The 230,686-nt window shown below is 52.5% G+C and carries 184 protein-coding genes, 1 tRNA gene, 1 pseudogene and 1 riboswitch (1 of these 187 cut by a window edge); of the genes and pseudogenes, 106 read left to right on the top strand and 80 right to left on the bottom strand.

Translation table 11 applies throughout. From position 1 onward, the window contains the following. From FOE74_RS03520 to FOE74_RS03500, 5 genes are all read right to left on the bottom strand, one after another. Positions 1–1,944 carry the 5' portion of a S8 family serine peptidase gene (locus FOE74_RS03520; protein ID WP_149097203.1) on the bottom strand. It extends 2,007 nt beyond the left edge of the window, so the window shows 1,944 of its 3,951 coding nt (coding positions 1–1,944); the start codon lies at positions 1,942–1,944; the stop codon falls past the left edge of the window. A gap of 590 nt (positions 1,945–2,534) precedes the next feature. Continuing rightward, the gene (gene nadE, locus FOE74_RS03515) at positions 2,535–4,397 is read right to left on the bottom strand and encodes an NAD(+) synthase (RefSeq protein ID WP_149097202.1); all 1,863 of its coding nucleotides are present in this window, start codon (positions 4,395–4,397) and stop codon (positions 2,535–2,537) included. A gap of 332 nt (positions 4,398–4,729) precedes the next feature. After that, entirely contained in the window at positions 4,730–5,419 is a 690-nt protein-coding gene (gene rnc / locus FOE74_RS03510; RefSeq protein ID WP_225840610.1) for a ribonuclease III, read from the bottom strand. 65 nt (positions 5,420–5,484) lie between these two features. Further along, positions 5,485–6,738 (bottom strand): beta-ketoacyl-ACP synthase II, encoded by a 1,254-nt coding sequence (fabF, locus tag FOE74_RS03505; RefSeq protein ID WP_149097201.1) that lies wholly within the window; start codon positions 6,736–6,738, stop codon positions 5,485–5,487. A 75-nt stretch (positions 6,739–6,813) separates the two neighbouring features. Beyond that, a complete protein-coding gene (locus FOE74_RS03500) occupies positions 6,814–7,050 on the bottom strand; it encodes an acyl carrier protein (RefSeq protein ID WP_048919546.1) in 237 nt (78 codons plus the stop codon). A gap of 176 nt (positions 7,051–7,226) precedes the next feature. Here FOE74_RS03500 and FOE74_RS03495 point away from each other — a divergent pair, with 176 nt between their 5' ends. Together FOE74_RS03495 and pyk are read left to right on the top strand one after the other, a co-directional pair. After that, complete coding sequence (locus FOE74_RS03495; protein WP_149097200.1) at positions 7,227–7,652, top strand: IPExxxVDY family protein; 426 nt, start codon at positions 7,227–7,229, stop codon at positions 7,650–7,652. Positions 7,653–7,655: 3 nt separating this feature from the next. After that, positions 7,656–9,086, top strand: coding sequence for a pyruvate kinase (gene pyk, locus FOE74_RS03490; RefSeq protein WP_149097199.1), 1,431 nt, complete (start codon positions 7,656–7,658; stop codon positions 9,084–9,086). A 372-nt stretch (positions 9,087–9,458) separates the two neighbouring features. On the opposite strand, the gene rpsT is transcribed toward pyk, so the two are convergent. Then, a complete protein-coding gene (gene rpsT / locus FOE74_RS03485; RefSeq protein WP_149097198.1) occupies positions 9,459–9,716 on the bottom strand; it encodes a 30S ribosomal protein S20 in 258 nt (85 codons plus the stop codon). A 536-nt stretch (positions 9,717–10,252) separates the two neighbouring features. Here rpsT and FOE74_RS03480 point away from each other — a divergent pair. Then, the gene (locus FOE74_RS03480) at positions 10,253–10,669 is read left to right on the top strand and encodes a BrxA/BrxB family bacilliredoxin (protein WP_062545952.1); all 417 of its coding nucleotides are present in this window, start codon (positions 10,253–10,255) and stop codon (positions 10,667–10,669) included. Positions 10,670–11,247: 578 nt separating this feature from the next. On the opposite strand, the gene FOE74_RS03475 is transcribed toward FOE74_RS03480, so the two are convergent. The 3 genes from FOE74_RS03475 to recQ all read right to left on the bottom strand — a co-directional run bounded on the left by FOE74_RS03475 (position 11,248) and on the right by recQ (position 16,313). After that, the gene (locus tag FOE74_RS03475) at positions 11,248–12,531 is read right to left on the bottom strand and encodes an acetyl-CoA hydrolase/transferase family protein (protein ID WP_149097197.1); all 1,284 of its coding nucleotides are present in this window, start codon (positions 12,529–12,531) and stop codon (positions 11,248–11,250) included. A 140-nt stretch (positions 12,532–12,671) separates the two neighbouring features. Next, on the bottom strand, positions 12,672–13,979 hold the full coding sequence (purD, locus tag FOE74_RS03470; protein ID WP_149097196.1) for a phosphoribosylamine--glycine ligase: 1,308 nt from the start codon (positions 13,977–13,979) through the stop codon (positions 12,672–12,674). A gap of 156 nt (positions 13,980–14,135) precedes the next feature. Further along, entirely contained in the window at positions 14,136–16,313 is a 2,178-nt protein-coding gene (recQ, locus tag FOE74_RS03465; protein ID WP_149097195.1) for a DNA helicase RecQ, read from the bottom strand. A gap of 70 nt (positions 16,314–16,383) precedes the next feature. Between recQ and FOE74_RS03460 the strand changes: the two genes are divergently transcribed. Beyond that, positions 16,384–17,352: a KpsF/GutQ family sugar-phosphate isomerase gene (locus tag FOE74_RS03460; protein WP_149097194.1), complete on the top strand. Its 969-nt coding sequence runs from the start codon at positions 16,384–16,386 to the stop codon at positions 17,350–17,352. Positions 17,353–17,357: 5 nt separating this feature from the next. Further along, complete coding sequence (locus FOE74_RS03455) at positions 17,358–18,434, top strand: mannose-1-phosphate guanylyltransferase (RefSeq protein WP_149097193.1); 1,077 nt, start codon at positions 17,358–17,360, stop codon at positions 18,432–18,434. An 89-nt stretch (positions 18,435–18,523) separates the two neighbouring features. Here the strand turns inward: FOE74_RS03455 and FOE74_RS03450 are convergent, their stop codons facing one another. From FOE74_RS03450 to FOE74_RS03430, 5 genes are all read right to left on the bottom strand, one after another. Further along, positions 18,524–18,940: a hypothetical protein gene (locus FOE74_RS03450; RefSeq protein ID WP_149097192.1), complete on the bottom strand. Its 417-nt coding sequence runs from the start codon at positions 18,938–18,940 to the stop codon at positions 18,524–18,526. A 717-nt stretch (positions 18,941–19,657) separates the two neighbouring features. Beyond that, positions 19,658–20,470, bottom strand: coding sequence for a 23S rRNA (guanosine(2251)-2'-O)-methyltransferase RlmB (gene rlmB / locus FOE74_RS03445; RefSeq protein ID WP_149097191.1), 813 nt, complete (start codon positions 20,468–20,470; stop codon positions 19,658–19,660). A 523-nt stretch (positions 20,471–20,993) separates the two neighbouring features. Further along, a complete protein-coding gene (locus tag FOE74_RS03440) occupies positions 20,994–23,996 on the bottom strand; it encodes a glycosyltransferase family 117 protein (RefSeq protein ID WP_149097190.1) in 3,003 nt (1,000 codons plus the stop codon). 123 nt (positions 23,997–24,119) lie between these two features. Next, a complete protein-coding gene (locus FOE74_RS03435; RefSeq protein WP_225840608.1) occupies positions 24,120–24,752 on the bottom strand; it encodes a T9SS type A sorting domain-containing protein in 633 nt (210 codons plus the stop codon). Positions 24,753–24,937: 185 nt separating this feature from the next. Further along, positions 24,938–25,645: a biotin--[acetyl-CoA-carboxylase] ligase gene (locus FOE74_RS03430; RefSeq protein WP_149097471.1), complete on the bottom strand. Its 708-nt coding sequence runs from the start codon at positions 25,643–25,645 to the stop codon at positions 24,938–24,940. A 91-nt stretch (positions 25,646–25,736) separates the two neighbouring features. Here FOE74_RS03430 and rsfS point away from each other — a divergent pair, with 91 nt between their 5' ends. The 7 genes from rsfS to FOE74_RS03395 all read left to right on the top strand — a co-directional run bounded on the left by rsfS (position 25,737) and on the right by FOE74_RS03395 (position 33,618). After that, positions 25,737–26,135: a ribosome silencing factor gene (gene rsfS, locus FOE74_RS03425; protein WP_149097189.1), complete on the top strand. Its 399-nt coding sequence runs from the start codon at positions 25,737–25,739 to the stop codon at positions 26,133–26,135. 46 nt (positions 26,136–26,181) lie between these two features. Beyond that, positions 26,182–28,290, top strand: a complete 2,109-nt coding sequence (ftsH, locus tag FOE74_RS03420) for an ATP-dependent zinc metalloprotease FtsH (RefSeq protein WP_149097188.1) — start codon at positions 26,182–26,184, stop codon at positions 28,288–28,290. Positions 28,291–28,328: 38 nt separating this feature from the next. Beyond that, a complete protein-coding gene (locus FOE74_RS03415) occupies positions 28,329–28,979 on the top strand; it encodes a LutC/YkgG family protein (protein WP_149097187.1) in 651 nt (216 codons plus the stop codon). Beyond that, complete coding sequence (locus FOE74_RS03410; RefSeq protein ID WP_149097186.1) at positions 28,963–29,742, top strand: UDP-2,3-diacylglucosamine diphosphatase; 780 nt, start codon at positions 28,963–28,965, stop codon at positions 29,740–29,742. The genes FOE74_RS03415 and FOE74_RS03410 overlap by 17 nt, the downstream gene beginning before the upstream one ends. Then, positions 29,723–30,550 (top strand): hypothetical protein, encoded by an 828-nt coding sequence (locus tag FOE74_RS03405; protein ID WP_149097185.1) that lies wholly within the window; start codon positions 29,723–29,725, stop codon positions 30,548–30,550. Before FOE74_RS03410 ends, FOE74_RS03405 begins: the two co-directional genes overlap by 20 nt. 1,227 nt (positions 30,551–31,777) lie before the next feature. Further along, positions 31,778–32,839, top strand: coding sequence for a sensor histidine kinase (locus FOE74_RS03400; protein WP_188686290.1), 1,062 nt, complete (start codon positions 31,778–31,780; stop codon positions 32,837–32,839). Then, complete coding sequence (locus FOE74_RS03395; protein ID WP_149097183.1) at positions 32,839–33,618, top strand: LytR/AlgR family response regulator transcription factor; 780 nt, start codon at positions 32,839–32,841, stop codon at positions 33,616–33,618. Before FOE74_RS03400 ends, FOE74_RS03395 begins: the two co-directional genes overlap by 1 nt. A gap of 130 nt (positions 33,619–33,748) precedes the next feature. On the opposite strand, the gene FOE74_RS03390 is transcribed toward FOE74_RS03395, so the two are convergent. Further along, positions 33,749–34,261: a GNAT family N-acetyltransferase gene (locus tag FOE74_RS03390; protein ID WP_149097182.1), complete on the bottom strand. Its 513-nt coding sequence runs from the start codon at positions 34,259–34,261 to the stop codon at positions 33,749–33,751. Positions 34,262–34,708: 447 nt separating this feature from the next. Here FOE74_RS03390 and FOE74_RS03385 point away from each other — a divergent pair, with 447 nt between their 5' ends. Then, positions 34,709–35,863, top strand: a complete 1,155-nt coding sequence (locus tag FOE74_RS03385; RefSeq protein ID WP_149097181.1) for a zinc-dependent alcohol dehydrogenase — start codon at positions 34,709–34,711, stop codon at positions 35,861–35,863. Between the two features lie 12 nt (positions 35,864–35,875). Further along, positions 35,876–36,376 (top strand): hypothetical protein, encoded by a 501-nt coding sequence (locus tag FOE74_RS03380; protein WP_149097180.1) that lies wholly within the window; start codon positions 35,876–35,878, stop codon positions 36,374–36,376. Positions 36,377–36,662: 286 nt separating this feature from the next. Here the strand turns inward: FOE74_RS03380 and FOE74_RS03375 are convergent, their stop codons facing one another. Both FOE74_RS03375 and FOE74_RS03370 read right to left on the bottom strand, forming a co-directional pair. Next, positions 36,663–37,112 (bottom strand): YhcH/YjgK/YiaL family protein, encoded by a 450-nt coding sequence (locus tag FOE74_RS03375; protein WP_149097179.1) that lies wholly within the window; start codon positions 37,110–37,112, stop codon positions 36,663–36,665. A 99-nt stretch (positions 37,113–37,211) separates the two neighbouring features. Further along, positions 37,212–38,069, bottom strand: a complete 858-nt coding sequence (locus FOE74_RS03370) for a GNAT family N-acetyltransferase (RefSeq protein ID WP_149097178.1) — start codon at positions 38,067–38,069, stop codon at positions 37,212–37,214. A 634-nt stretch (positions 38,070–38,703) separates the two neighbouring features. On the opposite strand from FOE74_RS03370, the gene ricT reads away from it, so the two are divergent. From ricT to FOE74_RS03355, 3 genes are all read left to right on the top strand, one after another. Then, the gene (gene ricT / locus FOE74_RS03365) at positions 38,704–40,353 is read left to right on the top strand and encodes a regulatory iron-sulfur-containing complex subunit RicT (protein ID WP_373288695.1); all 1,650 of its coding nucleotides are present in this window, start codon (positions 38,704–38,706) and stop codon (positions 40,351–40,353) included. Continuing rightward, entirely contained in the window at positions 40,350–40,835 is a 486-nt protein-coding gene (locus FOE74_RS03360; protein ID WP_225840607.1) for a gliding motility lipoprotein GldH, read from the top strand. The genes ricT and FOE74_RS03360 overlap by 4 nt, the downstream gene beginning before the upstream one ends. Positions 40,836–41,004: 169 nt before the next feature. Then, positions 41,005–42,108 (top strand): endonuclease/exonuclease/phosphatase family protein, encoded by a 1,104-nt coding sequence (locus tag FOE74_RS03355; protein WP_149097176.1) that lies wholly within the window; start codon positions 41,005–41,007, stop codon positions 42,106–42,108. 398 nt (positions 42,109–42,506) lie between these two features. Here the strand turns inward: FOE74_RS03355 and FOE74_RS21145 are convergent, their stop codons facing one another. Further along, on the bottom strand, positions 42,507–43,070 hold the full coding sequence (locus tag FOE74_RS21145; RefSeq protein ID WP_188686293.1) for a hypothetical protein: 564 nt from the start codon (positions 43,068–43,070) through the stop codon (positions 42,507–42,509). On the opposite strand from FOE74_RS21145, the gene FOE74_RS03345 reads away from it, so the two are divergent. Continuing rightward, on the top strand, positions 43,036–44,640 hold the full coding sequence (locus FOE74_RS03345) for a hypothetical protein (RefSeq protein ID WP_149097175.1): 1,605 nt from the start codon (positions 43,036–43,038) through the stop codon (positions 44,638–44,640). The two genes, FOE74_RS21145 and FOE74_RS03345, sit on opposite strands and share 35 nt — an antisense overlap. A 334-nt stretch (positions 44,641–44,974) precedes the next feature. Here the strand turns inward: FOE74_RS03345 and FOE74_RS03340 are convergent, their stop codons facing one another. The 10 genes from FOE74_RS03340 to FOE74_RS03295 all read right to left on the bottom strand — a co-directional run bounded on the left by FOE74_RS03340 (position 44,975) and on the right by FOE74_RS03295 (position 58,317). Next, a complete protein-coding gene (locus FOE74_RS03340) occupies positions 44,975–45,844 on the bottom strand; it encodes an SDR family oxidoreductase (protein WP_149097174.1) in 870 nt (289 codons plus the stop codon). Positions 45,845–46,071: 227 nt separating this feature from the next. Further along, the gene (locus tag FOE74_RS03335) at positions 46,072–47,013 is read right to left on the bottom strand and encodes an NHL repeat-containing protein (RefSeq protein WP_149097173.1); all 942 of its coding nucleotides are present in this window, start codon (positions 47,011–47,013) and stop codon (positions 46,072–46,074) included. Further along, positions 47,003–50,998 carry an AAA domain-containing protein gene (locus FOE74_RS03330; RefSeq protein WP_149097172.1) on the bottom strand — a complete coding sequence of 1,332 codons (3,996 nt, stop codon included), beginning with the start codon at positions 50,996–50,998 and terminating at the stop codon, positions 47,003–47,005. The genes FOE74_RS03335 and FOE74_RS03330 overlap by 11 nt, the downstream gene beginning before the upstream one ends. Before the next feature lie 237 nt (positions 50,999–51,235). Then, positions 51,236–52,189: a ComEA family DNA-binding protein gene (locus FOE74_RS03325; RefSeq protein WP_149097171.1), complete on the bottom strand. Its 954-nt coding sequence runs from the start codon at positions 52,187–52,189 to the stop codon at positions 51,236–51,238. A gap of 752 nt (positions 52,190–52,941) precedes the next feature. Then, positions 52,942–53,841, bottom strand: a complete 900-nt coding sequence (locus tag FOE74_RS03320; protein WP_149097170.1) for an SDR family oxidoreductase — start codon at positions 53,839–53,841, stop codon at positions 52,942–52,944. A gap of 9 nt (positions 53,842–53,850) precedes the next feature. Beyond that, the gene (locus FOE74_RS03315) at positions 53,851–54,471 is read right to left on the bottom strand and encodes a peptidylprolyl isomerase (RefSeq protein WP_188686296.1); all 621 of its coding nucleotides are present in this window, start codon (positions 54,469–54,471) and stop codon (positions 53,851–53,853) included. A gap of 74 nt (positions 54,472–54,545) precedes the next feature. Further along, positions 54,546–55,490 carry a hydroxymethylbilane synthase gene (gene hemC / locus FOE74_RS03310; protein WP_149097168.1) on the bottom strand — a complete coding sequence of 315 codons (945 nt, stop codon included), beginning with the start codon at positions 55,488–55,490 and terminating at the stop codon, positions 54,546–54,548. A 9-nt stretch (positions 55,491–55,499) separates the two neighbouring features. Further along, positions 55,500–56,621: a DNA polymerase III subunit gene (locus FOE74_RS03305; RefSeq protein WP_149097167.1), complete on the bottom strand. Its 1,122-nt coding sequence runs from the start codon at positions 56,619–56,621 to the stop codon at positions 55,500–55,502. Between the two features lie 151 nt (positions 56,622–56,772). Continuing rightward, on the bottom strand, positions 56,773–58,005 hold the full coding sequence (locus FOE74_RS03300; RefSeq protein ID WP_149097166.1) for a GlmU family protein: 1,233 nt from the start codon (positions 58,003–58,005) through the stop codon (positions 56,773–56,775). Between the two features lie 69 nt (positions 58,006–58,074). Further along, entirely contained in the window at positions 58,075–58,317 is a 243-nt protein-coding gene (locus FOE74_RS03295) for a type B 50S ribosomal protein L31 (RefSeq protein ID WP_149097165.1), read from the bottom strand. A gap of 171 nt (positions 58,318–58,488) precedes the next feature. Here FOE74_RS03295 and FOE74_RS03290 point away from each other — a divergent pair, with 171 nt between their 5' ends. Beyond that, complete coding sequence (locus tag FOE74_RS03290; protein ID WP_149097164.1) at positions 58,489–58,998, top strand: phosphoribosyltransferase family protein; 510 nt, start codon at positions 58,489–58,491, stop codon at positions 58,996–58,998. Positions 58,999–60,452: 1,454 nt separating this feature from the next. On the opposite strand, the gene FOE74_RS03285 is transcribed toward FOE74_RS03290, so the two are convergent. The 3 genes from FOE74_RS03285 to FOE74_RS03275 are packed head-to-tail and all read right to left on the bottom strand — an operon-like array spanning position 60,453 to position 63,147. Beyond that, positions 60,453–61,541, bottom strand: a complete 1,089-nt coding sequence (locus FOE74_RS03285) for an MlaD family protein (RefSeq protein ID WP_149097163.1) — start codon at positions 61,539–61,541, stop codon at positions 60,453–60,455. After that, positions 61,542–62,315 carry an ABC transporter ATP-binding protein gene (locus FOE74_RS03280; protein WP_149097162.1) on the bottom strand — a complete coding sequence of 258 codons (774 nt, stop codon included), beginning with the start codon at positions 62,313–62,315 and terminating at the stop codon, positions 61,542–61,544. It abuts the gene before it with no gap. A gap of 19 nt (positions 62,316–62,334) precedes the next feature. Further along, entirely contained in the window at positions 62,335–63,147 is an 813-nt protein-coding gene (locus FOE74_RS03275) for an MlaE family ABC transporter permease (RefSeq protein WP_149097161.1), read from the bottom strand. 511 nt (positions 63,148–63,658) lie between these two features. Between FOE74_RS03275 and FOE74_RS03270 the strand changes: the two genes are divergently transcribed. The 4 genes from FOE74_RS03270 to secDF all read left to right on the top strand — a co-directional run bounded on the left by FOE74_RS03270 (position 63,659) and on the right by secDF (position 68,576). Beyond that, positions 63,659–64,255: a non-canonical purine NTP diphosphatase gene (locus FOE74_RS03270; protein WP_149097160.1), complete on the top strand. Its 597-nt coding sequence runs from the start codon at positions 63,659–63,661 to the stop codon at positions 64,253–64,255. 76 nt (positions 64,256–64,331) lie between these two features. After that, positions 64,332–64,955, top strand: a complete 624-nt coding sequence (locus tag FOE74_RS03265; protein ID WP_149097159.1) for a uridine kinase family protein — start codon at positions 64,332–64,334, stop codon at positions 64,953–64,955. Between the two features lie 101 nt (positions 64,956–65,056). Next, complete coding sequence (locus FOE74_RS03260; RefSeq protein ID WP_149097158.1) at positions 65,057–65,422, top strand: hypothetical protein; 366 nt, start codon at positions 65,057–65,059, stop codon at positions 65,420–65,422. 160 nt (positions 65,423–65,582) lie between these two features. After that, positions 65,583–68,576, top strand: a complete 2,994-nt coding sequence (gene secDF, locus FOE74_RS03255) for a protein translocase subunit SecDF (RefSeq protein ID WP_149097157.1) — start codon at positions 65,583–65,585, stop codon at positions 68,574–68,576. Positions 68,577–68,786: 210 nt separating this feature from the next. Here secDF and FOE74_RS21390 read toward each other — a convergent pair whose 3' ends face one another. Beyond that, positions 68,787–68,972, bottom strand: coding sequence for a hypothetical protein (locus FOE74_RS21390; RefSeq protein WP_225840653.1), 186 nt, complete (start codon positions 68,970–68,972; stop codon positions 68,787–68,789). Between FOE74_RS21390 and FOE74_RS03250 the strand changes: the two genes are divergently transcribed. Beyond that, positions 68,893–69,702, top strand: a complete 810-nt coding sequence (locus FOE74_RS03250) for a YitT family protein (RefSeq protein ID WP_229726159.1) — start codon at positions 68,893–68,895, stop codon at positions 69,700–69,702. The genes FOE74_RS21390 and FOE74_RS03250 overlap by 80 nt on opposite strands. Positions 69,703–69,825: 123 nt before the next feature. On the opposite strand, the gene FOE74_RS03245 is transcribed toward FOE74_RS03250, so the two are convergent. Then, positions 69,826–71,247, bottom strand: a complete 1,422-nt coding sequence (locus tag FOE74_RS03245; RefSeq protein ID WP_149097156.1) for an APC family permease — start codon at positions 71,245–71,247, stop codon at positions 69,826–69,828. A gap of 509 nt (positions 71,248–71,756) precedes the next feature. Here FOE74_RS03245 and FOE74_RS03240 point away from each other — a divergent pair. Further along, positions 71,757–73,523 (top strand): APC family permease, encoded by a 1,767-nt coding sequence (locus FOE74_RS03240; RefSeq protein WP_149097155.1) that lies wholly within the window; start codon positions 71,757–71,759, stop codon positions 73,521–73,523. Between the two features lie 151 nt (positions 73,524–73,674). Here FOE74_RS03240 and FOE74_RS03235 read toward each other — a convergent pair whose 3' ends face one another. After that, positions 73,675–75,321 (bottom strand): peptide MFS transporter, encoded by a 1,647-nt coding sequence (locus FOE74_RS03235; protein WP_149097154.1) that lies wholly within the window; start codon positions 75,319–75,321, stop codon positions 73,675–73,677. Positions 75,322–75,499: 178 nt separating this feature from the next. Next, positions 75,500–76,117, bottom strand: a complete 618-nt coding sequence (locus FOE74_RS03230; protein ID WP_149097153.1) for a NifU family protein — start codon at positions 76,115–76,117, stop codon at positions 75,500–75,502. A 215-nt stretch (positions 76,118–76,332) separates the two neighbouring features. On the opposite strand from FOE74_RS03230, the gene FOE74_RS03225 reads away from it, so the two are divergent. Next, positions 76,333–77,709: a sodium:proton antiporter gene (locus tag FOE74_RS03225; RefSeq protein ID WP_149097152.1), complete on the top strand. Its 1,377-nt coding sequence runs from the start codon at positions 76,333–76,335 to the stop codon at positions 77,707–77,709. Positions 77,710–77,995: 286 nt separating this feature from the next. Here FOE74_RS03225 and aroC read toward each other — a convergent pair whose 3' ends face one another. Next, on the bottom strand, positions 77,996–79,078 hold the full coding sequence (gene aroC, locus FOE74_RS03220) for a chorismate synthase (RefSeq protein ID WP_149097151.1): 1,083 nt from the start codon (positions 79,076–79,078) through the stop codon (positions 77,996–77,998). Then, a complete protein-coding gene (locus tag FOE74_RS03215) occupies positions 79,075–80,511 on the bottom strand; it encodes a BatD family protein (protein ID WP_149097150.1) in 1,437 nt (478 codons plus the stop codon). Before FOE74_RS03215 ends, aroC begins: the two co-directional genes overlap by 4 nt. 278 nt (positions 80,512–80,789) lie before the next feature. Here FOE74_RS03215 and FOE74_RS03210 point away from each other — a divergent pair, with 278 nt between their 5' ends. From FOE74_RS03210 to FOE74_RS03200, 3 genes are all read left to right on the top strand, one after another. Continuing rightward, positions 80,790–81,545 carry a ferritin-like domain-containing protein gene (locus FOE74_RS03210; protein WP_149097149.1) on the top strand — a complete coding sequence of 252 codons (756 nt, stop codon included), beginning with the start codon at positions 80,790–80,792 and terminating at the stop codon, positions 81,543–81,545. 13 nt (positions 81,546–81,558) lie between these two features. Beyond that, positions 81,559–82,404, top strand: a complete 846-nt coding sequence (locus FOE74_RS03205; protein WP_149097148.1) for a ferritin-like domain-containing protein — start codon at positions 81,559–81,561, stop codon at positions 82,402–82,404. Positions 82,405–82,583: 179 nt separating this feature from the next. Further along, positions 82,584–82,778, top strand: a complete 195-nt coding sequence (locus FOE74_RS03200; protein WP_149097147.1) for a hypothetical protein — start codon at positions 82,584–82,586, stop codon at positions 82,776–82,778. Here the strand turns inward: FOE74_RS03200 and queG are convergent. The 6 genes from queG to FOE74_RS03170 form a co-directional block, all read right to left on the bottom strand. Next, on the bottom strand, positions 82,743–83,717 hold the full coding sequence (gene queG / locus FOE74_RS03195) for a tRNA epoxyqueuosine(34) reductase QueG (protein WP_149097146.1): 975 nt from the start codon (positions 83,715–83,717) through the stop codon (positions 82,743–82,745). The two genes, FOE74_RS03200 and queG, sit on opposite strands and share 36 nt — an antisense overlap. Before the next feature lie 460 nt (positions 83,718–84,177). Next, on the bottom strand, positions 84,178–85,221 hold the full coding sequence (ruvB, locus tag FOE74_RS03190) for a Holliday junction branch migration DNA helicase RuvB (RefSeq protein WP_149097145.1): 1,044 nt from the start codon (positions 85,219–85,221) through the stop codon (positions 84,178–84,180). Between the two features lie 360 nt (positions 85,222–85,581). Further along, a complete protein-coding gene (locus FOE74_RS03185; protein WP_149097144.1) occupies positions 85,582–86,148 on the bottom strand; it encodes a hypothetical protein in 567 nt (188 codons plus the stop codon). Between the two features lie 237 nt (positions 86,149–86,385). Continuing rightward, entirely contained in the window at positions 86,386–86,859 is a 474-nt protein-coding gene (locus FOE74_RS03180; protein ID WP_149097143.1) for a hypothetical protein, read from the bottom strand. Between the two features lie 24 nt (positions 86,860–86,883). Continuing rightward, the gene (locus FOE74_RS03175) at positions 86,884–88,062 is read right to left on the bottom strand and encodes an acyl-CoA dehydrogenase family protein (protein ID WP_149097142.1); all 1,179 of its coding nucleotides are present in this window, start codon (positions 88,060–88,062) and stop codon (positions 86,884–86,886) included. Positions 88,063–88,334: 272 nt separating this feature from the next. Next, the gene (locus FOE74_RS03170; RefSeq protein WP_149097141.1) at positions 88,335–90,770 is read right to left on the bottom strand and encodes a TonB-dependent receptor; all 2,436 of its coding nucleotides are present in this window, start codon (positions 90,768–90,770) and stop codon (positions 88,335–88,337) included. A gap of 60 nt (positions 90,771–90,830) precedes the next feature. Beyond that, positions 90,831–90,928, bottom strand: a riboswitch (TPP riboswitch). 158 nt (positions 90,929–91,086) lie between these two features. Here FOE74_RS03170 and FOE74_RS03165 point away from each other — a divergent pair. Next, positions 91,087–91,311 (top strand): hypothetical protein, encoded by a 225-nt coding sequence (locus FOE74_RS03165; RefSeq protein ID WP_149097140.1) that lies wholly within the window; start codon positions 91,087–91,089, stop codon positions 91,309–91,311. 205 nt (positions 91,312–91,516) lie between these two features. On the opposite strand, the gene FOE74_RS03160 is transcribed toward FOE74_RS03165, so the two are convergent. The 3 genes from FOE74_RS03160 to FOE74_RS03150 form a co-directional block, all read right to left on the bottom strand. Further along, positions 91,517–92,494, bottom strand: a complete 978-nt coding sequence (locus FOE74_RS03160; protein ID WP_149097139.1) for a beta-1,6-N-acetylglucosaminyltransferase — start codon at positions 92,492–92,494, stop codon at positions 91,517–91,519. A 263-nt stretch (positions 92,495–92,757) separates the two neighbouring features. Further along, positions 92,758–93,426 carry a YceI family protein gene (locus tag FOE74_RS03155; RefSeq protein WP_149097138.1) on the bottom strand — a complete coding sequence of 223 codons (669 nt, stop codon included), beginning with the start codon at positions 93,424–93,426 and terminating at the stop codon, positions 92,758–92,760. 58 nt (positions 93,427–93,484) lie between these two features. Beyond that, positions 93,485–93,934 carry a MarR family winged helix-turn-helix transcriptional regulator gene (locus FOE74_RS03150; RefSeq protein WP_149097137.1) on the bottom strand — a complete coding sequence of 150 codons (450 nt, stop codon included), beginning with the start codon at positions 93,932–93,934 and terminating at the stop codon, positions 93,485–93,487. Between the two features lie 152 nt (positions 93,935–94,086). Here FOE74_RS03150 and FOE74_RS03145 point away from each other — a divergent pair, with 152 nt between their 5' ends. Further along, on the top strand, positions 94,087–94,731 hold the full coding sequence (locus FOE74_RS03145) for a DedA family protein (RefSeq protein WP_149097136.1): 645 nt from the start codon (positions 94,087–94,089) through the stop codon (positions 94,729–94,731). 75 nt (positions 94,732–94,806) lie between these two features. Beyond that, the gene (locus FOE74_RS03140) at positions 94,807–95,388 is read left to right on the top strand and encodes a DUF6799 domain-containing protein (RefSeq protein WP_149097135.1); all 582 of its coding nucleotides are present in this window, start codon (positions 94,807–94,809) and stop codon (positions 95,386–95,388) included. Between the two features lie 139 nt (positions 95,389–95,527). Here FOE74_RS03140 and FOE74_RS21540 read toward each other — a convergent pair whose 3' ends face one another. Both FOE74_RS21540 and FOE74_RS03135 read right to left on the bottom strand, forming a co-directional pair. Beyond that, positions 95,528–95,653, bottom strand: a complete 126-nt coding sequence (locus FOE74_RS21540) for a hypothetical protein (protein WP_262713739.1) — start codon at positions 95,651–95,653, stop codon at positions 95,528–95,530. Between the two features lie 55 nt (positions 95,654–95,708). Continuing rightward, on the bottom strand, positions 95,709–96,707 hold the full coding sequence (locus FOE74_RS03135) for an enolase C-terminal domain-like protein (protein WP_149097134.1): 999 nt from the start codon (positions 96,705–96,707) through the stop codon (positions 95,709–95,711). 240 nt (positions 96,708–96,947) lie between these two features. On the opposite strand from FOE74_RS03135, the gene FOE74_RS03130 reads away from it, so the two are divergent. Next, the gene (locus FOE74_RS03130) at positions 96,948–98,327 is read left to right on the top strand and encodes a dicarboxylate/amino acid:cation symporter (protein ID WP_149097133.1); all 1,380 of its coding nucleotides are present in this window, start codon (positions 96,948–96,950) and stop codon (positions 98,325–98,327) included. Between the two features lie 316 nt (positions 98,328–98,643). Beyond that, on the top strand, positions 98,644–99,168 hold the full coding sequence (locus tag FOE74_RS03125) for a thioredoxin family protein (protein ID WP_192576585.1): 525 nt from the start codon (positions 98,644–98,646) through the stop codon (positions 99,166–99,168). Between the two features lie 112 nt (positions 99,169–99,280). On the opposite strand, the gene FOE74_RS03120 is transcribed toward FOE74_RS03125, so the two are convergent. Then, on the bottom strand, positions 99,281–99,736 hold the full coding sequence (locus FOE74_RS03120) for a hypothetical protein (RefSeq protein ID WP_149097131.1): 456 nt from the start codon (positions 99,734–99,736) through the stop codon (positions 99,281–99,283). A gap of 173 nt (positions 99,737–99,909) precedes the next feature. Here FOE74_RS03120 and FOE74_RS03115 point away from each other — a divergent pair, with 173 nt between their 5' ends. From FOE74_RS03115 to FOE74_RS03095, 5 genes are all read left to right on the top strand, one after another. Then, positions 99,910–101,070, top strand: coding sequence for an MFS transporter (locus tag FOE74_RS03115; RefSeq protein WP_149097130.1), 1,161 nt, complete (start codon positions 99,910–99,912; stop codon positions 101,068–101,070). Positions 101,071–101,298: 228 nt separating this feature from the next. Continuing rightward, complete coding sequence (pulA, locus tag FOE74_RS03110) at positions 101,299–103,242, top strand: type I pullulanase (protein WP_149097129.1); 1,944 nt, start codon at positions 101,299–101,301, stop codon at positions 103,240–103,242. A gap of 207 nt (positions 103,243–103,449) precedes the next feature. Next, positions 103,450–104,019, top strand: a complete 570-nt coding sequence (locus FOE74_RS03105; protein WP_149097128.1) for a fasciclin domain-containing protein — start codon at positions 103,450–103,452, stop codon at positions 104,017–104,019. Positions 104,020–104,307: 288 nt separating this feature from the next. Next, positions 104,308–106,644 carry a GAF domain-containing protein gene (locus FOE74_RS03100; protein ID WP_149097127.1) on the top strand — a complete coding sequence of 779 codons (2,337 nt, stop codon included), beginning with the start codon at positions 104,308–104,310 and terminating at the stop codon, positions 106,642–106,644. 97 nt (positions 106,645–106,741) lie between these two features. Continuing rightward, positions 106,742–107,287: an O-acetyl-ADP-ribose deacetylase gene (locus FOE74_RS03095; protein WP_149097126.1), complete on the top strand. Its 546-nt coding sequence runs from the start codon at positions 106,742–106,744 to the stop codon at positions 107,285–107,287. A gap of 130 nt (positions 107,288–107,417) precedes the next feature. On the opposite strand, the gene fabV is transcribed toward FOE74_RS03095, so the two are convergent. Both fabV and FOE74_RS03085 read right to left on the bottom strand, forming a co-directional pair. Then, positions 107,418–108,608 (bottom strand): enoyl-ACP reductase FabV, encoded by a 1,191-nt coding sequence (gene fabV / locus FOE74_RS03090; protein ID WP_149097125.1) that lies wholly within the window; start codon positions 108,606–108,608, stop codon positions 107,418–107,420. A gap of 150 nt (positions 108,609–108,758) precedes the next feature. Continuing rightward, positions 108,759–109,475 (bottom strand): phosphatase PAP2 family protein, encoded by a 717-nt coding sequence (locus FOE74_RS03085; protein ID WP_149097124.1) that lies wholly within the window; start codon positions 109,473–109,475, stop codon positions 108,759–108,761. Between the two features lie 555 nt (positions 109,476–110,030). Between FOE74_RS03085 and FOE74_RS03080 the strand changes: the two genes are divergently transcribed. Further along, positions 110,031–111,437: a tyrosine-type recombinase/integrase gene (locus tag FOE74_RS03080; RefSeq protein ID WP_149097123.1), complete on the top strand. Its 1,407-nt coding sequence runs from the start codon at positions 110,031–110,033 to the stop codon at positions 111,435–111,437. Positions 111,438–111,453: 16 nt separating this feature from the next. Here FOE74_RS03080 and FOE74_RS03075 read toward each other — a convergent pair whose 3' ends face one another. Further along, positions 111,454–112,095, bottom strand: a complete 642-nt coding sequence (locus tag FOE74_RS03075; RefSeq protein ID WP_149097122.1) for a hypothetical protein — start codon at positions 112,093–112,095, stop codon at positions 111,454–111,456. 299 nt (positions 112,096–112,394) lie between these two features. Here FOE74_RS03075 and FOE74_RS21140 point away from each other — a divergent pair, with 299 nt between their 5' ends. Next, positions 112,395–112,550, top strand: a complete 156-nt coding sequence (locus tag FOE74_RS21140; RefSeq protein WP_188686300.1) for a hypothetical protein — start codon at positions 112,395–112,397, stop codon at positions 112,548–112,550. A 34-nt stretch (positions 112,551–112,584) separates the two neighbouring features. Here the strand turns inward: FOE74_RS21140 and FOE74_RS03070 are convergent, their stop codons facing one another. After that, positions 112,585–113,487, bottom strand: coding sequence for a hypothetical protein (locus FOE74_RS03070; RefSeq protein ID WP_149097121.1), 903 nt, complete (start codon positions 113,485–113,487; stop codon positions 112,585–112,587). Between the two features lie 167 nt (positions 113,488–113,654). On the opposite strand from FOE74_RS03070, the gene FOE74_RS03065 reads away from it, so the two are divergent. The 11 genes from FOE74_RS03065 to FOE74_RS03020 all read left to right on the top strand — a co-directional run bounded on the left by FOE74_RS03065 (position 113,655) and on the right by FOE74_RS03020 (position 119,777). After that, complete coding sequence (locus FOE74_RS03065; protein WP_188686303.1) at positions 113,655–113,843, top strand: hypothetical protein; 189 nt, start codon at positions 113,655–113,657, stop codon at positions 113,841–113,843. A 281-nt stretch (positions 113,844–114,124) separates the two neighbouring features. Continuing rightward, the gene (locus FOE74_RS03060) at positions 114,125–114,664 is read left to right on the top strand and encodes a hypothetical protein (RefSeq protein WP_149097119.1); all 540 of its coding nucleotides are present in this window, start codon (positions 114,125–114,127) and stop codon (positions 114,662–114,664) included. 89 nt (positions 114,665–114,753) lie between these two features. Continuing rightward, positions 114,754–115,008 (top strand): hypothetical protein, encoded by a 255-nt coding sequence (locus FOE74_RS03055; protein ID WP_225840606.1) that lies wholly within the window; start codon positions 114,754–114,756, stop codon positions 115,006–115,008. Between the two features lie 6 nt (positions 115,009–115,014). Then, a complete protein-coding gene (locus FOE74_RS03050) occupies positions 115,015–115,311 on the top strand; it encodes a helix-turn-helix domain-containing protein (protein ID WP_149097117.1) in 297 nt (98 codons plus the stop codon). A 65-nt stretch (positions 115,312–115,376) separates the two neighbouring features. Beyond that, positions 115,377–115,919, top strand: a complete 543-nt coding sequence (locus FOE74_RS03045) for a hypothetical protein (protein ID WP_149097116.1) — start codon at positions 115,377–115,379, stop codon at positions 115,917–115,919. Between the two features lie 55 nt (positions 115,920–115,974). Continuing rightward, complete coding sequence (locus tag FOE74_RS03040; protein WP_188686307.1) at positions 115,975–117,105, top strand: AAA family ATPase; 1,131 nt, start codon at positions 115,975–115,977, stop codon at positions 117,103–117,105. A 90-nt stretch (positions 117,106–117,195) separates the two neighbouring features. Next, positions 117,196–118,479, top strand: coding sequence for a DUF6965 family protein (locus FOE74_RS03035; RefSeq protein WP_149097114.1), 1,284 nt, complete (start codon positions 117,196–117,198; stop codon positions 118,477–118,479). Positions 118,480–118,505: 26 nt separating this feature from the next. After that, a complete protein-coding gene (locus FOE74_RS21535) occupies positions 118,506–118,637 on the top strand; it encodes a hypothetical protein (protein ID WP_262713738.1) in 132 nt (43 codons plus the stop codon). After that, positions 118,637–119,014 carry a hypothetical protein gene (locus FOE74_RS03030; RefSeq protein ID WP_149097113.1) on the top strand — a complete coding sequence of 126 codons (378 nt, stop codon included), beginning with the start codon at positions 118,637–118,639 and terminating at the stop codon, positions 119,012–119,014. The genes FOE74_RS21535 and FOE74_RS03030 overlap by 1 nt, the downstream gene beginning before the upstream one ends. 144 nt (positions 119,015–119,158) lie before the next feature. After that, positions 119,159–119,386 carry a hypothetical protein gene (locus tag FOE74_RS03025; RefSeq protein ID WP_149097112.1) on the top strand — a complete coding sequence of 76 codons (228 nt, stop codon included), beginning with the start codon at positions 119,159–119,161 and terminating at the stop codon, positions 119,384–119,386. 64 nt (positions 119,387–119,450) lie between these two features. Then, positions 119,451–119,777 carry a hypothetical protein gene (locus FOE74_RS03020; protein ID WP_192576583.1) on the top strand — a complete coding sequence of 109 codons (327 nt, stop codon included), beginning with the start codon at positions 119,451–119,453 and terminating at the stop codon, positions 119,775–119,777. Positions 119,778–119,816: 39 nt separating this feature from the next. Here the strand turns inward: FOE74_RS03020 and FOE74_RS03015 are convergent, their stop codons facing one another. Then, a complete protein-coding gene (locus FOE74_RS03015; RefSeq protein ID WP_149097110.1) occupies positions 119,817–120,755 on the bottom strand; it encodes a hypothetical protein in 939 nt (312 codons plus the stop codon). Between the two features lie 98 nt (positions 120,756–120,853). After that, the gene (locus FOE74_RS03010) at positions 120,854–122,863 is read right to left on the bottom strand and encodes a hypothetical protein (RefSeq protein ID WP_149097109.1); all 2,010 of its coding nucleotides are present in this window, start codon (positions 122,861–122,863) and stop codon (positions 120,854–120,856) included. A gap of 1,013 nt (positions 122,864–123,876) precedes the next feature. Between FOE74_RS03010 and FOE74_RS03005 the strand changes: the two genes are divergently transcribed. The 6 genes from FOE74_RS03005 to FOE74_RS02980 all read left to right on the top strand — a co-directional run bounded on the left by FOE74_RS03005 (position 123,877) and on the right by FOE74_RS02980 (position 129,987). Then, entirely contained in the window at positions 123,877–124,287 is a 411-nt protein-coding gene (locus FOE74_RS03005; protein ID WP_149097108.1) for a hypothetical protein, read from the top strand. An 86-nt stretch (positions 124,288–124,373) separates the two neighbouring features. Beyond that, complete coding sequence (locus FOE74_RS03000) at positions 124,374–124,616, top strand: hypothetical protein (RefSeq protein WP_229726140.1); 243 nt, start codon at positions 124,374–124,376, stop codon at positions 124,614–124,616. Positions 124,617–124,699: 83 nt separating this feature from the next. Further along, complete coding sequence (locus FOE74_RS02995; protein ID WP_225840605.1) at positions 124,700–127,441, top strand: tape measure protein; 2,742 nt, start codon at positions 124,700–124,702, stop codon at positions 127,439–127,441. A gap of 286 nt (positions 127,442–127,727) precedes the next feature. Then, positions 127,728–128,291, top strand: a complete 564-nt coding sequence (locus FOE74_RS02990) for a hypothetical protein (protein WP_149097105.1) — start codon at positions 127,728–127,730, stop codon at positions 128,289–128,291. A gap of 203 nt (positions 128,292–128,494) precedes the next feature. Then, a complete protein-coding gene (locus tag FOE74_RS02985) occupies positions 128,495–129,373 on the top strand; it encodes a hypothetical protein (protein ID WP_149097104.1) in 879 nt (292 codons plus the stop codon). 101 nt (positions 129,374–129,474) lie between these two features. Beyond that, positions 129,475–129,987, top strand: a complete 513-nt coding sequence (locus FOE74_RS02980) for a hypothetical protein (protein ID WP_149097103.1) — start codon at positions 129,475–129,477, stop codon at positions 129,985–129,987. A 620-nt stretch (positions 129,988–130,607) separates the two neighbouring features. Here FOE74_RS02980 and FOE74_RS02975 read toward each other — a convergent pair. From FOE74_RS02975 to FOE74_RS02965, 3 genes are all read right to left on the bottom strand, one after another. Beyond that, positions 130,608–130,901 (bottom strand): hypothetical protein, encoded by a 294-nt coding sequence (locus tag FOE74_RS02975; protein ID WP_149097102.1) that lies wholly within the window; start codon positions 130,899–130,901, stop codon positions 130,608–130,610. Positions 130,902–130,904: 3 nt separating this feature from the next. Beyond that, positions 130,905–131,294, bottom strand: coding sequence for a hypothetical protein (locus FOE74_RS02970; RefSeq protein WP_149097101.1), 390 nt, complete (start codon positions 131,292–131,294; stop codon positions 130,905–130,907). A 155-nt stretch (positions 131,295–131,449) separates the two neighbouring features. Then, the gene (locus tag FOE74_RS02965; RefSeq protein WP_149097100.1) at positions 131,450–131,695 is read right to left on the bottom strand and encodes a hypothetical protein; all 246 of its coding nucleotides are present in this window, start codon (positions 131,693–131,695) and stop codon (positions 131,450–131,452) included. 1,063 nt (positions 131,696–132,758) lie between these two features. On the opposite strand from FOE74_RS02965, the gene FOE74_RS02960 reads away from it, so the two are divergent. From FOE74_RS02960 to FOE74_RS02950, 3 genes are read left to right on the top strand one after another with little or no spacing between them, the layout of a single operon-like run. Further along, positions 132,759–133,295, top strand: a complete 537-nt coding sequence (locus tag FOE74_RS02960; protein ID WP_149097099.1) for a hypothetical protein — start codon at positions 132,759–132,761, stop codon at positions 133,293–133,295. After that, on the top strand, positions 133,292–133,618 hold the full coding sequence (locus FOE74_RS02955; RefSeq protein WP_149097098.1) for a hypothetical protein: 327 nt from the start codon (positions 133,292–133,294) through the stop codon (positions 133,616–133,618). The genes FOE74_RS02960 and FOE74_RS02955 overlap by 4 nt, the downstream gene beginning before the upstream one ends. 3 nt (positions 133,619–133,621) lie before the next feature. After that, complete coding sequence (locus FOE74_RS02950; RefSeq protein ID WP_149097097.1) at positions 133,622–134,107, top strand: protein-export chaperone SecB; 486 nt, start codon at positions 133,622–133,624, stop codon at positions 134,105–134,107. Positions 134,108–134,330: 223 nt separating this feature from the next. Here FOE74_RS02950 and FOE74_RS02945 read toward each other — a convergent pair. Both FOE74_RS02945 and FOE74_RS21385 read right to left on the bottom strand, forming a co-directional pair. Then, positions 134,331–134,412: transfer RNA gene (locus tag FOE74_RS02945), tRNA-Leu, on the bottom strand. 237 nt (positions 134,413–134,649) lie between these two features. Then, on the bottom strand, positions 134,650–137,625 hold the full coding sequence (locus tag FOE74_RS21385) for an adenylate/guanylate cyclase domain-containing protein (RefSeq protein ID WP_225840604.1): 2,976 nt from the start codon (positions 137,623–137,625) through the stop codon (positions 134,650–134,652). A 791-nt stretch (positions 137,626–138,416) separates the two neighbouring features. Here FOE74_RS21385 and FOE74_RS02935 point away from each other — a divergent pair. From FOE74_RS02935 to FOE74_RS02925, 3 genes are read left to right on the top strand one after another with little or no spacing between them, the layout of a single operon-like run. Next, entirely contained in the window at positions 138,417–138,653 is a 237-nt protein-coding gene (locus tag FOE74_RS02935) for a hypothetical protein (protein ID WP_149097095.1), read from the top strand. Positions 138,654–138,711: 58 nt separating this feature from the next. Next, complete coding sequence (locus tag FOE74_RS02930; protein WP_149097094.1) at positions 138,712–141,489, top strand: NTP/NDP exchange transporter; 2,778 nt, start codon at positions 138,712–138,714, stop codon at positions 141,487–141,489. Then, the gene (locus tag FOE74_RS02925) at positions 141,449–141,895 is read left to right on the top strand and encodes a Crp/Fnr family transcriptional regulator (RefSeq protein WP_149097093.1); all 447 of its coding nucleotides are present in this window, start codon (positions 141,449–141,451) and stop codon (positions 141,893–141,895) included. The genes FOE74_RS02930 and FOE74_RS02925 overlap by 41 nt, the downstream gene beginning before the upstream one ends. On the opposite strand, the gene FOE74_RS02920 is transcribed toward FOE74_RS02925, so the two are convergent. Next, entirely contained in the window at positions 141,855–142,481 is a 627-nt protein-coding gene (locus FOE74_RS02920; protein ID WP_149097092.1) for an HD domain-containing protein, read from the bottom strand. The two genes, FOE74_RS02925 and FOE74_RS02920, sit on opposite strands and share 41 nt — an antisense overlap. A gap of 218 nt (positions 142,482–142,699) precedes the next feature. After that, on the bottom strand, positions 142,700–143,422 hold the full coding sequence (locus FOE74_RS02915; protein WP_149097091.1) for a phosphatase PAP2 family protein: 723 nt from the start codon (positions 143,420–143,422) through the stop codon (positions 142,700–142,702). Positions 143,423–143,588: 166 nt separating this feature from the next. Between FOE74_RS02915 and FOE74_RS02910 the strand changes: the two genes are divergently transcribed. The 7 genes from FOE74_RS02910 to FOE74_RS02880 all read left to right on the top strand — a co-directional run bounded on the left by FOE74_RS02910 (position 143,589) and on the right by FOE74_RS02880 (position 153,046). Continuing rightward, positions 143,589–144,083: a CinA family protein gene (locus FOE74_RS02910; protein WP_149097090.1), complete on the top strand. Its 495-nt coding sequence runs from the start codon at positions 143,589–143,591 to the stop codon at positions 144,081–144,083. A gap of 120 nt (positions 144,084–144,203) precedes the next feature. Then, positions 144,204–144,866: a class I SAM-dependent methyltransferase gene (locus FOE74_RS02905; protein WP_149097089.1), complete on the top strand. Its 663-nt coding sequence runs from the start codon at positions 144,204–144,206 to the stop codon at positions 144,864–144,866. Positions 144,867–144,925: 59 nt separating this feature from the next. Further along, the gene (locus tag FOE74_RS02900; protein WP_149097088.1) at positions 144,926–146,767 is read left to right on the top strand and encodes a M61 family metallopeptidase; all 1,842 of its coding nucleotides are present in this window, start codon (positions 144,926–144,928) and stop codon (positions 146,765–146,767) included. Between the two features lie 295 nt (positions 146,768–147,062). Next, positions 147,063–147,692, top strand: coding sequence for a hypothetical protein (locus tag FOE74_RS02895; protein ID WP_192576582.1), 630 nt, complete (start codon positions 147,063–147,065; stop codon positions 147,690–147,692). Between the two features lie 193 nt (positions 147,693–147,885). Further along, complete coding sequence (locus FOE74_RS02890; protein WP_149097086.1) at positions 147,886–149,358, top strand: sodium:solute symporter; 1,473 nt, start codon at positions 147,886–147,888, stop codon at positions 149,356–149,358. A gap of 209 nt (positions 149,359–149,567) precedes the next feature. Beyond that, a complete protein-coding gene (locus tag FOE74_RS02885; protein ID WP_149097085.1) occupies positions 149,568–151,040 on the top strand; it encodes a sodium:solute symporter in 1,473 nt (490 codons plus the stop codon). A 185-nt stretch (positions 151,041–151,225) separates the two neighbouring features. Further along, complete coding sequence (locus FOE74_RS02880) at positions 151,226–153,046, top strand: ABC transporter ATP-binding protein (protein ID WP_149097084.1); 1,821 nt, start codon at positions 151,226–151,228, stop codon at positions 153,044–153,046. A gap of 285 nt (positions 153,047–153,331) precedes the next feature. Here FOE74_RS02880 and FOE74_RS02875 read toward each other — a convergent pair whose 3' ends face one another. Both FOE74_RS02875 and FOE74_RS02870 read right to left on the bottom strand, forming a co-directional pair. Further along, positions 153,332–154,777 (bottom strand): SusD/RagB family nutrient-binding outer membrane lipoprotein, encoded by a 1,446-nt coding sequence (locus tag FOE74_RS02875; RefSeq protein ID WP_149097083.1) that lies wholly within the window; start codon positions 154,775–154,777, stop codon positions 153,332–153,334. Positions 154,778–154,786: 9 nt separating this feature from the next. Next, positions 154,787–157,999, bottom strand: a complete 3,213-nt coding sequence (locus FOE74_RS02870) for a SusC/RagA family TonB-linked outer membrane protein (RefSeq protein WP_149097082.1) — start codon at positions 157,997–157,999, stop codon at positions 154,787–154,789. 533 nt (positions 158,000–158,532) lie between these two features. Here FOE74_RS02870 and FOE74_RS02865 point away from each other — a divergent pair. The 10 genes and pseudogenes from FOE74_RS02865 (at position 158,533) to argH (ending at position 173,005) form a co-directional block, all read left to right on the top strand. Further along, positions 158,533–161,817: an amidohydrolase family protein gene (locus tag FOE74_RS02865; protein ID WP_149097081.1), complete on the top strand. Its 3,285-nt coding sequence runs from the start codon at positions 158,533–158,535 to the stop codon at positions 161,815–161,817. A gap of 911 nt (positions 161,818–162,728) precedes the next feature. Next, a pseudogene (locus FOE74_RS02860) lies at positions 162,729–163,274 on the top strand (GNAT family N-acetyltransferase); the annotation flags it as partial. A 120-nt stretch (positions 163,275–163,394) separates the two neighbouring features. Continuing rightward, positions 163,395–164,594 carry an argininosuccinate synthase gene (gene argG, locus FOE74_RS02855; protein WP_149097080.1) on the top strand — a complete coding sequence of 400 codons (1,200 nt, stop codon included), beginning with the start codon at positions 163,395–163,397 and terminating at the stop codon, positions 164,592–164,594. Further along, complete coding sequence (argC, locus tag FOE74_RS02850; protein ID WP_149097079.1) at positions 164,584–165,573, top strand: N-acetyl-gamma-glutamyl-phosphate reductase; 990 nt, start codon at positions 164,584–164,586, stop codon at positions 165,571–165,573. Before argG ends, argC begins: the two co-directional genes overlap by 11 nt. A 377-nt stretch (positions 165,574–165,950) precedes the next feature. Further along, the gene (locus FOE74_RS02845; RefSeq protein WP_149097078.1) at positions 165,951–167,078 is read left to right on the top strand and encodes an aspartate aminotransferase family protein; all 1,128 of its coding nucleotides are present in this window, start codon (positions 165,951–165,953) and stop codon (positions 167,076–167,078) included. An 88-nt stretch (positions 167,079–167,166) separates the two neighbouring features. Continuing rightward, positions 167,167–168,123, top strand: coding sequence for a Rossmann-fold NAD(P)-binding domain-containing protein (locus FOE74_RS02840; protein WP_149097077.1), 957 nt, complete (start codon positions 167,167–167,169; stop codon positions 168,121–168,123). 398 nt (positions 168,124–168,521) lie between these two features. Continuing rightward, the gene (argB, locus tag FOE74_RS02835) at positions 168,522–169,319 is read left to right on the top strand and encodes an acetylglutamate kinase (protein WP_225840603.1); all 798 of its coding nucleotides are present in this window, start codon (positions 168,522–168,524) and stop codon (positions 169,317–169,319) included. Positions 169,320–169,652: 333 nt separating this feature from the next. Then, positions 169,653–170,474, top strand: coding sequence for a pyrroline-5-carboxylate reductase (gene proC / locus FOE74_RS02830; RefSeq protein WP_149097076.1), 822 nt, complete (start codon positions 169,653–169,655; stop codon positions 170,472–170,474). Between the two features lie 133 nt (positions 170,475–170,607). Next, the gene (locus FOE74_RS02825; protein WP_149097075.1) at positions 170,608–171,672 is read left to right on the top strand and encodes a M20 family metallo-hydrolase; all 1,065 of its coding nucleotides are present in this window, start codon (positions 170,608–170,610) and stop codon (positions 171,670–171,672) included. Position 171,673: 1 nt separating this feature from the next. Continuing rightward, the gene (argH, locus tag FOE74_RS02820) at positions 171,674–173,005 is read left to right on the top strand and encodes an argininosuccinate lyase (protein WP_149097074.1); all 1,332 of its coding nucleotides are present in this window, start codon (positions 171,674–171,676) and stop codon (positions 173,003–173,005) included. A gap of 396 nt (positions 173,006–173,401) precedes the next feature. Here argH and FOE74_RS02815 read toward each other — a convergent pair whose 3' ends face one another. From FOE74_RS02815 to FOE74_RS02800, 4 genes are all read right to left on the bottom strand, one after another. Further along, complete coding sequence (locus FOE74_RS02815) at positions 173,402–174,400, bottom strand: NADP-dependent oxidoreductase (protein WP_149097073.1); 999 nt, start codon at positions 174,398–174,400, stop codon at positions 173,402–173,404. A gap of 180 nt (positions 174,401–174,580) precedes the next feature. Next, positions 174,581–175,990: a sodium:solute symporter family protein gene (locus FOE74_RS02810; RefSeq protein ID WP_149097072.1), complete on the bottom strand. Its 1,410-nt coding sequence runs from the start codon at positions 175,988–175,990 to the stop codon at positions 174,581–174,583. Positions 175,991–176,140: 150 nt separating this feature from the next. Then, on the bottom strand, positions 176,141–176,884 hold the full coding sequence (locus FOE74_RS02805) for a LytR/AlgR family response regulator transcription factor (protein WP_149097071.1): 744 nt from the start codon (positions 176,882–176,884) through the stop codon (positions 176,141–176,143). A 305-nt stretch (positions 176,885–177,189) separates the two neighbouring features. Continuing rightward, entirely contained in the window at positions 177,190–178,209 is a 1,020-nt protein-coding gene (locus tag FOE74_RS02800; RefSeq protein WP_149097070.1) for a sensor histidine kinase, read from the bottom strand. Between the two features lie 210 nt (positions 178,210–178,419). Between FOE74_RS02800 and FOE74_RS02795 the strand changes: the two genes are divergently transcribed. The 4 genes from FOE74_RS02795 to FOE74_RS02780 all read left to right on the top strand — a co-directional run bounded on the left by FOE74_RS02795 (position 178,420) and on the right by FOE74_RS02780 (position 187,288). Next, a complete protein-coding gene (locus tag FOE74_RS02795; protein ID WP_188686317.1) occupies positions 178,420–180,840 on the top strand; it encodes an outer membrane beta-barrel family protein in 2,421 nt (806 codons plus the stop codon). A gap of 405 nt (positions 180,841–181,245) precedes the next feature. Beyond that, positions 181,246–182,370 carry a T9SS type A sorting domain-containing protein gene (locus FOE74_RS02790; RefSeq protein ID WP_149097068.1) on the top strand — a complete coding sequence of 375 codons (1,125 nt, stop codon included), beginning with the start codon at positions 181,246–181,248 and terminating at the stop codon, positions 182,368–182,370. 1,080 nt (positions 182,371–183,450) lie between these two features. Beyond that, the gene (locus FOE74_RS02785) at positions 183,451–185,205 is read left to right on the top strand and encodes a T9SS type A sorting domain-containing protein (RefSeq protein ID WP_149097067.1); all 1,755 of its coding nucleotides are present in this window, start codon (positions 183,451–183,453) and stop codon (positions 185,203–185,205) included. A 487-nt stretch (positions 185,206–185,692) separates the two neighbouring features. Next, positions 185,693–187,288, top strand: a complete 1,596-nt coding sequence (locus FOE74_RS02780) for a PQQ-dependent sugar dehydrogenase (RefSeq protein ID WP_192576581.1) — start codon at positions 185,693–185,695, stop codon at positions 187,286–187,288. Positions 187,289–187,620: 332 nt separating this feature from the next. Here FOE74_RS02780 and polX read toward each other — a convergent pair whose 3' ends face one another. After that, on the bottom strand, positions 187,621–189,330 hold the full coding sequence (polX, locus tag FOE74_RS02775) for a DNA polymerase/3'-5' exonuclease PolX (protein WP_149097065.1): 1,710 nt from the start codon (positions 189,328–189,330) through the stop codon (positions 187,621–187,623). Positions 189,331–189,710: 380 nt separating this feature from the next. Here polX and FOE74_RS02770 point away from each other — a divergent pair, with 380 nt between their 5' ends. The 6 genes from FOE74_RS02770 to FOE74_RS02745 all read left to right on the top strand — a co-directional run bounded on the left by FOE74_RS02770 (position 189,711) and on the right by FOE74_RS02745 (position 194,819). Next, positions 189,711–190,106, top strand: coding sequence for a hypothetical protein (locus tag FOE74_RS02770; protein WP_225840602.1), 396 nt, complete (start codon positions 189,711–189,713; stop codon positions 190,104–190,106). 67 nt (positions 190,107–190,173) lie between these two features. Then, positions 190,174–190,584: an EVE domain-containing protein gene (locus FOE74_RS02765; RefSeq protein ID WP_149097064.1), complete on the top strand. Its 411-nt coding sequence runs from the start codon at positions 190,174–190,176 to the stop codon at positions 190,582–190,584. Positions 190,585–190,647: 63 nt separating this feature from the next. After that, positions 190,648–192,201 carry a hypothetical protein gene (locus FOE74_RS02760; RefSeq protein ID WP_149097063.1) on the top strand — a complete coding sequence of 518 codons (1,554 nt, stop codon included), beginning with the start codon at positions 190,648–190,650 and terminating at the stop codon, positions 192,199–192,201. A gap of 482 nt (positions 192,202–192,683) precedes the next feature. After that, positions 192,684–193,256: a bifunctional pyr operon transcriptional regulator/uracil phosphoribosyltransferase PyrR gene (gene pyrR / locus FOE74_RS02755; protein WP_149097062.1), complete on the top strand. Its 573-nt coding sequence runs from the start codon at positions 192,684–192,686 to the stop codon at positions 193,254–193,256. Then, a complete protein-coding gene (locus FOE74_RS02750; protein ID WP_149097061.1) occupies positions 193,243–194,166 on the top strand; it encodes an aspartate carbamoyltransferase catalytic subunit in 924 nt (307 codons plus the stop codon). Before pyrR ends, FOE74_RS02750 begins: the two co-directional genes overlap by 14 nt. Positions 194,167–194,405: 239 nt before the next feature. After that, positions 194,406–194,819: an STAS/SEC14 domain-containing protein gene (locus FOE74_RS02745; protein ID WP_149097060.1), complete on the top strand. Its 414-nt coding sequence runs from the start codon at positions 194,406–194,408 to the stop codon at positions 194,817–194,819. A 115-nt stretch (positions 194,820–194,934) separates the two neighbouring features. Here FOE74_RS02745 and FOE74_RS02740 read toward each other — a convergent pair whose 3' ends face one another. Together FOE74_RS02740 and FOE74_RS02735 are read right to left on the bottom strand one after the other, a co-directional pair. Beyond that, positions 194,935–196,479 carry a TolC family protein gene (locus FOE74_RS02740; RefSeq protein ID WP_149097059.1) on the bottom strand — a complete coding sequence of 515 codons (1,545 nt, stop codon included), beginning with the start codon at positions 196,477–196,479 and terminating at the stop codon, positions 194,935–194,937. Between the two features lie 104 nt (positions 196,480–196,583). Continuing rightward, entirely contained in the window at positions 196,584–197,873 is a 1,290-nt protein-coding gene (locus tag FOE74_RS02735) for an aminopeptidase P N-terminal domain-containing protein (protein ID WP_149097058.1), read from the bottom strand. A gap of 174 nt (positions 197,874–198,047) precedes the next feature. Between FOE74_RS02735 and FOE74_RS02730 the strand changes: the two genes are divergently transcribed. Further along, complete coding sequence (locus FOE74_RS02730) at positions 198,048–199,592, top strand: S8 family serine peptidase (RefSeq protein WP_192576580.1); 1,545 nt, start codon at positions 198,048–198,050, stop codon at positions 199,590–199,592. A 344-nt stretch (positions 199,593–199,936) separates the two neighbouring features. On the opposite strand, the gene FOE74_RS02725 is transcribed toward FOE74_RS02730, so the two are convergent. Further along, complete coding sequence (locus FOE74_RS02725; protein WP_149097056.1) at positions 199,937–202,393, bottom strand: M56 family metallopeptidase; 2,457 nt, start codon at positions 202,391–202,393, stop codon at positions 199,937–199,939. After that, complete coding sequence (locus FOE74_RS02720; RefSeq protein WP_149092354.1) at positions 202,386–202,763, bottom strand: BlaI/MecI/CopY family transcriptional regulator; 378 nt, start codon at positions 202,761–202,763, stop codon at positions 202,386–202,388. Before FOE74_RS02720 ends, FOE74_RS02725 begins: the two co-directional genes overlap by 8 nt. 187 nt (positions 202,764–202,950) lie before the next feature. Here FOE74_RS02720 and FOE74_RS02715 point away from each other — a divergent pair, with 187 nt between their 5' ends. Further along, the gene (locus FOE74_RS02715) at positions 202,951–204,078 is read left to right on the top strand and encodes a glycosyltransferase family 4 protein (protein ID WP_149097055.1); all 1,128 of its coding nucleotides are present in this window, start codon (positions 202,951–202,953) and stop codon (positions 204,076–204,078) included. A 65-nt stretch (positions 204,079–204,143) separates the two neighbouring features. On the opposite strand, the gene FOE74_RS02710 is transcribed toward FOE74_RS02715, so the two are convergent. Beyond that, positions 204,144–205,376 carry a DUF2254 domain-containing protein gene (locus tag FOE74_RS02710; protein WP_149097054.1) on the bottom strand — a complete coding sequence of 411 codons (1,233 nt, stop codon included), beginning with the start codon at positions 205,374–205,376 and terminating at the stop codon, positions 204,144–204,146. Between the two features lie 174 nt (positions 205,377–205,550). Here FOE74_RS02710 and FOE74_RS02705 point away from each other — a divergent pair, with 174 nt between their 5' ends. Together FOE74_RS02705 and FOE74_RS02700 are read left to right on the top strand one after the other, a co-directional pair. Further along, positions 205,551–206,792 (top strand): M16 family metallopeptidase, encoded by a 1,242-nt coding sequence (locus FOE74_RS02705; protein ID WP_225840601.1) that lies wholly within the window; start codon positions 205,551–205,553, stop codon positions 206,790–206,792. A gap of 514 nt (positions 206,793–207,306) precedes the next feature. Then, positions 207,307–208,110, top strand: a complete 804-nt coding sequence (locus FOE74_RS02700) for a M57 family metalloprotease (protein WP_149097052.1) — start codon at positions 207,307–207,309, stop codon at positions 208,108–208,110. A gap of 83 nt (positions 208,111–208,193) precedes the next feature. On the opposite strand, the gene FOE74_RS02695 is transcribed toward FOE74_RS02700, so the two are convergent. The 6 genes from FOE74_RS02695 to FOE74_RS02670 form a co-directional block, all read right to left on the bottom strand. Further along, positions 208,194–210,719: a S8 family serine peptidase gene (locus FOE74_RS02695; protein ID WP_188686328.1), complete on the bottom strand. Its 2,526-nt coding sequence runs from the start codon at positions 210,717–210,719 to the stop codon at positions 208,194–208,196. Positions 210,720–210,988: 269 nt separating this feature from the next. Then, on the bottom strand, positions 210,989–212,203 hold the full coding sequence (locus FOE74_RS02690) for a pyridoxal phosphate-dependent aminotransferase (protein ID WP_149097050.1): 1,215 nt from the start codon (positions 212,201–212,203) through the stop codon (positions 210,989–210,991). A gap of 199 nt (positions 212,204–212,402) precedes the next feature. Further along, positions 212,403–213,338: a transglutaminase-like domain-containing protein gene (locus FOE74_RS02685; protein ID WP_149097049.1), complete on the bottom strand. Its 936-nt coding sequence runs from the start codon at positions 213,336–213,338 to the stop codon at positions 212,403–212,405. A 307-nt stretch (positions 213,339–213,645) separates the two neighbouring features. After that, entirely contained in the window at positions 213,646–215,274 is a 1,629-nt protein-coding gene (locus tag FOE74_RS02680; protein WP_149097048.1) for an acyl-CoA carboxylase subunit beta, read from the bottom strand. A gap of 183 nt (positions 215,275–215,457) precedes the next feature. Beyond that, positions 215,458–216,471, bottom strand: coding sequence for an MlaD family protein (locus tag FOE74_RS02675; protein ID WP_149097047.1), 1,014 nt, complete (start codon positions 216,469–216,471; stop codon positions 215,458–215,460). A 13-nt stretch (positions 216,472–216,484) separates the two neighbouring features. Continuing rightward, positions 216,485–217,261, bottom strand: coding sequence for an N-acetylmuramoyl-L-alanine amidase family protein (locus FOE74_RS02670; RefSeq protein ID WP_149097046.1), 777 nt, complete (start codon positions 217,259–217,261; stop codon positions 216,485–216,487). 68 nt (positions 217,262–217,329) lie between these two features. Here FOE74_RS02670 and FOE74_RS02665 point away from each other — a divergent pair, with 68 nt between their 5' ends. From FOE74_RS02665 to FOE74_RS02615, 11 genes are all read left to right on the top strand, one after another. Next, a complete protein-coding gene (locus FOE74_RS02665) occupies positions 217,330–220,005 on the top strand; it encodes a putative LPS assembly protein LptD (protein WP_149097045.1) in 2,676 nt (891 codons plus the stop codon). Positions 220,006–220,250: 245 nt separating this feature from the next. Continuing rightward, positions 220,251–221,069, top strand: coding sequence for a 3-methyl-2-oxobutanoate hydroxymethyltransferase (panB, locus tag FOE74_RS02660; protein ID WP_149097044.1), 819 nt, complete (start codon positions 220,251–220,253; stop codon positions 221,067–221,069). 194 nt (positions 221,070–221,263) lie between these two features. After that, positions 221,264–221,950 carry an RluA family pseudouridine synthase gene (locus FOE74_RS02655; RefSeq protein ID WP_149097043.1) on the top strand — a complete coding sequence of 229 codons (687 nt, stop codon included), beginning with the start codon at positions 221,264–221,266 and terminating at the stop codon, positions 221,948–221,950. 330 nt (positions 221,951–222,280) lie between these two features. Continuing rightward, positions 222,281–223,015, top strand: coding sequence for an acyl-CoA desaturase (locus FOE74_RS02650; protein WP_149097042.1), 735 nt, complete (start codon positions 222,281–222,283; stop codon positions 223,013–223,015). A gap of 311 nt (positions 223,016–223,326) precedes the next feature. Further along, entirely contained in the window at positions 223,327–223,878 is a 552-nt protein-coding gene (locus FOE74_RS02645) for a 30S ribosomal protein S16 (protein ID WP_149097041.1), read from the top strand. Positions 223,879–223,889: 11 nt separating this feature from the next. Further along, positions 223,890–224,474, top strand: a complete 585-nt coding sequence (gene rimM / locus FOE74_RS02640; protein ID WP_149097040.1) for a ribosome maturation factor RimM — start codon at positions 223,890–223,892, stop codon at positions 224,472–224,474. Then, the gene (trmD, locus tag FOE74_RS02635) at positions 224,461–225,150 is read left to right on the top strand and encodes a tRNA (guanosine(37)-N1)-methyltransferase TrmD (protein WP_149097039.1); all 690 of its coding nucleotides are present in this window, start codon (positions 224,461–224,463) and stop codon (positions 225,148–225,150) included. Before rimM ends, trmD begins: the two co-directional genes overlap by 14 nt. Positions 225,151–225,234: 84 nt before the next feature. Next, positions 225,235–225,588 (top strand): 50S ribosomal protein L19, encoded by a 354-nt coding sequence (gene rplS, locus FOE74_RS02630; protein ID WP_149097038.1) that lies wholly within the window; start codon positions 225,235–225,237, stop codon positions 225,586–225,588. 287 nt (positions 225,589–225,875) lie between these two features. After that, entirely contained in the window at positions 225,876–226,889 is a 1,014-nt protein-coding gene (locus FOE74_RS02625; protein ID WP_149097037.1) for a DUF1259 domain-containing protein, read from the top strand. Between the two features lie 1,427 nt (positions 226,890–228,316). Then, entirely contained in the window at positions 228,317–228,742 is a 426-nt protein-coding gene (locus tag FOE74_RS02620; RefSeq protein ID WP_149097036.1) for a hypothetical protein, read from the top strand. Between the two features lie 23 nt (positions 228,743–228,765). Then, positions 228,766–230,686 (top strand): Ig-like domain-containing protein (locus tag FOE74_RS02615; RefSeq protein ID WP_192576579.1); only part of this gene is annotated, 1,921 nt, incomplete at its 3' end.

The raw sequence follows: 230,686 nt of genomic DNA, 5'->3' as shown, positions 1-230,686 counted from the left end.
GCTGGCCCACACCTTCACGCGGATGGTAGAGGTAGGCGTACCGGCAACGGCCATCCGGAAGGAGATGCTCACCCCAGAGATAAGGTGCGTAGCCGCATACTTAAAGGAATTGGCAAAGGCCGGGATGTTATTGGCGCTGTGGCCGTTGATGGCAGAGGCACTGATGGCCCCGGTAACGGGCAGGCCCAGGATATCAAGGGCGGTAGTACCGGCCACACTGATTTTCACTGTTTTGGAAGCACCGCCGTTGATGGAAAGGGTTACCTCATGCAATCCGGCCGAAGTGAATTTCACCACCGGGTTTTTAGCAGTAGAAGTGGCGATGTTCGCGTTTTGGAAGGTCCAGGCATAAGTCAGGTTATCTCCCGTGGAACGGTTCGCGAACGCTACCTCTTCCCCTATCACGGCGGTTGTCTTGTTGGAGATGAAGTCAACGGTGGGTGCCAGGGCAGTACCGCCGGCGGCCACAATGGCCTGGTAGGCGTTGATGCGTCCTGCCCCTAACAAGCCTTCGTAGCCGGCATTCAGCACATCTACGTTATCAGAGGTAGACACCAGAATCTGCTTTATCTGGGCCGGGGTCAGGGAAGGGTTCTGGGCCTTGATATAACCTACCATGCCTGCCACCATTGGCCCTGACATGGAAGTACCGGTATAGTTGATGTAGGAACCATTGGCAATCTGGCTGGCAGTACCGGAGCCGGCCACGGTGCTTAGGATGTTGGTACCCGGCGCCGCAATGGTTACCCAGTTCCCGAAGGAGGAAGAGCTGCTTTTCTTATCACCGGCATCTGTGTTAGACACCGAGATAACATGCTGGTAATTGGCAGGGTACTGCTCTATGTTATTGTTGTTGTTTCCAGCAGAACCGATAAAAACGGTTCCCATGGCAGCACCTTCTGCGATAAGGTCCTGGAAGGCCTGCGAGTAGCCCGAGCCCCCGAAGGACATGGACACCACATTTGCCTTGGCGCCCCGGATAGCGTATGCCAGGCCGTCAAAAGAGGTATAGATACTTCTGGTGTTGGCGGCGTTGTTATACGTACATTTTACCGGCACAATCTGCACCCGGTTGTTACTGATGGAAGCCACCCCGGCACCGTTGTTGGTGACCGCGCCGGCTATGCCCGCGCAATGCGTGCCGTGCGAAAAGTTGTTAGGACCGGCCAGGTTCCGGTGCCCGGTACCTACCGTGTCTACCGGCGGGTTGGGGTTATTGTCACGGTCGGCGGCATCCCAGCCGTTCACATCATCAATGTAGCCGTTGCCGTCGTCATCAATGCCGTTAGATGCTTTGTTTTTCCCGGTAGCATCTATGCCCGTCTCACCGGGGTTCGTCCAGATATTGGCTTTCAGGTCGGGGTGGGAAATAAGCACGGCGTCATCCACAATGGCTACCCTTATGGGGGCACTGTTGCCATTGAAGGCATCATAGGCCTGTACGGCCTTGGTAATATTCAGCGCATACTGGTTACCGGCGGTGTATTGCTGGTCACTGGGCGCCGCATGGATGTAGTAGATAGGCACCAGCTCCGCGTACTCCACCTCGGGCATGGCCTTCAGCTCACTAATCAATTGCTTTACCGAAGCTCTGGAGCCATCTAGTTCCACCTGAAAAATACGGGAGACATTCTGGCTAAACCCTTTGCCCGCTGCCTGGCGCATAAGCCGGGCATCTGCCTTCAGCAAGGCCTTGCTTATTTTGTCTTCCTTGAATTTTCTGGCTCTCTCGCTTTTGCCGTTGAATTCAAGGGCGTTGCCGGTTTCCTGTTGCCGGAACTTCACGAAAATCTTGTCATCGTGGTAGGCTTTTTCATCTGGAGTTTGGTTGGCGGTGTTGGCGGAAGTAAGCTGTACCTCCTCCAGTTCCTGCGCATTTGTACTTAAAACTTGCCCAGCCAGAAAAAGCCCAAGCAAGCCCCTCACAAAGTAATTTTTCTTCATAAAATATTGTGTTTGATTAGTGGCTGGTTATAAACCAGGTAAGACATGATGTGTAAAAGTTACAACCAAAAATTTGAAAAATAATTCAATGACATTCCTTTTATTTCTAATTATAGTAATTTAAAATCTTTACAGGATAACAATTTTAGGGCAAAAGCACCCCTTCAACGCCCTTTTATGCGGGTTTGGCTTCGTCCTTTGTATTTTAGCAACACAAAAAAATAACTAGTTTTTGGGAAAGCGGGCGCTTACTCTGGAATATAGACTTTTTGGATATTTACTATATAGCTGTCCTTCACGGACTTCCCTGAAGATCCCCTATTTAAGTAGGAGGCACACTTTCTATAAGGCAAATGAAGCCCTTGGGGAAGGCGAATGCTTTGCTGCCCCTGGTAAACCGGGAATTTCAGATTCTGATGGGTGTGACCGATTTTGCCTTATTAGAGCGAAATGATAAAGACGTGGCAATTGTCGTGGTCTAACTAATATAGTTTTCAGTAAAAACGCCACCCTATTAAAGGATGGCGTTTTTGCTTTAGTTTGGTAGAAAGGCCCGTAAAACAGTTCCCGGCAAAAAAGAAGGAAGTGCGCTAAGCATTCCCTAATTCACTTAGCTCCTGCCGGAAGCTCCCACTCAGGATAGGGAATCGGAGCCAACTACGTGGATCCACGTTGTAGTCGTCCAGGTGGAAGGCCGGGGCATAGCGTTCGCGTTTCCATTGGTTGCGGCTCCAGAGGGTGTAGAACCGTTGCACGAACTGGCGCAACTGGTCATCTGGGTAGGTGCCTTTGAGTTTCTCGAAAACCTGTTGTGGCGACAAACGCTCATAGAAGGCTAGCCGCTCAATCTGGTTCAGGAGCGGGTACGGCATGAGGTCTTCCTCGTCGGTCTGGGTGTTTTCCAGGGGCCGTAACTCAGCAGAGGGTTGCAGGTTGTTCACGTACTGCAGCCCTTCATAGCCTAGTTCCAACTGGGCCCACACCAGCCATTGCCTGATGAAGGATTTGTCTACGCCCGCAATGGGCGAGATGCTGCCGGCCGTGTCGCCATCCATGGTGGCGTAGCCCACAGAGGCTTCGGACCGGTTAGAGGTAGCCAGCAAAAGGGAATTCCGGAGGTTGGCCAGCATCCAGATGCCGGGAGCCCTTACGCGGGCCTGAATGTTCTGTAGCGTAATGTCATCGTGTTCCCAAGTGAGGGTACGGCCAATGGCGTGCTCAATTTTGCCCTGGTAGCTTTTCACTTCCTCGTCAATGGTCCAGTTGTAGAACACGGCGCCAATAGATTTGGCCAGTTCCTCCGCAGAGCGGTAGGTATCATCTGAGGAATTGACGGTGCCTTGGTACGCCGTGACCAAGAGTTTGCTCACCACCACGTTTCTGAGCTCGTTTCCGGAAAGTTGGCTGTAATCAGAGACCTCATTGGGGGTAAGGCAATTGGTCTTGCGGGCGAATTCCTCCAACCCGATCTCGGTCACCGCCCGGCGCACCATCTCGGCCACGGCTACGGCCACCAGCGAAGAATCGGCCCCGCCGCTCAAGGAAAGCACAAACCCGCGGCTCCGGCTTTTGCGCAGATAATCAAATAAGGCCAGGGAAATAGCGGCAATGAACTCCAGGTTCTCGTCTACGGGTAGCAAATCCACAGTCTCAGGCGGCAGCGGCGCGTCAAAAGAGACTTCGGCGCACTCAAAGTCCACGCTCTTGAAGGAAAGCAGCTGGTTTCTGAGCACAACGTACCCATTCTGCGCAATGAGGATCTCGCCGTCATAGATCATCTTACCGGCCTCGTTGCCCAGCAGGTTCACGTACAGGTACGTGCACTCAAATTGCCGGGACGCATCTACCACCAAGCGGTAGCGTACATCGGTCTTGCTCATGGCAAAGTGGCTGGCGCTGGGGTTGATGATGAGCTGAACACCTTTCTCTTTATGCCGATACGCCGGGCGGTGCTCATTGCGCCAGGCGTCTTCGCAGATCTCAAAGGCGAACTTGATGCCTTGGTGCTCATAGATGATGTCCCCTATCTGGTAGGTCTGGCCAAAGGCTTCAAACTCTTCAATGGTGTTGGGCACCCAGGAACTGAACCAGCGCGGCTCATAGTGCACCCCGTCATTAGCCAGGAACTGCTTGGCCGTGAAACCCAGGATCTCTTTGTTTTTGATGACGCAGGCGGCGTTGTAGGTGGTGTTGTTCAGCCTAATGGGCAAACCCACGCACACGATCACACCCTCGCACCATTCCTTTATCTCCAGCAGCCGCTCAAAACACTCCACACTCACCCACTCGCTCAGGAACAGGTCTTCACAACCATACCCTGGAATACTCATCTCAGGCAGGCAGAGAATGTCTACGTGCTCTTCTTTGGCCTGTTCAATAGCCGATTTGATGTTACGGAGGTTGTTTTCCCAATCAAGGGGAGTTTGGTTAAGGGCGGCGCCGGCAAGTTTCATAGTCTGTACTGTTAAGGCTTTTTAACGCAGGAACGGGCCTGTGAGTTAGAAATACGGCTTCTCCCCTGCGTGAAACACGTGGGCAGAGCACCCGCAAAGCTAAGAACCTTACCAGAAGGAGCAAAAATCAGCGGGATAAACTAGGTAGGGAAAACCCTGAAACTATCACCTGGAAATGGAATGGTAGAGGCAATCCGTTGTAGTTGCCTTTTTACCAATGGTGCAACCGTAAAGGGCAACCACAAGGGATTGCCCCTACTGTTACCTATTGGTATGCTCCTGCCGTTTTTAGGCAGCTTTCAGGAAAAAGCACTTTAAATGGGAAGGGAGGATTACGGGAGAATGGCACCAGCGGCTCTAAGGGCCTCCATGCTTTTCTCCGCAGCGGCTTGCTCTGCTTTCTTCTTGGAGAGGCCGCTGCCAGAGGCAACAATATCATTGTCTACCACCACGGCGGCGGTAAATTCAGTGGTGCTACCCGATTGTTTCTGGCCCACAATCTCAAACCTGATGCTGCGGTTCTGCCCTTGGGCCCACTCAATGAGTTTGCTTTTGAAGTTGCTGGTAGTGGTGGTAATTTCGTGCAGGTCAAAGTGCGGTTTCACCAGTTTCTTCAGGATGAAGCTTTTGGTGTCTTCATAGCCTTTGTCCAGGTACACGGCTCCTACCAGCGCCTCCAGGGCGTTGCCGTTGATGAACTTGTGGCGGGTCACGCCAGAGACATTGTCTACTTTGATAAGCGAGTGCAGCCCCACCTTCACGGCCAGGCTGTTTAGTGACTCGCGGTTCACCATGCGGGACCGGATCTCCGTCAGGAAACCTTCGTCTTTGTAGGGGTACTTCTTGAACAGGTATTCCGCTATTACCGAACCCAGAATGGCGTCGCCCAGAAACTCCAGCCGCTCGTTTGTTTCCTGGTTCCCCTTCAGGTTCTGGCGCACAAACGAGGTGTGCGTGAAGGCCAACTGATACAAGTGCAGGTTGTCTGGTGCCATTCCCGTGATGTGGGTAATGGCATTCACAAACGCCTTGTCTTTGTAAAAGAATTTATGGATTGCGCGAAAGACCGGTCTGATCGGGCTCAACACTACTCACTGAATTTTTTGAAAATCACAGAGGTGTTGTGTCCGCCAAATCCGAAGGTATTGCTGAGGGCAATGTTCACTTCGCGCTCTTGAGCTTTGTTGAAAGTAAAGTTCAACTTAGGGTTGAACTGCTCATCATCTGTGAGGTGGTTGATGGTAGGCGGAATGATCCCGTTCTGGATAGCCAGAATAGACGCTACTGCCTCAATGGCTCCGGCCGCCCCCAACAGGTGACCTGTCATAGACTTGGTAGAACTGATGTTGAGGTTGTAGGCATGGTCACCAAACACGTGCTCAATGGCTTTGGCTTCCCCCACATCGCCCAGGGGCGTGGAGGTACCGTGCACGTTGATGTAGTCTACGTCTTCCGGCTTGATGCCTGCATCTTTCAGCGCGTTCTGCATCACGTTGCGGGCGCCCAATCCTTCTGGGTGCGGCGCTGTGATGTGGTAGGCATCGGCAGACATGCCGCCACCGATGATCTCAGCGTAAATTTTGGCACCCCGGGCTTTGGCGTGCTCATACTCTTCCAGCACAATGGCAGCTGCTCCTTCGCCTAACACGAACCCATCACGGTCTTTGTCAAACGGACGGGAAGCCGTCTCTGGAGAATCGTTACGCTCAGAAAGGGCTTTCAGGGCATTGAAACCACCTACCCCCGCTTCAGTCACGGCAGCTTCAGAACCACCGCTTACTACTATGTCTACCATACCCAAGCGGATATAGTTGAAAGAGTCAATCAAGGCGTTGGTGGCAGAGGCGCAGGCTGAAACGGTGACGAAGTTAGGGCCTCTGAAACCGTATTTGATAGAGATATGACCGGCGCTGATGTCGGCGATCATTTTAGGGATAAAGAAAGGATTGAAGCGTGGTGTTCCGTCGCCGTTGGCGAAGTTCACGCATTCTTCCTGAAAGGTGCGCAGACCGCCAATGCCAGAACCCCAGATAACGCCAATGCGGTCTTTGTCTAAAGACTCATCTAGCAGGTTGGCATCTTGTACGGCCTGGTCTGCTACAATAACAGCAAATTGCGTAAAGAGGTCCATCTTACGGGCCTCTTTACGCTCAAAGTATTGCTCAGGATCATACCCTTTAACTTCGCAGGCGAATTGGGTTTTAAATTTTGAGGCATCAAAGCGAGTAATGGGCGCTGCCCCACTCACCCCGTTCACGAGGCCATCCCAATATTCAGAAACGGTTTTCCCCAGAGGGGTAAGCGCACCAAGGCCTGTTACTACAACTCTCTTAAGCTCCATACGCTGCTAGTAGAGGAAAAGAACCTGTATTGATTAGGTAAATTTGGATCGATAAATTAAAAAAGAGGGAGGAGATTACTTAGCGTGCTCTTCCAGGTAGCTGATCGCTTGGCCTACCGTAGCAATATTCTCCGCTTGGTCGTCTGGAATAGACACATTGAATTCTTTCTCAAATTCCATGATCAATTCTACGGTATCAAGAGAGTCGGCACCCAGGTCGTTTGTAAAGCTAGCCTCAGGCGTTACCTCAGATTCTTCAACGCCTAATTTGTCAATGATGATAGCTCTTACTTTTTCTGCGATTTCTGACATTTTTTATAGAAGTTTTTTAAAACACAATGCAAAGAAATGGATTTGGGAACACAATGTCAAACAAATCAGCAGCAATAGTTTTATTCTGATAGTTTTATCAGAAGTTAACTTGAGATTCCGTTTGTCTTCTTTAAATTGCCAACCCAACAGCAACTTTTACCAGAGTACCCTCATCCATGAAATCTTTCCGTCTAGACGTAGAATACGATTTTGATTTCGACTTATATGGAGTGGTGTCTTCCAGCAAGGAACATACGCTGGCTTGGGCGTTGAATAAGTACTTCCGCATTAGATTGGTGAAACAGACTGATCTGTGCATTGACTTCCTGAACAAGGGCCGGTTGGTGATCTCTAATTATCTGCACCGCGCAGAGCACGGCTCTCTACGCTTGTTCCGGAACCGTTCTGTAGGCACCAGTTCCCTGACCTCCCCTTTCCTGGTTCCTGACATCAAAGAATATGATTATATAATACAGGTATCTGGCGGGCTCAGCCATCTGCAGCAAGAGCTCTTACAGACCCTGAACGCCGTGCCCCTTGTGCAGTACGTGCGTTCCTTTGACCCGCATTGTTTACGTTATAAAGAAAACCTGCTTTTTTAGCGCATGGCTATCCATTTCAACAACACCAAGATTATTGCCACTGTTGGCCCCGCCAGCAACACCCCTGAGCGTCTTCGCGCACTTATCCAGGAAGGGGTTGACGTTTTCCGCCTTAATTTCTCTCACGGTACGCACCCAGAGCACCTTAAAGTAATTGAGCACGTGCGGGCTATCAACGCCACTGAGGGTTTCAATATATGCCTCCTGCAGGACCTTCAGGGTCCTAAGATTCGGATCAATGATGTGGAAGATGGCGCCATTGAGATAGTGGAAGGCCAGCAACTCACCTTCGTCTGCGACAAGTCAATGGGTACGCCCCAACGCCTGTCACACAGCTACTCGCGCCTGGCCCAGGATGTTCGCCCCGGTGATGCCATACTGATTGACGACGGCAAACTGGAGGTACGCGTGATCAGCTCAGACGGCGTGAACAAGGTGTTGACCGAGGTCATTTACGGTGGCGTGGTGAAACCCCGCAAGGGCATGAACCTGCCAGACACCGTAGTGACGGCTCCTTCCCTCACAGAGAAAGACCTGCAAGACTTGCACTTCGGCCTGGACAACAACGTGGAGTGGGTGGCCCTTTCCTTTGTAAGAAAGGTAGAAGACATCCATGAGATCAAGCGCATCATTGCCGAGCGTGGCAAAGACACCCGCGTGGTGGCCAAGATTGAGAAACCTGAGGCTATCCGCAACATTGACTCTATCATTGCCGCCACAGATGCCGTGATGGTTGCCCGGGGTGACCTTGGGGTGGAGATAGGCATGGAAGAAGTGCCTATGCTCCAGAAGATGATTGTGGAGAAATGTACCGCCTTAGGCAAACCAGTGATTATTGCTACCCAGATGATGGAAAGCATGATCACGAACCCCCGCCCTACCCGCGCCGAGACCAACGACATTGCCAACGCCGTAATGGACGGGGCCGACACGCTCATGCTGAGCGCTGAGACCGCCGCCGGGGCCTACCCTATTGAGACTATCCGGAGCATGGTGCGCACCATCCAATCCGTGGAGTCGCAGGCGCCGGTGTTCCACCGCAACTTTGTGTTCCATTCAGAGGCAGACACCTTCCTGAACGACACCGTGGTCGCCAATGCCGTTAACCTGGCCCGTGATACCAATGCGCGCGCTTTGATTGGTTTGACCAAGTCTGGCTATACCGCTTTCCAGATTGCCAAGCACCGCCCCAAGGCCAGCATTTTCATCTTCACTGACAACAGAGCTTTGTTGAACACCTTGAACCTGGTTTGGGGCATCAGAGGGTTCTATTATGACCGCTTCGTTTCTACTGATGAAACCATCACCGACCTGAAAGACATCCTGATCAAAGAAGGACACCTGGAGTCGGGTGACGTTTTCATCAACATCGGCTCCATGCCGGTGATGGAAAAGAAACGCGCCAACATGATCAAACTGAGTATAGTACACTAGTACCAACTCTCTTATATAGACACAAAGAGGCCCCGCTAACCATAGCGGGGCCTCTTTGTTTAAGGGGCATTTCACGAAAATGGGCTCAGAACCTTTCTCGCTGATTGACTTCAAGTTCCCTCTCTTTTCAGAGACCAAGCATTGTTGGCCAAGGCAACTTTTCTGAAGCGCAATGCCGGGAGGCCAAGCAGCGGGCACCCTGAAAAGTTGGGCTCTCTCCTCTGGGATCTTCTCCCGCGTGGGTTTCGCTTTCTATGACAAGCCTTTGCTATTAAGGAAACCAATCTATGTGGTAGCACTACCTACAACACAAGAAGCCTTGCTGATAGCAAGGCTTCTTACATTACCTAAGAAATAAATACTACCTAAAGACTAGGCAGCTAAGTTGTTGACAAAACGAGCCAATTTAGATTTGTTGTTGGCTGCTTTGTTCTTATGAATCACGTTCTTCTTGGCCAACTTGTCTAGCATACCAGATACCGTCTTGAACAATTCCTGCGCCTCGGCTTTGTCAGTCGTGGATTTCAAACGTTTTACAAAGGTACGGGTGGTTTTCGCCTGATAGCGATTCAGCAAGCGTTTCGCGTTGTTAGATCTGATTCTCTTTAATGCTGACTTATGGTTAGCCATGGTTGTGAATATAGATAAATGCTGTAACTCTGATTCTAAATGAGTTTGCAAAACTACAAGCTTAATGGATTAATTGCAAGAAACTTTCTTAAAATTAATCAAACTCTGTCGCCCGGCGCCCATATTAGGGATACCCAGCGGCCCAAGCTATGCTCTGTTGCTGTTCTGCGGTACAAAGGTAACATTTCTATAAAACCCGCTCTACAAATTTCAAACAAAAGTTTTCGGGGAACGGCTGCCACCAGCAGGCAAAGCAGCCTCGGTCCTAGCCCTGCGGTTCCCATTGGGCTTAAAGGAGTTGTTAAGTGTCTTTTCCCTTTACTAATGCAAGCCTAACACTCCTTTAGTATTCCCTGGTGGCACTGGTGTTTCTCCTGCCGGCTGAAGAACAGCCTGAAAAGAATCTGTATCGCTTTCTAAGGGGAGAATTAGTATGCTTTTGGAAACCAGAAAGGTAACTGCGGTGTTTTACACTTGATTTCGTAATTTTACCCCAGAAATAGAATCCACCTTAAAATTCACCCATACCCATGGCAATGTATCCTGAATATATGGTCGCCCCGATCAGGGAAGACCTAACCTCTGTTGGCTTTGAGCAATTGATGACGCCCGAAGAAGTAGAGTCGGTATTGACGCAGAAAGAAGGCACCGTGTTGGTAGCCGTGAACTCTGTTTGTGGTTGCGCTGCCGCCAAAGCCCGCCCGGCCCTTAAAATGGCGGTGGCCAGCAGCGAGCAGAAGCCGTCAAAATTAGTAACGGTGTTTGCCGGCATGGAAACCGAAGCCGTGGCCAAAGTACGGGAGTTCATGCTCCCCTACCCTCCGTCTTCCCCTTCCATCGCCTTGTTCAAAGATGGCGAGTTGGTGCACGTGATTGAGCGCCACCACATTGAAGGCAATGACCTGACCCGAATTGTAGACAACCTGCAAGGAGCCTTTGAAGAGTACTGCTAACATATAGCCGCTATTCCCTTAAAACAGCAGCGCCTGACTTTCTCAAGTCAGGCGCTGCTGTTTTAAGGCTGGTTTATGGAGAACAGGTTATAAACGTGAAACCTGTGAGGTTTTGAAAACCTCACAGGTTTTTGCTTGCCAGTCAGGTGTTTCAGCAAGCATGGGCTAGGGGCATTATGGAGATATATAACTTCTTGCGCTTTGTGATTAGTTAATTAAGGGGTTAGTTGTTTTAGGCCGATTCTTGAAAAAGAGGGGTAAAACAGGAAGCCTGTGAGAGACGACCAGCAAGCCGCCTCTCGCTGCAAGGCAGCGAGGATAGCCAGAGACTACCCTTTTATCTGTAGGCACGAGTCAGGAGACGCGCGCCAGACTCATGCCTACAGCCTTGCGTCTTTCCTTCCCTTGAGGGCCTTATTTTTCTTTTATCTAAAGAACTCCACCTTTACCTATAGCGCCTCAATCAGTTCCTAACAACAAACAACTAATCACCAACAACTAATCACTAAAAACTAATCACCAACAACTAATCACCAACAACTAATCACTAAAAACTAATCCCTCGCAACTAAACCCAGCTATAGCACCTTGAACCGGTCAAAGGCCAGGCGTTCCAGTTCCTCCTGGTGCGTAGGGTGCGCGATCTGGATAAGTTCCTTGGCGCGTTGCCGGAGGTTCTTGCCGTACAGATCCGCAATCCCGAACTCCGTGACAATGTAGCGCACGTGGGCACGGGTGGTGGTCACGCTGGCTCCGGGCTTGAGGATGTTCACAATCTTTGATTCGCCCTTATTGGTGATGGAGGGCAGCGCGATGATGGGTTTTCCGCCTTCTGACAAGGCCGCGCCGCGCATAAAGTCCATCTGTCCGCCTACCCCGGAGAATTGGTACATGCCAATGCTGTCGGCGCAGACCTGGCCGGTGAGGTCTACCTCTATGGCGCTGTTGATGGCGGTGGTTTTGGGGTTCTGCCGGATGATGGCCGTATCATTGGTGAACACGGTCTCTTTCATGACCACGGCCGGGTTGTCATGCAGGAAATCAAAGACCTTCTGCGAGCCGTTCACAAAACAGGACACGATCTTGTGCTTCAACACCTTCTTCCGGGCGCCCGTGATCACGCCTTTCTCCACCAGGGGGATGATCCCGTCTGAGAACATCTCGGTATGGATACCCAAATCTTTGTGGTTACCCAATTGCGCCAGCACCGCGTCTGGAATACCGCCAATACCCATCTGCAGGGTAGCCCCGTCCTCCACCAGAGAAGCCACCAACTGCCCTATCTTCGTCTCCACTTCCCCGGCTGGTTTGTTGGTGTGTTCGGGCAGGGGCTCGTCTACGGCCACCTTCGCGTGGAACTTACTGATGTGCACCACCCCATCGCCGTGCGAGCGGGGAACCCGCGGGTTCACTTCGGCAATGAGGATCTTGGCGGTCTCCACGGCAGACAAGGTGACGTCAACCGAGGCACCCAGGCTACAGAACCCGTGGGCATCGGGCGGCGACACCTGCACCAGGGCCACATCCAGGGGCAGAATGTTACGGCGGAACAAAAGCGAGATCTCGCTCAGGAAAATAGGGATGTAATCAGCGGTGCCTTCCTTGAGCGCCTGCCGGATGTTACCCCCCACAAAACAGGCGTTGGTCTTAAAGCTACCGGCGTTCTCCGGGTAAGTATAGGGGGCTGGGCCTTCGGTGTGCATGTGGATGAACTCCACCTCGCGCAGCTCTGAGGCGCGGGCCGAGACGGCGTTCACGAGCCGCAGCGGGGTCATGGCTGCGCCGTGGACAAAAACCCGGTCCCCGGATTTGATTAGTTTAACGGCTTCCTCAGGAGTGGTATAGTCAGGTAGATGAGACATGGGTAGTTCTTGCTTAGTGATGTTGCTTTTACGGAAATGCGGCGCAAAGATCAATCTTCTCCCATGGCTTGAAAATGACAAAGGCCAGCGTGGTGGCTGGCCTTTGTCATTTTTGGGGTGTTTTACGGAAACCAGCCGCTTTACCGCGAAGGCGTGGTCAGGTACTGCTTCAGGTCAAAGCCAATGTCACGGCGGAAATTACGGCCTTCCCAGGTGATTTGTGCGGCGGCGGCGTTGGCTTTCGCCAGGGCTTCTTCCATGTCCTGGCCTAAGCCCGTAACGGCAATGACCCTTCCGCCATCGTTGACCACGTGGCCCTCCTCCGTTTGCTTGGTACCAGCCTGGAAACAAAGGGTATTCTCTGGCAAGGCCGTCTCCAGCCCTTTGATTTCTTTGCCTTTCTCATAGTCTCCCGGGTAACCGCCAGATACCAGGAAAATGGTAGTGGCCGACCGGGGATCTACCTCCAGTTGGAACTGCCCCAGTTCATGGTCATGCAGCGCCTTGAAGAGCTCAAACAAATCAGACTTGATGCGGGGCAGGATGGCCTCTGTTTCCGGGTCACCCAGACGTACGTTGTACTCAATCACGTAGGGGTCACCGTTGGTGTTCATGAGCCCGATGAACAGGAAGCCGCTATAGTGGATTCCCTCCTGCCGAAGGCCTTGCAAGGTAGGCAGAATCACGCGCTCGCGCACTTTGTCCATGAAGGCCTTGTCTGCGAACGGCACCGGGGAAATAGCGCCCATGCCCCCGGTGTTCAGCCCGGTATCGCCTTCGCCAATGCGCTTGTAATCCTTGGCCTCGGGCAGCAGCACGTAGTCCTGGCCATCGGTTAGAATGAAGGCCGAGAGCTCTATGCCTTGCAGGAACTGCTCTACCACCACTTTGCTGCCCGCGCTCCCAAACTGGTTGTTCTTGAGCATGCCGGTAATGGCTTCGCTGGCTTCGTCATAATTCTGGGCAATGACCACGCCTTTGCCGGCGGCCAGACCATCGGCTTTCAAGACCACGGGGTACGTGTGTTGCTGCAGGTAGGCCAGGGCTTGGTCAAAGGTAGTAGCGGTGAACGTCTGGTACTGGGCCGTGGGGATTCCGTGCTTCAGCATGAACTGCTTGGAGAAGTCTTTGCTGCCTTCCAGCTGGGCACCGGCTTTCTGCGGCCCAACCACCAGAATGTGCTGCAGGTAATCTCTTTCCGCGAAATAATCAACGATACCAGCTACCAAAGGGTCTTCTGGACCCACCACCAGCATCATGATGTTGAAGTCTGTGGCGAATTTGGCCAGTTCCTCAAAATTGGTGGTAGAAATGTCTACGTTAGTAGCGATCTGGGCCGTTCCGGCGTTACCGGGGGCCACGAAGATTCTCTCACAATAAGGGCTTTGGCTGATTTTCCAGGCCAGGGCGTGCTCACGGCCGCCCGCTCCTATTATCAAAACGTTCATACTAGCAAAGATTATGCTGGGCAAGGCCCAGGCAGGTGACGGTGGCGGAGTAATGGGTTTTCCCTCTGTTTCCCGGAAAAGTAGCCCTAAACAACGCCCCACAAAGAAAACAAAAAAGCAGGTGTTGCCACCTGCTTTTCTACTTCTCTCACAGAATTAATTCGCGTATTTAGAGAGGAACTTGATGCGCATCAGCCGCAGGTCATCCTCGGTATAATCATCGGTGCCTAGTTCCTTGATGGCTTCGGCCATGTTGTCTGTGGTGGAGCGCATGAAATAGTCAATCACCTCCTGCTGACGGTCCTCGTCCAGTACCCCGTTGATGTAGTAGTCCAGGTTGAGCTTGGTGCCGGAGTAGCAGATGTGCTCTATTTCCTCAATGAGCTCAGGCATGGTGATGCCCTTGGAAGAGGCAATCTCTTCCAGGTCCATCTTTTTGTCTATCTGCTGAATCACGTAGATCTTGAGCTTGGACTTGTTCACCGTGGTTTTGACCACCACATCGGCGGCGGTGACAATGTCGTTTTCCTCCACATATTTAGAGATCAGCTCCAAAAACGGCTTCCCGAACTTCTGCACCTTGCCCATACCCACCCCGGCAATGTGTGCCAGGTCTTCTTTGGTGGTAGGATACGTGGTGGCCATCTCCTTGATAGAGGGGTCCTGGAACAGCACGTACGGCGGCAGGTTCATCTCCTTGGCCAGCTTCTTGCGCAAGGCCTTGAGCATGTCAAAGAGAACGGCGTCATGCCCGGCCGCGGCCTGGGTTTCCTCTTTCTCCTCTTCCTGCTGTACCTCCTCGTCAAAGTTATGGTCTTTGGAGAACTTGATAGGGTGCGGGCTCTGCAGGAACTTCTCGCCTTTCTCGGTGATCTTGAGGGTACCTATGTTCTCAATGTCTTTCTCCAGGTAGTCAAACAGCAGGGCCTGCCGCACAATGGAGTTCCAGTACTGGGGCTCCTGCTCTTTGCCCACGCCAAACACCTCCAGCTGGTCATGCCCGTAGCTGTCTACGTACTGGTCTTTCAGGCCAATGAGCACGTGCACCAAGTGGTCAATGGCGAAGCGCTGGCCGGTCTGCACCGCGGCTTTCAGGGCATAGGTCAGTTCCTGTTCGGCCTCAAATTTCTCTTTGGGGTGGGTGCAGTTGTCACAGAAACCGCAGTCTTTGTCATACTGCTCGCCAAAGTAATGCAGCAACTGGCGGCGGCGGCAAACGGCTGAATCCGCGTAAGAGGCCATCTCCTGCAACAGGAGCTTGGAGTTGTCGCGCTCGGTGACGGGTTTGTCCTTGCTGAATTTCTCCAGTTTCAGGATGTCATCATAGCTATAGAACATGAGGCAGTTGCCTTCTAACCCGTCGCGTCCGCCGCGGCCGGTTTCCTGGTAATAGCCTTCAATGGATTTAGGGGTGTCATAGTGGATCACGAACCGGACATCGGGCTTGTCAATCCCCATGCCGAACGCGATGGTGGCCACAATCACGTCCACGTCTTCGTTGAGGAAGGCGTCTTGGTTGGCCATGCGCACCTGGGCGTCCAGGCCAGCGTGGTAAGGCAAGGCCTTCACGTCATTCACCTGCAGCAGTTCGGCAATCTCCTCTACTTTTTTGCGGCTGAGGCAATAGATGATGCCGCTTTTGCCCTTGTGCTTTTTGATGTACTGGATGAGCTGCTTTTTGGTATTGTGCTTAGGTCTTACCTCATAATACAAATTTGTACGATTAAAGGAGGACTTAAACACGGAGGCATCATCCATCTGCAGGTTCTTCTGGATGTCCAGCTGCACTTTGGGCGTGGCCGTGGCGGTCAGGGCAATGATGGGCAGGTTGCCGATGTTGTCAATGATGCCTCTGATCTTGCGGTACTCGGGCCGGAAGTCATGGCCCCACTCAGAGATACAGTGCGCCTCGTCAATGGCCACGAACGCGATCTTCGCTTGTTTCAGGAAATCAAGGGTGTCTTCTTTGGTCAAGGACTCCGGAGCCACGTACAGCAGTTTCACCTCCCCGCTCACGGTCTCCTTCTTCACCTTGTTCATCTCCGCTTTTGACAAGGTAGAGTTCAGGAACTGGGCGTTTACCCCAAAGGCGTTCAATTGGTCTACCTGGTTTTTCATCAGCGCGATGAGCGGAGAAATCACAATAGCCGTTCCCTCCATGGCCAGGGCCGGGAGTTGGTAGCAAAGTGATTTTCCGGCTCCCGTGGGCATGATCACGAACGTGTTCTTGCCCGACAGGATGTTCTCTATAATCGCCTCCTGGTTGCCCCTGAATTGACTATAGCCGAAAACTTCCTTTAATTTGTTCTTTAATGATTCTTGTTTTACTAACATGTAATATGCTTGTTGTCGAGAAACAAGGGTTTGTACTTTCTTTTGTTGTCTTGTCTAATACAAATCTAACTTGAATATCACGAAAAATATCAAAAGCACCGCAAAAAAAGTGCTGCAGGAAGAAGCCGCCGCTATTCTGCAACTCGCGGACTATATCAATGACGAATTTCAGGCCTGCGTGGAGGCAATATTGGCCATAAAAGGCCGTGTGGTGGTCACAGGCATAGGCAAGAGCGCCAACATAGCCTCCAAAATCGTGGCCACGCTCAACTCTACCGGCACCCCGGCTTTGTTTATGCACGCCGCTGATGCCATCCACGGAGACCTGGGCATGATCCAAGCCGATGATTTCGTGATTTGCCTCTCTAAAAGCGGAAACACGCCTGAAATAAAGGTGCTGGTACCGCTGCTCAAGCGCAAAGGCACCAAACTGGCGGCCCTGGTGTCTAACGTAGATTCTTACCTGGCCCAGCAGTCTGACTTTGTGCTGAACGCCACCATTGAACGCGAGGCTTGCCCCAACAACCTGGCTCCCACCACCAGCACCACCGCCCACCTGGCCCTGGGCGATGCCCTGGCCGTCTGCCTGCTGGAGTCCCGCAACTTCAGCAAAGAGGATTTTGGCGCTTTGCACCCGGGTGGCTCTTTAGGCAAGCGGCTTTACCTGAAAGTAGGTGATATTTACAGCCTCAACGCCGCCCCGCAGGTGCAGACAGACGCCACCCTCAAAGAGATCATCATTGAAATCTCCTCAAAACGCCTGGGCGCTACTGCGGTTCTGGATAATTCTGGTAACTTAACCGGTATTATCACAGACGGGGATTTACGGCGGATGCTCTCTAATTTTGAGAATTTGACTGGTATCACGGCAGCTGCCATCATGACGCCCTCCCCGCTTACCATCGATTGTGATGAATATGCCGTAGAAGCCTTGGTGACCATGCAGAAAAAGAACATCACCCAGCTTATAGTGACCAAAGAAGGTTCGTTTGCAGGGTTTGTGCACCTGCATGATTTACTGAAAGAAGGATTAGTATAAAATACATGAACGACAACACGTACGTAGTGATCATGGCAGGTGGCATTGGGAGCCGCTTCTGGCCGTTTAGCCGGGTAAACCATCCTAAACAATTCCATGATGTGCTGGGCATTGGCGAAAGCATGATCCAAACCACTGTTAAACGCTTTGAGGGCATCTGCCCGCCGGAGAACATCTTTGTGGTGACGCACCGTGACTATGCTTACCTGGTGCGGGAACACCTGCCAGACCTCACAGAAAACCAGATCCTGCAAGAACCCATTGGCCGCAACACCGCCCCCTGCATTGCCTACGCCTGCTTCAAGATAGCCAAGCGCAACCCCAACGCCAACATTGTGATTGCCCCGGCAGACCATGTGATCCTACGCGAAGAGGCCTTCAAAACCTGCATCAAAGAAGCCTTGAAAGCCACCGCTGCCAGCGAGATACTGGTTACCCTGGGCATCAAGCCTACCCGGCCCCATACCGGTTACGGGTATATCCAGTTCATTGGCGAGGAAGGCCAAGCCCTCAAGAAGGTGAAAACGTTCACCGAAAAACCTTCACTGGAGATTGCCCAAATGTTTCTGGACAGCGGGGAGTTTGTCTGGAACGCCGGTATCTTCATCTGGAACGCCCAAGCCATTATCAAGGCATTCCACCAATACCTGGGTGACATGGCCGAAACCTTTGAAGAAGGCATTCCGGTTTTGGACACAGACGACGAGGAAAGATTCATCAACCGCGCTTACTCGCACTGCCCCAACATCTCCATTGACTATGGTATCATGGAAAAGGCAGACAACGTGTTCGTGATCTTAGGTGATTTTGGCTGGTCTGACCTGGGTAGCTGGGACTCACTCTACAGCCTCTCAGAGAAAACCCCCGAAGGCAACGTGATAGACGGCAACGTGCTCACCTATGACGTGAAAAACTGCATTGTCAAGACGCCCCAGAACCAACTGGTGGTGCTCCAGGGCCTGGAAGACTATATTGTGGCCGCCCATGACAACGTCTTCATGGTGTGCCGCCGCGAAGACGAGCAGAAAGTAAAAGACTTTGTGGCCGATGCCAAGGCCATGAAAGGCCAGAATTTCATGTAGAATCATAAAAGTAGCCCCAAAAGGAAAGCGGGCACCCTGAACTCAGGGTGCCCGCTTTCCTTTTGGGGCTACTTTCTTAAAAAGAGGAGTTATTTACCTCCTGGTTGCCTGGTAAGCATGTATACATCTGAGATGTCACCTCGGCGGCGGGTGAGGGTAATGCCGCCTTGCGCGTCAGTGGCCAGGGTGAAGGTGCCGTCCAGGATCAGAGTCCAGTCAAAGTTAGCCGTCCAGAAGGATTCGTCTTTAAAAACCACTTCCTGCCCTTGCACGCGGTAGGTTCCCTTGCCTATGGCGGGGTACTGAGGAAGGCTGCTGCTGCCCGAGAACGATTGGTCCTGCAAGACCAGCGTCACGTCTGAGGAAGGGTAAAGAGCCGTGGGGCTGGAGCGGGTAAAGGTGCCTACGTAGGTGCCGCTGGGCAGCACCCCGGGAGCGTCTTCCTCTTCCTCAAAGCAGGAAAAGGAGAGGAACGCCAGAAACAGAAGAAGTACTTTATTTTTCATGGCCTATCTTTTTACGTAAGACCCATCCTATAGCCTAAGGGCTGCATCAGGTATTGGATTTTTATTCCGAATAGAGAAAATGGTTTCACCGTTCTTTAAATCCCATCTGCCTAAGGGAAGAAAATGGTAGTAAGCGACACCAACGCCCAAGGAATGAAATATGCCGTTAGGATCCCCTTAGCAAGGGAAAAGAATGCGAAGGAACAAAAGGTAGCAATGCCTGGAAGACAAAAGAGGAAGGAATGCGAGGGAGCAAAAGAAAGCAATGTCAAGGAGCAAAAGATAGGCAAGCGTGGGAGACAAGGCGGTGCCGTTGTCTCTACAAGAGGTTCATCATCACCAGTAATGCTACTTTCCCCGTTCCAGTCTTTCCCGAGCGCGCCTCGCTTTTGGCCCTAGATAAGCAGCAACTATGAGAGAAGAACTCTTCAGGCCGAAAGGGCAGTGCGAGAGGGGAAGACGGGGCCTCGCGGCCGTGAGCGCTCGGAGGGCAGCTATGCAAAGACCAGGCATAAGGGCCTCGCAGACAGCATCCGCTACGCCAGCCATGGCAAAAGGCATGCACACCTACGGGAGAAAGAAAACAAGCCATGGTAACAGCCAAAGGCATACACCTACCCATCAATGCTTTAGCTACCAGGGGTATTAAAAAAAGCCTTTCGGGCTTGTTTTACAGAAAACAGACCCGAAAGGCTTCAAGGCAGAGACTAATTAAATTTATTGGGCTTGACGCTGTCTTAGGGCTTCATACAGAATGATGCCACTGGCCACCGACACGTTCAGGGACTGCACCTGCCCTACCATCGGGATCTTCACCCGCACATCGGCTCTCTTCAGGTATTCCGGCGAGATGCCGTCTTCCTCACTGCCCATGAGTACGGCCACCGGACCGGTCAAATCCACGGCAGTGTCAGTTAAGTTATCCTCAGCTTTCTCAGTACAGGCCACTACCCGGATACCCGACTGCCGCAGGAACTGCAGGGTGTCTTTGAGGTTGGTCTCGCGGCACACCGGAATCAGGCTCAAAGCACCGGCTGAGGTTTTAAGGGCATCGGCGTTGATCTGGGCGGCTCCGCGGCTGGGGATCACAATGGCGTCCACGCCCATACACTCGGCGTTACGGGCAATGGCCCCGAAGTTCCGTACGTCGGTGATGCGGTCCAGCACCAGCAGCAACGGATCTTTGCCCTTTTCAAAAATAGAGGCCACAATCTCATCCAGGGGGGAATAAGAGATAGCCGACAGGTACCCTACCGCGCCCTGGTGGTTCTTGCGGGTAAGCTGGTCTAGTTTCTCCACCGGCACCAAAGAGATAGGAATCTGGGCTTCTTTGGCCAGCTCGGTGATTTCCTGGCTGATGCTGTGCTTGGTGCCTTTGAGCAGGTAGATCTTCTCCATGGTCTTGCCGGCGTGCAAGGCTTCAAGTATCGGCCGTAGGCCGAACACCATCTCCATTTTATCTACCTTTGGCTGGGTGTAATGCCTTGGCTTTCCGCCGCCGTCTCTATCTCTGTTATTTCTGTTCTCCATGGATGTTATGCGTTGATCTGCAGGTTACCTGCTCATTTAAATTGCCTGCAAAGGTAGCCGTATTTCAGCAGAAATCTACCAGTTGATTTGCAGGCCGTCTCCTACCAGCCGTTTACCGGCCCTTTTTGGTAAAACGGCCTAAACGGAACCCTCTAATCCTACGGAATTGCCCACCGTTGTTTAAGCCTGCTGGTTGCCTTTTGCCCAGCGTTTTCAACAGATCTCAGCAGAAACTTACTGCTGAGATTTGACCTCTCCACCAGCCAAAGAAGCCAAGCCTTTAGGGAGGGGTATCGCTCCAGTGGCGGCTCAAGAATGTTATCTGGAAAGCCAGGCCGTTACAACTTTGTTAAGCTAGTTCATCCTCCGATTCAGGCCTTATTTCCTTAAAACAGGCCTAATACAGGGTATTGATAAAAACGATCTGGCTAGCTGGTTTAAGTGCCGTTTTTAGAAAAAAGAGGCAAAAAGAAAGGCCCGTTATTTCTAACCGGCCTTTCTTTTTGCCTCAAGCCATTTCCGTTTAGCGGTTCATCTGGCCATAGAACTGCATGAACTTCTGCTCAATCTCAGTGGCTTTTTCCGTCATGCCCACCTGGCGGGCTACCTGGATCAGCTGCTGCATGATGAAGAGGTTGATCCGGATCTCGGTCTCAAACAAAGAGCCTTGCGTGAAGTAGTACCGCAGCGAATTGTCGGCCCGGTTGGCCATGGTGTTCACAATCTCCTGGGCGCGCTTCTGCTCCCCTACCTCGTACAACGGCACCACAAACGGTGGTATATAGTAGTCATACGGAATGGATTTGTCTGGCAACTGGGTGAAGCAGTGGTCCATGATCTTCTTGGCGGTGGCCTTGTCTCCGGCTTTCAGGTACTCCAGGGTGAGTTGGTAGAACTTGTCACGGGCGTTGGCCGGGAAGCGCAGGTAATTCTCGTCATAGAAGATATCTGTACGGTCCAGGTTGCGCCAGGAGAACTTGTTCATCATGTTGTCATACATGATGTCACGGGCAATGTAACCCATGTGGTCAGAGGAAGTGCTTTGCACCGGCACTACGCGGTAGGCCAGGCCTTCCAGCTGCAGGTAGTTCTCTAAGCCCATGAAGTCAGAATTGTCTGCCGTGGTAGAGAAATACACCGGGCGCTGCCAGTTGTTGTTGGCCAGCAGGTCAAGAATAGCCAAGTGCTTTTTCTCCAGGCCGCTTTTGTCAATGGTCCAGCGCATCTGGCTTACCACAGAGTCCCGGTACGCCGGGGCTACGGCGTTGGCCGCCAGAACCGCGTTCTTGTCTACGTTCAGGAAGAAGTTCTTGGTAGGGAAAGACAGGTACGTACGTCCGGCCCGGTCTCCTATCTGCAGCGCCTGGTGGTTCTGCTTCACCAACTGGATGTACTGTTTCAGGTCAATGCCGCTGGCCACCTCTGGGCGCTCCACGTAGGGCAGGTAGTCATTGATGCCCTGGCGGTAGTTCTCGTTCTCCAGGCTCATAGGGAACGGCGCAGACAGGTACGCCTGGCGTTTCATCTGATCCAGGTACCAGTCGGTGTTCATGTAGCTCAATACGGCTACGCGCACATCGGTCCGGAACCCTTCCACCTCCTGGGCATACCACAGCGGGAAAGTGTCATTGTCGCCGTTGGTGAACAGGATGGCGTTGGGCGCTACGGAGCTCAGCAGGTTCTTAGCAGAGTCTACGGAATGGTAACGGTCTGAGCGGTCATGGTCATCCCAGCCCTCGGCCGCCATGATACCCGGAATCAGCAAGCCTACCACCGTGGCAATGACACCCGCCATCACATCAGATTTCAGGGTTTTGCGCAGGAAATCGGCAATGGCCAACACGCCCAGGCCAATCCAGATGCAATACGCGTAGAAGGCACCCGCAAAGGTGTAATCCCGCTCCCGGGGCTCAATGGGTGGCTGGTTCAGGTAAATCACAATGGCCAGACCGGTGAAGAAGAAAAGCAGACCCACCACAAAGGCATCGCGCTGTTTTCTTCTCAGTTGGAAGACCAAGCCCAGAATACCCAGGGCCAGAGGAAGCATCAGGAAGTTGTTGCGGGCTTTGCTTTGGGCCACGCGCTCCGGCAGCCCGTCGCTACTCTCCCAAGGCCATAACACGCCAGACTGCTGGATATCGCCTTCGCGGCCAATGAAGTTCCACCCGAAATAGCGCCAGAACATATGGCCCATCTGGTAACGGAACAGGAAGCTCAGGTTATCGCCGAAGCTAGGCATCTTGCCATCCTGGATGTCTACCCATTTCTTGTATTGCACAATGTGCCCCGGCTGGTTACTGTACAGACGCGGCAACAGGGTTTTGTCTTTGGAGTCATACACCGGCTCCACCTTACGGCCTACCTCAATGTACTTGTCTTTTCCTTTGATGTATTGGGCAGCGCCCTCTTTCTGGTCTACCGGCTCAGCGTTGAACTGCGGCCCAAACAACAACGGACGGTCCCCGTACTGCTCACGCTTGAGGTAAGACACAAAGCTCACAATGTTCTCAGGGTCGTTCTCGTCAATGGTAGGGTCATACCCAGACCGGATAGGGATGATCAGGTACGAAGAATATCCGATCAACACGAAGATAAAGCTCAACAGCGCAGTATGCAGCACGCGATTACCCGTACGTATGGCATGGCGCACCGCCCACACGATTCCGCCAATGAACAGCGCCACAAAGAAAATCACCCCAGCGCCAAATGGCATCCCGAAGCTGTTCACGAACAATACCTCAAACCAACCGGCAATAGAAGGCAGACCCGGGATAACTCCCACCAGCACAATGCCCAGAATGAGGGCACTCACTACCAGGGTCAGGATAGCGCCTTTGTTGGAGTACTTTCTAAGGCGGAAGAAGAAGATAAACGCCAGGGCCGGAATAGCCACCAGGTTCAGCAAATGGACTCCAATGGAGAGACCCACCATGTACGCGATCAGGACCAGCCACTTGTCTGACACCGCCTCATGCGCGCGGCTTTCCCAGCGGAGCATGGCCCACACCACAAAGGCGGTGAAGAACGAAGACATGGCATACACCTCTGCTTCTACCGCAGAAAACCAGAAAGAGTCTGAAAACGTGAAAGCCAAGGCACCCACGGCCCCAGCACCCATAATGGCGATGGTCTGGCTCAGGGTAGGTGCCACGGCGGCGTCTACCACCTCTGCGGTGGCAGAGACTCTGGAAGTGGCGGCTACGGAGGGTACCAGTATTTTACGGGCCAGGATGGTGATGGTCCAGAAAAGGAACAGGACGGTGAAAGAACTGGATAAGGCTGAAAGCAGGTTTACCCACCAAGCCACCTGTGAAGGATCACCCGCAAACATGGAGAAAATACGGCCCAGTAACAGGTAAAAGGGAGCACCCGGCGGGTGAGGAACCAAGAGTTTGTATGAACTGGCGATGAACTCTCCACTGTCCCAGAAACTGGCGGTAGGCTCCAGGGTAAGGACATACACGATGGTGGCCACCGCGAATACCAGCCAACCCACCAGATTGTTGATCCGATTGTATTGCAACATGATGTGTTTATGATTGAACCCTCGAAATTAGCAATTTTCTAAACGTATAGCCTCTTGCCAACCCCAATAAATAAAAAAAGAGCCAGCAAATGCTGGCTCTCCTATAACTAAAGCAGGCGCAACTTATTGCTGCTGCAGGATAAGACGCTTGGTTTCCACCATTTTCTCGTTCACCAGCAAGCTGTAGAAATAGATACCGGCGGGAAGCGGGGAAAGGTCTACCACAATGGTCTCTGTCACCGAAGGCTGCATGACCGGAATCTCTTTGTACACCTTGCCAATGGCATTGGAGATGCGGATCTTGTAGTTCTCATCACCCAGCGCATTCAAGGAAATCTTGGTGATGCCTCTGGAGGGGTTGGGGTACGCATTGAGCGACGGGATCAGCTTAGACTCTTTGTTTCCCTGATTCAGGAAAAAGGTTTTTCTGGCACCGGCAGTAGACGCAGACACATGCTGCACCCCGGGTTTGATGGCTAATCTATCAGATTTCTTGGTCAGGTAAAGAAAGGGGGAATATTTTTTAGCGTTGGGGTTGTAAGAAGGAAAGTTGAGCGCGGGCAATATCCCTAAATCTGTCACCGTTAATCCCGTAGGAGTGCGCCAGTTCAGAAATACGGTATCTGACTTGGTCGTTTCAACGGTACGGGTGCCCACCGGCAAACCACCCGGTATCACCCCCAAAGAGGCAGCTTTGCTTCCTAAAACCATTCCCAGGGTAAGAACCCCCAGGAAAACACGTGTAAAAATTTTCATACCATATATGCCAAGAAGGTTGGTGACTATTTTCAGAATGTTCCAAATATAACAGCCCGGTAGCAAACCACCAAGAGAATAATATACTTTTCACTATCTATTTCACTAAAAAAAACAATCGTGCCTTTCAAAGATCCAAGCCAATTCCAGGTCTTTTCACAATAACTAGGCCAGAATCAAGAAACCTACAGTACAAACTTGATTTCCTGGAACTGGAAGAACTCCAATTTCTGTTCAATGAGTACCGCCAGCCGTCCGGTTGTGTCTACCCCTGCAATTTGCCCTTGAACTACCTGCCCCTTCACCTCAAACCTATGCCATTCCTGGTACCGGTACAGGTGCTGCAGGTATTCCCTTTTCTGCGCCTCTGCCCCCCCGCTGCGCAAGGCCAGGTATCGGTGCTCCAGGTTCTCCAACAACCTATCAATCAGCCGGGCAAGCGGCAATTGCCGGCCGGTGACCAAGGCCAGCGAAGTGGCCTGCGGATAGGCAAAGGTCACTTGGTTCACGTTGATGCCAATGCCAATCACGCTGTGCTGTAACCGGTGGCCGCTGATGGTGTTCTCAATCAGGATGCCCCCGGCCTTCTGGTCCTGCACATATAGGTCATTGGGCCATTTTAGCCGGGCGCCGGTAGGCACATATTCCCGCAGCAAGTCCAGCGCGGCCAGGGAAACGGCCACGTTAAGGGAAAACTGGTGCTGCGCCTCCAGAAAGGTGGGCTTCAATATGGCAGACAACGTAATGTTTTTGTCAGGCTCCACCTCCCAGACATTGCCACGTTGGCCGCGTCCGCCGGTTTGGGCACCCGCCACTATGACACAACCGTCCGTGGCGCCATTTTTGTTAAGAAGCAGGTGTGCCTCTGTGTTGGTAGAGGCACATTCTGGCATAAAAACCAACTGTTGGCCTACAAAAAGGGTGTTCGGTGAATTTTTTTGCAAAGACTTTAGTATTTTTGAAGATCAAATTTATATTTCCCAAATGAAACACAACACGATTCAGGACAATTCCGACATATTGGCAGAACTGGTGGTAAAAGGCATGCAAGAAAGAAAAGCGGCTGATATTGTCATTCTCAACCTGAAATCTTTGAAGAACGCCGTCTCAGACTACTTTATCATTAGCTCTGCCACCTCAGATACGCAGCTAGATGCCATAGCCACGTCTATTGAGGAAGAAGTTTTCAAGCTAACCAAAGAAAATCCGTGGCAGAGTGAAGGCCGCACAAACCGTGAATGGGTGGTGCTGGACTACGTAGACGTAGTGGCCCACATCTTCCTCAAGGAGAAACGTAATTTCTACGCACTGGAAGAACTCTGGGGCGATGCCGAGATTACGCATGTAGAGTCTACTGAAGGCTCTACCTCAGCCGTGGTCTAAACAAAAAAACCGCCCTGAGGTTTACCTTTATTGAAGAGAACAACCCATGACAGAAAAACCAGAAAAAAAGAGAAAAAGAAAGATAATACCCACCACCCCGCCTAGACCTACCATGCAGATCTGGGTTCTGGCGGCACTTGTGCTTTTCATTTTCGGACTTACCTACTATAACAACCTGAACGCCACGGTTGAGATCAGACAGCCGCGCTTTGAAGAAATGCTTCTGGCGCAGGATGTGAAGAAAGTGGCCGTGGTCAATAACAACGTGGCCGAGGTGACCTTGAAAGAGGAAGCCCTCAAAAACGAGAAGTACCGGACAGAACTGGAGAGCCGCGGGAGTTTCAGCATGAACACCCAAGGCGCCCACTACCACTTCCCTATCATTACCGCAGAAAGTTTCAAGCAGGACTTGGACAAGATGCAGGCGGAGGTACCGCGTGAGCAACGCGTACCCCTGGAGATTGAGAAACGCACCGGACTCCTGGAACTGCTCATGGGCTGGCCTTTCTTCATCTTGTTGATGGTGGGCTTCTGGTTCCTGATGCGCCGTATGGCCACCGGTGGAGCCGGCGGACAGATCTTCAACATAGGCAAGTCACGCGCCGCCCTTTTTGACGCGGAGAACAAGGTGAAAATCACCTTCAAAGACGTAGCCGGCCTGGAAGAAGCCAAAGAAGAGATCCAGGAGATTGTGGAATTCCTGAAGAACCCCACCAAATTCACCATTCTGGGCGGTAAAATCCCGAAGGGTGCCTTGCTGGTAGGTCCTCCGGGTACCGGTAAAACCTTACTGGCGAAAGCCGTGGCGGGTGAAGCCGATGTGCCCTTCTTCTCCCTGTCTGGTTCAGACTTCGTGGAGATGTTTGTGGGGGTAGGTGCCGCCCGTGTGCGTGACCTGTTCAAGCAAGCCAAGGCCAAAGCGCCCTGTATCATCTTCATTGATGAGATTGACGCCATTGGCCGTAGCCGTAGCCGCGGGCAGATGCCCGGCGGTAACGATGAGCGCGAGAACACCCTGAACTCCCTGCTGGTAGAGATGGACGGTTTCGCCACAGATTCTGGGGTAATTATCCTGGCTGCTACCAACCGCCCAGACATTTTGGACTCTGCGTTATTGCGCCCAGGTCGTTTCGACCGCCAGATCAGCATTGACAAACCAGACATCAACGGCCGTACCCATATCTTTGGCGTGCACTTGGGGCCTTTGACCTTGTCTGGAGACGTAGACGCCAAAAAGTTAGCTGCCCAGACCCCTGGTTTCGCCGGTGCCGAGATTGCGAACGTGTGTAACGAAGCTGCCCTGATCGCCGCCCGCCGGAACAAGAAGGCCGTGGAGATGCAAGACTTCAACGATGCCATTGACCGTGTGATTGGTGGTTTGGAGAAGAAAAACAAGATCATCTCGCCGCAGGAAAAGAAAATCGTGGCGTACCACGAAGCCGGGCACGCGATTGCCGGCTGGTTCCTGGAGCACTGTGACCCGTTGGTGAAAGTGAGCATTGTACCGCGTGGCGTAGCTGCCTTAGGATATGCGCAGTATTTACCCAAAGAACAGTTCCTGTACAACACAGAGCAGTTGATAGACGAAATGTGTATGGCCTTGGGTGGTCGGGCTGCAGAGCAGATTGTCTTTGGTAAAATCTCTACGGGTGCCTTGAGTGACCTGGAGCGCATTACCAAGATGGCCTATAGCATTGTGACCATGTACGGCATGAACGAGCGCATTGGAAACCTGTCTTTCTATGACTCTAAGCAGCCAGACAACACGTTTACCAAGCCTTATTCAGAAACTACCGCTGAAACGATAGACTCTGAGGTGCGTTTGCTGGTGAGTGACGCGTACACCCGCACCATTCAGTTACTCACGCAGAAACGCCCGGAACTGGAATTAGTGGCCCAGGAGTTGTTGCAGAAGGAGATCATCTTCCAAAGCGACCTGGAACGTCTGGTAGGACCAAGGCCTTTTGAGGGTTTAACCAATTACCAGGCCCACACGGCTGGTACAGACCGCAGCAAGACGCAAAGCGAGGTGGCGGGTGAAAACCATATCATCGCGCCAACCGGTGCCCAGCAAAACCTGGAAGACACGCCAACGGCGGCTGAACCAACGGGTGCCCCTTCTTCCACCGGAGAAGGCACCACCTACAATTCGTAGGTCTTTTCTGAAAAGCAGGTCTAAAACGATAAAGTAACATGTACGAAGCCAAATCCAAAGAGATTGTGCTCCGCAAGGTAAGAGAGGCGCTGGCTAAGTCAGCGCCTTTTCTGCCTCCTACCCCCGACTTCTCCACCTCGGTCTATGGCCCCTTGCTGGAAGACCTGTCGGTGCAATTTGCCGAGACCTTCATCAGAAACAGTGGCACCTTTGTGTACTGTGAGAACGAGGAAGATTTCTTTGACCAGTTGTTTGAGTTCAAGAAAGAGCGGGGCATTGAGCATATGTACGTGTGGGAACCGGCGCTCAAGAAGATCCTGCACGCCGGCGGCATCCACTTCAACGGCACCGAGGAAGACTTCATAGGACAGGCCCAAGCCTCCCTGACCACCTGTGAAGCCTTGGTGGCCCGCACCGGCAGTATTCTGGTCTCCTCGGCCAACGCCAGTGGAAGAAGGCTGTCTGTGTACCCAACCATGCACCTGGTAGTGGCCAAACTGTCACAGCTGGTGCCTGATATCAAACAAGCGTTACAGTTTGTGCAAGGCAAATACGGCACCCGGTTGCCGTCCATGCTGTCAATGGTCAGCGGCCCCAGCCGCACCGCCGACATTGAGAAAACCTTAGTCATGGGCGCCCACGGCCCCAAAGAACTTATCTTGTTCCTCGTTGATGATCACACCGATTGACGTCCTCCCGCCTGGTAAGAAAGTATATTTCGCTTCAGACTTCCATCTAGGGGTACCTTCCCCGGAGAAAAGCCTGGCGCGAGAGAAAAAGATTGTTCGGTGGCTGGATCAGGTGAAAGGAGACGCGCACGCCATCTTCCTGCTGGGTGATATCTTCGATTTCTGGTTTGAGTACCGCCATGCTATCCCGCGGGGGTTCATCCGGCTCCAGGGCAAACTAGCGGAGATAGCCGACAGCGGAATTCCCATCTACCTTTTCACGGGAAACCATGATATGTGGATGTTTGATTACTTCCCCAAGGAACTGAACATACCGGTTCTGAGGAAACCCATTTCCACCAAGATTGGCGCGCACACCTTCTACATTGGGCACGGTGACGGCTTAGGCCCCAAAGACTATACCTACAAGGTGCTGAAGCGGGTGTTCGCCAACCCGGTAAGCCAATGGCTTTTTGCCAGGCTCCACCCCAACATGGGCATTGGCCTGGCTAATTTCTGGTCGCGCCGCAGCCGCATCCAGAATACCAAGGAAGACGAGGTATTCAAGGGCGATGACGAGTGGCTGGTGCATTATTGCCAGCGCGTGGAAGGAAGGCAGCACCATGACTTCTATGTCTTCGGGCACCGGCACTTACCGCTGGATCTTCCTATTGGGGACCGTAGCCGGTACCTGAACCTGGGAGAATGGGTTAATTATTGCTCTTATGCCGTATATGATGGCCAGGAACTCACCCTTACCTACTTTGAAGAGCAACTTGCGTAGCTTCTGCCTGGGCCTGATGGCCTGGTTGACGCTCCTCCCCGCTTTGGCAGGGGCGCAGACACCCGCTTGGCCGCTGCAATTCCAGGTTCCGGCGCAGGGGCACGCTTTGTTGTCCCTTGACCGGTTTGACCGCGCGTATGTGGCCGATGCCCGGCAGAACATCTTGCAGGTGGATACCACCGGCAAAGTTGCCAACCGGTTCTCGCCCACCATCCAGGGCCGGGTGACCATGGTAGAGGCCTGGAGTCCCGCCAAGATCTCCGTTTTCTATGACGACCGGCAGCGGGTACAGCTCCTGGACCGTTTTCTCACGCCCTTAGGTACGGCAGATCTACGCCAGTTCACAGACGGCACCATTAGGGCGGCCACCCTGGCCGCTGATGACCGGCTCTGGCTTTTTGACGAGACCACGTTCCGGCTTTTGAAGGTAGACACCCGCGTAAACCAGATCGTTTTTGAGAACCCCCTGGAACTGCTCCTGGACCGGCGGCAACATGACATCACCTTCCTGCGGGAATACCAGAACAAGCTGTACATGGTAGACCGCCTGTCTGGCATCTACGTGTTTGACAACATGGGCAACTACCAGAAAAAGCTCCCCTTGCCCCACCTCACCTACATAGGGTTTTTAGGCGATGAGCTGTATTACCTGGCCCACAACCAGCTGCACTTCCAGCATCTTTACACCTTTCAGACCCGCACGGTACCGTTGCCGGAGAAATCACAGCCCTACCGCCAGGTGCTGGCCGGCGACAAGCTCCTCTACCTGCTCACCAATGACTCCCTTTTTGCCTACCGCTGGCGTTAAACTGGTTTGCGGCTTCTTTTCAGGAAATCTCGCTAAAAGCGTATTGGCAGAGACACTCGCAGGTCTTCCAGACACTACGAGGTCTTTTGAGCGGGCGGTTTTGGGGAGGAGAGAAAACCTATTCCTAGATCAAATCCACGGTAGGTCCCCTGACAGGCTGAAAGGGAAGCGGCTCAGCCTGCCAGGCAATTTGGCTGGTCTGGAGACAAGCCGGGTTAATCAGAAAGTGAAAACATCCCCCTTCGCCCCCTTCAAAGGGGGAGTATTAGGAATATATGGGAGCAAAACAGGTAATGCGTGAGAGACAACGAATGAATGCGAAGGAGCAAAAGAAAGGAATGCGTAAAGTAAAGAGACAAGGCGGTGCCGTTGTCTCTACAGGGGTTCCATATCGCCGTCTTTACTAACTTTCCTCTGTTCCAGTCTTTCCCGAGCGCGCCTCGCTTTTGGCCCTAGATAGACGACTACTAAGCAGAACAGACAGTACAGGCCAAAAGGGCAGTGCGAGAGGGGAAGACGGGGCCTCGCGGCCGTGAGCGCACGGAGGGCAGCCATGGAACAACCCAGCATAAGGGCCTCGTCAAAAGCAGCCACTACGCCAGCCATGGCAAAAGGCATGCATCATAGAATTCTATGCCAACTGCACAGCTACTGGGTGGTTTCAGATACCTACAAGCAGGTGGTGCTCTCTTCAGAAGAAAGGAACGGCCAGTTATGTTTCAGCCCTAGGCACCACAGGTTGAGCACGTTGATTTCCGTTTCCGTCAGGATTTTCTTGCGCGCTTGCACAGGATATTACAATTTGCCACCTTAGCAGGCCCTCTTACCGGCAAAAACTAGGAATATAGACGTAGGGAAAAGCACCGTTAGGAGATATTGCTGCTCCTGCTGCTTCCCCTGGCAGGGTGCTTCCCGGTTTCCAAGGATGCACTTTGAACGTTACGCCCCGGTTTTGCCTTTCATAGGGAGCGGAGGGAAAATGCCCCATTCGGGTAGAAACTAGAGAAGCCCTTTTGGCCGAAGGTTTCCTGCACCACTTGGAAAACCAGTAAAGGGCTAGGCCTTTCTTCCACGGCTCAGTAGAAGGCGGCTTACACGAAACTTCTTAACCCGTATGCGCAGACTGCCTTTCCTTCCTTCACTCCTTCCGGTAAGGCATTTATTTGCTTTTTGACTATGCTGCTCTCCACCGAGTTTTTGGACCGGCTGTTTGTCCAGTCGCCCTTTATGAAAAAGAAATTTAAGTTCCAGCACAAGAACCTGCTCCGCTACCTGGCGAACACGGGCATTGCGCTGCTTATCTTCCTCACCTTCTTCTTCCTGCACAGTTCCAGCCTGACGGATGTGGAAGCTCTGGACGGGTTCAGGTTGCTGTACAACGTGCTCATGGTGAACGTGGTGCTGGAAGGTACCCGCCGCATTTCTAAGCGGTTAAGCCGTAAATATGACTGGCGCGAGTATGGCCTCCGCAGGTTTGTCTACGAGTGGGTGGCGGTGCAGCTCTATATTCTGCTGGTCATGGTCTTGTTTGAGGTAGCTCCCCGCCTATTACTGATGGCGCCGGCTTTTGACTTTCAGGATCCTTTGGCCATGCAAGACCTGAAGGAGATGTTCGTGTTTGGTAGCATCATCCTGCTGTTCGTGCACTTTATCCGGTCAGGCATCTATTTTTACAATCAGTGGCACCGGTACCTCATGCAGTCTGAGAAACTGAAGAAGGAGACCATCAAGGTGCAGTTTGAGTCCTTGAAGCAGCAGGTAAACCCGCACTTCCTGTTCAACAGCCTCAATGCCCTGTCTTCCTTGATCTACAAAGACCAGGATCTGGCCGGCAAGTTCGTGGAGCAGCTCTCCAAGGTGTACCGCTACGTGCTGGAGAACAAAGACAAAGAACTGGTGACCCTGCATACGGAACTGGACTTCATTCACTCCTACCTGTTCCTGCTCAAGATAAGGTTCCGTGAGAACCTGCGGGTCAACATGGACATCCCAGACCATCTGCTCAAATACCAGGTAGCACCGCTCACCATGCAGTTGCTCATGGAGAATGCCATCAAGCACAACATTGTAAGCCGAGACGAGCCTCTTTTCATTCATGTGTATGTAGAGGGCGACTATATCATCATCAAGAACAACCTGCAATTGCGGGAAAGCCGCGAAGAGTCTACCGGCGTGGGCCTCAAAAACATCATTAACCGCTACAAGTTCATCACTGATAAAAAGGTGGAGGTAGAGGTGACGGCCCATGATTTCATTGCTAAATTACCGCTCCTTAACCGTGCCGCCTGATGAAAATCCTGCTGATTGAAGATGAATACCTGGCTTCTGAGAAATTGGAAGCCCAACTGTTGCGCTATGATCCCAGCATTGAGGTATTGGGCACCATTGACTCCATCCGGAACGCGGTGAAGTGGTTTGAGGCCAACCCGGCCCCAGACCTGGCCTTCCTGGACATCCACCTGTCTGACGGAAACAGCTTTGAGATCTTCCAGAAAGTAGACGTAAAATGCCCCATCATCTTTACCACGGCCTATGATGAGTACGCCGTGAAGGCTTTCAAGGTCAACAGCATTGACTACCTGCTCAAGCCTATCAGCAATGAGGATCTGGGCGCCGCCATGGACAAATTCAAGGCCCTGCACCAAAGCCAGCCCGCCGCCCCGGTCCTGGACATGCAGCAGATCATGGCGCTCATCAGCAAAGGATCTGCTTCCGCCACTGTGCCTCATTACAAAAACCGGTTCTTGGTGAAAAGCGGCCAGAAAATACGCTCGGTCTCTACAGACGAAATCGCGTATTTCTATGCCGAGGACAAGATCGTCTTCCTCATCACTACCGCCGGCCACCGCTTCATCACCGACTACACCCTGGATACGCTGCAGGAAATCCTGGACCCAGAGCAGTTCAGCCGCCTCAACCGGCAGTTTATTTCCCATATACACGCCATAGATGAGATTCACCCTTACCTCAAGGGCCGCCTGAAGGTGTACGTGAAGCCCACCATTGACAAGGAGATTATCATCAGCAATGAGCGCGCCGCCGCTTTCAAAGAGTGGCTGGGCAAATAACCCTTTCAGGCCTGTTTTCCAGAAAACAGCTATAAAACAATAAGCCAAAGGAGCGAAGACACAGCATATTATTGCTGCCTCTTCGCTCCTTTGGCTTTGGAAGGGTCCATCAACCCTCGGCTGAAAACGCCTACTTCACCTCAATCTCTTCTGCTTTTTCCCGCAAGTCCTTCTGCATCCAGATGGTGCAGGCATAGTGGCCTGAATTGCCCAAGGCATGGGGCAGGGGCTGAAAGCCGGCTCTGGTATACATGCGCACCGCCTGGGCGAGTTCAGGGAAAGACTCCAGGTACAGATGCGTATAGCCTAAGGCCCGCGCTATTTCAAAGTTCTTTTCCAGCAACTGAAGGCCGATGCCTCTGCCCCGGGTTTCTGCCGCCAGGTAGAACTTGACCAGCTCGGCACAGCCTGCCGGAAGCCCTTGGGTGGGGTACACCCCGCACCCGCCAATGATCTTGCCGTTTTCCAGAGCCACCAGATAGGCGCTGCCCGGCGTCTGGAAAAGCTGGAACAATTGGTCGGTGGTAGGGTCTGTGTACACGGTGCCGGGCCGGTCAATGCCAAACTCCCTGAACACCTCCCTGATCAGGCTGGCCAAAGCCTGGTTGTCTTTTTCCTCTATGGCTCTTACGGTGATGCTCATGCTCTGGTAGGTTATGCGTTTGGCGCAGGCAGGCTTTTTGCCGGGAGCACCCGCGCCTTTCCGCCGCACAAAAGTAAACAACCCCGGCAGAAGCACGCACCAGATTCCTTTCTATTTCTCAAGAGAAGACAGGTGATTTCCCCTTTAGGCGCCTTTTTCTAAAAAGGCCCCGAAAGGGAAGCCGACCTCCGTTACCCAGGTTTTTTGGTCATCTAAGTTGAAGATTTCCTACCCGTGCCTGGTTCAAAATTGTACTTGCGCTAGAAACTACGTATAAATACGGATTTACTTTTGATTAAAGCGGCAGATGAAACCTAAAGCCCGGCTAGAAGTATCAATCTAATACCGTTTCAGGGTTCGTTCCTGAAAACGGACCAGAAACAGGATTGCTGAAGAGCAGTCAACCTTATAACAGATGTCTCACCTTAACCTCCAAGGAGAATTCTTATGCTAGCAATGAATTACCGCGGCCCCTTACGGGTGCGGGCCAGCCAGAAACCAATGCCTAAGATTGAGCATCCGCAAGATGCGATTGTACGGGTAACCCGCTCCTGCATCTGCGGATCTGATTTGCACTTATATAATGGTGCCGTGCCAGACACCCGCGTGGGCATGACCTTTGGGCATGAGTTCACCGGCGTGGTGGAAGAAGTAGGCTCAGAGGTAACCAAGATCAAGGTAGGCGACCACGTGTTGGTGCCTTTCAACATAGCCTGTGGCGAGTGCGTGTTCTGTAAGCAGGAGATGTACGGCAACTGCCATGAATCCAATCCCCAGGCCACGGCCGTAGGCGGTATCTTCGGCTATTCGCACACCGCCGGGGGCTATAACGGCGGCCAGGCCGAGTACGCCCGGGTGCCGTACGCCAACGTGGGCCCTACGGTAATACCAGAGGGAATGGACCCCGACGACGCCGTGCTCCTGACCGACGTGGTACCTACCGGGTACCAGGCCGCTGAGATGGGCGGTATCCAGAAGGGTGATACTGTGGTGGTATTTGGCGCGGGCCCTATAGGCATCATGGCCGCTAAGTGCGCCTGGTTGTTCGGCGCTGGTCGCGTGATCATCATTGACCAGGTAGATTACCGCCTGGAGTTTGCCCGCAACTACTCCCAGTGCGAAGCCTACAATTTCAATGAGATCGGGGACCCCGTGCTGTTCCTGAAGAAAACGACTGACTGGATGGGAGCCGATGTATGTATTGACGCCGTAGGCGCCGAGGCCGCCGGTAACGCCATGCAAACCATTACCGGTAGAAAGCTCTTGTTGCAGGCTGGTTCTGCCACCGCGCTGCACTGGGCCATCAACTCCGTTAAAAAAGGCGGCATCGTGTCTATTGTAGGCGTGTACGGCCCAACGGATAACTTAGTGCCCATTGGCAACGTGGTAAACAAGGGTATCACCATCAGGGCCAACCAGGCCTCTGTGAAACGCCTGTTGCCTAGATTGATAGAGCACGTGCAGAACGGAGTCTTGAACCCTAAGGCGCTTATTACGCACCGCATCCCGCTGGAAGAAGTCTCTGATGCCTACCGTATCTTCTCAGCCAAGCTGGATAACTGCATCAAACCAATTCTTATCTCACCATCAGCCGGAATGTAAAGGAGAAACACCATGGAAAATACAACAAAAGACTATTCTCATATCAAAGGGTGGGGCATAGACGCTGATCCTAAGAATGACCCCACCTATCCCATGAAAAACCGCACCAACGGGGAACATCTGGGCTATAGCTGGGAGAGGCCTACCCTACAGTCTGAGACGGTAGAGATCCTGCATTCCAACGAACGGCCAGACGTGACGGCCGTCTTCGGGACCTCTACCCCACCCTCGGGCCTGAGTGGCATGATCCGGCGCATGGCGTTCAAGAAAACCGAGAACGATTACGGTCATTGGCTACCTCTCATTCTGGCAGACCGCATTAATGTGGTGGAAGGAATCATTGAAGACCTGAGAAGCGGCCACGTACCCAATATCTTCGCGGAGAAGGGCATGAAAGCCGAGTGGAAATACAACCGTTCAGGATTGCTCAGGCAAATAGCGGTTACCGCCATCATTGGCTACGGCGTGGTGGCTTTTTACAGAGCCAAGAAAAAACGCGACCGCGGGTACTAATTACCATACACGTGAAAAAAGGAAAACCGGCTGTTTTTGCAAAAACAGCCGGTTTTCCTTTTTTCACGTGTAGTGCGTTCTGCTTTAGAACCAAATGCCTTAGCGTAAGGAGTTCTGTTTAAAAGGTGTTTTTAAAAAACAGCCCCTAAATCACTTAACCCATTCAAGGCGCCAAGAGCAAGTGGCGTTGAACAAAGAGGGTGAACCTGCCTAGCGCTAGCTCACCCTCTTTGTTTTTATCGAAACCGCCGTTTAAACACTTAAATAAAGGAACGGCAGAATTAGGTTACTGCACGGCAATCTTCAATACTACCTTACGAACTACCTCTTCCGTGCCCAGGGGCGCATGCGCATCATCTGGGAAGAAGATGGTAAAGCTGCCGGCTTGAACGTCAAACCAGCTGTTGGTCTGGTCTGGGAAAAAGGCGATGTCGTTTTCTTCTGAATACGGTACGTTGGGGGCCTCACAGGCGGCCAGGTCTTTCCAGCCCATGTGGTCACAGCCGGTGACCACGTACTGAATGTCAATGTACCTTTTATGGGCTTCCAGCCGCGCCTTTTGCTTGGAGAAGCCTTCGCCGTCTGAGATCATGGCAAAAAGCTGGTCGCCTGCAATGTCATGCTTGCCAACCGGAAGTTGGGTGATGTCGGCTTCCTGCAAAAACCGGAAGGCTTGTGCAAACAGGGGGTGCATGTGGGTGTAACGCGAGGCGTTGGAGAGTTTATCTAAAACCATAGTACTGCATTCATTAAATTTCTAACCTTATTTTCCCTCCTTAAGGGAATTGTTTTCATTTAGGGTTCTTTCTGCTAAAACTGGCCCGAAACAGCCATTCTAAATTGCCCAGACCATTTCATATTGCCCTGGAATCTCCTCCGCTTTCCGGTTCTGCAAAAACTGGAGCAGGCTTTCCCCGCGGCCATCAACGTTGATCACGCTTATGGTAGGTGACGTGGTGGCGTTGACCAGTTCCTGCACCAGAGCCTGGCCTATTCCTTTCCGGCGCCAGGCAGGTGCTACCGCCAGTTGCGCTAGGGCCCCGGTCATGCCATAGATGACCCCATAGCCCACACATTGGCCTTGCGCCTGGGCTTCCACCACGTGCACGTAGCCGGCGCTCCGGTCAATAGCCGCCGTGTGGTGTTGCCAACTGGGTTCTACCTCCCAAAATGCCTTGTATAAAGCCCAATTGGGCACAGAGACCTGCTGGAAAGAGACTTGCCCAGGGCGCGCGTGCCGGTGCCACTGCAAATCGGCTTTTGGATGACGGAAACACCGCAGGCTGCGCACCACCTCAAACCCTAGTTTTTTATACACCGCCAGGGCTCGGGTATTCTCCTGTATCACCTCCAGCAGACATTGCGTAACCCCTTGCTGCTTTAAAAGAGGCACGCAGAAATGATACATCTGTTCTGTCAGCCTGTGGCCCCTGGCCTGGGGAAGTACCCCGGTGCCGCCGTTATAGGCGGTACGTTTACCCTTCCACTCGCCCAGGCTGGTGAAGATAAAACCTACCGGGGCAGGACCTTCCATGGCCAGCGGAGACAAGGCCAGGTTGGTGCCGTCGCGCTTCAGCTTCAGTTCCATGATAGGTTCCGTGAGCACCATAGGCAGGAGGTAATCAGCGAAGGCGGCATTGAAAAGCGCACAAAGCTGGCCAAGAGGAGCCGTTTCTGCGAAGGCAAAGGTCATAAGGGCAACAAGTAGAATCCGGCCCAAATAACAAAATCATAGGTGAGAATCAAAATCTACGCAAAAACGCATCTCCCGCTCCTATGGTGCCGGTAGCCCTGGCACGTGGGCCCTTTTCCAGCTATTGTGACTTCCTGGGCCTTGGCTCCTTTCTATAAGTAAACCACTTCCCTAATCACCCGGACCTTCCTCCGTCAAGATTTAGGCCTCCGGCAGGGCCGGCAGAGGACTTTTTGCGTATCAATAGGTACTTTTGGGAGCAGGAAACCACTTTCTTTCAGGGATACCCTGGTGAAAATGGTCAAAAAGGAACGGTTGGCAAGGCTTTTTTTGTTTGGGGGATTCAGGCGTTTGAGGGCCGTTTTTACCAAATCGGCCCCTATTCGGCCTGTGGATAACCCAGCAAAGAGTAACGGGCTATTCAGATTTGTTATTATATTTGTTAATTAGGCTCTCGGTTTTTGCCGAAGAGAGGCTTTAGAAAGTCCATTATCCCCTGGGCTTCCCCATCAAGACCTTCACAGTCAGGAAGAAATATCACCAATTTACAGGGGACCATGTACCAGGCCTTGCCGGCAGCGGGAGTTATAATTTTATTGAAAACAAGAATTATCTATATAAAGGAAATTGACCTGTGGGATGTAGTTCATGTTCTAGTGGCGGCTGCGGCTCCAAAACCACTTCTTCGCCTGACGGCACTGAAGTAGTAGCGGGCTGTAAAAGCAACGGCGGTTGCAGCACGGGAGGCTGTAACCGATTAAATGTATTTGACTGGCTCTCAGACATGGAAATTCCCGTGTCTTTCAAAGAGTTTGATATAGTTGAGGTCCGCTTCAAAGGCGGCCGCAAAGAGTTTTTCCGCAACATCAACCACTTGCCGCTCATCACCGGTGACGCCGTGGTGGTAGACGTGCCCAACGGGCACCATATTGGCCACGTGTCTCTCAAAGGCGAACTGGTTCGCCTGCAGATGAACAAGAAGAAAGTCCAGAACAATGACGAGATCCGGAGCATTTACCGGGTAGCCACTGAAAAGGACATGGAAAAGTTCAACCTCGCCCGCGAGCAGGAACCCACCACCATGTACCGTGCCCGCGCCATTGTACAGGAGCTCAAGCTCAAGATGAAGCTCTCAGACGTGGAGTACCAGGCAGACAAGACCAAGGCCACGTTCTTCTATTCAGCAGATGACCGGGTAGATTTCAGGGAATTGATCAAAAAACTGGCTGAGGAATTCAAGGTCCGGATTGAGATGCGCCAGATCAGCCTGCGGCACGAGGCCGGACGCTTGGGCGGTATCGGCTCCTGCGGCCGAGAACTGTGCTGCTCTACCTGGCTTACAGATTTCAAGAGCGTGTCTACCACGGCGGCCCGGTACCAGAACCTTTCTCTGAACCCCAGCAAGCTTTCGGGCCAGTGCGGGCGCCTCAAGTGCTGCCTGAACTATGAGTTGGAAACCTACATGGATGCCCTCAAAGACATCCCCAACGTGAACCGTCCCTTGCAAACCAAGGCCGGCGACGCGTTCCTGCAGAAGACAGACATTTTCCGGCGCATCATGTGGTTCGGGTACCGCGGCGACAGCAACTGGTTCCCGGTTCCGGTAGAACGCGTGCAGGAGGTGCTCAAGATGAACGCCGCCGGCGACATGCCTGAAAACCTGGCCGAGGAAGTGAAAAAGCAACTGCCAGAGGTGGTAGACTTTGTGGAGTCACTGGAAGGCAACCTGGACCGCTTAGACGAGCAGTACAAAGCCAAGAAAAAACGCAACAAGAAAAAAGGCAAAGGCACGGCCCCAGCGGCCGAGGCCCTGGCCACCGGTGCCCCCACCCCAGAAGCACGCAGAGACCAGCCCACCGGCCGACCAGCCGGCGGAGAGCGCAGACCAAGGCCAGAGAGAAACGGGAACCGGCCAGAGGGAGGCGAGAACAAGCCCAGACCGGAGCGTGAAGCCCAGGCCAAAGGCCAACAGCCGCAAGGCAAGCCGCGTCCTGAGCGCGAACCCCGCGCTGACCGGGAGCAGAACCAAGGTCGTCCGCCCAGGGAAGGAAACCGTCCTCCCCGCCAGGAGCGCGCCCAGAACCCGCGTCCGCCCCAGAACAAGCCCCAACCCATGGCCGCTCAGGCGCTGGGCAATGCCACCGTGGCCACCCCTGACCGGCCAGAGCGTGGCCCCAGGCCCGAAGGGGAGCAACGCGGCAGACGAAGCCGTAACCGCGGCCACCGTAACCGCAAACCCGGCGCGCCGGAAGGCGGATCTCCTAGCCCCCAACCTGAAGCATGATGAGAAAGCGTTTCCGTTTCCTGGCTGTTTTGTGCAGCCTGGGCCTTTTTCTGATTAGCTGTGACGCCAACCGCGTTTTTGAGGAGGTGCAGGACATTCCAGACAACCAGTGGCCCGTAAAACTGACCCCTTCGTTCACCTTTGAGGTCACAGACACCACCCAGCAGTACAACGTGTTTTTCACGGTGCGCAACGCCCTGCATTACCCTTTCTACAACTTGTACCTGCGGCATTACCTCATAGGCCCAGACGGCCAGCAGGTGAACTCCATGCTGCATGAGATGTTCCTCATGGACCCCAAGACCGGCGAGCCCCAAGGCAAAGGCGCCGGTGATATCTTTGACCACCGGTTCAGAGCTTTGAAGAACATCAGGTTCAACCAGTTGGGCAACTACCAGATGCGGGTGCAGCAGTACATGCGCCAAGATCCTTTGCCAGGCATTATGGCCATTGGCGTGCGCGTGGAAAAAGCTACCGAATAGCTATAAATACCAGATAAATCCAGTGAAAACCGTTTATGGCCTGATTTTAGCGAATCAGGTTACAAACGGTTTTTGTCTTTCAACGGCCTTGGCGGCCGTGCGTATTTTACCGGATGCAACCCTGTCTCTTAAAAAGAGTATGTGAACGAACCTAATTTGATTTCGACCTATGAAAATCGCCCTTGAGCTGTTAGGTGGCTTTGTGATCTTAGCTTCCTTGCTCACCCTTGTGAAAAGCACCTATTGGTGGATAAGAATCCTAGATTTCCCAAGGGTACAGGTGGCATTGCTGGGTACGTTCATTCTGGGTTTTTACGGCTGGCAGGTAGGGTATGAGCTGCTAACCCAAAAGATATTCGCGGGCCTTCTGGTGCTGGCCATTGTGAATGAGTTGGTGCACGTGTACCGGTTCACCCCTTTTGTGCGCGTGCAGGCCCTCAAGTCCAAACTCAAAGCCCCTAAGAACTCCTTCGGAATCATGATCTCCAACGTGAGGATGTCCAACAAACGGTACGAGAGGTTCCTGAAGGTAGTCAGAGAAACAGACCCAGACCTGCTGCTTATCAATGAACCCAACCACCGCTGGGCCGAGGCTATTTCTGAATTGGATGACCGGTACCCTTACTGTATCAAAGAGCCCCTTGAGAACACCTACGGCATGATATTCTACAGTAAGTTCAAGCTGGCCCATACAGAGGTGCGGTATCTGGTTGAAGAAGGTATCCCTTCTTTCTATATGCTGGTGGAACTGCCAACGGGTAAAAAGTTTGACCTGTTCACGGTGCACCCGCAACCCCCGCACCTGCACAAAGACACGGACACCCGCGAGGCGGAGCTGCTGACCGTGGCCCAAATGGCCAAAGAGTCTCCGTACGCCAGCATTGTGATCGGCGATTTGAATGATGTGGCCTGGTCTTACACCACCAACCTGTTCCGGAAGATAAGCGGCTTGCTTGACCCGCGTATTGGCCGGGGCTTTTTCAATACCTACAATGCGTTTGTGCCTTTCTTCCGGTACTCCCTGGACCACATCTTCTATGACCCGGCGTTCCGGCTCATCAGAATGAAGCGCCTGCCTTTTTTTGGGTCTGACCACTTCCCCATGTTCATCCGGCTGAATTATGAACCCCTGGAGGCAGAAGAACATGAGGTGCCAGAGCCCGATGCCGAGGAGAAGGAAGATGCCCAGGAATTGATGGACAAGGTAGACGTGAATACCGCCGCCGTTAAAACGGCATCGGCTTCCTACCAAAGGGGTAGCGGCCTTTCTTAGCAGCCGCTACCCGTCAGCGATATCCTCGCAGGCGGCTTTCTTATTTCCAGCAATGGTACAAACAGCCCTGATCAGCGAATTCACCTCGCTCCTCAGGGCTGTTCCTTTATGCCTTTCTCCCTGCTTCATGGGTCCACAAAAGATGTGGCCTGCCAAGAGTAGGGCAAAAATCAATTTTGCAATCAACCCTCAGATTTCTCCTGTCTTATTAAAGTTAAATTCCTATTTAATCCCTCTGGATTAAAAAATCATAATGGTTCAGTTAACCATGCAAACACCTGTTCGTATAGAATAAACGCTTGTCTAGAAAAAGAGGCACCCCTTCGGCTTCAACCGGCAGGCATGGCAACTAATTTTTCTCTAACCATTAACAAAGGAGATTTAACCATGAACGAAAATCAAAAAGAGCAGCAAAAAGATAACCAGGGCTCTTCAACTGGTTCTACCGGCAGCACTGGAACAAACGCTTCTTCTTCATCAGGTGCTATGGGCAATAGCTCAAACCCAAATGCCTCTTCTGGATCTTCTGGTTCTTCAGGCGTTTCTGGTTCATCATCCGGTACCCCAGGCCAAAGCAGCGGGTTCGGTTCAAGTTCAGGATCAGGCAGCACCGGCACCTCTGGTACTTCCGGCTCTTCCAGCCTGGGCAGCAGCAGCACCTCTGGTTCTGCGGGCAGCACCGGGGGCACCGGCTCCACCCTGGGGTCTTCCTCTTCCTCTAAAAAAGGGACAGGCTCCTCTTCCATGTCTTCCACAGACAGTTCTTCTGGCAAGAAAAGCAGCGGCGGCAAATCAACCTCTGACGCCTCTACTTCTTCCACTCCAAAGGCTGGCTCTAAATCCGGGTCTTCCACTTCCTCTAAAACTTCAGGGGGGAAATCAGGTTCCGGCAAATCTTCTGGCTCCTCAGATTCAGACAATAACTCTATGGCTGGTTCTTCCGCTTCTATGGGCAGTGGCATGGGCTACGGCGGCTCACAGGGCGGTGACCAAGGCAACCAAAGCAGCTCGTCTATGAGCGGCATGAGCGGCGGCGGCAACCAGTCTGACGATCGTCACCAAGGAGGCTACGGCTCCCAGGGCGGTGGTCACTCCGGAAGCGGCGGCCAAGGCGGTTATGGCGGCTCACAAGGAAACAGCGGCAGCTTTGGCGGCGGCAACTCCTGGAACAACCATGATGACCAAGGCCACCGGGGCAGCGGCAACTACGGCTCCCAGGGCGGCTCTAACTATGGCCAAGGCGGCTATGGCGGTCACAGTAACCAAGGTGGCTCTAACTACGGACAAGGCGGCTACGGCGGTTCTATGGGCGGTGGTGGCAACTACGGCTCACAGGGCGGCTATGGCGGCAACACCGGCATGGGCAACAACCCCTATGGCATGAGTTCCCAAGGCGGCTACGCCGGCAACTCAAGCCGTTCAGAGTCTGACCGCGGCGGTTATTCCAACTACGGCGGCTCAGGGTACTATGGCAACCAAATGGGTTATGGCACCGAAAGCGGCTACGGCATGCATGGCGGCAGCCAGGGCAGTGGCCACGGCGGCTACAGCCAAGGCTACAGCAACCAAAGCCCCGGCTCTTATGGCTCTATGGGCTCCAGAGGCGGCTCTTACAGTGAAGAATACGGTTCACGCGGTGGATCATCCCGCGGTGGTTCATCACACGGCGGCGGATATGACGGAAACTCAGATTTTGATGGCGGCTACAGCCAAGGCGGAAACCGGTACAGCACCCAGAACCAAGGCGGTCAAGGGGGCCAAGGCGGAAGCAACTACGGCTCGCATGACATGGGCTCCAGAGGAGGCTATGGCCATTCAGACATGGGCTCCAGAGGCGGCTACGGCTCGTCACAGGGAGGTAACCAGGATTGGCAAAGCGGCGGTGGCTCACGGGGCGGCCGCGGCAATGACAGCAGTGGCTACGGCTCTATGAGTGGCAGCGGAAGCGGTGGCTACGGCGGGTACAGCACCCACAATGCCCAAGGGGGTGACTTCGGGTCACGTTCCTCACAAGGCGGTGGTTCCGGCTCACAGGGCGGCGGCAATTACGGAGGCTCTTCTTATGGGTCCGGCCAAGGCTCCCAGAGCGGAAACTACGGCGGCGCTAACAGCGGCGGTTTTGGAGGCTCCAACTACGGCAACATGGGCAATGACATGGGATCTCGCGGAGGCTACGGCTCTTCTGGCGGTTCCAGAAACAGTGACCAGGACCGCGGCCATGGTGGCTCCTCTACGGGTGGTGGCTACGGCGACCAAAGCCGTGACTACGGCATGGGCGGGTACGGCCAAGGCGGCAGCAGCTACGGCGGCTCCAGCGGATACGGTTCTTCTTCTAGCGGAGGCATGGGTTCCCGCGGTGGTTATGGCGGAAGCCAAGGCGGCGGGCAGTCATCCTACGGCGGAGGCGGCTCAGGCTACGAGAACCGGTCGCAGTACGGACGTAACCAAGACCATGATGACCATTCCAGCGACCACAACCGGAGCGGACGTTCCTCCCGTGGTGGCTCTTCTTCCAGAGAAGACCGTGGGTAATGCCCGGTAGACAATAAGAAACCCAATAAAAAAGCCCCGCTGATGACAGCGGGGCTTTTTTATTGGACTTCTATCTATAGGAGCCTGGAAACCTTGGCATCTTCCTTCCCATGTAGCCATAACCGAGGCAGATCCATAAAGGAGGTAATGTTTAGACGGTACTTTTCAGGAAATGCCTCTAAACACCATTGCAGGAGGAACATAAGCCTTGCTCCTGCCCGACAGTGCCAAAGGGTCACCCTAGGGTACAAAGAAGCCTGCTTGGTGCTTTAGACTTGGTTTTCCAGAATCAGGCTTAAAACACTAGACAGGCTTCTTCTTCTAAGGATACCTTCTAAAAGCAGTCTTTGTGGGCCTCTACGAATTGTTGGAACGTGTGGGGTTCCCGCCCTAACATCTCCTGCACGGTGCTGGTCAAGCCCGAGGTGTAGCCTGCCCGGGTGATGGCGCTCAGTTCCAAGAGGCTTTCCGTCATCCAATCGGGAAGTCCTTGTTGTTGCATGGCTGTACGGGCAGCGTCTTCGGGAATGTCTTTGTAGTGGATGGGCCGGCCTAATACGGTGGTGAATATCTCTGCCACTTCATGGCCTGAAAGCGCTTGGGGACCGGTAAGGGTATACGCCAAACCTGCGTGTTCTGACGGGTTCATCAGGATATGGGCGGCCACGGCCCCAATATCCCGTACGTCAATGTAGCCTGCCCGCCCTTCTCCGTTGGGTTGGTAAAAAACGTTGTTCTCTTTGATGGTAGTTGCGTACTGGTTCACGAAGTTCTGCATGAACCCGCCCGGCCGAAGCAGGGTGTACGGCAACCCAGAAGCTTTCAGGTACTCTTCGGCTTGGCGGTGCCACCTTCCAATCTGGATGCTTGGCTCCGCATCTGCCCCAATCACTGAGAGCCTCACCACGTGCTTAACCCCGGCACCTTTGGCGGCATCAATGAGTTTCTGGGCCATTTCTACCTGATCCTGGGCAAAGGGTGTAATGAGAAAAACCGCGCCAACGCCCGTGAAAGCCACCGCCAGATTTTCTGGCCTGGAGAAATTCAATTCCACTGTTTCTACCCCGGGCAGGCGTTTGAGGTTATCGCCTTTGATCAAAGACCGTACACCGGCCCGCACCTCGGCACCAAGCGAGGAAAGTGCTTTCACGGTAGCCGACCCAACGGTACCGGTTGCGCCAGTCACTAATATTTTGTTTGCCATGTTCTTCGGGTTGTAGGGTTTGATTGGGCGGAGCCAGCGCTCCTTCCGTAATAACTTAGAACGAAAAAAGGACAGGAGCGTTTTCAGGTAATTTTCTGATCTTCCGCCCTAAACCAGGTTTCATCAGCGCACCGGGGAATGCCCTTTCCGTAGCCGGCCTTAAAAAGAAAATGGCAGCGGATTCGCTGCCATTTGGGGTTGATTCTAACAAAACACGCCTGAAACGTTTACTTCTTCAGACTGAGCATGAACAGCCGGCCGGCTTCATTGGAGATCATCATATCAGTGTCATTCACGAAGACGAGGCCTTCTGCCTGGCCCACTTTGCCCAACGGGATCTGCTCTTTCTTGCCTTTGAACACACCTTCAGGGGTGTCTGCCTCAAAGAGGTAGACCCAGCCTTCGCCCAGCAGGGCAATGTGGCGGCCATTGGGCGAGATATCTGCGGCGGTGATCTTGGTGGTGATCTGCAAGCTGTCCAGGGGCTGCACAGTTTGTGAGGCACCGGTCTGGTTGGCTACCTTGTACAGCTTGACCCAGTCGCTTTTGCCGCGGTTTTTGGTAAACAGGTAAAAAGCGTTGTTGTGCATGAGAAAGCCTTCCACGTCAAAGTTCAGGTTCTGCTTGCTGGGTGGGAACTCGGTTTGGTCGGCGTACTTGAACGGGATGGTGCCCACCACCTTTTTGGCTTTCTCGTCTACCTTCAGGATCTGCAGGTCTTGGCGGGTGTTCTCGTTGTTGCCCATATCCCCTATGTAGAGAAAACCGTCTGAACCGCGGGCCACGTCTTCCCAGTCATTGTTCTTGGCACCCTGCACGTTCATGGTTTCCAGCAATTCGCCCGACTGGTTTATCTTGTAGAGCACCGCTTCATTGCCGGCATCTGGGTGCGTCCAGTAATTGCCGTCAGAGGAGGTTTCCAGGCCAGAGCTTTCAGGCACTGACTTCTTCCCCATCTTGCTCATCTCCAGCAGGTCATAGGTATTGTTCACAGCAAACCCCTCGGTAGCGGGGTTCTTGTCTTTCTTCTTCTTGCCTTCTTTTTTCTCTTCTTTCTCAGTGGTAGCGTCAGCGGTAGCGGCTTCTTCGTTTTTTGAGGATCCGGCGTCACAGGCAACGGCAATCAGCAGACACAGACCGGCGGTGATTTCAAGCAGTTTATTCTTCATAGTTATGGGACAGTTCACTTAATTTCTGCCAAACCTGTTGGGGCTGGCTCCAGAACTGACGGCTGTACACGGCCCCGTATTTCCAGCCCCGTGCCTGGAGGCGCAGGGGCACATCAGCGTGAGAGGCCTTGGCGGAAGGGCGGCGGTAGTACAAATCGTCGTCGGTAAGTACTACGGCCCCATAGTGGTTGCCGTTGCGGAAAGTAAGGTCTGCAAAGGGAAGTTCCAGCGACAATGCAGTATTAGTACCATTTTTGCCAAACTGCGCCAATAACGCCGGGTACAGCAGCAGCGCCGATGGAATGGTAGTGCCCGGCGAAGGCTGAGGCGTGAACCCTTGCTCGCTCACCTGGCGGGCAAAGGCCAGATAGGCCTGCAACAGTTGAGGGCCAGGATGTTTCACGTTCTCCACCGGGAACTGCTCGGGCCACAGGCTGGTCACCACGTACACCCGCTTGATGGCCCGCGTGATGGCCACGTTCAGGCGGTTCTCGCCCTTGGCCGCGTTCAGGCTCCCGAACAGGGCGCGCACCACCCCGGTGGCATCTGGCGCGTAGCCGATGGAGAAGATGATGTACTGCCGCTCATCTCCCTGAATGTTCTCAATGTTCTTGATGATGAGTTCTGGGGGCAACGTCCTGTTCTGCGCCAGGGCGTGTTCTTCCAGCAGATCCTGCACCAGCTGTTGCTGCGGGAAGTTGAAGGTGATGACCCCGATGTTGGTTTCACCTTGGCCCAGCAGCTCAAACACCAGGTCGCGCACGCGCTCGGCCTCCACCCTGTTGGTCTGGTTTTCCCACACGCCGTCTACCTTCAGGTATTGCAAGGCGGGTTCTGCGGTGTTCATGGCCTCCAGTTTAGGAATCAACTGCAATTTACCGCGGTAGAAATGCTGGTTAGAGAACTGGATCAACTCTGGGTACTGGCTGCGGTAATGCTCAGAGAGCAAAGTCTGCGGCAGGTGCAGCGCGCTCAGTTGCAGCAGAGACTCCACCAGCAGCTCCTCGGTCTCTTCTTCCTCACTCCCGAAGCGCACGCGGTACAGGTCTGACGGCCCCAACTGCTGTTCATCACCGGCAATCACGGCCTGAATAGCCCTGATCATGGCCGGGATGCCCACCTCCGCGAAGCACTGCGAGGCCTCATCAAAGATCACCAGATCAAACACCCGCTCCAGCGGAAACAGCGCCGACACCGTCTCCGGCGAGGCCAGCCAGCACGGCAGCAGTTGCCTGATCTCCTGCCCGAACTCGGCATTCAGTTTGCGCAGCGGGTAGAGCATGCGTTTCTTGCTTACCTGCGTGAGCAGCCTCCGGTACGTGACAGGGTTGCCCAGCCGGTTGTACTCCATGTTCTTGTAGGTCTGCTCGCGCAGGTTCAGCAAGATAATCTGCCGACTGAGGTCAGCTTTCTGCCTGATTTTTTCCTGCAGTTCAGTTTCCAGCCGCTCTATCTCGCCGGTACTCACGATGGTCAAAACTGGATTCTGGTCTTCCAACTGCTGGAGCCAGGCCAGCAGCACACTGTTTTCCAGCGCCGCCAGTTGGGCTTCCACTCCCTCGGGCACCGCCCCGCGCAGTTCTTCCAGCCAGGCCTTGAGTTCCGGGGAGAAGGTGTGCACCAAGGCGTCAAACGACACCATCCGGTCAAAGTGCTCCCCCAGGCTCTGCGTCAGTTCCTGCCTGGCCGCAGGGTTGGTGGCAATGGTTTCTATCTGGGACGGGGTAAGCCATGCTTCCCATTCCTGCAGTTGCTCTTGCAGGCTTTGAAGTTTAGGCAACGTTTGGGCGAAAAGGGCTTGGAAACGCCCCTCGGGAATGGTCAGGAGCTCGTCGGGCAGCACGTCATAGGTGATGAGCCGCTGCACCGTTTTGCGCAGTTCCCATGCAACGGGCAAGGCTTCCAGTTCCTGGGCGGCCTCGCTACTGAAAAGATCTACCGGCAGGGCCAGCGTTGGCTCCAGTTCCTGCAGGCGTTGCCATTGGGCTTGCAGCGCCTCGCGGTTTTTCACGGCGGTGCGCAGATGCTCCACGGCCGTGTCTGCCGTTGGCAGGTTCTTGCTTTCCGCGAACGCGGCTAATTTCTTTTTATCCGATGAGAAGTTCCACTGGATCTTGCCGAAGAACCCGCTGTGCGCCTGGTCATAGGCGGCCAACAACAGCGCCAGTTCCTGGGCCTCTGCGGGCGTGAGTTGAATGGGCGTAGCCGCCGTTTCTTTCTGGAGTTGCGCTACTTGGGCTTCGCGCGGCTGGTACTCTTTGGTTTGGGCCAGGTTCCCGAAAAACAGCCGGGAAACCGTTTTGTCTTGTAGCGTTTGCTGTATCTCCTGCAAGGTGGTCAGTTCCTGCAGCAGGGCCTGAAGCGCATCCCAGGGTTCGGCCTGGGCCGGGAGCAGGGCTTGCACCTGGGCGGCGGTGGCTTGCGCCGTAGCCGGAATCTGGGAGAGCAGCTGGGTTAGTTTCTGGCGCTCGGCCCAGGTATGGAGGTGGAAAGAGCGGCGGTCGGTCCAGGGGAAATCAGGGCTTTGCAGCAGTACCGCGTCTTGCAGGTAGTGCAGCAGGCGCGGGCGCCATTCCTGCCAGGTGGCGGCGGTGAAATGAAGGTACACGCCCTCGGCGGGCAGGTGCGGCGCGCGCGGGTTGCTGCGCAAATACAATTCCTTCGGCGACCAGCCGCAGGTCTGGGTGTCAAACAGGGCTTCTTTGAGGCTGTTGAGGCGTTCACTTATCTGGTTGATGCGCCTGCTGGCCTCCAGGAACTGGCGCTCCGCCTGGATGTTGCCCAGCGCCACGTTCTGCCGCTGGTATTCCTCTACCTGCTCCACCTGCTGCCGGATTTTAGAGAAAACCGCGGGCCGGTCCAGGTTCAGGTCATGCACCAGGGCCGAGAATTGATTCAGGCCGGTAGTAGACAGGCGCTGGTACACCACATCCAGGGCGGCGCGTTTCTGGCAGACCACCAGCACGCTTTTTCCCCGCGCCAGGTAATCAGAGACCAAGTTGCAGATAAGCTGCGACTTGCCCGTACCCGGCGGCCCCTGCACCACCACGCTTTGGCCGGATTTCACTTGCCGCAACGCTGCTTCCTGCGAGGCGTCGGCGTCAAAGGCGGTGAAGAGCTGTTGCTCCAGGTGCGCCTGCGCCGAGGTTTCCTGCGTCTGGGGCAACAGCAGTTCCTCCAGTGACTCAGCGGGCGGGTTTTCCAGCAGGTCATCGTAGTCGGCTAACTGGTAGGAACCGGCTTGCGGGAAGATGCCCAGAACCGCCTCGGGCTGCAGTTTGAGCTGACCTGGCTTCCAGGTTTTCTCCAGGTCTTCGCGTTTATAGGCCTTAAACGGCTGCAACACGTCTTTGAGCAGTTCCTGGTTGAAGTTGATCTCCAGGTTGCTTTCCTTCAGAAGCTCGTAGAGTTGAGTCCGGAACTGGAGGTCATCGGTGGGAAACTCGTCAAAATCCTCTTCCATGAGCGCCTCGTCGGGCTTTAGGTTGAGGTAATGAGCGTAGGCCAGCAGAAAGCTTTTGTTGAAGAAGCCGGGCGCGTCCTCGGGCCGAACCAATTGCCAATGGCGTTTCTCATTCACGCGCAGTTCCACGGGGAAAAACAGCAGCGGGCAGCGCACCAAGGTTCCGTCTGGGAAGGCGCCTTCCACCATGGGCCAGCCAATGAACAACTCTTTCGCGCCCCGCTCCTCCCAGATCATGTGCGCCCGCCGCTGAATCGTCTTCAGGGCTTTGGTGAGTGGTGCCAGTGCCGCATCCCGGGCATCGGCCACGGCGCAGAGCGTGATGTTCTGCTTGTTGGCCAGCACCTCTTTCACGTAATCAAATGACGGGCCTTTGTGGGCGTGGTCCAGGGCGTGCAAATCCAGGTGAAGGCTCGCCGACGGCTTGAGCAGCACGAGCGAACGGTTGGAGCCGCTCAGGTTCAAAAGCCGGCGCTGGTATTGTTTGAGCAGGTGCGGAAGCGAAGTAGTGGGATTGGGCATAAGGAGTAAACGGTGGAGCGGGAAGGTATAGTACGAAGATTCTGCCCTTCTGGCGATTGAATTCCTATGCGGTCAAATTACGCAATACGGGTTGGAATCCCAATCAAGGGGTATGATTCACAATAAAGCAACCACCAAGCATTACCCTTTGTATGATTTTCCTTGACAATGGGCAACTGCCCCTACCATTCTTTCCTTTTTCAGGCTCTTTTTGGCATAACCCACCTAAACCACAAATCACGGCACCGTCACATACGCCTGCATCTTCTGGAAACGGGCTTCGTCCAGGATCTTGATTTTGCGCAGTTCCTCTACGCTGGGGTAAGGCCCGTGCTGCGTGCGGTAATTCACAATGGCTTTGGCCAAGTTGAACCCAATGTACGGGTGCTGCCGAAGTTCCTCAAATGTGGCGGTATTCAGGTTAAGTTTGCGGGGTGCGTAGGCCTTGGGCACGAAGCCGTACTTCCGGACGCTGTCTACCACTTCGGGTGCCAAACCGTACACTTCGGCCACTTGTTCCACCGAATGGAACCCGCCCATCTTCTCCCGGAACGCCACAATGCGCGCTGACAGTTTGCTGCCAATGCCTCTGATCTGTTTCAGTTGCGTGGTATCTGCGCTGTTAAGATCAAAAGGCTGCACTTCCCACTTTTTGCGGGGATATTCCGTTCTAGGCCTGTTTTCTGAAAAAGGGCGGGAAAATGGCTCTTTTTTGGGGTAGTTGCTAGCGTACCCCGGACTTTGGTCTGGCAGAAGAATGTACGGGTACCACTGCCGGAAAAGTGAATCAGGCAGACCGTAGATTTTCTGCAGTTGGGCTTTGCTTTTGAAGTCTCCGGCTTTGGCGCGGTAGTTCAGAATCCGCTGCGCGATGTATTTGTTCAGGCCCAGTTCCTGCCACTGCTCTACGGTGAGGTGGTTGGGATTGAACCGGTACAGTTTGATAGGTTTGCGTGCGTAGGATGCACTCCTCTCTGCCTCGGCCTCCGCTGCCTGGGTGTCTAGCTGCACCACCAGACTGTCCAATATCTGCTGGTCAGCGGTGGGGTCATACGGCACATCGTCCTGGAAAAAGAGAAAGGGGGCCGCTATGAGCCCCACCATAAGAACAATGAGAATAAAGAACTGCTTCAGCTCCCGCTGGGAAAAGGAAAAATAACCCTGGATAGCGCGGAGGAGACGGTTCAGCATAGATGCCTTCTACGATTCAAACATTACAAATGTTGAATATAGTAGTTCTATCTTGTAAAGTAACCCACTGGTGGATTGCAAGTTATCTACCTATCAGGCTTACTCCTAATGGCGTCTCACTTCCATGGCGCATCCTCTGACAAGCTAACAACAAGAGTCATCAATGGCCAGCAGTAACGTATTCCTTTCGTCCTGTCAGGGGACAAGCCGGGAAGGGCCAATCCGGTTATATGCTTTCTCTACACTGCCTGTGCCTTAGCAAGCACAGAGCTAAAGAACTCTTTATCTTCTTACTTCTCTACCGTTTTCTTTCTTCTTTCTTTTCTCTTTGTCATCCTGGAAGGATCTTGTGGGCGAACTAGAAAGGCTTTTCTGAAATACCATTACCGCACCTTACCTTTCCCTTTTTGATGGGGAAGCTGTTTAGTAAGGCCAAAACAAAGTACCCTTTCCGCTTGCTGCGTGTTCTCACCAGCAAGCGGAAAGGTGTTTGAGCCGGGGTTGTGGGTGAAAACACTAACAAGGATAGCGGGGTGGTCAATTGTTCTGCTTTACTGAACAGCTTCGTAGACAAAATGAAGAACTTCTATGCTCAGTAGGCTCCAGGCCCTCTTTTACTTAAGCTACTAACTGCGCCTAACCTCAATACTGCCACCTCAAACTGTTCTATATCCTTAGAAACAGAAAGCCGTTCCGGGCCTGTTTTACAATAAACAGGCCCGGAACGGCTTTCTCATATCTTAACCAGTAGATTATATCTGCCCGGCTACAATGGCGATGCTTTCTTTGAAGGTGCGGGGCTGGTAGCCTAATTGCGTTTTGGCTTTGGTGATGTCAAACCCGGTGCGCGGCGGGCGTTTGGCGGGTTGCGTGAAGAGCGTGCCGTCTACTTCTTCAATCAGAGACTTGTCCAGGTTGAAGTACTCGGCTACCTGAATAGCCATCTGGTGCGGGGTGAGCAGCTCTTCCCCGGAGATATTGAAGATGCCTTGCGCATCGTGCTTGGCAGCGAGCCAGCAGCCTTGGGCCAGGTCCTCGGCCAGGGTGGGCGTACGCAGTTGGTCGTTTACTACTTTGATCTGCTTGCCTTGCTCCAGGGAGCCTTTCACCCACAGCACAATGTTAGAGCGGCCGTAGTCATGCACAATACCGAATACCAGAACGGTACGCAGAATAGCCCATTTGCAGGCAGCTTGCTTCACCAGTTCCTCAGCAGCCAGTTTGCTCTCGCCGTAGAAGTTCACGGGCGCGCCTTCGGCTTCCTCGGTATACGGGCCGTCTTCGCCATCAAAGATAAAATCTGTTGACACGTGGATGAGGTGCACGCCGTGCCGTTCTGAGGCTTTCACCAGGTTCTCCACGGCGTCTACGTTCTGCTTCCAGCACTCCTCGCGCTGGCTCTCGCAGTCATCTACGTTGGTCATGGCGGCCGTGTGGATGATGTGCGTAGGCTGCGTCTCCGCGATTACCTTTTCTACCTGCTCCGCATCGGTCACGTCCATGGCGGCAAACGCCACGTGCGGGTATAACTGGGCCAACTTGTTCTGGCCCCGCGAGGAGGCAATGAGTTTCACGCTGGACTCCGTGTGCAGCAGGCCAATCAATTTCTGCCCCAGCAAACCGTTGGAGCCGGTAATAAGGATCGTCTTCATAGCGGAAGTTTATTCGTAGCGGTATCCGTACAATTTAGTGATTTTCTTTTTAGGCATCTTGTCGGCGGTCACCTTCATCTTGATATCGGTGGTGGGGCGGTCACGGTAGTCTTTGGGCTGCTCCGCGATTTTATCAATGACCGAAAGACCGTCAATCACCTGGCCATACACGGTGTATTGGTTGTCCAGGAACGGTACTCCCTCCTGGTTTTCTACTAGATAGAACTGCGAGCCACTGGATTCGCGTTTGGGGTTCATCTGGTCGCCCATGCGGGCGGCGGCCAAAGCACCGTACACGTGCTTGTGGTGCGGCAGAATCTCCGCGGGAATGGTCTTACCCGGACTGCCCGCCCCGTCGTTATGGGGATCATCGTCTTTGGAATTGGGGTCTCCGCCCTGGATCATGAACCCGTCAATGACCCGGTGGAAGGTGGTGCCGTCATAGAACTTGTCTTTCACCAGCTTCAGGAAATTCTCGCGGTGCTTTGGCGTGTCTTCAAACAACACCAGGCGCATGGTACCCTGCGGGGTAGAGATGGTGATCAGGTAATCTTTCTTGCTTTTCTTCTGGGCCATGCCAGCGGTACCCAACAGTACCAGCAAAGCAACTAAGAGCAGACTTCTTTTCATGGGTGTTTTCAGGAAATCAGGTCAAGAACAGCACCTTTGGCCAGAGACCAAGGCTCTGCTTGCCAAGGGTACGGTTAGGATTTTTCGGCTTTGATAGATTGAAGGATTCTGTCACCGCCCTGGCTTAGCACGGCGTGGGCCAGCTGCTCGCCCATGGCTTCGGCCTGGCCTGAGGCAGCGGTTGTTTCCTCCAGAATCAAATGCTTCCCGTCTAAGCTGATGATACCGGCTTTAAGCGTTAATTCCTCTCCCGCCAGGGTAGCCAACGCAAAAGTAGGAATGCTGCAGCCGCCTTCCATGGTACGCAGGTACGCCCGCTCCGCCAGGAGGCAGAGGTGGGTAGGCTTATGGTCCAGCGCCAGTTTCAGGGCCAGCTTGCGCTCCAGGGGCAACGTTTTGGCGCACTCAATGGCTATGCTGCCCTGGCCGGCGGCCGGAATAAAGGTATCAAGGGGCAGGTGCTGCGCGATCATGTGGTCATACTGCATGCGGGCCACCCCGGCATAAGCCAGGAGGATGGCGTCATACTGTCCGTCTTTCAGTTTCTGGATGCGGGTCTGCAGGTTGCCCCGGCACTCAGCGGTGATCACGTTGGGGTAAAAGCGCTTCAGGATGGAGCGCCGGCGGGTAGACGAGGTGCCAATGACTTGCTGGCCTTCGCCCAACTTGAACAAAGGGTCAAAGGAGATCACCACGTCATGCACTTTCTCCCGCTCCATAAACGCCAGCAGTTCCAGGTCCTCTGGAATGGTAGACTGCACGTCTTTGGCGCTGTGCACGGCTATATCAGAAGTGCCGTTTCTGAGGCTTTCTTCCAATTCTTCGGTGAAAACGCCTTTGGCGCCAATCTTATCCAATGATTTGTCTAACACCAGGTCTCCCTTGGTGGTAATGATCACCATCTCCACTTCCATGCCATTGGCGCGCAGGGCATCTGCCACGTGGTGGGCCTGCCACAGAGCCAAACGGCTGCCACGGGTGGCAATACGGATAGGAGACGTAGTTGAAGCTGTTTCCATGTTCTTTCTTTATGCCACTGGCCTGATGAGCTGGGCAATTTGAATGGAGGTATTTAAAAAAGTGATTTTAGGGTGTGCGTTCCGTTCAATGTGGTAGTGCGCGTCATTGAGTTCCTGGGTGAGTTGTGCCCCGTTGCCCTGGTGGATGAGTTTGGCGAACTTCTGCACGAAGTCCAGCTCCGGGGGCGGCAAGAACGCGATCAGTTTGCTGTCTACGCCATACAGGAGCACTTTTCTGAGCAGGCCCAAGGCAAATTGCAGGAAGTTCTTCTGGTTCTCGCGGCCCAGCTTCTGAAAATCCTCGCTCTGCTCCAGCACCCCGTCAAATTTATGGTTGTAGCACAGGCGCATCCAGCTCAGGAAGAACGTAAAGTAATCTGAGGTCATTTCCTGGCTCAGCACCCGGGCGGCCTGCAGGTTGCCATCGGCTAGCTGCACCACCTGGTAAGCCCGCTCCCGCTCGGTGCCTTGTTGCTCCAGCAGGTACTGGATTACTTCCTCGTCGGTAAAAGCGCGTACTTTCACCAGCTGGGTTCTGGACAGGATGGTAGGCATGATCTTGTCTATGGCGTTGCTCACCAGCAGGAAAACCGTGGCGGCCGGCGGCTCTTCCAGGAGTTTCAGCAAGGCGTTGGCGGCACTGGCGTTCATGAGCTCCGGCAACCAGATCACGATCACCTTGTATTTGGCCTCAAAGGCTTTGAGTGAGGTCATGCGCACCAGCTCGCGGCTCTCGCCCACCGGAATAGTGCCTTGCTTGTTCTCGGCGCCAATGAACTGCATCCAGTCATTGAGGGTCTGGTAGGGGCTGTCACTGAGGAAAGCGCGCCATTGGGTCACAAAGTTCTTGCTCAGGGCGTCCTGGTCTTTCACCTTGGTCACCGGCATCACAAAGTTCAGGTCTGGGTGGATGCGCTTGCTGATCTTGTTGCAGCTGGGGCACACGCCGCAGGAATCCCGGGGTTGGGGGTCTTCGCAGTTCAGGTACTGCGCGTAAGCCAGCGCCAGCGCCAGGTTGGCGCTTCCGTCTGCGCCCAGGAACAGCTGCGCATGGGCCACATGCTGCGCTGCCACCGAGTTCAGCAGCAGTCGCTTGGTTTCCTGGTGGCCGTAAATCTGGGAAAACTGCACGAAAAACGATTACTGTTAAAGAAACGAAGGCAGAGGAATCTGTCTCCCCGCCATTTGTCTGTAAAGATAGCCCTGATGGATGGTTTTTACCCTACTTTTCAGAAAATAGCGCAAAAGCCAGCCGTCACTGGGCGGCACCTGGCTTGCCCTCTTAGGCGGTGGTGCCCAATGGTTCTGCTTCCCAGGTGCGGCCGCGCTGGGTTTCCTCAAAAATATAGTCATAGATTCTGCGGTCCTCGGCGGTCACGGTCATGCCGCGGCGGTTTACCACGGCCTCTACCACCTCATAGAACTTGGGCAGCCGAAAGGTCTGCAGCTCGGTACCGCCGCCCCACGTAAACGATGGCACAAACGTAGGCGGGTATCCGGCCCCGAACACATTGGCACCCACGCCCACCACCGTACCGGTATTGAACATGGTGTTGATGCCGGTCTTGGCGTGGTCTGCCATGATCAGGCCACAGAACTGCAGGCCGGTGTCTACGAACTTCTCCTGGGCGTGGCTCCAGAGGCGTACTTTGGAATAGTTGTTCTTCAGGTTAGAGGTGTTGGAATCGGCCCCAAAGTTGCACCACTCCCCTACCACTGAATTGCCCAAGAACCCGTCATGCCCTTTGTTGGAATGCCCGAAGAACACGCAGTTGCTGATCTCGCCGCCCACCTTGCAGTACGGCCCCACAGTCACGTCGCCGCGCATCTTGCCGCCCATGTTGATGATGCTCTCCTGGCAGATGGCAAAAGGTCCCCTGATCACGGTTCCTTCCTGCACCTGGGCGTTTTTGCCGATGTAGATAGGGCCGTTCTCCGCGTTCAGGATGGCGGCTTTAAACTGGGCACCTTCCTCAATGAAGATATTCTCTGGGTTGTAAGCTACCGTGAAGGGATCTGTGATAGGTTGGCTCACGCGCCCCTGGGTCACCAGTTGGAAGTCTTCCCGTATCTGCGGACCGTTCCACCGGAAAATCTCCCACAGTTGCCTCACCACCCCGTGCGGCAACAGTTCCACCTGGGCTTTATCACCGGAGGCCGCAAGTTGGTACACCTCTTCAATGGTGCTCAGCTCCTGCTCGCCGGCGTTCAGCGCAACCAGCAGGTCCTCGCAGAACAGGGAGCCACCCGCAGGCAGTTGCTGTATCTGTTCCCAGAGGGGAGCGGTGGGGCACACGGCACCATTAAGGTAAAGGTGAGGACCTGGGCCCAGAGGCTGGTTGAATTTGCCTTGCAGGTAGCCTTGGGTCAGGTAATAAACTTCTCCCTGGGCATATTTGCTCCATTTCTCTGCAATGGTTAAAATACCAATGCGGATCTGCGCCACGGGCCGGGTGAACGTAAGCGGCAGCAGGTTGGCCCGCAGCGCCGGATCATCAAAGAGAATAGTGTTCATCTGACAAAAATAAAAAAGTCTCCCTGATTTTTCAGGGAGACTTCTTATACGCAGAACCTAAAATAAGGCTTATTTCTTGTAACGCTGCTTGAACTTGTCAATACGTCCGGCAGTATCCACGTAGATGTTTTTACCGGTGTAGAACGGGTGCGAAGCAGAAGAAACCTCTACTTTCACTACCGGATAAGTCTTACCGTCTTCCATGGTGATGGTCTCATTGGAGTTCATGGTAGAACGGGTGATAAATTTGAAATCTGAGGAAGTGTCCTGGAAAACTACTTCTCTGTATTCAGGATGGATGTCCTTTTTCATTATTCTATATTTTTAACTACGGATTTCTGGAATAGGACTGCAAAAGTAAGGCATTGGCCGCACATTTAAAACCTTTAGCAGAAATATTTTCAGGTTTGACTTTGCAAAGATACGCAGGATATCTGGTTTGGGGAATTATTTGGTAATTTAGCCCTGAAATAGCTACCTCCCATGGTCTTTACACAAGAGAACCGCATCCTGGACCACCACCAGATCCTACAGAAAATCAAGCGCATGGCGTTTGAGATCTATGAGCACAACTTTGAAGAAAAGCAGCTGGTCCTGGCCGGCATCCATGAGAACGGCTATTTTCTGGCGCAACGCCTGGCGCAGGAACTCCGGGCTATCTCTCCGCTGGAGGTGACGTTGTTGGAGGTACGCCTGCACAAAACCGAGCCCCTCACCCATGACATTGCCATCTCGCCGGTTCTTCCCTCTTTGACCAATACTGCCGTGGTGCTGGTAGACGATGTGCTGAACACGGGCAAGACCCTGGCTTATACGCTCAGGGCCTTTCTAGACAAAGACTGCAAGAAGCTGGAGATTGCCACGCTCGTCAACCGCCACCACACCCGCTACCCTATCTCGGCTACCTACACCGGTTACTCTCTGGCAACTACCCTGCGGGAGCATATCAGGGTGGTGTTGGCGGAAGAGGAATGGAATGCGTATTTGCTGTAAGCGTTTTTAGGAGTGTTTTTAGGAAAATGCCCTAAAAAGGCGGTTTACGGAGAAGGGGTTTCTTCCGCTTAAAGCAGCTTTGTGCATGTCTTTCGCTATCCCCCTGGCATTTCCGCTTTCAGCGTTGATCCACACACTTTGCTGTTTCATCGCTTCCGCTAAGCGCTCATGGCCGCGGGGCCCCGCCTTCCGCCCTCACGCTGTGCCCTCTACTCCGCCCACTTCGCTCTCGCTCAGGGGCGGTCGAGTGCTAGGCGCTCAAGCGAAAAGCTGGAAATGGCCATGCGTCAAGGAATGATGGTAGCCCCCCAGATTTCCAAAACCTGGAAGGTCTTGGCTCCCCAGGGTGTCAGGGTTGCTCTGGCGTTACCCGTTGTTGGTGTTCTCACCAACAACCAAGACTGCCTCTTTCAGCCCTTTCTTGCGCTTAGGGAATTCTGTGCATGCCTTTTGCTATTCCTCTGGCATTTCCGCTGCTGGCGTTGATCCAAGTACGGCTTTTTCCATAGCTGCCGGTAAGCGCTCACGGCCGCGAGGCCCCGCCTTCCCTCCTCGCACTGCCCTTTCGGCCTGAGCTGTTCTTCTTTCTTAGTAGAGGTTTATCTAGGGCCAAAAGCGAGGCGCTCGAAGGAAAGACTGGAACAGGAAATACGTGGGAATTGAGTAGTTGACCTCACAGGTTTTCAAAACCTGTGAGGTCAACTACTTACGGTGTCAGGGTTTCAACATGGACCTCTATGGCGCTGGAAGTTTCTTCCGTGACATATGATTCAGATATGGAAATAGCCCAAGATAATGGAGAGCCTCAGGGGAAAGGCGTGGCAAGAGGAATCCCCTCTCCCTGGGGGAGAGGGCTAGGGTGAGGGGGCAGGGGCGTTTCAGGGCAATAGCCATTCCATCCTGAAATGCTTGTCCTTTAACCGGCAGGTATTGCATAGCAAAGGCAACCCCAGATAGAAACCTACTCCCCTCATCCTAGCCTTCTCCCTGAGGGCGAAGGAACGGCGTTCTTCCATTTTCGGCTTGATTTGTAGAGGGGAGCCGGAAACGCATGACCGGGTATACCACCCCATAAAATCTCTCTGGTTCAAGTTTTCAACTTGGACCTACTTTGACTGCAGTTTTCAACTGCACCACAAGACATGGAGTAACCCACATTGGCTAGAACTATTTCGTTTACAAACCCTATAGCCAAAGAAAACGGTTAGTTCCTGCCAGTTGTCTCTGAAGACCTCACAGGTCTTGGAGACCTGTGAGGTCTCTGCCACGGCTGTTTCCACCCTCCTTTCCAGGAAACATCTTTAATTTGAAAGGAAAGTCCTTTTAGAGGGCAGGCCTTTTAGAATAGAAGGAAAGAGCGTCTATTGCTCCTATCAAATAAGGCCGGCCCAGTTTTAGGCATGTTTTACAGAAACACGCCTTAAACTGGGCCGGCCTTATTTGATAATTGGCTTTTACTGCCTTGGAGACAGGGTATCGATTGGGGGTTTAACCAGGGCGGGCTGCTTCTTCTTGTCCTGGTTCTGCTCCAGCTTCTGTAGCCGTTGCTGACGTTCTAGCTCCCGTTCTTTTTGCTTCGCCTCGCGCTTGGCTTTTCTTCTGAAGAACCCGTTGAGCAGGATGCTGTGCTGCAGGCTTTCCATGTTGGCATCCAGCTTGTCGGTGCCGGCCTCCAGGTTCTGCATGGTCATCTGCAGGTCAAGGGCAAACTGTTCGTCGTTGAGCAGCACCCCCAGGGCATTGTTGTTGGAACCCAGCTTGTCAGTGGTGGTGCTCAGTTTGGTGGTGATTTGGTTCGTAGTGGCCATGACCTGCTCCAGTTGGGTCATGGTGGCACGCAGCCGGTTAAAGGTGACGGTGTCGGTGAGGAGGTCATCGGCCAGGCCGCCCTGGGTGTTGAGCTTGTTGGAGAACTGGGCCAGGGCTTGCGACGCCCGTACGCTGGTAGCCGAGGTCTTTTGCAGGTTGGCCAGAATGGCCTGGAAGTTCTTGGCCAGCTCGTCGTCGGTGAGCAGGGCACCGGCCAGGCCTTCGCCTTTGGCCAGGCTGTTGCTCAGGCCCTTGAAGTCATTGGTGATGGCCAGCAGGTTCTTGTTGTTCTGTTGCAGGGTCTCCAACATGGCTTCGGTGCTGAGCTGGCCGTCTGTAGTTAGGCGGTCACCGGCCTCTATGGAAGGCATTTGGGGGCTTCCGCCGTAGAGCACAATGGCCTTGTTCCCGATCATGCTCTCAGACCCGATCTTGGCTTTGGTGTCTTTCCGGATGTACTTCTGGGCTTCCTGGGTAATGTCCATGGTGATGGTCACCTGCGCGGGGCCGGCAATGGCAATGCTCTTCACCACGCCTACCCGCACCCCAGAGAAAAGCACCTGGTTGCCGACCTTGAGGCCGGTCACGTCATCAAACACAGCCGACACCGGAATGGTGGTGGTGAAACGTTTCTGTTGGCCGCCCAGGACAAAGATGCCCACTATCAGAATCACCAGTGCCAAAAACACGAAGACTCCTACAACAACGGCTCGCCTATTTTCTACTGCACTCATTTAGTTTATGAAATTGTAATCATGGAATAATTTCACCCGCTCATCTTGGGTGTTGAAGACCTCATCAAAGGTTCCTTGGCGCTGGAACTGCCCGTCCAGGAGCATGACCACGCGGTCGCCCACGTCTTTGGCGCAGGTGAGGTCATGGGTGATGATGATGGAAGACGTGTGGAAGCGGTCCTGCACTTCATTGATCAGGTTGTTGATGTCAATGCAGGTGATGGGGTCCAGGCCGGCGGTGGGCTCGTCATAGAGCATGATCTCAGGCTGCAGAATGAGCGTGCGGGCTATGCCTATCCGTTTGCGCTGCCCTCCGGAAAGCTCTGAGGGCATCTGGTTGATGGTCTGTGACAGGCCAACGGCATCCAGCACCACCTCCACCATTTTGTCTACCTCGGCCCGGGTGAGGTTGCGGCGGTTGCGCACCAGCGGGAACTCCAGGTTCTTTCTTATGGTCATGCTGTCATAGAGGGCGCTGTTCTGGAAGGAGAAGCCTATTTTCAGGCGCAACTGGTCCAGGTCGCGGCCTTTCAGCGTGCTTACCTCCTGCCCCAGCACGGTCACCCGGCCGGCGTCTGGCTTCAGAAGCCCGGAGATGATCTTGATCAGCACTGATTTCCCGGTGCCGGATTTGCCCAGCACCACCAGGTTCTCGCCTTTGTACAGGTCCAGGTCCACGCCCCGCAACACGTCCAGATCCCCGAAGGACTTTTCCAGCCCTCTGATGTTGATGACGCTGTTGGCGGTGTCTATGACGGGTGTCGTTTTCTTCATGGTCCTTCTCTTCTTTGGATTAACGCAGGGCCGTAATGATCTGCAAAGACAGCAATTCCTCTATAAAGACCAGGAACATAGCCGTAACTACGGAAGAATTGGCCGCCTTGCCTACGCCTTCGGTGCCTTTGGAAGAATGATACCCTTTATAACAGCCTACCACGCCAATGGTGAACCCGAATAAAGCGGATTTGATCACCGACGAGAAGATATCCAGGAAGGTGATGGCGTCAAACACCTGGGTGAAATACGTGGTAAAACTGGTGCCTTCATTCGCGTTCACGTTCAGGAAAGCCCCTAACAGCGCCACCAGCATGGTGTACATCATCAGCGCCGGAATCATGAACGTGGTGGCCAGCACCCGGCTTACCACCAGGAATTTGAAAGGGTTGGTGGCAGAGACCTCCATGGCCTCAATCTGCTCGGTCACTTTCATGGAACCCAACTCGGCCCCTATCATGGACCCAATGCGGCCCGCCCCTATCAACGCGGTCACCAGGGGCGCCAGCGCCCGCACAATAGCCAATGACACCAGAGAAGGCAGCCAGGACGTGGCCCCAAACTCGGCCAGCGACGGCCGAGACTGGTTCATGAACACGATTCCTATGATAAAGCCCGTGAGCGAGATGAGCGGCAAGGACTTCACCCCTATCTCAAAGCACTGCCTGATGATCTCCTTGAACTCATAGGGCGGCAAGAAGACCTCTTTGAAAAAACGGCCAATAAACGAAGCTATGGAATACAGTTCGGTGAACACGCGGTCCATTTTCCTGGAGAGAACGTGCGCCCGGGGCCGTCTTACCGGCTTTTCATCATTCGTATGAAACTTCATCTACGGTCTTTGTTTTGCTTCTGAGGCTTGCCCCTTCTCAGGAAAAGCCTGCCGCCAGGGTTCCTCTGCCCCAGGTGGCCTTTAAAGGCACTCTTTTGTAACGGCTTCCGGGGTGCTTCATTTGAAACAGAGCAGAATAAAACAGGCAGGTCCGCTACTAAGGGTAGTTTCTGCCGGCCCTGTTTTACGGTATGTTTCAGAAAAACAGCCCCTAAACCAACTCGGGCCCTAAAAGCCGGAGATAGAAGGTTGGTTCTGGCCACAGGTCAGGAAAGCCGCGGCAAAATTACATCAAAAAGCCTGATGACCTATTAAAAATATACCAGAGTTAAGAGAAGGAAGAACCGGGGGCAGTAGGTCTTTCCCGGGTTTTGCCCGGGTTCAGGGCAACAGAGACAGCCGAATGCGTTTTTTGGCCGTTTATACAAAAACCGCGGAAAAACATTTCTTTTTTGCACTACCCGCGGCGCCTAGTATCATTGCAGCACTTTACCTAAAACTGTACCCGCCTATGAAAATCTGCTTCGCCTCTAACAATGCACACAAACTAAAGGAAATCCAGCAGTTGCTGGGCCCACCCTTTGAGGTCATCAGCCTGGAGGCCCTGGGCTGCACCGAAGAATTAGCCGAGGACCAGGACACCCTGGAAGGCAATGCCCGGCAGAAGGCCGCCTACGTATGGGAAAAGTACCAGGTGCTCTGCTTCGCCGATGACACCGGGCTGGAGGTGGAGGCCCTGAACCAGGAACCCGGGGTATACTCGGCCCGGTACGCCGGACCCGCCCGAGACAACCAGGCCAACATGCAGAAGGTGCTGGACGGTCTGCAGGGAAAGGAAAACCGCAAAGCCCGCTTCAGAACCTCTATTGCCCTTATCCTGGAAGAAGGGGAAACCCATTTCTTTGACGGCATTGTGGAAGGGCACATCACCCAGGCCCCGCGCGGCGATCAGGGATTCGGGTATGACCCCATCTTTGTGCCCGAAGGCCATGACCGCACCTTCGCCCAGATGGACAGCCAGGAAAAAAACCAGATCAGCCACCGCGGACGCGCTGTGCAGCAATTGGTTTCCTTTCTGCAGCACCGGTATGTGCAAACCGGCACCTGAGTAAATTCTTTTGGTCCGGCATTAGGCTGCGTGCGCACAAAAAACTAATTTTGCATCCCGTAAACCATACGTATTTATGCATCAAAAGCCATTTATTGTAGGAATAACGGGAGGAAGCGCATCCGGGAAAACAACATTCCTGAGCAGACTACTGGCTTCTTATGCACCTGAGGAGATTTGCCTGGTCTCCCAGGATAATTATTACCATGACCGGGACAAACAGTTCAAAGACGAAAACGGCTTCTACAACTTTGACCTGCCCAGTTCCATTGACAGTGCCGCCTACGCCCATGACATTCTGAAACTGAGCAAAGGCGAGACCGTTTACCGCAAGGAATACACGTTCAACAACCCGGCCATCATACCGCGCCAACTGGAGTTCAAACCGGCGCCCATTGTGGTGGTGGAAGGCATCTTCGTCTTCTATTTTGAAGAGGTGGCCAAACTCCTGGACATGAAGGTGTACATAGACGCCAAAGAATACATCAAACTGCAGCGCCGCATCCTGCGCGACAAGGTGGAACGCGGCTATGACCTGGATGATGTACTCTACCGCTACACGAACCACGTGGCCCCCACCTATGAGAAATACATCAAGCCGTTCAAGAACGACGCGGATGTGATCATCCCCAACAACCGGAATTTTGAGGTAGGCCTGGAGGTTCTGGTCACGTATCTGAACTCCAAAATCAACAAATAACCTTTTTTAGCCAAAGGGGCACTTATCAAAAGCATCTGCTGTTCCACCCACAGCAGATGCTTTTGTTTTATTTTAAGAATCCGCTACCTTTGCTTATAGAGATGAAACCCAGGCACTACATACAACGTAATTGGCGGCTGCTTTGCACAAGCATTGCCTTGCTGTTGGTGCTTACCGTAAACCACCGGGCCTTACCGGCTTACGCGCACGTCACTGCCTCCCCGGCAGAAAGAGCGGCGGTCAGCAAAAAGGGCCTTGATGCCGAATCTTCGGTGGTGAAGCAGAAAATCTCTTTTGAGGCCACCACCTCTTTCATTGCCCTGGAGATTGCCGAACCCGCCGCCTTACCCCGGCTGACGTTCCTGGCCCCCATACAGCAGGACCTGGAGTCTGCGCTGACTTTTCCTTATTGGGCTTCTTACCTGCAACAGTTGGCGCTTCTGGCCATCTCGCCCAACGCACCCTAGCTTTTCTGCCCTGCCTTGACACCTATATTTCTGGTCAGGCGGGCGGTTACCCTTCTCTTTTGGTGAAGTCCACTCCTTAAACCATTTCTGCGTTTCTGGTGGGTTTCGCTTATTTCAGCTGTTTTTATTCATTCCATTTTTATTCACCTATTCATTACCAATGCGTAACAAAGGTTTTATCCTAGTCCTGACGGTAGTTGTATCGGTTTTGTGCCTGTACTACCTATCGTTCTCCCTGGTCTCTAAAGGCGTTGAGGAAGACGCCACCCGCTTTGCCACCACTAAAACGGGCCAAGTAGACCACTACAAAAAGCAAAGCTACCTAGACTCTGTCTGGAAGGCACCGGTATTCAACTTCCTGGGAGCAGAATACACCTACCAGGAGATCAAGGAAAGTGAATTGAGCCTGGGCCTTGACTTGAAAGGCGGTATGCACGTAACGCTGGAGGTTTCTCCGGTGGAAATCATCAAGGCCATGGCCGGCGGCCGGAAAGACGCGGCGTTTGAGCAAGCCATTGCCCGCGCCCAGAAGCTACAGACCACCAGCCAGGAGAACTTCGTAGACCTGTTCTACCGGTCTTACCGGGAACTCCAACCAAACGGCAAACTGGCTTCTATCTTCGCCAACAGCACTACCCGTAACTTAAGCTACAACTCCACTGACAAGGAAGTGCTGGCGGCCATCAACAAAGAGGTGGATGACGCGGTAGCCCGTTCTTTCAACATCCTGCGTACCCGTATTGATAAATTCGGGGTGAACCAGCCCAACATCCAGCACCTGAAAGGTACTAACCGCATTCAGATTGAGTTACCAGGCGTTGACAACCCAGAGCGGGTGCGTAAACTGTTACAGGGCACAGCCAACCTGGAATTCTGGGAAGTATGGAGCGTGCAGGAGTACGGTCCTTATTTCACGCAGTTGAATGATTACCTGGTAAAGCAGGAAGCCGCCAGCAAACTGAAAGGCGCCGCCGCTCCTTCTGCTAGCCTGGCCTCTGCCGCTGACACCACTGCCAACGCCCTGGCGGCCGCTGCGGCCAAAGACACCTCTGCCCTGGCTGCCCAATTGAGCAAGCCGGCAGACAGCGCCGCTGCCCAGAAAGACTCTTCTATCAACCCGAACCAAAGCTCGCTGCTGGCCCGGTTGTTCACCACCTTGCCAGGTGGTTTAGGCACCAACGTACGTGACACCGCCAAGGTAAACGCCTTGTTTGCCAAGCCAGAGGTAAGAGCGTTGTTCCCGCAGAATATGAAGTTCTTGTGGGGCGTGCAACCTATTGTAGCCAATGACGGCGCTGAGTTCCTGGAACTGTACGCCATCAAAAAAGGCCGAGACGGAAAAGCGCCTTTGAGCGGCGAAAACATCTCTGATGCCCGCCAGGACTATGACCAGACAGGTCGCCCTGAAATCAACATGAGCATGAACGCTGCCGGTTCTAAGAAGTGGCAGCGCCTTACCGGTGACAACATCGGTCGTCAGGTAGCCATTGTGTTGGACGACTATGTATATTCTGCCCCAGTGGTACAGAGCGAGATCAGCGGCGGTAACTCTTCTATCTCGGGTTCTTTCACCATTGAAGAAGCCCAGGATTTGGCCAACATTCTGAAAGCCGGTAAAATGCCTGCTCCTACCCGCATTGTGGAAGAAGCCATTGTTGGTCCTTCTCTTGGTCAGGAAGCCATCAACCAAGGCTTGATTTCTTCCTTGGCTGGTATGGGTCTGGTGGTGTTGTTCATGTTCGCTTACTACAACAAAGGCGGTCTGATCGCTAACATTGCCCTGTTCTTCAACATCTTCTTTATTATTGGTATCTTGGCCCAGTTTGGCACAGCCCTTACCTTGCCTGGTATTGCCGGTATGGTATTGACGATGGGTATGTCTGTGGATGCGAACGTACTGATCTTTGAAAGGATCAAAGAGGAATTAGCCTCTGGCATGGGCGTGCAAGACGCCATTAAGAAAGGTTACAGCAAAGCGTTCAGCTCCATTTTTGACTCCAACGTGACCACGTTGTTGGCGGGTACTATCCTGTACTTCTTCGGTTCCGGTCCGGTAAAAGGATTCGCCATCACGTTGATGATTGGTATTGCCACCTCTTTCTTCACAGCTGTTTTTGTTTCCCGTTTGTTGGTGGAGTGGTTGACAGCCGGTAAAAACGCCAACAACCTTTCATTGGAGACGGGCTTATCTAGAAACTGGTTTAAAAACATCAAGTTTGACATCTTGGGCAACCGCAAGAAAGCCTACATCTTCTCAGCTATCTTTATTCTGTTCGGGATTGTGGCGGTGTTCATCAAAGGAGGATTGCCTTTGGGCGTTGACTTCAAGGGGGGTCGCTCGTACGTGGTGAACTTTGACACGCCGGTTCCGGCTTCTGAGGTGCGTTCTGCGTTGGATGACGAATTCAAAGGCGCCGGTACGGAGGTAAAAACCTATGGTGCCGCCAACCGGTTGAAAGTTACCACCAGTTACATAGCTGAAGACGAATCTACCCAGGCTGATGAATCAGTAAGAGCCGCTTTGGATCAAGGATTGAGCCAGTACAAGAACCTGAACCCAACCGTGGTAAGTTCTTCTAAAGTGGGCGCCACCATGGCAGATGACATCCAGAAGACAGCTGTAATAGCGGTGTTGCTGGCTTTTGCCGGTATCTTCCTTTATCTGGCCTTCCGTTTCAGCCGCTGGCAGTACAGCTTGGGTGGGGTGGTAGCCTTGATCCACGACGTGCTGGTGGTATTCTCGGCCTTTACTATTGCCAACCTGTTCGGAATTTCCTTTGAGATGGACCAGGTGTTCATTGCCTCTATCCTGACCATTATTGGTTATTCCATCAATGACACCGTGGTAGTTTTTGACCGGATCAGGGAATACACCAATGAAAACCCACGCGTGAAATTCCGTGACATTGTGAACCCTGCCTTGAACAGCACCTTTGGCCGTACCATCATCACCAACTTAACGGTATTGCTAGTAGTGGTGGTCCTCTTCATCTTTGGTGGAGAGACTTTGAGAGGCTTCTCATTCGCCATGTTGATTGGTTCTTTGACCGGTACGTACTCTACCTTGTTCATTGCCGCGCCAATTGTGGTAGATACCACCAACGTAGACAAAGAAAGAATCGTGACGGCCAAACCAGTGGTAGCCGGTTCTTAATTCTTCATAAACTCAAAACAAAAAAGCCGGGTAAAAGCCCGGCTTTTTTGTTTTGTCCTACCTGCTCCAGCATTTCAAAATAACTCCCTCACCAGCAAGCACCTATCCTTTTATATCACAATTTGGTTACTCAAAAGAAACTAATTTTTCACACGGGGGTTTTAGAAGTGTTTCTTCTATTTTTCTATATTGCTCCACAAAAATTCTTATTTACTCCAGATAACCCCTCCCGTTGATCCTTTCTATTCCATTACCAGCCTCTAGAAGCTTTGACTTCAGATCTGAGTTAAAAAACATCCTATTTATTTTTCTTGGTATTTTCTCTGCGGGCTTCGGCCTGAAGGGCTTTTTACTCTCCAGCCATTTCATTGATGGGGGCGTCACGGGAATTTCCATGCTTCTCACACATATGCTGGGCATTCCTTTGTCTTTGCTTATTCTGCTGTTCAACCTTCCCTTTATCTTCATGGGCTACCGCTACGTAGGCCCCATGTTCGCCATCAAGAGCGCCTTGGCCATCATAGGGCTGGCGCTGTGCCTGGTGTTTGTCACGTTCCCAGATGTTACCCCAGACAAAATGCTGACGGCCATCTTTGGCGGGGTGTTCATTGGCCTGGGAATTGGGTTGGCCATGCGCGGAGGCGCCGTACTGGATGGTACAGAGGTAGCGGCCGTGCTGGTGAGCAAGAAATATCCCCTGCTCAAGGTGAGTGACGTGATCTTGCTGTTGAACATCGTCATTTTCTGCTCAGCGGTTATCTTGCTGGGTACTGAGGTGGCCCTCTATTCGATCTTGACCTATTTTGCGGCCTCCAAAATGATTGACTTCCTGCTCCACGGCATTGAGCAATACACGGGCGTCACCATTGTCTCTTCGCTGAGCGAGGAAATCCGGATCGCGATCACAGAAAAGCTGGGCCGCGGCGTTACCGTGTACCAGGGCAAGCGGGGATTTGGCAAACGGGGCCACAACACAGAGATAGACATCATCTTTACGGTAGTCACCCGCCTGGAAATCCCGGCCCTGCGCCGGGAAGTCAAGCTTATAGACCCTTCGGCCTTCCTCATCCAGCAAACCATAGATGACACAGATGGCGGCATGGTAAAAAGAAGATCCTTGCATTGATAGCAGCCAACTGACCCGTCTTACCGGATAAGCGTGGTGATAAATAAGAAGGGGTGTTTTAGGCCTGGTTTGTGAAAAACCTCCCTAAAACACCCCTTCTGGTTTTTTCTATAGCAAAGCGCCTCAAACTTTCATTTCCTCCGGCACCGGCTCCTCTTTTTTCAAACGCCTTCTCATAAACCACCAATACATAGGAATACCGGTCAACATCAGGATCATGCCTATGCCCGCCTCCCGGGGCCGGACGAAGATGGTGTTACAGAACAGGGCCACGCAGAACAACACCATGATGGCTGGCACCACCGGGTAGCCCCACACTTTGTAAGGACGAGGCGCATCAGGCATCTTTTTCCTCAGGATGAAGACGCCTAAAGTGGTTGCCCCATAGTAAATGAACACCGCGAAGATGATCATGTCGGTGAGTTGGTCAAAGGTGCCAGACAGTACCAGCACGCAGGCCCACACGCACTGAAAGACCAAGGAGTTGGCCGGTACCTGCGCCTGGTTCAGGCTGGCGGCTTTCTGAAAGAAAAGACCTTCACGGGCCATGGCGAAATACGTGCGGCAGCTGGCCAGAATGGTGGCGTTGGTACAGCCCAGGGTGGTGATCAGGATCAGGACGGAGATAAAGAAGCCTCCGGTTTCCCAGAAGCTTTTCACGGCCTCAATGGCTGCTATCTGGTTTCCGGCGGCATACACCTCCTCCAGGGCCGGTATGGGCAGCAAAGAGAGGTAGGTGGCGTTCACCAGCAGGTAAATCACAATCACCGTGAGCACCCCAATGGTGATCCCCCGCGGGATGTTGCGTTTGGCATCTTTGATCTCCCCGCCCACAAAGCCGATGGCCGCCCAGCCCTGATAGGCCCAGAACGCCGAAAGCATGGCAGCGAACACCGCGCTGAAGGTGACGGGGGTTTGGTTCGTGGTCTGCAAATCAAAGCTTCGGCTGAGGTCTGCCTGGCTACTGGTGGCCCCGAAAAAGATGATAAGGAAAATACCCGCGAAAACCAGCACCAGAATGGCCGTACTCAACCCCGCCCCGGCACGCAGGCCTTTGGTGTTCACCCACGTAAGGAACAGGATGAGCAGGATAGCCGTGAGTTTCACGCTGAAATCAGCAAATGGGTAGAAGACCCCGCCAATGGAAAAGTCGGCCAGGGAAGGCAGCAACGGCGGGATAGAAGACAGACTGTGCAGCGACTGGGCAAACACATACGCCAACGACGAGATGGCGGCCGTCTGGATTACCGTAAACAAAGACCAGCCGTAGATGAAGGCGAAAAAGCGGTTGTAGATGCGTTTGTAGTAAGCGTACTCACCCCCGGTATCTGCCAGCAGCCCGGCGATCTCGGCGTTACTCAACGCCCCGAACAGCGTGATGATCCCCCCCAGAACCCAGCAGATCAAAACCCAGCCCGGCGAGTGCAGTTCCGCGGCCATGGGGGCTACTTTCTTGTACACCCCAGACCCAATGATATTCCCTATCACCACTACCACCACCAGGCGCAAGCCCAATGACCTGTTCAGTTGCTTTGTGTTGCTCATAACGGCCGGATAATTTCCTTAAAGAAACAATTATTCCTGTAAAATCCTATCCTTGCCGGCCCCTACCCTTCTACCAGAGAAGGAGGCGATTTTAAGAAAATGCTGTTGTTTCACAACAGCAGCTAACCGTTTTCTTGGCTCCTCAAGCGTTTCAGAGCTGTTTTTCAGGAAAAGGGCAAAAACCACTTATTCTACCGCCTTTTGTTTGGCTCCGCCAGCACACCTGCAAACGAGCAGGTTTGACGGCGGAGCTGTCTCTGTGGTGGTGCAAGCAGTAGGGCACCTAAAGTTTTGCTGGTTTTCTATGTCCCCTTTTTACAGGGTCTCGTAGAAATGGCAGTGATTCCTCTAGCTTGCATTTATAATGGAAACAACCATTACATCGGGTTAAGTCATTCCCCTCCAGCAGAACCCGTTCTGGCTTTTTAAGAAATACAGGCATGCCTAGTAGGTTTTACAAGGTTTGATTTCCCCGTTACTTCCTTCAAAAGTATTCCTAAAAAAATCCCATGAAAAAGGATCTTACCAATGCCATCTCTCCTACGCACGCGCCCAAGCTGAAGGAGTTGGCTGCCACGGCCATCTGCGGGAATGACATCACCTCTTCCTGCCTGTATGTGTCTGCCTTGGCCATTATCTATGCGGGGCAGTATGCTTGGGTGGCTCTTTTGATGGTGGGCGGGGTCTTGTTCCTGTTCCGAAGCATCTATGCAGAGGTGGTGGGTGCGCTTCCGCTGAACGGCGGGGCCTACAATGCCTTGCTCAACACTACCAGTAAGAGCACGGCCTCTTTGGCGGCCTGCCTTACGCTGCTCTCTTACATGGCCACGGCGGTGATCTCTGCCAGTGAGGCCATGCATTATGTACACCACCTCTGGAGCGGCTTGCCCATCATCTATGCCACCGTGGGACTCCTGGCGTTTTTCATGGGCCTCACCATTATGGGCATTGGAGAATCTTCTATTGTCGCCATCATTATCTTCATCACCCACATCACCACTCTCACCCTGTTGGTGGTGGTGGGGCTCTTCTACCTTTTCAACCACGGGTTTGACACCCTGGCCCTCAATTACAGCCAACCCATAGAAGGAAGTATCTGGCGGGCCTTGTTCTTCGGTTTTGCCGCCGCCATGCTGGGTATTTCCGGGTTTGAGAGCTCGGCTAACTTCGTGGAGGAACAGGCGCCGGGGGTATTCCCCAAAACCCTCCGGAATATGTGGCTGGCCGTGACCATCTTCAACCCTTTGACCGCTTTTTTGGCCATTGCCCTTATTCCCATGGCGGCGGTGGCCGAGCACCAGACCGCCCTGCTCGCTTATCTTGGGGAGGTAGCCGGCGGAAACTGGCTGGCCATCCTGGTTTCTGTCAATGCCGCCATGGTGCTGAGCGGGGCGGTGCTCACCTCCTACGTGGGGGTGACGGGCCTGGTGCACCGCATGACTCTGGACCGGTGCCTGCCGCAGTTCCTGCTCACTACCAATAAGAAAGGCTCAGCGTACCTGATCATGATCAGCTTCTTCCTGCTGTGCGTCTCTATCCTGCTCATTACCAAAGGTGACATAGGAGCCCTGGCAGGGGTGTACACCATCTCGTTTCTTTCAGTGATGGTCTTGTTTGGCATAGGGAACATCCTGCTCAAGATGCGCCGCAACCGCCTGCCGCGCCCCGTGCGGGCCTCTAACATGGTACTCTTCATCGCCATATCAGCGGTGGTTGCCGCCTTGGTGGGCAATGCCCTGCTGAACCCGGCCTACGTGTGGGTTTTCCTCAAGTATTTTATTCCTACGGTGTCAGTAGTGTTCATCATGCTGTTCCGCATCAGGCTGCTCCGGTTTTTCTCGTATTTTCTACAAAAGGTAGAGAAACCGCTGGAGAAGATCCTGCCCTGGACCTCCTATACCATTCTGCGCCTCATCAACACCATCAGATCCCAGGAATTCATCTTCTTTACCAGGGGCGACAACATTGCCAACATTAACCGGGTCATGCGGTACGTGATTGAGAACGAGCAGACCAGCAAGATCAAGATTGTGAACGTGCTACGCGAAGGGGAAGAACCACCCAAAAAACTGATGCACGAAGTGGAGGTGCTGGACCGGGCCTACCCAGAGCTGGAAGTGGACTTTGTGGTGATCAGGGGGCACTTTGGCCCAGAACTGATCCAGGAACTCTCTGACAAATGGAAGATTCCGAAGAACTTCATGTTCATTGGCTCGCCCGGTAACCGCTTTCTCTATGGCATCCAGGAACTGGGAGGCGTGCGGCTGGTTATCTAAGCCCATTACCGCACCTTTTTCTAACAGGTGCTAAAGAAGCGCAACCCTTATTACCGGTTTTGCCGGCATTTACAAGAAAATGACACAAAAACGGCGGCCTCTGAAGTTCAGAGGCCGCCGTTTTATTAATGCAATAAGTAGGTTACCCAGCCTACATAGCCGGTTTCTCCATGATGCGGCGCAGCCACTTGAGCATGAGCACCAGCACCAGGGCCGCCGAAACAGTAACGGCAAAGTTGACCCAGAAGAAGTACGACTTGTCATCATACGTATCCCAGAGGCTGGCCAGAATACCAGATAGCTTGTTCCCGATGGAAGTGGCAATAAACCAGCCGCCCATCATCAGGGCCGTCAATCGCGGAGGGCTAACTTTGGATACCAGGGACAAGCCCATAGGGCTTAGGCAGAGCTCGCCAATAGTCACCACAAAATAGGTCCCTACCAACCACATGCTGGACACCTTGTCCATGCCGTTGTCGCCGGCCCAGACCGCGCCTACCATCACCAAGGTGGAAAGGCCCGTGATGAACAAGCCCCAGGCCATTTTAGCGGGAGTGCTAGGCTCTTTTCCTTTGCGGCGCATAAAGCCCCAGAAACCTACCACCAGCGGGGTTAAGATGATCACGAAGAAGGGGTTGATGGATTGGAAAAGCTCCGTGGAGATCAGCGCCAGGGAATTGCCTTCCTCGGGCCATTCTTCCTGGGGCAGGTTGTTCAGGTAAGGCGATACGCCCTCCTTGGTGACCACTTTGCCGTCGGCATCAGTGCTGGCCCGGAAGGCCGCGTCAAAGGCGGGCACTGTGGTAGGGGTGGCATCCACGCTCTGCACCATACCCAACGAAACTGCCGGTTTCTCCAGCGCCTCAGGCAGGCTACGGTCAGTGTAATACTCAGCCCAGGTGGTGAGGGCGGTGCCGTTCTGCTTGAAAACGCCCCAGAAAACGACTACCACGGCAAAAATAGAAAGCAGCGCAGCAATCGGTTTCTTGTCTTCCACCGAGGCCTTGGCCCACAGGCTCACGTAGAACAGGATGATAGGAATAGAGCCGAAGATGAAGGCATCTGTAGAGTCAGAACCAAACACGTTGCCCGGAATCAGGAACCAGCTCAGGATACCCACCACCATGGCGGGCAGAATCACCAGGCTGAACACTTTCCAGAGCGGCATGTCATGCGGCTGGGCGGGTTTGCGGATGTCATAGTCGCGGTGCGTCTTGTTACCGGCCCAGAAGATGATCAGACCGATGAACATGCCTATACCCGCCGCCAGGAACGCGAAGCCCCAGCCGTAGGTGTTGCGCAGGTACGCCGCCACAAAATTACAGATGAAGGCGCCCAGGTTGATACCCATGTAGAAGATGTTGTAACCGGCATCTTTCTGGGGCAGGTATTGGGGTTCAGAGTACAGGTTACCCAGCAGCGTAGAGATGTTGGCTTTGAAAAACCCGTTCCCAATGATGATGAGCGCCAAAGAAAGGAAAAAGAAGGTATCGCCGGGAACCGCGAGGCCGCAGTAGCCCAACCCCATCAATAAACCGCCAATGGTGATGGAGAGCCGGTAGCCCAGTAACCTATCGGCCAACAGGCCGCCAATGAAGGGAGTCAAAAACACCAACGCGATGAAGGTGCCATAGATATCAGAACCCTGGTCTTTGGGAAGTCCCATTCCGCCACTTTGGGTGTCTGTCATGTACAGGAAGAAAATCCCGATCATGAGGTAGTAACCGAAGCGTTCCCACATTTCCGCCAGAAAAAGGTAATAAAGGCCCTTCGGATGCTTTGAAGCTGGTGTTGACATTAAGAGGTAGTTAATTAATCAGCTTTGAAAGTAGCAAAAAATATTCAAAGTAGAATAATTCTGGCCCGCGCGCCGGACCAATTGTCTGCCAACGGGGCGTTCCCTTTCTCCTAAAAGAGCAATAAAAAAGGCGCCGACAAGCTAATGTCAGCGCCTTTTTATAAAGAATTAGGGTCAATTACAGGGTTATGCCTTCGGCCACCACTTCCTGCACCTCAGGCACCATGCGCTTGAGCAGGTTCTCAATACCGGCCTTCAAGGTAACGGTAGCAGAAGGGCAACCGCTGCAGGAGCCTTGCAGGTTCACGGTTACTACGCCTTCTTTGTAGGACCGGAAGGTGATGTTGCCGCCGTCTTGCTCCACCGCCGGACGCACGTAGTTCTCCAGCAGGTCAATTACCTTTTGGGAGATCTCTGCGTCTTCCGCGGAAAGGTCTGCGGACATCTCAGCGGAGGCCGAGGCAGCCGTAGAAGTAGTAGGAGTACCCAGGAAAATAGGGCCGCCGGCTTCTACGTATGATTTGATGAAGGTTCTCAGTTCTGGGATGAGCTGCGCCCAGGCCACGGGGCTGTTCTTGGTCACGGTCACAAAGTTGCTCGCGATGAACACTCTAGACACGTAGTCAAAGTTGAACAACTCCTGCGCGAACGGAGACTCCATGGCGCTCTCCACCGTTGGATAGTCTACGCTACCGCCTTCGCCCAGCAGGGTGGTGTTGAGCACGAATTTCATTGATTCCGGGTTAGGGTTCGCCTCAGCGTACACCGACACGGCTTTGGTTGTATTTTCAGTCATGGCTCTTTCTCTTTTTAATATAATAAAAACCTACTAGCTAGGGTTTAAGTTTCCAAAAATAGCCAAAAAACCAATACGTGATGGTTCCCTTGGGGGAACCGTTCCTTTGAAGGCGTTTTACCGGCTATTTTCTGAAATAAAGCCCTAAACAACCCGCGGTTACAACAGAAAACGTAATTTTGCGGCACTTGATTTTTCACCAACTGTGCCCATCTATGCTCATTGCTTCGCTTTTGGCAGCCGCTACCCCCCCTCAAGTGCCCGGTTTCCTCATCACTCCTTTTGCCTTACTGATTGGGATGATTGCCACCGGCCCTATTTTCTTTCCGCATTTCTGGCATAGATTTTACAAAACGATTGCGGTAGGTCTGGGCCTGCTGGTATTGGCATATTACCTGATGGTCTTGCAAGACACCCACCTGCCCGCCGAGACCCTGGCTGAATATGCCTCCTTTGCCATCCTGTTGAGTGCCCTCTATGTGGCGGCCGGCGGCATTTACATCAACGCCAATGCCAACGCCACCCCGCTCATTAACGTGGGCATTCTTTTGTTTGGGGCCGTGATTGCCAACGTGATCGGGACTACCGGGGCATCGCTGCTGCTCATCAGGCCGTTCATCCGGTTGAACAACCACCGCATCAAGCCTTACCAGATCGTGTTTTTTATCTTTATCGTGAGCAACGCCGGGGGTATGTTAACCCCGCTGGGTGATCCGCCGTTGTTCATTGGGTTTCTGAAGGGTGTGCCTTTCTTCTGGACGCTACAGCACCTTTTCACACCCTGGGCTATTGCCGTGGGCGCTTTGTGTACTATTTTCTTTGTCCTGGATAGGCGCAACAAAGAAGGGTTTGTTCCCAAGCCAGAAGTAAAAGCCCGCGTGGAAGCCAAAACAGAGTTCTTCTTCACCGGCAAGCGGAACCTGCTCTGGCTGGCGGTGATCATTGGCGCTACCTTTCTGAACCCGGCTACCTATGAATGGCTGCCCTACATTCCGCTGGAAGGAGGCATCAAGGTTTCTTTTGTGCGGGAGTTGGTACAGCTGACGGCGGCGTTCCTGTGCTTTAAATTTGCGAGCCGCACCGCCCTCAACGGAAACCACTTTTCCTTTGACCCCATTCTGGAGGTGGTGTTCCTGTTCTTCGGGATTTTCTTTACCATGATGCCTGCCCTGCAATTGGCCGCCGGACTAGCCTCTTCCCCGGAATTCGCCGCGAAGCTCACACCTTCGGTATTCTATTGGGTGACGGGCTCGCTCTCCGGCGTGCTGGACAATGCCCCTACCTACGCCAACTTCCTTTCATTGGGTATGGCCAAGTACCAGCTCAATTACTCCAGTACTGTCCAGGTGCAGGCCTTCGCCAACGGGTTGCCAGGATCACCAGAGACCTTGCTGGTGCTGGAAGCCATCTCTATTGGCGCGGTACTGTTCGGGGCCATGACCTACATTGGCAACGGGCCTAACTTCATGGTGAAAGCCATTGCCGAGCAAGCCGGGGTGAAAATGCCGCCCTTCTTTGCTTACATGTTCAAATACTCCTTGATCTACCTGCTGCCGGTTCTGGTTTTGATCTGGGTACTGGTGATTCTGTAAGGTTTGTCTCTATAGAAAGCAAAGGGCGTTATGGAGCTGTTTTTCTAAAAACAGTCCCATAACGCCCTTTGCTTTTACTGCCACCAGTGAACCTGATAGGCAAAGACCTCACAGGTCTGGGTGATCTGTGGGGTCTATTGAGTTGCTACTACCTTAGCCCTGTTTTCAGGCTTCTTTCTATAAAACGGACCAGAAAAAGGAGAGGCGGTACAAATCAGATACCTGCTCGTTTAAAGTCACCCTTTCGTTTCAGGCTTATTTCTGAAAAATAAGCCCTCAATGGAAGCTAGTCTATTTTGTTGGCTCGTTGGCGCAGCACAAAATCAGCCAGTACCAAAGCGGCCATGGCATCTACAATGGGCACGGCGCGCGGCAGTACGCAAGGGTCGTGGCGGCCTTTGCCCTGGAGCTTGATCTCGTTGCCCTCTTTGTCAATGGTGTCCTGGGTCTGTAGAATGGTGGCCACCGGCTTGAACGCTACTTTGAAGTAGATATCCTGCCCATTGGAAATTCCTCCTTGAATACCTCCGGAATGATTCGTGTGGGTTCTCACCTGGCCTTTGTCATCAGTGTAAAAGACGTCGTTGTGCTGAGAGCCGTACATGCGCACACCCTCAAACCCGCTGCCGTACTCAAAACCTTTCACGGCATTGATGCTGAGCATGGCCTTGCCTAACTCAGCGTGGAGCTTGTCAAACACGGGTTCCCCTAAGCCGGCCGGCACGCCTTTGATCACGCACGAAACCACACCGCCAATGGTGTCCAACTTGTCGCGGGTTTCTTCAATGAGCTGGATCATGGCCTGGGCGGTCTCTGGATGCGGGCACCGCACAATGGTGCTGTCTACCTGGCTAAGGTCCATCTGGGTATAATCTGCCGGGGCGAAGATGCTGCCCACCTGTGACACGTATGCGGTGATCTGGATGCCCTGCAGCGCCAGGAACTTCTGCGCCAACACGCCGGCCGCTACCCGGGCCAGGGTTTCCCTGGCTGAGCTTCGGCCGCCGCCGCGGTGGTCTCTGGAGCCGTATTTAGCGGTATAGGTGTAATCTGCGTGCGAGGGCCGGAAGGCGCTTTCTATGTGCGAATAGTCATGGCTTGCCTGGTCTTTGTTGAAGACGGTGAGCGCGATGGGCGTGCCCTGGGTCTGGCCGTTGAAGATGCCCGAAAGGATCTGCACCTGATCTTTCTCGTCGCGGGGGGTGGTGATCTTGGATTGGCCGGGTCTGCGGCGGTCCAGGGCCGCCTGAATCTCCTCCACGGTGATAGGCAATCCGGCGGGGCAACCGTCCACAATCACGCCAACGGCGGTACCATGTGATTCCCCAAAAGTGGTGATCCGGAAGATGGATCCGTACGTGTTACTCATTTCCTCTTTAGTATGAAAATAAACAAGGCAACCCCCAGCAGCACCCCTAACACCACGTTGGTGTACAGGCGCGCCTCCTTGAATTGGTCCAGGCTGGTGAGCTGATTGCTTTCTGTGGCGGCAATATTGTAAAATTCACCCACATCTTGCGCTCTTATGTAACTATTTTGGTCTTCCTGCCCCCGCACCCGCACGGTTAAGGCCGGCTGCAGGGTGTCATAGCGGGCAGTGGTGGGGTTGAAGTAAACCCATTGGAACAGCTCCCGCAGAGGGTACTGCCCGGCCTGGCGCCCCACCATGAAATACCGGAACACCTTGTTGCCTACCAACCGGCCCTGCTCTATGCGGTGGCTCTGCCTGATCTCTGGCGAGTAGATTTCCAGCTCACTGGAGATGCCCACGCTTCGGGGGGCGGGCAGGGTCCTGATGTTGCCCTCCCCCACTATCTTGAACAGGTAGACCAGGTTCTGGTTCAGGGTGATGGTGCTGCGTGACAACTGTTCTTCCAACCGGAACTCCCCTACTGCCACTTGGTCGCGTAGCGGATGAGGGGGCAAGGATTTCACGGTGACCACTTTGCCGGAGGTGGTGTAAGTCTTGGTTTCCGGTAACCGGTTCTGGGTCAGGAGCGAAGGGTTCTTGGCGATCTTGTATTTGATCATCCGCAGGCTGATAGCCGGGAACCGGAGCAGCTGCGGCGTAATGGGGTACAGAACCGCCGCGTACAGCTTGTAGCGCGTGAAGTCTTTGTTCCCGATCTTTATCTTCTCTGGTAGGATCTCGTCTTGCAGCACTACTTCCTCTAGGGCGCTGCGCTGCTTCAGTTGCTGTACAATGGTGCCTATCTGGGTCTCGAACTCCACAAAATCCAACAAGCCAAGGTCAGCGTCTGCCAGGTAGAACCACAGCGAGACCGGCACAGCCTCGCCCACAAAAGCCCGTTCCTTGGGCAGGTGCAGGGTCAGGAAGGCGTTCTCCTTGACTTCCACAAACTCGGGCGCCTCCAGGGGAGTGATAGGTTTGTCTCCAGCCAGGCTGTCAGGCGGAGTTGTTGGCAGGGGCACGGCGGCCAGCACTTTCACCTTGAGTCCGGGGGCCGGTACATTCTTGCCGTCTACCACCAGGGCAAAGGGCTTCACCATCACGTCCCCCTCTTTGAGCGGGGCGTACTGCTGGGTGAGGGTATACACGAAGGAGGTCTTGGTGCCTTTGGTGATGGTGGTGGTGAAAGACTTCTGGGTACTCTTCTGCAGGCCCTCTATTTCTGGGAAGCCTTCTACCTTAGCGGGCTTGGCACCCGCTGACTTTAATGAAATAGTGAAATATTGGTCAATGGGAATCACGGCTGGCCCATATTCCACGGCATGGTCTTGCGCACTGCACCAGGAGGCCCAGCCCATCAGCCAAAGAATAAGAAAAACCGCCTTTTTCATCTGTTTTGGTTAAAACGGCCAAAAAGCGACCGTAGTACTTCGGCCCAAAAGTACGAAGAACCCACCAAGGCCCCTACCCTCTGCGTCCAGTAAAACCAGCCACTCTCTGCGGCCACCCAAAATAATTGTGTTTTTTTTCACCTGCCTAAAATCCGGGGGAACAACGCGTCTCGTAGGTCTCGCTACTTCGGCCAGAAGGCAGAGGCGGCTCCACCCTAGAACCGGTGCCCCCAGGTGTTCTGGTTACAGAAATTGTTTCACCCTCATTTTTTAAAACTATGGCTAAAAACACGAATTCAATTCCTGAACAGAACGTCTTGCAGGGATTGAAAAACCCTTTGAACCGCCGTTCTTTCCTCCAGTATACGGGGGCAGGCGTAGCTGTATCAGCGCTTCTGCTCACGGGCTGTGATGACGACGATGATGCCACCGGCACCAACATGCAAGGCGCTGTGAACCTTGGCTCCGGTGATGTGGGCGTCCTGAACTATGCGTATGCCCTGGAGCAACTGGAGGCTGCCTTTTACACCACCGTGGTAGGTATGGCCAACTTCGCCACGCTTTTCCCCAATGCCACTGAAAGAGCTGTTCTTATGGACATCAGAAACCACGAGGTAGCACACCGCGAGTTCTTCAGGGCCGCCATCACCAGCACGGCCGCCAGCCAGATCATCCCTAACCTTACGCCTAACCTGCCTGCCAGCGCCCTGGCCAGCCGCGCCTCTATCCTGGCCACGGCCAGAACCTTTGAAGACCTGGGGGTAGCCGCTTATAACGGAGCGGGCAAACTGCTCACCAGCGCCACTTTCCTGGGAATTGCCGGCAAGATTGTGTCAGTGGAAGCCCGGCACGCCGCAGAGATCAGAGACATGATTGAGAACGGCACCTTTGCCAGCGGCCCGGCTGGCATACGGTCAGGCGAGATTGTGGATGCCAACGGTCTGGATGTGGCCTTGACGCCCGCACAGGTACTGGCCCTTGCTCAGCCTTTCATCAAGGAAACCATCAACGCAAGCAACTTGCCCACCACTTAATCACTAGAAAGCCATGAATATCTTTAATATATTAAAAGAAGTAGAGAAAGTAGATCCGGAAATCTTTGACCGGTTAGACCCACGCCGCGCCGTATTCAAGCATTTTGGTGGTTTTGGCAAGAAACTGGCCGCTGCTGCCATTCCGGTGGCCTTTGGCTCTATGTTGAACAAAGCCTACGGCCAGACCGGCACCCCTACCGTGCGCGAGGTGCTGGAGTTCGCCCTGAAGCTGGAAAACCTGGAGTACTATTTCTATAAGCGGGCTGCTGACACTAATATCTTCGCCTCGGCCGCCGGCAAAACGGCTTTCACCGTGATCCGTGACCACGAGGAAGACCACGTGAACTTCCTGCGCACGGCCATTACCGGCCTGGGAGGCGCCGCCCCCACCAACTACACTGATGCCAACTTTGACTGGACTGCCAAAGGCCTTCTAGGAACTTCCACCTTCACTGACTACCCCACCATGCTGGCGGTGGCCCAGGCCTTTGAAGACACCGGTGTAAGAGCTTACAAAGGAGCTGCCCCTGCGCTTATGACCAATGACGCGGTGCTTCAGGCAGCCCTGCAGATCCATTCTGTGGAAGCAAGACATGCCGCCCACCTGCGCCGTATGCGCCGTGACATGGCCAGCGGAGTTGCTACTAACAAGCCTTGGATCACCATGAAAGACAGAGGCGGCCTGCCGCCTGCGTTCCAAGGGGTCTATGATGGCGAAGAAGTGACCACCCAGGCGGGGGTAAACATTGTAGGCACCTTTAATGGCATTGCCATTGATGCCAACGCCGCCTCAGAGGCCTTTGATGAACCATTGACCGTAGCCCAGGTAAATACCATTGTGGCGCCGTTCATCAAATAACCCCTTTATTCTGAGCACATAAAGAAGGCAGCCCCAAAAGGCTGCCTTCTTTATGTCAAATTAATTGTAAAATCAGTACAAAATTTTGCATAATCAGTATAAATACTGGAATCTTTTTTTGCATCTTTGCGTATAGTTTATACCTAACCAAAAAATATAAATACCTATACCTTTAAGTCATGTTAGAGTACGTAAAGTTGATTTTGAGCAAAGTGAGCTTTGACTCCAGTTTGTTTGAAAAGGAGTTGAGAAAAAGCATGCGGATGTTGGTACAACAAGAGCTGGAAATCTTGCGCGAGTGGTGCTATACGCATTTCTCTGGTACGTACAGCACGATCTTAGACAAGGTCTTCAGAAACGTGATGGTCGCCTAACGAGGCGGCTGGTTCCTTGGCCACAAAACGAAGGTTTCTGGTTAACCCCTCAAACCCTGTCCGTTTAACGGCCGATTTCCTGAAAATATCCCTGAACACTTCGTGAGTAAGCTCCACCCAATCACTTCCTGTGAGGTGGAGCAACTCTGGGTGTGGCGCAAACGCCGGCTCCCGGTGCGCCTTGCTGAACCGGTTCCAGGGGCACACATCCTGGCAAATATCACAGCCAAAAACCCAGTTCCCAAATTTCCCCTCTACTTCCTGCGGAATCTGGTCTTTCAACTCAATGGTGAAATAAGAGATGCATTTGCTTCCGTCTACCACATACGGCGCGGAGATGGCATCTGTAGGGCAGGCGTCCATGCATTTGGTGCAGGTGCCGCAATAGTCTTTGATAGGCCCATCGGCCTCCAGTTCCAGGTCCAGGATCAGTTCCGCGATGAAAAAGAAACTGCCCACGCCCGGTCTGATCAGGTTGCTGTTCTTGCCTACCCACCCAAGACCGCTTTTCTTCGCCCACACCTTGTCCATGACCGGGGCTGAATCCACGAACACCCTACCGCCCACCTCGCCAATCTCTTCCTGAATAAACTGGAACAGCGTTTTCAGCTTGTCTTTGATCACGAAGTGATAGTCCTGCCCGTACGCGTACTTAGAGATCTTGAACGTGTCTTCCGGCTGCGTCTCTTCCGGGAAGTAGTTCAGCAGCAAACTCACCACCGACTTTGCCCCCTCTACCAGCAGGCGCGGGTCCAGGCGCTTGTCAAAATGGTTGGCCATGTAGTGCATCTGGCCGTGCATGTTCTGGTTCAGCCAACTCTCCAGGCGGGGCGCCTCTTCCTCCAGAAATTCGGCCTTAGACACACCGCAGTACATAAACCCCAGTTCCTGGGCCTTCTGCTTGATGAGCTGCGTATGTTTGGGAGCAAGGTTGAACATGGGTGGTTTTAGCCGATGACTGCTTTGAGAAAACAAAATTGGTGGAAAAGAATTTCAGTTCCTGTATAAATTCTGTTTTACGGCTGCTTTTCAGAAAACAGTGGTAAAAAGTGCTGGCAGTGACACTCGTAGGACCTCCGGACACTACGAGGTCTGATGGAGTCCTGAGTCTTGAGTCTAACGAATAGAAACAAGCTGGCGCGAAACTTAGTCTCGTGACCCATGATGGTGCGAGTCTCCAGACTCGCTGGGAACCACCAGCCTGAACACGGGCGCTTGGAGACGCGCGCTACCGTAGAAAGAAACAAAAACCTCACAGGTTTTGAAAACCTGTGAGGTTTAAAATATTGAAGGGCAGTTTCAGTGGCCTCTTCTATGACCTCGTAGTGTGCGCAGCTCCTACGAGTGTCTAGCGATTTCAGGGCTATTTCCTGAAAAACAACCCCAAAACCTCGTTTTTCTACTCGGCGTTGTCAAACAAGGTGCCGCTGCGGACGTGGTTGGGCGGAATCTTGCCCAAGTGGCGGTAAGCGGCTTCGGTGGCTTCGCGGCCCCGGCTGGTGCGCTTGATGTACCCTTCCTGGATCAGGAACGGCTCATAGACTTCCTCAATGGTCTCGGCCTCGTCGCCGCAGGCGGTGGCAATGGTGGAAAGACCCACCGGGCCGCCTTTGAACTTGTCAATAATGGTCATCAAAATGCGCTTGTCCATCTCATCCAGGCCGTTGTGGTCCACATCCAGGGCGTTCAGAGCAAACTGCGCGATCTCTACCGTGATGGTTCCGTCTCCTTTGATCTGGGCGAAGTCGCGGGTTCGGCGCAGCAGGTTATTGGCAATACGCGGCGTACCCCGGCTGCGGCGGGCAATCTCAAAGGCGGCATCTTCATAAATAGGCGAACCTAGGATCTCTGCCGAACGCTGCACAATGGAGGTCAACAGTTTAGAGTCATAGTACTCTAACCGGGCGTTGATCCCGAAGCGGGCGCGCAAGGGCGAAGTCAACAACCCGGAGCGGGTGGTGGCCCCAATGAGCGTGAACGGGTTCAAGGAAATCTGCACCGACCGGGCATTAGGCCCTGAATCCAGCATGATGTCAATCTTGTAATCTTCCATGGCCGAGTACAGGTACTCTTCCACAATGGGGTTCAGACGGTGGATCTCGTCAATGAACAGCACATCATTCTTCTCCAGGTTGGTGAGCAGGCCCGCCAGGTCACTGGGCTTGTCCAGCACCGGGCCAGACGTGATCTTGATGCTAGAGCCCAGTGAGTTGGCAATGATGTGCGACAAAGTAGTCTTCCCCAAGCCCGGAGGTCCATGCAACAGGACGTGGTCCAAGGCTTCGCCCCGCATGATGGCTGCCCCCACAAATACCTTCAGGTTGTCTACCACCTTCGCCTGACCAGTGAAGTCGCTGAAGTCCAAAGGCCGCAGGGCCTTGTCATACTCCTTCTCAGCCGGGGAAAGGTGATCAGCAGAACCAGTTAAATAGTCTTCTCTCATGTGTAAAATCTCTTAGCGGATGAAGCAAAGATTCCGATGTAAAGATAACACAACCCACGCTAAAAACGCTCCCATAAAGCTAGAAAAAGCCTCATTTTTGCTACTATTTTTAACAATAAAGTAGGTTTATCTAATATTATTAGCAATAAAACATAACGCCTCCTCTTCCCAGCTTTTCTGGAAAACAGGCTAAGAATACAAAAGGAAGATTATTCCTGCACAAGAAATACTATAACCAACCATACACAAAGAAGCCCCTGTGATTGCAGAGGCTTCTTTGTGTATGGTTGGTTCAGCTCAAAGGCCTGAAACCCAATTTAATTTACTTTTAATATTTCGCTTCAAATTGACCATTCGTCACTACAACTGACGGTAAAGTGCTGTTAAAGGAGAAGGGCTCAATTTACCATTGAATGTACCTTTGATCACCTTTGCAGATTTATCATGTGCCGTAATAGTGAGGGTGCCTTTGTCTCCGTCTCCGGGTGCGTACTCTGTCCTATCTTTCTTACTATAGTTTAGGATGAATCCTATTTCCACGTCATTCATTTTCATCTCATATGTCATTGTCTTATCAGGTGAACCTTCAAATATTCCCAGCCTTAACGTATCACCGCCTTGGTTGATATAGTCTAGGTTGATCAACGTTTGCCCAAAAAATGACTCTGTAGAAGCATTTAGTTTAACTGAGGTAAATGTAGTGGTTCCAATCATAGCAGTAGCTGAATTGTTGGAGGTAAGAGGTGCGGTGTCATCGTCATTACCTGAGCATCCTGAAAACAGAACAGAGGCAGTAACCATTAGAATAGCACAGAATAGATTAGAAAGAATTTTTGATTTCATATAATATTTAATTTTATAGGTGAAGGCACAAACTACAACTTTATCCTGATAAGCACCTGATTTACTTGCAATTATTAAATTCAAGGCTATTGAATGGTATCATATGGTACAGGACAGGGCGTTTAACTCTTATAAGATTTAGTACACTTCCATGAATTCTCCCTTGATCATGGCTACTATCGTTTCAGAGATACTTAACCTAAATCAGGCTAAAAACAGAGAAAGCAGCTACGCTTCCGTAACTGCTTTCCTATGATTCATTCTTGGGTAAATTAAAAAATGCCGCAGTGGAAGCAAAGCCTGACCCCGGGTGCGCCACCTTTAGGCTCCTTGCCAGGAATTCTTTATTTTATGGAGCCTCAACAGGTAGAGAACCAGCAGAAAAGGTTCAAGTCTGAAGTTAAAGACGAATCCCTCTGAGGTATCAATCAAGGGAAGTACCAGCATGGCCGCCCCACACGCCAAAAGACCTATAACTGCATCAAGAATCCCTACCTTAATTGCCCAGTTTTTCTCGGTCCATAGCCCAAACGCAGTGATGGCTTTCAGCAGAAACAGCACCATCAGAAAAATACCAGTAGGCGAAAAGGGGTTATTAGTCTCAAAACCGTACAAAGAGAGAGAAAAGCTATATCCCAGTAAGCCCATTACCAGTCCTATAGGCAAAATACCCCCGGCCAGCAAGAAAAACCAGATAAAGGCCTTCATCCACCAGGGCAGCAAATCACGCCTTCTGCCACCGGCACCTTTCAGTCCTTCAAAGGTTGCCTTGACGCCTTTATGGCTTTTTTCCATCTAAATCAGTTGTGGCTAAAAAGCTTATTTAAACGCCTGTATACCGGTGATATCTGCGCCGGTGATCAACAGGTGAATGTCATGGGTGCCTTCATAGGTGATCACGCTTTCCAGGTTCATCATATGGCGCATGATGGGATACTCGCCGGTAATGCCCATGCCCCCGTGGATCTGCCGCGCCTCACGCGCGATGTGCAGGGCCATGTCTACGCTGTTGCGCTTGGCCATGGAAATCTGCTGGGTGGTGGCTTTGCCTTCGTTCTTGAGCGTTCCCAGGCGCCACACCATCAGTTGGGCCTTGGTGATCTCGGTGACCATCTCAGCCAGTTTCTTCTGGATAAGCTGGAAAGAGGCAATGGGCTTGTCAAACTGGATGCGCTGCTTGGCATAATGCAAGGCGCTCTCATAGCAGTCAATGGCAGCCCCAATAGCTCCCCAGGCGATGCCGTACCGGGCCGAATCCAGACAACCCAGAGGGCCTTTCAATCCGTCAACGTTGGGCAGGAGGTTCTCTTTGGGCACTTTCACGTTGTCAAACACCAGTTCGCCGGTGGTAGAGGCCCGCAGGCTCCACTTGTTGTGGATCTCGGGGGTGGTGAAACCTTCCATGCCGCGCTCCACAATCAAGCCTTTGATGCGCCCTTGCTCGTTCTTGGCCCATACCACCGCCACCTGGCACTCAGGGGAGTTGGAGATCCAGAGCTTAGAGCCGTTAAGTAGGTAATGGTCGCCCATGTCTTTGATGTTGGTGACCATGCCGCCCGGGTTAGACCCAAAATCCGGCTCCGTCAACCCAAAGCAGCCCAGCCATTCACCGGAGGCCAGTCTGGGCAGGTATTTGTTGCGCTGCTCTTCTGACCCGTAGGCGTAGATGGGGTACATGACCAGAGACCCTTGCACCGAGGCCGTAGACCGCATGCCACTGTCGCCGCGCTCAATCTCCTGCATGATGATGCCATAGCTGATGTAGTCCAGGCCACCACCGCCGTACTGGGTGGGAATGGTAGGCCCGAAGGCACCTACTTCGCCGAACTTAGGCACAATCTCACTGGGAAAATGTGCGTCCTGCGCCCACTTCTCAATGCTGGGGGAGATCTCGCGTTTCACGAAATCCCGCATGGTCTGCCGGATGAGTTTGTGCTCATCGGTGAGCAGGTCATCTATGTTGAAATAATCTGGGGCGCCGGAGTTCTCTGAAGCCATAGGGTTGTGGGGTTAACGTCGATGTCTGTTTCCAAACTTAGCAAGAAACCCGGCACCCGCCAACTACTTGTTAGCAAAACCTTTCAAGACAGGAGGCTCAGCCTCCGTTTTCTGTCATTTTTATAAAAAACAGGCCAGCAAGAAAGGTCCTTGTAGAGACAAGGCATGCCTTGTCTCTACGGCTCCAGTCGCCACCTCAGGCCCTACAACAGGAAAGCCCCACCCGTTACGGCAGGGCTTTCCTGTTGTAGGGCAGTTTTGCTGAAAACCGCTTAAAAACGCAGGCTCACCTGCCCCATGAAATTGCGGGGGGCCTGCGGGAAATAGTAATTGTAGTCATAGCGGGCAGGGTCGCCGCCGTACAGTTCCGTGAAGGTGTATCCATTGGCCACGTACTCCTTGCTGAACACATTGTTCACCAATAGACCCAGCTCTACTTCCTTCATCCAGTTCACTGGCTTAAAACGGTAGAAAACGCGCACATCCCCCACCTCATACGGCTTCAGGCGGCGGTTCTGGCTGGCGGTGTTGTCTAGGAACTGCTCACTCACGGTCTTGTACTGGAACTGGAACCGCAGGCCGGTGAGGGGCCGAACCTCCAGCTGGGAAGAAGTGACAAAGCTGGGAGAATAGGAAATCGTGGTTTCCTCGTATTCGTTCACCGCCACGTTCTCAGGGTCATAGTCAATGGGAAGGGTCTCGGTGAACCTTTCAATGCGGTTACGGCTCAGGGAAAGGTTGGAGGAAAGGAACGCTACCTCGCCCAGCCCTACCCCGGCAGCCAGTTCAACCCCGGTCCGATAGCTTTCCGGGATATTGGTCCTGATGGCGGTGCCCACGTTATTCAATTGGCCGGTGAGCACCAGCTGGTCTTTGTAGTCCATGTAGAAGAGGGTGAGGTCGGTGGTCAGGCGCAGGGGCAAGCCGCTGAACTCACCCAAAGGCTGGCTGAGCCGGTAACCGGCCTCCCAGTCCACCAGGCGCTCAGGCTTGGCTCTGTCATTGGACGGGCGGTCCGTGAAGTCTGAGCGGGTGGGCTCGCGGTGGCCCACGGCCACCGAGGCGTATAACTGGTGAGCCTCTGAGACGGCGAAGGTCAGGCCGGCTTTGGGGTTGAAGAAATTGTAGTCGGCGCGGGTGGTCACGTCCTGCTGGTCGTCATCGGTGCCGTCTATGCGATAGTCCACCTGGCGTACCTGCAGGTCCCCGAAGAAGCCCAGCGCCTCAGTGGCTTGCACGGTAGCCTTGCCGTACACGTTAAAGTCGGTTTTGCGGGCATCACCGTCATAATAGCGGTGGCCGGGCCGGATGGTGGAGGCATGCTGTGCCCAGATGACCTCGCCGAAGTGCGCGCCCTCATACTTGTTCCAGCCGCCTCCCAATACCGCCGACAGTTTGCCGGTCCCGTTGTACTGCAGCGCGAAAGTGCTGCCGTAGAAGTGGTTGTCCAGCCATTTCTGGCGTACCAGGCCGGTTCTCAGCACCGGGGCGCCGTCCATGGTGATGGGCGGAATGAGGTAGTCCTTCAGTTTCGCCCGGCTCTTAAAGGTCTCATAGAAGCCAAACCCGCGGGTGTAGTGCAAGGCGGCGTTGAGGGAAAGGGTATTGCTGAACTCATGGCCGTAGTGCAGCTGGTAATGGTACTGCTGGTAATCGTCCACCTCGTTGTCATAGGGGGTGTCTACGCTGCCGTAGTCCGTTCCCGCCGAGTTAAAGCGCCTGTTGGTTTTGAGGGTCTCCTCGTCCACCCCGTTCCAGGCCTGGTACGTGACCTCATGCCCACCAAACATGACCACTTTCAGAAAGTCCTTTGCGCCGTAATACCCGCCGGAGAGGTAGAAGGATTTGAGGTCGGCCGTAGCGCGGTCAATGTACCCGTCAGAGGAAATGCGCGAGAGGCGGCCGTCTACGGCAAACTTGCCCCCCAAAAGTCCGGTCCCGAACTGCACGTTGTTCTTCCAGGTGTTGTAGGAACCGAAGGCGTTGTCGGTGCGGGCGTAGGCCTCGGGGCTGGCATCCTGGGTCTGGAGGTTAAGGCTGGCGCCGAAGGCCCCCGGCCCGTTGGAGGAGGTGCCCACGCCGCGCTGGATCTGCACGTCCTGCAATGACGAGGCAAAGTCCGGCATGTTCACGAAGAAGACGCCGTGGCTCTCCGCGTCGTTGACCGGGATGCCGTTCACCGTCACGTTGATGCGGGTAATGTCTGATCCTCTGATGCGCATGCCGGTATAGCCCACTCCGGCGCCGGCATCTGAATTGGTCACCAAAGAAGGCGTGTTTTCCAGCAGATACGGCAAATCCTGGCCAAAATTGCGGTCTTCCAGTTCCTGCTTGCTCACGTTGGTGTAGGTGGTGCCGGTTTTCTCATTGGCGCGGGTGGCGGTCACCAGCACTTCCTTGGTGGCCACGCTGGAACGGGTTAACTGGATGTCAAGCGGCTGCCCCGTGGGTACCGTCACGGTCTGCGAAGCGGTGGCGTAGCCCAGGTAACTCACGTGCAGGGTATAGTCACCGGCGGCCAGGTTAGTAAAGTTGAAATGGCCGGTGGCGTTGGAGAGCGTGGCCCGGTTACCGGCCGAAAGGGTTACGGTGCTACTGGTGAGCGGTGTTTGCGTGGCAGCGTCTACAATGCGGCCAGACAAGGTGTGCTGTGCCATGGCGTACCAAGGCAGCAGGCAGCCCATGAGCAGGGCTAAAGCTTTTTTCATGTGAAAAAGATGAATAGATAAAACAAACAGAAGCCACCAGGGGCCGGTGCTCCCACTCTTGTTTTGTTCCCTTGTTTTTCCCTTCGCCGGCATTACCCGGATCAGGTTCAATGGGTATGATCTCAGCCCGTTATCTTAAGGCACCCCTAAACTGAGGCAAAGCTACGCCCACCTTGAATCAAAACCAACCAACCCCAATAACTTATTTATTTTTTTGCCCTGGCAGTCAACATAGCGGGGCCAGCATACGTTGAACATACAAGAGACGCCTACCGGCTAGTGGATGTGATGTGAGACTTTTAATTCATCGGATTTTATGATGATCGTATACTCTTTGGCCATGTTTGCCTTGATTGCTTTTCTAGCACTGGCCCCTCGTAAACGACTTAGTGTACCGCCGCAAGATGACAGTGACGATGACGGAGGCGAACCCCTCAATGACGGGTTGCCTGACCTGGACCTTCCCCCAGGCATTTGCCTGCCCCTCAATGATTGGGAACCTGACTACAACCGCCCACGGGTAAAGTCTACGCTTCTGTAAGGAGCGGTTTCCACCGCCAAAATGCCTAAACCCGGAAGCATGGCCCTACTGCCGAGCTTCCGGGTTTTAGTTTTCAAAATGTTTCAAGTTTCAGAATAATCGTCCAAACTACTTTTTTGGCGATTCATTGAATCTTATTCATCTAATCACGCAATCCTATACTTCTCTAAAATATAATAACCCGTATTTCATTCACTATACTTCCTCATACATTTTCATCCAGTAGATCTAATATTGTTTTATCATATTCACAATCGAATTTTCGGGCAAATAAAAATTCTTCTGGTTGACTTATTAGTTCGTTCAAATCATCTGAATTAAAAGTAACTGGAAGCGTTACTCCTTCCCTCTTCCAATTTACATAGGTCACAGAAGGCTTTATGACCACATTATTTTCAACGGAAGCTAAGTATTCTATGATACTATGAAAGAAGAACTCATCAGGCAGAAGCGAGTATTTATTATAGATCAAATAATCTCTATGCTGCTTTAAGAATAGAACTATTTTATTTACAGTCTCAATAGGCAGTGCCCACCATTGGCTTCCTCCAAATGGCCTTAAATAGTCAGGAAATTTACGTTGCCTTATGATTGGAAAAGGAAAAGTTTTCTTATGCCTTATATAAATTCCTATGTATTGTAAATTTTTCCTCCACTGTTTATAGAACTCCTTAGATAGAAGGGAAGGCAACAAAATATACCTACCCCATCCAAGGGATAGATTGAATTTGTAGAATTGTATCCTTTCTATTCCGCCCATTCCTCCGCTTTCCCATTGGCCGCCAGAATCACCCACTACCCATTTCTCACTAGGGATTGGGTACGTTTCTATAAAATTAGATCCATAATTCCTTTTTAGAAAGGTTTCAATTTCTGCATTTGATTTTATTGGATAATCTTGTCCACTCAGTAAAACACAATAACCTGTACATTTTTTGTTTACAATTTGTTCTAAAGCAATAATAGTAGCTTTCACAATACCTACATCACCCCAAGTCCCATCTTCTCTATCTCTTAAATAAAATATCTTATCATCTTCCGGCAAAGCCTTCTTAAATAAATCGATCTCAACATTTTTATCTACATGAATAAAGAAACGAGTTTTGACAGATTTTAATCTTTCAACCAAACGTTTTATTTGTTCCGGATTTTTATGAGCTAGAATAACATAGTTTATATCCATATCTGTTATATAATTAACCTAATTCGTTTTCAAACAAATTCAACTAAGGCATTTTTCAATTATGGAAGCAATTTCTTTATGATTTCACACCCAACATGTCAACTTCATCTAGATACCCCGCAACAGCTTGCTTCTTAAAAACTATCAATTAAAAACTGGAGTGCTCCAAGCCAACATGTGATAATATTACAAAATTCCCTGCATAAAAAAGCGGCCAGCACCTTAAGGTGCTGGCCGCTTTTTTATGCAGGGAATGGAAGGAGCTATTTCTTGGCGACCGCCTCTTGCTTGGCCACCAGGTCAATGTTCAGTTCCACATCATCCAGGATGGCTTTGTCACCCAGGTTTTCCACGAAATTGCCAGAGCGGTATTTGATGTCCCACTTGGTGCGGTCAAACTTCAAGGAGGCTTTGGCCGTGGCCACGCCTTTTTTAACGGTTACCAGCGCCGGGAAAGAGATTTGGTTTGTGATGCCTTTGATGGTAAGGTCACCAGTGATAGTGTAATTGGCAGTTCCAGCCTTGGCATTCTGCTTGGGAGAGATATTGGTGATGGCGAATTTAGCCGTCGGGTTTTTCTCCACTGAGAAGAAATCATCAGCTTTCAGGTGATCTACCAGCTTCTTGTTGGATCCACCCTGCAAGTCATTGCAGGTGATGGACGTCATGTCCATGACAAAGGTGCCTCCCCGGATAGCGGCTTTCTCTAGGAGCAGGGTGCCACTGGCCAAAGTGATGTTACCGTTGTGCTCGCCGGTTACCTTGCGGCCCACCCAGGTAATTTTGCTTTCTGCAGGTACTACTTTGTAATTCTGCACGGCGGCTTTTGACACAGACGCAGTCTTCTTTTCAGGGCTGTTGGGTGAAACCAGGGTAAAGGCAGAAACCCCCAAGGTGGCCGCTACCAGGCAAGAAAGTACCAATTTTTTCATGGATGTATTCAATTTGGATAGTTATTATAAAAGGTTTAGGTAGTCAAGGTACATCAATTCAGCTTCTGATCTTGTCAAGCAAGGCATTTAATTGCTCTGCCTCTTCCTGAGACAGATTATTGAGTCCGGTGAACCCGGTGTTGCCCAAGCCGTCCATCTCTTGCAGCAGGTTCAATCCTTTCTCAGTGATGAGAATGTCTACTGTGCGCCGGTCAGAAGGGCATTGCTTGCGGGTAACCAGTTCTTTGGCCTCCAGCTTGTCAACAATGCGCGAGGCGTTGGAGGTTTTGTCTAACATACGGTCTATGAGCAAGTTAACCGTAGCCGGTTTGGGATGCTGGCCCCGAAGAATACGCAGCACGTTGTACTGCGGCAAGGTGACCCCAAAAGATTTGAACATGGCAGCCTGCCGCTGCTCTAACCAATTGGAGGTATACACCACGTTGATGTAGGACTTCTGGTAAATGTCTCTGAAGACACTCTGCTTTATTTCTTCCTCAATTTTCATCTTTAAACCTCCAATCTCAGGGGATGCTCAAATATATAGTTCTACCGCAGAATCAGCAAGATAGCGCGGCTGTTTCTGCCCTTCCCTACAAAGATACTACCAACATCCGGCTTCCTTCATGCGTAATGCACCTAAACTTAGCCAAGATGTAAATGACAGACCTTTTCCTGATGGCCTGGTCAGAGATGTTTTCCAGCCCCGAGAACATGATCCGGTACGGTGGCCTCACGCTAATTCTCCTGGTGGTCTTTGTAGAGACAGGCCTGCTGATTGGCCTGGTGATTCCGGGAGGTGATTCGCTGCTGTTGGCCACAGGGCTTCTGGCAGGGGCCCAGATACTGGAAGTTCCGTTGGGCGTGCTGCTGTTGAGCATGACGGCCGCCGGCGTGGCCGGTGACTTGCTGGGCTACTCCATTGGCAGTAAAATGGGCAAAAGACTGTTCCACAAGCAAGACACGTGGTATTTCAAGCGGAAAAACCTGGAACGTGCCCAAAGCTTCTACAAAGAGAAAGGCAAATCTGCCATTCTGGTGGGCAAGTTTGTGCCGGTGGTGCGTACCTTCAATCCGTTGCTGGCCGGGGTCACCGGCATGGAGTTCAGCCGGTTCCTGCTCCTGAGCGCAGTAGGCACCGCCCTCTGGATCTGTTCCCTGGTGCTGGCCAGCTATTTTCTGGGGCGGCAGTTCCCGCAGATGAAAGACTACCTGCACTATGCCATTCCGGTCATTATTTTCCTGTCTGTTCTACCGGGCATTATCCAATACCTGAAAGAGCGAAAAAAGGACATTCCTACGTAACCGTGCCCTGTAGCCGGTCTTTTAGGCCAGTTTTGGTAAAATCAACGTAAAAACCCCAAAAGCAACATATACCCTATGCTACACCGTATCCTGTGGGCTGGCAGCCTTCTCCTGGCCCTAGCCCTTATCCCAGAACTGACCCTGGCCCAAAAGGCATCTATCAGAAAAAGCGAGAGCGGGCGCACCACCACTACCAGTGTTACTCCCCTGCGCCAGGGCATGATCCTGCGCAACGGCAAGGTGATGGAAATAAAAGGCCAAGACTTTACGCCCCTCAGCCAAGCCAGAACCTTCCCCAACGGGGCGGTGCTGCAACCCAACGGTTCTTTTACGGCCGCCGGCGGCGAGGCCTTGCAATTGAAGGAGGGTGACCATGTTGATCTGAAAGGCAACCTACATCCCTCTACCGTGGTCACACAACGCAACATCACGGTGTCCGGTGACACCACCGGCATGGGCAAACAGCTGCTGCAGGCCCAGCAACTCAATGACCGCCAGAAACTGTTACAGGAAAAGCAACGCATTCTGCAACAAAAACATGACCTGCTCCAGAAAACGGTCCAGAACAAGCCCAATTCCCCGGAACTGAAAAAGCTGAACGCAGACCTGGCCCGGCTACAGCAACAGTTAACTGCTGAGGAAAAGAAAAAGCAATAGAAACCCATTCCTCTTTTGTGGTTCTGCTTCACGGGTATTGGCTACCAAAGTGACACCTAATAAGTGCACTGCTTTGTGGCGACAGCAGCAGGAAATCATGGACACGGAGATATAGGCCTACCTTGACGCTCCCTTATCCCTATGAAGCGTCTATCTGCTCCAGGCCCAACACGTAGAAGGCACCGTTGACCACCAGGAAGCAGGAAAAGTACGGAAACAGAAAGCCCCTGTCTGAGATCAGACAGGGGCTTTCTGTTGATGGCAAAGGGAGAGGTTTTGGCCCCCTTTTTCGAAAAACGGTCTTTAAACCCTTTGAAGGCCTAGGGCTGCTCCACCGGATAAAGCCTTCCCGCTTCTTCCCGCACCAATTGGAACGGCTCGTCTTTTACTATGAGCATACCGTCCAGGTCCAGCAAATCTATGCCGTGGGCCAGTTGCAAGGCAGACCAGATCGCCATAGAAGTTTCCATCATGCAGCCAATCATGGTTTTCAGGCCCATGGCTTTGGTTTTCTGCAAAATGGCCAAGCCGTTGAGGTACCCGCCGGCCTTCATCAGTTTCATGTTCACCCCGTGGAACTGTTGCTTCAAAAGGTCCCAATCGGCATGGTCGGTGACAGACTCATCGGCGAAGAGGTCATAGGGGGAGCGCTTCTTCAGGAACAGGTATTCTTCCTGCAAGGCCGAGGGCATAGGCTGCTCAATCATGAGCACGGGGTACTTTTTAAGCCCTTCAAAGAAACGCATGAGGGAATCTGGGTCCTGCCAGGCTTCGTTGGCGTCTATGATCAGGCCCTGCGTGGTGGCTTTAGTCACTTCTGCGAGCATGTCCAGGCCGCTTTCCTGGTTTACCTTTACTTTGAGGTACTCAAACCGGTGCAGCCCGTGCTCTTTGGTGAAGGCGGCAATCTTGCCGGGTTCCATGATGGGGTAAGAATAGGCCGTAGGCGCGGAAGTCACGGGTTGAACGCCCAGGAATTCAGAGACCGTCTGTCCGTTCTTGCGGCAGAGGTAGTGCACAAACGCAGACTCTATGGCAAACCGCAGGGCGGGCAGCACCGGGTGCAGGCTCATCAGGTGCTGGAGTTCTTCTACGGAGCCTACCTGGGGTAACCCATTGGCCTGCAGGGTCTGGAACTGTTGCTGCAGCAGGTCGGGGGTTTCGCCGTAGCGGGTGTTGGGGGCGGCCTCTCCCCTGCCTTGGACTTTCTCATCGCCAACGGTCACAAAGAGGTTGGTTTTCACGTCTGAGGCATTGCGCGATATTTTCCAGGTGTAGCGTAGCGTGAGGTCAAGAGCCTCCAAATTCCATAGTAGCATAGTCAAGGGTAGTGTTTGCAAGCCCCAAGTGTAGCAAAAAAGAAGCAAAGGCCAATGGAATACCCGTTTTTGTGCCCCTTTTCAAAAAATAGCCCAAGAACCGCCGCCTTCTTTCTGAACCGGAAGAAAAAAGTATATTTGTAGGTTCCAATACCTGAACCGGGCTTAAACGCCTACAACTCAACTAAACCCAAAACCTCTGCTCTTCTCTGTTCCTGGGGAGGAAGCTTTACTTTTAGTATGAAAAAATCCACGCTCGCCTTTTCGGCTTTTGTGATTCTCACGGTGGCGGTAGTGCTCACACTGTGTCAGAACTATGGCCTTCTTACCCTCCCTGAAGTGGTGCTCACCGCCCTCCGCTGGGCAGGCATTGCGGTCTTGATCCTGTTTGCCGCCCGCAAGAAATCATTGACCACCTGGATTCTGGTGAGCATGGTCATAGGCGCCGAGATCGGGTACAGCTTCCCGGCCTTTGCCCAACACCTGAACGTGATGAGCAAGATTTTCCTCAAGATGGTGAAAACCGTCATTGCCCCGCTCATTTTCGCCACGCTGGTAGTAGGCATTGCCGGTCACTCCAACCTGAAGCAGGTAGGCCAAATGGGGATAAAGGCCCTGATCTACTTTGAGGTAGTGACCACGCTGGCCTTGTTCCTGGGTCTGTTTGCCATTAACCTGAGCCGCGCCGGCGACGGAATCGTGCTCAAGGGCCAGACCAGCGATGAGATCACGGCCCCGCCGCCCCAGACCTTTGAAGACATCATTCTGCACATTTTCCCGGAAAACATCGCTAAATCAGTGGCCGAGGGACAGGTACTGCAGATTGTGGTGTTCAGCGTGCTCTTCGGGATTGCGCTGGCCATGCTGAACGAGCGCAAACGCCGCCCGTTGCTGGAGGTAACCGAGAGCCTGGCCGAGACCATGTTCAAGTTCACCAACATCATCATGTACTTTGCCCCTATCGCGGTGGGCGCCGCCATTGCCTACACCGTGGGCCACATGGGCTTCGGGATTCTGGTGAACCTCTTCAAGCTCCTGGCCACGCTCTATGTAGCCCTTATCGCGTTCCTGTTGCTGGTACTGTTGCCGGCCGCCCTCTTCTTCCGGATTCCGCTTAAGATGTTTGTGCAGGCCATTGCCGAGCCCGTTTCCATTGCCTTTGCCACCACCAGTTCTGAGGCGGCCCTGCCGCGCGCCATGGAAGCCATGGAATCTATTGGGGTACCCCGAAAGATTGTGGCCTTTGTGATGCCCATGGGCTACAGTTTCAACCTGGACGGCTCCACCCTGTATTTGTCCCTGGCTTCTGTGTTTGTGGCGCAGGCTGCGGGTATTGAAATGCCTTGGGAGCAGCAGTTACTCATGGTCTTCACCCTCATGCTCACCAGCAAGGGGATTGCCGGAGTTCCCCGCGCCTCCCTGGTGATTTTGCTGGGAACCGCCGCTTCCTTCAACCTGCCGGTAGAGCCCATCTTCATCATTCTGGGTATTGACGAACTCATGGACATGGCCCGTACCTCGGTGAACGTGATCGGGAACTGCCTGGCCACTGCGGTGATTGCCCGTTGGGAAGGTGAATTCGTGGACCTGGACGCCCCGCGCGCCCTGGAGACTATCTAAGGCCAGAAACCTGGTCTGAAGTCCACTTCTGCCCAGTTGAAGCCCAGAGCAAGAACCTGTCAAAGCCTTTTTAAGGTCTTGTAGCGCTGCTACGGGTATCCTGAAGCGGTTTCACAGAACCTTGCTCTGGGCTTTTCGCCAAATATCTGAAGACAAAAGCGATGGATTCATTGGCCGGCGGATATCTTTTAGCCGGTAAAATTCGTTTCCCCTGCAGGTCTACCCTTTAATTTTTCAAAGTACCATGAAAATGGATTTTCGCCCGCTATTCTTCGCCTTTTTAGTTCTAGGAGCTTTTTCCTGCACCCGTCCGGCTATGACTTCGTCTTCTGCTACAGAACAGTCTGGGTATTCTGCCTCCGGGCAAACGGGCCTTGACCTGACCAGAAACCGGGAAGAGAAAAACAAGGCCGGGAACGAGAACATTCTGGTAGGCACCACGGGCCGCGAGGCGTATGAGAACGCACCCTACAGCACCTGGTTCCACCCCACCTACCAGCGCTACCAGCCCAACCAGAAGATCATGGAGGAGTTGCAGCCGCTGCTGGAGAACGTGACCGTGAAAGCCTACACCGGCAGCTGGTGCCTGGACAGCCAGCGCGACCTGCCCCGCTTCTACAAAGTGCTGGACTTTGCCCGGTTTCCGCATGCCAAGTTTAACGTGATCAGCCTGCGCGAAGACAAATCAAGCCTTACCGGCGAGGAAAAACGGGACAGTATCACTGCCGTGCCTACGTTCATCCTGCTCCGTGACGGCAAAGAAGTGGGTCGCATTGTGGAATCTGCCTACCCTACCATTGAAATGAACATGCTCACCATCTTGAAAGGCGCCGCCAAATAAGCCAGGTTTAACGCCTGTTTTAAGTAAAACACCTCCTAAACTGCCCCGCCCCGGCTGCTCCTGCAAAGGAAAGACAACCGGGGCGGGGCAGTTTTTTTTTCACGAAGACGGATTAGCGCTTGGCTTTTTGCCGTTCCAGGAGCCAGTGTTCGGCGGCAGCCTGGTCATCAAAGATCTTCACCTCAAATTTACCCCGGGTGCGGGCAATCAGAAGATCAGCGGAATTCACGGAGAGGGTGCCGGGGTTGTCCAGATGGGCCCAGAATTTGAGCCCTGTTTTTACGGCATAGGGAATCCAGTTCTTTTCCAGCCAATCTATAGAGCCATCCCAGCGGCCCACCAATTGGCGGTTGTCGTTCAAGACGGCGGAAAGGCCTTTGGCCTGCATCCAATCCAGGTACTTCATGGCCCCTTTGGCCACGTTTTCATGGGTGGGGTACCCAATCCAGTTGTTGTAGATCCACCGCTCCTGGGGTGCCAGGTCAATCTGCAGAAAAATTTTGCCGGTGGGGGTCCGCATCTCCTCTAAGCGCGAAGCGGTGATCTCCTCTGGTTGCTGTCTAGGCATGGACTTCTAACATTGGCACGTAAGAATGGCTTCCGGTCTCCGGGGACTCTCGCAGGCAGGGTGGTTTCCGCCCCGGCAGCTCCCTCAGAAACGTTGGTTTACCCCGGACAGCAAAAATCTTCTAATAGTTCCTTGCCGAAGAATCCTCTATTTTTGCCAGAATTTGTTTTTCCATGCTTTCTCCCATTTCGCTTCCTATTTCCAGAAAAGCCCACCGACTCGCCGTGGGTGCCTTATTTTTCCTGCACGGCCTGTGTTTTTCCAGCTGGGGCTCTCGCATACCCACCGTTCAGGAGAAATTACACCTTTCTGAGGCGCAGCTAGGGGGAGTACTCTTCGCCTTACCTGTGGGCCTCATGCTCTCTTTGCCGTTCACGGGCTGGCTCACCTCTAAAGTAGGCAGCCGTAAAGTAGTCACCATTGCCTTGTTGCTCTACAGCCTCACCCTGATCATGATTGGCATGAGCCAGAGCATTCTGCATCTGGTGGCGGTGCTGTTTCTGTTCGGGTTTGCCAGCAACATGGCCAATATCTCCGTGAACACCCAGGCCGTGGCCGTGGAGAACCTCTATAATAAATCTATCATGGCGTCTTTCCATGGGCTCTGGAGCTTGGCCGGCTTTTTTGGCGCGGCCATTGGCACGCTCATGATTGGGGCAGAGGTAGAATTGCTGTCGCACTTTTTCTTTATCCTGGGGCTGGTGGTGGCTGGCGTAGCCGTTGCCTACCCTTACACGTTCCCCAAAGATGCCGCGCGCCCCGCAGACCAGCCTTTGTTTGTGAAACCAGACAAATCGCTTTTGGGGCTGGGGTTGATCGCGTTCTGCTCTTTGATCTGTGAAGGGGCCATGTTTGACTGGAGCGGCGTCTATTTCCAGAAAGTGGTAGGCGCCGAGAAAGCCTGGGTGGCCGCCGGCTACACTGCGTTCCTGAGCACCATGGCCTTCACCCGCTTTATTGCGGACTGGCTGACCATGAAACTAGGCTTGAAACGCATGCTGCAAGCCAGCGGACTGCTCACGGTCATTGGCCTGCTGATTGCGGTGCTGTTCCCTAACCTGTGGGCGGCTATTCTGGGGTTCCTGTTGGTAGGGGCCGGAGTTTCAGCGGTGGTGCCCTTGGTGTATGGCGTGGCGGGCAAAACCACCACCATGGCGCCCAGCATGGCCCTGGCGGCCGTCACCACCATCGGCTTTGCCGGGTTTCTGGTGGGCCCTCCCTTGATTGGGTTATTGGCGGGCGTGAGCAGCCTGCGCCTTTCCTTTGCCACCATCGCCCTGATGGGCGTGATGGTGATCGTGCTTTCCAGCCGAATCAAGACGCAGGAAGGGTAAGTGTTCTTCTTTGGCAACACGGGCTTCTGTTTAGGCGCTTGTTTTGCCAAAACGACCGCTAAATTCCTTTCCGACTTCTGGCAGGGGTGAAAAGCAGAAGATAAGCCTACTTATGCTACCTTACAGGTTCTTGCAGGCCAGGATGGGAAAGTTAGCCTCCCTTTGGGTATCCATGCTGTATCCCTCAAGGTTGCAAGATGCTAGCCACCTCTTTTTCTTTTTAAACCGATGAGCGCCACCGCCACCTGGACCCTAACCCATAGATTTGACCAGTACCCTACCCCGGTAGAAGCCAACCTCTGGTTAGCCTATTCGCCCCAGCAAACCACTTTCCGGCTTTGGACACCCGTGGCCGAGGAAGTAGTGGTGAAGCTGTATGAAGCGGGCCAAGGCGGTACCCCGCAGGAAAAACTGGCTCTGGTGAAAGGTGAAAAGGGAGTCTGGAGCCTTACGGTGCACCAGGACCTGCACGGCGTATACTACACCTACCAGGTGAAGGTAAACGGCCACTGGCTAGACGAGACGCCCGGCATTTATGCCCAGGCAGTGGGTGTGAACGGCCATCGGGCCATGGTGCTGGATTTGGCGTCTACGGACCCGCCTGGGTGGGACCAGGACAAAGGCCCGCCCGTGAAACACCCCAATGAAGCTATTCTCTGGGAAGCCCACGTGCGCGACCTCACCTCCCATGCCTCTTCCGGCAGCGCTACCCCAGGTAAGTTTCTTGGATTGATAGAGAAGGGCACCACAACAGAAAGCGGCTTGGCCACCGGCATAGACCACCTCAAGGAGCTAGGCATCACACACGTGCACCTGCTGCCTGCCTTTGACCACATGTCCATTGATGAAACCGTATTAGAGAACCCACCCTACAACTGGGGCTATGATCCCTTGAACTACAACGTACCGGAAGGCTCTTATTCCACTGATCCTTTCCGGGCCGAGGTACGGATCAGGGAGTTCAAGCAGATGGTGAAAGGGTTCCATGACCAGGGCCTGGGGGTGGTGCTGGACGTGGTCTACAACCACACCGGCCTGACCAAAGGCTCCCCTTTCAACCTGGAGTTCCCAGAGTATTACTACCGCCAGAAAGAAGACGGACACTACTCAGACGCCTCAGGCTGCGGCAATGAGACGGCCAGCGAACGCGCCATGATGCGCAAGTTCATGATAGAGTCCTGCCAGTACTGGGCGAAGGGGTACCACCTGGACGGGTTCCGGTTTGACCTCATGGCCATCCATGACCTGGAAACCATGAACCTGCTCTCCGCTGAACTCAGGAAAATCAACCCCCATCTGCTCATTTACGGCGAAGGGTGGACCGCCGGCAGCAGCCCTCTGCCGGACCACGTAAGAGCCCTGAAAACCAACACCCACCTGCTCCAGCACACTGCTGCCTTCTCAGATGACCTCCGGGATGCAATTAAAGGATCAGTGTTTGACAACGCCTCCACCGGCTTTGTGAGCGGCGCCCAGAACACCGAGGAATCTATTAAGTTCGGCGTAGCCGGCAGTGTGGCCCATGCGCAGGTAGACCTGGAGGCGGTGAACTACTCCCAAACCTTCTGGGCTCGGGCCCCCTGGCAAGCTGTGAGCTACTCCTCCTGCCATGACAACCTCACCCTCTATGATAAACTGAGAATCTCCCGGCCAGACGCCTCTCCACAGCTGCTCCAAAAGATGCACCTTCTGGCAGACGCCATCGTGCTCACGAGCCAGGGAGTCCCTTTCCTGCACGCGGGGGCCGAGATGCTGCGCACCAAAAACGGCGAACACAACAGCTACAACCTGCCAGATGAGCTCAACCAGATCAACTGGGGCTGGAAAGAAACGCACCAGGAGGTGTTCACCTACTACCAAGGTCTCATTGCCCTGCGCAAAGCCCACCCCGCCTTCTTTATGCCCACTTCTGAAATGGTGAACCGGCACCTGGCATTTGTCCCCTCTGAGCCGGGCTTAGTGGGTTTCCTGCTGAAAGACCACGCCCACGGCGATTCCTGGAAGAACATTCTGGTGTACTACAATAGCCGCGAAACCGCCATAGAGGTCCAACTGCAGGGGCAATGGACCGTGGCCGCCGAAGGGGAGGCCGTCCAGTTGCAAGGAGGCCGTCTGGTGCAGGACCAGATAGCCATTCCTCCGGTTTCTATGCTGGTGCTGTTCCAGGAGTAGATTTCCCGCTCCCGCCTAAACCAAGAAACTTAGCTAGCGCCTGTTTAGGAGGCATTTTCTTGTAAACAGGCAGAAAACAGGATGCCGGGTTATTTCATAGGTCGAGTAGGAAGAAGGTTGCCTAAGTATTTTTTATCGGTTAGAATCCAGTGGGAGAATTGGTGACGTACATGAGGCATTGTTTACCTAACCATCAAACAAAACCAGATGAAAAAGTCCTTATGTTTCTTTGCCTTAGCGGGCGCTTTCTCCTTTTGCACCCTTTCGGCTTCTGCCCAAACTACTACCACCACCACTAAGTCTACCACCTCTGCCATGGGCAAGAAAGAAGGGGTTATGGTTGGCGGGGCCCTGATGGTGCCTTCTAAGAACATTGTGGCCAACGCGCTGGGCTCCAGTGAGCACACCACCCTGGTAGCCGCCGTGAAAGCCGCCGGCCTGGCCGAAACGCTCATGGGCACCGGTCCGTTCACCGTCTTCGCGCCTACCAACGCCGCCTTTGACAAACTTCCGGCCGGCACAGTGGAAACCCTGCTGAAACCAGAGAACAAAGCCAAACTCACCTCCGTCCTCACCTACCATGTAGTACCTGGCAGGTTGCAAGCCATAGACCTGAAAGACGGTCAGAAACTAACCACGGTGCAGGGCCAGACCCTTACGGTGAGCAAAAAAGGCAACATGGTCATGATCAACGGCGCCCACGTCTCTACCCCAGATGTCATCTCCAGCAACGGGGTTACGCACGTGATAGACACGGTGGTGCTGCCCTCTAAATAGTTCCTATTAGGTTCTATGGACAGGAAGCCTGCCTCTTTCAAGGCAGGCTTCTGCGTTTTCTGCCCTTTTCCCAGAAAACAGGCTTAAAACCAGCGTTTTCCTTTGAATCCTAGCCGGGATCTTTCCTTGACCGGGTCACAAATGACAATAGGTAGGTAGTTGGCCGTTGCCTCAGAAATACCTAGGTTTCCTGCCTGTAAAACCGCTTACTTTACGTGGGTAGGCTACAAATACCACAGATTGTCTTATTTTGTATCTGGCTTATGATTTTTCCGTTTAAAGCCCTGTATGCAATCCAATCACTTCCAAATAAGCGTTTCGTCTTTTCCCTTCAAGGCACATCTCAGCCTTAAACCCATTATCACCTACTGGCAGCAGTTTCAGGATGACTGCAAGAGCAGCTTCATGCTGTGCGCGCAGGAGATCAACCGGCAATTGAAAGAACTGCCTGAGTTATTGGAGCCCATCACTGACCTCACCAAGCTTGACTCGCGGCACCATTGCCTTATTGACCTGCTCATGACGGCTATTTTTCCACCGGCCACGCACCAGTCTGAGGCCAGCGGCGCCGTGGGGCCCTTGTATGACGCCAGCTTTTACCATACCCAGCCGTTCAAGCAGATCATTCTCAACGACCATAATCACCTCAAGCGCCCGCTCAACATTGATGAGCATGGCATGCTGTTCAACCGGGTGCGCATGTTGTACCTCATGATCCTGGAGAAATTCTACCAGGTGCAGGTACCGCACGAGGAGTTCCTGATCTATACCGTACCGGATTACCAGCTGGGGCTGTACCGCCACTACAACGTGGTGCTCAACACCATGTTCCTGGACATCACCCCTATCAAGGAGCTTCCCAAGCTTTCAGAAGACGATATCCAGACCATGCTGGAGGACATCCGGGACATGGACATCTGGATGGAGCTTCTGCCTCCTGAGCATTTTGAGGTAAGCGGGTTCTACATCATGAACCTGGTAGACGTGACCGATCAAGAGGTACTTTCATCCCTCAAAAACGATTTGCTGGAGCGCGATGTCATGTTGGCGCCTGACCGGTTTGAGCAGTTGCAGGAAAAGATCAGGATTCTCTTCAAGCGGCCGCACCTGCAGCTGGGCGTGGCGGCTTTCCATAAGAACAAGAGCGCCTTCGTGAACTTCGGCAATAAGATCAACCACAGCTTCCTGCTGCAGAGCGAGATCACCAGCTCCAGTTACGCCGGTTTCAAGGCCATCTATGATGAGTTGGTGGTAGAGGGCGTGCCGCTGGTGGTCAAGAACGTGGAAACCAGCCATGAGCTGCCAGAGGGCGTGCGCGAGGAGATGCTCAGCATGGGCATCCGGAACATTGTGCTGGCCTTGCTTCGCTACGGCGATGAACCCATTGGCATTCTGGAACTGGGCTCGCCCAACCCTGGTGACCTGGACAACTTCTCCATTGCCAAGGTAGAGCAGTTTCTGCCGTTGTTCTCCGTGGCCGTGAACCGCAACTCAGAGGAGATTGAGGCGCGGGTACAGTCAGTGATCCGGGAGAAATTCACGGCCATTCACCCCATTCTGGAATGGCGGTTCAGAGAGGCAGCCCTGAACCTGCTGGAGAAGATGAACGCTTCGCCCGGCGGCCCTACCCCAGAGATGGAACCCATCGTGTTTTCAGACGTGTACCCGCTCTATGCCGTGGCAGACGTGCGCGGGTCCAGCACCGAGCGTAACACCGCCATTCTGGGTGACCTCATGGAACACCTGCACCTGGCTGAGCTGGTATTGAAAAAAGCTGTGGAAGTACATTCCCTGCCCATTCTGGATGAGCTGCGGTTTTCCGTAGCCAAGCACCTGCGGCAGCTGAAGAAAGGGGTATTGGTGCAGGACGGCATCATGATCTTTGAGACCCTGCGTACGCAGGTAGAGCCTATGTTCCAGTTCCTGGAGGCTACGCACCCAGACCTGGTCACGTATATTCAGGCCTACCGCGAAGCCATGGACCCTCACCTGGGCATTCTTTACAAACGCCGCAAGGCCTTTGAGGAAAGCCTCACCCTCATCAACGAGACCATCACCGAATACCTGGAACAGGAAGAACTCACGGCCCAGGAGATGTACCCGCATTACTTTGAGCGGTTTGTCACCGACGGGGTGGAGTTCAACATCTACGTGGGCCAGTCTTTGGTGGGGAACCAGCCGTTTGACCTCATGTTTTTGCGCAACCTGCGGCTCTGGCAATTGATGGTGGTCTGTGAGGTGGCCCGCCGCACGCATGCCCTTAAACCGCAGCTGAAAGTACCCCTGGAAACGACCCAACTCATTTTGATCCACAGCCAGCCCCTGGCCATCAAGTTCCGGCAAGACGAGCGCAAGTTTGACGTGGACGGGGCCTACAACATCCGGTATGAGATTGTGAAGAAGCGCATTGATAAGGCCCTCATCCGGGACACTGAAGAGCGCCTGACCCAACCCGGTAAGATCGCCATTGTCTATTCCCAGGCCCGCGAGGCCAATGAGTACCTGGAATACATTGAATACCTGCAAAACAAAGACGTCTTGACCGAGGGCATTGAACAACTGGAAGTGGAGGATTTACAGGGTGTCAGCGGCCTCAAAGCCCTGCGGGTGCAGATCAAATGCTAACTTACCGGGAAGGCGAAACCCACCGGTCTGCTTTTCTGCCCAGTAAACTTTACAACCCCTTTTAGGCCTGATTTCTCAAAAACCACCTGAAAACGCTATGGCTAACTCTGGCTCCCTCTCATTAAGAATCAAGCTCCTCCAGGGCGATATCACCAAGGTAACGGCAGATGCCATTGTCAACGCGGCCAACTCCAGCCTGCTGGGCGGCGGCGGCGTTGACGGTGCTATTCACCGGGCGGGCGGCCCTGCCATTCTGGAAGCCTGCCGTAAGATCGTGGCCCGCCAGGGCGGCTGTTCCCCCGGCGAGGCCGTCATTACCACGGGGGGCAACCTTCTGGCACGGCACGTCATCCACACGGTGGGCCCCGTATGGACGGGCGGACAGAAGCGGGAACCAGAGATCCTGGCCAATTGCTACCGAAACTCCCTGCAGCTCGCCCAGGAGCAGGATCTGGAAACCATCGCTTTCCCCAACATCAGCACCGGGGTGTATGGCTACCCCAAAGACAAAGCCGCCACCGTGGCGGTGCGCACCGTGGTGGATTTCCTGCAACAGCACCCTCTTCCAAAACAGGTGCTCTTTGTCGTGTTTGACGAGGAGAACCGGCGGTTATATGAGCAGGAACTGGCCGCCATTGAGTGAGCCCCTTTTCGGGCTGAAATCAGAAAAACACCGCTAAAACAAAGGGCAGACTTCCACGTGGAAATCTGCCCTTTGTTTTAGCGGTGTTTCAGGAAAAAGACGGGGTAAACCAGCCTCTGAAAACGTGGGGTTATACCAAACCCGGTACTTCCACCACCTCGTTCACGTCCTTCTCATAATCAATCCCTTCTACCTCAAACCCGAACAGGTGGAAGAAGTCGGTCTTGTAGCCGGGCAGGTCGCCAATCTCAGGAAGCGTTTCAGTGGTGGCCTGGGCCCATAGGGCGGCTACCTCAGCCTGCACGTCTTCGCGCATCTCCAAGTCATCAATTCTGATTCTACCGTTCTCATCCAGGGCAACCTCGCCTCCGGTGTACAATCTTTCCTGGAACAAGCGCTGGATCTGCTCAATGGTGCCTTCATGGATTCCTTTGGCTTTCATCACCTTGTATAACAGGGAGATGTACAACGGAATAACCGGAATAGCGGAGCTGGCCTGCGTTACCAAGGCTTTGTTCACTGACACGTAAGCTTTCCCGTTCAGGTCTTTCAAAGTGTCGGTGATGCTGAAGGCGGTAGCCTCCAGGTGGTCTTTGGCGCGGCCAATGGTTCCTTTGCGGTACACGGCCTCTGTGAGGGCTGGTCCAATATAAGAATAGGCAACCGTGGTAGCACCCGGCGCCAACAGGTCAGCAGCTTTGAGGGCGTCAATCCACATGGCCCAGTCTTCACCACCCATCACGGCCACGGTGTTGTCAATATCCTCTTCAGAGGCAGGTGTGATGCTCACCTCGGTCACGTTGCCGGTATGGAAATCAACAGTTTTATTGGAGAACGTCTGGCCAATAGGTTTCAGCACGGAGTTATGCACCACTCCGGTCTTGGGGTGCACCCGGCGCGGCGATGCCAGGGAATAGATCACCAGGTCCACCTGCCCCAGGTCGGCCTTGATCAAATCCAGCGTTTTCTGCTTGATCTCGTCAGAGAAGGCGTCTCCGTTGATGCTCTTGGCATACAGGCCGGCGGCATGGGCGTGTTTCTCAAAGGCGGCGGTGTTGTACCAGCCTGGTGATCCGGGTTTTCCCTCCGCCGACGGTTTCTCAAAGTAAACCCCAATGGTGGCCGCATTGGCGCCAAAGGCGCTGGTGATTCTGGAAGCCAAGCCAAACCCGGTGGAAGCGCCAAGCACCAACACCTTTTTAGGGCCCTCTACGGTTCCTTTAGATTTCACATAGTTGATCTGGTTTACTACGTTCTGTTCGCATCCTTCAGGATGGGCAGTGAGGCAGATAAAGCCGCGTACTCTGGGCGTAATAATCATATAAGGCTCGTTAAACAGATGAATCTGTAGAATAGTGTTGTCTGTTGCAGACGTAAAATTGCCATTTTTATTTACAAAACCCACCAGAAAGACTTCTTTGGTGCGCGCCGCGCTGGAAGGGCCATATTTTCTGAGGGAATAGACGGATTTTCAGACTTCCTGCTCTACCTGTTTCTCCACCTTTCGGCCCAACCGGCGCTGCAGTCTGTTTAGCAGGTAGATGGCCAGAATAAGCCAGAAAATGCCCGCGGCCCAGCCGGCCAGCACATCTGAGGCATAGTGCACGTTCAAATACACTCGGCTAAAGCCGATGAGGAAGATCCAGAGGGCCAGCAGCGCGCACAAGACCCACCTGAGCCACCGCGGGCGCACGTTGGTCCAGACCAGGTACACCAGCAACCCCCAGAACGCCCCACCAATCATGGCATGCCCGCTGGGGAAACTATTGCCGCCCTGCTCCAGAAAGGCCGTCTCTGGGCGGGGACGCCCAAAGAGGAACTTCATGGTTTGGTTGAAAAGCGTGGTGGTGGCCGAGATGGCAATGATCTTGAGCGAGTAAAAGCGCCATTTCTCAAAAACCAGGAAAAAAAGTGCCAGCCCCAAGGACCCGAAGATGAGGAAATTCTTTGACCCGAAAAACGTGATGAAATACATGGCGTCGGTGGTCTCTGGGTCGGTGAGGTCGGCGGCAAAGGCGAAGGCCGCCTGGTCCAGCTTCTTTTCCTGCTCCACGAACACCACCGTGGCCATCCAGAAAAACAGGAGCGCCGACCCTATGAACACCAGCCACGCCACCACCATCTGCAGCGAGACCACCGCTAGAAAAGCACCTGTTTTTTTACCAGACTGTTCCACCCTGTCCTCCATAGGCAACGCTTGTTGTTTTGGGTTTGTACGCAAGAGTGCCCCCCGCAAGATACACGCCACTTCAGCTTCCTTTGGGAGGAGCTTAAAATCTAGGCAGGTAGTTTCAGCGCTACTTTCTGATAAACTGCCCTAATTGACTTGCGGCGGCAAGGGCGTGCGACAACAAAGGGAGGGGTGATAAAGACCTGAGGTAAGCCAGAAACTTGGACCGGAAGATGGCACTTCACGCCATACGGTCACCGGAGCACAAGCGGTGGCACCGGTTACTCAGGGTGAATGGCCTTCACTGGCACGTATGAGCCGGCGCCGGTGGTGTGCTTATGCGCGTTTTCTGCTCTTTTTCTTTGAAAGGGGCGTAAAACAAAAAGTCAGCTTCCAAAGAAGCTGACTTTTTAAAAGTGCGCTGGGGGAGACCCGAACCCTTTTAACTCTATAGGAATCAATAGGAAACAAAACCTCTTCAAGAGCTTTCGATACGCCTTTTTTATTCATACTTTAGCATCAATACCTATCCATTCACGCACACCATTACGCACACTTTCCACGCACACCGACATGGAGACTCGCTTCTACCTGCACACCAAAGTCAACAAGAACGGCGAACAGGCCATCTATGCAGAGATCCGTTCTCCCTGGCTGAGGGACTCTTCCAGCGACCGCCATGAGCTCCGGATGTCTACCGGATACTCCTGCCTTGCAGAGCATTTCAGCAAGGAGGGGCAAAAGGTGGGCACCAAACAAAAGGACGCCAAGGTGATCAACAACCACTTGCGCCGCTTTGAGTTGGTAGTAGGCCAACAGCTGGAGATAGCCCGGGTGAACCGTACCCCGGTGTCTCCCACCGAACTAAAGCAGTCTGTGCTGGCTGACATAGCCCCAGAGAAGTTGATCGCCAAGGACAAGTCTAAAACAGGTGCCACCGGCAAGGTAATGGAAAGAAAGCCTGTTACCTTCCGGGATTGGTACGAGATATGGGCAAAGAATAACCGAACAGAGCTTTCTGACAAACACATCCGGCATGGAGCCCGGGTACTGGAACATCTGGAGGCTTTCTATGGGAGCCCCTTTACCGCTGAGAAGATAACAGAGGAATTCATTGCCGACTACCGGGACTACCTTGCAGAGGAGGAAGAAATATTTGATTCCACCGCCAACAAACACATAGGGTTTATCAGGAGCGTTCTGGCACAGGCCGGGATTAGCACTTCTGGGAAGTGGCTCAAAATTAAACGCACCAGAGGCTCCAGGGGGATTGTCTTCACGAAAGAAGAGCAAACGTTAATCAGGGCCTTCAATCCTGAGCAGATGCCAAAGGAGCAGCTTATGACCCTGCCGAAGAAGGATGGCGCCAAACCCAAGGAACTGCGGGCGCAGAATGAGCGCACAAGACGGGAAACCCTTGCCCTTGCCCGCGACCTCATGCTGTTCATGTTCAAGACCGGCCCTCGCCACTCAGACCTGAAGAACCTGGAGAAGAGCGACCTGCATACCTTTGATTTGCCTGATGGGCGCCAGATTAAGGTATTAGAGTACTACCAGATAAAGAATGGTAAACGCAGGCAAGACCCTTGCCGGGTGGCCTTAGATGAGGAGGCTCTGGCCATCATAGAGAGATACGCGGATAGATCCTCGAAACTCCTACCAGTACCCTCCAACCAGAAACTTAATGACGCCTTGAAGGAAGTATGCCGGCTGGCCGGGGTGAACTCACCTATCAAGCGGGTAAGGTACCGGAAAGGGGAAAGGGTGGAAGTTATGTTTGAAAAGTGGGAAGTGGCCGCCTGTCACCGCTGCCGGGCCACCTGTGCGACCAACCTGTTTGAGGGCGGGGCCGATGACCGCACGGTGCAAGATGTGCTGGGCCATGAAGACCCCAGATCCACGCAGGTGTATGTCAGGAACGCTGATCGGGAGCAGTTCGCCAAGACCCTGGCAGCTTTTGAGCGGCTGGGGCAGAAGTGAGCTAACCATAAATTCGCTATACCGGCCACATATTACGAATAAAGTAATCAGGCTCCTTCTTCAGGGCGGTAAAACCACACCTTTTATAGAAAGCGTTCATACTCTTTTGCGCCACCTTACGATCTTGAACCAAGTCATCAAGTCTTAACCTTTTTCTGAACCAAAATGGTCTATAAGTACTCTTCAAAGGCTCACACTGCAGCGGAAAGCTCTTAAAGGCAAAATACCCACACCTCCCTTCGAAATGCTTGACAAGGCCCCTCAATGTCTCCTCTCCAAATCCTTTTCCCCTGAACTCCGGGTAGATGACAAATTCTTCTCCCAACAAGATATTGTCAAAGAACGCCTCCCCTACCTGGTTCTTTATTTCTTCTCGCAAATCATCTGTTTCCTTATCAATAAACCATGAGGCTAACGCTGAGAAGTTGTCAACTGCCCAAAAGGAGCTCAGACCATTGTTTAAGGCTAGGGTTAAATTGCAATAATAAAACTTTATATACCCAATCTTAACCGCGCCATTAGGATCATCCATTGGCTGTAAAATAATGTCGCACTTCAGCTTATCGACGGCATGCGAATCATCAAGCATATCAGAAGTAGGGACATCAGTATTGTACTTAAACTTTAAAGTGAGGAAATGCTCTGGTAATTTTTGCATAGCTGTTCAACCGACTCTCGCCGGGGTTTAGGTGAAAAATGGATCAAGGGGGTTTCCCCAGAATTGGGGAGACATAGAAGGGAAGGCCAGTCCTGATTCGCAGGAACCGGACAATAGCTTGTGTTGAGGTAACGAGCGGATTCGAACCAACCTTCAGAGTCTTTCTCTGGGTAATTTTAAGGGCAGAGGCTAACACACTGATACTCAAGTGCACGTTGGTTCGATTCCAAATGGGATCGAACCTGGGCCAGGGGAAGGTGAGCATTGGCCATTCTTGAAGCTTGGCCGTAATGGGGGTTATGAAGAGACTTGTAAAGGCTTTCCTGGATGAGTTGGCCCACCTGTTGTTTGGTGGAGAGGAAGATGAGAAACTGGATAGAAGGGGATACTTTCTGATGGGGTTGTTGCTGGTGATAGTGTTTGTGGTATTCTGGAGGTTCAGGGATTCTTTATAGAATGAATTGTTCGAACGGTTAACATAATCATGTACTACTCTCTTGCAATACCCATGACATCCATCAACAAAAGCATATTTGATCTCTCCCTTTTTAGGTAAGTTACTGACATCTCTTGCATTACTATGTGATTATCAATTTCTCGTACACGCTCAATAAGGGTTTGTATTATATCGTTTTTTGTCATTTTTGGATATCTTTTTTCATACCACTCTTTCATATTAATCAACTCTTCCGTCGAAGCTGTCTCCACGTTACTAATTTTTACATTTAGAGGGAACTTAGATATAATGGCAGACCTCACCTCCCACAGTTCAAGAAGTTCATCTACATCCACACTCCTTGTTTGCTCCCCTCCAGTATCTGGAGTACCCACCTGTGAATATATCTTATTATCCTCCCTTTCCAAGAATCGGCCAACATATATGGTTGATTTCGTAACAAACACATATGGATGTCCTTTTACTAAAAAGGAATTCATAAAGCTACTAGTTTGGGCAATCACAAAAGAATTAGAGTGTAGTGGCCTTATGTAATCCATATTAAGGACCTCAAAAACTCTAATATCCTTCCCGCTCATTTCCTTCAAAGGCAAAAGCATGTAAGGCAGATTATCAACATATCCATTTTTGGTGATACCCTCTATATATTGTTTATGACTTTTACCGCTTACAATTTGAGCTTGGTAGGTTGTAAGATACATTGATCCCTCTCCCCTAATCAACCATTCTGCCGATACATCTGGGAATGCTTCCAAAATCTTAAACAATTGTTCATACCCTGGAACACTCACTCTTTTGCTAGTACTACTTCCTTCTTCAGCCGGTAAATAAGTTCCAACCAACGGAGCTGAGATACCTATTTTTCTAGCAAAAGCAGAGTTATTACCACCACAGTAGAAATTAATCAAAATTTTAATGCGCTCATTTATAGTCATTTATATAATATTTTTAAAGAATTGTTTCTCCAAATAAACTTTTGTTTTGTTTGTATGTAAACAATACTTTATAATTGTATAACAAATCGCTCAAAAACAAATATACACCAAATACTTGTCCTATGCCTACCAGCTGCAACACCTCTCCCACTAGGCTTAAAGACCTAATGCCAGAAAACTATGGAAAGATACTGCGTGATCGCTGTGGCCTGAAAAGCAGGCAACGGGTTTATGACGTAGTGAGCGGGGAGATTAAGGGGAATAAGATTTACTCGGAAGCAATCAAACTGGCTGCAGAAACAAAGGCAGCCCGGGAAGCCGAGGAGAATTTACTCAAGAAGTTAGTTGGTGCTTAAGTGATAGTTCGGCAGGACGCCGCAGACACTCTTTTAACGCCCAATAGTACCAATTGTTACATTAATTCAAACATTTAACTAAAATAAACAAAGCCATGAATACCCAAATAATTCAACGCAGTACATTGTTGACTCCTTTCAAAAAGTCAATCACTCAACCCACAACCAAATCATTCCACTCTTCAAACACAAGGAATTCAGTTATCAAAAGTGCTCTATTAACTGCTAAGCCGGCCCACAAAAGGGAAGAGCAAGTTAAGGAAGCTGCCTTTGAGAAGCGGATGGTGGCCCTGAACATGAAGCACGGCAAAAGGGCCCTGGATAAGCTGGCCTCCCTTACCGGGCTCTCCAGGAAAGACTATGGCCTTTTCCTTAAGCGCCTTCAGGAGTCGGGCGCCGAGGAAGGGGAGGTACTGCGTGAAAGGCTACAAGGCATGCTGGACTCCTACTTCCAGAAACAGGAGCTCAGGGCCAGGCTAGAAGACCTTCGCAGTACCCGCTCCCACAGGAGAAACCTCGCTCCTTACTCCGTGACAGCCCGTATGGTCGTGCTGGCCAAGGATCTGTACCGCATCGGAGAGATGGACTTCAAGGAGAACTACGCCTTCATCTGGAACCAGGCCGGCGGGGGGTATGACAAAAACAGCAGGCACAGCCATGAGTGGCAGAAAATGAAGCCTGAGTATATGGCTTCTTTCTCTAACTGGTTCCTGGAAAGGCTCATGGCTACGCACCCCTCTTATTCCAGCCCCGAGGTGGCAGAGAAAAGAATTCACTCCCTCCTGCTGAAACTGGATCATTTCAAACCCATCATCCCTTAGCCATGGAAGTCCAGCAACGCCCTACAGGCCTCCTCAGTGTCGCGACGCGCCTGACACCCGGGCAAAGGATAGACCTCCGGCTCTCTGCTATGAAAGACCCCGCCTGCACCCTTTTGCTCATGGGGAAGGAACTCTCCAATAGGAAGATGATCAACCAGCAGGATTATGACTACCTCAAAGGGATCTACCTCCGGGACGTGCCTGCCACTGCCGAGGAGATTGAAGACCTGAAGGAATACTACCTCACTAAATTAAAAGCATGCTGCAGTTGGTATGCCACCCCGGATGAAGCAAGGGAACGCATCCTCAGCCTCATTATCAGATTAGAGCACCTTAACCCATAGCAGCACATGAAAGCAGAAGTCATCATTTCGCACAACGGGGCAAAGCTTATCCTAAATGAGGAGGGGCAACAGGAGGTGATTCACCTTGCGGCCGAGAAGCTAGCCGGGAAGCTGGCCGAAGAAGAGTTCCGGAACAGGGTGTACACCATCCCTCAACTCGCCAAACGCCTGGAGTGCTGCCGAGCCACAGTTGACAACCTGATCAACGAAGGGAAGATCAAACTTGGCCCTACCCTGGGGAAGTCCAAAGGCTATCGGGTGGCAGAAATGGAAGTGCGGCGGTTCCTGGGGATTGCCCGCTAATGCAAAAGAGACGGTTGCAGCCGTCTCTCTCACCAATTATTAAATCATAAAAGCAAGACAAAGATATGGAAACCAAGACTAAAATCAAATCCCCAGCTCATGGGGGTTCCTTCAGGCTGCCAGTTTTGAGAAACTCCAAAGCAGTAGAGGGAGACAACCAGCTTCCCTGGGTGGGAAGTTATTTTGATATTCCCAAGCCTGCCTATCAAAGCAATGAAGGAGCCACCCGATATATGGAGGCCGAGATCCATATCCTTCTCAAAGACCTGGGGGTGGTGAAATATTCCATTCAGGAAGACTCGCTGTTTGGCCGGGTGGAAGGGAACAAAGGCACTCCAACACAGATAGGTCTTGGTGACCCACAAGACATTGCCATGCCACTTAAAGACCTTGCCTTCAAAAACCCCGATGCGATTGCTTTTGCGGTCTACTATAACATGGTAAACCCCAAGACCGGGGAACGCAAAAGATGCATGGCAGCGCCAGAAGTGAGCCTGATGATCAAGATAAATAAATACACCTGGCAGTGGGTAGACGAGGCAGGCAACAAAGGTTTGACCCTCATTCCAGATGTAGTCAAGATACGGCACCCACACGTTTTCTGTTAGACCAAAACTATCCGGAATGATAACCCACCCAAGTACCCACCTGAAGACCCAGAACATGCCTTTAGACAAACTCGCCAAGCAACCATTCCAACATCAGGTGAATATCACCCCGGATCTGGCCAGTTCTGTCTTTAATCCCCCTAGCACTCCTCCATTGTTGCGACTACTACAAGCGGCGAAGGTTGACTTGGAAGTTGAATTACCAGCCCCTCTAGTTTTCATCAGGATCTCAGGCAGTGCCTTTGCCACTGGGGGTAATTTCTCTATGCTGATTGGCAAGGCAAAAAGCAGGAAGACCTTTTCGGTTTCGGCTTTCCTGGCCTCAGTGGTGAAGAACAGCGCGGTGTTGGGCAACATCCAGGGTTCACTACCGGAAGAGCAACGGGAGGTCATCTTCTTTGATACAGAGCAAGGGACTTACCATTCACAGAAATCCGCCAGGAGGGTGCTTCGCTTATCAGGATTAGAGAGGCCGCTGAATTTCAACACCTACAACCTAAGGAAGCATGGTGCGGCCAAAAGACTGGAGATCATCGAGTTTGCTATTTACAACACGCCTAACCTTGGGTTTGTGGTGATAGACGGCATCAGGGATTTAGTGTCTTCTATAAATGATGAGGAACAGGCTTCCATGATGTCTAGCAAGCTGCTCAAATGGACGGAGGAGTTGAACATCCATATCCTCTGTGTTCTGCACCAAAATAAAGGGGATACCAATGCCCGGGGCCATTTGGGTACAGAGCTACAGAATAAAGCAGAGAGTGTCCTGTCCATCACTAAAGACACCCAAAACAATGAGATTTCTATTGTGGAGGCCGAGTATTGCAGGGATAAAGATTTTGAACCCTTCGCTTTCCAAATAGACGAATGCGGTCTACCTGCCATAGTGGAACATTGGAATTCTTCAAAAGGTGGAAATGAAAGAAGGCAGGCACTAATGCCAGCTGATGTGCATGTTGATATGCACAAGGGGATACTTGAGAAAGTGTTTTCCCAAAGCCCAGAGCTTAAATATGGCGAGCTGGTTCATCAGGTCAAACTTACCCTTGATGAGTTAGGCACTAAGGTAGGGACTAATAAAGTAAAGGAGTTTGTGCAATGGTATCAATCAAAAGAGATGATTTTAAAGGGAGGAATCGAAGGCACATCCAAAGCACATTACACACTAAACTCTAAACTGGTCTGAAGACTGGTTTAATGTGCCTATTACATATAGGCACTTAAACCACTAAACCAGTCCAATTAACCTAGTTTAAACCAGTTAAACCGGCATTAAATGGAAAGCATACTAAACGTACAAGTAAGTTGTTTTGCCAACTACACATCGGCGGAGAACCCGGCCGAGGTGAACCTGCTACAGTGGCTAACCTCGGATAAATACCGGGAGCAGGTAGAGCTGATCCGTACTCTGGAAGCGAAGGAGGAACGCGATAGGATAAAGGCAACCCTGCCAGCTATCACCCCAGCCGGCACCTTCACCCAGAGAGCCCAGGATCACCTGATCAAACACAGTGGCTTTCTGCAGTTTGACATTGACTGGAAGGAGAACACCCACATCACCAATTACCAGGGACTGAAGCAGCAGATCTGCAATATCCCCAACGTAGCCTACTGCGGCCTATCTGTTTCCGGAAAGGGGTTCTGGGGCCTAATCCCTATCGCTTACCCGGAGAAGCACCGGCAGCACTTTGAGAGCCTAGAGAAGGCCTTTGCCCACTTCGGCATTGTCCTGGATCCCGCCCCTAAGAATGTCGCCAGCCTCCGCGGGTACAGCTATGACCAGGAGCCCTATTTCAACCACCAGGCTACTATCTACCAAATGTATGAAAAGCCGGAAAGAAGGACTTATTCAGGAGTTTATGAAAAAGGGAGTGAAAGAGAAAAAGTAGATGCATGCCTGGCTGAGATAGAAAGGCACCGGGCAGACCTTACCGGCACATACACAGCCTGGTTTGAGATCGGGTGCAGCCTGGCTAATGCCTTTGGAGAAGACGGCCGGGTCTATTTCCACCTGGTGAGCCAGTATCATCCGGATTACTCCAGCCACAAGACAGACCGCCAGTACAATGCCTGCCTGAAGGGAAACAACACCTTTACCATCGCTACCTTCTTCAACTACTGCGCACAAGCTCAGATTAGATACAAAGATTTAGTAGAAACAGAAACAAAGCTACGGACATATGAAGTACCGTTACCACCTGCGCAGGAAATCATATCATCCGAAAAAGTAGAGAAAGAAGTTGAACCCTCTAAACCCGCTATTGAAAAACCCGAGAAGGCTGCCATTTACCAGGTAAAGGAGCTGAAGCCATGGGACGTGGAAGAATTGGAAAGCTTCTTTGAAAACGCCTCCCTCCCCTCAGAATCTATCCAGCTGCTTCCTTGGGAGAAGATCACCGACCCTCAGCAGTTCATCCGCTCCCATATTTCCTACATCAAAGCCAACAATGGCAAGCGATCCACCCTGCCACACTTTGAAAGGCTAACAAGGCTTAAGGCTATCCTGGAAGGAACTGCCTTGCAGATCCGGCACACTCCCCTGCTCCACAGGGCAGCATAAAATATACTAACCTTAAACCCGTACCCATGAATATTGAGAAAGACAACACCCGCCATTTTATGCCACGGCCCAACGAGACACAAACCCTTAAGGAGGTGTTAGGGGCCCTTGCCTTCATGATGGAGAATAACCAGATCCCCACGGTACGCCGGCATTAGTGAACATCCTTAATGCTGTAGAAGGCTTTGACAGTGGCGCTATGGCTACCTTCAAACAGACCATAGCAGGAAAAATGCATCATGATAAAATAAACTACCCTTCTCCAATTGAAACCTATGAATTGTGGGAGGAAGATGAAAAGGCTGCAGAACTAGGCCTGCAATACAAAGACATTTACGGCCAACCTTTAGGCTTTGTGCCCCCATTTGCGGAGCAGATTTCCATGGTGGCTGATAAAACATTCCCAACGCCAGCAGTCGCCGCCGAGCAAGAGGAACAGTATGACGAATATGTTCTCTCCGCATCTCAAATAAAGTTGATCTGCAAAGCTCTTGACGCTCTTGTAGCTGCCAAAGGAGAACAACTTACTGCATAAGAAGATAAGGAGATAGACTACCTCTGCCAGTGTTTGGCTTAAAAGGTAAACATTGGTAAACAGCATGCCCCTCTTGCTCATGACATGAGGGGCTTTTTATTTGAAAAAGTGGTATCTTAAGTGAAATATTTTAAATATTAAAACATGGATAATATGGAAGGGTTCATGCGTGATGCGCAACGTATAACAGCACAAACTGTATTAGGCGTGAAATTAAAGGAGAACCTGGCCGACGTAAGGGCCACTATTTCTGAATTGGATTTAAAAATGGAATCTGAGAAACTGCAGGAGCCAAACGGATATACCCGACTTAAGTCAGAATTGCAGAAAATGGAAAAGAATATCCTGGAAGAGATGCAGTCAAATGAATAGACTACTCTGGGTTGGCCTGACTGCTATATTGGCTTCCTGCAGCAAAGAGAAGGCTAGGCCCAAGGTGTACACGATCCTAATCAAGCAGGAACTCCCTAATCTGACCGGTTCTGAGTTGGAGCAGGAGGTCAAAGAGGACACTATCATGGCCATCAACGACACCGTGGCTTACCAGAAGGCTTTGAGGGCCTTTCAAGCGGAAGTAATCACCGATGAAAACTTGGACTACAAGATGGGCCGCAGCCTTGGTTTCAGGCTGCAAGATTCATTAGGCAGGGATGTGATAGACGCCCTCCCCAGAGCTGTGGTGGATAGCTTAAATACCCAGGCAGCGGCGGTGGAAAAAAGGTATCGGGAAAAAGAAAAAGCAGAAAAAAGCCCCACTATTTAGCAGGGCTCTCTTTGAAGATGTGAGGTCACATTTGAAATGTTACCCCCCATTCGCTTTGATTGCGGCCTCACTTGCCCGTACCCCGTTGTCAATGCTGGTCAACAGTGGCGGTAGGCTAGTCAGGATCCTGGTATGGATAACCAACTCTTCAGCGGTAAGGCGGGTATTACGATTGATTTGCTCCAGTTGCCGTAGTTTATCCATCCCCAACTGCATATAGTCTGTTGAATTGGTGAACTGCGTTTCTAGCAGCCTCCTGATCCCATTCACATCCAGGCGAAGGCCCATGAACTGGCCAGCGATTATACTCCCGGTTTCTTCGGTTATGGAAGACTTGATCTGCCCCGCCAAGCCTTTCTGGTTTGGGTCATCAACCGACCCAGCCCCCGAACCAAAATTTATGCCTGCTATATCTTTTAAAGCATTGAATTCCTTAGATGCGTTCTCTATGATAGCATTATTGGTGTCTCTTAGAGTTTTTATCTCTTCTGCAGTCAAGCCTACCCCATTGTCATCCAACTCAGCGAATTTGGCGAACTCCTCATAGAATTTAGCCAACGGCTTTTCCAGCGCCTTAAAGGGCAGACTTTGGATGATGGCATCCCGCATCATATCTTCAAAATTCTCCGTGAAGAATTTCGCTTCTTCCTCAGCACTGGCAAAGCCTTTCCTGAACCCTGCGGCCATACTGTCCACGATACTGGAGAAGGTGGTGCCCGTCACGACCTCTTTCAGCTTCAGCTGGTACTGCTCCAATTGAGCTTCAAAGTCCTCATAGGCTTTGATCAGCTCCCTTACCTGTTCTACCTGCCCGTTGAAGGTTTCCCCCTTCTCAATCTGCCGGTACAGCAACTCGATCCGCTTCTTATTTTCCTCCAGCACCTCGGTCAGGGTGTTCAAGGTACGGTCTGGGGTGCCGGTCTGACCCCTGCCGCCCCTTATCCTTATTGAGTTGTGGGCGGCAATTTTATTAGCCATGTTGCAAACCCTGCCTTCTTGGTGGGGTTTTTTCTTGGTCATTCTATAATCTATATTTATGTATATATGTAGTTATGTATTACTATCTTTCATCTTATTTAAAGTGACACTAGTGCTGATCTTTCATTGCATTTGTTTATCAGTTGCACCTGAAATTTATAATCTGGTGGATAACCAGCTGCCAGAAATTCACGAGGTGTCAAATTAGGTAAGCGGGAGCAGGCTCCAAAAGGATGTGAAAAATAAATTCGAACTACACCTTTGTTAACCGTTCCAGATAACAGACTAGCAGTATATGAGTTATAAGCAATTCTATTATCTGGTTGATTTGTGAAAGAATAATATAACCGAACTGGATAACAACTTGACAATGTATCTTCACAATAACCACTACCAGAAAATGCACTAATGCCGGGGCCTCCTGCCGTAAAAGAAATATCAAAGTATAATCCAGTACCACCACACGAAATTGATATATCAGAAATCACAGGAATATTGGGTTGGGTTGGGTCGCAGTCGGTGGCCCTAGTCTGAAACCTGATAGGGGATCCCTGCATGTCGTTCCCTTCTTTATCCAACATATCCGCCCTGATGCTATAAGTGCCAGCTTTGGCAGGCAGTTTCCAGGAGTTTGTGGCTTTACCCTCACTGTTTGTCGGGGTTCTGGCGGATAGAATCTCTCCATTCCCACTCGTCACGATCCAGGTAGCCTCAAACTGCCCTAAATCCACCTCATCAAACGATGAGATGACCTTCGTCTCCACCACAGGCCTTACCTCCGAGCTTACTACATACTCAGGCTGTACGCTGCTAGCCATGCCCTTGAACTCGACCCACCCAGGGACAAGCTTGCCCTTATAGACCTGCATTTTGTTTGACATGACCACCGGATCGATGTGGGCCAACACAAAGGGGGTCAACTCTGTTACGTCCTTGGCAAAAGCGATCCCTTCAAGTACTTTCAATAATGCATTTGTTTGTGACACTACTGCCTTCGCTATCACTGCTCTATTCATCAGAATAGTGGTGCAACCTTTATTATCTATCCCCGCAAGGACTCCATTCATAGCAGTATCCACGACTTTTTTGAACATGTCCAATGCCGAGAGATTTGCTCCTCCTGCTAACTCCATGACGGTTGCTGTCACATCTACTTGTATAGACCCTGCGATGGCTGCTACACAATCATTTCTGCTTTCCGAGCCCATCCTGCCAAAAATGGCACCCATCAGCGCTTTAACTAATCTACTAGAGAGCTCGTAAAAATTTTTGGAAGTTGCCTTCTCATGGGTTTGGTTTAGGTTCACGGTGTAATAGTCATCCTTCAAACCTAGCTCTGACAAGGGTTTTGAGGCCCATTGGGTAAGATGAATAGGATTTGGGTCAATGAGGGTGGAGACAGTATTGCCTCCACCTATAGGGACAAACTCGGCATACACGTAGCTATGAACCTGATTGACTAGGGCTCCACCGCCTTTTTGTGGAAGCCAATCTTTGAATTGTTTTACAACTCTCCTCATTTTCTTGCCATCCGCAAGGTTGGGCTCACCGAGGACATTTTTTAGTATATAGCTGTTCAGCTCCACTAACTTCCCTGCAAAGGCTGGATCAGTGGAATAGATGGGCCTTTTACCCTTAAGGATGACATCTACCAGCAGAACAAAGTCTTGAAAAGCCCTTACCGACTTAGCATTCCTTTCGAAATTCCCCTGTTGCTCAATGGTAAGCGAATGGTAGGCAGGCACTAAAGTTAGTAAGGCTTGAGCAACCGACTCGGCGTTTACCAACACCTTTTCGCTCACGGTATCCGTCTGCACCACGGCTAGAATCTGCCCTGAAGTGTTATCTAGGAAGAATGCAGCTGACGGATAATCCTTTGGAACCCAAAGCCCCTCGTCTTTACTTCCCATTAGTGTTGAGTCCATTATACTATGGACCTCGGTCTTACTCAGGTCATAGGCCCCATCGACTACGAAGTTTATTTTCCTTGCTCCTTTGGGAACGGGTTTTACCCCTTGGGTAGGGTTCGCATCAGGGTCGTTCTTATCCGAGCAGGAAGCAAGAACCATCACAAGGAGGAATAAAAGGAAAGAGTAGGTCTGTTTCATGAACTGACATGTAAATGTTGTATATAATCTTGTAGTAAGTGCTAGCTAGGGCCTTTGACTGTTGTTGTAGAGGTAAGCTTAAGTGAATACTTAAAGCTTACAAGCTGCTTCCGTCAAGTAGCGATTGAAACTGTACGCTAGGCTCCGAGTTCCTAAATACAGTGTGGTGCCTGGAGTATTTACTCTTAATTTGAATACTTATCCCTGGTGTATTCCCTAAACAAGTGATAATTAAGAAGTTGAGACTTGAGAAGTGCCAGCTACTGGTGGCACCTGTAGAGTGTCTGGTTCAGTGTTCATAATTGCGGTACCTGCCTGTGCAAAGGATGTGAGTACAGAGAGGATAATAATCAAGGTCAAATATACTACTATAGCATACTCAGTTAAATCCAATAGTATCATTAAATTTAAACATCTCTATTGCCTTTACCTATACTTACTTGTTGGTATTTAAAGCTATGGTTGAGCGGGGTTAATGCTTGAAAGGCACCTAAAACATCATTGAGATTACTTTCATTGTATTGTTCTGAAATAGGTGTTGTAGATAATAGGAGGTTGAATTTTGTGTGTATACCTGAATTCGCAAAAGAAAGACCCCTCCACTATCGCAGAGACGCCCTTACACCTATACAAGCAACACATTTGCCTAGTTAAAGATACTGTTTTTTTTGGAAAAGTCCATTATTTTTGCTATATTTAGTAGTATATAACCTGCTGAAATACAATTATATGGACGCGATTACTAAAACAAATAGTTTAAGTATTGGAAGGCATTCCCCTACTTATCCTTTTCTCTCAGGCGTAGCAGCCTGCCACCTTATCGGGGAACAGCTTCACCTGGTACAGAGTCGGGTGAAAACCCATACTTTAGGAGCGCAAGCCCTGACTAAAGTCATGGCAGTACATCTGTCTACCATTTACTTTCCTGAGGGCACTGCGCTATTCCCTTTGCAGGGATGGTGAGCGCCTTCTCAGCCCCACAAACAAACCTATAACCTTAACACACTAGCCTTATGACACCTATCCAATTCGGTCACATCACCATTGACGGGAAGAAGCACCCTATCAAGTTCGGCATGGCCCAAAGCCGCGAATACTGCCATCTGCTCAAATGTGAGCTGAAGGATTATAACGTCCTGATGGCAGTAGATGCCGATGGCAACAACCGGATCTCAAAACTGGAGACCAATGGAGACGAAATGGTGGCCATGGTCTGGAGCGCGCTTAAGCAAGGCGCTAGGGTGGAGAAAAAGCCTTTTGACATGGACCTGGACGATGCCGCGGACATTATCGACTTCATGAACTACCATACGGAGGCCTGGACTGAGTTCTTTACCGTCATGCTTGATGCTACAAATGAGGTGCCCACAAGCCCAAACGACCAACCGGGGGCAAAGACTCCGGAAATGAAAACAGTAGCCTAGACTGGCAACAGGTCTTCAAGATTGCCTACGGTGTCCTGAACCTGAAACCGAAGGAGTTTTGGTCCCTAAGCTGGCCAGAGTTCTGGATGCTTTACCATGGGTGGGAGGTGAGAAGGCAGTTTGAGCATGAGCACACGCGCCTGCTCTCTACCATGATGGTGAACACCAGCATGGGGGTCAAGAAAGCCATCAAGCCGCAAAGCCTGTACTCCCTCCCTGAGATTGACGGGGTGCCCAAAGTAACCACCAAGGAAGAGTTGGAGGCCTTCAGACAGCGGCTAAGCAAGAGGTTGAATAGAGAGATACATTTCCTTAAAGTAGCCCCATAATGGCAACACTATCCGAACTTAATGTAATTATTTCAGCTGACACCAAGGGCCTTGATACCGGTCTAAATAAAGCAGGGCAGGCTTTGCAAAACCTCGGCTCCGTTGCTGAAAAGGCAGCGGGTAGGTACGTGGATTCTGCTGGGAAGCTACGGGAAGCCAATGGGCGCTTCGTTTCCTCTGCCACTTTAGCCGCTGAGGCAGCCGGGAAAACCGGTTCAGCGGTCTCCAAGTCTGCCACTAATTTCCAAAGCCTTGGCAACAGCATGAAGAGTGCCGGTGAGGGAATGACCAAGTATATCACCGCTCCCCTTCTGTTGATGGGTGGGGCTTCCATAAAAGCCTTCGGTGATTTACAGGCCCTTGAAAAGGGGTTTATTGCCACCTATAAGGGAGCCGGTGATGTAAACGAGGAACTCAGGAAAACCCAAGAGGTTGCCAAACTTCCCGGGCTTGGTTTGAAAGAAGCCTTGCAGGGAGTCGCCAACCTCCAGGCAGTTAAGTTCAGCGCTGAGCAGGCCCGTGGTACCATGATGGCCTACGGCAATGCCCTAGCCACCGTAGGTAAGGGGAAAGCAGATTTGGAAGGAGTTATCACCGCCCTTTCCCAGATGGCAACGAAAGGTAAGGTATCCGCTGAGGAGATCAACCAGATAGCGGAGCGGGTGCCTCAGATCCGGCAGGCCATGGTGGATGTATTCGGCACCGCTGACACGGAGGTGCTGCAGAAAATGGGTATCTCGGTGGAAGAGTTTGTGGCAAAAACCACTGCCGAACTAAACAAACTTCCGAAGGTTACCGGTGGGGTTAATAACGCCCTGGAGAACTTCGCGGACGGTGGGATAAAGGCCCTTTCAAAAGTAGGGGATGCTTTGAACAAGTCCTTCAATGTGGAAGGCAAGCTGAACGCCATGGGGGATGCCCTGAACGCCGCGGCTGAGGATTTCGGGAACCTGGACCCTGCCGTGCAGAAGACCATCTTCGTGGTGGCTGGCTTGGCCGCCGCAGCCGGACCTTTACTCTTAGCACTTGGCGCCATTGCAGCCGCAGCTCCCACGGTGGTAGCCGGGTTCGGTCTGATCACCACGGGTGCCGCTGCCTTGAAGGTTGCCCTCTTGGGTACTGCCGGAACAGTAGGTGTCATTGTGGCCGCGGTGGCTGCCGTAGGCGTGGTAGGCTATAAGATTGCCAAATCCATGGAGGTGAGCTCTGAGAAGGCCACAAAGGCGACTCAAGCCTATAAGGAACAAAAGACTGCCTTAAATAACCTCACTACTTCGATTAACCCTTTACTTGCCCGATACGAAGAGTTGAAGGGTAAAAGTGTTCTTACCAAGGAAGAGCAGGGTGAGCTTAAAACCATCATTGAGAAAGTAACCAATACCCTTCCTGGCGCTATTACTCAGTTTGATAAATACGGCAAGGCCATGGACATCAACGTGGGCAAGGCCCGTGAACTGGTAGCCGCCCAGAAAGCCCTTGCGGACTCTACCAAGAACGACGCCCTGAAAGAGCAGGCCAAGCAACTGCACATCAATGCTGGCGCCATCCAGGAAGTAACCAACCTGCTCAAGACCGGGGGTAGGTACCAGTCCAACAACTACGGGCAGACCACCAAGGTGGACCTTACCAAAGAGGAGAAAGCCGCCAACGCCGCCCGCCTGAAGGCCCTGCAGGAGCAAAGAAAAGCGCTGGTGGGCTTATATCGGGAGCTTAAGGGATTGCCTCCCCTGTATGCCGCCATCACACCTCCGCCGACTGATACAAAAGGTCAGACTACTGTCAATTCCCTTCTGGCAATTCAGAACCAGCTTCTGCAGAAACAGAAAGATATCATTGCCGGAGCCACGGATGAGAAGACCCTGGCCACCGCCAACGCCAGGGCAGCAGCTATCCAGGTGGAGATTGACCGCCTTGAGTCTCTGGGAGTAGCCAACACCAAAATGAGGGACGCCTTAAATGAACTCAACAAGGAGTTATTCCTGAACGGCCAATACTCACTGGCTTTGGGCGATACTTACAGTTATGTAGAGGGACGGCGCAGTGTCCTGGAGTCAGGGATCAAGAGCCTGATCAACGCCGGTTTCAGCCCCGGCTCTGCTATGGTGCAGCGCTTCAAAGCGGAGTTGGACAGCCTGCCTGAGGTGATTGACAGACTATCTCCTTCCCTGGCTAACACAGACCCTTTCTGGAAAACCTACATCGAGAACCTAAGGGAAACCGGGAGCCTCATGGGAACCCTTAAAAGCCAGCACGAGACCTTCCGGGCAGAAATAGAGGCGATGGGGCAGCAGATGGTGAAGGCCCCTGTCATCCCGCCCCCTCAGGTTGATGTGGAGGGGTGGGAAGCAGTGAAGCAGCAACTGATCGACCAAGGCGGTTCAATGAGCGACGCCCTAACCGGGGTACTCTCCAGTGGGGTTACCTTGTTTGCCGATACCCTGGGCAATGCCTTTTCAGGTGGGTTCGGCAACATGGCTTCCGTGTTCGAAAGCTTCAAGCAGGGCCTAAAGAACATCGCAAAGGAGTTCGGGATGTTTATGGTTAAATGGGGGGTGGCCCAGACCATTCTGGCAAACCCTTTGGGCCCCGCCGCAATCGTTGCCGGGGTGGCCTTGACCGCCTTTGCAGGTTCAGGTGGTTCCAAAAGCAGTGGAGGAGCAACAGGAGGAACCGGGACTGTTCCAACCTATAAAAGCCCAGCCTCAAACAACACATACACCCGTCCAGGCGCGGCTCAGACCCAAGAGGTTATTTTCAAAATAGAGGGCCGTGAACTAGTGGGAGTGCTCAGGAAGGAAGCCTATAACGCCATGAGAACAGGTTAGACCTGTAATTGTGCACTTCTAAATTTATGTATTTATAGATTGGCATGACTTAATGAATTCACATTGTCTTGAAGAGGAGTATTCAGCCAAGATGGCCAGGTACCTCCGCATGACCAAGCAGGAGGCAGAGAGCCCGAAAGGGAGAGGGTTGGCCCAGTCCATAAAGGCCTTGGGCAGTAAGATCCCGAAAGCGGAAAAGCTTCAGAATGATCCAAATCCGGAAGGAAGATTAAACCCCCTTATTCCCTAGGGATTTAGGTTATAACAGTGATAAACACCTTTACCTATGGCACGGCACGGAAGCTCCCCAATACTCTATGATGACGTTAAAAAGGTCTCTGTCTCAGACCTTAAGAAGTGGGGCTACCTGGAGCCTGAATCCTTCAAAACCGGCACTGTCACCTGGAGCAGGCAGGGGAGGAAGACAGGCAGCATTAGCATTACGGTGAATATCTGCACTGGGTGCTATCTGGAGCTGGACTACGGCAAGGGAGGCAAGAGTATCTCTTACCGGGTGAACTTGGTAACCCTGCCCTCCAACCTGGGCAAGGGGGAACTGTGGTACTTCGTCTGCCCCCAGACGGGGAAGAGATGCAGGTTTCTGTACCTGGTGGGGGACAGGTTCCTGCACCGGGAGGCATACGGCGGGTGCATGTACGAAACCCAGACCTACAGCAAGTACGGCAGGAAGTTGGACAAGTATTTCGCCAGGGAGTTCGGTCATGACAAACTCTATGAGCAGCTGTACAGCAGGCATTTTAGGACCATGTATGCGGGGAAGCCCACCAAAAAGTACCTTAGCATCATGCGCAAGTTGGGAGCTTCTGATCAGGAACTAATAGTTGTTTAAATAGGAGGCTGATTGAATAGGCTAGACATTTCAAGGGCCTTCAAAAATGATTAATAATAAATTAAAGTTGGTTCAATATGTTTAACTAAAATTATAATCAGTCACTTCAAGGCATGGAAATTACCTAGTTATAGGTATATGTTTCTTGTGGATTTATTTATATTTTCCCTTTATTATCTACAAAATATAATTTTCTAAATCTTATGAAGTTACTTTATACAAATCTTATTTTATTGTTGGCATTTTTTACATTTAGTTGTGGTATTAAATTCCCAGTAAAAACACCAGGTGACCCTGAAAATGCTAAGACCTTTGGATATCACCCAATGGATCCTTTACCTGTGATAATCAAGTATGCTCCTTCCCCTAGCGGGCCGCAAGCGCTCCCTCTTCCTCAGAGGGTATTACAAGCTCTTCCTGATGAAACCATGCGGTTAGCCATTGGGGAAATTACTGGAGAGGGAGGGGTAAATTTTGGGCCAGCTAAAGCAGGATATAAGGGGAAAAGTTATGTAGTAATACTTGATTATATTAAATTTAGTACTGAATCTTTCGGAGTTAAATTATCCCAGGAGTATACTGCCGGTTCATCCGAACCAACAAAATCAAGTGATGGCAAACCAACCTTAAAGGCAACTCTCTTTCATGTGGATACTACAAATTTAGTACCTGGACAAAGAGGAAATGATCCAGATGCACTTGTACCTGTTTATCTAGGGGTTGGAATTCGATTAACTGCTAATATAAGAGTTAATGAAGGTGAGGTAGATCTGGGGAATCTATTTGCATTAGGTGCTGCAGCTAGTGCCAAACAAATTACTGGAACGTTAGTTGTGCAAACTTTAGGTATTAGTGGAGAGGATATTTCTCCTTTAATTCCAATGCCTAGCGAAATCAACATGACTACTGTCCAGAACGCTATTATGTCTATGGCGACTATCAAATCTAAAATATACGACTCCAACACTAGAATCACACCTAGAGTGGTGGGTGTTTACAACACATTAGGAGGTGGTGCTGAAACTATAAACGGATTTATATCTGCATTACTACTCAAGCATAGGGTTTTTAGTGTGCCTTAGAAGTTTGATATAAAATTTTAAGTTTTTAAAAGAGCCTTTGGATATCTGAAGGCTCTTTTATGTTAATCTGCAGCAACCATCGTATTTCAAATTCATTTACCATGAAGATTCAATCTAAAGATTGGTTCAAAAAGATTTGGGTACAGGTCTTGATCATTATTTTGGTCATTGGCTTCGTTATCAACGTGAAACAGAAGACATCCTCTGAGAACTCAACCGAATTAAAGGCCCGGGCTGAGGCAGGCGTACTTCCATCTGATTTAGTGCTAGAGACAGATACAAGTTTGACTGTAGACACCACCAGCACGAACCTTACCCAAAGCATTGCGCGCGCACCCTCAGAACCCTCCTACTCTACCGAACAAAGGGAAGAACTGATCAAGAAACAGTTCAGCGGTTGGGACGGGTCTCACAGGCAACTAGTTAAAATGGTAAAGAAGAGCATGAATGACCCTGATAGCTTTGAGCATGAGGAGACCAGCTACCTTGATAAAGGTGATTATCTTTTGGTATATATGAAGTTCAGAGGGGACAACGCTTACGGCGCTAAAGTGCTGAACACTGTTTCTGCTAAGGCGGACTTCAACGGGAATGTCATTCAAGTATTGGAATAACATTTTCTTCATCGTTAAAGCCGTTCTTAAACCTGGACATGTACAAACCGCGTTTTACTGGAAGTACCTTGGTAATGGGCTCCTTCTAGGGCTTGAAAGGTGCTCCCATTCAATTAAGACATCAAGCCTTCGGTCATCTATCCGCTGAATTTTCCAATCTATGATACCCACTTCATCTGGCGATGTAAAGTCATATTTCAAGAACATCAGGCGGCGGCACAGCAGGTGCCTTATCTGAGACCAATCAAGCCTTTGTTCATTAGGTTGTGGGAAGCAGTCAAGCTCCAATTTGGCGAAGTAACTCATTAATTCTGAATTTAGTTGAACATTGTTTCCCTAAGAACAGAAATGAAATGGTTTGGGTTAGTGACAAAAGTAGACTTTATTTACAGGTGCGCTAACTCCATTAACAGTCATGTGATTACCCCCTTATTTAACAGCATGCGTAACTGAGAACGCCGCGACTGGGACTACAACGACTGGCTTTGGTACCGCATGAAACCAAGGCTAATGCTAGGGTTAGTGATTCTTGCCCTATTCGCCCTGTTTAAAGCTGGTAAATGGTTATTTGATTAGATTGCCAGGTAGTATTTGGGTGCTATCAAATGTAGACATTCAAGCTAAACCCTGTGTCGCCTGACGGTTTTACTGTCATTATAAGCGATCAGGGACTTAAGAAAGTAAACCGGCTTCTTCCCTGTCTCCCCCTCCATCTTGTAGACCAGCAGGGTTTCGGGGCGCTTCCTTTCCGCAATGATACCGGACTTTGACAAGCCAGTGACTTTCATGGCTTTTGTCTGACTTACCCATTCCTCAAGTAGCGACTCCAGCTGCTGTAGCCGTTTCTCCACCCGTTGCTTCCATTCCAGCAGCGCCTTCAGTTCTCCCGGGGTAACTACCTCAATCGTTGCCATGGGCTAAGGTTTGGCGTGCTTTGCCGCATAGGCGGTGATCTTATCCTTGGTTTCCTTCTTGCCGAGGCGGTCAGCCCACTCCTTCAAGTTGGCAAGGCTGATTCGTTGGAGCAATGTGGATCCGAAATCGCTTATCTCCAGGTATCGGGGGTGCTTGACCGGCAATTTACCGTAACCCCTAAGAGTGGAGGGGGTTTTGATATTCAATAGCTCACAAGCTTGTGGGATGGTCAGATAAAGAGCGCCCTCCATTTGCTTGGTAAAATGCTGTATGTAAGCTTCTTTATAGGCTTCCTCACGGATCTTCTCCAATCTGCGGGGATCTGTAAAGGCAGGTATGTCACATCGTAATTCCCAGATGGGGCCCTCAGACGCTATGATGGTTACATTCATGGTTGTTTATAATTAGGTTTGTTTTTGCTTCTCCTCTCGAATTGGTAGATGCGCTGGAGAATGTGCGGATCCTCCATGGCAATGCCCCACCGTTTGATCTCGGCCAGTCTTATCCTGCGAAAGCGTTTATCTAAATGGGCAACGCAGTGCAGTTTCTAGGGGTGCTTGTCAGGGAGGTCTATAAACCGGTGTACGGGGTCGGTGGTTCTGTACCCCATGATTCTCGCAGCATCCATTGGCCCAATGATCAGGGCCTCTCCTATGGCTTCGCTTAGCTGAGTCGATACTAGGTTTTTGATACCCTCCTCTATCAGGATAACTAGGTGTTCATCAGTGAAGGCTGGAAAATCAATCTCGAACGTCCAGGTGTTCCCAGGGCGCTGATGCAGTATTGCTTTCATGTGTATCATGAATTAGGTATCCTTCAGAAAATCTTTCAGGTATTCAATGCATGGCCAAACAAGCCTCACCAGTTCAATGAGGCGCTTTTCCATCTCTAAAAATTCTGTCACTTTCTTAACCCTCTCTGTGGGTCGCTGTAGGTCTTTTGTTCTCATGGGCCAAAGGTGCAGCCTAGGAGAAGCGGAAAAAAGGACGGGGTTTTGGCCTTTTTTAAGGATTTATAACCTATTAAGATGCACTTATTTGTGCGATTTCTATTGATTTAGAAGAACTCGCCTCTTCTAAATCAAAATTATCCTGTGACGGATCGGCAAATTTAAATTTTCGCACGGGGACTGGACAAACTCCCGTCCGATTTATTTGAAGGTGGAAATCTGAGGGACAATTGCGAAAGTAGTTTTGCTACTAGAGAGGTGCCTTTTCTGCCCTTTTCCTAGCAAGTCTACGTTTCACGGTTTTTTGGATCGTTTTATAATACCTATTGAGGAATATTCAATGAACCTGTTCAAGGAGGGTACCCACACTTAACAACCCCCCCCGGTCATTTAAAAAGGGGAAACGAAAACATTTAGACCTCGCCACCCCCCTCTTTCCCCTCATGATTTTTTGGAAAAGCGTGTCACGAGAGGTGCCTGCCTTTTAAGCCTACTTTTCGGTTCATTTCTGAAAACTACACCTTTGCTGTTTACTACGGTAGTAGACTATAGTACGCCTGACTGAGCGTTCCCCTTCATGCACTTTTGAGGTGAGCGTGTCACACCAGAAGCCTGCCTCAAAAGCTTGGTTTTTAATACTTTTCTGTAAAACAGCTCTTCGATTGTTTATTAGGGTAGTAACTATAGTACGAGAGACTGAGCACCTAATTTTAAGTGCTGGGCAGCCTCAGGAGTGCACTGGAGCTGTTCAAAGCGCAGTATGGCTATGTGGCGGCTGGGTGCTGGTGTTTAGCGTGGAGAGGTAAGAGGCTACCTTCTTCCGCAAGCTTATTTGAAGAGCATGCTTAGGATGGTGTTGGTAAAGATTAGGTGGTTGTGTACATTTAGAGGCAAATATATTTTCAGTTTGGAAACGATTGGTCATCATACAGTAGAAGATAGAGGTAATCCTGATCATGTTGAAAACCATGCTCCCTTTAAATGCGAAAGTAAAACGGCCTATCTGACAGATGGGTACTATTTTTGGGACAACAACCTTGATCTAGCTCATCTTTGGGGAGAGATAAGGATAAAAAAACCTTATATGATCTGTGAGGCTAAACTGACTTTAGATGAATCTATTTTGCTAGATTTAGTAGGGAACAGAGGAGACGTGCTTTATCTTGAAGCCTTAATCACTAAATATGGATTGCACCAATTAGATCTTGCGGGTGTTATAAGGTACCTAGTTGATATAAATAAAAAAGAGAAGGGGGCATTTGAATATCAAGCGATTAGGGCTGTGGACATGAATTTGAGTGAACACTACAAAACATTAAAGTTCGTTCATAGTAAAAGAGGGTGGACAAATTTGAACGCCGCAATCTTTATTTGTTTACTCACGAAAAGCACGGTACTTTTGCGCGACTTAAGAATTATTTATCCAGAAGAATATACATCATGACAGAGCAACAATTAAAATCTTTAGCCTTGCTCGATAAGTATTTCTCAGAGACTCCAAAAGAGCAGATTGAGCAAGAAATAGCTTCTTACGCTGAGTATGGTGCAAGTGGTATGCCTGCAAGCGAATACTTAGGAAGAAGGATTGCGTCTATGGATGAAGCCAAAGGTCAGATTACTAATGCCGGCCAAAACCCTAATAACCACCAAGAAATCACCTTTGCTGCAGCAGTCCTAGTTAGACATGCTGAAGCTGTTAAAGGAGGAAAAAGTTATCTTGTAGACTTAGCATTGGCGGGTGAAAGTAATTACGCAATGGCCGCATAATTTATGACTGATTCTATTTCATCTACTAGATTACCCCTAGCTTCTATAAATCTAGAATCTTTTCAAGTAACTAATGTAATTCTCAATAATAGAGAGTTCATACCGCAAGGCACTGCATTGGATATCAAACTCAAGCTTGATTATCATGCAGTTTCTATCACAAGGCCAGGCATAGAAGAGATCAAAAATTTTGGCATACGGTTTGTCGCTTATATCAGTGACTCTCAAGGCCTCTTGGAACTCAATACACAATCTACTGCAATCTTTGCTTCCACTAGAGAAGTTGATGAAGAATTTTTGGAATCTCATTTCGCAAGGGTTAACGCCCCTGCTATTGCCTATCCTTTTTTACGAGCCTTCATATCAACCTTAACACTTAATTCAGGATTAGCACCAATTATATTGCCTGCTTTTAACTTCATGAATTCTTTAGAAAATAAAGCTGTTGAACTGCCTGCTCCTCCACCTAATGAATTGCCAGCTGGCTAGGTGTAAAAAGAAGTTCTAAATAAAAAGGTGCCTTTGCAAAATGCTGGGGCACCTTTTTATTTACCACACTTCCCTATTATTTGAAGAAACTATGGAAAGATAGGATTAACTACAAAACCAGCACGCCTTTGGCTATTTCTACTCGTTCACTCACACTATTACTCACACTAAATGAAAAAAGCCTTATAACTAATTGAGTTACAAGGCTTTTTTTCTTATAATGTGCGCTGGGGGAGAGTCGAACTCCCACACCCGAAGGCGCTGCCACCTGAAGACAGTGCGTCTACCAATTTCGCCACCAGCGCATCAAATTCTCCCTTTATTGCTTCAGGGAGCACAAAACTACTACTTTTTATTTATTTGCAATACCTGTTCCGCAATTTTCTGAAAAAAATATGGGCTTTTTTGAAGCCGACACTACGCCTTTTCCTGCCACCAGTGGGTAGTATGTTGATTGTCAGAATCTTTGCTCTTGCTCCCCTGTTGCCCGCTGCCTCTGGTGTTTCCCCCCGGTGAGTAGCTGCCTTTTCAAAGGTTATTTTTCAATGCACCACGTCCAGGTTGCTGTCCTGGACGGGTTCCGGTTCCAGCACCGGCTTTTCCGCCACCGCCTCTACAAAGTACATGTCAATCTCGCCTTTGTTCTTGGCCTCAATTTTACCCCGGTAGGCGCAGATGAACTCGTCTTTGATCAACTCATAGGTGGCGCCGGAGATATTGATCTTCCCTTCTTTGCCGCAGGTTTCCATGCGGGCCGCGGTGTTCACCGTATCGCCCCAAATATCATAGGCGAACTTCTTGGTGCCTACAATGCCCGCCACCACCGGCCCGGTGTGAATGCCTATCCTTATCTCCAGGCGGTGCTTTTTGGGTCGGTTCTCTGGGTTTAGCCGCGCCACGAACGCCGCAATCTCCATACCGGCTTTCACCACGTCGGCGGGGGTGTTGGCGTCTGGGTTGGGCATACCGCCGGCGCACATGTACGCGTCTCCCATGGTCTTGATCTTCTCAATGTTATACTTGGAGATGATGCCGTCAAAGGCGCAGAAGTAAAAGTCAATCACCGTCACCAGTTCCTCTGGGGTAAGGTCCTGGCTTATCTTGGTGAAATCCTTGAAGTCGGTGAACAAGACGGTAACCGCGTCATAGCTTTGGGCCTGGGTACGGCCGTTGGCCTTCAGCTCTTCGGCGGTTTCAGCGGGCAGGATGTTCAACAGCAGGTCATCTGATTTCTTCTTCTCGGCCTTTAACTGCTCGGTGCGCTCATGCACCAGTTCTTCCAGCCGGTTTTTAGAGGCGATCAGGTTCCGGTGCTTGATTTGGGCAAAACTCCAGATAAGGCCTATCCAAAGGATAAAATAAAGGCAATAGGCCCACCAGGTGCGGTAAAGCGGCGGCATAGAATTGAACCCAAAGGTAGTGACCGCACTTTCAACCCCGTACACGTTTCGGGCCATTACCTTGAAAACATACTCCCCTTCATCCAGACCGGTGTACTCCTTTCTCCTCTCCGGGCTCCAGGTAGACCATTTGTTGTCATAACCCTCCAGCATATACCGGTATTGGAGTTGCTCTGGGGTGTTCAAAGAGGTGGCCGCAAACTCAAACCGAATGGACCTGATGGCGTGCGGCAGCGTTATCTTGAAATGGGAAGGCTGCTGTAAGGTTACTTTGCCCTTCTCTGAAAACGCCCCATTAAAGACAATGGAATCCCCCAGCAGCTTAATTTTGCGGAGCACCATGAGCGGCGGCATTCTGTAGTTTCTGGGCACGGAGGGGTCATACCTGAAAATCCCTTTGGTAGTGCCTAAGTACACCACCCCGTTAGCGGCCGGATGGATGGTCCAGACATCTACGCGGGGGATCTTCCGCAGGGAGATGGTGTCCCACAGGTACTGGTTTTGCTGGTTTTTTTTCAGAGGGCCGGTTCTGAACTCAGAGGTAAGCCAGATTTGGCCGCTGGGGCTCTGGGTAAGGTTGATGGCTTCTCTTGACCCGTTGGCAAAGCGGTGCCCGAAGGTTTTATCTGGCTTTAATTGCAATCCCTTCCCTGTTTTCTGCAGACTGTAGACTCCTTTGCTGGTGCCCAGGTAAATGTTGCCGTTGAGGGCGTGTACCTCAAGGCGGGTCAGTTGTTTCGCCAAGTCATCTGGCTGTTTATGGTTCTGCACCGGGGGCTGCAGGCCAAATTCCTGTGACGCATCAACAAGGGAGATGTTGTCTGAGCAAGACGCCCAAAGTGTCCCGTTCCTGTCCTCTGCCAGCCACATGACATCGTGGTCCACCCCTTGCACCTTCCCTTCCCACGTCCATTTGCCCTTGTCATGGGTTAACCTGTATAAGCCTTTGGAGGTGCCCACGTAAAATACGCGGGGGTTTCTGGCAGATTGGTGCACGTTTTGGCACTTCCCGTTATTCCCATCCGGGGAAATCTGGCGCAGCGTATTCTCCTCTAGCACATACACCCCTGTGGTACCAACTACCAGCAAGTCCTTCCCCAGGTCCAGTATTTTCCAGACCTCGGTTTGCAGTTGAGGGAACTTGTGGAACTTCGCCTCCCGGGCTGTCTCATCTGCTACATAAAGCCCTGAAGAGGTGCCAACGTATAGATTATCGCCTTTTTTCTGGATGGAATACACCATGCCATCAAAGCCGGCTTCCTCATTCAGCACGGTGATGGGCGCAGGATAGTCAATCCGGCTGATGCCGATGTTCAGGCCCGCCCATAACCCGCCTTCCCGGTCCTGGAAAAGGCTTAACACTTTTTTATCATTCAGGCCACTCCTTTTGTCTATCACCTTTTTCACCTTCCCTTTCTGGTCAATCACCACCACCCCCTTGGAGAGGGTAGCCAGGGCAATGGTACCATCTGCCAAAGGCAAGGCATGCCTGATGTGCTCTTCCGCCAAAAAGTGCGCCGGAAACACGGTCAATTTCTTGAGGGTGTTGTCTTGGTAGGTATAGAGGCCGTGGGCATAGGTGGCCAGGAGAAGGTTCTGCCCGGCAAGGGGTGTTGGGTGGAGAGCAAGAAGGGCCATTACGTATTGGGAACCTAATTCTTTGGTACCGGGCAAGGCTATCCATTGCTCCTCCTGCAACACGCATACCCCCTGGCCCTTGTCAATGGTGTACAAGTGGTTGCCAGCCCTGAAAACACCCCAGAAGCCAGCGCTGCTGAACCACTCCTTAAAGCCTTTCCCGGACCACCGGAAGATGCGGTTCTCGGTGCTGAAGTACACCTCCTGCCCCAAGGTAGCCACCTGGGAGACGTTAAACTCTTCGGGTTTCTTTTTGAGGTGGGGCAACAGGGAAACAAACTGCATTTTGCCGGTTGAGTCGGGCGCCAGGTAGCCCATGTCATTCTTACAACCTACAAAGATGGTTTCTGCGCTGTTCTTGGCGAGAAAGAATCGGCTCATGAAGTTCGTGCCTTGCACCATCTGCCAGGTGGCGCCATCATACTCTAAAATTCCACTGGTATTGCTGATATAAAGGATTCCCCGGTTATCTTGCACCATGCCCCAGTTCTGGGGGCTGGAGATAAAAGCAGAACTTTGGTACGCTTCGGGGGGAAAATTCTGGACAAAAGGGTTTCCGGGTTGCGCCTGTAAGGAAAGTGAACCGAGTAGAATAAGAATAGGAATAATTAGATATTTAACCATCGTAGTATTCCTCCATGTAAACTGTATTAAATATACGAACTTTGTGAATTTTTAATAATATTTTGCATTTAAATTATTAATATGTATTTTTAATATAGCTGCCCTAGCAGCCCCTTACACGCATTGTTTCACCCTTAAAATAGACGACCATGCCACAAGGACAAGTACTCCCAACCAAGCCCCGGACTGATTCAGAAGAGGCAAGCTTTGCCCCGACCAACGCTTTACCGGAACAAGAAGTGTTCACAGACGTTCCCCCAACAGAGGAAACCACGCCAGAGGAAGAACCGCAAAACCAGTAAGCGCTACCAAGCTGAGTCTGCCTGAACCGGCCGCCATAAAGTTAAAAGCCCTTTCAACCTGCAGATATGCAATTAGCGGACCTTGGGCGGAAGAGGATAGCCGCTACAGAGCTTTTCAGGCAAGAAAGATAGAATCCAGTGAAGTGACAGGCATCTTGCTGGCTTCCCAATAGGCAAGGAGCAGTCACAGAAGCAGCGTACTCTCAGGAGCCTCAACGGCGACGGCAAACCACCAAGGCCTCCTTGGCTGATGAGCACGGGGAAGCCGATCCCGGCCAGGCTCTTTGGAGAACCCTTCTGTAAGTAGCTGCAAAACCCAATTCCCCAACCCCACCGACGCGGTGGATGAAAGCCAACCAAACCTGGCCTAGCCTTCGGCCGCTGGCCTTTGTTTACAGGCTGTTTTTTGAATTCCCCCTGCCCAACCAGTTACCCCAGGAGCCTGCTCTCTTTGAGCCGGAGAAAATGAAGCAAACGGATACCCCTGCGGTAGAAGAGCCTCTGCCCGCTCCTTACTTCCGCTGCCTGCCCCAGGGCCACGCGCTATTCCAGGGTGCCCAAGCCCCTGAAGCGGCCCCTTGAGGCACCGGATGGTTCTATGACAAGAAAGGGAATGCGCTCACCAAGGTACTTTTCTGGTATGAATAGCAAAATAATCGCGCTGCTGAACATCAGATCCGCTGAGGCCCAAGTGGTGAAGCAGCTATTCCTGGTGCAGTTGTTCCTGGGGATTGCCACGTCCACCTTGTTCACCAGCACCTTGGCCATGTTCCTGAATGCCTTTGAGGTGACAGACATCCCCAAAGTGTACATTGTCTCTGCCGGACTGCTGTTGGTGACCAATCTGGGGTATGCCCAGCTGGAAACCCGGTTGAGCGCCAAAAAGCTCTTACAGATCGTTATCCTTTTCTCCTCCGTCACGCTCTTCTTTTCCTGGGCGGGCGTGATGTTCTACTCAGAAAAGCTGCTCCCGTTTTTCCTATCTGCCTGGAACATGGTGGTGTACATGCTGGTAGGGTACGCCTTCTGGGGCATGGCCTCCATTATCTTCAACGTGCGGGAAAGCAAACGCCTTTTCTCGGTGGTGGGTTCGGGAGACATTCCGGCCAAACTGTTGGGGTACACGGCAGTTTCTGTGTTGGCGCCGGTGCTGGGGGTGGAAAGCTTGCTGGGCCTTTCCATTGGCAGCTTTCTTTTGGCTTATTTCTTTCTGGCCAGGTTTGAGCATCGCGCCATTTCTAGCCATGACACCTTGCATGAACCCGCCCACCGGTCCCCCAGGCGGTCGTTTATTGCCAGGTATTTCCATAACCCGCTCATTTTCGCCATTGCTATGTTCTCGCTGGCGGCCTTCACGGTGTACTCCCTCATTGACTACACGTTTCTGGCCGAAGTAAAATCAAGGTTTAAAAGCAGCCCAGACATGGCCTCTTTCCTGGGTATGTTCTTTGCGGTAGGCCGCGTGGTGGCCCTGTTGGTGAAACTGATGCTGAGCAGCCGGGTCATCAGCCGCCTGGGCCTGTCCAACTCGTTGCTCATTGCGCCCGGGGTGTTGCTGGCCATCACGCTGTACCTGCTGCTGCCCAGAAACAGCGAGAATGCCATCTTCATCATCTTCGGGGTCATGGTACTGGTGTCTGAGGTGCTCAAGTCGGCGGTGCAGGAGCCGTCTTTCCTGGTGCTGTTCCAGCCCCTGCATCCGCACGCGCGGTTAAAGGGGCACTTGATTTCCAAAGGTTACACCATGCCCTTTGCCTTGCTGGCCACAGGCATTTTCCTGGTGAGCTACAACCACTGGTACGGGCCTATTTCCATTACCCTGGTCTGCCAGATTCTGGCGGTGCTGCTGGTAGCCTGGATTTTTACCGTTTTCCAGGTTAAGACGCAATACCTGCGGGCCCTGGTCATCGCCTTGCGCAAAGGGTTCTTCACCGGCACTGAGCTTTTCCTCAATGAGGAGTCGGTTAGGAAGATCCTGCTAGACAAACTGGACAGCGGAAAACCGAAGGAAGTGATCATGGCCCTGGAACTGCTGGAACGTTCTGCCTACCAAGGGTTGGAAGACCGGCTGCTGCCCTTGCTCCAGAGTCCCAATGACACCATCAAGAAATACGTGCTTTCCAGAATAGTAGCCCTTAAACTGAGCAGGGCCTTCCCGCTCATTGAGAAGACGCTGCAAGAGAAACCCTATGACCCTTGCCGGCCTGATTTCATCAAGGCGTTCTACTCGCTTACCCCGCAACCCATAGACATACCTCCCCTGGAAAGGCTGGAGGTCAAGAAGGCGGCCTTGGTTGGGCTGGCCCACCGCCCAGAGGAAACCGCGCGCGCACTGGTGCAGCAACACCTGAAAACCTTTACCCATAGCCAAGACGAGGCAGAGCGCCTGGCTGTACTGGACATATACACCGTGGATAGGCACAAGGAGTTTCTCCCCTCTATCACCGTCTTGTTGCTGGACTCCTCGCCCAAGGTGCACAAAAGGGCGCTGGAAACGGCCGGAAAAACCAAAGACCCTTCCCTGCTGCCCCAGATCCTGCGCACCGGACAGTCCAGGAAATCGCTGTACGCCCTGCAGAACGCGCTGGTGCATTTCGGTGACGCGGCGTTCGCCCCCCACCACGTGCCCCAGCGGCAGGCCCTCAGCGAAGACCTTACCTTGAACTTTATTCGGGCCGCAGGCAAGGTGAAAGGCGATTTCTCCACCCAGTTCCTGGAGCAGCAAGTAGGCCATGGCGCCCTGTTCCCAGACGAGGCCATTGAGGCGCTTTGGTACAAGAATGCTGTTTTACAGAAAGAAGGCAGGAAACAGGTGCAAGGCTGGCTCAAAACAAAGCTGTGGCAGAGCCGGAAAAAAGCCCTCTACTGCCAATGCCTGGCCAAAGGCAAAGAGTTTCCGCTGCTGGAACAGGCCCTGGCCTCAGAAACAAAGCAAGACATTAAATACATCATGCGCAGCCTGGCCCTGCTCTATGACCGGCAACGCATTAACCGGGTCATGGACATGCTCTCTATTGGGTCTGCGGAGAAGATCGCCAATGCCATTGAGATGCTGGAGCAGTTGATTCCCAAAAGGTGTTTCATAGTGGTGGAGTCGCTCCTGGATTTTCACCTGGACAAGGAAAAAAGATGGGGCCATTCCAAAGAGAAGACCACCCTCAGTACCTCCCACATCATCAAGGAGATCATCTCAGAAAACCCGGCCGGTTGTTCTGCCTGGGTCAAGTCTGTGGCCTGTTACAGCATTCTGGCCCTGCCTACCCCAGAGTTAACCCAGGCCATTGCCCCAGAACCCAGCTTTGCGCCAGACGCTTTGTATTCTGAGACGCGCGCCTTTGTAATCAACCAGTTGTCAACGCTTAGAAAGAGAATGAGATATGCTGCTAATAGAGAAAGTCCTGACCTTAAATTCCTGTGACATCTTCTATGACACGCCAGAAGCCAACCTGGTGGAACTGGCCGGTGCCCTGGAAGAGCTAGACCTGAAGGCCGGTACCCAGCTCTTTTCCAAGGGAGACCTGGGGTCTAGCATGTATTTCATCTACCAGGGCAAGGTACGGATCCATGACGAGGCCCACACGTTTGCCATTCTGGAGGAAAATGAAATCCTGGGGGAACTGTCTATCCTGGACGCGGAACCCCGTTCTGCCAGCGCTACCACCCTGGAAGAGACCATCCTGCTCAAACTGGAGCAGGAACCCTTCTATGAGATCATGATCTCCAACCCCGAGGTCTTGAAAGGCATCTTGAAAACCCTGTGCAAGCGCCTGCGCCAGATGGACATCAGATTAGTAGAGAACCAAGCCCTTGGGACTGCTGGTTAAGTTTGGCTTTCACCTGCTCCAGGTGCTTCTGTTTTTTTGCTTCGCGGTGGTTTCTGGAAAAACAGGTGAAAAACCGGTGCTTCTCAAGAAAACGCACCTGTAGCTGGTTCCAGCGCGTTTCATCTTCCACCACCCCGTACCGCAGGAACTCCTGGTAGAGCAAGTCCCCTATCTGGAAGAAATCATCGCGGCCCAGGTAATCCAGGTCAGCGTCGCAGAGAATTTCCTGAAGTTTGGTTTGGGGGGCTTGCGGCACTTTTGTAGCCGAGATGAGGCCGCAGACCGCGTCAATCTGTTCGTTGGTGAACCCAAAAGCCGGCAGTTCAGCCCGGGCCAGCTCACAGCTTTTCTCCTCGTGCTGCTGGTAGGTTTGCACAAATCCGGCGTCATGGTACAAGGCGCTCACCTGTAGCAGCAGAAACTCTTCGGTATGGTCTGCTATGCCTTCTTGCCGGGCAATGTGCTCTGTTTGCTGTAACACATCCAAGGTATGCCGCAGGCAATGGTAGGTCAGGTCGGCAGGCAGTTCTTCCCCTAGCCGGGTCACCACGTGCCGGTAGATAGATTCTAGTTTTGTCTTTGCCATTGGGGCTTAGGAGGTCTAGCGGGTTCCATAGAATGCAAGGCGCTTTTACCGTAGCAGTCCTTTAAATATAACACTTTTTCAGCAATTCTCTGAAAGCCCCGCAAGAAAGATGCCTATCCCAACACTGGTGGAGTTTTGCCCCTGGGTCCTTAAAAAAAACCAGACTGGCGGGTACCGGGAAATTACCCCTGCCCTTGGTATTCCTGCCTTTGCCTGGGTTATTTTACCACCGGCTGCTCCTCTCCTTTCACCACTTGGTTCAGGTTGCGCTTAGAGAACTTTTCCATGCGGTTAAGTAAAAAGATGGCCAGAATCACCCAGCCAAGTCCCGCTGCCAAGCCCGCTACCACATCAGTGGCGTAGTGCACGTGCAGGTACACCCGGCTAAAGCCGATGAGGAGGATCAGCAGCCCTAGCAGGGTCACCAATAGAAAACGCCAGTGCGCTTCCTCCACATTTTTCCAGACCAGGTAAATAAGCAGCCCATAGAAAGAGGCACTGATCATAGCGTGCCCACTGGGGAAGCTGAGCCCGTAAGATTCCACCAGGTGCGGCACCAGGGGGCGGGGCCGGTTGAAGAGGTACTTGAGCAGGAGGTTGAGGGTGATACTGCCCACTGCAATCACCGGCACCTTCAAAGAGTACCATTTGTGCCGTTTCACGAAAAGGAAGTACCCAATCATCATGATGCCGGCCCCGGAGATGAAATTCCGGGAGGCCAGAAAGGTGATTCCTTTGATAAACTCCGTCAGGGCGGGGTTGTTGCGGGCATCTGCCCAGGCAAAGGCCCGGCTGTCAAATTTCAGCTCGTGGCCCGGCAATACCTCTTTGGCCAGCCAGAAAAACAAGACCAGGCACACCAGGAATACCGCCCATATCACCACCAATTCCACCGTGAACAGCGCCGTGGCTGCCACAAATTTCCGAAACGTCTTTTTCATAGGGTCCAAGCAAAGGGTTGCCGTTTAGGATTAATCATAGCCAAACACCCTGGAAACGGCAAGCCTTCTAACGTACGTAACCCGCTGGGCCTGTGTTGGCCTGGGCCAGGAGGCAACTCGGGTCCGTCAAAAACAGTAAGAGGCTCATACCTTGAGAATCAAGCCCATGAAGCCCGACGAACTAACCCAACTCATATTGAAATTAAAGGACAAGGGGCTCTCCCTGGCATTAGCCGAAAGCTGCACCGCCGGAAGCCTGGCCGCCGCCCTGAGTGAGGCCACCGGCACCACCGATGTATTCCTGGGCAGCATGGTCACCTACAGTGAAATTGCCAAGACCAAGGTGCTGGGCGTGAAAAGCGAGACCCTCAAACTCTTCACCGCGGAAAGCCAGCAGGTCACCAATGAAATGGTGCAGGGCCTCTACAAACTCCTGAAAGCTGATGTCTGCATTGCCGTGACCGGCCTTTTTGGCCAGGGCGCTTCGGAGACCGCTGAAAAACCCATTGGTACCACCTTCGTCTCTATCCTGTTCAAAGAGAAAGTAGAGGAGTACCGCGAGGTGTTCAAAGGCAACGCCCAAAAAATGCGGGAACAGACCGAGGACTTTATCTTCCGCAAGCTCAATGACACCCTGGAGCGGCATTTCCAGCACGGATAAGGTAGTCTGGGAAAAGGCCTGCTTTTATGGGCGCTGCCCTCCACCAGGCAATTTGGGATAAGCGCGTATCTTTAAGCGGCCGTTTCTGAAAAACAGCCCGAAAACCCGCAAGCCGTTTGCATGCCCAGCACCCCAGACTTCAACCTGATTGCCCCCGCCTATGACCGGTTAGCCCAGCTGGTGTACGGGAACGCGCAACGGCGGGCGCAGGCGCATTTCCTGCCCCTGATTCCCCCGGAGGCGCGGGTCCTGGTGGTGGGCGGCGGCAGCGGCTGGATTCTGGGGGAACTGCTGCGGCAGAGCCACCCGGCCTATGTATTGTACCTGGAGGCCTCCTCTGTGATGCTGGCCAAGGCCCAAGAAAAGCCTCTTGCCTTCCCTGCACAGGTGGAATTCAGGCTGGGAACCCAGGCCCAACTGTTGCCAGAAGAAAAGTTTCACGTGGTGCTTACCCCCTTTGTGTTGGACCTCTTCACGCCACCAGAAGCATTTTCCATCATGCAACGGCTAGACAAGGCGCTGTACCCCGGCGGCCTGTGGCTGCACACGGACTTCCATCAGTCTTCCTCCTTTCGGCGGCAACTCTGGCAGAAACCCTTGCTGTGGGGCATGTACCGGTTCTTTAGGTGGGTGAGCCGCATCTCGGGTCAGGGTCTTCCTCCTTTTGAGGCCCTTTTCATAAAACTAGGCTATAAACCCCGGCAAGAAGCCAGCTTTTATAAAGGTTTCATCAAGGCGCAGGTGTTCCAGAAACGGGCCTCTCCTCCTAGCCCAACTAATTGAGGGCCCTTTGTTGGTTTCCGGCTTTGGTGTGTATCTTGGGGGTTGAAACATCTCACTCCATGAAGAAAACACTCTTCACAGCCTTGGCCGCCGCGGCCCTGGCTTTCGCTACGCCGGTGATGGCGCAACAAAGCCTCAACTACGAAGTAACTTTTGAAAATGCGGTCCACCGCGAGGCCTTTGTCACCGCCACTTTCAAAGGGGTGCAGGCCCCGGTGCTGGAAGTACGCATGGCCCGCTCTTCGCCCGGCCGGTACGCCCTGCATGAATTCGCCAAAAACGTGTACAACGTGCAAGTCACCGATGGCCAGGGCCGCCCCCTGACCGTGAACCGACCCAATCTGCACCAGTGGAACGTGTCGGGTCATGACGGTACCGTGGTTGTGAAATACATGCTTTTCGCGGATCACCCAGACGGCACCTACGCCGGCGTAAACCTGACCCACGCCCACCTGAACGCCCCGGCAACTTTTATGTATGCCAACGGCCTGGAGAAAGCCCCGGTGCAGGTCCGCTTTACCCCGCCTGCCGGCCAGAACTGGACCGCGGCCACCCAACTCAAGCGGGAAGCGGCTCCTTTCACCTTCTCGGCCCCGGATTTCCAGTACCTCATGGACAGCCCCGTTGAACTGGCTAACCTGCAATGGCGCGAGTGGACGGTACAGGAGAAAGGCCGTAGCCAGAAGATCAAGATAGGGATGCACCACCAGGGCACCGAGCAGCAGTTAGAAGAGTACACCCAGAAGGCGAAGCGCGTGGTGCAGGAGTCTCAAGCCGTTTTTGGCGAGCTTCCCGCGTTTGATTTCGGGGAATACACCTTCATTGCCTGCTACCTGCCAGGCACGCCCGGCGATGGCATGGAGCACCGCAACTCTACGGTCATCACCAGTTCACGGCCCCTGGAGACGGGCATGAACGCCAACCTGAGCACCTTATCACATGAGTTCTTCCATGCCTGGAACGTGGAGCGCCTGCGTCCGCAAAGCCTGGAGCCCTTCAATTTCGCAGACGCGAACATGAGCGAGGCCCTTTGGCTGGCCGAAGGCTTTACCAGTTACTACGGCACCCTCTTGCTGCACCGCGCCGGCATCATGAACCAGGACGATTACCTGGAAAGCGTGGGCAACACCCTGGCCGCGGTGATGTTTTCGCCCGGCAAAGACCTTTTCTCGCCGGTGGAAATGAGCATGCAGGCACCCTTTGTGGATGCCTCCCGCTCCGTGGATCCGGTGAACCGGCAAAACACCTACATTTCGTACTACACCTACGGCAACGCATTGGCCGTTGGCCTTGACTATACCTTGCGTACCCAGTTCAAAAACCTGTCATTAGATGCGTACATGCGCCTGCTGTGGCAGCGCTACGGTAAACCGGAGAAACCCTACACCTTGGCAGACCTGGAGCAAACCCTGGCCGACCTCACCAAGAACCCCACCTTTGCCCGCGACTTCTTCGCGAAGCACGTGCTGGGCAAAGAGCCGTTGCCGTATGAGGCGCTGGCCAAGCAGATGGGGTTTTCCCTGGCACCCGCCAACCCGGGCAAGGCAGTCTTAGGCTGGGAGCCTCTGCGGTTCCAGAACGAGCAAGCCACCATCATGATGGGCACCCTCCGCAACAGCCCGCTCTACAAGGCCGGACTTGACCGCGAAGATCTTCTGTTGAGCGTGGACGGCCTCAAGCTGAAAGACCAGAAAACTCTGGATGATTTCTTAGCCAAGCGGAAGCCCGGCGACCAGGTGCAGGTAGAGGCCGTGCAGCAGGGCATGAAAAAGATGCTGCCCCTCACCCTGGCCCAGGAACTGAAGCTGAAACTCACACCCCTTGAAAAAACCGGGCAGGCGCTTTCCAAGGACCTAAAGTCCAGAAGAGAGGATTGGCTCCGGCAGAAAACAAAAGCGTAAAAATCCTACAACCCCTCCAGGTCTCTGAACTATTGACAGAGACCTGGAGGGGTATACTTTTTAGAAGTACCGCTACTCCTTCCTAAGGGGCCCAGGGAAGAGGCAACGTAAGCCTTTGCCAGTCTTCTTACTGTTGCCTTCCCGGGCCGTTTTTCAGGAAACAGGCTTGAAACGGACGGAACCTTATAGACTAGGCAGGCGGTTGTTTCGTTAGAAGCTAAAATAGCTTACCTTAGTAAAGGCTCTAGGGAGATGGTGCTCTTGCTTTCTTCCCTGTGCTCCTTCACCATTAATTATGATGTCAACGAAACGCCTTTTCAATACCTTCCTTCTTTTGCTGGCCTTGACGCTGGCCGCATTGCCTTCCTTTGCGCAGGCAGGGAGCGAGGCTTCTTCCCCGGCTGATTCCCTTTCCGCACCAGCGGCTCCTTTTGTTCCACGTGTGAACTTCGGGCTGAATGCGGGGGCGGCCTTCAGTAAGTTTGGGTCAGGTTCCTACATTGAACCACGGGTGCAGTACCGGCTTACGCCTAGGCTGCACGTTTTCAGCAGCCTCGCCATGTTCCAGACCTGGGGTGGCCCAAGGTTCAGAAACACGGCGCAGGGCGAAAGAAGTCCTTCTGTGATCACGGCGGCCCCAGACCGCCAGTACCTCCTGCACGTAGGCGGCACCTACGCCATGAGTGAGCGGCTGTTGCTCAGTGGCAGCGTCTGGAAAGACCTGAGTCCTGGTTCTTCTATGCACCGTTGGCAGAACAACCCTTTCACGTATGGCCGGTACCCTAACCAGGGCTTCCAGTTCCAGGCTCATTACCAGGTAGCCCCTAACGTGACCATCTCTGGCGGAGTACGCTACAGCAATGATGCCTACGGGTCTTTGGGCGGTTATCCGGGGGGCGGTTTCTACGCTCCTTGGGGCTATTAGCTCTTCTCTTTTTTTAATAATTTTTAAGAAGCCTGGGTAGTTTTTGCTACCCAGGCTTCTTTTTTGCCCGGTTTATTTATAAAAATGGCGAATAATCTTGATGGATTACAAAATCGCCTTTCCACGGCCTTTGCTTTTTTGGTTATATTTGCCCTGCACCTAAGCACCAGAATAAACAACCCCTGTACGCTACATGTCTTCCACGCTCATCCTGCTCATTATTGCCGGGTATTTCTGTATCCTAATCCTGATCTCGTTTCTCACCAGTAAAAAAGGCGAATCTACTGACAGCTTCTTCCTTGCCAACCGGGCCTCGCCGTGGTATGTGGTCGCGTTCGGGATGATTGGGACATCCCTCTCTGGGGTTACCTTCATTTCTGTTCCCGGCATGGTGGAAAATGCCCAATTCTCTTACCTACAGCTCATCTTAGGCAACATGCTGGGGTATTTTGTGGTGGCATTGGTGCTCATGCCCCTGTATTATCGACTCAACCTGGTTTCAATTTATACCTATCTGGAGCAACGCTTTGGGTATTGGTCCTATAAAACGGGAGCCGGCTTCTTCCTGCTCTCCAGAACCTTGGGGGCGGCTTTACGCCTTTATCTGGTAACCGGCGTGCTTCAATTGGCAGTTTTTGATAGCCTGGGCATTCCGTTTGAAGTCACCGTGATCATCACCATTGGCTTGATCTGGGTGTACACGTTCAGAGGAGGCATGAAAACCATTATCTGGACCGACACTTTCCAGACCTTGGCTATGCTGGTCTGCGTGGGCATCACCATCATCACCATCTCCCAGGAACTGAACTTCTCTTTTAACGGCATGGTGAACGCCGTGAGTGAAAGCAAGTTCTCCCAGGTGTTCTTCTGGGACGTAAAAGATCCGCGGTACTTCTTCAAGCAATTCTTCTCTGGTTTCTTCATCTCCATTGTGATGGTGGGTCTGGACCAGGACATGATGCAGAAGAACCTGAGCTGCAAAAACCTGAAAGAGGCGCAGAAAAACATGTTCTCTTTCACGGTGATCATCTTGTTTGTAAACATCCTGTTCCTAAGCCTGGGCGCTTTGCTGTATCTGTATGCTCAATCAAAGGGAATTGCCCTGCCCGCAAAAGGCGACAATGTGTTCCCGTTCCTGGCCCTGAACTATTTCTCGGCCTTCATGGGCATTGTGTTCATTCTGGGGATCACAGCCATCACCTATGCCTCTGCTGACTCAGCGCTGACCTCCCTGACCACCTCTTTCTGCGTAGATTTCCTTGATTTCAAGAACAAGCCCGAGACACAGCGTGTCCGGCTGAAGAACTGGGTCCATTTGGCCTTTTCGGTTATTTTAGCCGTGGTGATCGTGATTTTTAAGATCGTGAACGATGAAAGCGTAGTGCAGGCGGTGTTCAAAGTGGCGGGTTATACCTATGGTCCGTTGCTGGGTCTCTACTCCTTTGGGGTATTCACCAACCGCCCGGTGCGCGACAGCCTGGTGCCTTTCCTTTGCGTGGTGGCCCCTATCCTTACCTACATCATCAGCCTGAATTCAGTAGACTGGTTCTGGGGCTACGAGTTTGGTTTTGAGGTGCTGATTTTGAACGGTTTCCTTACGTTCATGGGCCTTTACGCCATCTCCCGCAAGAAAACTGAGTTTGTAGACGTTACCCAAGCGCCATAAACCATTACCACCCCCTTTGACTTCCGTCTGTTTTGGCGCCGTTTCTGCAAAAGAAAGCCCAAAACAGACGGAAGTTTCTTTTGCAGCCTACCTAGCCCGCTGTTTCCGGGCCTTTTTACAGAAATTAGCCCCCCAACATAGGTGCCGGGATTCTCCGTCTTTCGCCTTACTTTTGCACGCGTTTTAAACTAACAGGCGCTGCGCACACCATGTCTCCTCTTTTTACCCTGGGTATCATTGTCTCTTATTTTTGCCTGCTGCTGCTGGTTTCGTTCATGACCAGCAAGAAGGGCGAATCTACGGCGGGCTTTTTTCTGGCGAACCGGGCCTCTCCCTGGTACATTGTGGCCTTCGGTATGATTGGCACCACGCTCTCGGGCATCACCTTCGTGTCTATTCCGGGCATGGTGGAAAAGACGGGCTTTACCTACCTGCAGATGGTGCTGGGCTATGTGTTGGGATATGTGGTGATTGCCCTGGTGTTGCTGCCCCTGTATTACCGGCTGCGGCTGGTTTCCATTTACACCTACCTGGAGCAGCGGTTGGGGTTTTGGTCTTATAAAACCGGAAGCGCCTTTTTCCTGCTTTCCCGCACCTTGAGCGCGGCCCTGCGGCTGTATCTGGTGGCGGGCGTGCTGCAACTGGCCGTATTTAGTCCGTTGGGTATTCCGTTTGCCGGCACGGTGGGCATCACCATTGCCTTTATCTGGGTCTACACCTTCAGGGGCGGCATGAAAACCATCATCTGGACCGATACCCTCCAGACCCTGGCTATGTTGCTGTGCCTGGGCATCAGCATTTGGGTGGTGGCCGAAGAGTTGGATCTCTCCCTCCTTGCTCTTCCCCAAATCCTTGGTGACAGTTCCTATGCCCACATCTGGGTCACAGACCCCAAGGCTCCCAACTTCTTTTTGAAGCAATTGATGGCGGGCATGTTCATCACCATTGCCATGACTGGTCTGGACCAGGACATGATGCAGAAAAACCTGAGCTGCCGCAACCTGTCCGAGGCCCAGAAGAACATGTTCTGGTTCACAGTTATTCTGGTGGCGGTGAACGTCCTTTTCCTCTGCCTGGGTGCCCTGCTCTATCTTTACGCGGCTGAAACCGGTATTTTGTTGCCTACCAAGGGAGATGATGTCTTCCCGGAACTGGCTCTGCAGCATTTCCCGGCGGTGGCGGGCGTGGCCTTCATCCTAGGCATAACAGCCATCACGTATGCCTCCGCTGACTCGGCGCTCACGTCCCTTACCACCGCCTTCTGCGTGGACTTCCTCAATTTCCAGCATCGGCCAGAGGCCCAGCGGCTGCGCTACAAGAACTGGGTGCACCTGGGGTTTTCAGGTTTGTTGATGGCGGTGATCCTGTTGTTCAGGGTCTACAACGACGAAAGCATCATTGCCACCCTCTTCACCCTGGTGGGTTATACCTATGGGCCTTTGTTGGGCATGTACAGCTTTGGGCTGCTCACGGGCCGCTCGGTGCAGGACAAGGTGGTGCCCCTCTTAGGAGTGCTTTCCCCCGTGCTGACGTATGTGGTAAGCACCAACTCTGTGGAATGGTTCTGGGGCTATCAGTTTGGGTTTGAGGTGCTGCTTTTGAACGGCCTGCTCATGTTTCTGGGCCTGTGGCTGGTGTCTTCCCGTAAACCTTCAACTGTTCCGGGTGTTTCTCCTATATAAATAAAGGTAAGTCAACGGTAATGCCTACCTTTGCGGGTTGCTATTCCTGAGCTAGGAAATTCACTTTTGTTTTGGGCCTGTTTTACCAGAAAACCAGCTAAAACAGCAGAATTTCCCCGTTCAGCGGATGCTAGCACATGCTGTCTACCGGCAGCATGGCTTTTACCAAATACAGTATAGAATACATGGCGAAACGAGGACTAGGGCCTGGCACGGCACCCGGACTTGACACGGAAAGCAAACCCAGGCTCAGCAAAGAGAACCTGCGGCGTGGCCTCCAGATATTTAGGTTTCTTCTTCCCTACAAAGGTAAGTTTTACATAGGCCTGGTATTCCTGCTGTTCTCCAGCCTTACCTTCATGGCGTTTCCGGCGGTAACAGGTTTATTATTAGACGCTGCCGTTGGTAAACAGACCCTTTTCACCCAAGACATTGACCTCCTGGCACTTTTGCTGTTCGCGGTGATCGCCCTGCAGGGTATCTTCTCCTTCTTCAGGGTGTACTTTTTTGCCCAGGTGAGTGAGAACGCCATTGCCGACATCAGGCAGACGCTCTACACCCAGTTCATGGGCCTGCCCCTCACCTTCTATGAGCAGCGCCGGGTGGGCGAGATCACCAGCCGTATCACCTCAGACGTGAGCTACATCCAGGATGGGTTCTCCATCACCCTCGCGGAGCTTTTCCGGCAGATCACGACCTTGTTGGTAGGCATTGGCTTTATCATGTTCATCTCCGTGAAACTGTCGCTGTTCATGCTGGCTACCTTTCCGGTATTGGTCATTTTAGCCATGATTTTCGGAAAGAAGCTCAAAAAGCTCTCTAAGAAAACCCAGGATGAACTGGCCGTAACCAACGTGATTGTGGAAGAAACGCTGCAAGCCATTCAGGTAGTCAAGGCCTTCACCAATGAGTTGTTTGAGATCAACCGCTATAAGCAGGCCTTGGGCAAGTCGGTGAAGACGGCTATTTCCACCTCCTTTTACCGCGGAGCCTTCATTTCCTTTATCATCATTGGGCTTTTTGGCGGGATCATCTTGGTGATCTGGTACGGGGCTACTCTGGTACAACGCGGCGAGTTAAGCTTTGGCCAACTGGCTTCCTTTATTTTATATACCACCTTCATTGGCGCCTCCGTGGCTGGTTTAGGTGACCTGTACGCCAAAATCCAGGTGTCTATTGGTGCCTCTGAGCGGATTCTGGAAATCCTGGACCAACCCGTGGAGCAGGCAGCCTTGGGTCAGCCCACCGCTACGCCGGCCCGGTTCAACGGGAACGTACGGTATGACCACGTGGGCTTCTCCTACCCTACCCGCCCTGATTTGCAGGTGCTCCAGAACATCCATTTTGAGATACGGGCCGGAGAGAAGATCGCCTTGGTGGGTTCCAGCGGGGCCGGGAAATCTACCATTGCCCAACTGCTCATGAAGTTCTACAAAGTAGAGCAGGGCACCATCTACGTAGATGGCCAGAACATCAGCCAACTTCCGCTACACGACCTGCGCAGCAACCTGGGCATTGTCCCCCAGGAAGTGTTGCTGTTTGGTGGCACCATTCGGGAGAACATCGCCTACGGCAAGCCCAACGCCACCGACGAGGAGGTCCTGGTAGCGGCCCAGAAAGCAAATGCCCTCCAGTTTATCCAGTCTTTCCCGGAGGCCTTTGACACTGTGGTGGGAGAACGCGGCATTAAACTCTCCGGTGGCCAACGTCAGCGCATTGCCATTGCCCGCGCTATCCTGAAAGACCCGGCCATCCTCATCTTAGATGAAGCCACTAGTTCTTTGGACTCTGAGTCTGAGATGCTGGTGCAGGAAGCCATGGATGAGCTCATGAAGAACCGCACCACCATCATCATCGCACACCGGCTAGCGACTATCAGAAAGGTAGACAAGATCCTGGTGATTGACAGGGGGCAGATTGTAGAGCAAGGTTCGCACGAGGCCTTGGCCCATAACCCAGAAGGCATCTACGCCAACCTGTTGCGTTTGCAGTTTGATGTGCAGTAGAAGGTATATAAATCTTTTTGAAAGATGCTTTGAAGGTGAGTCCTAAATCCAATCATTTTATTCCTTCTGATAATTTTCTTACACAGGAACAAAAGCTTGGTTTAAACTAAGCTTTGTTGTCTAGTGCCCACTGGAGGAGCCATAAACAGAATACAAGTCTGCTATTCGTTTACACGCCTTGTTAAGTCCGTTTCAATTCAATCTCCCTTTGACAAAAAAAGCTCTGGCAGTTGTTTGCCAGAGCTTTTCAATATGATACGGGCTTCTACGAGCCAGTGTCTCTACTTAGAATTTATCCCAGAACAACTTAGCAGTCACGGTATTTCCACCAATGGCAGCAGAAGCAGCCTTTACGTTTTCTCCGTTAGAGTTGAATTCTGTAGTAGGATAGGTCAAACGTAAGGGAATCTCACTAATTGCCAAGCTTGGCTTCACCAAATTTGGAGCGTCTAATCTCCTCCATTCTTTCCAGGCTTCAACAGGATTGTTATAAAGGGCGATCCATTTCTGAGTACCAATCTTTTGTTTATAGTTTCCCGTTGCGGTCAGGTAGTTAACAGTTGGCTGGGCAATATATGCCAATGCTTCTGCTTCTGTGCCTCCCCACTCTAAAATAGAGGCGGTGATACCAGCATGATAATGGGCAGCAGCGGTTCCACCCACGGCAAATCCTCTTTCTACCGCTTCAGCTAATAAGAACTCTACTTCTGAATAAGAAAGCAGCATACCGGGATTGGTAGGGTCTTCCAACATAGAGCCAGGGGCCGAATTTGCAGAGTAGGAGTTTGGTGCTCCCGCTGTTCCCCCTTTGAAGAATGTCGGATTTGTATCATCGTCATCTTCTACTTCTTTAAAGTACTCGTCAATTCTTGGATCTTTCAGAGTATTCAGTCTTTCAATTAATGTATTGGCTCCCACATAGTCAGCTCTACCACTCAACACTAAGTCTGAATGCACTGGGTTATTGTTAGGTGTGGTAGCCAAGTACACAATTTTAGCAGACTGCGCATTTGACGTGAAGACGTTGCGGGCCGCTGCTTCAACCATGGTTTTGGCTTTGGCTGGCTCAACATCAACTAAAGTCATTCCTAGTCTAAGCTTCAGGGAGTTTGCAAATCTAATCCAGTTCCCCACATTACCACCGTAGATCAAATCACCAGATCCTAAGCCAGATGCAGTAGCATCAAACATCCCGATTGCTTTGTCTAAACGGGTGGTTAAATCCGCATAGATAGCTGCATCATCGTCATATTTTGGAAGTATGACATTGATATCTAAGGCTTGAGAATAAGGTATATCGCCAAAGGTGTTTACTAACACAGACCATGCATACACCTCTAAGACCTCAATAGAAGCCAGCTGATTTGCTTTGATTTTTGGATCTAAGAAAGCATCTGCCGTAATGGTACCTTTTGCTTCTTTCAGATCACGTAATACATCGCGGTAAAGTGGCTCCCAAAAGTTTCTGTTGACTTGTCTGGTGTCAATTACAAATTGACTTTCATCTGGGTACGTGGTGGCCGCCCAATGCTGCACATAAAACCTGAAAGGGTTATTATTTACATTGGAGCTGGTGATAATATTTGACAAACTACGCTCAGCGCTGGAAACCAGGGTTACACCAGGGGCAACGTTTGTAGCTTTTGTATTTATATTATAGTCATCTAGGCTGTCTACACATGAAGATGCGAAGAGCAAAGCCGGGAGGCAGAAATAAAGTATCCTTTTCATTTTTCTTAATTAAAATTTGAATCGAAGATTAACCCCAATGTTACGTGTGGAAGGGTAACTTCCTGAGATGTACCCTTGACCTAAGTTCCCAGAGCTTAAGCCATCTTCTGGGTCAGCGTAAGGAAGGTTTTTATGGATAATCCAAAGATTTCTCCCCACCAAGGAAACATCAATTCCTTGGAATGGCTTCAATTTGGCCATCAAACCAGCAGGTAGTGCATAGCTCAGAGAAACCTCTCTTAATTTCACGTAACTGGCATCATAAATATGATATTCCTGCGGCATGTAATATCCAAATAGGCCTTCCCCATTCTCTACCCGGGTTGTGTTGGGCGTACCGTCTTCATTTACACCTGGCAAGATTACTCCACCACCTTCAGAGACTGGCGAACGGGAAGGATTCCCTAAATCATTGAGTTGGGTGGTTTCTTCATACAAACCAGTACCATAGCCATAGAAGTTATCCAAGGAGAAAACATCTCCGCCCTGACGAATGTCTACCAAGAAATACATAGATACGCCTTTGTAGTTCAAGGTATTGGAGATACCACCTCTCCAATTAGCGTTCGGGTTTCCAATTTCTCTGTTTCCAGATAACATATAATACCCGTCTTCATCTACTACTCTTTGGCCATCTTTGAAAACAAATCCTGCGCCGCGAAGCGTACCAAACGGACGACCCACGGTAGCATTAGAGGACATTCCACCTTGATAGGTAGCTAAAGAGATATTATCTACGCCATCATAAAGTGAAACAACTTCGTTTCTGTTGCGGCTCCAGTTAGCATTCAGAGTCCAGGAGAAATCATCTGTTTTAACCGGAGTCACAAAAGCAGAAACCTCAACCCCTTTGTTTTGTACTTCACCGGAGTTCACGAAAATAGCGTTGTTACCTGTGGCTGTAGAAACGTTGATTGGTAAAATTTGGTCAATTGTGTTGGTTTTGTAGAATGTTGCATCAAAACCAACTCTGCCTTGTAAGAACGCCATCTCCAGACCTGCTTCAATACTCTTAGTTCTCTCCGGTCTCAGGTTTTGGTTGTTCTTGGTGCCCGTTACTGAAAACAATGGAATAGAACCCCAGGAAGTAGGCTTGTCATACACGTCATAGATAGACAAGGGTGGAGCATCATTACCAACTTCAGCATAGTTCAAACGAACTTTACCGTAGCTCATCCAAGGAAGGGTTTCCTTTAGATTTTCTGAAAACACGTAACCAACCGCTACTGAAGGATAGTAAAACACATTATTTCCTTCCATCAAAGTTGTAGTCACGTCTCTTCTAATGGTAGCATCTAAGAAAAGGGTTTCTCTGTAGCCAACTGTTGCACTTGCAAAAATACCATCTACCCCAAATCTTAACTCACTTTCTGTAGGAGCAATGATTGGGCTGATAGAGTTTGTCAAGGCATAGAATCTTGGCACGGCTAAGCCCCCGTTGGTCTGAGCAAAAATAGAGCTTTCGTAGTTTCTGCGCATGTTCGCACCCACCAAACCAGATAAGCTTACATCTCCATCGGCTACCATGTGGTTGAAGTTGGCAATCAGGTCATAGTTGAACTCCCTTGAAGTTCTGTTATACCTGGAGTAGAAAGGAACACCAGTACTACCAACGGCATTTCTTTCTTCCTGCATCTCATCATAAGAATCCAATGTGATTCTACCCATCAAGTTAAACCAGTTGGTAAACTTGTAAGTAGCCATCACATTACCGAAGTATCTGTAACGCTCATCATTTTCATAGTTCTCGTACCGAATCCAGTAAGGGTTATCAGAATAGATGGGTCTTAAATCAGTAGCACTACGGGTATTCCAGGTGATGTTCTGTCTGTTGCGGAAATAAGCATCTTTCTGCTCTTTCAGGTCAACGTTGGTTTGCCACCACTGTCTGAAAGCTTGCATTGGGTTGAAAGAATCATACCCTGTTCCGTAACGTCCCAGTCCGTTCACTTTCGTAAAGTTCACAGATGCACTTGTGGTCAACTTCGGGGTTACGCTATAAGAAGCCGCGAAATTGATCATGTTTTTGGTTAAGTTACTGTTAGGCAAGATGCCTTTGTCCTCGTTCCGGGTGAAGCCTAATTTGAAACTACCATTTTCATTTCCACCGTCTACAATGATACTGTTGTTCACAGAAACGGCTTTCTCAAAAAAGTAATTAGGATCATTCTCAGCGCCTACCCAAGGAGTAGCCTGACGATAAAGAGGGGATGTAGGGTCAAGGGAGTTCCACTGGTATACCATCAGTTTTGGATCAAAGGGCGCACCGTAAGAGGCATCTTCCGTGAAAGGAACCACCAAATCAGGAACTCCATCGCCGTTCATATCCCGTTCGTTGAAGTAAGAATCCTCATCTGGCCCATAAAAGGCACCATACCCTGCACCATACTGCTTCTGGTATTTTGGAGTAGTGCTTCTATCTACAAAACCCATGGTCACTCCATTGTTCATAGTAACACCAAGACCTCTTCTACCTTTTTTGGTAGTGATCATGATAACTCCGTTTGCCGCCCGTGAGCCATAAAGGGCCGTTGCAGCAGCACCTTTCAACACACTCATTGATTCAATGTCATCTGGGTTAATGTCAGCGGCGGCATTTCCGTAGTCATACCCACCACGGCCTGTTTTCTGGTCAGAGCTGTTGGTATTGGCATTACTAATAGGAACACCATCCACCACAAACAAAGCTTGGTTGTTACCAGTGATAGATTTTGTACCCCGCATCACTACGTTGGTGGAACCACCCATGGTGTTATTCTGCGTGATGTTCAAACCGGCCACTTTACCAGACAGAGAATTTACTGCGTTGGGGTTACGTGCTATAGTGATAGCCTCCCCTTCCACCTGCTGCGCAGCATAAGGAAGGGAGTTTTTCGTTCTTTCAGCACCCAAAGCAGTTACTACTACTTCTTTCAATTGCTCAGCATCCGTAGATAACCGGGCATTCACCGTTGATTGTGTTCCAATGGCTATCTCCTGGTTTGTAAAGCCAATGAAAGTAAAAACTAACGTCCCGCCACTAGCAGGCACATTGATAGAATAACCTCCATTCACATCCGTGGGGACAGCGGTCGTGGTTCCTTTGAGCTGAACGGTCACTCCTGGCATTCCTTCGCCAGAGCTCGCATCAGTCACTCTTCCTGTGATAGTTCTTGTCTGCGCCGTGGCTTCTTGCAATACCACGGAGAACAGAACAAGAACTAGAAGTAAGATTTTCTTCATGTTAGGTTGTAGTTAGTTTGAAAATAGTTTGCTCCTTAATATTAACATTATCTTAACATAGAACAAAGACTTTCTCATATGCCTTTTTAAACAAACCCCATTTTTATTAGCAATTTTTACTTTAAATAAGTAACTTGCTCAGTTTTTACTAAAGCTAATTTTACTTTAGCTTCTTTTATAACCACTTCAAAATGAAAGCCTGTGAGGATATAAAATACTAAGGGTGAAAAGAGTACAATGTAACCCTTTATATGAAAACACCTTTTCACCCTTCTCCCTATTGCTCTTTAGTTGACTCAGAGCACCTAGATTTTGCCATTAAACTTTTATTTACATTTATCTTATAATTTCTTCAAAAGAAACCTCCTGCCGGATTTCAATTTCTTATATCCCCTCTTTTCAGGCTGGTCTGAAGAACAAAAAGCCTAGCTACCCTTGTATTTCCTGAAGCAGCTAGGAAGTAGGCTTTGCTATTTTTCCAGAACCACTCCGTTTTTTCTGCCTATTTTTGGAAAACACATCAAAAACAAGCAATGCGTAAACCCTTTCTTCTCTTCCTCTCTGCTGCATGTGGTTTCTCAGCCCTGGCGCAGGCCCCGGAAGACAAAAAGAAATGGTCGGTGACCGAGAGCCACGGACCTGCCAAACAAATCAACCTCTCTCTTTCTGAAGGCACCTGGATGAACCTGGACGTGAGCCCAGACGGCAAGGAGATCGTCTTCGACCTGCTAGGTGACATCTACAAACTGCCCATCACGGGTGGACAGGCCACGTTACTGGCGGGCGGACCAGCCTATGAGGTACAGCCCCGCTTCAGCCCCAACGGCAAGCAGATTTCCTTTACTTCAGACAAAGAAGGGGGCGACAACATCTGGGTCATGGATGCGAACGGGGCCAACCCAAAAGCCATCACGAAGGAGAACTTTCGCTTGCTGAACAATGCTGTTTGGACTCCGGATGGGCAGTACCTCATCGCCCGCAAGCACTTCACGGAGAAGCGTTCTTTGGGGGCGGGTGAGATCTGGCAGTACCATTTCAGCGGCGGTACCGGCATGCAGTTGACCAAACGTAAGAACGAGCAGCAGGACGTGGGCGAACCGTTTGTGTCGCCAGACGGCAAGTACGTGTACTTCGCAGAGGACATGAGCGGCGGAACCACTTTTGAGTACAACAAAGACCCCAACGGGCAGATTTACATCATCCGGCGGGTGAACCGTCAGACCGGCGAGATAGAGAACGTGGTAGGCGGCAACGGTAGTGCCATGCGCCCCACGCTTTCCCCAGACGGTAAAACGCTGGCCTTCGTGCGCCGGGTACGCACCAAAACTGTGCTGTATGTGCACAACCTGGCTACCGGTGAGGAGCGCCCTGTGTACGATCAACTGAGCAAAGACCAGCAGGAAGCCTGGGCCATCTTTGGCGTATATCCCAACTTTGACTTCACCCCAGACGGGAAGAACATCATTGTGTGGGCCAAGGGCAAATTCTGGAACGTAGACGTAGCCAAAGCCAACGCCCAAGAGATTCCGTTTACTGCCTCCGCCCAGCATTCCATTGCGGAGGCCGTGCGGCACATAGCCAAGCCTGAGGAAGTGGCGCCCAAGCAGTTTTCCTCCAAGATGATCCGCAACGCGGTGACCTCACCCGATGGGAAAACGCTGGTATTCAACGCGGCGGGATTCCTGTGGAAAAAGCAACTGCCCAACGGCAAACCAGAGCGCCTCACCAACGGCACCGACTTTGAGTTCTACCCGGTCTTCAGCCCGAACGGCAAAGAGATTGTGTACAGCACCTGGGATGATGACAAGCATGGCGCGCTGCACGTTTTAGCCCTCAATTCTAAAAAACCGCGCAAAATCACCCAGGAGAAAGGCTTCTTCACCAACCCGGCTTTCTCGCCAGACGGCAAGCAGATCGTGTTCCAGAAAGACCGCGGCAACGACCACCAGGGCCACACCTTCGCCAAAGACCCCGGCATCTACGTGATTCCGACGAAAGGCGGAGCTGCTACCTTGGTGCAGAAGCAAGGCGTTTCGCCAAGCTTCAACAGAGATGGCTCCCGCATTTTCTTCATGGCCGGTGAAGGCGATGGCGTAGCGTTCAGAAGCGCAGACTTGAACGGCAAAGACGTGCAGACGCACTTTACCTCTAAATACGCGAACCAATTTGTGCCCAGCCCCGACAACCAATGGATCGCCTGGACCGAGTTGTTTAACGTGTACATCGCGCCGTTCCCGGCTGCCGGTAGAGGGTTGGAGTTAGGTGCTGATACCAAAGCAGTACCCGTGGCCCGCGTCACCCGTGATGCCGGCACCAGTGTGCATTGGTCCGCTGACAGCAAGAAACTTCATTGGATGCTGGGCGAAGAATACTTCACCAATGACCTCAAGAACCGCTTCAAGTTTGTGGAAGGCGCCGTAGCGAACATTCCACCCATTGACACCACGGGGATCAAGGTTGGCCTGCAGCTGAACACTGATATTCCACAAGGCAAAGTCGCCTTCACCAACGCCCGCATTATTACCATGAAAGGCAACGAGGTGATTGAGAACGGAACCCTGGTGGTAGACGGCAACCGCATTGTAGCGGTTGGCCCAACGGGCTCGGTACAAGTCCCTGCGGGCGCCAAAGTAATCGATGCGCAAGGCAAAACCATTATGCCGGGCCTGATAGACGTGCATGCCCACCTGGGCACCTTCCGCCTGGGCATGAGCCCGAAAAAGCAGTGGTCGTACCTGGCCAATCTGGCCTACGGCGTCACCACCACCCATGACCCCTCATCGTCTACTGAAATGGTGTATAGCCAAAGCGAGATGGTGAAGGCCGGCCACATGGTGGGTCCGCGTATTTACTCCACCGGCACCATCCTGTACGGCGCCGATGGCAACTTCAAAGCACCTATCAACGGTCTGGAAGATGCCCGCTCGCACCTGCGCCGTTTGAAAGCCGTAGGAGCCTTCTCCGTGAAAAGCTACAACCAACCGCGCCGCGACCAGCGTCAGCAGATCATCCAGGCCGCGCGGGAACTGGGCATGTCGGTGGTGCCCGAGGGTGGCTCTACCTTCTTTCACAACATGACCATGATCCTGGACGGCCACACCGGTATCGAGCATAATATTCCTATCGCGCCGGTGTACAATGACGTACTGCAACTGTGGGCAGCCAGCAAAACCGGCTACACCCCTACCCTTATCGTGAACTACGGCGGCAATTCCGGGGAGTATTATTGGTACCAGAAAACCAATGTCTGGGCGAAAGACCGTCTCCTACGCTTCACCCCAAGAGCGGTGATTGACGGCCGTTCGCGCCGCGTGACCTTGGTGCCCGATGAAGAATACGACCACGGCTACATTGCTACTTCACGGACCCTGAAAGCGCTCACCGACAAAGGCGTGAAGGTGAACCTGGGGGCCCACGGACAGTTGCAAGGATTAGGGGCCCACTGGGAGCTCTGGATGCTACAGCAAGGGGGGATGACCAACCACGAGGCCCTTCGCGCGGCCACGCTCAACGGAGCGCACTATCTGGGCATGGACCAAGAGGTGGGCTCTCTGGAGCAAGGCAAACTGGCCGACCTGATTGTACTGGACAAAAATCCGCTGGAGAACATCCAGCACTCAGAGAGTGTGCGCTACACCATGGTGAACGGCCGCTTGTATGATGCCGAAACCCTCACCGAGGTAGGCAACTACAACAAACCCATGGGCAAGTTCTACTGGGACAACAACACCAGCACCTTTGACTGGCACGACGACCTGAACACCCGCTTCTACGGCATTGCCGGCGAAGCCTGCGGTTGCCACGGCCATACTCACTAAACCTATTTGAGTTTTATTTTTACAAAAAGAGCCGGAAAACATTTTTCCGGCTCTTTTATTTAAATGGCTCACTAAATTTCGCTGGCGCGAGCGTGCCGCTCTTGTCCGCACGCATGGCTGATAAATTTCGTCATCTCTCTTTCTGACCTCCTGAAAGGACCTTATGAGCAAAAGGTAACAGCGTTTCTTCCATGTCTTTCTAGTTCGCCCACAAGATCCTTCCCGGATGACAAAAGAGGGAAAAGTATTTATCAGCCATGCGTGCAGACGCTATCTGCCCGTTCGCGTCAATTATTCCATCCTATTTTTACCAAAAGGCCTTGATACTCCTTTAGACAAAAGGAGCGGTCTCGTCCCTACGCTATCAGTTAAACAGCCACCCAAATGCGTTTACACTGCCTTTTCTTTGAATCCACTTAAAACAGCTAACTAACTTATTCAATTTCAGCACCCAGACAGAAAGAAGCTCCCTTTTTCAGCAACGGGCCTAATTCTTAGATCAATTAATAGTAAAAAATGAACCTATTCGTTGGTATTTTCATTTTTTATGTGAAACATTTGCGGAGAGGCTCCAGGTGGATGCTTCCTTACGTTTGAATCCTTCTAAGTCCATGAATAAAAAGTCGTTTTTATCGGTTGTCGTTGCAACGGTAAAACGCTCCGTTTTAAGGAGTGCGCTTTTTTCTGTTCTTCCCAGAACAGTTTTTTGTGAACCTATTTACCTTACACGGTCCAGGCGCTAGGCCACCGGCGTAGGTTGTAATCTACAACTAAACCGGATGCATCACTGTATACCACCTTTCAGGTTGGTAGCGGTACCCCTTTTTTTCTTTTTTACTTCTTTTTCAAACCGTATAGCAATGCGTATGTACGCTTCGGCTGTAGAGTTGCAGCCCATTGCACCCGTTTCCATGGAAACTCCTCAAAACGACTTCACGGTGGTGGTGGCCTCAGAAGAGCACACGCCCTTCGCCCAGCAGATTTGCGACGAGATGGAGGCCTCGGCCAAGGCCCGCGGCACCGGTATCGCCAAACGCTCCCCCGACTACGTGGCCAAGAAGATGGTGGAAGGAAAAGCCGTCATCGCCTTCAAGAGCGACGGCACCTGGGCCGGCTTCTGCTACATTGAAACCTGGGGACACGGCGAGTACGTGGCTAACTCCGGTTTGATTGTTTCCCCTACCCTTCGCAAAAGCGGGCTGGCCAAACGCATCAAGGAGAAAATCTTCGAACTTTCCCGCACCAAATACCCGCACGCCAAAATCTTTGGTTTGACCACGGCGCTGGCGGTCATGAAAATCAACTCAGACCTGGGCTACCGCCCGGTGACCTATTCAGAGCTCACCAAAGACGAGGAGTTCTGGAAAGGCTGCCGCAGCTGCGTAAACTTCGAGATTCTGACCATGAAAGAGCGCAGCAACTGCCTCTGCACGGCCATGCTCTTTGTTCCGCCCAAGGCGGAAGAATGAATGATTGAATGATTGAGAGAATAAAAAAACACCTTCTCTCAATCATTCAACCATTCAATCACTCAATAAAAAATCTCTCAATCATTCAATCTCTCAATCACTCAATACATCATGAAAAAAGTAGTTCTCGCGTTCAGTGGCGGCTTAGACACATCCTTTTGTGTGAAGTACCTGCTGGAACAAGGTTATGAAATCTATTCGGCCATTGTGAACACCGGCGGCTTCTCTGAGGCCGAACTGGCGGAAATCGCCCGAAGGGCCGAGAATCTGGGCGTGGCCCACCACGTAACCTTAGATGAAACCGACAACTACTACCAGACCTGCCTGAAGTACCTGATTTTCGGGAATGTGCTGAAAAACAACACTTATCCCCTTTCCGTTAGCGCCGAGCGGATTTCCCAAGCGGTGGCCATTGCCAAGTATGCCCAAGAGATTGATGCCGAGGCGGTGGCCCACGGCAGTACCGGCGCCGGCAATGACCAGGTGCGGTTTGACATGGTGTTCAACATCCTCATCCCCAACGTGGAAATCATCACTCCTATCCGTGACCTGAAACTGTCCAGAGAGGAAGAGATTGCATACTTGAAAGAGCGGGGCGTGGAGATGGATTTTCAGAAGGCGCAGTACTCTATCAACAAAGGCATCTGGGGCACCTCGGTGGGCGGTAAAGAGACCCTGACCTCGCACCAGGCTTTGCCAGAATCTGCGTACCCTACCCAACTGACCAAAGAAACGCCGGAGCGCATCACCCTGCACTTCAAAAACGGTGAGCCGGTGGGCCTAAACGACGAGCTATTCGATAACCCTGTGCACGTGATTCAGAAGCTGCAGGAGATTGCCGGGGCCTTCGCCATTGGGCGTGACATCCACGTGGGCGATACCATCATCGGTATCAAAGGGCGCGTAGGTTTTGAGGCGGCAGCGCCGATGGTCATTATCAAAGCGCACCACGCCCTGGAGAAACACACGCTCACTAAATGGCAGCTGTACTGGAAAGACAGCCTGGCCACCTGGTACGGCAACTGGATGCACGAAGGCCAGTTCCTGGACCCCACCATGCGCAACATTGAGACCTTCCTCACCGACACGCAGAAAACCGTGACCGGCAAAGTACACGTGCTGCTGGCGCCTTACCGCTTCCAGGTAGAGGGCATTGAGTCGGAGCATGATTTGATGTCGTCTAAATTCGGGTCGTACGGTGAGATGAACAACGCCTGGTCTGGCGAAGACGTGAAAGGTTTCTCCAAGATTTTCGGAAACCAGACCATGATGTACCGCTTAATCAACGGCGAAGACAATGCAAAATAGCCTTATAAAAGTGGGCATTGTGGGCGGGGCGGGCTACACCGGTGGTGAGCTGCTGCGCCTGCTGGTGCACCACCCACACGTGCGAATTAGCTTCGTGCACAGCAACAGCCAGGCCGGCAAACCCGTCACCGCCACCCACACCGATTTAGTAGGCGACACGGATTTGGTGTTCACGAACGAGTTGGGAACCGAGGTAGACGTCCTTTTCCTCTGCGTAGGCCACGGCGACGCCCGGAAGTTCCTGGACGCCAACGCTATTCCGGAAGAGGTGAAAATCATTGACCTGAGCCAGGACTTCCGCCTCGCGGAAAAATCTTCTCTGGGCAACCGCGCCTTTGTGTACGGCCTGCCCGAGCTGAACCGCGAGCAGATTAAGACTGCCGCCAACGTGGCCAACCCGGGCTGCTTTGCCACTGCCATTCAGTTAGCGTTGCTGCCGCTGGCCCAGAACGGCTCGCTGCCCGTCGAGGTGCACGTGAGCGGCATCACGGGCTCTACCGGCGCGGGCCAGAAACTGGCCGAGACCTCCCATTTCAGCTGGCGCAACAACAACGTCTCCAGCTACAAGGTATTCGGGCACCAGCACTTGCTGGAGATAACGGAAAGCCTGCAAGTCCTGCAAAAAGAGGTCAACACGGCCATCCGGTTTGTGCCCTACCGCGGAAACTTCAGCCGGGGAATCCTGTGCACCACCTACCTGACCTCAGATTTGAGTCTGGAGGAGGCGCAGCAACTCTTCAGGCAGTTTTACGAAGGCCATCCGTACACCATCGTTACGGATAGCAACCCAGACCTTAAGCAAGTGGTGAACACGAACAAGTGCCTCTTATATATAGAGAAGCACGACGACCAATTGGTTATCACCAGCCTCATTGACAACCTGTTGAAAGGTGCCAGCGGTCAGGCCGTGCAGAACATGAACCTGCTGTTCGGGCTGGAGGAAAGGGCCGGGCTGCAGTTGAAGGCGATTGGGTTTTAGCCCCTCCCCAACGGAGAGAGGGCATTCCAGGGAGGCGTTTTAAGCCTGTTTTGCGAGAAACGGCCTCGAAACGCAAAAACTTGTGAGGTTTTGAAAACCTCACAAGTTTGGTCACCTCCGCGCCATACCACCTTGTCCTCCTGAAAGGACCTTGTGGGCGAACGGTAAAAGCGTTTACTACAACGCTATTCTAGCTAGGCCACCAGGTCCTTTCAGGAGGACAAAAAATAACTGCTGCTAGTCCATGATTGCACCTAGCAACGCGAACCAAAACTTCGCGCCAGCAAAATATAAATGCTGTTTCGGGGCTGTTTTCCGGAAAACAGGCCAAAAACAGAAAGTCTTAAGTCTTACGTCTTGAATCTTACGTCTATACAATGAATCTCTTTGACGTTTACCCCCTTTTTGACATAGCTCCCGTGAAGGCCCTCGGCTCCACGCTGTGGGACGCCAACGGCACCGAATACCTTGATTTGTACGGCGGCCACGCGGTGATTTCCATCGGGCACAGCCATCCGCATTACGTGCAGCGGCTGACTGAGCAACTCAACAACATCGGCTTCTACTCTAACTCGGTGCAGATTCCACAGCAACAGGAACTGGCCGACAAGCTGGGTCAACTGAGCGGGTACCCAGACTACCAGTTCTTTCTGGTGAACTCCGGCGCCGAGGCGAACGAGAATGCCCTGAAACTGGCGTCGTTCCATACCGGCCGCAAGAAAATCATCTCCTTCCGGAAATCGTTTCACGGCAGAACCTCGGCGGCGGTAGCCGCCACAGACGACCCTACCATTGTAGCCCCGGTCAACGAATCCGGCAACGTGGTGTTTCTGCCCATGAACGACACGGCCGCGGTAGAGGAAGTGCTGTCTTCTAATGAAGTGGCTGCCATCATCATTGAAGGCATTCAGGGCGTAGGCGGCGTGGTGATTCCAGAGCCGCAGTTTTTGCAGGAGTTGGAAAAACTGGCCAAGAAACACGGCGCACTGTTGATTCTGGACGAGGTGCAGTCGGGATACGGACGTTCGGGCAAGTTCTTTGCGCACCAGCACGCGGGCATCCGTCCGGATTTGATTACCATCGCTAAGGGCATGGGCAACGGTTTTCCGGTGGGCGGCGTGTTGATTTCCCCGGAGATTCCGGCCAAGCACGGCATGCTGGGCACCACCTTCGGGGGCAATTACCTGGCCTGCGCCGCTTCTTTGGCGGTGCTGGAAGTGATGGAGCAGGAGAACCTGGTAGAAAATGCCGCCAAACTGGGCAAATACCTCATGGAGAAAGCCAAGGCCTTACCGGGCGTGCGCGAAGTGCGCGGCCAGGGCCTGATGGTGGGCATTGAGCTGGAAGAGCCATGCGCCCCGCTCCGCAAAGCCCTGTTAGACCAGTACCGCATTTTCACCGGCTCAGCGTCCAACAAAAACACCATCCGCATTCTGCCCGCCTTGAACGTAACGAAGGCGGAGATAGACCGGTTCTTAGAGGCGTTCGCAGCTTTAGTTAAATAGACACAAGATGTAAGACATAAGACGCAAGACTTTGGATATAGGATGGAAAATCTTGTGTCTTATGTCTAGCGTCTTAAATCCAAAAAATATGAAGCAATTCACTTCCGTTCACGACGTAGAAGATATCAATGCTCTGGTGCAGGAAGCATTGGAACTGAAGAAGAACCCGTACGCCTTTGAGAACCTGGGCAAACGCAAGACGCTGGGCCTTATTTTCCTGAACCCAAGTTTACGTACGCGCTTGAGCACGCAGAAAGCGGCGCAGAGCCTGGGCATGAACGTGATGGTCATGAACATGGGCCAGGAAGGCTGGGCGCTGGAAACCCAGGACGGGGCCATCATGAACGGCACCACCGTGGAGCACATCAAAGACGCCGCCGCGGTCATGGGCGAATATTGTGATGTGCTGGGCCTTCGGTCGTTCCCTAAACTGCAGAACGTGGAGGAAGACTATTCAGAAGAGATTCTGAAGAAGTTCATCCAGTACGCCAACGTGCCCTTCGTGAGCCTGGAATCGGCTACCCGCCACCCGTTGCAGAGCCTCGCGGATTTAGTCACCATCACCGAACATGCCCCCAAAGGCCGTCGGCCGAAGGTGGTCTTGACCTGGGGACCGCACGTAAAAGCCTTGCCGCAGGCCGTGCCCAACTCCTTCGCTGAGTGGATGTGCGCCGCCGACGTGGATTTCGTCATCACCCACCCCGAAGGCTACGAGCTGGACCCGCAGTTCACCAACGGCGCCACCATCACCTACAACCAGCAAGAGGCCCTGCAGGACGTGGATTTCATCTACGTGAAGAACTGGTCTACTTACCAGCCCAATTACGGAGAGGTGCTCACACAAGACGCCAGCTGGATGCTCACCAACCAGCACTTAGCCAATACCAACAACGCCAAAGTGATGCACTGCCTGCCCGTTCGGCGCAACGTGGAACTTAGCGACGAAATCCTGGACGGCCCCAATTCTTTGGTAGTGAACGAAGCCGCCAACCGGGAATTTGCCGCCCAGGCGGTGTTGAAGCGGTTGTTGGAAGGGATTCAGTAAAAGAACCAAAGACCTCACAGGTTTTGAAAACCTGTGAGGTCTCCCTTAACCCAAGCACTTCTCCTGTTATCCGCCTTTTCCTCGGTCTGTCCCCTGACAGACTGAAAGCTCTGCCTGACAAACGCCCTGTTAGTGGCCTGTCGGGGGACAGGCCAAGGAGAAGCAGATAAGCAATAACACTGTCCGCTATTCGGGTCTGCTGTTTTATAGCTGTTCGGGATTTGTAATCTCGAACCCCTCTATCGCGGATTTACCAATCCGCCGGGAACCGTGATGGGCAAGTTTGCAGAAACGGGGATTAGGAAATCCCCGACAGAATGCTTCCGGAATGATAAATCCGGAAGAGCAAGATTTGAGAATGTCTAAAATCTAACGTCTAACATCTAGTATTTACCACCGTGTCTACCAAAATAAGCGTCATCAAAATAGGCGGCAACGTGCTGGACAACGCCGACAACCTGGAGCGGTTCCTGACGGATTTTTCCCTGGTGCCTGGCTTTAAGGTGCTGGTACACGGCGGCGGAACCATTGCCTCTGAGATAGGCAAAAAGATGGGAATGGAGCCCATCATGATAAACGGCCGTCGGGTCACCGATGCCAACACCCTGCACCTGGTGACCATGGTCTACGGCGGACTGTTGAACAAGAACCTGGTGGCGCAACTCCAGGCCCGTAAATGCAACGCCCTGGGGCTCACCGGCGCCGATGCCAACGTCATTCCCGCCCACAAACGCCCGGTCAAAGACATTGACTACGGTTTTGTAGGCGACGTGGAAAGCCCGGACCAGGTGAACGTGGCATTTCTGGCATCCCTGGCGGAGCAAGGTATTGTTCCGGTGTTTGCGGCCCTCACCCACGACGGGGAAGGCAGCCTGCTCAACACCAACGCCGACACCATCGCCTCTACCCTGGCCGTGGCCCTGAGCACCCGGTTTGAGGTGAACCTGATTTACTGTTTCGAGAAGAAGGGCGTGTTACTGAACGTAGAAGATGAAACCAGCGTGATTCACCACCTGCAACCCAACTACTATGCTGAACTGAAGGACAAAGGCGCCATCTTCGCGGGCATGCTGCCCAAGCTGGACAATGCGTTCGCCGCATTGGAACAAGGCGTGAAAGCCGTGGTGATTGGAGATGCCGCCGAGATTCAAGACATCGCCGCCGGCGGAAAGGCGGGAACCAGAATAACGCTGTAAGACACTCGTAGGAGCTGCGCACACTACGAGGTCATTGTACCAGCGGCTGGGCCAGTAAGAAGGTTTTTGAGTTCGTTTTCAGAAAACAGCCTTTTAAAACAAAAACCTGTAAGGTTTTGAAAACCTCTCCCGTTTAGCCGCCAACCGCGCATCAGACGTCATCTCAAAAGACCTCGTAGTGTGCGCAGCTCCTACGAGTGTCTTCGGATGAACTGTTTTACGCTAGATTTCCAGAAAACAGGCCTAAAACGGGCATCCGGTTAAGAAAATACCTTTCTTGCAGGTATACCTCTAGATAGCAAGCCAAAACACTGGCTACAAAATACGTGAACCATGAGCGAACTAAACAAGAAAATAGCCATTCTGGGCGGCGGCAACATGGGCATCGCCCTGGCCAAGGGCATGGTGGCCGCCGGGAAATACCGCGCCGAAGACATTACCCTCACCCGCCGCAACACCAAGTTGTTAGAGCCCATGGTGGCCCAAGGCTACCGCGCCTCCAGCAACAACGCCCTGGCCGTGGCCGAGGCCGATATCATCGTGCTCAGCATCCTGCCGCAGCAACTGGACAGCGTGCTAGATACCATCTCGGAGAGCATTGACCCCAGCCGCCATCTGTTCATCTCCATCGTGACCGGTGTGGCCGTGACCGACATTATTTCCCGCATTGGCAAAGTGGTGGAAGTGGTGCGCGCCATGCCCAACACCGCCATCGCCATCCAACAGTCCATGACCTGTATTGCCAGCAAGAACGCCTCCCCGCAGAACATGGAACTGGTGAAGGAAATCTTCTCGGCCGTGGGCGAGACCGTGGAAATTGAGGAAGAACTCATGTCCTCGGCCACGGCTTTGGTGGCCTGCGGCATCGCGTTCTTTCTGCGGTCCATCCGGGCGGCGGCCCAGGGCGGTACCGAGATTGGTTTCCACGCCGGTGATGCCTTGCGCATGGCGGCCCAAACGGCCAAAGGCGCAGCTTCGCTCCTGCTTCACTTCGGAAGCCACCCCGAGAACGAGATTGACAAAGTAACCTCGCCCAAAGGCTGCACCATTGCCGGCCTGAACGAGATGGAGCACAACGGCTTCAGCTCGGCCATGATCAAAGGCATCAGAACCTCGGCGCAGAAGGCAGAGAAACTGTATACCGACGACAAGTAGAGACCAGGCACCGCCTTGTCTCCCACGCATTGTTGTTTTCAGGCGGTTTTCTGTTAAACTGCCCAAAACAGCAGTGCGCAACCAACAATTGTAAACATCCCCCTTCGCCCCCTTCAAAGGGGGAATATCTTAAATGGCCAACACCTTATACCAAGACGCTTTATCACTGCTCCAGCAGCTCATCTCCATCCAGTCCTTCAGCCGCGAGGAGGCAGGAACGGCCGAGGCGGTTGCGCAGTTTCTGCAGGCGCGGGGCGTGGAAATACACCGCAGGGAAAACAACGTCTGGGCCTTTAACAAGTACTACAACCCAGCTTTGCCCACGGTGCTCCTGAACTCGCACCATGATACCGTGAAGCCGCACCCCAGCTGGAGGTTTGACCCGTTCACGCCTACCGTGCAGGACGGCAAACTCTTTGGTTTGGGCAGCAATGACGCGGGCGGTTGTCTGGTTTCTCTGATTGCTACGTTCCTGCACTTCTATGACCGGCAAGATTTAAAATATAATCTGGTGCTGGCGGCTACCGCCGAAGAAGAAATATCAGGCCGCAACGGCATTGAACTGGTATACCCGGAGCTGGGCGATTTGGAGTTTGCCATAGTAGGCGAGCCTACCCAGATGCACCTGGCCGTGGCCGAAAAAGGCCTGATGGTACTGGATTGCGTAGCCCGCGGCCAGGGCGGACATGCCGCCCGTGAGGAAGGCATTAACGCCATCTACCAAGCATTACCAGATATTGAATGGTTCCGCACATACCGTTTCCCAAAGGAAAGCAGCTTTCTGGGGCCGGTGAAGATGAGCGTGACCATTATTCAGGCAGGCTCGCAGCACAACGTGGTACCCGACCAGTGCACCTTCACCGTGGACGTACGCATGACGGATGCCTATCAGCCGGAGGAGGTATTGAGCATCATCCGGGAGCACGTGAAGAGCGAGGTGACACCGAGGTCCACGCGGTTACGGCCCTCATCCATTGACCGGGAGCATCCCATTGTGCAGTCGGGCGTGAAGTTGGGGCGGAACCTGTACGGCTCCCCTACCACTTCAGACCAGGCGCTGCTGAACATTCCGTCGCTCAAGATGGGTCCCGGCGACTCGGCACGGTCGCATACCGCCGATGAATTTATCTATCTTTCCGAACTGGAAGAAGGCATTGCTCTTTACATACAATTATTGACACCTGTTATTACCGCTTAGCATGAAACTCTGGCAAAAAGAAACCTCCGTGGCCCAGAACGTTGAGAAATTCACCGTGGGCAAAGACGCCGAAATGGATTTGCAACTGGCTCCGTTTGATGTGCTGGGCTCCCTGGCGCACACGCGTATGCTGGAAAGCATCGGGCTTATGGAGCCGGAAGACCTGGCCGCCGTGCAGCGCGAACTCAAGGCTATTTACCAGAGCATTGAACGCGGTGAATTTGAAATAGAACCCGGCGTGGAAGACGTACACTCGCAGGTGGAGCTTTTGTTAACGCGCCGTTTGGGCGAAGCGGGCAAGAAAATCCACAGCGGCCGTTCCCGCAACGACCAGGTTCTGGTGGATTTGAAGCTGTTTATCCGCCATGAAATCCGCCAGACCGTAGAGGCCGTTCACACGCTATTCAGCACCTTGCAGGAACTCAGCGAGAAGAACAAGGACATTCTGCTGCCCGGCTACACGCACTTGCAGGTGGCCATGCCCTCGTCCTTTGGCTTGTGGTTTGGCGCGTACGCCGAAAGTTTGGTGGACGATTTACAGCTGCTCCAGGCTGCCTATAAAATCAGCAACAAGAACCCGCTGGGCTCCGCGGCTGGGTACGGCAGTTCCTTCCCGCTCAACCGCCAGATGACCACCGATTTATTGGGTTTCGAGGCGCTGAACTACAACGTGGTGTACGCCCAGATGGGCCGCGGCAAGACCGAACGCAGCGTGAGCATGGGCCTGGCTTCTATAGCCAGCACCGTGGGCCGCATGGCCATGGACGTGTGCCTGTACATGAGCCAGAACTTCGCCTTCGTGACCCTGCCTGACGAGCTGACCACCGGTTCCAGCATCATGCCGCACAAAAAGAACCCCGATGTGTTTGAAATCATGCGCGGCAAGTGCAACCGTCTGCAAGCCCTCCCCACCGAGATTCAGATGCTCCTGGGCAACCTGCCCTCCGGTTACCACCGCGAGCTGCAGTTGCTCAAAGAAAGCTTCTTCCCGGCCTTCACTGAAATCAGGAACTGCCTGGAGATGATGACCTTCATGCTCCCGCACCTGAAACTGAACCCAGACATCCTGAAGGACGAAAAATACCAGTACCTCTTTAGCGTGGAAGTGGTGAACAACCAGGTACTCAGCGGCGTGCCGTTCCGGGATGCCTACAAAAACGTGGGCATGGCCATCGAGAAAGGCGAATTTGAGCGTCCCGAGAAAGTGCACCACACCCACGAAGGCAGCATCGGCAACCTGTGCACCGCTGAAATCAAAGGCTTGATGGACGAGGTGCTCAGCGGCTTCCAGTTTGAGAAAGTGGACATGGCGATTAAGGACTTGCTGGCGTAAAGGGCTTTGCCTCCCATCAACCTTTCTGATTAAAAGGAAATCCTATATTGCGTTTTGAGCCTATCTTTTAGAAAACAGCCCTAAAACGCATCAGCTGAGTTCCTTCTCCCTGAGGGAGAAGGCTAGGATGAGGGGGAGAAGTTTCCAATTAGAAAAGCAGTAACTATAAAACAAACAAATTTAGGGACAGGTCGCGACCTGTTCAAAACGGTTCCAACGGCAGAACAGCCTTTGCCTCAGAACTACCGCTGCCCCCTCACCCTAGCCCTCTCCCTGAGGGAGAGGGAATTCTGCTGTTTGCACTTATGGGCTGTTTTCCTGAATATGCCCCCAAAACGGGAAAGCCTCCTGAGCTATTTGCTAAGGAGGCTTTCCCGTTTTCACTATTTCTCCCCTTTATACCTTCACCAGCATCTTGCCTTGGTTCTGGCCGGTGAATAGCCCCAGGAAGGCCTCCGGCAGTTGTTCAAAACCGTCTATGATGGTTTCTTGGTATTTTAGTTTGCCTTCTTTGACCCAGGTGCCTAGCTGCTGCATGGCTTCGGGGAAACGGGCGTGGTAGTTGCTCACAATGAAGCCTTTGATGAGCGCGCTGCGGGTGAGTACCAGGGGCAGGAACCGGGGTCCTTGCTGCGGTTGCTGATCGTTGTAGTGGGCAATCTGGCCGCAGATGATGAGGCGGGCGTGGAAGTTGATGAGGGAAATGACGGCATCGGTAATCTCGCCGCCCACGTTGTCAAAATACACGTCTACGCCGTTAGGGCAGGCGGCTTTGAGGTCGGTGCGCAGGTTCTGGGTAGTTTTGTAGTTGATGACCGCATCATAACCGAATTCCTTTTGCAGCAGCTCGGCTTTCTCGTCGGAGCCCGCCAGGCCTACCACGCGGCAGCCTTTGAGTTTGGCAATCTGGCCTACCACCATGCCCACGGCGCCGGCCGCGCCTGATACCACCACGGTTTCGCCTTCCTTCGGCTGCCCGATGTCCAGCAACCCGAAATAGGCTGTTAGGCCGGGCATGCCCAAAATACCCAGGTAATAGCTGGCGGGAGCCAGGTTGGTGTCTATTTTCTGGAGCTTTTTCGCTTCTGCGATGGCTTGCGTGGCCCAGGGCAAGGCGCCCAACACCACATCGCCGGAGGCAAGAGCCTCACTCTTGGATTCTACCACTTTCGCCACTACCCCGCCTTCCAGCGGCGCACCTACCTGAAACGGGGGCGTGTACGATTTGGCGTCGTTCATGCGGCCGCGCATGTAGGGGTCAACGGAGATATAAAGCGGCTCCAGGCGCACTTCTCCCGCCTGCAGGGTGGGCAAGGTGATGTTTTCAAACCTGAAATTTTCCTGGTTGGGAGTTCCCTTCGGCCGGCTGGCCAAGACTATCTGTGTTGCTTCCATGGTTTCTTCTTACAAAGTATAGCTAAGCAATAACCTTAGCCTTGGTAAAAGAAACGAGCCCGAACGGGAAAGGGTACGGAAACAGGAGGTAGCTTTCAGGACACCCAGCCTTCGGCTTGCCGCCGTTGCCCAAGGAAGAAGGTTTAAGGCCTGTTTTTGCCAAATCACGCCTTAAACCTTCTAGTGCGTGGCTTTCTCTGGCTGAAGTGGCAGGTGTTTTTTCTGGGTAGGCCACAGCAGGCCCAGTCCATAGCCCGCCACGCTGGCTGCCAGCCCGTAGAGCATGGGGTTGAGGGAGGTGTCCAGGGCCAGGCAAAGGAGCCAGACGGTCATTCCGGCCACCATGGAGAGGATAGCCGCCTCGCGGGAAGGGTTCTTGAGGTACACGCCCGCTACCAGCGGCACCAGCAGACTCACCAGACTCAGGGCCGAGGACTCGCTCACCAGTTCATGGATGTTGTTCTTGGACAAGGCGAAGCCCAGGGAAATGACAGCGACCACCAAGACACAGGCCCGGGAAAGGGCCAGCAGTTTTTTGTCGGTCATGTGCTGGAACAGGGGGCGCAGGAGGTTCTCGCTGAGGATGGAGGCGGGCGCCAGAATCGCCCCGCTGGCGGTACTGATGATGGCGGAAATCAAGGCCCCGAAGAACAGCACCTTGATGACCAACGGGCCCGTTCCCAGGATAAGGCTGGGCACCAGCATCTGGGCATCTTTGGCGGCCAGCTCGGGGTGCAGCACCTTGGCGTAAATGGCCAGCACCAAAGGCAACAGCGCCACCGTGACGTACAGAAAAGCGGCCAGCAAGGACGCCTGCACGGCCACCTTTTCAGATTTGGAGGCCATCACGCGCTGGAACACGTCCTGCTGCGGAATAGAACCCAAGCCAATGGTCATCCAAAGGGCCAGATAATTAAGCCAGCCGGTGAAGGAAGTGCCCGTGGCCGGGGTGATTCGGTAGAAATCTGGGGGCAGCGTGGCGGTGACTTCGGCCAGCGGTTTCTCTTGCACTACCCACCACGTGACAATGAACAGGCCCAGGATAATCATGATGGTCTGGACGTAGTCGGTGAGGCTCACGCTCCACATGCCGCCAAAGTACGTGTACAGCACCACCAAAAAACTGCCTAGCAAAATGCCTTGTACCAAGGTGGTACCCAGTAGCAGGTTGAACGCGATGCCCAGGGCCACCATCTGCGCGGCTACCCATCCAAAATAGGAAATGACCAGGAAAAACGAGGCGATGATTTCGGCGGTACGGCCGAATTTAACCCGGTAAAAGTCCCCGAAAGTGAGCAGGTTCATGCGGTAAAGTTTCCGGGCGAAGAACAGCCCCACCAGCACCAAACACAACGAGGCGCCCAACGGGTCTTCCACCATGCCAATCAGGCCTTCTTCAGCCACCTCAGCAGAGGCGCCCAAGATAGTCTCTGACCCAAACCAGGTGGCAAACACCACCGCCGTGGCCATAGGTAGCGGCAAGGACCGGCCCGCCAGCATGAAATCTGAGGTATTCTGTACCCGTCGGGCCGCCCAAAGGCCTAGTGCCACGTTGAAGGCCAGGTACAGCAGCACGAAGAAGATGAGCATAATTCATTGACCGCCGTTTAGCGGCTCTTTTTCCTAAAACAAGCCTAAAACCAGGACGCTCTGCTAACTAGAAGTTCCTAGCCTTGCAACCTACAGGTCAAAAGTAACCAGGCATTTTTAGTGAGCCGCTTAGCAAGGCGGATAATTTTTTCAGCCCTGCTCCTTTTCCCTGATTAACTTGAAAAAACCTTCGCGGTAGGTTTCGCCAATAGGAATCTCTTTGTCCTGGAGGTAAAGGGTATTGCCGTCTACCATGCGCACCTTGTCAATGGAGATGATGTAGGATTTGTGCACCCGGTAGAACGGCGGCTGGGGCAGCTGCTCCTCTAATTCCCGCAGGGTTTGGTAGGTGACCACGCGCTGCTGCGGCAGGTACAGTGACACGTAATTCTTGAGCCCTTCAATAAACAGGATATCGGCGTAGTTGATGCGTAGGAACTTGTTTTTGCTCTCCCCTTTCACAAACATGTACTCCTGGGCCGCTGCGGCTGGCAACGGTTGGATTAGTGGAATTGCCGGAGGCATGGCAACCAGCGACGGGGCCAAAACCGCCTGTGCCTTCTGCACGGCTTTCAGGAACCGGTCAAACGCGATGGGCTTGAGCAGATAGTCCACCACATTGTGCTCGTAGCCCTCCAGGGCATATTCTGGGTAGGCGGTGGTGAGGATGACCTTGCATTTGTGACCGGCCAGTTTCAGGAACTGCAGGCCGGTGAGTTCGGGCATCTGGATGTCCAGGAACACCAGGTCACAGCGGCCTTCGCTCACCCAACCCAGCGCCTCCACGGGGCTGGTGGTGCTGCCCACAAACCGCAGAAAGGGAATCTTCTCAATATAGGCCTTGAGCAAGTTTGAGGCATACGCCTCGTCATCCACGCAGATACACCTAATCATTTTTTGAATTTGGAATTACGGATGGGGAAGTAAGAATTAAAGCAAAAAACATCAGATGCAATTTATCCATTTGCCTGTCAAGTTCCTGTTTTCAGTTTCATTTTGAGAAATGAGCCCGAAAAGAAAAATCCCTCTCCCAGAGAGCAAGTGTTAGGGCATTTGCTTCTATAAAACTCATTTTTAGATGTTTCCAATTTTCCAAGTTGGAGGCAAATTCCCTCATCCTAGCCTTCTCCCATGGGGAGAAGGAACTGGGCTTATCTGTTTTCGGGCTCATTTTCAGAAATGAGCCCGAAAACAAGGAATTAGAGTGGTGACAGGTGCAACTGCGCTTCATAGACGTTGCCATCGTTCCGGATTAGTAACTCGTGCTGGTTGGGGTAAATGAGTTCCAGCCTTCGGCCGATATTCACCAACCCTATGCCGGTGGTCTGGTCTTTCTGGTGCGCATTGAGGTGGTTGCGCACGGTGAATGCCAGGGAACTGGCGGTGGCTTGGAGTGAAATCCGGATGGGCGCCGCAGGGTCATCGGCGATGCCGTGCTTGAAGGCATTCTCCACGAATGGTATCAACAGCAGGGAGGCAATGCGCTGGCCGTTCAGGTCGCCCCGCACCGTGAACTCCACAAAGAACCTATCCTCAAACCTAAGCCGGAAAATGTCAATGAAGCTGTGCAGGTAGTCCACCTCTTTCTGCAATTCCACCTTACCGTCTGGGCTTTCATGCAGCATGTAGCGCATCATGTCAGAGAGTTTGAGAATGGCCTGGGCCAGCTTCTCTGAGATGGGGTAAGCCTGCGCGTAGATGTAGTTGAGCGTGTTGTAGAGAAAGTGCGGGTTTACCTGCGATTTAAGGAAGGCCAGCTCGGCCTGGGTCTTCTCCTGGCGGAGTAATTTGTTTTCCTTCTCTTTCTTGAACGCGTCTTGCACGTTCCAGACCACCGCACTGATGGCCATCATAGGAAACGCCCGGAACAGGTTATCTGTCAGGTAAAAGGAAAAAGAGACATTCACCTGGTAGTTCCTGAACCCAAACAGCAAGGGATACATCATCTCCTCCAGGAAGTAACGGGTGAAGGTAAACAGGAAAGGAGCAATGGCCAGGCAAACCAGCAACTGCAGAAACTTCTCCCGCTTCAGGAACCTCGGATACACAAAAGAGTAGCAAAAGTAGAAGGTGACGGCCAGGCTAAGGAAATAGGACAGTACCAGTAATTGCCGCCAGGAGAAGGGCCTGCCAGAAATGATAAAATCCTCTAACATGCTGTAGCTGATATACAGTACCCATCCCACTGCGTGGTAAAGAATCATCCTGCTTTTCTTCATGCCCTAAAGCTAAAAAGCCTCTGCGCAATCCCCGCATTTTTTACACCAACCCCGGGTTTTCTGATACCAACCGACCGTTTTGGGCCCCTTTTCTGTAAGCGAGGCCAAAAGCGAGGCTGGGATAATAAACAAATGGGTTGGGATAATTTTATTTCAGCTGAAAGCAACTCACCGCACTTTTGGGGCATCTGTAAGCCAAATACCAAACCTATGCCCCAAACTGCTACCCTTCGTTCTCTTACGCTTTCTCTGTTCTGCTTTTTGCTGGCCTTGCCCTCCCTGGCCCAGACCGGCACCACCGTAAAAGGCACGGTGCGCACGGCGCAAAACCAACCCCTTGGGTACGCCACCGTTCTGCTGCTGGCGCTGCCAGACTCCAGCATTGCCTACTCCCAGATGACCGATGAGGCCGGTGCGTACACCTTTGAGAAAGTGGCCTCCGGCCGATATGTGGTCAAAGCCAGCCGCATAGATTTCAACCCGGTCAATACGGTGGTGCAAGTAGGAACGCAGCCGGTGCAGGTACCGCTTTTACAAGCCACTGAGAAAGCCACCGCGCTTAAGGAAGTGGTGGTACAGGGCCAGCGCCCCTTGCTGGAGCAGCAAGCCGATCGCCTGATCATGAACGTGGACAAACTCAACACCGCCGGGGAGAATTCCCTGGAAATCCTGAAAAACGCCCCTGGGGTGCGCCTGGACAAAGACGACAACATTGTGTTCAGGGGAAGCAGCAGCGTGAACGTGATGATTAACGGCAAGATGACCTACATGAGTGGCGCGGAGTTGAGCCGGTACCTGAAATCCCTGCCGGCCTCGGCGCTGACCAAAGTGGAATTAATCGCCAACCCTCCGGCTTCTTATGACGCGGCGGGCACGGCGGGCATCATCAACCTGGTGCTCAAGCGTGAACTCGCCAAAGGCATGAATGGCACCGTGAGCGTGGGCACGGGCTACGGCGCGTATGAAAAAGTGTGGGCGGGCATCAACCTCAATTACAACCTGGGCAAATTCAGTTTCTACACCCGCCTGAACACCGGTCATAACAATTCCTATAACCGCCTCACCATGGAGCGCACCATCCGGGACAGCCTGTACCGGTCTGAGAACTACTGGCACCCCGTAACCAAGAGTGTGAACGTGGTGGCCGGCGGTGACTGGTTCATCCAGAAAAAGCACACTGTGGGGCTGATGGTGAAAGGCTACACCGCTCCGGAGAATACCCTGACCACCAGCCAAACCGTGCAATATGACATTCCCGGCAACGCCATTGGCCACGTACACATGCGCAACCCGCGCACCGGGGCCTCCAGCAACTACAGCCTCAACGCCAACTACAAATTTGACATAGACACCACCGGCCGTTCCCTCACGGTAGACGCGGACCTGGTGCAATACCAAAACGGGACAGATGAGCAGTTCACGAACCAATACCAGGCCCATGCCATTGTACACGGCAGAACCCTGGAGGAACTGCAGAGCTTCACAGAGGCCGCCGTTCGCATTTACGCCCTCAAAGCAGATTACGTGCACCCCCTGGCCCAGAACTGGAAACTGGAGACGGGCTGGAAAAGCAGCTGGGTACGCACAGAGGCGGCTATTAGGTTTGAGCAACAGCAGGAAGGCACCTGGCAGAATGACCCGCGCCGTACCAACCAGTTCCTGTATGATGAGAACATCAATGCCGCGTATCTGAGCCTCAACAAAAAGATTAGCAAAGCTCTGAGCCTAAAAGCAGGTTTGCGCGCGGAGCAGACCCTTTCAGAGGGCACGTCGGCCACCATGGAGAATGGTGAACCCCGCCACTACTGGCAGTTGTTCCCCAGTGTGTTCGCCAGCTATTCCCCCCAGGAAGACCATCAATTCTCCGCCTCGTACAGCCGCCGCATCAGCAGACCCAGTTACAGAAGCCTGAACCCCTTCACTTTTTACTCAGACCCCTACACCGGCATTAGGGGGAACCCGTTTTTGCAGCCCTCGCTTTCCAATTTGGTCATGTTCAGCTACACGTTCAAGAATTTCCAGCTGCTGAGCATCAGTTACCTGGAGCAGAAGGACTTTGTGATGGAGGTGCCCCTGCAGAATGACCAGACTAAGGAAACCGTGAGCACGCCGCAGAACCTGGCCCGCGCCACCGCCCTAGGTTTCAGCAGCGGCGGCACGCTGCCCGTGCGCAAATGGTGGAGCGCCAACGTGCAAGTGCAGGGCCGCCTGAACAAAATCAGCACCCCGGTACAAGGCGCGCAGTACAACCAAAGGCAATTTGCCTGGGACCTGAGCAATGACAACAACTTCACCTTGCCCAAAGACTACAGCGTGCAACTGACCGCGTATTACAACTCGCCTTCTGTGTCTGGCCTTTTCCAGAACCGGGCTTCTTACCAGATGACCATCGGGGCCAAGAAAACGCTTATGAAAGGCAAAGCCACGCTCAGCCTTCGATTGAACGATATTTTTGACACGGCCCGGTTCAGAGCCTACCTCCGGTACGCTAACGTGGACATGTACTGGCAGAACGAGTGGGAAAGCCGCCGCCTGAACCTCACCTTCGACTACAGGTTCGGGAACATCAAAATCAAGGCCGCCCGCAGCCGCCGCACCGGCACGTCTGAGGAGGAGAACCGGGTCAATTAACCTAGGGGCACTCTAAGGGAAAGGCTCTATACTGCGAAGGATTTATTCCACCTGTTTCTACCCACCAGCTGCTATACACCAAGACAACCCGGTAACTTTATATTTGCGTGGAATTGCCTTTCCTTCCAAGGCCAGGGACTCGGGTACCCTGGCCTTGCTTTGTGGCGGGGCTATTAGATCTTATTGGGAGCTTGGTTGGAAAGCAGGGGGCATTAACTCAATTACTACTTTTTACTGGGGCGTGGCAACTCCTGCTCGTCACTTAGGTTCTAGAGCCCCCTTTGCACTTCATAAGCTTGCGATATAATTTTATTTTATTAACTTGGTAAACTCCTCATAAATAATAATTTATACAGGAATAACATCTAATATTTTATCATTCTAACGGTTGCAGCCTTTCCTCCTATGGTACCTCCTCTGCTTCTCAAAAACGCCAAAACATTACTTCTCCTCAACTTAGTTTCTCTCCTGGTTTTTTCAGGGTTCTCTGCGAAGGCTTCGCATCTGCGTGCCGGGGAAATTTACTATACCAGTGATACCACCGCAACCAGAAATCCTCTGAAGTTCTTCTTCACCCTGGTTACCTACAGTGTGGCCCCGCCGCCGTTTGAAGACCTGGAGGCGACGCTCTATTTTGGTGACTGCACGAGCCAAAAGGTTTCAAGGGAGTCCAGAACGTTGATTCCAAACGCACAAATCAGCTCGTTCCAAAACATTTACCGGTTTGAGCATACCTATTCAGGACCTGGTACTTATCTGGTTACTTATGTGGCACAAAGCCGAAACATGGGGGTGGTGAATATTTCTAACTCGGTGTCGCAGACGTTTTTTCTGCAGAGTACCCTCACGGTAGATCCACTTCTGGGCGTGAACCGTTCTCCCCGTCTCCGGATCCTGCCCCTGGATGTGGCTGTGCGCAACCAAGTGTTTGTGCACAACCCTGGGGCGTATGACCCAGACGGCGACAGCCTTTCTTTCAAGTTAGTAGCCCCCAAAGATTTTAGTAGTAATGATGCGTGCGGACGGCCCATAGGCAGAGATGCCCAAGGATACCAAGGCCTGGAAAACTTTCTGGGAAGAGCAGACCCCAGCGGCCCCGCAGGGTATGCTTTAAACCGGAACACCGGTCAACTCACCTGGAATACTCCCGGGATCATAGGAGAGTTTGCCCTGGCCCTTGTGGTGGAAGAGTGGCGGAACGGCCGGCTTATCGGTCAGGTTACCCGAGACAGGCAACTCTTTGTACGGGGGGAACCGATTGTCACCGGCCTCTCGGAAGATTGGTACTCGCTGGTTTCTACGTTCCCTAATCCGGCCGCGTCTGCTTTTACCTTAAAACTGCCCCCATCTATACAACTTCGGGCTTCTTCTCTGTATACCGCCCAAGGAACGCCCGTGCCGCTGCCTGTCCCTACCAGATCAAAAGAGGGGCTGGTTTTCCCTATACAGAGTCTGCCCAATGCCCTTTACTTTTTGCACCTCCGCACCAGCCAGGGCAACCATATCCAAAAGATAGTGGTGCAACGGTAAAGCACCAATTTTTGACCCGAATTTGAGAAATAGGTCTTAAAACGTCCATCTCCTGGCCAAGAAAGACTAAGTAATAAAAGCAAGGGAACTAAGCGCTAAATCCATTTTTGAAAGCTTCGTTCACAAAGAGAGGGAGCAGACAATAAGTTTGCTCCCTCTCTTTGTGAACAATGACCTGTTTCAAGCGGCTGTTCCTCTGCTTCCCGCAAAATTTGGCAGATGGCTCTTATCTGGCAGAGGCCATAGTAATAAGGTTTTTATCATAGGCCCTTAAAACGAATAACATGTTCTGGTGGAGGATTTCCTTCCTGTTGATATGAGCCAGGAAAAAGACATTCCGGGGGTGCAGTCTTTGCCTATAAAATAATGTCAACGGACCAAAGGCGTGAATGGCAGCAGAGCATACTTCCCGCAACTATAGTTCCAATCCCAATTATCGTTCGGAGAGAGCCTCTGACAGCCGCATGCCACGGGAAGCTTCATATGAGGCAACAGCAAAATCAAGACTGCTCATTCCCGCCGCACCGGCACCTAGTAGGATTACAAGTGGGGTGATCAGGAAGACCAGCAAGCCATCAAATGTGCAAAATAAATACTTCAGCAAACTAACACGACACCGATTTGGGATATTTTATTTTCTCAAGGTGGGTCAACTAACCAGAAACAGCTATTAAATCAGGGGTAACGACAAGAATTTCGACTTCCTTCCTTTACACAAAATTTGTACTTATTTTAGTGCACCAATTCATTGGTTAACGATTGGCAACTTGCTTCTTCAATGAGGAAAATCAATGCTCACAGGAGGATCTGTTCATGGTCTAGCAGCAATCTGGAAGGTTCCCTAAAGAAGGCGCTTCGGTGTTCTTAAGTTGGTTTCCCTGTAGAAAGCGCCCGTGGGTGCCAATCTGTTCTGATGACTCTACTTGCATGGTTTCAGACCTATTTTATGAAAACCCGCCTAAAAGACCATGCAGGATTAAACGATCCCTTGCGCTATAAAAACAGCTGAAATTCTCCGTCAGGTTATGCCTCTATTCCATATTTAATACTATATTCTTAGCCTACTACTTACCTCACCGCATGGGATCATCTTTACTCCAAAAAAAGGCGAAATCGCTCTTCCTCCCCACCTTTCTTTTTCTACTTGTTTTCTCAGGGTTCTCTGCCCAGGCCACCCATTTACGCGCCGGTGAGATATATTACACCAGTGACACTACCGCGGCCAAAAACCCAATGAAGTTTTTCTTCACCCTGGTGACCTACAGCGTGGCCCCGCCCCCGTTTGAAGACCTGGAAGCCACTCTCTACTTCGGGGACTGCACGAGCCAAAGGGTACCCCGGTACTCCAGAACTTTGCTGTCGAATGGGCAGAACAGTACCTTCGTCAACACCTACCGCTTTGAGCATATTTACTCAAGCCCCGGCACGTTCACTGTGACCTTTGTGGGCGAGAACCGCAACGGAGGGGTGGTGAACATCTCCTCCTCTGTGCAGCAGACGTTTTTTCTGCAGAGGACCCTCACGGTAGATCCCTTCCTGGGCGTGAACCGTTCTCTCCGTTTCCAGATCCCGCCCATAGATGTGGCCGTCAGGAACCAGGTCTTCGTGCACAACCCCGGAGCCTACGACCCCGACGGGGACAGCCTTTCCTTCAAGATGCTGGAGCCAAGGATCTTCCATGAGAACGACGCCTGCGGTAATCCGCAGGGGAGGACTGCCCCCAATTACAGAGGGCTGGAGAATTTTCTGGGCCGAATGTATGCTTCCCGGCCCGCCGGGCTCACCCTGGACCGCAATACCGGGCAGCTGACGTGGAACACCCCCGGGGTGCTGGGAGAGTTCAACATCGCCTTCGTGGTAGAGGAGTGGCGCAACGGCAAACAAATTGGGCAGATGATCCGGGACATGCAGATCTTCGTGCGCGAGGACCCCAACCGCCCGCCCGTGCTCCTCATCCCCCGCGACACCTGCATCGTGGCGGGAACCCTGCTGCGCGACACCGTCAGGGCCCGCGACCCGGACCGCGACCCGGTTATTATCACGGCCATAGGGAGCATGCTGCCCCCGGCCACCTTCCCCAAGTTGAATGACACCACCCATATCTTCAACTGGCAGACCAGCTGCGCCGATGTGCAACGGACTCCTTACCAGGTCGTGTTTCGGGCAGAGGATGTACCTCCTGCTGGCAGGATCAAATTAGTGGACCTGCGCCCTTGGCGGATAACGGTGGTGGGGCCGCCGCCGGTGCTGGTGAGCGCCGTGCGGGAGGCAGGAAGTGCGACTAGGATCACTTGGAATCCCTATACCTGCGCCAACGTAAAACTCATCCACATCTACCGAAAAGTGAATACCTCATCTTTTGTCCCGGATGTGTGTACCACCGGAATACCGGTTAGCGCTGGTTATACCTTGGTGGCTTCGGTAGCGCCTGGAAGTACCACGTTCTTAGACAACAGCCCTGGCCTTGATGCCAGCCAAACTTTCTGTTACCGGATTTACGCTGAGTTTGAGGCTCCGGCGGGGGGCAATAGCATTGCTTCCAGCGAAGTTTGCAGCTCAGGCCCTACCGGTACCCCAGAGGATGCCCTGAAACAACAAATCTCCCTTCATCCTAACCCAGCTGCTTCCAGGATCATCGTTCAAACGCCGACCACGGTGCGCCTGCAGAACGTGCAGGTTTTCACTTTTGCCGGGCATAGCATAACGCAACTGGTTCCCCAAAAAACCACCGCAGGTTGGGCATTGGATGTGCGCTCTTTACCGGACGGCCTTTACCTGTTCCACCTCCAGACAAACCAAGGATATATAGTACAGAAAGTAATGGTGAACCGGTAACGTCACTTTCAGCCATACACTGGAAAGAGGGACCTACTTTTCCGGTAATTATTCAAAAAGGAGCCAGAAACTAGTTTCTGGCTCCTTTTTGAATAACAGGCTTCCTGCTTTCTAGATTGGGCATATAAGTTCTCTTCCTTTGCTCTATCCATGTTTGTGATTTTGAAACGGAAGCCACTGCCTAAAAGGCTCCTTTTCATCCAGGCAGCCTTAGGTACTGCTGCCCGCACCCACGGCATACTTTGAAGTTGCCAGCTGAGTTCCTGGTCCTCCTTCCTTACCTGAGTGCCAGCGCCCCAAGACTTGGTTCATGGGCTTCCGTATAGGGCCCGCTTTCTCAAAAACCTCCCAAAAACACCCTGCACAGATCCACCTGTTAGTGAGAACAGCGACTTTGGCCTGCTCCCGACCACATTTACCACAACCTAATGACCACCACGCTAGTTTAAAAGAAGCAGAGTACCAAGGTTTTCACTCTAATTCTACCATGATGCGTTCCTTCCTTTTCCTAGCCTTGCTCCTGGGTGGCACCCTCGGCCCTACCCTACTTTCTGCCCAGGATCTCACCGGTCCCAAGGGCGAGGTGTTCACGGTGCGGGTAGTGAAAGACAAACTTAGCGACCCCTGGGAAGTGACCTATGGGCCAGACAACTACCTCTGGATCACTGAGAGCAAAAGCTACAAGGTGAGCCGCCTGCACCCGGCCACTGGTGCCCAAAGCGTCTTGGTGGACCTTGCCTCTGCCCGCAAGTTTCCCCGTTATGACAAGATCCCAGACGCAGTAGATGGGGGCAAACCCTGGCCCCAAGGCGGCCTCATGGGCTTGGCCCTGCACCCGGGCCTCCTGAAGGGAAAACCGTATGTGTACTTGGCGTACACCTATGCGTTTGCGGGGGCAGGCAAATCCGGCGATGGCTGTGACCCCAACGGGGGCGGTTGCCATTATACTACGCGGGTGGTCCGCTATGACTATGACCCCAACCGGCAGCAACTGACCAACCCCTTGGTACTCTGCGACAGTATCCCGGGTAGCAACGACCATAACTCGGGCCGGTTGCTCATTGCCCCGGTAGGCGGCCAGCCCTACCTGTTTTACACCGTGGGCGACATGGGTGCCGGTCAGTTCAAGAACATTGGCCGGCCTAACCACGCGCAGCAGACCAACAGCTATGAAGGAAAAGTCCTGAGGTTCCACCTGGAACCTGACGCAGACAAAGACCAATATGACCGTTGGATTCCCAATGACAATCCCTTCGCCACAAATCAAAAGCAAAGTGCCGTCTGGAGCCTGGGCCACCGTAACGCGCAGGGTTTGGCCTACGCCGAGGTGGGCGGCACGGGCAGGATCTACGCCAGTGAGCACGGCCCCTTTTCTGATGACGAAATCAACTTTGTGGAACGGGGGAAAAACTACGGCCACCCACTCATCATTGGGTACCAGGACAACAATTACAACGGGCTGGCGGCGGGCGTGAGTGATCAGGCCCAGCAACCGGGCGCCTGGCATACCACCTACCCCACCATCAGAAACGAAAAGGAAAACGCGGCAGCCTTGGGGGCCCTCTACCGCGATCCTCTCTACAGCTTTAACCCCACCTCCAATGCGTTTCTCACCAAGATCCTTACCCAAATCAGGAGCGGGGAGAACAGTTCACCGGATTGGCCTTCTGAGGCACCCAGCAGCATTGGGGTCTACACCGCTTCGGGTATTCCGGGCTGGCAGAACTCCTTGCTGGTACCCACCCTTAAAACCGGTAAACTGTTCAGGCTTCCCCTCAACCCCGCAGGCACCGATGTGACCGGCGACACCCTGGTCTATTTCCGGTCAAAAGTGCGGTACCGGGACCTGGCCATTTCCCCTGACGGCAAAAAGCTGTACCTGGCCGTAGACAGCTCTTCTGTTACTTCCGGGCCTTCGGGCGAAGACCCCAAAGGCAGCCAGTACCGGGGTTCTATTCTGGAGTTTACCTACGTGAAAGGCGGAACCGCCTTGAAAAAGGCATCAGGTGGGACAACGGGGGGCAAAACCCCTGCAGGTTCAAAAGCAGCAGGTAAGGCCGGAGAAAAAAGAAGGGAAGAATAGGTGTTGCCGTTGTTTTAGGCTCTTATTTCCAAAATGGCAGCTAAAATAGGTCACTCGAAAGCGGGTTTCTGGCAACAATGGAGGTTCCTGGTAATAAGAAGGCTCTTTATACTCCAGAGAAGAGCCCTTCCCTCCTGGTGGTCATGCTGAAAGCATCTTGTGGAGATTGGGAATAGCGTTTACTACCACGCCTTTCTAGTTCGCCCACAAGATCCTTTCAGGATGACAGATGGAGGATAAATGGATGACCGATGGGGCGTATTATTTTTCCCCTATGAATTTCTGCCGGTCCATAAGCAGCTGGCAGTAATTATGGCCCTCTTGATAATTTCTTAAATACCCTTCGCTTTCTTCCGGTCCGCGAAATATGCAGCTACTTCCTCCCGGCTTTTGGCGTTGAAGGTCATCTCAGGGATTAATCCGCCTTTGCGGCCTACCAGTACGCCGTAGCGCATGTCATCATACCCGCGCATGCTGTGGGCGTCTGGGTTGATGCTGAGGAGCACGTTCTGGCTAAGAGCGTATTCTACCCAGCGCCAGTCCAGGTCCAGGCGCCAGGGGTTGGCGTTGATTTCTATGATCACCTGATTTTCGGCGCAGGCGTCAATCACGGCTTTGTGGTCAATGGGGTAACCCTCGCGGCGCAGGAGCAGGCGGCCAGTAGGGTGCCCTAAAATAGTAGTGTAGGGGTTCTGGATGGCGTTTACCAATCTATCTGTGGCCTTTATCACGTCCATTTTCAGGTTACTGTGGATGGAGGCGACAATGAAGTCAAAGGAGGCGAGCACGTCGTTGTCGTAGTCCAGGCTGCCATCAGCGAGAATATCTGACTCAATACCTTTGAAGATGCGGAACGGACCTAGCTCCTGGTTCAGGCGGTCAATCTCCTTTTGCTGCTCGCGCACCCTGAACTCTTGCAGGCCGTTGGCATAGAAAGCAGATTTGGAGTGGTCGCACATGCCCAGGTACTCAAAGCCCAGTTGCTTACAGTGCACGGCCATCTGCTCCAGGGTGTGGGCGCCGTCTGAGTACGTGCTGTGGTTGTGCAAAATGCCTTTCAAATCTTGGTCGGTGAGGAGCGAAGGCAGTTGGTTGGCTTTGGCCAGTTCCAGCACGCGGGCACTTTCCCGCAGTTCAGGGGCAATAAAGGGCAGTTGCAGGCGCCCGAAAATCTCTTCCTCAGAAGCGGCGGGTTCCCCGTAGGCCTCAGCCATGAGCGTATCGCCGGCCTCGTTCACCGGCTGGGTTAGCCAGGCAGGGTGCGCCGAGTACAGCAAAACCTGGTTCGCGAAGCGGCGCTCGGGCACCAGGCGTACCTCCAGCTTCAGGCTAGATTCAGAAAGCACTCCCCGCCACACAAACGGTCCGGAAACCATCTCCTGGGCAGAGATACCCGGAAGATCCTCAAATACCCCGGGCCAGGTGCTGTCGTTTTGCAGGCTGACCAGGTACTGGAGCGTGTCCACGGTCTCCAGGTTCCGGCGGAAGTCCCCCACCACCTCAGCGGCGGTGGTTTCAGGCCTGTTTTTCAGATACGAGAGCAAATCCAGGGCCAAGGGCTCGGCCTCGGCCCAAAGCAGCTTGCCTTTGCTGGCCTCAGAGTACTGCAGGGCCTGCAGAATGGTTTCCTGGGTTTTAGCCCCGAAGCCTTTCAGCTTGGACAGCTCATTGCGTTCGCAGGCTTCGCGCAGGCCTTCCGCCGTTTCTACGCCCAGTTCCTTCCAGATGGTGCGTATCTTTTTGGGACCGATGCCTTTGATGTTGAGCATCAGCACCACGCCTTCCGGGGTGGTTTCCAGAAGGCGGTTCAGGTCGGTGTGGGTGCCGGTCTGAATGGCTTCCATGATCTTGGCGGCCATGCCTTTGCCAATGCCGTCCAGCTTCTCTAGCTGGGCCTGGCTCATCTGATGGATGGGCGACTCCAGGCGCTCCAGCACCATGACGGCGTTGGTGTATGATTTTATCTTGAACGGGTTCTCGTCGTGCAGCTCCATCAAGGAAGCCGTGAGCCGGAACATACGGATGAGGTCTTTGTTTTCCACGGGTGCAGGTTGTGAAAGGGATTCAGACAAAGATAGGAACATACTGCGTATGTTAGTCCTGAGTTCTGAGTCTTGAGTTCTGAGTCTACAAGTAGTCCTGAGTTCTGAGTCTTGAATTCTGAGTTGAGGTGGTAAGGCAGGAAACGCCTAGGCAAAGCTGATTCAGGCCTGTTTTCTGAAAACGGCTTAAAAAAGACACGTCTCTGAAAGGCTAAAAGGGACAGGTACTCCTACTTATATTTCCCATCTCAGAACTCAGGACTCAAGACTCAGAACTCAGGACTATTCCCCCAGACTCAGGACTGACATAATGCCTTATTTTTTCTTTTGTATCTTAGCCCAATATTGCCAGGGCCGGTTAAGCAGGCAACTCCTACGTTATGAAACAATTTTTCTTGCTGAGCCTGTTGGTCCTCTTCCTGATGGCGGCCAAGTGCGGGGCCGGGCCCGATTTCCCGGCCTCTGTGTATGGGGTAACCTGGCTCAATTCCTATGAGGAAGACTCCGTAGGCGTGAAAACCTACCGGCCCAACACCTATGACTTCCCTCCTTCCAGGGGCAGGACCGGGTTCATGATCCAGGAAGAGGGCGGCTTTATCCGGTACGCCATCGCGCCTACTGATGGGCTGGAGGAACAACCCGGTAAATGGAAGGCCACCGGCAAAAACCGCCTCACCATCACCTATGACAACCCGCAGCACCAGCCCGAAGAACTGGAAATCATTTCTGTCTCAGCAGACATGATCAAAATCCGGCGCAAAGAACACAGACCATAAACCTTTTCCTTTTACCCGTGGCAAGAACTTGGCTCTGCGTGGCCGCCTCTTGTTAGCAGTGCACAATATGAACTACTGGCTCGTTAAAACTGAACCCGAAAAATACGCCTGGTCTGATCTCCAGCGCGACAAACAAACCACCTGGGACGGTGTCCGGAACTACCAGGCCCGCAACAACCTCCAGAAAATGCAGGTCAACGACCTGGTCCTGTACTACCACAGCGTCTCTGAGAAATCTATTGTGGGCGTGGCCAGAGTAAGCCGCGAAGCCTTCCAGGACCCTACCACTCAGGAAACCCAGTGGCAGGCAGTCACCCTGGTACCGGAGCAGGCCTTGGCCAAACCGGTCACTCTGGACCAGATCAAAAAAGAGGAGCGGCTCCAGAACATCGCGCTGCTGCGCCAGTCCCGCCTCTCGGTGATGCCCTTAACCCCGGAAGAGTTTGACATTCTCTTGGCCATGGGCCAAGGAGGGTAAGAAAAAACAGTGGCAGAACGTTAGGGTATTTAGTAAATTACCAGTAATTTCTTAAACCATCCTATGTTCCCATCGCTCAGAAGCACTTCTTGGCAGTACCTGCTGGTCCTACTTGGCTGGGGGTGGGTCTTGACGGCCCAGGCCCAACAGAAAAAAGAAAAAGACCGCGAGAAGCCGGCCCCGCCGGCCCAAACCTACCGCCTGGAACTGGAAAGCAATTCCTTTGAGGATGCGCATGAAGTGCACATTCTGCCAGACAGCGGGGTGCTCATCGTTTCTTCCAAACGCAACAGCTGGTTTGGCAAGAATGACTTTGTGCTCACCAAATACAGCAAAGAGCTGAAGCAGGTCTGGCAGTCAAAGCACGAGCACAAGTCTAACCATGACCTGCTGTTTGTGGCCGCTGAGCCTAAAACCGCCTACCTCCTGTTTTCTACCCTCAACAGCAAGAAACTGGTGCTTTACCAGGTAGACAACGCCACGGGGGCAGCCAAGGCCAGTGAACATACCTTGCCTTCCTCCTACATTACCCTGAAAGAGATGGCGGCCCTTGACGGACAGGTGTTTCTGAACGGGCTGGACCGCAGCAACCTCAACATGCTGCACCTAGACCCCAGACAGGAGGAGATAGACCTTCTGCCGGCGGTCTTCGGTATGGAAGAAGACTTAGGCGAATTCAGGGTAGATACCATTTCCCGCGCGGTGGAGTTTGTGGTGGCTGAGTCTAACGGGCTGCGCTCCAGGGTGCAAACCAAGCGCCTGAACCCCAAAGGGGAGGTCATTGGCACCTACTTCATTCAGCCTGAGATAGAATACCGCAATGAGAACACCCTGCAAGGCGCCCGCCTCACCCCCGGCGACACGCTGAGCAAAATCCTGCTGGGCACCTTTGGCTACCGTACCTCGGTTTTCTCCAAAGGCTTGTTCACCAGCAACCTGGCCGGCAACGTGAAGTACTATGACTTCAGCAAACTGAAGCATTTCTTTGAGTACCTCTCGGTGCGGGGCGAACGGCGCATGAAAGAGAAATTCGCGAAGCAGGAGGCCCGGGGCAAGCCTTTGGTGTTACGCTACCGCCTGCTCCTGCACCCGGTCATGCCGCATCCGCAGGGCTATGCCATAGTGGGCGAGATTTACTACCCGCAATACCGCAACAGCGGGCTCAACCCCTACTATGACATGACCGGCAGGTACCCAGATATTCGGCAAAACTCCCGCAGGCTCTTTGACGGCTACCGCTTCACCCACGCCATTGCCTGCGTGTTTGACAAGGAAGGCAATCTGCTGTGGGACAATTCCTATAAGCTCCAGAACGAGACCTACAATGAACTGGCCCCTACCGTAGAGGCCGGTGTCTCTCCGGAGGGCAACATCACCTTAGTCTACCCAGACGAGGAGAAGATCTGGTACAAGACGCTCAAACCCAATTCCACCATCTCCAATGAAGAGAAAGTGGAGGTGCGGCTAGCCGATGAATCTGAGAAACTGTATGCCAGCAATGAGGAGGGTATTGTTCACTGGTACGGGAGCAATTTCCTGGCCTTCGGCTTCCAGCGCATCAAACCAGCCCAGGGGGAAGCGCGCACCGTCTTTTACCTGCAGAACATGGCGTTCTAAGGCATTGCCTTCCCGTTTACCGGCTGTTTTTGGGCAAAAGGCTTTCTTTCTTCTTGGTTTAGGGCACATGGCTCTCTATTGCACCAAGGAAAGCCAGAGGTGAAAGTACTACGGAACTACGCCCCATAGCAGGTAATAATTCCAGCCACGGCGGCAACTGCTCTTTTGCGGGATGCCGAGTTTTCAGCCGTATGGAAAGCAGTAAAACCAACTTATAGCTTCAGCAAGATCACTTACCCCCTTCCCCCCTTCCTGCTTTTCCCCTCTTTTCAAAAAAAGCAGCCCAAACCCAGGGACTTGCTGCGTACGGCACCTGACTGTCAAAGCCAAAGCATCCCAGCTGCAGTTCTGGCAGACTGGGCATCCTGTTGGGGCGCCCTCCCGCCCCAGGAAGACAGATGCCTGCTGGTACTTCTGGAGAAAATTCAGGTTCCAGCGCGCAAGGCTGCCGGTAAGTCTTTATATTTGCCCAAAACCCGGTTATGCACAAACGCCTCATTGTTCCGCACGCTCTGTTTCAGATCATGATCCGGCGCCTGGCGCACCAGTTGATTGAGACCCACCGCGATTTTTCTGACTCCGTGATCCTGGGTTTGCAGCCCCGGGGTATCTTTGTGGCAGACCGGCTGCAACAGACCCTGCACGAGATTCTGGGCGTCACCGTCCAGACCGGTTACCTGGACATCACCTTCCACCGCGATGACTTCCGCCGCCGGTCTACGCCGCTGGCCCCCAATGCCACCAAGGTAGAATTCAGCCTGGAAGGCAAGCGCGTAATTCTGGTAGACGATGTGCTGTACACCGGCCGCTCCGTACGGGCCGCCCTGGACGCTATGATCTCCTATGGCCGCCCGGCCCAGGTAGAACTCCTGGTGCTCATTGACCGCCAGTACACCCGTGATTTACCCATTGAAGCTACTTATACCGGCCAACGCGTAGACTCGCTGCACTCGCAGCGGGTAGAGGTCACGTGGCAAGGCCCAGATTCACCAGAGGACGTCATTTGGCTCCTGACCCTTACCCCAGAACAAGAAGAACCCCATGCAACAGCTTAGCGCCCGGCACCTGCTGGGCATCAAAGAGATTACCCCGCAGGACATTCAGTTGATCTTTGAAACCGCTGACCAGTTTAAGGAGGTTCTGAACCGGCCCATCAAGAAAGTACCCTCGCTGCGCGATGTCACCATTGCCAACGTCTTCTTCGAGAATTCCACCCGCACCCGCCTCTCGTTTGAACTGGCAGAGAAACGCCTGTCGGCGGATGTGATCAACTTCTCGGCCTCGGGCAGCTCTGTGAAGAAGGGCGAGACCCTGCTGGACACGGTCAACAACATTCTGTCTATGAAAGTAGACATGATTGTGATGCGCCACAGCAGCCCCGGTGCGCCGCACTTCCTGTCCAAGAAAATCAAGGCCAACATTGTGAACGCCGGCGACGGCACCCATGAACACCCTACCCAGGCCCTGCTGGACTCCTTCTCTATCCGGCAGAAACTGGGTGAGGTAGCGGGCAAAAAAGTAGCCATCATCGGCGACATCACCCACTCGCGGGTGGCGCTCTCCAACATTTTCGCGTTGCAGATGCAGGGGGCAGAAGTGGCCGTTTGCGGGCCGCCCACGCTCCTGCCCAAGCACATTGGTGAACTGGGCGTGAAGATCTTCTGGAACGTACGCGAGGCCCTGCAATGGTGTGATGTAGCCAACGTGCTGCGTATTCAATTAGAACGCCAGCAAGGCAAGCTGTTTCCGTCTTTGCGGGAATATGCCCTTTATTTCGGGATCAATAAGAAAATGCTGGATGAACTGGACAAAGAGATTGTGCTCATGCACCCCGGCCCTATCAACCGCGGCGTGGAACTTACCTCAGATGCCGCTGACTCACACCATTCCATCATCCTGGACCAGGTAGAAAACGGGGTGGCTATTAGAATGGCAGTGTTGTACCTGTTGGCCAGCAAGGGATAAAGACCTACCCATATTTACAGTCTATTTTCTAGAAATAAGCCTATTGCCAGAAAAGCACCTGACCAAAGAAATGGGCAGGTGCTTTTCTGTTTGGCACTCCTTTTGGGTCTATTCTAAGTAAACGGGGCTAAAACTACCTATCTCGCTGGCGGAGGGTTCAAATGCGTTTCTTACACTATCTTATCAACCTCAGAATAGGTATATTTGCCCTTTAGAAGCGAAACAAGCTGTGCTGCACTATGACCAAAGAACTTGTTAACCCTTTTGGAAGAGTCTACCTCACCATCAAGGAAGATCCCCAACACCGGTTGATCTATGTGAACTGGATGGGGTATTTAACAGAGGAGAATATAAAAACGGGAGCCCGGGCCTATACGAACGCCTTGGCAGAGGCCGGGTTTCACTGCGTCTTGAATGACACCCGCCTGATCATCGGCTCCTGGGACCATTCCATGGATTGGGTAGTGAACGACTGGGCGCCTAATGCTGCCAAGGCCGGCCTCAAACGCATTGCCATGTTGGCCAACCCAGAAAGCTTGGGTGAATCCTCGGCCTCTACGTTTCTTTCTGAGGTGAAGGCCTTTGAAGCCAAATCCTTTGACAACCTTGACAGCGCCCGAAAGTGGCTGGCTGGCTACTACTTGCCTAAATAGTCCTCACATTTATAAAACGCCAGGGCCCGCTATTTCTGAATAGCGAGCCCTGGCGTTTTATGGGGTTTTGGTAAAAGTGCCCTTAAAATGAGAAGTGGCACTACCCTATGCCAGCTTAGAAAGGCATGGGCAAGAGCAACGGCTGGTTTGTTTCAAAGTCATACAAGGTCTGGAGCCTGATGTTGTAATAAGAATCCCAGAAATTGCGCAACGAACTCACATAACTGCGGCGGGCCGAATCACGCTCTGTAGAGGCCTGGTTCAGCTCCAGGATACCAATCTTGCCGCTCAGGTACCGGTCTTTGGCGCCCAGGAAACGGCGTTCGGCCAGGCCGTTGGCTTGCTGGGCTATTTTCATCTGCTCGCGCAGCATCTTAAAGCGCTTGATCTGCAGGTATACGTCTTGGTTGAAGTTGGCCTTCTGCTGCTCCAGGTTCCCTTTCACCAATTTCAGGTTAGCCCGGGCGGTACCCAACCTGGATTTGGTTCTGCCCCAGTCCATGATGGGTAAGCTGAAGCCTACCCGCACCCGCTGCTGTTCAGAAGGATCCTGGTAAGACTCCATCAACTCAGTGGACTGCTGCACCAGGCCGTACTGCAGAAACAAGGAGGCATTGAACCCCGTGTCGCCTTCGGCCCAATCCACGCTTCGTTCCGCCTCCAGTTCCTCCCGCTTGATGCCCACCATGCGGGACCGGTTCTCCAAGGCCTGCTTCAGGGCAAACTCTTCGTCTACCTCAAACTGCGGAATGGCGTCTGGGGTAGAGAGCCGGATGGGCCGGTCATCGGTGATACCTAAGTAAGATTTAAGGCGCAGGGTGCTGGTCTCAATGTCTAGCTTGGCCTGTTCCAGACTCTGTCTGGAGGTGAGTAGGCTCAGTTCCAACTGCAGCAACTCATTCACGCTGATCTTGGCGTTGAAAAAACGGTTTTGGGCGATCTTGAAGAGCGTATCATTGTTGGCCACGTTCTTGGAGGCAATATCAAAGCCTATCTGGCTCTGCAACTGCGTGAAGTAAAGATCCGTGGCCCTGATAGAAATCCGCTCCATTTCTTCCCAGAAATTCCGTTTGGCTTCCTCAAACCGCAGGGGTTCTATCCTGCGGTCCCATTTAAGGCCATTATGCCCAAATAGAGGCTGGTTTAACGTGATGACCGCTGGCGTTGAGGCATATGAATGGCCTAATGCGCCAGGCTTTGGTTTGAAATCATCAATCCGCTTGAGATTGGAATTGATGGAGACTACCCCGCCGGTAAGCCCAATGTTCTGGCTCAAGGCTAGCTCTGCGTAGGTAGTAGAGTTGTGCTGTGGCCTGAACTCAATACTACCAGATGGCTGCACCACCGGGTTAATACTGTTTACATAATCTGGCAGGGTAGCATTCAGCTTTAACTGCGGCAGGTAATTGCTTTTGTAGGTCTGGTACTGCCAAGTGCGGTTTTCCAACTGGGTAAGGGCCTGCTGGTAACTGGGCGACTGTTCCTTGGCCATTCTCACCACCTCACTCAGATCAAGCCGACGGGTGGCCGGATCTTCTGCCTCTACGCCCAGGGCAGGCACTTCTTGGGCCACCGCGCTGGGGGCTGTGAAAAAGCCGCCCAGCATCCAGACCCAGGCTAGGGTGTGCTTGGCGGCGGTTACGCGTACTAGTTTACTCACGTTCACTCTGATAATCTTGTTTTGGCCACAAGGCCTTGGTAAATGCACTCTTTTCCAGGCTGTTTTGGGGAAAGCAGCCCAGAATCACTAAAATTCCAACCGGGTTACCCGCGCATCTCGCGCTCAATGTCTTCCAGTTCCAGCGGGATATTCTTCATCAAGTCAACGGCGCCGTGGTGGGTGATCAGGAAGTCGTTCTCCAGCCTGATCCCCAGCCCTTCCTCGCGTATGTAGATGCCAGGTTCGCAGGTGAAGACCATGCCTTCCTCAAACGGCCGGTATTTGTCGCCCACGTCGTGCACGTCCAGGCCCAGGAAATGGGAGGTGCCGTGCGGGAAATATTTCTTGTACAGCGGCTGGGCGGGGTTCTGGTTGTTGACCTCTTCTTCGGTGAGCAGGTCCAGCTTGATGAGTTCGTTCTCCATCACCTTGCCTACAAACTTGTGGTACTGGTCTAGCGTGTTACCCGGCACCAGCATCTGCTTGGCGGTTTTCATCACGTGCAGCACCGCGTTGTATACATCGGCTTGCCGCGGGGTGAATGTTCCGTTCACCGGAATGGAGCGGGTAAGGTCGGCGGCGTAATTGGCGTACTCGGCCCCGAAGTCCATGAGCAGCACATCCCCGTCTTTGCACTCCCTGAAGTTGTCTACATAGTGCAGGATACAGGCATTGGCGCCCGAGGCGATGATGGAGCTGTAGGCCGGGCCTCTTGACCGGTTGCGCAGGAACTCATGGCAGATTTCGGCTTCGATCTCGAATTCCATCACGCCGGGTCTCACGAATTTGAGCAGGCGCCGGAAAGCCTTCTCTGTGATCTGGCAGGCGGTGCGCATGAGTTCCACCTCACGGGGGTGCTTGATGGAACGCAGGTAATGCAGGTGCTGGGTGCTGCGGCAATAGTTGTGCAGCGGGTATTTTTCCCTTATCTTCTTGATGAAACGGGCATCACGGGTTTCTACCTCAACCACGGCGCGCAGGTGCTCATTGGAGTTGAGGTACACGTTCTCCACGTAGGGCATGAGCGAGTTCAGGATAGAGTCAAACTCATGGGTCCAAAAAATAGTCTCTACCCCAGATACCTCACGTGCCTGTTCTTTCGTAAGTTTATAGCCTTCCCAGGTCAGGATGTGGTCATTGGTCTCGCGCACGAACAGGATCTCCTTCAGGCGCTCCTCGCGGGCATCTGGGAACAGGACCAACACGCTTTCCTCCTGGTCTATCCCGCTCAGCCACAGAAGGTCACTGTTCTGCCGGAAGGGCATGGTGCCGTCTGCGTTGGTGGGCATCACGTCATTGGAATGGAAGATGGCCAATGACTGCGGCTTGAGGTAAGAGATGAACCGCTGGCGATTGTGGAGGTAAAGTTCTTTCCCGATAGGCTCGTATTTCATGGCGGTACGTATGGTGGTTGGGTGGTACGCTCCTGGCGATAGGCGTTTTGGGCCGGCTTTTCGGCAAAGCCCCTCAAAACGATGTTTCCTGAAGCTTAAATGTATGACTTTCTATGGTAATTTTCAGGCAAAGCGCCTTCAATTAATCTTTTGCACGTGCGGATTGGTCATCTCTTGATTTTTTTCATAGCCGGGTTTCTGGCAGGTTTTCCTTCTTCTGAGTCAAAAGCGCAACAGCAACGGTATTGGGTGCACTTCAAAGACAAACCCGCCGCGGGCACCCGTCCCCTGGTCACAGAGGCCGCCCTGGCCAAACGCCGCCTGCAAGCGCTGCCCCTCTCCCAACCGTCAGACGCGCCCGTGCACCAAGCCTACCTGGACAGCCTGGCGGCGCGCGGCTTCCCTGTAACCTCGGTTTCAAAGTGGCTCAATGCAGCTGTGATTATGGCAACTTCGGCCCAGGCCGAAGTCTTGGGCCAAGCCCCGTATGTACAGGACCTGAAGCCTATCACCGGGTTCTTCTCTCCTTCGGCCACCGCTCCCTTCAACCCGCAGTACATGGGCAAAGCCCTGACCCAACTAAAGCCCGAGGCACTGCTGGCCGCCGGACTCACGGGCCGGGGCGTGAAAGTGGGAGTGATTGACGCGGGTTTCTATGAGGCCCCGCAGAAGGCCGGTTTACAGGCTATTTTTGAGGAAGGGCGCCTCAAAGCCTACCGTGACTTCGTGAACCCAACCCAAAGCCAGGTGTTCCACCAGCGCGAAAGCGGACTGGACTCGCACGGTACCGATGTGCTGCTGTGCCTGGGCGGCTCTGACCCGGCCCAGCGGGTGTTAAGCGGGTTCGCCCACCAAGCCGACTACTACCTGGCCCGCACCGACCACGGGGGCAAGGAAGCGCGCATTGAGGAAGAGTACTTTGTCAGGGCGTTGGAGTGGATGGATAGCCTGGGGGTTCGGCTGGTGAACTCGTCTTTGGGGTACGGCACCGGCTTTGACAACCCCGCTGAGAACTACCTCCCCGCGCAGATGGACGGCAGCAGTTTCATTGCCCGGGCCGTGCAGATGGCCGTGGAGCAGAAAGGAATGGTGCTGGTGATCGCCGCCGGTAATGACGGGGGCAACAAAAAGTGGCGGGTGGTTAACACCCCCGCAGATGCCCCGGGGGTACTCACCGTGGGCGCCACCAATTTCACCACCTGGACCAAGCAGGGCTACAGCAGCATAGGCCCCTCTTTTCTGCCTTACCTGAAACCAGACGTGGCCTGCTTCGCCTCCTCGGGCACTTCTTTTTCGGCACCCATCATTGCGGGACTGGCCGCCTGCCTGCTGGAAGAAAACCCCGCCCTCACCCCCCGGCAACTTACTGACATCATCAAGCAGAGCAGCCACCTCTACCCCTTCGGGAATAATTTTGTGGGATACGGCGTGCCCAATGCCGCCAAGGCGCTGGAACTGGTACAGGGCTTCTCCACCCCCTGGGCCGTGAAGGAAACCATTCAGGTCAAGGGCAAGCGGTTCGTGTACAAGCATACGCCTTCGTGGCTGATTGAAGACAACGGTGGGGTGGTACTGTACCGCAAGAAGTCTCCCCAATGGGTAATGGCCCAGCAGAAACGGCCTGCCAAGCAAAGGAAGATCATAGTCAAGCGGCGTACCGGCGAAACCCATACCACCCTGCAAGTGGGTTCCAAAGTGGTGGAACTGGTCTGGCACTGAGCCAATGTCTTTCTTAGGTCTTTCCCTGAAAACAGCCGGTATTCTTACCGTGATGGTACTGGCGGCAGATTTTGCCATACCTCAGTTTTTCCTCCCCCATTCCGCCTACTGGAGCCAAAAGGGTTTCCGGTGTTGTTTCCTGGCCGGATTTATGATTTTAGCTTAAAAACAGACCATTTCTAAGCTTTCGGCTCTTATTGATCCTTCCATATACTGACTGTATAAAAGCCCAAAACGGGCCATTGCTCCGCCTGCGATCATAGAGGCCTTTGCACCCGTTTTCATAAAAAAAGCCCAGAAACGGGTCTGGGCTTTGGGGGATGGAGAAACAGAAAAAAGGAACACTACTCTTTGGGTACAACAATCCGGTAAGGGGTGGTGACCTTCACCGCTACGGCTTTTCCGTTCTGAATCCCGGGCTCCCAGTTAGGCATGGCCGAAGTGGCACGGATGGCCTCCTGGTCAAGACTTGGAGACAAACCTTTTTCTACTTTTACGCGCGTCACGCGGCCTTCTTTGGTGATCACGCAGGAAACCACTATGCTTCCATTGGTGCCTTCGGCCTTGGCCTGGGCAGGTATTTTAAAATTTTCCGCTAAGAATTTAAACATGGCGGCTTGCCCACCAGGGAACTCTGGCATCTGCTGCACCGCTATATACACCTTCTCCTCATTTTGCGCATCTGGCTTGGCCACAACTGAGGTCTCCTCTTTCAGAGCAATCCGGTAAGGAACGGTGTATTTCACGTTTACGGGTTTCCCGTTTTGGGTGCCCGGTTTCCAAAGGGGCATGTTTTGCAGGGTCTTGATCAGTTCCTTATCCAAGCTGGGCGTCAGCTTCTTCATAACCTGCACGTCTGTCACTTTGCCTTGGGCATTCACAATGAAAGACGCCACCATGACTCCTTCCACCTTTGCGTCCCTGGCGTCTGCCGGAATGGAGAAGTTTTTCCCCAGGTATTGAAACATGGCGGCTTGCCCACCTGGGAACTCTGGCATTTGGTCCACGGCAATGAACACGCGGTCATCTTTAGGAGGAACTTCCGCTTCTTTCTCCTGCCCTTTTTTGGCGCTCTCCGCTTCTCCTTTTCCAGGAAGCTTGGTGAACGTCGCAAACTCCACCTTTACCTTTGAGGCAATTGGGGCTCCGTTTTCAAAGGCAGGCGCCCAGGTTGGCAGGTGAGTGGCTATCCGCATAAACTCCTTCTCCACGGCTTGGCGTACTTCCTGAGACTGGTAGGGCCGGGTATTTACCTCCAGTACCCGGGCTTGGGAAACCCGTCCATCAACCCCTACCAAAAGCTCCGCTTTGATATGGCGCAGAAACTTAACGGTACTGTCTGAGGAACCTTTGGCTTCTAGAACGGCTCTTGGGAGAACAAATTGGCTGTTCAGGTGCTGGTACAGAGCCTCTTCCCCACCTGGGAATTCAGCGGGTTTGCTTACGGTACTTGGTGTGGTCACAGCCTGGGAAGAGACAGTAGTCTTCTGCTGGCGGTTTGCCAGGTAAGAGGCGTAGTTGAGGAAATCTCCGCCCACCACCGATACTGAAATGGTTTCTTTGGAGGAAACCGCCTTGCCCTCTTTCTGGGCCGGGACCCACTTAGGCATCTGGCTCACTAGGGTGGTAAACTGCCGCTCTACCGCTTTCGCTACCGCTGGGTCCTGGGGCCGAACGTCCAGGGCCGTGGCCCGGCGGTACACAGGCGTTCCGTCTTCCCCTACTTCCAACTCCAGCGTGGCGGTTACTTTCACGAAGTCTTTGGGGCTCTTGCGTTTCTGGTAGGCTATCTCTGGCAGCACCAGATTGCTTTTCACGTACGTGTTCAGGGCCTCGCGACCTCCAGGAAACTGGGCTGGGCCATTCTGTACCAGGGCAATCTCCTTACCGCTGGTCTCCGTCTCCCGCAAGGGGGCCGGACGCATGGCGGCTACCGCCACCAACAACAACGCTAGAACAGGTACTGCCAGCAGCATACGGCTTAGCTTGGGGGACTCATGTAATCTTTTCATCATCTTGATTCTGGTTAGCGTGAGAGATTTATTGAGAAAAAAGTAACTACCCAAGGTAAAATCTGCGTTCCTGAACACCTGCTTCACCAGCAGGGAAGAATAGGAAGCGGCCCCAGCGGTTCTGGCTACGTGGGCATCGGCAATGAACTCATGGGTATGTTCCAGGGCCTTTTTATAGAGTACCAGCAAGGGGTTAAACCAGAACACGATACTGGCCATTGACACCAGCAGGACATCTAACGTATGCCGCTGGTCAAGGTGCACCTGCTCGTGCTGGAGAATGCGCTCGGTTTCTGAGGGGGTAAGGGTTTGGCTGTTGTCAAAGAAAACCCAGCGCCAGAAAGAGAAGGTAGGCAACTGACCATAGGTCAGAAAGACGGGGGCGCGGTTGGGTAGGTAAAAGGAGACGCCATGCTCCCGGGCAAACCGGCGAAGGCGGAGGGTCTGCCGCAGAAACCTACCGGTTAGGAATAGCACACCCAAACCGTAGATTCCGTACAAGAGGGGCCAGTAGTCCAGAGGTTCTTCCGGCGCCACCAGCACCTCAGTCGCCACCAAAGGCATCTCCACCAGCATCACCTCCGGGGCGGCGGTCTCCTGCTGCGGCCACAGATCCAGGCCTGGCAGGTTAGAGAGCGGCAACACGAAAGACAGCAGAAGAGCCGCTATCAGGTAGAACCGGTTAAACTGGAAACAGGTCTCTTTTTTCAATACCACCGCATAAAAGAGGTAGAGCAACACCAGGCCCGTGCCTGATTCCAGCAGGTACTGCAGCAGCGGCTCATTCATCTTCTTTCTTGTCTAGGTCCTCTTTCACGTGCTTGAGCATTTCCTCCAGTTCCTGCAGGTCCATGTTCTCTTCCTTCGCGAAAAAGGAGACCAGCCGCTTGAACGACCCGCCAAAGTAGCCGCTCACAAAGTTCTTGAGGTAGAAATGGCGGTAATCGTCACGGGCGATGAGCGGGTAATATTCGTGGGTCTTGCCATAGGCCTTGTAGCCCACAAACCCTTTCTTCTCCAGAATGCGCACAATGGTGGAAACGGTGTTGTAAGCGGGTTTGGGTTCGGGCAACTGGTCCAGGATGTCTTTCACGAAGCCCTGCCGCAGATTCCAGAGAATCTGCATGACCTGTTCTTCAGCTTTGGTTAACTCTTTCATTAGAAGGGGGTAAAGGTGATGGAACGAATATATAACTAAATACTTAGTTTACGAACTAAAGGTTTAGTTTTATAAAATAAAGTTCTTCCCCCTCCCCCTTATAACACGCGCTTACTTAGCTAGGCAAGCGGCAATTAAAGGCGGAAAGTGGCAGAAAAAAGGAATTTCCTCTACCTTGCACTGCTTTATGAAAATAGGATACGACGCGAAACGGGCCTTCACCAATACCTCCGGCCTGGGCAACTACAGCCGCTTTATCATCTCTGGTATGATGACGCATTACCCTCAGGAGGAGTATGCCTTGTTCACGCCGCGCCGGAACGACCTGTTCAAAGATTTTTTCCCGCCGGTGGCTAAGACCCAGGTAGTGCAGCCAGACGGCCTGGGCAAGCGCTTTTCTTCCCTGTGGCGCACCTTCGGGTTGCGGGCCGCCTTGCCCAAACACGGGGTGCAGGTGTACCATGGCCTCAGCAATGAGCTACCGTACGGCATTGACCGCACCCGCACCAAATTGGTGGTCACCATCCATGACTTGATCTTCCTGCGGTTCCCGGAGCTTTACCCCACCATTGACCGCTACATCTACCGCAAAAAATTCAAAGACGCCTGCGATGCCGCGCACCAGATCATTGCCATCAGCCAGCAGACGGCCCAGGATCTGGAGGAGTTCTTCGGCGTGGGCCAGGAGAAAGTAAAAGTGGTGTACCAGGACTGCGATCCTGTTTTCCAGCTGATTCCGGAGAAAGAGACCCCAAACGCCATCCGGGAAAAATATGCGCTGCCAGAGCAGTTCATTCTGTGCGTGGGTACGCTGGAAAGGCGCAAAAACCAACTGCACCTGCTAAAGGCCTGGCACGCGGCGGGGGCGCAGGTACCACTGGCCTTCATCGGCCGCAAGACGGAATACTTTAAGGAGATGCAGGCCTATATTTCTGAGCATGGCTTAGAGAAAAAGGTCTTGTTCCTGCCCTACATCCCGTTCCAGGAGCTACCTGTGATCTACCAGTTGGCCACGCTGTTTGTGTATCCGTCTATTTTTGAGGGCTTCGGGATCCCGATTGTGGAGGCGCTGAACAGTAGGGTGCCCGTGATCACCTCTACCGGTTCCTGCTTCTCTGAAGCGGGCGGACCGGGCACCCGCTATGTCTCCCCCACAGATGTGGAGGCGCTGACCCATACCATGGAGGAGGTGCTGGGGAGCACCGACCTTCAGAAGGAGATGGTGCGCCAAGGCCTGGACCATGCCAAGATCTTCCGGCCTGAGGTGACTCTTCCTGCCTTGCACCAGGTATATGAGCAAGTATTGGCGGGGTAATTCCAGGAGGTGTCGCAGGAGCACCGTTGGCTTGGAAGCAATAAGGCTGCCCACCTTTCAGGCTTCTATTCTTCCCCGTGGGCCTTTACCTGACTCAGAAGCGCATTCATCACCCCTTTGTCTTCAATTGAGGTTGCCCGATGCAGCAGTTGTTCCAATATCATCTCCATGCCTTTCCGCAGTATTCTGTCTTCTTTGCCATAGTCCCAGATGGGAAGCAGGAAGCTTTTGAAAAGGTCCTGAAAGGAGGTCTCTTTCGTGACTACCCGCAGTATGTTTTCCTTATCATAGAAAAATTGACAGGGGAAATGCGTGAGGGGAACAGCCAGCAGGTCCACCAGCACGTGCATACCCAAGACAGCGGTGCCTGGATCATTTATGCCGGGGCTTAGGGCCCTAAGCGTTACTTCCACCAATTGCCTGCAGCCATACAGCGGGTTCCTTTCTATGGGTTCACCCGGATAAAAATCTACCAGCAGCTGGATTTGCCTGTACTCTTTCTCTGTGATGGGGTCTGGCGAGAGAACCTTCCCAAAGGGGCATCCTTCCAGGATGAACGCTCCTACCGGGTACAGGAAAACAAAAGTCCAGTTCTTCTTGGCACAGTATTCTATCAGCTGTTCCTGGTCAAACCCCTGAAAATGGCCTGAGTGCAGCATCACCACCTCCTTTGCTTCCCCTAAGGGGGGCAGAACCTGGGTTTGGGGTTGGGTTAACGCGAAATACTTCACCAGTTTCCGCCGGGTCTGGGAATGGATCCGTTGGATGATGACCTCATATTTCACGGATTGGGTCACATAATGCAGAAAAAATATAAACAGGAAAATATCTACCACGGTGAGCAGGATGAGCAGATACACACTAAGGGCGGGCACATAGATGCCAGAGTCAATGTCGCGGATGGTACTCAGCAGAAACAGGCCATACACAATGGTGCCTATATAAAACCCCAGGATCCACTGCTGGAACCGGTTCCCAATCATGCTATCCAACACCCGGTTGCTCATGCTGGAGGCGGCCTGGTTGAGCAGGATCATCACCATGGAAAAGCTGAACACCGTCAAAGACAGAATACCGGCGACAATGGTGGAGGTAATGGTGCGGGCTGTGCTGGCGTCTTTTAGGGTCATGAAATCCCACTGGCTTTTAAAGGCTTTCCCGTAAGAGGAGAAGTCAAGGGTAATCATGAGGTAAGACACCAACAGAAAAACAAGCGAAATGACCGCCGGATAAAAAGCAATACTGTGGATGACCAGTTTGTAATACTTGCGGGCATACTGCAGCAATCTCTTTCTCATTTCTTAGTATACGAAGGCTTCCGGAGGGGTTAGGGCCAGAAACCATAATCAGTAAAGGCTACCTTCAAATTTTATCCTTTTCACATCTTTCCTCCGTACCTTTGCAGGCTACGCGCGCCGCTCTGGAAGGGCGGCGCCCAGAAAAACGTTTTCCCTGTAAAGGCCCTATACATCTTGACGAAATTACCTGATTACCATATCCATACCCTAGCCAACGGCATCAGAGTCCTGCACAAACAAGTGCCCCACACCAAAATCGCGCACTGCGGTTTCATGATGGACATTGGCTCCCGCGATGAGCTGCCCCATGAGCAGGGCCTGGCCCACTTCTGGGAACACATGGCCTTCAAAGGCACCCAGAAACGGAAGTCGTTCCACATCCTGAACCGGTTGGAGAGCGTGGGCGGCGAACTCAATGCCTACACCACCAAAGAGAAGATCAGCTTCTACGCCTCGGTTTTGGAAAATCACTTTGAAAAGGCCTTTGACCTGCTCACCGATATCACCTTCCATTCCACCTTCCCCACCCGGGAAATAGAGAAAGAGCGCGGCGTGATCCTGGAAGAGATGGCCATGTACCTGGACACGCCGGAAGATGCCATCATTGATGAATTTGACGCCGTGGTGTTCAAGAACCACCCCCTGGGCAACAACATCCTGGGCACCCGCGAGAGCGTAGGCGGCTTTACCCGCGAAGATTTCCAGGCCTTCATTGACCGCAACCTCAGCACCGACAAACTGGTGTTCTGCTCGGTGAGCAACTGGCCCCTGTCACGCGTGGTCAAGCTAGCTGAGAAATACCTGGGGCACCTGCAGAGCAAGAACCAGCCCCGGGAGCGCCTCCTCTTCAAGACATATGAGCCCCAGACCCTGGTGATGGAGAAAGCCATTCAGCAGGCGCACTGCGTGATTGGCTGCCCCGCCTACGCCCTCACAGACCCGCGCCGGCTTACGTTCTTCATGCTGGTGAACATTCTGGGCGGGCCCGGCATGAACTCGCGGCTGAACCTGGCGGTGCGCGAGAAACACGGGCTGGTCTACACCATTGACGCCAACTATGCCACCTACGTAGATACGGGGCTGTTTGGCATCTACTTCGGCACGGAGAAGAAGCAACTGAAGCGTACGGTGGGCCTGGTGCTGAAAGAACTGAAACTGCTGCGTGAGAAACCCATGGGTTCTGTGCAGCTCCACTCGGCCAAAGAACAGCTCATGGGCCAACTGGCCATGGCCGAAGAGAGCAACATGGGCTTCATGATGATGATGGGCAAAAGCATTCTGGACCTGGGCACGGTAGAAAGCCTGAACGACATCTTTGGGCAGATCAAGCACGTGACCGCCCATGACCTGCTGGAAATGGCCAATGACACGCTCCGCGAAGAGAACCTGAGTTTCCTGCAGTACGTGCCCAACTAACCTACATGCATTAACAAAAGCAATCCATTTGTTTTTAGGCTGGTTTTCTGAAAACTGCCCGGAAAGGCTGCCCAAGGGCAGCCTTTTTTATTTGCCCGCCCTACTGGTTGGTCGTAGGCACCTTGCCTGACCAGGCTAAAACAGGGTAATGCTTTTCCTCCTGGACGGCTCCTTCACAAGATGAAACTCCGTTCACCTTTTACCAGCTATAAGGCACCTGCTCCCTTGGCCTTTAAGGCGGCCCCTATTTCCAGGTCCTTTTTACAGAATTAACCAAAATAACGCGAATTAAAAAAGCACAACACCTTTCTTCGACCCCTCTTTTATTCAGTGTTTATCACCAACAATTCAAACACACTCCTACATTATATTTCTATAACACAAAACCTTTTCCATAAGCCTTGTCTGGCCACTTTTTAAAATTTTTTATTTGAATTAACAGAGAATTGCGGCTTGCTAATTTTATTTTAAATGAATAACATAGCCTCATATTTAACTAACCCCAATAAGCAGTATGAAAAAAAATTACCGCATTAAGATGTTGATTTGTGCCCTATTGTTAGGAAGCACAGCCTGTTCCTTGAACGAAGAGGAAGTAGTAGAGAAAGCCGCTATCTCTAAAGAGAAATTGCAGCAGATTTATGACATGGGCTTCGGCACCTCAGATGTAAAAGTGGTAGAAGGTGGTTACCTGGTAGAAGGTGACATTCTTTTAACCGATGAACAACTGAACAGCCAGCAAGACGCCAAGTTTCTGCGGGTGAGTGAAACAGAGCAGTACCGCACCACCAACCTGGTAAGCGTAGGCACCGGCCGAACCATCAAGGTGGCGATCTCTACCAGTTTACCTACCGCCTATGTCACCGCCCTGGATGAAGCCATTCGCCGTTACAACGCAGAAAACCTGCTCATCAAGTTCCAGAGGGTTTCTTCCAGCTATAACATCCTGCTGACCAAATCGCCTTCAGATGCCCCTTATCTGGCCTCGGCGGGCTTCCCCTCTGGCGGTAACCCGTACAACCAGGTGCTGGTGAACTCTACGTATCTGGGCTCCAGCCCGGGCACAAACTACCTGGCCACCATTTTGGCGCACGAGATTGGGCACTGCATTGGTTTCCGCCACACAGACTACATGGACCGGAGCTACAGCTGCGGCGGGGCCTACACCAATGAAGGAGCCAGCACCGTAGGGGCCATCCATATCCCCGGCACCCCTACCACTGCAGATGCCACTTCCTGGATGCTGGCCTGCGTAGGCACCGGTCAAAACCGTCCGTTTAATTCCAATGACCGCACGGCTCTTAATTACCTTTATTAAGGCTTAATTACTTCTTTTTTACCAGCACAAATAGCCGCTATTTTCATAGCAGCTATTTGTGCTTTATTTTTATTAAAACGTGATTATAACACCACCACTCTCACCATTTTAATTTGCTCATTTAATGAAGTGATTTTCAAGACATAGACCCCCGCTTTAAGACCATTGGTAGTAATCTTCTTAACAGCCCCATCCTGCTTTGTCTCCTTCACCAATCTACCTAAATGGTCTACAAATTGGATCTGGGCCAATGCATCATCTGCTACCACCACCTGTAGCTCCCCTCCTGCTACTACCGGATTCGGGAAAACCTGGATAAACTCTTTCGGGGTGTAGAAGACGGTTTCTGTGGCACTGTAAAACACCTGCTGGTTCGTGGTCACCACCTTTACCCGGTATTGGTTAGGGCCCGGGGTGGCGTTCAGGTCAAACCAGGAGATCTGGGTATTGGCAGGTTTGCTGAGTTCCTGCACCGTCTGGAAAACGCCTTGGCTCAGCCGCTCCAGAAAAACACCCGCCAAGCCATAGACGGTGCTGAGTTCCAGATGCAGCCGCACAGAGTCGGTCACCGTGTTACGGGCTACAAAGTTCTTGATATAGCAGTCTACCCCCTGCTGCTGGTAATCTAGGGTGAAGCTTTTGATGCCTGGGGAAGCCCCAATGACGGGGGCTACGGCGAAGTGCACGCCCGGGTGCCGCTCTTTAGGAAAGAGGTAGACCGTGTCTTGCACCGGGGGCAACGGCTCCAGGAACTGGGCGCCCAACTGGTACACCTGGTAGGTGGCTACTCCTTTTGCCTTAGGCCAGAACAGCATCACCTCTCCCTCGCATTGGTAACCCACTTCCAGCGGCAGCACCGGACTTACCTGGAAAATCCCTGAAGACAAAACCTCTCCCCCAGAGGCTGTTATCCGCACCTGCGCCAGGCCCGCGGAATCCGGCGCCCGCCAGTCCAGGGACTGCTGGTGGAAAGGCACCTTCTCCTGAATTACCTGCCACGCCTTCCCCGCCCACCTGAATTCGATTTTCGCCGTCTGGCTCCCTGCCAGTGGAGCTAGCCAGCGCAGCCGGTTTACCTGACCGGCCTTGAGCTGGCTGCCGGAGCTGGGATACACCCACTCCAGTTTTTCCTCTACCCCATACACAAGGCTGAAAGCCTGCAACGGGGAACGTAGACGATGGCCTTTCACCTTCACGTGGTATAAGCCAACCGCGGGCAAGTCTAAGGTTACCTGTTCCACGTTGTTACGGCGGTCTGTTTGGCGCCGGGCAGGTAACCGGAGAGAGTCTGGGTGCGGGTAGGCACTTAATCCCCAGGGCAGCCATTGCTGACCAGTGGCTTGATGATGCAGGGTAAGGTCCAGATCGTTCACCAAGGAAGACGCGGCGGCGGGGTCTCCAGCCAGATCGTGCCACACCAGGGTTACTTTCAGTCGGGCCGCAGAGGCTGGCACCGTGATGGGAAACACCTGCTCCTCGCCCTGGGCTACCGAACCCAGGTGGTACCGCTGGGCCTGCACGGTGCGTACGGCCGCCAGGGCATCTATACTCCCAAAGCCAGCCTCATAGTCTACGCCGGGCCTTCCTTTTTCCTTGGCGCTATTGATAAGGGCGGCCTTCACCAAGGCGGCCGGCGGAAGTACCCCGTTCTGCTGTTCCTGGTACACCTGCTGCAACAGCGCCGCCACGCCAGACACCACCGCTGAGGCCTCTGAGGAACCAGACTCGCCAAAGGCCACTACCTCGGGCTTGATTCTACCGTCAAAGGTGGGCCCCTTGGAGCTCAGGGCGCTTACTTGGCCCGAGGTGTCTATGGCGCCCACGGCGAGCGTATTCTTGGAGGTTTTAAACTGTCCCGTAAGGTTGGCAAACTTCGGCACGCCGGCATACGGCCCCTGGGCAGGGGTTTGAACCCCGGCATTGCCCGAGGAAAAGACGTGCAGCAGTTCCGGCAAGGCCAGGGTTTGCGCATCATACGCCTGGCTTTCTAGCCCGTAGTAGTTCTCCACCCCCACCCCATAGGAATGGTTCTGCACAGATACCTGGTGGCTTTTAAGCCAACTGGTCTCATCTGGCAACAGCCGCGAGAAGTCTGAGGAGAGTACATGACTTTGCCAGGCGGCTCCCTTGCCCCCGGGGGAAGTATTGCCGCCCCCGGCTACCAGGGTTGCCATGCTGGTGGCATGAGGCGTAGGTGCCCCGGCCGCCGGGGCCGTTGGAATCACCCGGCCCTTGAAATCCAGGTCAGTGGCATCAAAGGGCTTTTCCTTCACAGAGACCACCAGGCCTTTCCCCGTGATCTGAGGAAACCCTACGTGCACCGCTTCTACCCGGTTCACCGTTAAATCTGCGTTCTGAAGATAAGCTTCTTCCTGCGGCACCCGATGGGCAACATCTATGAACGTAACAAAGGAGCACTGGGTCAATACCGAGAAGTCTGGCGGCGAGAGGTGGTTTAAGAGCAAGACAGCGGGCAACGGAGTTACCGCTGACCTTACATGGGGCAAAGCAGCGTGCAGCCACGTCAGGAATTGCTTCTGGTCGGTTACCTGGACCCGTACCTGAAGCCGCTTCGCTTTGGTGTGAGGCCCGGCGAGGGCAGGTGCCATAGCGGCTTTCCGCAAAGGAACAAACCTCTGCTGCCCCGCCGCTGGAAATACCAGAGAGAGAAGCATTGCCCCGCCAAGAACCCATCGTAAAATAATACCAGTAGAAGTCTTCCCCATCCGTTACCTTTTCACCTGCATAAAAAGATAATGTACCGGGTATTCTTCTTGAAAGCAACTGTTTTCCCGCTAATATTTTAAAACCAGCGCCAAAACAGGCAAGCATCCACCTTTAGATGTTCCAATTTAAGGACAAGAAAAAACCTTCTTCCTTAGCTGCGGCCGTCGTAATCTTGCAGGAAGACCGCCAGCTTGTCTAAGGTAAGAGAAAGCTCTTCCACGGTGGGCAGGTACACCACCCTGAAATGGTCTGGCTGTTTCCAATTGAAGCCGGTTCCCTGTACCAGGAGCACGTGCTGGTCAATGAGGAAATCCAGCACCAGCTTCTCGTCTGACTGGATGTTGAATTTTTTGGTGTCTATTTTGGGAAACATGTAAAAAGCGCCCGCCGGCTTCACGCAGGAAATACCCGGGATAGCCGTCAGTTTCTCGTAGCATATTTCCCGCTGCTTGTGCAGGCGGCCCGTGGGCAACACCAGGTCAGTGATATTCTGATAGCCCCCCAGTGCGGTCTGGATGGCGAACTGCGAGGGCACGTTGCTGCACAGGCGCATGCTGGCCAGAGCGTTGAGGCCCTCCAGGTAAGAGGTGGCAATGGCCTTGTTGCCTGAGGCCACCATCCAGCCGGCCCGGAAACCGGCGGCCAGGTAGTTCTTGGAAAGGCCACTGAAGGTAAGACACAGCACATCTTCCGCGAACGAGGCAGTAGAGAAATGCGCCACCCCGTCATACAGGATCTTATCATAGATCTCATCTGAGAACACGATCAGTTTGTGCCGCTCGGCCAGTTGCACCAGCTGCTGCAACACCTCTGCGGGGTACACGGCGCCGGTGGGGTTGTTGGGATTGATGATGACCAGGCCTTTGGTGCGGGAGGTGATCTTGCTTTCCATGTCCGCCAGGTCTGGGTACCAGTCAGAGGCTTCATCACAGAGGTAGTGAACGGCCTTGCCGCCAGACAGGTTCACGGCGGCCGTCCAGAGCGGGTAATCCGGGGCCGGGATCAGGATCTCATCGTCATTGTTGAGGAGCGCCTGCATGCTCAGCATGATGAGTTCGCTTACCCCGTTGCCAATAATGATGTCGTCTTCGTGCACGTGCTGGAGGCCTTTGCTCTGGCTGTAGTGCATGATGGCCTTGCGGGCGGCGAAGAGGCCTTTTGAATCTGTGTACCCTTGCCCATTGCGCAGGTTCACCATCACGTCATGCACAATCTCATCTGGGGCCTCAAACCCGAAGGGGGCGGGATTGCCAATGTTGAGGCGGGTGATCCGGGAACCTTGCTTCTCCAGATCCATGGCTTTTTCAAAAATGGGGCCTCTAATCTCGTAGAACACATGGTCTAAGCGGGTACTCTTCTGTATCATGATGCTGAGGATGAAGCGCTAAAGATAGTGATCTGCCGCGGCCGCCAAAATTTGTTTCCCGGTTGTTTTCCCAAAAACTCCCTTCCACCTCCCCGGCCAGAAAAAAACAGGCATAGAAAAAGCCACTCCTGCCGGAATGGCTTCTCTGTTGGCAAGGCTCCCATTTCTGGCCCATTAAGGCTAAAGTAGGCCGTAAATGCTAGAGGTCTTCTTCGTCGTCGTCTTCGCCGTAGCTGTCTCCGCTTTCCTCGTCTTCGTTCAGGCCGCCTTCTGCGGCGCCCTGGGCCTGGGCCGACTCTTCATCGCCCAGCACATCTAGCAGCCGCTCTATCTCAGTGGCTTTCTCCGGGTCGTTCAGTTTCTCATAGGAAAGGGAAAGGTTCCGGAGCGCCCGCCGCACAATGTCAATGGGCGAACAGGGTTCATAGAAGATTTCCAGGGGGTTGAGGTTGAGCTGCAGCAGGTAATTGTCAATGTCGCTTTTGGTGAGGATCAACCCCCGGTTGTACACGTTGATGTAGAACTGCGGCAGGATCTCGCTCTTAAACGTGAGCACAAACAGGTTGGGCAGGTTCACGCCGTACACGGGCAAACCCAGGCGCTGGGCCAGGGTCATGTACACCACGCACAGCGAAAGTGGGTTGCCGCGTTTGGTTTCCAGCACCTGGTTAAGCATGGAGTTGGCCGGCGCATGGAAGTTCTTGGTATTCGCCGAGAAACGGTGCAGCTTGAAGAGCACGTAATTGAGGGTTTTCACCTGGTCATACGGGTGCATGTCTGGGCGCACGTGCACCCAGGCCTCATAATACAGCTGGTCAATGGAACGGTTGAGGTCTTCCAGGCTCACGTCTGGGTATTGGTACGAACTCACCAGCCACATGCCCCGCACCAGATCGGTGCCGCCTTCCTCTTTCCAAGCTTTCAGGCGTTGCAGCAACGAGGAGTACTGCAGGTCATGGATCAGGTCCTCCAGTTTCTTCTGATGCTCGGGGTCCAGGCTTTCTTCCCAGGCTTCCTCCAGAAAAGGGGTAATGGTATCGCCTAGATCAACAATGCGCTGGTGCACGTGCGCCACCACCTCCGGATCCTCATCATCCAGCAGAGAGATCAGGGCCTTTATTTCTTTATTGGTCAAACCTTTTTCAATTAAGAATTTAAAAGTAGGAATTAAGAATGGAATCTGCCGAATCTCTTCAGGAAACGATGCACCAGATTCTTCTTATCCTGCCTCCCTCCAAGAACGAGAACCGGGGCAAAAGCGTTTCCAGACGCCTTTCCCAAAAGCAGCCCAGAAATGCTTCCCTGTTCTTTATGGTAAGGCGGTCAGGGAAAAACTAATTCCTAATTCCTAATTCCTAATTCCTAATTCCTAATTCCTAATTCCTAATTCCTAATTCCTAATTCCTAATTCCTAATTCCTAATTCCTAATTCCTAATTAAAATCAGGTTTGGATCACACCCACATTGAAGGGCTTGGTGATGGGTGCGTTGTTGGCTGCCTCAATGCCCATAGAAAGCACCTTGCGGGTTTCCAATGGGTCAATGATGCCGTCTACCCACAGGCGAGCGGCCGCATAATACGGGCTCAGCTGCTCATTGTACCGGTCGGTGATCTTGTCCAGCAGCTCTTTCTCGGCTTCGGGGGTGATGACCTCGCCTTTGGCTTTGAGGGAGGCCACCTGGATCTGCAACAGGGTCTTGGCCGCCGAGGCGCCGCTCATCACTGCCAATTGTGCCGTAGGCCAGGCATAGATGAGGCGAGGATCATACGCCTTGCCGCACATGGCGTAGTTGCCGGCCCCGTAGCTGTTGCCTATCAGAATGGTGAATTTAGGAACCACGGAGTTGCTCATGGCATTCACCAACTTGGCCCCGTCTTTGATGATACCGCCGTGCTCGGCCTTGCTGCCCACCATGAACCCCGACACGTCTTGCAAAAACACCAGCGGAATCTTCTTCTGGTTGCAGTTCATGATAAACCGGGCGGCCTTGTCTGCGGAGTCTGAGTAGATCACGCCGCCCATCTGCATCTCGCCTTTCTTGCTTTTCACGATCTTGCGCTGGTTGGCCACAATGCCCACGGCCCAGCCGTCAATGCGGGCCAGCCCACAGATGAGGCTCTGCCCGTAGAGGTCTTTGTAAGGCTCAAACTCAGAGTTGTCCACCAACCGCAAGATGATCTCCATCATGTCATAAGGCTTCACGCGGTCCTGCGGCAGAATCCCATAGATTTCCTTCGGGTCCAGTTTCGGCGCTGCCGATGGCACGCGGCTGAACCCGGCTTTGGGGTTCTCGCCCATTTTATCAAAAATGTTCCGGATATGGTCTAGGCACTCCTGGTCGGTCTCAAACTTATAGTCGGTGACGCCGGAGATCTCGGAATGAGTGGAGGCGCCGCCCAGGGTTTCGTTGTCAATGGTTTCGCCAATGGCGGCTTTCACCAGGTAAGAACCGGCCAAAAAGATGGAGCCGGTGCCTTCCACAATCATGGCCTCGTCGCTCATGATGGGCAGGTAGGCCCCACCCGCCACGCAGGAACCCATGATAGCGGAGATTTGCACGATGCCCTCTGAGCTCATGATGGCGTTGTTGCGGAACATGCGCCCGAAGTGCTCTTTGTCTGGGAAGATCTCGTCTTGCATGGGCAGGAACACCCCGGCGCTGTCTACCAGGTAAATGACCGGCAGGCGGTTTTCCAGGGCTATCTCCTGGGCGCGCAGGTTTTTCTTGGCCGTGATGGGAAACCAGGCTCCGGCCTTCACGGTGGCATCATTAGCAATGACCATGCACTGCCGGCCTTTTACGTAGCCAATACCGGCCACCACGCCGCCGCCGGGGCAGCCGCCGTATTCCTGGTACATGCCCTCGCCAGCGAAGGCGGCAATCTCCAGGAACTCTGAGTCTTCATCTAACAAGTACTGGATGCGCTCCCTGGCGGTGAGTTTGCCTTTCTCGTGCTGCTTGGCAATGGCTTTCTCGCCACCACCCAAGGCTACTTTGTTGTGTCTGGCCTTCAGTTGGAAGCTAAGTTGCTTGAGGCTGTCTTCGTTCTTGTTGAATTCAATATCCATAGATCTATGAAAGCGGTGGTTAGGGGTGAATGCCCCACGTGGGGTAGACAAATATAGTAAAATTCAGAAAAGCCTAACAGTTGTTAGGCTTTTCCCTTCCTGTACGCAAGGGCATAAAAAAGCGTTTTGGCCCCGCTTCATTGAAAACGGCACCAAAACGCTTTTTAAAAGGCATCCTCCACGTTATTTCTTCTCTTCTACCGTACCGGCATTCTGCACGTTACCGGCATTTTTCACTTTGTTGGCATCCTTCACATTAGAGGCCTTGTCTACCTTGGTACCGCCGCCTATCTGCAAGAGCGAGAAATGCACGTACCGTTTCGGGTTGGCTTTCAAGTCCATGAGCAGCGCGTTCAGGCTCTCGCTGGAGCCGTTCAGGTTGCGGTACAAGGAGTCATCGTTCATGAGTTTTCCCAGGCTGCCATTGGTCTCATTGAGCTTGCTCATGGTGAGTTGGGCCTGCGAGATAGTGCTATCCAGGCCTCTGATGGCGCTGTTCATGGAGGCCACGTCTATGGTATCTGTGATGGTGTTCAGGTTACTGGCCAGGCGGCTGAACTTGGCCTCCGTGCCGCGCAGGGCCGCAGTCAATTGCGCCAGGTTGCTGGTGATCTCGTTGATGTTGCCTTGGTTGGCCAATGCCACCGCCCGCAGGGTCTCAGAGGTAGCCTGGGCGTTCAGAAGAATGGATTGGATGCTTTGCTTGGCATCTTTGTCCAGGAAGCTGTTCAGCCTTTGCAAGGTAGAATCAACGGTACCCAGCACAGGCATGGCCCGTTGGGAGAGCATGTCCGTGATGCTTCGTTTCACAAACGGGATCAGGTACTCGCCGCCGTTGTAACGCGTTTTGTTGCGCCCCATGTAGAGCTCAATCGCCTTGCTCCCCAAGATATCTGAGCTTACCAGCATGGCCACGGTAGAATCACCTACGTCTATGTCTTTCTCCACGTCAAGGGTGACCAGAATCTTGTTGCCCTTTTTCTGGTCTAGTACCATTTCTTTCACCAACCCAACCTTGAACCCATTGATGAGCACGGGGTTAGAAACCGCCAGGCCTTCCACAGAGTCATAGACCACATGGTAGGTACGGGTAGAGGAAAGGATACTACTGCCTTTTAAGAAGAGAAAGCCCACGTAGAGCGCCGCCAAGGACACAATGCCCAGCACCGCTACTTTGAGTTCTTTAGAAAATTTCACAGGGGTAAGATTTTTAGTTCATGGCTTCCAGCTCTTGCTTATAGTCCTTAAAAGCCCGGTAGATACCTGATGCCATATACGATTGATTGGACTTATCGTTGAGGAACTTCTCTTCCTGCGGATTAGTGAGGAACCCGATCTCAATCAAGGTGCTGGGCATGGCAGACTTCCAGAGCACCAGGAACCCCGCTTGTTTCACGCCGCGGCTGGAACGGCCCACTTTGTGTTTGAACTCCCTCTCTACCTTCTGGGCAAACCGCAGGCTGTTCTCCATGTGGGCGCTTTGGTATAAACTGAAGAGGATGTGGCTTTGCGGCGAGGTAGGGTTAAAGCCGTTGTACTTTTTCTCGTAGTTTTCTTCCTGCAAGATAACCGAGTTCTCGCGGGTGGCTACGGCCAGGTTCCCGCTGGTCTTGTGCAACCCCATGGTATAGGTCTCTGTGCCGAAGGCGGAGCTGGGTCCGGCGTTGCAATGGATGGAGACAAAAAGGTCAGCGTGGTTTTTATTTGCGATACCGGCCCGGTCAATCAACTCCACAAAACGGTCGTCTTTGCGGGTGTAGATCACCTTCACGTCCGGGATGTTCTCTTCAATCAACTCGCCCAGTTTGAGGGCTACTTTGAGGGCAACGTCCTTCTCCTTGGCAGAGGCGCCGTTACAGCCTGTGTCTTTTCCGCCGTGGCCGGCATCAATCACTATGGTCCGTATTTTTACATCCTTCCGTTCAAAGGTGGTGAAAGAACTAAACAGTAAGAAAGCAAGGAAGGTAAGCGAGACAATATTTTTCACAGGATACGTTAGTTAAAAGCTATTGTTAATAACTTTGTCCTAGGTTAACAAAATAACAAAAAAAATACTTGAATCAGAAGAGCCCCCTCCTGTTTTTGGCAATTGCCCTGTTTTACGGGATTGCCTTTTTTTCTGGCAATGAGGGACACGCGCAGGTTCGCCCTACCCGCTCTGACTCCTTGGTGGTTACCCCCAAAGACACCGCCGCCGTTAAGAAACGCGGCGACATTGAGACCACTATCAATTATAAAGCCAAAGATTCTATCCGCTATGATGCGGTAAGCCAAATCATGTACCTCTACGGTGATGCCCACATTGACTACGGAGAGGTAGCCCTGGACGCCGCCTTTATCCAGATCAACTGGAAGACCAGCATCATTGACGCCGAAGGAATGAAGGACTCTGCCGGGGTGCTCCAGAACAAGCCTTTGTTCAAAAACGGGGCGGAAACGTACCAGGCCGAGCGCATGAGCTACAACTACAAGACCAAGAAAGGCCGGGTGATTGGCGCGGTCACCACGCAGGGCGAAGGCTTCATCCACGCCGAGACCATCAAGCGCGATTCGGCTGGCAGCATCTATGGCCGCCACGCCCGCTACACCACCTGTGACCTGGAACACCCGCACTTTTACATAAAGGCCACCAAAATGAAGGTGATCCCCAATGACCGGGTCATTGCCGGGCCTTTCCACCTGGTGTTCGCTGATGTGCCCACGCCCATAGGCCTGCCGTTCGGGTTTTTCCCTTCGCCCCGTAAAAGAGGCTCCGGGGTGATCATCCCTACCTTTGGGGAATCAAACCAGCAGGGGTTCTACCTGCGGGAGGGTGGTTTTTACTGGGCCATGAATGAGTACATGGACCTGCGTCTCACCGGTGACATCTACTCGCTGGGCGGGTACGGCGCCCGGGTACAGTCTACCTACACCAAGCGGTACAAGTTCAGCGGAAGCTTTTCTTTGAGCCATACGTTCATCAAGGCCAGCGAAAACATAGGCGCCGGGGCCACCACTGACAATGTGTACAACTACCGCTCAGATTCGCGTGACATCTGGATCAGCTGGAGCCACCAACCGGTCACCCGCCCGGGCCAGGGGCAATTCTCAGCCAGCGTGAACGCCGGTAGCCAGTTCTACAACCAACGCAATTCCACCAGTCCGCAGAACGCCCTGTCGCCGGCCTTCAACTCTACCGTTTCTTATCGCAAGAGCAGCCCCAACTCGCCTATCAACTACGGCGTGACCATCTCCCAAAGCCAAACCACCAGAACACAGGCCAACGCCCAGGGGGAGCAGGTACCGGTGCAGCAGATGAGCTTCACGCTGCCGGACTTCAGTTTTGGGGTGGCCAGCCAGAGCCCTATTGAATGGTTTGGGGGCACCCTCACCGGCCGCTGGATTGAAGGCATCAGGATTGGGTATAACCTGAACGCCCGCCAGTACGTGACCAACAACATCTCGGCGGGTTCAGGCCTGGGCTTCCCGTTCTCTAACCGCATGGGCCGTGACACGGTGGTGGCCATTAACGGTTCCAACCTGTCACAGATTTTCCGGAATGCCCGCACCAGCATCAACCATGACATTCCTATCACGCTGGGAACCGTTAGCCTGTTCAAGTACTTCAAACTGACGCCGGGCGTGAGCTACAGTGAGAGCTGGTTCACCAAGAAATTCACGTACCGGAACGTTCCGGGATCAAACCTGCTGGCGGTAGACACCTTGAAAGGACTGCAGCGCACGTATCAATACCAAGGCGGCGTTTCCCTGGCCACCAACCTGTACGGTACTGCCCAAATCAAAGGCAAGAAGATTGAAGCCATCCGCCACACGCTTACCCCCAACCTCTCCTATAGCTTCCGGCCCGATTTCGGGAACCCCGAGTTTGGTTTTTATCAGCGCGTGCAGCGTGACAGCTTAGGCAATACCCAACTGCTTTCCCGGTTCCAAGGCCTGGAAGGGAACGTGCCCGGCCCAGGCTTGAGTAGCGCGCTTTCCTTCTCCGTCAACAACAACGTGGAGATGAAGGTGAAAACCGATAGCGCCGGGGTCTTCAAGAAGGTAAGCCTGATAGACGCCTTCAACCTGGCAGGCTCTTACAACATGGCCGCCGACTCCTTCAAACTCTCCAACATCAGCGTGAACCTTTCTACCAAGTTGTTCAACAACGTGGGGGTCACCCTTTCAGGAAGCTTTGACCCTTACCAATATGAGAATGGGCGGCCAGTAGACAGATACCTGATAGAAGGCGGAGGATTCCGGTTGGCCCGCCTCATGAACCTGAACTTCAACACCGGCTTTGAGTTCAACCAGCAGGCCCGCAAGCAACAGGCCGCCTCCGGGGCTGCACCGCCCACTAACCTACCGGCCTTGCAGCGCACAGTGACCGCCGCCGATTACGTGGAGTTCAACATTCCCTGGACCCTGTCCGTGGACCTTACCTCTAACTTCACCAGAGACGCCCTCACCGACAAGCTCATGAACAACGCCACTTCAGCGGGCATCAACGGTTCGGTGACGCTTACCGATAAATGGGCGGTAAACTACACCACCAGCTATGACCTTAAGAACAAGATCCTGAGCTACACCAACATTGGCATTGTGCGCGACCTGCACTGCTGGCAGATGTCTATTGACTGGGTGCCGTTTGGGGTTCTGCAGCGCTATTCCATCAACATCAACGCCAAATCTGCCTTGTTGCAAGACCTTCGCCTGAGACGCAGCAGCAGCGCCAGCGGACGGCCTTACTAAGGCTTAACTGTCTTTCCTGATCTACCCGGCGCGGCCATCTTCCAGCAAGGTGGCCGCGCTGTTTTTGGCCTGTTTTCCCAAAAGCAGGGCACATCCCTCCTGCTCCCGGAGGCCTTTTCAAGAAGTTGATCATGCGCTGGCGTCCTCCTATGGGCCATTTCCAAGCCAGATAATTTCTGGTTTTTAGGCTCTGATTCCAAATTCCCACTCCTTACCTTTGCCCAAGGCTAATACACTATTTGATTATGTCGGTTCAGAAACGCGAGGTGAAGATTGTAACCACCCACCAGCTGCAAAGCATGAAAGAGCGAGGCGAGAAAATCTCCATGCTCACCGCCTATGACTTCTCCATGGCTACCTTGCTGGACGCGGCAGGCACAGATGTCTTATTGGTAGGGGATTCTGCCTCTAACGTCATGGCGGGCCATGAAACCACGCTGCCCATCACCCTGGATCAGATGATCTACCACGCCTCTTCTGTGGTGCGCGGGGTCAAACGGGCGTTTGTGGTGGTGGATTTGCCGTTCGGGTCTTACCAAGGTAACTCCTCTGAGGCCTTGCGTTCGGCCATCCGGATCATGAAAGAATCTGGCGCCCACGGCGTGAAGCTGGAAGGTGGCGTTGAAATAAAGGAATCCATTACCCGTATCTTGAGCGCAGGCGTTCCCGTGATGGGGCACTTGGGCCTAACTCCGCAGTCCATCTATAAATTCGGCACTTACTCGGTACGCGCCAAAGAAGAGGCTGAAGCCGAAAAATTACTCTCAGACGCCCGCCTGCTACAGGAACTGGGTTGCTTTGCCATTGTGCTGGAGAAGATCCCGTCTTCGTTGGCCAAGCGCGTGGCAGATGAACTGGAGATTCCTATCATCGGCATAGGAGCCGGACCGCACGTTGATGGCCAGGTGCTGGTGATCCATGATCTGCTGGGCATTACCAAAGAATTCAAACCGCGCTTTTTACGCCGGTACGCCGAACTCCATGACATTATCACGGGCGCGGTGAGCAACTACATCCAAGACGTAAAATCCCTGAACTTCCCCACGGAGGAAGAAGCGTATTAGTTTTTAGTGATTAGTTGGTAGTGATTAGTGGAATAACTTTTAAGCAGATGTAAGATTGGCTACGCCTAAATATCTTATAAGGCTATTAAGGCTATTTTTCACAAAACACGCCCAAAACAAGTACTCTGCAGGCACCAAAGACAACCACAGAGAACTAATCACTAGGCACTCATCACTAACAACAATTCCCACCCATGCCCGCTCCTGCTGCGTTAGACGTCCTTTTTGAAGACAACCATATTCTGGTGGTGAACAAGCCCAGCGGAGTACTGGTACAGGGCGACGAGACGGGCGATGTTCCTTTGTCTGAACTGGCCAAAGAGTACGTCCGGCAGAAATACCAGAAGCCCGGCAATGTATTCATGGGAGTGGTGCACCGCCTTGACCGCCCTGTGAGCGGCGTGGTGTTGCTGGCCAAGACCTCAAAGGCCCTGAGCCGGCTGAATGAGCAGTTCCGGCTGCATACCACCAAAAAAGTATACTGGGCGCTTACCTTGCGGGCGCCAAACCCTGAGAAGGGCACTTTGGTGCATTGGCTCGTGAAAGATGCGGCCCGCAATACCACCAAGGCCCTGACCCAGGAAAAGCCCGGCAGCCAACGGGCAGAGCTCAGCTATTCCCTGTTAAAGGGCACCGCTGGCAGATTTCTGGTGGAGGTACGCCCAGTCACTGGCCGGCCGCACCAGATACGGGTACAACTGGCCTCGTTGAAATGCCCTATCATTGGTGATTTGCGGTACGGCGCCCCAGAACCTCTGCCTAATAAAAGCATCTGCCTGCACGCCCGCGAACTGGGTTTTGAGCACCCGGTCTTAAAAACCTGGGTGACGGTGCAGGCCCCTCCCCCGTCTATTGCAGCCTGGCTGCCGTTTCTGCCGTAGTTTTTTCCATCTCCCGCCAATTCACCTGTTTAGGCAACGTATTACAGAGAAAAAAGCAAAGCTTCTTCCCCGCGGCAAGACTATAGAAACTTTTGCTCTTTGCCCATCTTCCCTAAGGCAGAAAAGTACCTTTCTTCTCCGTCTGCACCCCGCTTAACCTTTTTGGCCCGGTTACGCCAAAAATGATTTTCATCACTTTGCCAAATTTTCTGGATTTGTTTTTACGCCGTTAAAGACAAGCGTTGTAGCTTTGTGAACTTATTTACCACAGTACTGTTTCAAAGGAGCCCGCTCCTGTTTGGCACAACTAATTAATTGCACGCTTCACGCATGATCATTCTCCTCTTTTTTGTAGCACACTGGTACCTTTCCCTGTTTGTGCAGACGTTCTACCTGCACCGGTACGCCGCCCACAAGATGTTCACCATGAACCCTTTCTGGGAGAAATTCTTCTTTTTGCTCACGTATCTCAGCCAGGGTTCTTCTTACCTGTCGCCCAGGGCGTATGCCATCATGCACCGCATGCACCATGCCTTCTCAGACACGGCGCGTGACCCGCATTCCCCGCATTTCTCGGGTAACGCGTTTTCCATGATGTGGAAGACCAAAAACATTTACAATGATTTTCTCAACAACCGGGTAGAGCCTGAGATGCGCTTTGACGGCAACTACCCTACCTGGCGCGCTTTAGAAAGCATAGGTGACCACTGGGGTTCCCGCTTGGCGTGGGGTGTGCTGTACGTGCTTTTCTACATCAACTTCGCCACAGAGTGGTGGATGTACCTGCTGTTGCCTTTGCATTTCCTGATGGGCCCGCTGCACGGCGCTATCGTGAACTGGAGCGGCCACAAATACGGCTACCAGAACTTTGACAACCATGACAAATCCCGCAACTCGCTTTTCTTTGACTTCTTGACCGGCGGCGAGCTGTTCCAGAATAACCACCACAAACTGCCTAACCGCGTGAACTTCGGGGTGAAATGGTGGGAAGTAGACCCCACTTACCCGGTGATCTGGACCCTAGATAAGATTGGCATCATTAAACTGAAGAAGGCCCGGGCCTAACGTTAGAAAGTTTTAACCCACAAAAGCCCCAACCCCTGAAACGGAGTTGGGGCTTTCGCTTTTTATCCGCAACACCATAGTTATCCTTTGGCGTCCCCCTGTTTCCACCTCGCTTTTCCAGATAAAGCCCGTTTTGGCCCTGTTTTCAGAATAGTACCCCAAAAACGCATTCGGCCCACCACATCTTCAAATCTGCAAATCATTCACATCCCTAAATCTTCTAATCCACAAACCGTTAGCACATTCAAAAATAGTTGCGTACATTTGCACCCCAATGCCGGACGGGATCCGGCGCATTAACAAATTTAGCTATGGCTGTTAAAATCAGATTGGCCCGCAGAGGCCGCAAGAAAGCTGCGATGTATGATATCGTAGTTGCAGATGCCCGTTCACCACGTGATGGTCGTTTCATTGAGAAACTGGGTACGTACAACCCCTTAACCAACCCCGCCACTATCAACTTCAACGAAGACAAAGCGTTGGATTGGGTATTGAAAGGTGCACAACCTACAGACACCGTGAAAGCCATGCTTTCTTACACCGGTGTGATGTTCAGAAAACACTTGCAGATTGGTGTTTTGAAAGGCGCCGTGACGCAGGAGCAGGCAGATGCCCGCTACGCTGAGTGGAAAGCCGCCAAAGAAGCCAAAATCACTGGCAAAGTAGAGAAATTAGGCACCGACAAAGCTGCTAAGAGACAAGCTGCTCTGGAGGCTGAAGCCAAAGTGAACACTGCCCGTGCTGAAGCAATCCAGAAGAAAAACACGCCTGTAGCAGAAGAAGCCTCTGCCGCTGAAGGTGAGGCCACAGAAGGTGCCGCTGACGTGCCAGCTGCTGACGCTACTGAAGAAGCACAAGCTTAATTTTACCGGCCATGACGTTAGACGCATGCTTCCAATTGGGGTATATCGTGAAGGCGCATGGCACCAAAGGCCAGGTAGTCGCGTTTTTTGACGTGGACTTTCCGGAAGAGTACGATGAATTGGAATCAGTCTTCCTGTTGATAAACGGGAAACTGGTTCCTTTTTTCATTGATGACCTCAACCCCCAGGACAAAGGCCGCAGCATTCTCAAGTTTGAGGATGTGAACACGGTGGCCGATGCCGAAAAACTCAAAGGCGTAAGCCTCTACCTGCCCCTGAACCAGCTCCCAGAGCTGGAAGAGGACCAGTTCTACTTCCATGAGGTGATCGGGTACACGGTGGTAGACAAGCAATTGGGTGAACTGGGTACGGTGCAGACGTTCTTTGACTTGCCTAACCAGGATTTGCTGGCCATGGAGTACCAAGGCCATGAGGTACTGATCCCGGTTCAGGATGAGATCATCTTGCGCACCAGCAAAGAGGAGCGCAGACTCTACGTGAACCTGCCAGAGGGCCTGCTGGAAGTTTATACCCAACCCTCTAACCGTCAGGTAGAGGAACCACCTTTGGAAGAAGAGGACGATGACAAGGTTTGATATCATCACCTGCCAGCCGCACCTGCTCACGGGTCCTTTTGACCATTCCATCTTAAAGCGGGCGCAGGACAAAGGCCTGGTGGAAGTACACTTGCATGACCTCCGCAAGTACGCCATCAACAAGCATGGTCAGATTGATGACTATGCGTTTGGCGGCGGGGCCGGCATGGTGCTCATGGTAGAACCCATTGCCAAGTGCATACGGGAACTCCAGGCCCAGCGCCCCTATGATGCGGTGATCTACATGACCCCAGACGGCCAAACGCTGAACCAGCCCATGGCCAACCGGTTGTCTCTGCTGCAGAACATCATCATCCTGTGCGGCCACTACAAAGGCGTGGACCAGCGCGTGCGGGACCTGTTCGTGACCCATGAGATCAGCATAGGTGACTATGTGCTCTCTGGCGGAGAACTGGCCGCGGCGGTCTTGGCTGACTCGCTCATCCGGTTGATCCCGGGGGTGCTCAACGATGAGAGCAGTGCGCTCTCAGACTCCTTCCAGGACAATCTGCTGGCGCCACCGGTTTATTCCAGGCCCGCTGATTTTGAAGGACATGGCGTACCAGACATCCTGCTGTCTGGCAATACTCCCAAGGTAGAGGAGTGGCGCTTTGAGCAGGCCGTGCAACGCACCAGGCAACTGAGGCCGGATTTGTTGCGCGAAGAAAAAAATTAGTAGTTGTTGATTTACAATTAGAAAAATAACGTCTATATTTGCACTCCGAATTTTGCAGATAAACAGACACTATATATTATAGTCATGAGCGATTTAATTAAACTAGTAGAGCAGGAATACACTGAGAAGCGTGCCTCTATCCCTGCTTTTGCTGCTGGCGACACCGTGAATATTCACGTTAGAATCCGTGAGGGTAACAAAGAGCGTATCCAGCAATTCCAAGGTGTGGTATTGCAACGCAGAAACTCTGGTGCCAGCGAGACTTTCACTGTAAGAAAAGTGTCTAACCAAATTGGTACTGAGCGTATTTTCCCGGTTCTTTCTCCAAATATTGAGAAGATCGAAGTAATCCGCAGAGGTAAAGTGAGAAGAGCCCGTCTGTTCTACCTGAGAGGCCTTTCTGGTAAAGCTGCCCGTATCAAAGAAAAAAGAGGTTAATCTTTACAAGATTAGTTTTCCCATACTTTTAGTGCTGAAAAAGCCGACCTCCCCGAGGTTGGCTTTTTTGTTGCCTTTCCATTACGTTTACCTATAGAAATCCCCACTGCGTTCCTGCCCTCTTTTCAAGAAAATAGCCTAAAAACGGCTGCTTCCTCCCCCTTAAGAGAAACCCTCTCCCGTTCCCTCCGTTCGTAGAAAGTCACCTCCGTGGGCCTCGGGTTTGCCTGGCTCTGTATTCTGCATTTCACAGCATCATGTGTTTCTAAACCTTTGCATTTGTCTTTATGAACAGACGTCATGCTTTACAGGCCACAGCCCTTTTGGGAGGAGCGTCTGCCCTGGGCGTATGGGAGCTGTCTGCCGCTCCCGCCAAGAAAAAAACGCCTCCCCTCACTCCCGCGGAGATAGTGGCCATTGAGGCTGCTTTGGGCAAGAAAGGCACCTACAAAGAAGAAGAGGCCACGCACAACACGGCCCTTCCCCGCAATGATCTGAAGGTGAGGGTAAAGGGAGAAGCCGTACCCATCCCCTTCGGTTTTGGAGGATGGGTGGCCATCAAAAGAACCGTAGATGGTAAAACGGCCATGCTCATGAGTGATACAGTGCTCCTTCAGGAAGAAGTCAACCCCTTGATTTCCGCGGCCCTGGCCAACGGACTGGAGATAAGCGCCATCCACAACCATTTCTTCTATGAGGAACCCCGCATCTTTTACATGCACCTGCACGGCATGGGAACTCCCGCGGAACTGGCCAAAAAGTTCGCTGCCACCATCAGCCAGAGCAAGATTTCGCCCAAGAACCAGCCGGGTGGGCAAGCGCCAACGTCAGGTACCCAGAGTGGGAATACAGCTACGGGGGCCGCTGCCGCTCCTACAGGGAAGGAGAATTTTGACCTCCCGGCCCTGGATGCCATTGTAAAGCACACCGGTACTGTCAACGGCCCTACCTACAAATACACCATTGGCCGCCCTGACTTAACGGTGATGGCGATGGGCGCCGAGATGACAGCGGCCATAGGCCTGAATTCCTGGGCTTCGTTTGCCGGCACCAAGGAGAAGGCGCATATAGCCGGCGACGTGGCAATGCTGTCCTCAGAAGTGAACCCGGTGATCTCGGCGCTACGCCGGCATAACCTGGAAGTGGTGGCGCTGCATAACCACATGCTGGGGGATGACCCGCACATGATCTTCCTGCATTATTATGGCCAAGGACCGGCCACGCAATTGGCCCAAGGGTTCAGGGCTGCCCTGAATGAGCTAGGAAAACACGGGAAAGGCCTGAACCATCAGAAACATTGATCTGTACAGAAGACCGGCCAGGGGCAGTTGCTTTGGGCAAGTAAAGCTCTTACCCCACCAGGGCGGGGCATATTTGCCACTTTATTTGCCAACAGCAAGAAAACTGGGGAATCAGTCTGCAGAGAAGCAGGCTAAGAAGAGTCCGCTGAGGCAAGGCAGGAAGAGACCGTCGCTCTACCAAGCAAGCTTTTTGGCGAACTCTCCGCAGAATAGCAATAAGCCCCCATCCTGACTGTGTTCTGGGGCTTTTTTTTGGCTTGACTGATCAGGCACGTCACCTAGGACCTAACCATCATCAGAGTACCTTTTACTAGCGTGGAGTTGGTTTCACGGGAGGGGCCCTTTGCCATATATAGCACTGATTTAATGCTCTTCAGAAAACGAGCCTTTGATTTAAGGGATGGTGAAAATGTTGGCTAATCACATCTAATTCCTCTGGCGCCAGAGTCTCAGGTATCAACGCTGTACTCTCCCTGATTCCCCGTATTTTTGGCTTATGCCATGGAATACTTAGAAGGATATTTCCAACTCCTTACAAGAGTATCGCTATACCTACTTTTAGGTAATTATTAGAAAAACAACCATTTATTACAATTTTTTATTGGCATAATTATTTATTTTTTTACTTTCGTTCTGTCAATCTCTTATGCCCCGCAGTGGTTAATAAGAGTTGATTTATAAGCAATTAATTTGGGAGGCCCTGACTGCTTTACCTAAGTAACTTGGGTTAATGCCGTCAATAGTTGATCACGGCATAAAACTCCCATTATCTAATCAGTTTAACAGAAAGCATTGAATTCTGAAAGGTAAAAAATTGCATCCTTACCTGTTCTTTAAATTTAGACAACTACAAAGGCAAGGAGGCAACTAGGTTGAAAAGAATTACAGGAACAGATTTAAAGTGGTAGTAAGTGAACGCTTCATGTAAGGCATGAGGTGATGGTATTTATTTTTCCTCCCTAAAAGAAAATACGATGAACGCTATCATGAAAGTGCCCTTTTTGCCTAAAAACGCGAAAATATGCGCTATTCAAGGGGTTGGTTCCTTAGTACCTGCTTATCTTTCTAATGCCCCAAATGGAGCTTGATGTAATTTGATCCTTATTTCCTTGTTAAGGAAAGCCCTTCATTGGGCATCGTTTAATCTCCTTTTAATACTTTCTTCCTTTGCACAAAAAGTGCAACAGGCTTTGCTTTGGCTAACGCCAAAGGCTTAAGACATGACCATACCCTATGGCGGGGTGAAAAAGCTATCAATCCCAAAGAATTCCAGTCTTCACTGGATAGTACGCTTTCCTATTTAATTATTCTTCAAGGCTAAAGCAGGCCCAGCCAAAACTGTTTACCGCTCCCCGCAACACGTGACAGAACGTGGCTTGAATTGGTATGTCCATTTTTTTCCTATCCTCAACCATTGCAGAAATACTATGAGAATTAATCAGTATTCGCTCCAAAAGTCGAAGGGCTTTGGTAACGCCTTCAAAAAGTTTAAGATCCTCTTTTTCCTTCTGGCAGTTTTCACCTTCGCTGCCCAAGAAACCAAAGCCCAGGCAGGCGGCAAAAAAGCGGCTCCCGCCACCATCAGCAAAGACATGCTCATTACGCTTGATGCCTCGGCGCCCCTGGCAACCCAGTATGTTTTTGACATCAGTGGCCTTGGGTTCACGAATCAGGAAGAGGCTACCAGTTTTTTCAACCGGTACAGAGACAACCTGGTAGCCTTCACCGTGGACTACCCAAGCAAGAAAGTGACCGTGGAGCTGCATACAAAATATGCCCCGGCCTCCTGGAGCCTGGCAGAATGGAACGGACACTTCAAAAAGAAGGCGAGCAATTACCAAGCAATCAAATGAAGAAACCTCTACCCTAGAACGTTATGAAAAAACTATATACTAGTACAGTATTGCCTCTGTACAGGATACTCCTCCTGCTGCTCTTGACCACCACTGCTGCCTTAGCGCAAAAAATTGGAAATGACGCGTTCCTGAAAGGCCAGTACCTGGAAGTGGGTGTCTCCCGCGCAGGATCATTCGGTACAGAAACGGCCGCCCCCAGTGGCTACCATGCCAACTCCAGCGGAGGCTTTCTGGGCTTTGTGGCTGATCCGGCCAAAGACGGCTGGGACGTGGGCACCCCGGCCCATAATGGGGACTATTTCGTGCCTGGTACCCCGGAAGAAGGCTGGGGCATTGAAATCAACGGCACCAACTATTTCAACTCAGCCTTGATGAGCTCTTTTGGGGTTCCTGGCTCTATCACAGATTATACCAACACCGGGAGCGAGGTATCGGCTACCTGGTCTGGCGCGGTTGCGGGCCTGTCTGTATCGCAGCGCACCTTCTTCCCTACCAATGGGCTTTATTTTGTGATGCAGGTGACCATAAGAAACACCACTTCTTCCCCCATGCCCAACGTGTTCTACATGAGAAACGTGGACCCCGACAATGAACAGCCCTGGACCGGCGATTTTGATACCAGAAACACGGTGGTGTACCAACCCACCTTTGCCCCCTGTAATGAAGCCCTGGTAGAGGCAGTGGGCCTGACCTATGGCCAGTATCTGGGCTTAGGAACCAAAGACAGCCGGGCAAGGGTTACCTACGGCGGCTTCTCTAACAGAGACGCGAGCGCTGTCTGGACTGGTGACGGTTTTGCCCAATCCGGTACCAATGAAGCCGATGAAGCCATCTCCCTGGCCTATAACTTCGGCACCCTGGCGCCCGGCCAGGAAATCACTTTTTCTTATGCCTATGTACTGGACCGTTCCCAACTCAACACCGCGTTAGAGGCAACGGCAGAACCCTATATCTTTGCCAACGGCACAGACATCACTGCTACCGGCGTATACCGCACAGAAACCGTTGCGCCCGTCACCCTGGAAATTAAAAATGTCTCTGGGTATACCTGGACCTGGGAGCCTGCCACAGACCTGAACACCACCACCGGTTCTACCGTGATTGCCACCCCCACTACCACCAGAACTTATAAAGTAACCGGCACCCCTACCTCGGGCTCCGGCGGCGGATGCGGATCTGGCTCTGGCATCATCACCAGAAATATTTCCATAGTGGTGAATGCAGTTAGAGCTATCAGGTTGAGTTTTCCCAATGGCTTCGTAGCCAATGTAGGTAGTGAATACTGTGTATTGGCGACGGCCACCGATATAGATGGCCAACCAGTAGCCGGAGCTCAGATTGACTTTTCCGTCACCAGAACGAATGTCCTTTCTGGTTCTGCAATCACCGGCCCAGATGGCGTTGCCCGGTTCTGTTACATCGGCACCAAGGCTGGAACCGACTTAATTGTAGCTTCAGTTGGTGGAGTTGGCGCTGGAGGTGGACTGACCTGGATCTTCGATAAAGTTACCATTGATTTTCCTCCCATACCTGATAAGCTTACAACAAGTCCCCCATTCACGGTGACCGCCACCGCTAGTCCTGATTTACCAGTGATGCTTAGTATAGTTTCTGGTCCGGCCACTATCAGCGGCAATACCATTACCCTAACCGGGATGGAGGGAACAGTAGTAGTGAGTGCATCCGCAGGGGCAATGTCCGTTACCCGAAGTTTCTTGGTAACAAGTGCGCCTACTCCTGTTACCTGCGCCAATACCGGCGGCATCACGTATGAGTTCTGGGCCGGCGCCTCGCCGCGGGCCGTGGAAGTGGACCAGCTGCCCGCCGGCACCGCCCCCACCTCCACCAGCACCCTCTCTTCCTTCTCCGCCCCGGCCAACGTGGCCGAGAACTACTTCGCCCGCCTCAGAGGCTACCTGTGCGTGCCCATGAGCGGCATGT

It is taken from the genome of Rufibacter glacialis, from assembly GCF_008271745.1.
Taxonomy (GTDB): Bacteria; Bacteroidota; Bacteroidia; order Cytophagales; family Hymenobacteraceae; genus Nibribacter; species Nibribacter glacialis.
Note: the sequence above shows the minus strand (reverse complement) of the source record. Positions and strands in the feature narration are given on the sequence as shown.

Excerpts from the sequence above, each read along its gene's own strand:
- nadE (WP_149097202.1), bottom strand. The coding sequence starts at position 4,397 with ATGAAACTTGCCGGCGCCGCCCTTAACCAAACTCCCCTTGATTGGGAA.
- fabF (WP_149097201.1), bottom strand. The coding sequence starts at position 6,738 with ATGGAGCTTAAGAGAGTTGTAGTAACAGGCCTTGGTGCGCTTACCCCT.
- FOE74_RS03500 (WP_048919546.1), bottom strand. The coding sequence starts at position 7,050 with ATGTCAGAAATCGCAGAAAAAGTAAGAGCTATCATCATTGACAAATTA.
- FOE74_RS03495 (WP_149097200.1), top strand. The coding sequence starts at position 7,227 with ATGAAATCTTTCCGTCTAGACGTAGAATACGATTTTGATTTCGACTTA.
- pyk (WP_149097199.1), top strand. The coding sequence starts at position 7,656 with ATGGCTATCCATTTCAACAACACCAAGATTATTGCCACTGTTGGCCCC.
- rpsT (WP_149097198.1), bottom strand. The coding sequence starts at position 9,716 with ATGGCTAACCATAAGTCAGCATTAAAGAGAATCAGATCTAACAACGCG.
- FOE74_RS03480 (WP_062545952.1), top strand. The coding sequence starts at position 10,253 with ATGTATCCTGAATATATGGTCGCCCCGATCAGGGAAGACCTAACCTCT.
- FOE74_RS03475 (WP_149097197.1), bottom strand. The coding sequence starts at position 12,531 with ATGTCTCATCTACCTGACTATACCACTCCTGAGGAAGCCGTTAAACTA.
- purD (WP_149097196.1), bottom strand. The coding sequence starts at position 13,979 with ATGAACGTTTTGATAATAGGAGCGGGCGGCCGTGAGCACGCCCTGGCC.
- recQ (WP_149097195.1), bottom strand. The coding sequence starts at position 16,313 with ATGTTAGTAAAACAAGAATCATTAAAGAACAAATTAAAGGAAGTTTTC.
- FOE74_RS03455 (WP_149097193.1), top strand. The coding sequence starts at position 17,358 with ATGAACGACAACACGTACGTAGTGATCATGGCAGGTGGCATTGGGAGC.
- FOE74_RS03450 (WP_149097192.1), bottom strand. The coding sequence starts at position 18,940 with ATGAAAAATAAAGTACTTCTTCTGTTTCTGGCGTTCCTCTCCTTTTCC.
- rlmB (WP_149097191.1), bottom strand. The coding sequence starts at position 20,470 with ATGGAGAACAGAAATAACAGAGATAGAGACGGCGGCGGAAAGCCAAGG.
- FOE74_RS03440 (WP_149097190.1), bottom strand. The coding sequence starts at position 23,996 with ATGTTGCAATACAATCGGATCAACAATCTGGTGGGTTGGCTGGTATTC.
- FOE74_RS03435 (WP_225840608.1), bottom strand. The coding sequence starts at position 24,752 with ATGAAAATTTTTACACGTGTTTTCCTGGGGGTTCTTACCCTGGGAATG.
- FOE74_RS03430 (WP_149097471.1), bottom strand. The coding sequence starts at position 25,645 with ATGCCAGAATGTGCCTCTACCAACACAGAGGCACACCTGCTTCTTAAC.
- rsfS (WP_149097189.1), top strand. The coding sequence starts at position 25,737 with ATGAAACACAACACGATTCAGGACAATTCCGACATATTGGCAGAACTG.
- ftsH (WP_149097188.1), top strand. The coding sequence starts at position 26,182 with ATGACAGAAAAACCAGAAAAAAAGAGAAAAAGAAAGATAATACCCACC.
- FOE74_RS03415 (WP_149097187.1), top strand. The coding sequence starts at position 28,329 with ATGTACGAAGCCAAATCCAAAGAGATTGTGCTCCGCAAGGTAAGAGAG.
- FOE74_RS03410 (WP_149097186.1), top strand. The coding sequence starts at position 28,963 with ATGATCACACCGATTGACGTCCTCCCGCCTGGTAAGAAAGTATATTTC.
- FOE74_RS03400 (WP_188686290.1), top strand. The coding sequence starts at position 31,778 with ATGAAAAAGAAATTTAAGTTCCAGCACAAGAACCTGCTCCGCTACCTG.
- FOE74_RS03395 (WP_149097183.1), top strand. The coding sequence starts at position 32,839 with ATGAAAATCCTGCTGATTGAAGATGAATACCTGGCTTCTGAGAAATTG.
- FOE74_RS03390 (WP_149097182.1), bottom strand. The coding sequence starts at position 34,261 with ATGAGCATCACCGTAAGAGCCATAGAGGAAAAAGACAACCAGGCTTTG.
- FOE74_RS03385 (WP_149097181.1), top strand. The coding sequence starts at position 34,709 with ATGCTAGCAATGAATTACCGCGGCCCCTTACGGGTGCGGGCCAGCCAG.
- FOE74_RS03380 (WP_149097180.1), top strand. The coding sequence starts at position 35,876 with ATGGAAAATACAACAAAAGACTATTCTCATATCAAAGGGTGGGGCATA.
- FOE74_RS03375 (WP_149097179.1), bottom strand. The coding sequence starts at position 37,112 with ATGGTTTTAGATAAACTCTCCAACGCCTCGCGTTACACCCACATGCAC.
- FOE74_RS03370 (WP_149097178.1), bottom strand. The coding sequence starts at position 38,069 with ATGACCTTTGCCTTCGCAGAAACGGCTCCTCTTGGCCAGCTTTGTGCG.
- FOE74_RS03360 (WP_225840607.1), top strand. The coding sequence starts at position 40,350 with ATGATGAGAAAGCGTTTCCGTTTCCTGGCTGTTTTGTGCAGCCTGGGC.
- FOE74_RS03355 (WP_149097176.1), top strand. The coding sequence starts at position 41,005 with ATGAAAATCGCCCTTGAGCTGTTAGGTGGCTTTGTGATCTTAGCTTCC.
- FOE74_RS03345 (WP_149097175.1), top strand. The coding sequence starts at position 43,036 with ATGGCTGGTTCTTCCGCTTCTATGGGCAGTGGCATGGGCTACGGCGGC.
- FOE74_RS21145 (WP_188686293.1), bottom strand. The coding sequence starts at position 43,070 with ATGCCACTGCCCATAGAAGCGGAAGAACCAGCCATAGAGTTATTGTCT.
- FOE74_RS03340 (WP_149097174.1), bottom strand. The coding sequence starts at position 45,844 with ATGGCAAACAAAATATTAGTGACTGGCGCAACCGGTACCGTTGGGTCG.
- FOE74_RS03335 (WP_149097173.1), bottom strand. The coding sequence starts at position 47,013 with ATGAAGAATAAACTGCTTGAAATCACCGCCGGTCTGTGTCTGCTGATT.
- FOE74_RS03330 (WP_149097172.1), bottom strand. The coding sequence starts at position 50,998 with ATGCCCAATCCCACTACTTCGCTTCCGCACCTGCTCAAACAATACCAG.
- FOE74_RS03325 (WP_149097171.1), bottom strand. The coding sequence starts at position 52,189 with ATGCTGAACCGTCTCCTCCGCGCTATCCAGGGTTATTTTTCCTTTTCC.
- FOE74_RS03320 (WP_149097170.1), bottom strand. The coding sequence starts at position 53,841 with ATGAAGACGATCCTTATTACCGGCTCCAACGGTTTGCTGGGGCAGAAA.
- FOE74_RS03315 (WP_188686296.1), bottom strand. The coding sequence starts at position 54,471 with ATGAAAAGAAGTCTGCTCTTAGTTGCTTTGCTGGTACTGTTGGGTACC.
- hemC (WP_149097168.1), bottom strand. The coding sequence starts at position 55,490 with ATGGAAACAGCTTCAACTACGTCTCCTATCCGTATTGCCACCCGTGGC.
- FOE74_RS03300 (WP_149097166.1), bottom strand. The coding sequence starts at position 58,005 with ATGAACACTATTCTCTTTGATGATCCGGCGCTGCGGGCCAACCTGCTG.
- FOE74_RS03295 (WP_149097165.1), bottom strand. The coding sequence starts at position 58,317 with ATGAAAAAGGACATCCATCCTGAATACAGAGAAGTAGTTTTCCAGGAC.
- FOE74_RS03290 (WP_149097164.1), top strand. The coding sequence starts at position 58,489 with ATGGTCTTTACACAAGAGAACCGCATCCTGGACCACCACCAGATCCTA.
- FOE74_RS03285 (WP_149097163.1), bottom strand. The coding sequence starts at position 61,541 with ATGAGTGCAGTAGAAAATAGGCGAGCCGTTGTTGTAGGAGTCTTCGTG.
- FOE74_RS03280 (WP_149097162.1), bottom strand. The coding sequence starts at position 62,315 with ATGAAGAAAACGACACCCGTCATAGACACCGCCAACAGCGTCATCAAC.
- FOE74_RS03275 (WP_149097161.1), bottom strand. The coding sequence starts at position 63,147 with ATGAAGTTTCATACGAATGATGAAAAGCCGGTAAGACGGCCCCGGGCG.
- FOE74_RS03270 (WP_149097160.1), top strand. The coding sequence starts at position 63,659 with ATGAAAATCTGCTTCGCCTCTAACAATGCACACAAACTAAAGGAAATC.
- FOE74_RS03265 (WP_149097159.1), top strand. The coding sequence starts at position 64,332 with ATGCATCAAAAGCCATTTATTGTAGGAATAACGGGAGGAAGCGCATCC.
- FOE74_RS03260 (WP_149097158.1), top strand. The coding sequence starts at position 65,057 with ATGAAACCCAGGCACTACATACAACGTAATTGGCGGCTGCTTTGCACA.
- secDF (WP_149097157.1), top strand. The coding sequence starts at position 65,583 with ATGCGTAACAAAGGTTTTATCCTAGTCCTGACGGTAGTTGTATCGGTT.
- FOE74_RS21390 (WP_225840653.1), bottom strand. The coding sequence starts at position 68,972 with ATGGAAATTCCCGTGACGCCCCCATCAATGAAATGGCTGGAGAGTAAA.
- FOE74_RS03245 (WP_149097156.1), bottom strand. The coding sequence starts at position 71,247 with ATGAGCAACACAAAGCAACTGAACAGGTCATTGGGCTTGCGCCTGGTG.
- FOE74_RS03240 (WP_149097155.1), top strand. The coding sequence starts at position 71,757 with ATGAAAAAGGATCTTACCAATGCCATCTCTCCTACGCACGCGCCCAAG.
- FOE74_RS03235 (WP_149097154.1), bottom strand. The coding sequence starts at position 75,321 with ATGTCAACACCAGCTTCAAAGCATCCGAAGGGCCTTTATTACCTTTTT.
- FOE74_RS03230 (WP_149097153.1), bottom strand. The coding sequence starts at position 76,117 with ATGACTGAAAATACAACCAAAGCCGTGTCGGTGTACGCTGAGGCGAAC.
- FOE74_RS03225 (WP_149097152.1), top strand. The coding sequence starts at position 76,333 with ATGCTCATTGCTTCGCTTTTGGCAGCCGCTACCCCCCCTCAAGTGCCC.
- aroC (WP_149097151.1), bottom strand. The coding sequence starts at position 79,078 with ATGAGTAACACGTACGGATCCATCTTCCGGATCACCACTTTTGGGGAA.
- FOE74_RS03215 (WP_149097150.1), bottom strand. The coding sequence starts at position 80,511 with ATGAAAAAGGCGGTTTTTCTTATTCTTTGGCTGATGGGCTGGGCCTCC.
- FOE74_RS03210 (WP_149097149.1), top strand. The coding sequence starts at position 80,790 with ATGGCTAAAAACACGAATTCAATTCCTGAACAGAACGTCTTGCAGGGA.
- FOE74_RS03205 (WP_149097148.1), top strand. The coding sequence starts at position 81,559 with ATGAATATCTTTAATATATTAAAAGAAGTAGAGAAAGTAGATCCGGAA.
- FOE74_RS03200 (WP_149097147.1), top strand. The coding sequence starts at position 82,584 with ATGTTAGAGTACGTAAAGTTGATTTTGAGCAAAGTGAGCTTTGACTCC.
- queG (WP_149097146.1), bottom strand. The coding sequence starts at position 83,717 with ATGTTCAACCTTGCTCCCAAACATACGCAGCTCATCAAGCAGAAGGCC.
- ruvB (WP_149097145.1), bottom strand. The coding sequence starts at position 85,221 with ATGAGAGAAGACTATTTAACTGGTTCTGCTGATCACCTTTCCCCGGCT.
- FOE74_RS03180 (WP_149097143.1), bottom strand. The coding sequence starts at position 86,859 with ATGGAAAAAAGCCATAAAGGCGTCAAGGCAACCTTTGAAGGACTGAAA.
- FOE74_RS03175 (WP_149097142.1), bottom strand. The coding sequence starts at position 88,062 with ATGGCTTCAGAGAACTCCGGCGCCCCAGATTATTTCAACATAGATGAC.
- FOE74_RS03170 (WP_149097141.1), bottom strand. The coding sequence starts at position 90,770 with ATGAAAAAAGCTTTAGCCCTGCTCATGGGCTGCCTGCTGCCTTGGTAC.
- FOE74_RS03165 (WP_149097140.1), top strand. The coding sequence starts at position 91,087 with ATGATGATCGTATACTCTTTGGCCATGTTTGCCTTGATTGCTTTTCTA.
- FOE74_RS03160 (WP_149097139.1), bottom strand. The coding sequence starts at position 92,494 with ATGGATATAAACTATGTTATTCTAGCTCATAAAAATCCGGAACAAATA.
- FOE74_RS03155 (WP_149097138.1), bottom strand. The coding sequence starts at position 93,426 with ATGAAAAAATTGGTACTTTCTTGCCTGGTAGCGGCCACCTTGGGGGTT.
- FOE74_RS03150 (WP_149097137.1), bottom strand. The coding sequence starts at position 93,934 with ATGAAAATTGAGGAAGAAATAAAGCAGAGTGTCTTCAGAGACATTTAC.
- FOE74_RS03145 (WP_149097136.1), top strand. The coding sequence starts at position 94,087 with ATGACAGACCTTTTCCTGATGGCCTGGTCAGAGATGTTTTCCAGCCCC.
- FOE74_RS03140 (WP_149097135.1), top strand. The coding sequence starts at position 94,807 with ATGCTACACCGTATCCTGTGGGCTGGCAGCCTTCTCCTGGCCCTAGCC.
- FOE74_RS03135 (WP_149097134.1), bottom strand. The coding sequence starts at position 96,707 with ATGCTACTATGGAATTTGGAGGCTCTTGACCTCACGCTACGCTACACC.
- FOE74_RS03130 (WP_149097133.1), top strand. The coding sequence starts at position 96,948 with ATGAAAAAATCCACGCTCGCCTTTTCGGCTTTTGTGATTCTCACGGTG.
- FOE74_RS03125 (WP_192576585.1), top strand. The coding sequence starts at position 98,644 with ATGACTTCGTCTTCTGCTACAGAACAGTCTGGGTATTCTGCCTCCGGG.
- FOE74_RS03120 (WP_149097131.1), bottom strand. The coding sequence starts at position 99,736 with ATGCCTAGACAGCAACCAGAGGAGATCACCGCTTCGCGCTTAGAGGAG.
- FOE74_RS03115 (WP_149097130.1), top strand. The coding sequence starts at position 99,910 with ATGCTTTCTCCCATTTCGCTTCCTATTTCCAGAAAAGCCCACCGACTC.
- pulA (WP_149097129.1), top strand. The coding sequence starts at position 101,299 with ATGAGCGCCACCGCCACCTGGACCCTAACCCATAGATTTGACCAGTAC.
- FOE74_RS03105 (WP_149097128.1), top strand. The coding sequence starts at position 103,450 with ATGAAAAAGTCCTTATGTTTCTTTGCCTTAGCGGGCGCTTTCTCCTTT.
- FOE74_RS03100 (WP_149097127.1), top strand. The coding sequence starts at position 104,308 with ATGCAATCCAATCACTTCCAAATAAGCGTTTCGTCTTTTCCCTTCAAG.
- FOE74_RS03095 (WP_149097126.1), top strand. The coding sequence starts at position 106,742 with ATGGCTAACTCTGGCTCCCTCTCATTAAGAATCAAGCTCCTCCAGGGC.
- fabV (WP_149097125.1), bottom strand. The coding sequence starts at position 108,608 with ATGATTATTACGCCCAGAGTACGCGGCTTTATCTGCCTCACTGCCCAT.
- FOE74_RS03085 (WP_149097124.1), bottom strand. The coding sequence starts at position 109,475 with ATGGAGGACAGGGTGGAACAGTCTGGTAAAAAAACAGGTGCTTTTCTA.
- FOE74_RS03080 (WP_149097123.1), top strand. The coding sequence starts at position 110,031 with ATGGAGACTCGCTTCTACCTGCACACCAAAGTCAACAAGAACGGCGAA.
- FOE74_RS03075 (WP_149097122.1), bottom strand. The coding sequence starts at position 112,095 with ATGCAAAAATTACCAGAGCATTTCCTCACTTTAAAGTTTAAGTACAAT.
- FOE74_RS21140 (WP_188686300.1), top strand. The coding sequence starts at position 112,395 with ATGAAGAGACTTGTAAAGGCTTTCCTGGATGAGTTGGCCCACCTGTTG.
- FOE74_RS03070 (WP_149097121.1), bottom strand. The coding sequence starts at position 113,487 with ATGACTATAAATGAGCGCATTAAAATTTTGATTAATTTCTACTGTGGT.
- FOE74_RS03065 (WP_188686303.1), top strand. The coding sequence starts at position 113,655 with ATGCCAGAAAACTATGGAAAGATACTGCGTGATCGCTGTGGCCTGAAA.
- FOE74_RS03060 (WP_149097119.1), top strand. The coding sequence starts at position 114,125 with ATGGTGGCCCTGAACATGAAGCACGGCAAAAGGGCCCTGGATAAGCTG.
- FOE74_RS03055 (WP_225840606.1), top strand. The coding sequence starts at position 114,754 with ATGAAAGACCCCGCCTGCACCCTTTTGCTCATGGGGAAGGAACTCTCC.
- FOE74_RS03050 (WP_149097117.1), top strand. The coding sequence starts at position 115,015 with ATGAAAGCAGAAGTCATCATTTCGCACAACGGGGCAAAGCTTATCCTA.
- FOE74_RS03045 (WP_149097116.1), top strand. The coding sequence starts at position 115,377 with ATGGAAACCAAGACTAAAATCAAATCCCCAGCTCATGGGGGTTCCTTC.
- FOE74_RS03040 (WP_188686307.1), top strand. The coding sequence starts at position 115,975 with ATGCCTTTAGACAAACTCGCCAAGCAACCATTCCAACATCAGGTGAAT.
- FOE74_RS03035 (WP_149097114.1), top strand. The coding sequence starts at position 117,196 with ATGGAAAGCATACTAAACGTACAAGTAAGTTGTTTTGCCAACTACACA.
- FOE74_RS21535 (WP_262713738.1), top strand. The coding sequence starts at position 118,506 with ATGAATATTGAGAAAGACAACACCCGCCATTTTATGCCACGGCCCAAC.
- FOE74_RS03025 (WP_149097112.1), top strand. The coding sequence starts at position 119,159 with ATGGATAATATGGAAGGGTTCATGCGTGATGCGCAACGTATAACAGCA.
- FOE74_RS03015 (WP_149097110.1), bottom strand. The coding sequence starts at position 120,755 with ATGGCTAATAAAATTGCCGCCCACAACTCAATAAGGATAAGGGGCGGC.
- FOE74_RS03010 (WP_149097109.1), bottom strand. The coding sequence starts at position 122,863 with ATGAAACAGACCTACTCTTTCCTTTTATTCCTCCTTGTGATGGTTCTT.
- FOE74_RS03005 (WP_149097108.1), top strand. The coding sequence starts at position 123,877 with ATGACACCTATCCAATTCGGTCACATCACCATTGACGGGAAGAAGCAC.
- FOE74_RS03000 (WP_229726140.1), top strand. The coding sequence starts at position 124,374 with ATGCTTTACCATGGGTGGGAGGTGAGAAGGCAGTTTGAGCATGAGCAC.
- FOE74_RS02990 (WP_149097105.1), top strand. The coding sequence starts at position 127,728 with ATGGCACGGCACGGAAGCTCCCCAATACTCTATGATGACGTTAAAAAG.
- FOE74_RS02985 (WP_149097104.1), top strand. The coding sequence starts at position 128,495 with ATGAAGTTACTTTATACAAATCTTATTTTATTGTTGGCATTTTTTACA.
- FOE74_RS02980 (WP_149097103.1), top strand. The coding sequence starts at position 129,475 with ATGAAGATTCAATCTAAAGATTGGTTCAAAAAGATTTGGGTACAGGTC.
- FOE74_RS02975 (WP_149097102.1), bottom strand. The coding sequence starts at position 130,901 with ATGGCAACGATTGAGGTAGTTACCCCGGGAGAACTGAAGGCGCTGCTG.
- FOE74_RS02970 (WP_149097101.1), bottom strand. The coding sequence starts at position 131,294 with ATGAATGTAACCATCATAGCGTCTGAGGGCCCCATCTGGGAATTACGA.
- FOE74_RS02965 (WP_149097100.1), bottom strand. The coding sequence starts at position 131,695 with ATGAAAGCAATACTGCATCAGCGCCCTGGGAACACCTGGACGTTCGAG.
- FOE74_RS02955 (WP_149097098.1), top strand. The coding sequence starts at position 133,292 with ATGACAGAGCAACAATTAAAATCTTTAGCCTTGCTCGATAAGTATTTC.
- FOE74_RS02950 (WP_149097097.1), top strand. The coding sequence starts at position 133,622 with ATGACTGATTCTATTTCATCTACTAGATTACCCCTAGCTTCTATAAAT.
- FOE74_RS21385 (WP_225840604.1), bottom strand. The coding sequence starts at position 137,625 with ATGGTGCAAGATAACCGGGGAATCCTTTATATCAGCAATACCAGTGGA.
- FOE74_RS02935 (WP_149097095.1), top strand. The coding sequence starts at position 138,417 with ATGAAAGCCAACCAAACCTGGCCTAGCCTTCGGCCGCTGGCCTTTGTT.
- FOE74_RS02930 (WP_149097094.1), top strand. The coding sequence starts at position 138,712 with ATGAATAGCAAAATAATCGCGCTGCTGAACATCAGATCCGCTGAGGCC.
- FOE74_RS02925 (WP_149097093.1), top strand. The coding sequence starts at position 141,449 with ATGCTGCTAATAGAGAAAGTCCTGACCTTAAATTCCTGTGACATCTTC.
- FOE74_RS02920 (WP_149097092.1), bottom strand. The coding sequence starts at position 142,481 with ATGGCAAAGACAAAACTAGAATCTATCTACCGGCACGTGGTGACCCGG.
- FOE74_RS02915 (WP_149097091.1), bottom strand. The coding sequence starts at position 143,422 with ATGAAAAAGACGTTTCGGAAATTTGTGGCAGCCACGGCGCTGTTCACG.
- FOE74_RS02910 (WP_149097090.1), top strand. The coding sequence starts at position 143,589 with ATGAAGCCCGACGAACTAACCCAACTCATATTGAAATTAAAGGACAAG.
- FOE74_RS02905 (WP_149097089.1), top strand. The coding sequence starts at position 144,204 with ATGCCCAGCACCCCAGACTTCAACCTGATTGCCCCCGCCTATGACCGG.
- FOE74_RS02900 (WP_149097088.1), top strand. The coding sequence starts at position 144,926 with ATGAAGAAAACACTCTTCACAGCCTTGGCCGCCGCGGCCCTGGCTTTC.
- FOE74_RS02895 (WP_192576582.1), top strand. The coding sequence starts at position 147,063 with ATGATGTCAACGAAACGCCTTTTCAATACCTTCCTTCTTTTGCTGGCC.
- FOE74_RS02890 (WP_149097086.1), top strand. The coding sequence starts at position 147,886 with ATGTCTTCCACGCTCATCCTGCTCATTATTGCCGGGTATTTCTGTATC.
- FOE74_RS02885 (WP_149097085.1), top strand. The coding sequence starts at position 149,568 with ATGTCTCCTCTTTTTACCCTGGGTATCATTGTCTCTTATTTTTGCCTG.
- FOE74_RS02880 (WP_149097084.1), top strand. The coding sequence starts at position 151,226 with ATGGCGAAACGAGGACTAGGGCCTGGCACGGCACCCGGACTTGACACG.
- FOE74_RS02875 (WP_149097083.1), bottom strand. The coding sequence starts at position 154,777 with ATGAAAAGGATACTTTATTTCTGCCTCCCGGCTTTGCTCTTCGCATCT.
- FOE74_RS02870 (WP_149097082.1), bottom strand. The coding sequence starts at position 157,999 with ATGAAGAAAATCTTACTTCTAGTTCTTGTTCTGTTCTCCGTGGTATTG.
- FOE74_RS02865 (WP_149097081.1), top strand. The coding sequence starts at position 158,533 with ATGCGTAAACCCTTTCTTCTCTTCCTCTCTGCTGCATGTGGTTTCTCA.
- argC (WP_149097079.1), top strand. The coding sequence starts at position 164,584 with ATGCAAAATAGCCTTATAAAAGTGGGCATTGTGGGCGGGGCGGGCTAC.
- FOE74_RS02845 (WP_149097078.1), top strand. The coding sequence starts at position 165,951 with ATGAATCTCTTTGACGTTTACCCCCTTTTTGACATAGCTCCCGTGAAG.
- FOE74_RS02840 (WP_149097077.1), top strand. The coding sequence starts at position 167,167 with ATGAAGCAATTCACTTCCGTTCACGACGTAGAAGATATCAATGCTCTG.
- proC (WP_149097076.1), top strand. The coding sequence starts at position 169,653 with ATGAGCGAACTAAACAAGAAAATAGCCATTCTGGGCGGCGGCAACATG.
- FOE74_RS02825 (WP_149097075.1), top strand. The coding sequence starts at position 170,608 with ATGGCCAACACCTTATACCAAGACGCTTTATCACTGCTCCAGCAGCTC.
- argH (WP_149097074.1), top strand. The coding sequence starts at position 171,674 with ATGAAACTCTGGCAAAAAGAAACCTCCGTGGCCCAGAACGTTGAGAAA.
- FOE74_RS02815 (WP_149097073.1), bottom strand. The coding sequence starts at position 174,400 with ATGGAAGCAACACAGATAGTCTTGGCCAGCCGGCCGAAGGGAACTCCC.
- FOE74_RS02810 (WP_149097072.1), bottom strand. The coding sequence starts at position 175,990 with ATGCTCATCTTCTTCGTGCTGCTGTACCTGGCCTTCAACGTGGCACTA.
- FOE74_RS02805 (WP_149097071.1), bottom strand. The coding sequence starts at position 176,884 with ATGATTAGGTGTATCTGCGTGGATGACGAGGCGTATGCCTCAAACTTG.
- FOE74_RS02800 (WP_149097070.1), bottom strand. The coding sequence starts at position 178,209 with ATGAAGAAAAGCAGGATGATTCTTTACCACGCAGTGGGATGGGTACTG.
- FOE74_RS02795 (WP_188686317.1), top strand. The coding sequence starts at position 178,420 with ATGCCCCAAACTGCTACCCTTCGTTCTCTTACGCTTTCTCTGTTCTGC.
- FOE74_RS02790 (WP_149097068.1), top strand. The coding sequence starts at position 181,246 with ATGGTACCTCCTCTGCTTCTCAAAAACGCCAAAACATTACTTCTCCTC.
- FOE74_RS02785 (WP_149097067.1), top strand. The coding sequence starts at position 183,451 with ATGGGATCATCTTTACTCCAAAAAAAGGCGAAATCGCTCTTCCTCCCC.
- FOE74_RS02780 (WP_192576581.1), top strand. The coding sequence starts at position 185,693 with ATGATGCGTTCCTTCCTTTTCCTAGCCTTGCTCCTGGGTGGCACCCTC.
- FOE74_RS02770 (WP_225840602.1), top strand. The coding sequence starts at position 189,711 with ATGAAACAATTTTTCTTGCTGAGCCTGTTGGTCCTCTTCCTGATGGCG.
- FOE74_RS02765 (WP_149097064.1), top strand. The coding sequence starts at position 190,174 with ATGAACTACTGGCTCGTTAAAACTGAACCCGAAAAATACGCCTGGTCT.
- FOE74_RS02760 (WP_149097063.1), top strand. The coding sequence starts at position 190,648 with ATGTTCCCATCGCTCAGAAGCACTTCTTGGCAGTACCTGCTGGTCCTA.
- pyrR (WP_149097062.1), top strand. The coding sequence starts at position 192,684 with ATGCACAAACGCCTCATTGTTCCGCACGCTCTGTTTCAGATCATGATC.
- FOE74_RS02750 (WP_149097061.1), top strand. The coding sequence starts at position 193,243 with ATGCAACAGCTTAGCGCCCGGCACCTGCTGGGCATCAAAGAGATTACC.
- FOE74_RS02745 (WP_149097060.1), top strand. The coding sequence starts at position 194,406 with ATGACCAAAGAACTTGTTAACCCTTTTGGAAGAGTCTACCTCACCATC.
- FOE74_RS02735 (WP_149097058.1), bottom strand. The coding sequence starts at position 197,873 with ATGAAATACGAGCCTATCGGGAAAGAACTTTACCTCCACAATCGCCAG.
- FOE74_RS02725 (WP_149097056.1), bottom strand. The coding sequence starts at position 202,393 with ATGAATGAGCCGCTGCTGCAGTACCTGCTGGAATCAGGCACGGGCCTG.
- FOE74_RS02720 (WP_149092354.1), bottom strand. The coding sequence starts at position 202,763 with ATGAAAGAGTTAACCAAAGCTGAAGAACAGGTCATGCAGATTCTCTGG.
- FOE74_RS02715 (WP_149097055.1), top strand. The coding sequence starts at position 202,951 with ATGAAAATAGGATACGACGCGAAACGGGCCTTCACCAATACCTCCGGC.
- FOE74_RS02710 (WP_149097054.1), bottom strand. The coding sequence starts at position 205,376 with ATGAGAAAGAGATTGCTGCAGTATGCCCGCAAGTATTACAAACTGGTC.
- FOE74_RS02700 (WP_149097052.1), top strand. The coding sequence starts at position 207,307 with ATGAAAAAAAATTACCGCATTAAGATGTTGATTTGTGCCCTATTGTTA.
- FOE74_RS02695 (WP_188686328.1), bottom strand. The coding sequence starts at position 210,719 with ATGGCACCTGCCCTCGCCGGGCCTCACACCAAAGCGAAGCGGCTTCAG.
- FOE74_RS02690 (WP_149097050.1), bottom strand. The coding sequence starts at position 212,203 with ATGATACAGAAGAGTACCCGCTTAGACCATGTGTTCTACGAGATTAGA.
- FOE74_RS02680 (WP_149097048.1), bottom strand. The coding sequence starts at position 215,274 with ATGGATATTGAATTCAACAAGAACGAAGACAGCCTCAAGCAACTTAGC.
- panB (WP_149097044.1), top strand. The coding sequence starts at position 220,251 with ATGTCGGTTCAGAAACGCGAGGTGAAGATTGTAACCACCCACCAGCTG.
- FOE74_RS02655 (WP_149097043.1), top strand. The coding sequence starts at position 221,264 with ATGCCCGCTCCTGCTGCGTTAGACGTCCTTTTTGAAGACAACCATATT.
- FOE74_RS02650 (WP_149097042.1), top strand. The coding sequence starts at position 222,281 with ATGATCATTCTCCTCTTTTTTGTAGCACACTGGTACCTTTCCCTGTTT.
- FOE74_RS02645 (WP_149097041.1), top strand. The coding sequence starts at position 223,327 with ATGGCTGTTAAAATCAGATTGGCCCGCAGAGGCCGCAAGAAAGCTGCG.
- rimM (WP_149097040.1), top strand. The coding sequence starts at position 223,890 with ATGACGTTAGACGCATGCTTCCAATTGGGGTATATCGTGAAGGCGCAT.
- trmD (WP_149097039.1), top strand. The coding sequence starts at position 224,461 with ATGACAAGGTTTGATATCATCACCTGCCAGCCGCACCTGCTCACGGGT.
- rplS (WP_149097038.1), top strand. The coding sequence starts at position 225,235 with ATGAGCGATTTAATTAAACTAGTAGAGCAGGAATACACTGAGAAGCGT.
- FOE74_RS02625 (WP_149097037.1), top strand. The coding sequence starts at position 225,876 with ATGAACAGACGTCATGCTTTACAGGCCACAGCCCTTTTGGGAGGAGCG.
- FOE74_RS02620 (WP_149097036.1), top strand. The coding sequence starts at position 228,317 with ATGAGAATTAATCAGTATTCGCTCCAAAAGTCGAAGGGCTTTGGTAAC.